A 224,643-nucleotide genomic window follows, 5' to 3' on the forward strand; every position below is an offset into this window, starting at 1 on the left:
TCTCCCTGGCGGTTGCCGCCGCCGGTCAGGTGGTTTGACTCACCCGGAGATTACGCCGCCCTCGATTTTCCACCACCTTCGCGACACGACCGACTGGAGCGCCGGGGAGATGCTGAACTACGCAAAATGGTCGCTCATGGCGGTCGTTTTCGTGCTGACCTGGCGTGTGACCGGTCTCCGTCTCTACATGGCGCTCGCATTCTTCGTGCTGCTCGTGCTCGCGGACGACGCGCTCCAGCTGCATGAACGCGGGTCCGAAATATTGATGACCGCCTTTCCTGCCCTTCGCGCGGATAGCGGAAGCGGCACCGAGATCGTCATATGGGTCATGATCGGTCTGCTCGGGCTGTCGGCTGTCGGACTGAGCCTGGGTGGCGCCCCGCGTTCCGAACTCGCCAAGGTCCGGATGGCGGGAGTGCTTTTCGTACCGATCATCTTCTTCGGGGTCGTCGTCGACGCAGTGCATGCCATGGCGGAGGATTACGGCCAGATTCTTCTGCTTGTCGAGGATGGCGGGGAAATGCTCGCGATCTCGGTCCTGGCCGCATACGTCTACGCATCCTTCCGACCCGGGACGGACAGCGCAATTCGCTGGCCTTTCAGGAAGGCGCGCCGAGCCTGACACGGGGTCTCGTGGCCTTCGGCGGTCGCATCTCGGCCAACAGGCTTGCATCACCCGCGCCGCTGCGCTCCTATCGGTGCCACCCGCCCCCTCTACGCCGCATCGAGGGGGTTCCCCGGGCCATACGTAACGCGGCGGACCACGTGCAATGGAGATCGATTTCCGTCTGAACGGCGAGGACGTCACCGCCACGACCGACGATCCGACCGCGACCCTGCTCGACTGGCTCCGAAACGAGGCCGGTCTGCCGGGCACGAAGGAAGGCTGCAACGAGGGCGATTGCGGGGCCTGCTCGGTCATCGTGACCGGCGCGGACGGAGTGCCGCGGGCGTTCAATGCCTGCATCCTCTTCCTGCCGCAGCTTGCGGGGCGCGCCGTGCGGACGGTGGAGGGGCTGACCGGGCCGGACGGCACGATGCATCCCGTGCAGCGGGCGATGATCGACCGGCACGGCTCGCAATGCGGGTTCTGCACGCCGGGCTTCGTCACGACGATGGCGGCGGCGCATGCGCGGGGCGACACCGACCACGCCGACCAGATCGCGGGGAACCTTTGCCGCTGCACCGGCTATGCGCCAATCTTGCGCGCGGCGCGGGATATCGAGGGCGAACCGATCCCCGACCATATGCGCGACACGGCGCCCGCGCCGGCGATCCGGAGTGCACGCACGTTCCATCCGCAAAGCGCCGACGAACTGGCGGAATGGTATGTCGACCACTCCGACGCCACGCTCGTCGCCGGGGCGACCGATGTCGGCCTCTGGGTGACGAAGCAGTTTCGCGCGCTGGACGGGATCGCCTTTCTCGCCGGCTGCAACGACCTGCGGGGTGTCGCAGTGACGGACGACGCCATCGAGATCGGCGCGATGACCGACATCGAGGCGTTGCGCGCCGCGGTCGCGCCGTATCACCCGTCCTTCGGCGAGCTCCTGCGCCGCTACGGCAGCGTACAGGTTCGCAACGCCGCGACGCTCGGCGGCAACATCGCCAACGGCTCGCCCATCGGGGATTCGCCGCCGCCGCTGATCGCTCTCGGGGCGAAGCTGCACTTGCGACGGGGCGACGTGCGGCGGTCAATGCCGCTCGAAGACTTCTATCTCGATTACGGAAAGCAGGACCGCCAACCAGGCGAGTTCGTTGAGCGCGTGACGATCCCGCGGCGGGCCGACAGCCTCCTGTGCCACAAGCTGTCCAAGCGGTTCGACCAAGATATTTCCGCCGTCTGCGGCGCGTTCAACCTGCCCGAGGCGGACGGCGCACTGCGTGACGTGCGGATCGCGTTCGGCGGCATGGCGGGCATTCCGAAGCGGGCGCGTGCGGCCGAGGCGGCGCTGGAGGGGCGTGCGCGGAATGCGGAGACCCTGGCCGCCGCGGCGGAGGCGTTGGCGGAGGACTTCACGCCGCTGACGGACATGCGCGCATCGGCCGGCTACCGGTTGCAGGCGGCACAGGGGATGCTGCGGCGGCTGGCCACCGACGCGCCCTCGATCCTCACGGTGCAGGCATGAGCGTCGCAAAGCCCCTCCCGCATGAGAGTGCGCGGCTGCACGTCACCGGCACGGCGCGCTACACCGACGACATCCCGGCGCCGAAGGGCTGCCTGCATCTGGCTTTCGGGCTGGCGGAGGTCGCGCGGGGGCGGCTCGACGCGCTCGATCTCTCCGCGGTGCGCGAAGCACCCGGCGTGGTGGCGGTGCTGACGGCGGAGGATCTGGACCCGATGCCGGATTGCTCGCCCTCGAACGGCGACGAGCCGCTCCTTTGCACGGGCGAGATCCATTACGCGGGGCAGCCGCTCTATCTTGTCGTGGCCGACACGCATCTCGCGGCTCGCCGCGCCGCGCGTCTGCACGAGGCGCGCGTGACGGAGGCGCCGGCGATCCTGACCATCGAGGACGCGGTCGACGCGGAAAGCTGGTTCGACGGCGGGCCGCGCGTCTGGACGGACGGGGACGTGGCGGCGGGGCTCGCAGAGGCGCCCCACCGGCTCGAAGGACAGATCGAGATCGGCGGACAGGAGCATTTCTACCTCGAGGGTCACGCCGCGCTGGCAATCCCCTCCGAGGCGGGGGAGATGCACGTCCTGACCTCCACCCAGCATCCCACCGAGATCCAGCACAAAGTGGCGGAGGCGTTGGGCGTGCCGATGCACGCGGTCCGCTCCGAGGTGCGGCGCATGGGCGGAGCGTTCGGTGGCAAGGAGAGCCAGGGCAACGCGCTCGCCGTGGCCTGCGCCGTTGCCGCCGAGCGGACGGGCCGCGCCTGCCGGATGCGCTACGACCGCGACGACGATTTCGTGGTGACCGGCAAGCGCCACGATTTCCGCGTGGCCTATGAGGTGGGCCACGACGAGGCGGGCAGGGTGTTCGCCGTGCGGTTCCTGCACTGGACGCGCTGCGGCTGGAGCCAGGACCTGTCGCTTCCGGTCGCCGACCGGGCAATGCTGCATGCAGACAACGCCTACGATATCCCTGTCATGTCGATCGAGAGCTGGCGGCTACGCACCAACACACAGTCCGCGACCGCCTTCCGTGGGTTCGGCGGGCCGCAGGGGATGCTTGGGATCGAGCGGGTGATGGATCATGTCGCGCATGCGGTCGGGCGCGATCCGCTGGAGGTGCGGCGGGCGAACTTCTACGCGGACGCGCGGGGCGAAGGCGGCGCCTCCGGCGGGGATATTTCGGAAGCAAAGATGCCGGCGGGCGGCACGGGCCGGACGCATTACGGGCAGGCGGTCACGGATTCCTGCCTCGGCGCACTGACGGAGCAACTGGCCGAAAGCTGCGACTATGACGGTCGGCGCCGGCGGGTGGCGGGGTGGAACGCGGCGAACCCGGTTCTGAAGCGCGGGATCGCGCTGACGCCGGTAAAGTTCGGGATCAGCTTCACGCTGACGCATCTCAATCAGGCGGGGGCGCTGGTCCATGTCTATGCCGACGGCTCGATCCACCTGAATCACGGCGGGACGGAGATGGGGCAGGGGCTCCACTCGAAGGTCGCGCAGGTGGCGGCCGACCGCTTCGGTTGCGACCTGGCGCGGGTGCGGGTGACGGCGACGGATACCGGCAAGGTTCCGAATACCTCCGCCACGGCGGCCTCCTCGGGGGCGGATCTGAACGGGATGGCAGTGCGCGCCGCCTGCGACACGATCCGCGACCGGATCGCCGCGTTTCTGGCGGAAACGCATCAGGCGGAGGCGGCGTCGGTCGTCTTCGCGGAAGATGCGGTGAATGTCGGTGGCGCGACCTACCCGTTCGAAGAGGCGGCGGCGATGGCCTATGCGGGGCGTGTCTCCCTGTCCTCCACCGGCTACTACGCCACGCCCGAGATCGAGTGGGACCGGGCGGCGGGACGGGGCCGACCGTTCTACTACTTCGCCTACGGGGCGGCCTGTTCGGAGGTGGTGATCGATACGCTGACGGGCGAGAACCGGATCCTGCGGACCGACATCCTGCACGATGCCGGCGCCTCGCTGAACCCCGCGCTCGACATCGGGCAGATCGAGGGCGGGTTCGTGCAGGGGGCGGGCTGGCTCACGACGGAAGAGCTGGTGTGGGACGAAGCGGGGCGGCTCCGGACGCACGCGCCCTCGACCTACAAGATCCCCTGCGCCTCGGACGTGCCGGATGTGTTCGAGGTCGCGCTCTGGGACGCGCCGAACCGGGCGGAGACGATCTACCGCTCGAAGGCCGTGGGCGAGCCGCCCCTGATGCACGGGATCAGCGTGTTCCTCGCGCTCTCGGACGCGGTGGCGGCCTGCGGGACGGGCTACCCCGCGCTCGACGCGCCGGCGACGGCGGAGCGGGTGCTGGGCGCGGTGCGGCGGCTCGGGTGAGCTTCGACACGACGCGGCTGGGCGCGCTGATCGCGGCGCACGGGCCGGTCGTCCGCGTGCTGGTGGCCGAGGCCCGCGGCTCGGTCCCGCGTGAGGCGGGGACGGCGATGGTCGTCTGGGCGGACGGGTTCGACGGCACGATCGGCGGCGGGGCGCTGGAATGGCGGGCGCTCGGGATCGCGCGAGAGGTTCTGACCGCGGGCGGGCCGCGGGTGGCGCGGATGCCGCTCGGCCCGGCGCTCGCGCAATGCTGCGGCGGCGCGGTAACGCTGGTTTTCGAACGGCTCGACGCGCTGCCGGACTTGCCTTGGCTCAGGCGGGTGGAGGGGTCGCGTCCGGCGCCCGATCTGCGCGGCTTCGCCTTTGCCGACGGGTGGTTGCGGGAGGAGGCGGCCGCGGGCGTGCGACCCGTCTGGATCTGGGGGGCCGGCCATGTCGGCGCGGCGCTTGCCGACGTGCTGACGCCCCTGCCGGATATCGCGGTCACCTGGGTCGACGTCGCGGCGTCGCGGTTCGGCGTGGTGCCGGACGGGGTGACGCGACTGGTCGCGGCCGACATGCCGCGCGCAATGGCGCATGCGCCGGGCGACGCGCACCACCTCGTCCTGACCTACAGCCACGAGATCGACCTCGCACTCTGCCACGCGGCGCTCGGGCGGGGCTTCGCGTCCTGCGGCGTGATCGGGTCGGCCACGAAATGGGCGCGGTTCCGGTCGCGGCTCATGGCGCTCGGGCACGAAAAGCAGGCAATCGCGCGCATCCGCTGCCCGATCGGCGAGCCGTCCTTCGGCAAGCACCCCCAGGCCATTGCCGTGGGCGTGGCGGCGAGTCTACTCTCCGGGGACGCGCCCGCAGAGGCGCACGGGGGGACGCGCGCTTGACCGCACTTCTGGAACTCGAGGGGCTGACCAAGGCCTATCCCGGCGTGGTGGCCAACGACGACGTGTCCTTCGCGGTCACGCGGGGCGGGGTTCATGCGCTGCTGGGCGAGAACGGGGCGGGCAAGTCGACGCTGGTCAAGACGATCTACGGGCTGGTGAAGCCCGACCGGGGGCGGATGCGCCTCGACGGTCAGCCCTTCGCCCCGGCCGAGCCGCGCGAGGCTAGGGCCGCGGGTGTGGCGATGGTGTTCCAGCATTTCAGCCTTTTCGACGCGCTGAGCGTGGCCGAGAACGTGGCGCTCGGCATGGAGACGCCGCCGCCGATGCGCGACCTTGCCCGCCGCATCCGCGCCGTGTCGGAGGAATACGGCCTGCCGCTCGACCCGGGCCGGCTGGTGGGCGACCTGTCGGCGGGGGAACGGCAGCGGGTGGAGATCGTGCGCTGCCTGTTGCAGGAGCCGCGGCTGCTCATCATGGACGAGCCGACCAGCGTGCTGACCCCGCAGGAGGTGGAGATCCTCTTCGCGACGCTCCGGCAGCTTTCGGCGGAGGGGACGTCGATCCTCTACATCTCCCACAAGCTCGAGGAGATCCGTACGCTTTGCGACGCCGCGACGATCCTCCGGGGCGGCCGGGTGGTGGGCGGATGCGACCCGCGCGAAGCCTCGGTGGCGGAGCTGGCCGAGCGGATGGTCGGCGCGAAGCTGACCGCGCCGAAATCGGGCGGCGGGGCGCCGGGCGAAACGCTGCTCCGCGTCGAGGGGCTTTCACTACCGCCGGTGTCGCAGTTCGGCACGCCGTTGCGCGAGGTGGCGCTCGAGCTCCGTGCGGGCGAGGTGCTGGGCATCGGCGGGGTCGCGGGGAACGGGCAGGACGAGCTGCTGGCCGCGCTGTCCGGGGAACGCCTTTCGGCGGCCGGTTCGGTCACGTTCGAGGGGCATGACGTCTCACGGCTCGGGCCCGTGGCCCGGCGTCGGGCGGGTTTGCTGACTGCACCGGAGGAGCGGCTGGGCCATGCCGCGGCACCCGACATGACGCTGACCGAGAACGCGGCACTTACGGGGGGCGCGCGGAAGGGGATGCTTCGGCGCGGCTTTCTCGACTGGGGCCTCGCCCGGACCTTCGCGGACGAGGTCATCGCGCGCTTCGACGTCCGCACGCCCGGCGCCGAAGTCGCTGCCCGCAGCCTGTCCGGCGGCAACCTGCAGAAGTTCGTGATCGGGCGGGAAGTGCTGCAGGACCCGCGCGTACTGGTCGTGAACCAGCCGACCTGGGGCGTGGACGCGGCCGCGGCGAGCGCCATCCGGCAGGCGCTGCTCGACCTCGCCGCCGGGGGCGCGGGGGTGATCGTCATTTCGCAGGATCTCGACGAGCTTCTGGAGATCTCCGACCGCTTCGCCGCGCTGAACGCGGGTCGGCTCGGCACGTCCGTGCCCACGGCGGACCTGACGATGGAGCGGATCGGCCTGATGCTGGGCGGGGCGCATGACATGGAGGCGGCGCATGCGTGAAGCGTCCGTCCGCGGGGCCCCGGCGTGATCCGGCTGGAGCGTCGTCCGACGCCGTCGCGCGTCTGGGGTGCGGCCTCGCCGCTCCTCGCGGTCGCGCTGACGATGGTGTCGGGCGGGCTGATGTTCGCGGCTTTGGGTCAGGACCCCCTTGAAGCGCTCCGCACGATCTTCTGGGACCCGGTCCTCGGCGAGTTCGCGTGGTACTTCCGCGCGCAGCTTCTGGTGAAGGCCGCGCCACTCATCCTGATCGCGGCGGGGCTCGCCATCGGGTTTCGGGCGGGCATCTGGAACATCGGGGCGGAGGGGCAATACATCGTCGGCGCCATCGCGGGCGCGGCGGCCGGGCTGGCCTTTTACCCGTCCGAAAGCGCGCTGATCTTCCCGCTGATGGTGGTCTGCGGCGCGCTGGGCGGGTTCCTCTGGGCGATGATCCCGGCGGTGCTGAAGGTGACGCTCGGCACGAACGAGATCCTCGTCTCGCTGATGCTGGTCTACGTGGCCGACAACCTGCTGGCCTCCGCCGCCGTGGGCTGGCTCAGGAACCCCGACGCCGTTGGCTTCCCCGGCTCGCGCAACCTGTCGCAGTGGGAGGCGTCGGCGAACCCCGAGCTGATTGCGGGGACGGGGATGCACTGGGGCGTGGTCGCGGCCTTGATCGCGGTGATCTTCGCGCATGTGCTGATGACCCGCCACCTGATGGGCTTCCACATCCGCCTCGCCGGGCAGGCGCCCCGTGCGGCGCGTTTCGCGGGCGTGGCGCCGGCGCGGCTCGTGCTGTTTTGCCTCGGCCTGTCGGGTCTGCTCGCGGGTCTCGCCGGGCTCTTCGAGGTGACGGGGCCGGCGGGGCAGGTCAGCATCGACTTCGCCTCGGGCTACGGCTTCACCGCGATCATCGTCGCATTCCTCGGCCGGCTGAACCCGCTCGGCATCGTCGCGGCGGGGCTGCTGATGGCGGTGACCTATGTGGGTGGCGACAACGCGGCGGCCAATCTCGGCATCCCCGGCGCGGCGATCAGCGCGTTCCAGGGAATGCTGCTGTTCTTCCTGCTGGCGGTGGACGTCCTGTCGAACTTCCGGGTGCGGGTCGGACGGGGTGCCCTTGCGTGAGCCCGGATCCGACCTACCACGAGCCGCATGGACGGATGACCTGATGGACCTTTCCGCGATCTCCCCCACGCTCCTCGTCGCCTCGCTGATGGTCGCGGCGACGCCGATCCTGCTCGCCGCCCTGGGCGAGATGGTCGTCGAGAAGGCCGGCGTTCTGAACCTCGGGGTGGAGGGGATGATGATCATGGGCGCGGTGACCGGCTTCGTCGCGGCGATCGAGTCCGGCTCGCCCTGGGCAGGTTTCCTCGCCGCCGCGATCGGTGGCGCGGCGATGGCGCTCCTCTTCGGGTTCCTGACGCAAGTGCTGCTGTCGAACCAGGTCGCGACGGGACTGGCGCTCACGCTCTTCGGGCTTGGCCTCTCCGCGCTGATCGGACAGGGCTATGTCGGCATCAAGGCGAACTCGCTCGGGCGAGTCGACCTCGGCGCGCTGTCGGACCTGCCCTTCGTGGGCCGCGTGCTCTTCGGGCACGACCCCATCGTCTATCTTTCCCTCCTCCTCGTCGCGGGCGTCTGGGCGTTCCTGCGATTCACCCGTGCGGGCCTGATCCTGCGCGCCGTGGGCGAGAGCCACAACGCGGCCCACGCGCTCGGCTATCACGTCCGCCGCGTGCGGATGACGGCAATCGCTTTCGGCGGCGCCTGCGCGGGGCTGGGCGGGGCCTACCTCTCGCTCGTGCGGGTGCCGCAATGGACCGAGGGCATGACCGCCGGCGCGGGCTGGATCGCGCTCGCCATCGTCGTCTTCGCGTCGTGGCGGGCGGAGCGGGTTCTGGTCGGTGCCTATCTTTTCGGCGGCATCACGGTTCTGCAGCTCAACCTGCAGACGGCGGGCGCACGGGTCCCGGTCGAGCTGCTCTCGGCGGCGCCCTACCTTGTCACCATCCTCGTCCTCGTGCTCATATCGATCCGCGCCAGACGCGGCGGGGCCGCCCCCGCCGATCTGGCCAGACCATTCCACGCCTCCACCTGAGAGGGGCGATCCAACCGGGAGATTTCCATGACGAACAAGACATTCCTCGCCCTCGCGGCGACGCTCGGCTTGACCGGGGCGGCCTTGGCCCAGGACGATCCGATCAAGGCCGGGTTCATCTATGTCGGCCCGATCGGCGACGGCGGCTGGACCTACCAGCACGACCAGGGCCGTCTCGCCCTCGAGGAGGAATACGGCGACCGGGTCGAGACCGTGTATCAGGAATCGGTGCCCGAAGGCGCGGACGCGGAGCGGGCGATCACGCAGATGGCGCTCGGCGGGGCGGACATCATCTTCACCACCTCCTTCGGCTACATGGACGCGACCAACGCGGTCGCCGAGAAGTTCCCCGACGTGAAGTTCGAACATGCGACCGGCTTCAAGCGCGACCATCCGAATGTCTCCACCTACGATGCGCGCTTCTACGAAGGACGCGCCGTGCTGGGCACTCTGGCGGGTCACCTGACGGAGACGAACAAGATCGGCTATATCGGCTCCTTCCCGATCCCCGAGAACATTCAGGGCATCAACTCCGCCTACCTGCATGCCAAGGAGGTCAACCCGGACGTCGAGATGGTCGTGACCTGGGCCTATACCTGGTTCGACCCCGCCAAGGAGGCCGACGCCGCGCGTGCGATGATCGACCAGGGCGTGGACGTCATCCTGCAGCATACCGACTCGACCGCGCCCCAGGCCGCCGCCGAGGAGGCCAACGCGAACGGGGGCCGCGTCTTCACCTTCGGGCAGGCCTCCGACATGGCGGAGTTCAAGCCCGAGCCGCGTGTCGCCTCGATCATCGACAACTGGGCGCCCTATTACATCGAGCGCGTCGGCGCGGTCATGGACGGCACCTGGGAGCAGCAGGCGAGCTGGGGCGGCATGGCCGAGGGCGAGGTCGTGATCGGCGAGATCACCGACGCCGTGCCCGAGGAGGCGAAGGCCGCCGCCGAGGAGATGATCGCGAACATCACCGACGGCAGCTACCACCCGTTCACCGGCCCGATCAACAAGCAGGACGGCAGCGAATGGCTGGCCGAGGGCGAGGTGGCCGAGGACGGCGAGCTTGCCGGGATGGACTTCTACGTCGAGGGCATCACGGGCGACATCCCGAACTGAGCGCGCCTTACGGCGCCCGGGGCGCGGGGGCGCGCCGCGCGCCCGTCCGCGTGTAGCCGCGTGCCGCACCATCGGGACTTGGCGGACGGGGCCCGGCATGGCACGAATGGGCATGAACACAATCACCGCTCCCGACGGCTCCCCTCTTTCTCCCCTCTGCTTCGGCGCCATGCAATTCGGCGGCAATGCCGACGAGGCGGCCGCGCGCGGCATGTACGATGCCTGCCGCGCGGCCGGCGTCAATTTCTTCGACACGGCCCATGCCTATACCGAGGGCCGGTCGGAAACCCTGCTCGGCCGCTTCGCCGCCGCCGAGCGCGACGCCCTCGTGATCGCCACCAAGGCGGCCTATTCCGGCGGTGCCTCGCCCGAGAACATCCGGGCGAGCCTCGAGGACAGCCGCGCGCGCCTCGGCATGGACGTGATCGACATCCTCTACCTGCATCGCTGGGACGGCGACACGCCGCTCGAGGCGAGCTTCGAGACGCTGGCGGAGTTCCGGCATGCCGGCACGATTCGGCACGTCGCGGTCAGCAACTTCGCCGCGTGGCAGGTGACGAAGGCACAGGCGGTGGCCGCGTACTTCGACATCCGCATCGACATGATCCAGCCGATGTACAACCTCGTGAAGCGGCAGGCGGAGGTGGAGCTTCTGCCGATGGCCGCGTCCGAGGGCATCGCCGTCGTGCCCTATTCGCCGCTGGGCGGCGGGCTGCTGTCGGGCAAGTATGCGCGCGGCGAGACCGGGCGGCTGACGGTCGACGACCGCTACGCCAAGCGATACGGGCCCGAGTGGATGCACCGCGCGGCCGCGGGACTGACGGAGATCGCCGCCGAGACGGGGCACCATCCGGCGACGCTGGCCGTGGCCTGGGTCGCGGCGAACCCGGCCGTCACGGCCCCGATCGTCAGCGCGCGGGACGCCGCGCAACTGGCGCCGTCGCTCGCCGCGATGGAACTGTCCCCCGACCCGGACCTGATGGCGCGCCTGACCGCGCTCAGCCCCACCCCCGCCCCGGACCGGCTGGAAGAGGCGTGAGCGTCCGCAAGACGCGGATCGGGGCGGACCCGACGCCGCCCGTCCCGGGCGGTTGAGACGGCAAGCAACGGTGTGAGAGGGGGCGGCCGTGGATCACGACATACTGATAATCGGGGGCGGTATCGCCGGCGCGTCGGCCGGAGCGGCGCTGGCGTCGCTCGGATCGGTCGCGCTGTGGGAGGGCGAGGACGCGTTCGGCTATCACGCCACCGGCCGGTCCGCCGCCCTCTTCGAGCAGAGCTACGGTTTGCCGCCGGTCGTCGCGCTCAACCGCGCGTCACGGGCGGCGCACGAGGCGGGGGGATGGCTCGGCCCGCGCGGCTTGATGCTTGTCGGATGCGCAGGGGAGGAGGCGACGTTCGCGCGTGATCTCGACGCCATGGCGCTGCACGAGTCGGAGGTGGCGACGGCGCGGAGGACGGTGCCGATCCTGTCGGATGCGGTGACGCGCGTCGCGGTCGACGCGGACGCCTTCGACATCGACACGGACCGGATGCTGCAGAGCTACCTCGCGACGATCCGCGCCGGGGGCGAGGTCGCGACCGGACGGCGCGTGGACGGGATCGCACCCGTTCCCGGCGGCTGGTCCGTCCGCGCCGGCCCCGCGGAGGTCACTGCCCGCCATGTCGTGCTCGCGGCCGGGCCGTGGACGGACCGGATCGCGGCACTGGCCGGGCTCGACCCGCTGGGCCTGACGCCGCTCCGCCGTTCGATGGCGCGGATCGCCGCGCCGGGCGGGCACGACGTCTCCGGCTGGCCCATGCTGCTCGGCGCGGGCGAGACGTGGTACGCCAAGCCCGATGCCGGTGCGCTGATCGTGTCCCCGGCCGAGGAGGACCCGTCCGAGCCGATGGACGCCTTCGCCGACGACATGACCCTCGCCGAGGGGCTGGACCGCTACCAGAATGCGGTGACGGAACCGGTCACGCGGCCGCTCGCCACCTGGGCCGGGCTGCGGACCTTCGCGCCCGATCGGTGTCTCGTCATCGGCCCGGCCGCGCGGCCCGGGCTCTGGTGGTTCGCCGGGCAGGGCGGGTACGGCTTCCAGACGGCGCCCGCCGCGTCGGCCCTGCTCGCGGATCTAGTGGCGGGCCGTTCCCCGGCGCTCGACGCCGACCTCGTCGCGGCCCTCGATCCGGGGCGCTTCGCGTGATCCGTCGTCTGAAAACGGCGGGCATGGAAGCGAAACCGGATGCGGAAGGCCGGATGACGGCGCCGTCCGCGGAACGTAACCAGCGCCCCATCCTCGACGCGCTCCTGCCGCGGCTTCCGCAATCGGGCCACGTGCTGGAGATTGCGTCCGGCACCGGCCAGCACGTCGCTGCAATGGCGACGCACCGGCCCGATCTGATCTTCCACCCGAGCGAGCCCGACGCCGCGCGCCGCGCTTCGATCGACGCGCGTTGCCGGGGATTGTCGAACGTGCTGGAGGCGGTGGAACTCGACGCCTGCCGCACCGGCTGGGCCACGCCGGGCGCGGTGGACGCGGTCGTCATCGTCAACCTGCTGCATCTGATCTCGGACGGCGAGATGTCGGTGCTGCTCGACGAAGCGCATCGCGCGCTCTCGCCCGGCGGCATGCTGGCGATCTACGGCCCGTTCCTGCGCGACGGGCGCGCGATCAGCGCCGCCGACCGGGCCTTCGACGCCCACTTGCGTGCCCAGGACGAGGCTGTGGGTCTGAAGGACGTCGCCGTGCTGGAAACCGTGCTTCGCGTGCTCGGTCTCGACGTCGAGGTGGTGGAGATGCCGGCGGGCAACCTGATGATCTTCGGCCGCGCCGCCGCCGTGCCGGGTCTATGAACGGCTGAACGGCATCCATGATCCGGTTCCGGTATGCGGACCGGACGAGCCAGACCACAAACTGGGGCCGGGCGAGAACAGAGCGCTATCGCTTCGTCATCCGCAGCCTCACCCTGTCGCTGCGAGCCGCGTCCGGAGCGCGTCGAGTTCCCGCCGGGCCGGCGCATCCCAGGCGGCCGGTAGCGAGCGGAACAGCGTGGCCTGGCTCGCATGGATCAACCCGTCGTCGAGCACCTTGAGGTGGTTCGCCCGAAGCGTCTCGCCGGTGGAGGTGATGTCGGCGATCGCCTCTGCCGTGCCGTTCAGGACCGTCCCCTCCGTAGCGCCCTGACTGTCGACGAGGGCGTAGTCGGCCACGCCGTGCTCGCGCAGGAACTCGCGCACCTGCCGGTGGTACTTCGTCGCGATCCGGAGGCGGTGCCCGTGCGTCGCACGGAACTGCGCCGCCGCCGCGTCGAGATCGTCGAGCGTGTCCACGTCGATCCAGACCTGCGGCACGGCAAGGACGAGGTCGGCATGGCCGAACCCCATCCGCGCGATCGTTTCCACCTTCGTTTCCCAACGGACGAGCTTCTCGCGTACGAGATCGCTGCCGGTCACGCCGAGATGGATGCGTCCCGTGGCGAGTTCGCGCGGGATTTCGCCCGCGGAAAGCAGTACGAGCGTAATCTCCGCCCCCTCGACCTGGCCGGCATATTCGCGGTCGTTGCCCGTGCGGCTGAGCGTCAGGCCGTGGCGCCCGAACCAGTCGAAGGTCTTGTCCATGAGCCGCCCTTTGGACGGCACGCCGAGGCGGATCATCACGCGCCCTCCGCAAGTCCGGCCAGCAGGCCCGGCCGCACGACCCCGCCGACGGCCGGCACGCCGCGCCCGCCGCCCAGCACCGCGGTCAGCGCATCGTAGCGTCCGCCGGTGGCGAGCGGGGCCAGGTCCGGCCGCCCCGGCGCGGAGAGGGTGAAGGTGAAGCCGTCGTAATATTCCATCGCCGTCCGGTTGCGGGCCGGGGCGAAGGGCAGGGCGGCCGGGTCGTGTCCGCGCCGGGCCAGCGCATCCGCCCGCGCCTCCAGCCGGTCGGCGGCCGGGCCGAGGGTCGGCAGGTCCACCGCCATGTCGCGCAGAGGGTCGATCGCCTCCGCCATCGACCCTTCCATCGTCAGCAACGTGTCGAGCACGTCGGCCTCGCTCCGCGTCACCGGCGGCTCGACGGCGTCCTCGCGCAGCGCCCCGAGCCGCGATGCGATCTCGCCCGTCTCGCGCAGTCCGACCGCCGTACCGGCCCGCGCCACGAGCTCTTCGACCGGGACACCTTCCAGCGTTGCAAGCAACGCCGCGCGCTTCCCGGGCCGGGCCGCCTGGCCGGTGAACCGCTCCATCAGGCGGCGGAACCGGACCGGCCGCCAGATATGCCGACGCAAGGCCGCGCGTCGTCGTTCCGACGTCGTCAGCCCCTCGACGGCAGCGATCAGGATGCCCAGGTCGCCGGTCGCGGCGATCGGCTTGCAGGGGGCCAGCACCTCGTGCAGGAGCGCGAAGACCTCCGCGTCGGCATCGGCGGGGTCAGAGGCGCCGAACACCTCGTAGCCCGCCTGAAGGTATTCGCGGGGGCGGTCCGGATCGCTCTCCTGCCGCCGGAACACCTCGCCCGCATAGCAGTAGCGCGCAGGATCGGAGGCGCCCGCCATGTGCGCCTGCACCACCGGCACCGTGAAGTCGGGGCGCAGCATCATCTCCCCGGCCAGCGGGTCCTGCGTGGTGAAGGCGCGCGCGCGGATGTCCTCGCCGTAGAGGTCGAGCAGCGTACCGGCGGGCTGCAGGATCGCCGCCGCCACCGGCGCTGCGCCGGCCTCGCGGAACCGCGCGAGGATGTCGGCGGCGCGGTCGCGGTCGGCGGAGGTGATCATTTCAGCAGGCGTTGGAGATGGGTAACGAGGTCGCCCACCGGAACCTCGGTCTGGGACGGGTTCTCCTTCCATTCCTCGACCGTGGCGTCCTGGCTGAGCTTCGCGCCGAGGACGAGGTCCTTGACCTGCACCACGTCCCGCGCGGCCTCGTCGGAGCCCTGGATGATCGCGGCCGGGCTGCCCCGCCGGTCGGCGTACTTAAGCTGGTTGCCGAAGTTCTTCGGGTTGCCGAAATAGACCTCCGCCCGGATGCCCGCCCCGCGGAGCATGGCGCAAATCGACTGGTACTCGGCCATGCGGTCGCGATCCATGACGGTGACGATGACGGGGCCGGCCGCTGCGCCTCCCGTCCGTCCCTTGGCGTGCAGAGCCGCGAGGAGCCGGTCCACGCCGATCGAGACGCCGGTGGCCGGCACGGCCTGCCCGGTGAACCGGGTCACGAGGTCGTCGTAGCGCCCCCCGCCCGCGACCGAGCCGAACCGCTGCGGCCGGCCTTTCTCGTCGGCGATCTCGAAGGTGAGTTCCGCCTCGAAGACGGGCCCGGTATAGTAGCCGAGGCCGCGCACCACGGAAGGGTCGATGACGATGCGGTCGGGGCCGTAGCCCTGGAGGTCGAGGAGATCGGCCATTTCCTCCAGCTCGTCGATCCCTTGCAGGCCGACTTCAGATCTTCCCACCAACCCGCGCAGTTCGTTGAGGGTCTCGAAGTTCAGAAGCCTCTCAGGATCGTCGGATGCCATTTTTAAGAAACGCTCGTCGTCAGAGCGCCATCTTTCGCTAGCTGCCGATGATGTCCTTGCTTCAAGACGTATGCCTGCGCCTTGAGTATGCTCCCCTCTCGCGACCCGCGCCGCAGCTTTGGCCCGGGCGCCAAGAAACACGATAACGCTTTCGATCTGATCGTTTGCGAGACCGACTCCGTCAATGAATGCTCCAGACTGGTCTTTTCGGCCCTCGCCGAGCAACTCGCGCACACCGGTCTCGCCGACCTTGTCGAACTTGTCGATGGTGCGCAGAACGGCAGCCCTATGCGCTTCGTCTTCGAGGCCGATTGCCTCTAGCACCCCGTTCAGCACCTTCCTGTTGTTCACGCGCACCACATAGTCGCCTGGGTTGATCCCAACCTTCTTGAGCGTGTCGCAAAGCATCGCGCAGATCTCGGCGTCGGCAGCCACGCTCGCCGTGCCCACCGTGTCGGCATCACACTGATAGAACTGCCGGAACCGCCCCGGCCCCGGCTTCTCGTTGCGCCAGACCGGGCCCATCGCGTAGCGCCGGTAGGGGGTGGGCAGTTCGTTTCGATGCTGTGCGTAGACGCGCGCGAGCGGCGCGGTCAGGTCGTAGCGCAATGCCAGCCAGTCCGCGTCCTCCTGCCAGGCGAACACGCCCTCGTTCGGGCGATCCACGTCGGGCAGGAATTTGCCCAGCGCCTCGACCGTCTCCACTGCGGAGCTTTCGAGCGCGTCGAAGCCGTAGCGATGGTAGATCTCGGCGATCGCGTCGAGCATGGCCTTGCGCTCGACGACCTCGGCGCCGAAATAGTCGCGGAAGCCCTTGGGCGTCTCCGCCCGCGCGCGGCGGGGCTTGTCTTTCCTGGCCATGACCCGGTCCCTCGAATTCGCCCGGTCCATACGTTCCGCGCCCCGCGCGCACAACCCGGAGGCTCCTCCCCGTGACCGACCTAGAAGAGCGCATCGCCCACCTGACCCGCACGGTCGAGGATCTCTCCGACGTCGTGGCGCGTCAGGCGGGCGAGATCGCGACGCTGGAACGCCGCGTCCGACTCCTGATGGAGCGCGCGGCGGAGGCTGAGGCCGCGAGCGCCGGCACCGTGCCGCTGGCCGACCAGCGTCCGCCGCATTGGTAGGCCGCTGACCGTCGCGCCTGCCGGCTAGTTGGAGCCTCCGGCGGGGATATTTTCGAAGCAAAGACGACCTTAACGTCCTCCTAACGCCTGTCGTGGCAAATGCGCGGCGCGGTACAGGCGGGGACGCCGATGACCGCAAGCGAAGACGGCCCCGTCGCCCCTCCGCATGTCGGACCCGGTGGCGGGGCCCCATCGTCTTTGCTTTGCAAATATCCCCGCCGGAGGCGCCGCAGGTTCGACCGGACGGTCAGGTTTCGGCGACCGGGATGCGCCCGTCGAGTTCGTCCTCCACATGCGCGCGGACGATCGCATCCATGTCGGCATCCGCCTCGAAACCAAGCGACCGCGCGCGGGCGGGGTCGAAGGCTTCGGGCCAGACGGCGACGATTCGCCCGATGGTTTCGTCCGGCTCGCGCCGGATCAGGGCGGTGGCGGCAGGTCCGGCGATGCGTTCGAGCGCGGCGATCTCGTCGCCGACGGTCGCGTTCACGCCCGGCAGGTTGAGGGCTCGGGACTGGCCCATCGGCGCGGTGTCCATCTCGGCCGCGTGAAGCAGGAATCCCACGGCTGCGCGGGGCGAGGCGAACCAGTGCCGGACCGTGTCGGAGACGGGCAGCACCGCCTCCTGCCCAACGAGTGGCTCGCGCAGGATCGAGGAATAGAAGCCCGAAGCCGCGGCGTTGGGCTTGCCCGGCCGGATGCAGATCGTCGGCAGGCGCAGCGACACGCCGTCGAGCCGGCCCTTCCGCGACAGGTCGTCGATCAGCATCTCGCTCATCAGCTTCTGCGTTCCGTAGCTCGTCAGCGGCCGGGGCGGCACGTCGTCGTCGATCACCTCCGGCAGGGGCGTGCCGAAGACCGCGATGGAGGAGGTGAAGACGAAGCGCGGGCAGTAGTCCTCCTCCGCGAGGATCGCCTCGCAGAGCGCAACCGTGCCGTTCAGGTTCACGGCATAGCCTTTCGCCGTATCGGCCTCGGCCTCGCCCGAGACGATCGCGGCGAGATGGAAGACGACATCCGGCCGTGCCTCGATCAGGGCGGGTGCGGCGGCGGGGTCGGTGAGGTCCACGGCCATCGCCGCCCCGGTGACGCCGTCGGGCAGGACCGGCGGGTGGACGTCCACCAGGGTCAGGCCCGTAATCTCCTGCCCGCGCAACTTCCCCCGTGCGCACAATGCCTGGGTCAGCTTGCGGCCGATCATGCCGGCCGCGCCGGTTATGAGAATGTGCATGTGAGGCTCCCCCGGTAATCCACTTGCGACGCTAGGCCCGGATCGGCCCGGCGGGAAGCCCCGACGGCACCGGCGGCGTCAGGCGAGCCCCGCCTCGCGGAACAGCGCGGCGATGTCGGTGGCGGGGCGGGGGCCGATATGGCCGATCACCTCGCGGGCGCAGACCACGCCCATCCGCGCGGACGTCTCGAGATCGCGTCCCGTGGAGAGGCCGTACAGGAACCCCGCGGCGAACTGGTCGCCGGCGCCGGTCGCGTCCACGACCGTCGCGGACGTGACGGGGGCGGTGGCGCGGGTGTCGCCCGAGCGGATCCACACGTCCTCCCCGGATCGGGTGCAGGCGACGATCTCGCAGGCCTCGGACGCCATGCCGATGGCCCGGTCGAGGTCGTCGGTCTGGTAGAGCGTCGTCCATTCGGCCGCGTTGCCGATGGCGACGTCCATGTCCTCTGCGATCAGGCGCTGGAAATCGGCGCGGTGGCGGTCGGCGCAGAACGGGTCGGAGATGGTGATCGCCGCCTTGCCGCCCGCGTCCTTCATCTTGGCGGCGGCCTCGGCGAAGGCGGTCTTTCCCTCGTCCTTGTCGAAGAGATAGCCCTCGAGGAACAGGATGCCCGGCCCGAACACGTCGGGCACGTCGGCGCGGCCCAGATCGGCCCCGGCGCCGAGATAGGTGTTCATCGACCGCTCCCCGTCGGGCGAGACGAAGATCATCGAGCGCGAGGTGGGCAGGTCCACGTGCTGCGGCGGATGCGGGAAGGCCGTGCCCGCCCCCTCCATCGTGTTGGCGTAGAAGCGGCCGAGCGCGTCGTCCTTCACCTTGCCGATGAACGCCGTCGACAGGCCGAGCGCGCCGATCCCCGCGAGCGTGTTGGCGACCGAGCCGCCCGGCGCCTCCACCCGCTCGGACATCGACGCGTAGAGAAGCTCCGCCCGTTCGCGTTCGACGAGCTGCATGATGCCCTTCTCGATCCCCATCTGATCGAGGAACGTGTCGGTGGCGGGCGAGATCACGTCGACGATGGCGTTGCCGATGCCGATGACGTCGTAGCTCATGGGATTTGTCCTCGCGGAATGGGGGTCAGGCGGACGCCTCCGGCGTCTTGTCCTCGTAGGGACAGAGATCGCGGATCAGGCAGGCCGGGCATTTCGGTTTGCGCGCGACGCAGGTGTAGCGGCCGTGCAGGATCAGCCAGTGATGGGCGTGACGCTGGTATTCGGCCGGGACGTTGTCCTCGATGGCGCGCTCGACGGCGTCGACATCCTTGCCGGGCGCGATGCGGGTGCGGTTGCCGACGCGGAAGATGTGGGTGTCCACCGCCTGCGCCGGATGGCCCCACCACATGTTGAGCACCACGTTCGCCGTCTTGCGCCCGACGCCGGGCAGGGCCTGCAGCGCGGCGCGGCTGGAGGGAACATCGCCGCCATGCTCCTCGACGAGGATGCGGCTTAGCGCCATCACGTTCTTCGCCTTGTTGCGGTAGAGGCCGATGGTGCGGATGCGTTCGGTCAGCCCCTCGAGCCCGAGGTCGAGCATCTTCTCGGGCGTGTCGGCCACCTCGAAGAGCGCGCGGGTCGCGCGGTTCACCCCGGCATCGGTCGCCTGCGCTGAGAGAGCGACGGCGACAACGAGCGTATAGGCGTTCACGTGCTCCAGCTCACCCTTCGGTTCGGGCACCGCCGCGTGGAAGCGTGCGAAGATCGCCTTCTGTGTCGGGTAGTCGAGCGGGCGCGGCATGGCGCCCTTGTGACGCGGGCGGGGCAGGCTCGCAAGTCGGTGCCGTTGCCGCAGGTTCCGGGTCGCGCGGCGTGGGCCGGTGCCGCTATGGTCAGGCATGGACACTCGTCGCGCCGGAGGCTCCGATGTCACAGACTGCCCTGCAGATCGCGCCCGCGGCCGGGCCGTCGTCGCGCTACCACTACGCCGTCATTCGCCGCGCCATCGACCTGATCGACGCGCGTGCCGACGATCCGCCTTCGCTGGAGGACCTGGCCGCCGAGATGCGGATGAGCCCCGCGCATTTCCAGCGCACCTTCTCGGCCTGGGCCGGGGTGAGCCCCAAGCGATTCGCGCAATACCTGACGCTCGGCCACGCCAAGGCGCTTCTGCGGGAGCGGTTCACGCTTTTGGAAACGGCCGCCTCGACTGGGCTGTCGGGGACGGGACGGCTGCACGACCTGTTCCTGCGGTGGGAGGCGATGTCGCCCGGCGATTACGCGGCGGGGGGCGGCGGGCTCGTGATCCGCTACGGATGGCTCGACGGGCCCTTCGGGGAGATGCTGGCGATGGCCACGGAGCGCGGGCTCTGCGGCCTGTCCTTCTCTGCCGAGACCGGGCGCGACGCCGCGCTCGCCGACATGGCCGCGCGCTGGCCCGCGGCGCGGCTGGTGGAGGACCCGGCGGCCGTCGCGCCCTTCGCCGAGTCCCTGCGCGAGATGCGGGGCGAGGCGCGGCTCCACCTCATCGGCGGCCCGTTCCGGATCAAGGTCTGGGAGGCGCTGATGCGCATCCCATCGGGCCACGTCACCACCTACGGCGAGATCGCCGGCGCGATCGGCAATCCCGGGGCGGTCCGGGCCGTGGGCACCGCGATCGGGCGCAACCCGGTGGCCTGGCTCATCCCGTGCCACCGGGCGCTTCGGAAATCGGGCGGGCTCGGCGGCTATCACTGGGGCCTGCCGGTGAAGCGCGCGATGCTCGCCTGGGAAAGCGGGCGGGCGGAGGCGGCGCGCGCCTGACGCCCGTGTGATATTGCCTATCGGCAGCGCTCCGGTCATCTGCGGCAGAGCCCCGCCCATGCGATTCGTGACCGGGAAGGGGGCGGAACAGGCCGTCCGGGCATGCGTTGGCGTGCCGCACGACCGCTCACGAATTCATCTGGAAAGACCGACATGACACGTATCAAGACCCCCGTTCTCGCCGCCCTCGCAGGCAGCCTCGTCCTCGCGGGTTGCGTCGACGCGACCACCGGCGAGCCGAACCGCACCCGCAACGGCGCGCTGATCGGCGCGGGTGTCGGCGCCGCGGCCGGCGCGCTGGCCGGCAGCGGCAGCCGCGCCGACGAGATCGCCGGGGGCGCGCTCGCCGGCGGCCTGATCGGCGGCGCCGTCGGGTCCCGCCTCGACCGACAGGCGGCCGACCTCCGCAACCAGCTCGGCGACGACCGCATCACGATCAACAACACCGGCAACGAGCTGATCGTGACGATGCCGCAGGACATCCTGTTCGCCACCGACAGCGCGACCCTGCGGCCCGACCTGCAGAGCGACATCCGCGCGCTTGCCGGCAACCTGCTCCAGTATCCGAACACCTCGGTGCAGGTGATCGGCCATACCGACAGCGACGGCCCGGCGGCCTACAACCAAGACCTGAGCGAGCGGCGCGCGAGTTCGGTGGCGAGCGTGCTGATCTCGCAGGGCGTGCCCGCGTCGCGGATCGTTCCGATCGGCCGCGGCGAATCGCAGCCCATCGCGACGAACAACACCGCCACCGGCAAGCAGCAGAACCGTCGCGTGGAAGTCGTCATCACGCCGTATTGAGCGCGATTTCCGAATGGATCGACGCCCGTCGGAGCGATCCGGCGGGTGTTTTCATGCGACCGGCGTGCTGCCCCGTTCGAGCCAGGCGGCGAAGGCCGCCTCCGTGACCGCGCCGGCCGCAAGATCCTCCATCATCCGCACGCCCTCCATGGGGTCGGGCCGGAAGGTCAGGCCGTTGAGGCGCAGGAACGTCAGCGCGGTCACGAAGGCCGTGCGCTTGTTGCCGTCGACGAAGGCATGCGCCTTGGCGATCCCGTAGGCATAGGCGGCCGCGAGTTCGTAAAGGCCCGGCGTGCCATAGGCGGCGAGGTTCAGCGCCCGCGCCGCGCCCATTTCGAGGAGCCCCGCATCGCGCAGGCCCGGCGCGCCGCCGTGGCGGGCGATCTGCCGGTCGTGGATGATCCGGATCGCCGGGAGCGGCACCCAGACGGGTGCGGTCACGCCAGCGCGGCCAGAAGGTCGCGGTTCTCGTCCATCACCATCTCGGCCGCCGCCAGCGCCTCGGCCACCGAGGGATCGTGCGCCATGATCCGGAGCGACCCGTCGTCGCCACGCACCACGAACAGCGAATCCCCGGCCTTCGCGTCGAGCATCGCCAGCATCTCGCCGGTGAGCGTCATGACGGCGGAATTGCCGACCTTGCGGATCTTCGTCTCGATCATCGGGACCTCCGGGGTGTATCCGCTCGTATATACGGAAGCGGGCCTGCGAAGTCCAGCGGCGCGATCAGCGGGCCCGCAGGTAATCCATCACCGCGTCGCGCACGGTCTGCGCCCCGGCTTCCCGCGCGCGTCCGATGACATCGCGGACCTCGGCGAGATTGGTCCGCAACAGGATGTGCTTCACAGGCCCGATGCTCGCCGGACGCATCGAAAGAGAGCGCAGACCCATCGCCACGAAGCACAGCGCCTCGACCGGGCGCCCCGCATCCTCGCCGCAGAACGAGACCGGCGTGGCCGTCTCGGCGCAGCGCGCGACGATCTGCTCGATCAGCGACAGGAAGCTCACGTTCAGCGTGTCGTAGCGGCGGCGCACACGCTCGTTCTCCCGGTCGGCGGCGAAGAAGAACTGCTTGAGGTCGTTGCCGCCGATCGAGATGAAGTCCGCCTCCTCGAAGAAGCGACGCGGCGCGAAGGCCATCGACGGCGTCTCGAGCATCGCGCCGACGCTGATCTCCCGCGGGAGGGTATGGCCTAGCACCCGCTCCCGCGCGATCTCCCGGCTCAGATGGCCGCGCGCGTCGAGGAATTCCTGCATCTGCGCGATGAAGGGGAACATGACCTTGAGGTCGCGACCGTGAGCCGCGCGCAGCAGCGCCTGCAACTGCATCCGCATGACGCCGCGCTTGTCGAGGCCGACCCGGATCGCGCGCCAGCCGAGCGCCGGGTTCGGCTCCTCGAAGGCCTTCATGTAGGGCAGCACCTTGTCGGAGCCGATGTCGAGCGTGCGGAAGACGACGGGCTTGCCGCCGGCGGCGTCCATCACCCCCGAATAGAGCGATGCCAGCTCGCCCCGCTTCGGCACGACGTTGCGCATCAGGAATTGCAGCTCGGTGCGGAACAGCCCCACGCCCTCCGCGCCCGAACTCGGCAGCGACGGCAGGTCCGCCAGAAGCCCCGCATTCATCATCAGCTCGATGCGTTCCCCGTCGAGCGTGACGCAGTCCGTGTCGCGGATCGTGGCGTAGCGCTTCTGCGCCTGCGCCGCCATCTCCAGCTTCTCGCCGAACGCCTTGCGGACCATCTCGTCGGGGCGCAGGTGGACGATTCCCTGATCCCCGTCGACGAGGATGCGGTCCCCGGACAGCGCCTCGGTCGTGATCCCCTGCGCCTGGATCACCAGCGGGATGGCCCAGGCCCGGGCCACGATCGCCGCGTGGCTGCCGACCGATCCCTCCTCGAGCACCACGCCCTGCAGCTTGCGGCCGTATTCCAGCAACTCTCCCGGCCCGATGTTGCGCGCCACGAGGACGGCCTTGTCGGGCAGGACGCCGCGGTCGCGCCCCTGGCCGGTCAGCATCCGCAGAAGGCGGTTCGACAGGTCGTCCAGATCGGCCAGCCGGTCGCGGAGATAGGGCTCGGCCACCCGCATCCGCGCCCGCGCGGCGGTCTGCTGCTTCTCGACGGCGGCCTCGGCGGTGAGGCCGGCGTTGATATCCTCCTCCATCCGCCTGACCCAGCTGCGGGAATAGGCGAACATGCGGAACGCCTCGATCACCTCCTCCTGCGCCCGGTCGCCGCTGGCCTGGCCCAGCATCCGGTCCACGGACAGCCGCAGCTCGTCCATCGCGGCGTGGAGCCGCGCGGCCTCCGCCTCGGGGTCGTCGGTGACGGGATTGGTGATGACCACGCGCGGGTCGTGCAGGAAGACCGTGCCCTCGCAGGCACCCTCCTGACCGGTGACGCCCTTGAACATGACCTGGCTCGCGTGCCGCGGCCGGAGCGCCTCGCCCTCGCCGGTGAAGGCGCCGAGCTCGGTCATCTCGGCCAGCACCATCGCCACGACCTCGAGCGCGTAGATCTCGTCCTCGTTGAACTCGCGCGCGTCCTTCGATTGCACGACCAGCACGCCGAGCCGTTCGCCCAGCCGCTGCACCGGCACGCCGAGGAAGCTCGAGAACACCTCCTCGCCGGTTTCCGGCATGAAGCGGAAGCCCTTGGTCGAGGGGGCGTCGGCGGTGTTGAGCGGCCCCCGCGAGCGCGCCACGCGACCGACCAGCCCCTCGCCCACGCGCAGCCGGGTGACGTGCACCGCTTCCAGATTGAGCCCGCAGGTCGCGCACAGCTCCAGCGTCTGCTCGTCGCGGTGCAGGTAGACGGAGCAGACATCGGTCATCATCGACGACGCGACGAGCCGCACGATCATGTCGAGCCGCTCCTGCCCCTCGGCCGCCTCGGCCATGACGGCCTGGAGCCGCCGCAGCAGCTTGCGGCTGTCGCTGTCCTTCGGCGCTGCCATGAGCCCCCCCGTCCGCGTCCGGATCCTCCTTAGCGGAGGCGGTTCCGGTTGGGGAGGGGGCTTTGCCGCGCGGGCCGGGCGTCCGGGGCCGGTGGATACGGCCGTTCGGCCCGTCAGGGGTGGGCGATCAGGGCGGTCACGTCGCCGGTCAGCGCGGGCAGCAGCAGCATCACGCCGACGCAGAGCAGGCACCAGTAGAGCGAGAGGCGATCGAGGGACGACATGGCCGCCACAATTACGCCCGATTGCTTAAGACCCGGCTAAGGCGGCGGACGACGGTATCGACCCGACGCTTTATCTCGGAGGGCGGGGCTCGGCCACAAGTAAGCAAGGCCCCGGCCGCGGGGTGGCGGTCGGAACCTGCCCGATGTGCCGCCGCGCGGACGGATCACTGTCGAAGGCCCGGACCCATCGGACGACCGCCCGCCGTTCAGACCTTCTCGAGTTCGAACGCGTCGTGGAGCGCCTGCACGGCAAGCTCCATGTACTTCCGGTCGATCAGGACGCTGATCTTGATTTCCGAGGTCGTGATGACCTTGATGTTGATCCCCTCGGCCGAGAGCGCCTTGAACATCCGCGCCGCGACGCCCGCGTGGGAGCGCATGCCGATGCCCACGACGGAGACCTTGCTCACCCCCTCGTCGGCGATCAGGTCGTGGAAGTTGATCTCCGCGCGCGCCATCGCGTCGCGCACGGCCTTCTCGGCCCGCGCGACCTGATCGACGGGGAGCGAGAAGGTCATGTCGGTGCGGCCATCCTCGGCGATGTTCTGCACGATCATGTCGACGTTCACGCCCGCCTCGGCGAGCGGTCCGAAGATCGCCGCCGACACGCCGGGCCGGTCGGCGACCGAGACCAGCGTCATCTTCGCCTCGTCGCGGCTGAAGGCGACCCCGGCGACCACGTTCGATTCCATGATGTCCTCCTCGTCGCAGACGAGCGTGCCCGCGTCGTCGCTCATTTCCTCGAAGCTCGATAGCACGCGCAGCTTGACCTTGTAGCGCATCGCGAGCTCCACCGACCGCGTCTGCAGCACCTTGGCGCCGAGCGAGGCCAGCTCCAGCATCTCCTCGAAGGCGATGCGGTCGAGCTTGCGGGCCTTCGACGTGATCCGCGGGTCGGTGGTGTAGACCCCGTCAACGTCGGTGTAGATGTCGCAGCGCTCCGCGTCGAAGGCCGCCGCGAAGGCCACCGCCGTCGTGTCCGACCCGCCGCGGCCCAGCGTGGTGATCCGGCCCTCGGGGCTGATCCCCTGAAAGCCCGCGACTACGGCCACGCGCATGCCCCCGGCGAACTTCGCGTCGAGGTTGTCGCTCGGGATCGCCGCGATCCGCGCCGAGGAATGCGAGGAGTTGGTCTGCACCGGCACCTGCCAGCCCTGCCAGGAGCGGGCGTCGATCCCGTTCTCCTGCAGCGTCAGCGCGAGGAGGCCCGCCGTCACGTTCTCGCCGGAAGAGACGACGGCGTCGTATTCGCGCGCGTCGTAGAACGCGCCGGTCTCGCCCACCCAGCCCACCAGCTCGTTGGTCTTGCCCGACATGGCCGAGACGACGACGATCACGTCGTAGCCCTTCGCGACCTCGACGCCCACGCGTTTCGCCACGCGGCGTATCCGGTCGAGATTGGCGACGGAGGTTCCGCCGAATTTCATCACCAGTCGCGGCATGCGAACCTCTGTCGATCGGTCGCGGCCTGTTAGGGGAGGGGCGCGGGGAGAGCAAGACGGGCAGGGCGTCGCCGGCCGTCTCGCGCATCGTGAGAGAGAGACCTTCGCATCCATGCAGGATCGCGGCCCGTTGCGGCCCGCCGACGCCGTCCTAGCTGCAGCGCGGAACGAGCCCGGTTCGACCGGGCCCTCGAAGGAGCACAGCATGACCCAGACCGGCAACCCCGCCAACGCCCCGCTCTTCGCGCCGCTCGAAATGGGCGCGACGACGGCATCGAACCGCATCGTGATGGCCCCGCTCACGCGGTCGCGGTCCACGGCGCAGGAAAACACGCAGACCGCGATGCACGCCGAATACTACGCGCAGCGCGCCGGCGCGGGCCTGATCGTGTCCGAGGCCACGCAGATTTCGCAGGAGGGGCAGGGCTACGCCTGGACCCCCGGCATCTTCACCGACGCACAGGTGGAAAGCTGGAAGAATGTCACCGACGCCGTCCACGCGGCGGGCGGGCGCATCTTCTGCCAGCTCTGGCACGTGGGCGCGATCAGCCACGGCGTGTTCCAGCCGGACAACGCCGCGCCCGTCTCCGCGAGCGAATGGACGCCCGAGGGCGAGGCCTTCGTCGGCGACCTGCATCCCGACGGCCCGACCGTGCCGCACCCGACGGCTCGCGCGCTCAGCGTGGAGGAGATCGCCCGAGTGCTGGACGATTACCGCCACGCCGCCGCCTGCGCCGAGCGCGCCGGCTTCGACGGGGTCGAGCTGCACGCGGCGAACGGCTACCTGATCGACCAGTTCCTGCGCAGCTCGGTCAACGCCCGCGACGACGAATACGGCGGCGCCGTCGAGAACCGGGTGCGCTTCCTGACCGAGGCGGTCGACGCGCTCCTCGACGTGCTGCCGGCCGGCCGGATCGGCGTGCGCCTGTCGCCGGTGGGCGGGCCGGGCAAGAGTTCCGACGACGATCCCGCGACGACCTACGCCGCGGCGGCGAAAGCCATCGCGGGCCGGGGCCTCGCCTATCTCCACGTCGTGCGTCCGAACGACCACACCAGCGCCGAGGCGGACATGGACTCGAACGTGCGCATCGTCGCGACCATGCGCGAGGCCTTCGACGGCCCGTTCATCGCCAACGGTAACTTCACGCCCGCGGAGGCGGCCGAATGGGTCGAATCCGGGCGGGCCGACGCCGTGGCCTTCGGTCGGATGTTCATCGCGAACCCCGACCTGCCGGCGCGGATCGCGTCCGACGGGCCCTACAACGACGCCGACCAGGCCACCTTCTACGGCGGCGGGGCCGAGGGCTACACGGATTACCCCGCGCTCGACGAATCCGACGTCGCGGCCTGAGCGTACCGAACGGAGGGCGCCGGGCGGCGCCCTCCCTCCAGCGGCCCGTCCGCACGGGCGCAACGCGGCATCCTGTCCGGAACCCGCCCCCGCCGCACACGCGTTGGGGGCGGAAACCCATGCAGGAGCGACCCCCATGCGTCTGACCGCCCTTCTTCTGGCTTCCACCCTCACCCTTCCGCAAATGGCGCTGGCCCAGGCCGGCGCCGGCAGTAGCGAGCCCGCCGCCGAGGAGGATCGCGGCCGCCAGGGGGTCGAGATCACGGGCCACGTCCTCAAGCCCGTCCCGCTCGACTGGAGCGAGGAGCGCATGGCCCGCCTCGCCCTGCCGGAGGGCTTCGCGATCTCCGTCTTCGCCCGTGACGTCGAGAACCCCCGCATGATGCGCGTGGCCGAGGACGGCACGGTCTACGTGACCCGCCGCCAGCTCGGCGACGTGATGATGCTGCGCGACACCGACGGCGACGGCATGGCCGACGAGACCGAGGTCGTCGCCCAGAAGGAACAGCTGCACGGGATCGAGATCGACGGCGACGACGTCTGGCTGATGACCGTGAACGACCTCTTCCACACCACGCTGCAGGAGGACGGCACCTTCGGCACGCTGGAGACGATCATCGACGACTTCCCCGAGGGCGGGCAGCACCCGAACCGGATGGTCGTCAAGGGCCCGGACGACAAGCTCTACGTCTCCGTCGGCTCGACCTGCAACGCCTGCGGCGAGACCAATGTCGAGAACGCCACGATCGTGTCGATGAACCCCGACGGCACCGCGCGGGCGATCCACGCCTCGGGCCTCCGCAACACGATCGGCTACGGCTTCGAGCCCGAGACGGGGCAGCTCTACGGCTTCGACCACGGCATCGACTGGCTCGGCGACAACGAGCAGCACGAGGAGTTCAACCGCATCACCGAGGGCGACCGCTACGGCTGGCCCTACGTCTACGCGATGTCGCGCTTCAACCCGCAGGACACGCCGCCGAACTCGTCCTTCTCGGACTACGCTGCCGCCAGCGAGGAGCCGATCGGCCTGCACACCCCCCACGCCGCACCGATGCAGATGGCCTTCTACACCGGCGACGCCTTCCCCGAGGAATACCACGGCGACGCCTTCGTCGCGTTCCGCGGCTCCTGGAACCGTCAGCCGCCCTCGGGCTACGAGGTCATGCGCGTCGATTTCGAGGATGGCGAGCCGGTCGCGATGGAGCCGTTCCTGACCGGTTTCCTGATGGAGGACGACGCCAGCCCGACCGGCTGGGGCAACATGGGCCGCCTCTGCGGTCTGGCGCAGGGCCCGGACGGAAGCCTTTACCTCTCCGACGACACGGGCGGCGTGATCTATCGGATCACCTACGAGGGGGAGGACGCCACCGCGCGTCCGACGCCGGAATTCACCAATGCCGACACGGAGGAGCTGAACATCGGGCTCGTCGAGGGGTAGGGTCCGGTCCACGGGATCTCGTTTTCGTGATGTCGGGGCCTTCGGCCTTGGCATCGCGGCCGACCTGCTGTAGAGGGAACGGGCGAACGTTATTCTATTTCGACCACTGTCTCCTCTCACGGCGCTCAGTCTCATCGATCCAGACCGACCACGCCGCGCTGCCGCATCCTGCGGGCAGCATCGAACAGGAGATACGGATATGGCCACTGGCACCGTAAAATGGTTCAACGCAACTAAAGGCTTCGGCTTCATCGCCCCCGATGGCGGCAGCAGCGACGTCTTCGTGCACATCTCGGCTGTCGAGCGCGCCGGCCTGACCGGCCTCGCCGACAACCAGAAGGTCACCTTCGACATCGAATCGGGCCGCGACGGCCGCAGCTCGGCGTCGAACCTGCAACTCGCCTGATCCAAGCGATCGGCTGATGCACGAAACGCGGCCCCCGGGCCGCGTTTCTTCGTTTCGGGGTATCGCGACCCGGCCTCAGACCTCCGTGCCGACTTCCTCGCGCCAATCCACCTGCGGCGCGAACCCGACGAGCCGCCGGGCCTTCTCGATCGAGTAGAACGTCTCGTCCGGCCCCATTTCGCGCTTGCGCGGCACGCCCGCGTAGAACCGCTCGGCGACCTCGTCGGTGGAGATCGCGACCGAGGAATTGGCGTTCGCCACGTTGAACACCTCGTAGCCCAGCCCGTCCGTCTCCAGACAGCACTGCACCATCCGGCCAAGGTCGCGCGCGTCGATATAGGCGAAGATGTTGCGACGGCGCAGGTCCGGATCGGCGACGAAGTCCGGGAATTTCTCGGCATATTCGTGCGGCTCGAACACGTTGTTGATCCGCAGCCCGTAGATGTCCGCGCCCGAGCGTTGCTGGAAGCAGCGCGCCGTCGCCTCGTTGCAGACCTTCGACATCGCGTAGCTGTCGCCCGGAAGGGTCGGATGCTCCTCGTCCACCGGGATGTAGTCAGGCTTGCGCTCGCCGTCCGCGAAGCAGATCCCGTAGGTCGTCTCGGACGACGCGAAGATCACCTTGCGGATGCCGAGGCCCAGCGCCGCCTCGATCACGTTGTAGGTGCCCATCGTGTTGACGCGGTAGGTCTCGTTGTCGGTGCGGATCATGATCCGCGGGATCGCGGCGAAATGCACCACCGCGTCGTAGGCCGGCACGCCCCGCGGCGGCTCCAGGTCGCGGAAGTCCGACGGCTGCGTCAGCGCGCCCCAGACCTGCCCGGAATCGGTGAGATCCGCCATCAGGTTCTCCACCCCCTCCGCCTCGAGCGGGACGAGATCGAGGTTGGTGACCCGGTGCCCCTGCGCCAGCAGGTAGGGCACGACGTGCCGCCCCGCCTTGCCGCTGCCGCCCGTGAACAGAATCCGCATGCTCGGTCCTCCTTCGTGATCCGCAACCGGACCTAGCGGAGACGACGCGCGCGGCGACCCCCGTCCACACGTTTTGCGCGGGGGATCACGCCCCATGTTACACGAACCGGCAGGGAGTGGCCCGGTAGCTTGTGTCCCTTCGGCAACAGCCAGGGCTCCTTAACCTTCGTTTAATTGTCCGCCGCCGATGCAGGCATAGATGCCCTCTCAGCAGACGAACTGCCCGTACGTCATTCGTACGAAACTCCCAGAGAGGAACAACAATGAAAAAGATTGCAAGCCTCGCCGTCGTCCTGGCGATGACGACCGCGCTGCCGGCCTTCGCGCAGACGACCGTCACCGGCATCCGCGACCTCGACGACCGCATCGACGACATCAACCGCGACGCGCAGCGTGGCCTGAGCCGTGGCGAAGATGACGAACGCTTCGGCGAGAACGACGTCGTTCAGGGCTTCCGCGGCTCGGCGGCGGTGACCTTCTCCGGTACCGACGGCAACACCGAGACGTCCGACCTCAGCTTCGCCGGCCGCATCACCTACGGTGCCGGAAGCTGGAACCACCTTTTCGGTTTCGCGGGCGAATACGGTGAGTCGGACGGTGACACCGACGACGAAGAGGCCTTCCTGATCTACGAAGGCAGCCGCTACTTCACGCCGCAGCTCTACGCCTTCGGCACCGGCCGGTTCGAATACGACAGCTTCGGCTCGAACCGTCAGGACGCGTTCCTCGGCGGCGGTCTCGGCTACCGCATCTTCAACACGTCCGAGGTCGCCTGGCGCGTCCAGGCCGGCCCGGGCCTCCGCTACGTCCGCGACCAGGAAGGCGAGTCCGACACCGAAGCCGCCGGCATCGCGTCCTCGCGCCTCTATTACGGCCTGACGGACACCGTCGCGCTGACCAACGACACCGACATCCTGTCCTCGGACACCGATACGGCCGTGGTCAACGATTTCGGCGTGAACTTCCGGGTCAACGATACGCTCTCGACCCGCATCAGCTACCGGACGGACTACACCACCGACCCGGAGCCGGGCTTCGAGTCCACCGACAACACGCTGGGCGTCTCGCTCGTCGTCGGCTTCTGAGCCGATCCGACCGGATTGCAGGAGGGGCGCGGCGCAAGCCGCGCCCCTCTTTCGTCAAGGGCGTCGTTGAACGCCGATCCGCCGGGGGGACGGAGCCGCCGCGAGAGATCCGCTTGTAATGTAAAACGATCGTTTTACATCGTGATCCATGGACACGAAAGGACGCGCCATGGACATCACCGACAGGCTGACCGCCGCGGCCGAACGGCTCTTCGATCGACACGGCTACACGGCCACCGGCATGGATCGGCTCACCCGGGCCGCGGGCATGTCGAGCCGGACGCTCTACAAGCATGCCGGCAACAAGGCGCAGCTCATGGCGCGGGTGCTGGCGGCGCGGGACCGGCGCTTCATGGCCCGGATCGAGGTGGAAAGCGTCGATGCCCTCTTCGCGGCCCTGGAGGACTGGGTGCGGGACGAGGGCGTGCGGGGATGCCTGTTCCTGCGATCCCTGGCGGAGACCGGCGGCGACACGCCGGAGATCGCCGAGGCCGTCGCGCGCCACAAGGCGGCGTTCCACAAGCGGGTGGGCAAGATCGTCGGTGCGGACCTGGGACATGACGACCCCGCGCTCACCGAGCAGGTGCTGGTCCTCTTCGAGGGCGCGACCCATGCGGCAATCTATCGAGGTGCCGGTTCCGTATCCGCCGCGCGGGCGGCGGCGGCGATCCTGATGGGCCGGGCCCGGACATGAGCCCGGCCCTCCGCATCGGCACCGTGGGATTCGCCCTGATCGCCGTCTGCTACGGCTTCGCCCGTTTCGCGTTCGGTCTGTTCCTGCCGCAGATCGACGCCGAACTGGGCCTCGGCCCTTCGCTCGGCGGGCTGATCTCCGGCGGCGCCTTCGCAGGCTATTGCATCGCCATCGTCGCCTCGGCGGTCCTGACCGAGCGGATCGGCGCGCGCGCCGTCGCGACGGCGGCCGCGATCGTCGCGGCCATCGGCATGGCGGGGATCGCGCTCGCCCCGTCGCCGCCGATCCTCGCCGTCGCCGTGATCGTGGCCGGGTCGAGCACGGGCCTCGCCTCTCCGCCCATGGCCGCGGCCGTGGCGGCCGCGGTGCGCATGGATCGCCGGGACATGACGAACACGGTGATCAACGCGGGAACGAGCGCGGGCGTGGCCCTGTCTGGGCCGATCGCCCTTGCCATCGCGGGGCAATGGCGGCTGGCCTTCGGCGCGTTCGCCGCCGTCGCGGCAGTGCTCGCGATCGAGGCCGCGCGCTCCCTTCCGGCCTCCCGCGGCGGCCAGGGGCCGGGCGGTCTGCCACCGATGACCGGCCCGGTCCTGCGCCTGATCTCCGCGTCGCTCCTGATGGGCGCGGCGAGCACCGCCCTGTGGTCCTTCGGTGGGCAGCTCGTCGCGCGGCAACCGGGATGGGGGCCGACCGGAACCGGCACGCTCTGGACCTGCATCGGCGCCGGCGGGATCGCCGGAGCCTGGGCCGGCACCCTCGTCGGCCGGTTCGGCCTCGACCCGATCCACCGGATGTTCCTCGGCCTCATGGCAGCCGGGATCCTCTCGGTCGGATCGGGCCTCGCCACGCCCGCCCTGGCCCTGCTCGGCGGCGCGCTCTTCGGCGCCGCCTACGTGATGCTGACGGGCGTCTATCTGGTCTGGGGCACCTGTGCCCTGCCGGACCGTCCCGCGACGGGGCTCATGGTCGGCTTCCTCACGATCGCCGTGGGACAGACCGCCGGCGCACCGCTTTTCGGCCTCCTGATGTCGGGGTTCGGCGCGGGGACGTCGGTGGCATGCTTCGCCGCCCTCGCGCTTCTGGCCGGGCTGATCCGGGCCGGACGCACGCCTGCCGCCGCACCGGCATAGGTGCGATGTGACAGCGGTCTCCGCGTGGTTTCCGATGGCGGAGGTTTGGCGAACCCCTCCGCCATTCGCCCGACCGCAGCGATGACGCTTCGATCGGGCCGTCCGGCGCATCCCTGCCGGTCTTCCGTCCCTGCAACCGGTGGCAAGGAATCTGCGGGGCAGGGGTGCAGCGACGTCCTCGACTGGATCCGGGGCGCAAGTCAGGGCCGTCCGGGACCGGACGACGCGTCCCGACACGATCCATGCATCCGTCACCCTCATCGCAGGGGACGGACGACAGGATCGAACCGCCGCGATGCACTTAGGTCAGCCCCCGCTTCGGAGCGCGGTCGGGGTCGTTCGCCTGCCACTGGATGGGACGGTCACGGCAGCCGCCGCCAGGAACTCCCGCCTCGCCATACGATCCGCCGGGGGCAACTCCGTCCCACGCCTGTGACACGGCCGTAACACAGCCATAACACAGGCGTAACACGCCGCCTGACGCGGCCCGGCGGGCCTATTCGACGGTGACGGACTTCGCGAGGTTGCGCGGCTGGTCCACGTCCGTGCCCTTGTGGACGGCCGTGTGGTAGGCCAGCAATTGCGCCGGAATCGCGTAGAGGATCGGTGCCAGCATCGGGTCGATCCGCGGCATCGTCAGCACCTCGCGCACGCCCTTGCCCCCGCGCTCCGCCCCCTCCGGATCGGTCACCAGCAGGACCTGCCCCTCGCGGGCCATGACCTCCTGCATGTTGCTGACCGTCTTGTCGAACAGCGCGTCGGTCGGCGCGAAGACCACGACCGGCAGAGTCTTGTCGACCAGCGCGATCGGCCCGTGCTTGAGTTCGCCCGACGCATAGGCCTCCGCATGGATGTAGCTAATCTCCTTCAGCTTCAGCGCGCCCTCATGCGCCAGCGGATACATCGGCCCGCGCCCGAGGAAGAGGATGTCGGACGCCTCGGCGAGCCAGCCCGCGAGCTCGGCGCAACGCTCCTCGATGGCGAGCGCCTGGCTCACGAGGCCGGGCAGGCGGCGGATTCCGGCGACGATCTCCGCCTCCTCCGCCGCGTCGATCACCCCCCGCTGCCGCGCGGCGAGGACCGCCAGCATCAGCAGGATGGCAAGCTGGTTCGTGAAGGCCTTGGTCGAGGCGACGGAGACCTCCACGCCCGCGTGGATCGGGAACACGACGTCCCCCTCCCGCGCGATGGAGGACTGGTCCACGTTGACCATCGACAGGATCGCCCCGGCCCGCCCCTTCGCGTAGCGCAACGCCGCCAACGTGTCCGCCGTCTCCCCCGACTGGCTGAGGAAGAGCGAGGCCGTGTCATGGCCGAGCGGGCCCTCGCGGTAGCGGTACTCGGAGGCCACGTCGACCTCGACCGGCATCCGCGCGATCCGCTCGAACCAGTATTTCGCTACCGAACAGGCAAGGAAACCGGTGCCACAGGCGACCATCTGCAGCCGCGCGACCGAGGCGAAGTCGAAGCCCGCATCCGCGACCCTGTCGCCGTCGAGATAGGCGTCGATGACGTTGGCGAGAGTCTGCGGCTGCTCGTGGATTTCCTTGGCCATGAAGTGCCGGTGCCCGGCCTTCTCGATCCGCGTCGCCTCCATCCGGATGCGCTTCGTCTCGCGGTAGGTCTGATGCCCGGCCGCGTCGAAGATCTGCGCCCCCGCCCGCGTGACCACGGCCCGGTCGCCCTCCTCGAGATAGGTCAGCCGATCCGTGAGCGGCCCGAGCGCGATCGCGTCGGAGCCGACATACATCTCGCCGTCCCCGTGTCCGATCGCGAGCGGGGAGCCCGCGCGTGCGGCGACGAGCAGGTCCGGCTCGCCTTCGAACAGGAAGCAGAGCGCGTAGGCCCCCTCGAGCCGGTCGATCGTCGCGAAGGCGGCCTCCCGCGGGGCCATCCCGTCGTCGAGGAAGCGCTCGCAGAGCCGCGCGACGACCTCGGTATCCGTCTCCGACTCCCAGGGGCCGTCCAGTTCCGCCTTCAGCGTCTGGAAGTTCTCGATGATGCCGTTGTGGACGACCGACACGCGCGCGGCGCGGTGCGGATGCGCGTTGGCGACGCTGGGCGCACCGTGCGTGGCCCAGCGGGTATGGCCGATCCCCGCCAGCCCGGCGAGGGGCTCGTGGACCAGCAAGTCGGACAGGTTGACCAGCTTGCCCACGGCCCGGCGGCGGTCGAGCCGGCCCTCCTCCACGGTCGCGATGCCGGCGGAATCGTAGCCGCGATATTCAAGACGCTTCAGCGCGTCGAGCATGATCGGGGCGGCCTGGTGCGACCCGAGGATGCCGATGATCCCGCACATCAGCATGACTCCTTCAGGGTTCGGAGCGCCTGTCGCAGGCGGTCGGCATAGCCCGGCTTGGTCACCTGCCGCGCCCGCCCCAACGCCAGCGCGTCGTCGGGGACGTCCTCCGTCACCACGCTGCCCGAGCCGGTGATCGCGCCCGCGCCGATTGTGACCGGCGCGACCAGCATCGTGTCCGACCCGATGAACGCGTCCGCCCCGACGATCGTGCGATGCTTCGACACGCCGTCGTAATTGCAGGTGATCGTCCCGGCCCCGATATTCGCGCGCGCCCCGATCTCGGCGTCGCCGATATAAGTCAGGTGGTTGATCTTCGCGCCCTCGTGGACCTGCGCGGATTTGACCTCGACGAAGTTGCCGATGCGGACCCCCCGGTCGAGCTCCGCGCCGGGACGCAGGCGGGCATAGGGGCCGACCACGCACCCGTCGGAGACGTGACAGCCTTCCAGATGCGAGAAGGCGCGGATGGTCGCGCCAGACTCGATGGTCACGTCGGGCCCGAAGACGACGTTCGGCTCGATCGTCACGTCGCGGCCGATCACCGTGTCATGCGCGAAGAACACCGTCTCGGGCGCGGTGAGCGTCGCGCCGGTCGCCATCGCCTCGCGCCGCATGTCCGCCTGGAAGGTGGCCTCGGCCCGTGCCAGGTCGGCACGGGTGTTCACGCCCATCGTCTCCGCCTCGGGGCAGGTGACGACGCGGGCCGGGCGCCGCGCCGCCCGGGCCAGCGCCACGATGTCGGTGAGGTAGTACTCGCCCGCCGCATTGTCGGCGCCGACCTGGTCGATCAGTTCGAACAGCAGGTCCTTGTCCGCCACGATCACGCCCGAATTGCACAGGCGGATCCGAAGCTCCTCCGGGGTCGCGTCCTTCGCCTCGACGATCCGCTCGAGCCGGTCGCCGTCGGTCACCAACCGCCCGTAGCGGCCGGGATCGGCCGCCTCGAAGCCGAGCACGACGACGTCGGCACCGTCTGCGCGGGCACTCAGCATCGCGTCCAGCGTCTCGGGACGGATGAACGGCGTGTCCCCGTAGAGGATGACGGCGTCGCCCGAGAACCCGTCGAGCGCCGCGCGGGCCTGCGCGACTGCATGGGCCGTGCCCTTCTGCTCCGTCTGCCGCACGACGATTGCCTCCGGGTCGAGCGCGCGGGTCACGGCCTCGACGGCGTCGCCGCCGTGACCCGCCACAACCACGACGCGATCCGGCCGAAGTGTGCCGCCCGCGCGCAGGGCATGGGCGAGCAGGGGGGCATGCGCCACCCGATGGAGCACCTTCGGCAGGTCGGATTGCATCCGGCTGCCCTGTCCGGCGGCGAGAACGATCAGAGCAATCGGCATCGGCGGGCCCTTTCCCTCGGTCGCCCGCCGTTCTACCCCCCGCGTGACCTGCCGCAAGCCGGCATCGACAAAGGATGGCCCGGATGAAACGTTGCGTGATCTTCGATCTCGACGGCACGCTCTGCGACACGTCGGGCGACCTGATCGCGGCGGCCAACGCGGCCTTCGCGATGCGCGGGCACGACATCCGGCTCGACCCCGCCGCGTCGGAGGACCGGGCGACCGCACTGCGCGGCGGGCGGGCGATGTTGCGGCTGGGCTTTTCGCGGGTGGGGGAGGTCGACGAGGCGGAGGTGGATGCGGGCTACCAGCCGCTCCTCGACGCCTACGAACGCGACATCTGCCGGCACACGGTTTTCTATCCCGGCGCCGTCGAGGCGGTTCGACGCCTGCGGGCGCGGGGCGATGCGGTCGGCATCTGCACCAACAAGCCGGAAGGCCTGGCGGAGCAGCTGATGACGGCGCTCGGCGCGCGCGACCTGTTCGACAGTCTCGTGGGCGCCGACCGGCTCGCCGTCCGCAAGCCACGGCCCGAGCATCTGGTCGAGAGCGTCGTCGAGGCCGGGGGCGACATGGCGCATACCGTCCTGATCGGCGACACGATCACCGACCGGCGGACGGCCGAGGCGGCGGGCGTTCCCTGCATCCTGGTGACCTTCGCGCCCGCGGGCCCTTCCGTCGCCGATCTGGCACCGGAGGCGACGCTCGACGATTACGCCGATCTCGACGCGGTGATCGACCGCGTGCTTGCCCGTTAGACGCGGCTACCGGGAATTTTCGGAATCGGCCTTCGCGACCGAAGGACAGTCCCGTTCTTCGAGTTCCTTGCGAACGATCCTTTCGAGTTCGACGAGCGGGATCGGCTTGATGATGGTCGTCACGCCGCGGATCGCCTCCCCGTAGCCTTCGAGCGCGTCCTTTGGATAGCCCGACATGAGGATCACCTTCGTCTCCGGCCGTTCCTTCCGGCAGGTGAGCATCAGGTCCGCCCCCTGCATCGCCCCCGGCATGACCACATCGGTCAGGAGGAGGTCGATCCGGCTCACGGTCCGAAGCGTTTTGAGCGCGCTTGCCCCGTCGGCGGCCTCGAGCACGTCGTAGCCGAAGGTGCGGAGCTGCAGGGCCAGTACGGTGCGCACCTCGTCGCTGTCGTCGACGACGAGGATGCGACCGGATTCGGTCGTGGGAATGTCGGTCGGCTCCGCCTTCGTGTCGGGGCTCGCCGGACCGCCGTTGCAGGCGGGGAAGTAGAGACGGACCTCCGTGCCGCACCCCGGCATGCTCGTCACCTCGGCGTGGCCGCCCGATTGCTTGGCGAACCCGTAGACCATGGCCAGGCCCAGCCCCGACCCCTCGCCGATGGGCTTGGTGGTGAAGAACGGCTCGAAGACCTGGTTTAGGAGGTCGCGCGGGATGCCGGTGCCGGTATCGCGGACGCCGACCATGACGTGGGCGCCGTCATGCGCGTTTCCGTCGTCGTCCCGCCCGTCGATCTCGCTGCCGTCCAGCGTCCGGACCGCGAGCATGATCGTCCCGCCATCCGGCATGGCGTCCCGCGCATTGATGCAGAGGTTGAGGATCGCGTTCTCGAGCTGGGACCGGTCGACGCGGACGTGATGCGGGTCGGAGGGCAGATCGGTGTCGATGTTAATGTTTGCGGGAAGCGTGCGTCGAAGGAAGGAGTACATCTCCGAGATGACGGTGGCCGGTTTCAGGATCTCGGGCATGAGCGGCGCCTTCCGCCCGAAGGCGAGCAGCTGCTTCGTCAGATCCGCGCCCCGTTTCGTCGAGTTCAGCGCCGCCTCGATCAGCTCCGTCCGCTCGCCTTCCTTCCGGACGACCTGAAGAAGCTCGAGATTGCCCATGATCACGGCGAGGAGGTTGTTGAAGTCGTGCGCCACGCCCGCGGTCAGGCGTCCCACGGCGTCCAGCTTCTGGACCTGGGCCAGCCGCGCCTCCGCTTCGCGTTGCTGGATGTCGGCCTCGGTCCGCGTCTCGTCGAGAAGCTGCGCGATCACGTGATTCCTCTCGTCGAGCTCCCTTCGCGCGCGGAACTCGGAGACGAAGACCTGCTCGTGGCGGATCACGCTGCGGGCGATGACGTAGAAGAACGCGCATGCGACGGCGATGAAGCTCAGGAAGATGGGCTGCGCCACCAGCGCGAAGCCGACGAGGTATCCGGCCGCGATGATGCCGGAATACAGGAAGGCGGCCGCCGGGACGGGGTAGAGCGCGATCGCCCCGCCGGACATCATCCCGGCCGCCAGCGCCACGAGGAAGCCCTGCGTGAGGATCGTCGCATCCGGCAGGACCAAGAGGCCCGGATAGGCCCAGATCGCGCCCAGGATACCGGAGAACAGGACGACCTTTCGCCTGGTCCGCCGCGTCAGGGATTCCGGAAACGGTCGCTTCAGGCGCCAGAACCACCGGGCCTTGAGCGAGACCGCGAAGAGGATGCCGACGCTTCCCCAGACGACGACGTGGCTTCGCAGCGGGCCCTCCTGGGCCAGCGCGAAAAGCGTGGCGAGAATGGTCACGACATTCGCCGTCATCATCACGGGCGTCAGCCGCGAGATCGCATAGACCTGCCGGGCGATGATCTCGCCTTCCTCCACGGCGAGGTGTGGCGGATAATCGTGCCTCGACGCTATCATGCCACGCTCCGCGTGCGAGAAGTGATGCGGACGATGCCCCCCGGATCCGCGACAGTCCGGGCTGTCTATCCCAGGACGTCGTTCAAGCAAATTCTTTTCGGGCCAGGCGAAAAACCCGTCGGATTGTTGCCGGTCCGGATGGGGCGCGTCAGGCGTCGAGGCCGCGCGCGTCGTCCCAGAGGTTCGCGCAGGCCGCGCGCCGGCCGGCTTCGTAGGTATCCGAATGGTCCCGGATCGCGCGCAGCAGGTCGCCCGGCGAATAGGCGTGCGGCATATCGAGGCGCAGGGCGTAGGCGATGAGCTCGGAGCAGAACCACCTGTCCCGATCGCCGCGCCGGAAGTTGAAGAGATGCGTCGTGACCAGCGACCAGAGTTCGTACGGCGCGCCGAGCTTGTCCGCCGCGCGGTCCCACGTCCCGTCCGGCGCCCAGGTGACGTCGTAGACGCACCATTTCGCCGGCTTCAGCTCGATCTGCTTGAGCCGTACGCCCCCGTCGCGCCGTGACGCGCTCAGACACTCGACCGTCGTGCCGAGCTTCGGTCGCGTCTCGCTCCAGATCAACTCGCAATGCGAATAGGCGGAACGCGTCGCGAAGCGGACGATCCTGTCGGCCCAATCCCCCGTCCCCCGGTAGAAGGCCACGTAGTACCGCTTCATCTCGCATCTCCCCCGCAGGATACCCGATGAAAGGCTGCCCATCGTCTGCCCCTTGGTCAAGTCGGGTATTCCCGACCCCCGACCCTCCGGTGGACGCCGCCGGAAATCCCGCGCAGAGTGTCAGGGCCGACATTCGGGGCGAGCGACACTCCAGACGTTCGACGTCGTGATAGGCTTCGATCCGGACGCGGGACGGCCGACCGGACCGGCTCCGGTCGCGGCGAGGAGGATCGGCCGGGGTGCGCGACCCGGCATGCGAAAGGAGGATCGATGGACCCGGAAGAAGTGCAGGCCGCCGAGGCCGATCAGTCCCGCGCGAGCTTTCTGGACTACGTCAGCGATCCCCCGGCCCTGCACGAACAACTGCATCTGGTCTTCGTCGTCCTCGACTGGGGCGCGACGGTCGCGAAGCTCATCGGCTGCATCATCCTGCTGCTCGGTGCGGCGCGCTTCACAATCGGCTTCATCCGCTCGGAGATCCGCTCCAGCGGGCACGACGAGCGGATGGAGATCGTCAACGACAACCGGCTCCATTTCGGTCGTGCCATCCTGGCCGGCCTGATGATGCTCATCGTGTCCGACATCATCCACACGGCGCTCAGCCTTCGCATGGGCGATCTCGTCTTCCTCGCCGTCCTTGTCGCCATCCGCTCCACCATCGCGTATTTTCTCGAGCGCGAACTCGTCGCCGTGAAGGAGGACCTGAACAGATGATGCGTGTTTTCTTCCTGATCCTGCTGGCTTTGCCCGCCATGGCGCAGGACGTGGCCTTCGACACCGCCGCGACCGAAGCCTGTCTGGCGACGGACGCGCTCGCGGAGAGCTGTATCGGTCTGGCTGCCGATGCCTGCAGGCGCGACACCGATGGCGGCGACACGACAGTCGGCATGGGGGCCTGCCTCGCGGCGGAGGTCGCCTATTGGGACGACAGGCTGAACGCGGCCTACGACGCGCTCCGGGTCCGCACGCGCGCCATCGATGCCGAATCCCTGGATTACGGCTTCGAAGTGCCTTCGCAGGCGGACGCGTTGCAGGCGATGCAGCGCGCCTGGATCCCGTTTCGCGATGCGGCCTGTGCCTACGAGCGCAGCAAATGGGGCGGCGGCACGGGGCAGGGCCCGGCGGGCGCGGCCTGCCTCCTCCGGCAGACCGCGCGGCAGGCGCTGGCGCTGGAGGACGATCTGGCCGAACGGCAGAGCCAGTGAGCGGGATCGACGGGCGGAGGGCGATCGCGTGATCGAGGTCTGGCAGGGAGACATCACGACGCTGGACGTGGACGCCATCGTGAACGCGGCCAACGCGTCGCTGCTCGGCGGGGGAGGGGTGGACGGAGCCATCCACCGCGCGGCCGGACCGAAGCTGCTCGCGGAATGCCGCACGCTCGGCGGATGCGAGACGGGCGACGCGAAGGCGACGAAGGGCTACGATCTGCCCGCCCGTCATGTCATCCATACCGTCGGGCCGGTCTGGAAGGGCGGCAATGCGGGAGAGGACGACGCGCTGGCCGCCTGCTACCGCAACGCGATGGCGCGGGCACGCGAACTCGGCGCGCGGACGGTTGCCTTCCCGGCGATCTCCACCGGCATCTACGGCTTCCCGCCGGACCGCGCCGCGCGGATCGCGGTGGCGACGCTGCGCGTGGCGGCGCGGGAGGATCAGACGATCACGCTTGTCGCCTTTTCGGAGCGCGACGCGCGAACGCTGCAGGACGCCCTCGAAGGTCCGTGACGGTCGTGCCGCGCGAAGTGGGTTGCCGTTGCGTCGCCCGTGGCTAGGGTGGCCCCGAACCTTTCCCGCGAGGACGCCTGCACCATGTTGACGCGCCGTACGTTTCTGTCCGCCGCCTCGGCCGCGGCCATCTCCGGCTGCGGCGGCGCACAGACGGTCACGCGCACCGCACCCGACGACCCGGCCCTGCGCCCGCGGCCCGATCCCGGCTGGGACGCCTGGGTCGCCGCTTTCCGGCCCCGCGCCGAGGTGGCGGGCATTCAGCCAGGCGTGATCGACGAGGCCTTCCGCGGCGCGGGCTTCCTGCCGGGCGTGATCGAGCGGGACCGCAATCAGACCGAGTTCCGGCGCAGCTTCGAGGATTATCTCGCCATCGTCGCGTCCGAGCCGAAGGTGCAAGCGGGCCGCGCCGCATTCGCGCGCCAGCGCGCCACGCTCGCAGCGATCGAGTCGACCTACGGCGTGCCAGCCGAAATCGTCTGCGCGATCTGGGGCGTGGAAAGCAATTTCGGGACCCGGCGCGGCGACATTCCCACGATCTCGGCGGTTTCCTCGCTGGCCTATGACGGCCGCCGCGGCGCGTTCTTCGAAAGCCAACTCGTCGCAGCGCTGCGCATCCTCCAGGCGGGCGACGTGACGGCGGATCGGATGGTCGGCTCCTGGGCCGGGGCGATGGGACATACGCAGTTCATCCCGACCTCCTACCTGCAATCGGCGGTGGATTTCACCGGCGACGGGCGACGCGATATCTGGGGCGAGGATCCGGCCGACGCGCTGGCCTCCACGGCCTCGTACCTCGCCGGCGCGGGATGGCAACGGGGCGCATCCTGGGCAATCGAGGATCCGGCAGGGTCGCTCACGCCCGATTCCGGGGGGCCGAGCTTCCGGACAGGGCCGAACTTCCGCGTCATCAAGCGCTACAACAATTCGGACAGCTACGCGCTCGGCGTCGGGTACCTCGCCGACCGGATCGCGGGGGGCGCGCCGCTGCGGCAAGGCTTCGGACCCGACCGCTACGGCCTGACCATCGCCCAGCGGCAGGACCTTCAGCGGCGGCTGACCGCGGCAGGCTTCGACACCGGCGGCACGGACGGCGTGATCGGCCCGAACAGTCGTACCGCCATCGCCGCGTTTCAGGCAAGCCGGGGGCTGCCGGCCACGGGCGATCCGTCACCGGCCTTGCTGGCGATGCTCTGACGGCCTAATGGTACGGTGATCGTACGCGACCGGAGACCAACGATGGAAATCATGCTGCTGGAATACCTGCCGATCCTGATGTTCCTCGGCGTCGCCGTGGGGCTGGGTGTCGTGCTGATCCTCGCTGCTGCCATCGTCGCGGTGCGTGCCCCGGACCCCGAGAAGGTCTCGGCCTACGAATGCGGTTTCAACGCCTTCGACGATGCGCGGATGAAGTTCGACGTGCGCTTCTACCTCGTCGCCATCCTCTTCATCATCTTCGACCTCGAGATCGCGTTCCTGTTCCCTTGGGCGGTCAGTTTCGCCGGTCTCACGGAGGCGGCATTCTGGTCTATGATGGTCTTCCTGACCGTGCTGACGGTCGGCTTTGCCTACGAATGGAAGAAGGGCGCGCTCGACTGGGAGTGACCCGGCCGTATCCGGGCCTGCCACGCGGCGCGACGTCGGATTCGAGTATTTCCGCCAAGAAGAAGGCGCTTTGAGCCTTTGTTAACGGCCCGTGGGTCAGGTGGCCCGGCGGTACAGGCTGGAGAGCCGATGACCGTCCAAGGAGAAGCCACGGTGCTTCCACCCCGGCGGGCCCTGCGTCAGGCGACTCGGTCAGCCGGGGTGACTGCGCGTTCTTCTTGGTATAAATACTCTCGCCGAAGGCTCCGCGGCTTCGTCGCACGGGACGGGATGTCGCGCTCGATCCCCCTGCAATCCACGACCGCTTCACCCATATTGGAGATGAAGGGGCGCGTTGACCCCTCCGGGGGTGCGGGCTACACCGCTCTCCGACCGGACGGGGCCAGCGCCTCGCGACACTCTCGAGGAGCGGCGACATGGGCGTGCAGACCGGACTGAACACCGCGGGCGGCGACAAGGAGCACGGGACGCAGCTCCTCAACCGCGAATTGCAGGACAAGGGCTTCCTGCTCACCTCCACCGAGGACATCATCAATTGGGCGCGGACCGGCTCGCTGCACTGGATGACGTTCGGCCTGGCCTGTTGTGCGGTCGAGATGATGCACACGGCGATGCCGCGCTACGATGCCGAGCGCTTCGGCATGGCGCCCCGCGCCTCCCCTCGGCAATCCGACCTGATGATCGTGGCCGGGACGCTGACGAACAAGATGGCGCCGGCGCTGCGCAAGGTCTACGATCAGATGCCGGAACCGCGCTACGTCGTGTCGATGGGGTCCTGCGCCAATGGTGGCGGCTACTACCACTACAGCTATTCCGTCGTGCGCGGTTGCGACCGGGTGATCCCCGTCGACCTTTACGTGCCCGGCTGTCCGCCGACGGCGGAGGCGCTGCTTTACGGGCTGCTCCAGTTGCAGCGAAAGATCCGGCGGACGGGGACCTTGGTGCGATGAGCGAGACGTTGCAGGAACTGATCAGCCATATCGAGACGCGGGAAAGCGACCGTATTTCGTCGCATGCGATCGTACGCGACGAGCTGACGCTGGAAACGGCGCCCTCGGACATTCCCATGCTCGTCGAGTTCCTCAAGACCGACGAGCAGTGCCGGTTCTCCACGCTCATCGACATCACCGCGATCGACTATCCCGGCGAGGACCGGCGGTTCTGCCTCGTCTACCATTTCCTGTCGATGTACCGGAACCAGCGTATCCGGCTGAAGGCCTATGCGCGCGAGGACGAGATCGTACCGTCGATCACCGACATCTATCCCGCCGCCAACTGGTTCGAGCGGGAGGTGTTCGACATGTTCGGCGTCCTGTTCTCCGGCCACCCGGACCTGCGGCGCATCCTCACCGATTACGGCTTTCGCGGCTATCCGCTGCGCAAGGATTTTCCGACGACGGGTTACACCGAGGTCCGCTACGACGAGGTGCAGAAGCGCGTGGTCTACGAGCCGGTGAAGCTGACGCAGGAATACCGGCAATTCGACTTCGCCTCGCCTTGGGAGGGTGCGGACTACGTCCTGCCGGGCGACGAGAAAGGCCGGGTGCAGGTGGACAAGGCCCGGGGCAACTGACCGCGATGCGGCTACGTGCGACGATGAGAACATGCGCGGGCCCCGGCTGGGGCCGATCAAGGACGGATCCGACGCGCCGGATTCGCGGGCGTTTCGGCCCCGACCCGCTGAGCGAAGAGGTGCGATGATGGACGGCGACCTGACCAAGACCCGCGGCTTCGAGGACGCCCTGACCGGCGAGCAGCGGATCCGCAACTTCAACATCAATTTCGGGCCACAGCACCCGGCGGCGCACGGCGTACTGCGCCTCGTGCTGGAGCTCGACGGCGAGATCGTGGAGCGCTGCGATCCGCATATCGGCCTGCTCCATCGCGGCACCGAGAAGCTGATGGAGAGCCGGACCTACCTTCAGAACCTCCCCTATCTCGACCGGCTCGACTACGTCGCGCCGATGAACCAGGAGCATGCCTGGTGCCTCGCGATCGAACGCCTGACCGACACGCCTGTGCCCCGGCGGGCGCAGCTCATCCGCGTGCTCTTCTGCGAGATCGGGCGCATCCTGTCACATCTGCTGAACGTCACGACACAGGCGATGGATATCGGCGCGCTGACCCCGCCGCTCTGGGGCTTCGAGGAGCGCGAGAAGCTGATGGTGTTCTACGAGCGGGCCTCCGGCGCCCGGCTCCACGCCGCCTATTTCCGCCCCGGCGGCGTGCATCAGGACCTCACGCCCGACCTTCTCGACGACATCGACACGTGGTGCGGGACGTTCCCGGCCGTGCTTGACGACATCGACACCCTGCTGACCGAGAACCGGATCTTCAAGCAGCGCAACGTCGACATCGCCATCGTCTCCGAGCAGGAGGTGATGGACTGGGCGTTCTCCGGCGTGATGGCGCGGGGCTCCGGCCTGGCGTGGGACCTTCGCCGCGCGCAGCCCTACGAATGCTACGACGAGTTCGAGTTCCGGATCCCGACCGGTGCGAACGGGGATTGCTTCGACCGCTACCTCGTCCGCATGGAGGAGATGCGGCAGTCCGTCGCGATCATGAAGCAGGCCATCGCCAAGCTGCGCGAACCCGAGGGGCAGGGCGACATCCTCGCCCGTGGCAAGATGACCCCGCCCTCTCGGGGCGACATGAAGACGTCGATGGAGAGCCTGATCCACCACTTCAAGCTCTATACCGAAGGCTTCCACGTGCCCGCGGGCGAAGTCTATGCCGCCGTCGAGGCGCCGAAGGGCGAGTTCGGCGTCTACATGGTCTCCGACGGGACCAACAAACCCTACCGTGCCAAGTTGCGCGCGCCGGGCTACCTGCACCTGCAGGCAATGGATCACATTACCCGCGGTCATCAGCTTGCCGATGTCGCGGCGATCATCGGCACGCTGGACGTCGTGTTCGGCGAAATCGACCGGTGATCCTGCGATTGGTTCCCGTTGCGGTGGTGGCGCTCCTCGGAGCGGCGCCGGTGGCAGCGCAGACGGCGCTTGAATACGAGACGGCGGTCCTCGACATGTTGCGCTATGGCGATTGTCGATACGACAACGGCGCCGACAATGCCGAGATCCGGTTCGCGCGTCAGATCGCGCCGAAGCTCGGGCTGACCTCTGCCCAGATCACCAATCCACGTTCGCCGCATTGGCAAGCGCTCCGCGAGGCTGTGGCCCGGCTCAAGGCGCGCGGCCTCGTCTCGTCCGAGGGCGAGGTGCTGAGCCTCGTGGACTGCGCCGGCTGATCGGCGGCCCTTGCAGCGCCCCGCGGCCAGCGCCTAAAGAGGCCGCGTCACGACGAAGGGACCCCCGATGCTCCGCCGCCTTTCCGCAGAACAGCCCGAGTCCTTCGCCTTCACGCCGGCCAACCAAGCCTGGGCCGAAGGGCAGATCACCAAGTATCCCGAGGGGCGGCAGGCTTCCGCGATCATTCCGCTGCTCTGGCGCGCGCAGGAGCAGGAGGGCTGGCTTTCCCGTCCCGCCATCGAGCACGTCGCCGGGATGCTGGGCCTCGCCTATATCCGCGCCCTCGAAGTGGCGACCTTCTACTTCATGTTCCAGCTTCAGCCGGTGGGCAAAGCAGCGCATATCCAGATCTGCGGCACGACGTCCTGCATGATCTGCGGCTCCGAGGACCTGATCGCCGTCTGCCGCGAGAAGATCGCGCCGCGTCCGCACGAGATCAGTGCCGATGGGCAACTGTCGTGGGAGGAGGTCGAGTGCCTCGGGGCCTGCGCGAACGCACCGATGGCGCAGATCGGCAAGGATTACTACGAGGACCTGACGGTCGAGCGTCTGGGCGAGATGCTCGACGCGTTCCGCGCGGGCGAAGTGCCGGTCCCCGGTCCGCAGAACGGGCGTTACGCGTCCGAGCCGCTGGAAGGTGTGACCGCGCTCGAGGAGCACGCGCGGAACCGCGACCACGATCAGAATGCCAGCGTCTCGCTTGCCACGACGATCGGCGACACCGTGAAGCGGATCGACGGGACGGAAGTGCCGCTGAAGACGCCGTGGCACCGCGCCGAGCAGGCCGACCCCGATCCCGAGACCGCCGCGCGGGATCCGAAGCTCGGCCCGGCTGGGCCGACCGGCCGGCAGGGCGGCACGGCGCCGGGCGAGCCCGAGGCCGACCGCAAGCGCGGCGATGCGAGTGACAAGGTCTCGAACGTCCAGGGCACGGACGTCGAGGCGACCGGCCGCCCCGACGAAGGCACGGTCGCGCCCGAGCCGGAGCGCGACGTCGACATAGACGGCGCCTACAAGCCCGGCGGTGAACGCAACGCGCAGCCGGCGGACGAGCCGGTCGATACCGATGGCGAGCCACGGGGGTCGCAGACGGCGACGGAATCGCTCGCCACGCCCGCCAAGGCGACGCCGGAAAGTCCGTCGGAGCCATCCGCGGATGCGGCGATCGGCGTGAAACCGCAGACGCTCGACGCGCCGCGCGATGGCCGGGGCGACGATCTGAAGCGTCTTCGCGGTGTCGGGCCGAAGCTCGAAGACCTGCTGCATTCGCTTGGATTCTGGCATTTCGATCAGATCGCGCGCTGGTCCGACGAGGAAGCCGCCTGGGTCGATCGGCATCTCGAAGGCTTCAAGGGCCGCGTGATGCGTGACGAATGGGTCAAACAGGCTAAGGTGCTAGCCGAGGGGGGCGGGACCGGAGCCTCGCCCCGCGCCGAGGAGGGGAGCGGCGACTGACTTCGCGCCCCGCACAATACGGGGAGTGATTTCATGGACGACACCACCATCACGGTCTACCGCCACCGCTGGACGATCGCGGGGATCGGCGGGGCCATCGCGTTCCTGCTGTTCTGGCTGTCCATCGGCTGGGGGTTCATCGGCGCGCTGATCCTCGGCATCGTCGTCTTCGCCCTGCTGCTGATCGTCATCGGCATGATCGGAACGGACACGCCGGAGACGGAGGGCGCGAGCTTCACCGCGCCTCCGGCCTCGGCGACGACCGACCGGACCGGCCCCGTCGGCGGCAGCACGGTTCCGCCCAGCGTCGCCGGTGGCGGCGCGGCCGCGGGCGGCGGCGCGCCGGGCGCGACGGCCGAGGCCACGACCGGCACGCCGCTGGGCGAGGGGGCCGAGACGGCCGAGGCGCGTCGGGAGGACGAGATCACCGCCGCGAACGCGAAGATGTCGGGTCCGACCCACGAGACGCCTCCGGTCGTGGCGACATCGCCCGCCTCCGAACGCGCGGCCGACGTGGCACGCGGCAGCGTCGCGCCGACATCCGCGTCCGGGTCGGCGCCGTCCTCCGATCCCGTGGCCATGCCGCCGGCCGAACCGCCGGCGGAGGCATCGCCTGACGCCGACGTGACGGAAGACCGGACCCTGTCGTCCGAGGGTGACCCGTCAAACGAGGACCCGATGGCCGAGGCCGTGGCGGATGCGGCCGGCACCGGGAAGAAGCCCGAGACGCTCGACGCGCCGCGCGACGGGAGCGCCGACGACCTGAAGCGGATCAAGGGCGTCGGTCCGAAGCTCGAGGCGCTGTGCAACCGGCTCGGCATCTGGCACTTCAGCCAGGTCGCGGGCTGGACCGACGAGGAGGTGGCCTGGGTCGACCAGCATCTGGAGGGCTTCAAGGGACGCGTCCGCCGGGACGACTGGGTGGAGCAGGCGCGCGCCCTGTCGGGGGATCGTCCCGAGGGCACCCGCCTGTCCTAGGGGCGAGAGGTCGCGGGGATGCGGCGGCCGCTTGACGCGCTGCCTCCCGCGCTGTTGAAGGGGGCGCGACATGGCATCCGCACCGGACCATAGCAAGGCCGCCGCACGCTCCCGCGTGGTGGGCGGCGTGATCGTCGGAACCGCGCTGATCTGGATGGTGGCGCAGTTCGCGGGGGCCCGTCTGGGCGTTCCGGTGCGCTGGATGGTCCTGATCGACCTCGCGGCGCTGGCGGCGATGGTCTGGGCGATGATCGTGGCCGTTGGCCTCTGGCGCGCGCGCCGCGACAAGGAGTGAAGAGAATGCTGAAGGATCAGGACCGGATCTTCACCAACATCTACGGGATGGACGACCGTAGCCTGAAGGGCGCGCAGGCGCGCGGTCATTGGGACGGCACCGCCGACCTGATCGGGCTCGGGCGCGACAAGATCGTGGAGGTCATGAAGGCCTCCGGCCTGCGCGGCCGGGGCGGTGCGGGGTTCCCGACGGGTCTCAAATGGTCCTTCATGCCGAAGGAGAGCGACGGCCGCCCGGCCTACCTCGTCATCAACGCCGACGAGTCGGAGCCCGGGACCTGCAAGGACCGGGAGATCATGCGCCACGATCCGCACACGTTGATCGAGGGGGCCCTGATCGCGAGCTTCGCGATGGGCGCGCATGCCTGCTACATCTACATCCGCGGTGAATACATCCGCGAGAAGGAAGCGCTGCAGAACGCCATCGACGAAGCCTACGAGGCGGGTTTCCTCGGCTCCGACGCTTGCGGCTCGGGCTGGGATTTCGATCTCTACCTGCATCACGGCGCCGGCGCCTATATCTGCGGCGAGGAGACGGCCCTGATCGAGAGCCTCGAGGGCAAGAAGGGCATGCCGCGCATGAAGCCGCCCTTCCCCGCGGGCGCGGGCCTCTACGGGTGTCCGACGACGGTGAACAACGTCGAATCGATTGCCGTCGTGCCGACCATCCTGCGCCGGGGCGCGGAATGGTTCGCGGGCTTCGGCCGGCCGAACAACGCGGGCACCAAGCTCTTCGCGATTTCGGGTCACGTGAACCGGCCCTGCGTCGTCGAGGAAGCGATGTCGATCTCCTTCGAGGAGCTGATCGAGACGCATTGCGGCGGCATCCGCGGCGGCTGGGACAACCTCAAGGCGGTGATCCCCGGCGGCTCGTCCGTGCCGCTGATCCCCGGCGCGCAGATGCGCGAGGCGATCATGGATTTCGACTACCTCAAGGAACAGAAGTCGGGCCTCGGCACCGCCGCCGTGATCGTGATGGACAACTCGACCGACGTCGTGAAGGCGATCTGGCGGCTCAGCGCGTTCTACAAGCACGAATCCTGCGGGCAATGCACGCCCTGCCGCGAGGGGACGGGGTGGATGATGCGGGTCATGGACCGGCTGGTGAAGGGCGACGCGGAGGTTGAGGAGATCGACATGCTGCTCGACGTCACCAAGCAGGTGGAGGGTCATACGATCTGCGCTCTGGGCGATGCCGCGGCCTGGCCGATCCAGGGCCTGATCCGGCATTTCCGCGGCGAGATCGAGGACCGCATCAAGCACAAGCGCACCGGCCGCGTCAGCGCCGTCGCCGCCGAGTGACCGGCCGCATCGAATGATCGCCGAGACGACCCGTTCCGACACTCCGGCCGCGAGGACGCCCTCCGGGGCGACATGCCGATGACTTCGCGTCGGAGGCCTGTGACGCGGATGGTGGTCTTGCTGCTGGGCCTGACCCTGATCGCCTCCTGCGGGCGGCTCGACGGGCTTACCTCCGGCGTGTCGGGCCTGTTCGACCGGAACGGCGCGGGTGGACTGCGCGGTGCGCCGACGGAGTTCGGCGGGGTACGCTTCCGTACGCGCATGGCGATCGAGAGCGAGGACCGACGGGCCTTCTTGACGGCGACGACCGGTCGAGGCCCCGCCACCGACGCGGCGGAAGCGGGGCGCGTGCGCGCTGTCGAATATTGTCTGCGTCGCTTCGGCGGCTCGGACATCGTCTGGAGCGTCGGCCCGGAGAGCGTGCCGGTGAGCCCCCTCCGCGATGACCGAGGGGCGCTGATCCTGCGGGGCGTGTGCGTCACGCGCTGACGCCAGGACGCGGATATTGAATATCCGGCAATCCGCGACGATCTCGATCGGGTCCGTCCCATCGGAGCGTCCCCATGTCCCACTTTCGCCTTCTGCTGACTTTCGCAGCGCTTTCGCTCGCCGCGCCCGCCGCGGCGCGGCTCGGGGAGGAGCGGGGGATCACGGAAGGGCTTATCAACGTGGGCATCGCCTACGAGATCTCGGAGGTCTGTCCGACGATCGACGCCCGCCGGTTGCGGGGGCTGCGCTATCTTCTGGCCCTGCGCTCGGCGGCCTCCGACCTCGGCTATTCGCGTGCCGAGATCGAGGCGTTCATCGACGACGACGCCGAGAAGGACCGGCTCGAGGCAATCGCCCGCGGCCGTCTGGCACGGCTCGGGGCGCCGCGGGGCGACGTGGCGGCGCATTGTGCGGTCGGCCGGGCTGAGGTCGCACGAGACAGCCAGGTCGGTCGCCTGCTCGCCCCGCGTTGATGCGTCGCTGTCCCGCGCGCCTTGCACAGGACCCGGCCCGGCGGGTAAGCGGGGCGGGAGACGGGATGCCCGCGGCATCCGCCACCGGAGGCTGACGCAATGAGTGATCTCAAGAAGGTCGTGATCGACGGGACCGAGCTCGAGGTGCCGGGCGAGATGACGCTGATCCAGGCCTGCGAGCAGGCCGGCGTCGAGATTCCCCGCTTTTGCTACCACGAGCGCCTGTCCATTGCCGGCAATTGCCGCATGTGCCTCGTCGAGGTCGTGGGCGGCCCGCCCAAGCCCGCCGCGTCCTGCGCCATGCAGGTGCGCGACCTGCGGCCCGGCAAGGATGGCGAACCGCCGGTCGTCAAGACGAACTCCCCCATGGTCAAGAAAGCCCGCGAGGGGGTGATGGAGTTCCTGCTCATCAATCACCCGCTCGACTGCCCGATCTGCGACCAGGGCGGCGAATGCGACCTGCAGGATCAGGCGATGGCCTACGGCGTCGACTTCTCCCGCTACCGCGAGCCGAAGCGCGCCGCGATCGACCTCGATCTCGGGCCGCTGGTCGAGACGCACATGACGCGCTGCATCTCCTGCACCCGCTGCGTCCGCTTCACGACCGAGGTCGCGGGCGTCACCCAGATGGGCCAGACCGGACGCGGCGAGGACGCGGAGATCACGTCCTATCTGGGGGAGACGCTGAAGTCGAACCTGCAGGGCAACATCATCGATCTTTGCCCCGTCGGCGCGTTGGTATCGAAGCCCTACGCCTTCACCGCCCGGCCTTGGGAGCTCACCAAGACCGAGACGGTGGACGTGATGGACGCGCTCGGCAGCGCCATCCGCGTGGACACCAAGGGGCGCGAAGTCATGCGCATCCTTCCGCGCAACAATGACGGCACCAACGAGGAGTGGATTTCCGACAAGACCCGTTTCGTCTGGGACGGCCTGCGCCGGCAGCGGCTCGACCGGCCCTATATCCGTCGCGACGGGAAGTTGCGCCCCGCCACCTGGCCCGAGGCCTTCGCGGCGGTGGCCGATGCGGTGAAAGGCCGAAAGGTCGCTGGGATCGTCGGCGATCTCGTCTCTACCGAGGCGGCCTACGCGCTGCGCCGGCTGATGGACGCGATGGGCGGCGTGACCGAGTGCCGCACGGATGGCGCGGCCCTGCCGACGGAGCGCGCGGGCTATGCCGGCACCGCCGCGATCGAGGACATCGACACGGCGAAGCGCATCGTCCTGATCGGAACCGACCCGGCCCGCGAAGCGCCGGTACTGAACGCGCGCATCCGCAAGGCCTGGCTGCGCGGCGCTGACGTCTCGTTGGTCGGCGAGGCCGCCGACATGACGTACGATTACGACCATCTCGGCACCGACCGGGCCGCGCTCGACGAACTGTCCCGTCGCATGCGTGACGAGGGAGAGAGCGACGTGGCCACGCTCGTCATCCTCGGCAACGCCGCGATGACCGGCGAGGACGGGGCCGCCGTGCTCGCCCATGCCCGCGCGATGGCGGAGGCGGCCGGGGCCGGACTCCTGATCCTGCATTCCGCCGCCGCCCGTGTCGGCGCGATGGATGCCGGCTGCCACACGGACGGCGGGTTGGACGCCGCGCTGTCGGCCGACGTGATCTACAACCTCGGCGCCGACGAGATCGACGTGCCGACCGGCCCCTTCGTCATCTATCAGGGCAGTCACGGCGACCGCGGTGCGCACCGGGCCGACGTGATCCTGCCCGGGGCCGCTTGGACCGAGGAGCAAGGGCTCTTCGTCAACACCGAGGGCCGTCCGCAGCTCGCGCTCCGCTCCGGCTTCGCGCCGGGCGAGGCCAAGGAGAACTGGGCGATCCTGCGCGCGCTTTCCGCGGAAATCGGGTTCCAGCTGCCCTTCGACAGCCTGGCCGAACTTCGCCGGGCGCTCGTCGAGGAGGCGCCGCAACTGGCCGAGCTCGACGCGGTGCCGGTCAACAGCTTCGAGCCCGCGGGCGAGTTGCCCGATCTGGGGGAAGGGGCGTTCGGACTCGCCGTGCGTGACTTCTACCTCACCAACCCGATCGCGCGGGCCAGCGTGCTGATGGCGGAGCTATCGCAGCTCGCGCAGGGCCGCGACCCGCAGCCGATCGCCGCGGAGTGATTCCGGCGGTGGCCGGCCCGGCGGCGTTCGGCCGCCCGTCACTGCGCGGCCCGCTGACCCGGGGGAATGGATTCGCGCGACGGGTTTCAACAAAGCTGAGCCGGAAGGGTGGCGTTCGGCGCGCGGATGCGGTTTACACCGTCTCGCCATCGCTCCCGAGCGGGCTTAGGACGATCGATGCCGCGGTTGCCTCTGGCGTGTGCAGCGCTCCGGGGCATCCTGACCGTATGAGGACGTGACTATGGCGGACTTTCTGGCCTCACCCTTCGGGATCACGCTTCTGATCCTCGCGCAATGCATGGCCGTCGTGGCCTTCGTGATGATCTCGCTGCTGTTTCTCGTCTACGGCGACCGCAAGGTCTGGGCGGCGGTGCAGATGCGTCGCGGGCCGAACGTCGTGGGCCCCTGGGGCCTGCTGCAATCGGTTGCGGACGCGTTGAAATACGTCCTCAAGGAAATCGTGATCCCGGCCGGCGCCGACCGTTTCGTCTTCATGCTGGCGCCGCTTCTGTCCTTCGTGCTGGCGATGGTGGCCTGGGCGGTGATCCCCTTCTCCGACGGATGGGTCCTCGCCGACATCAACGTCGCCGTGCTCTACGTCTTCGCCGTCTCCTCGCTGGAGGTCTACGGCGTGATCATGGGCGGCTGGGCCTCGAACTCGAAGTACCCGTTCCTCGGGAGCTTGCGCTCCGCCGCGCAGATGATCTCCTACGAGGTCTCCATCGGCCTCATCATCATCGGCGTGATCCTTTCCACCGGCTCCCTCAACTTCGGCGACATCGTCCGGGCGCAGGATACCGGCTGGGGCTTCTTCGGCTGGTACTGGCTGCCGCATTTCCCGATGGTGTTCCTGTTCTTCATCTCCTGCCTCGCCGAGACGAACCGCGCGCCCTTCGACCTGCCCGAGGCCGAGTCGGAGCTCGTCGCGGGCTACCAGGTGGAGTATTCCTCGACGCCGTTCCTGCTGTTCATGGCCGGCGAATACATCGCTATCTTCCTGCTTTGCGCCGTCAATTCGCTCCTGTTCTTCGGTGGCTGGCTCTCGCCGGTGCCGTTCCTTCCGGACGGGGTTTTCTGGATGGTGCTGAAGATGGCGTTCTTCTTCTTCCTCTTCGCGATGGTGAAGGCCGTCGTCCCGCGCTTCCGCTACGACCAACTCATGCGGATCGGCTGGAAGGTGTTCCTGCCGCTTTCGCTCGCCTGGGTCGTGGTGGTCGCTTTCCTCGCACGCTACGAAGTGCTCGGGGGCTTCTGGGCCCGCTGGGCCGTCGTCGGAGGCTGACATGACGCAGATCGACTGGACCCGCTCGGTCAAATACTTCTTGCTGGCCGACATGTGGTCGGGCCTGAGGATCGGACTGAGATACTTCTTCGCGCCGAAGGCGACGCTGAACTATCCGCACGAACGGGGGCCGCAATCGCCGCGGTTCCGCGGCGAGCACGCCCTTCGCCGCTATCCGAACGGCGAGGAGCGCTGCATCGCCTGCAAGCTCTGCGAGGCGATCTGCCCCGCGCAGGCGATCACCATCGATGCCGAGCCGCGCGAGGACGGGTCGCGGCGCACGACGCGCTACGACATCGACATGACGAAGTGTATCTATTGCGGCTTTTGTCAGGAGGCCTGCCCGGTCGACGCCATCGTCGAGGGGCCGAACCTTGAATTCGCGACCGAGACCCGGGAGGAGCTGATCTACGACAAGCAGAAGCTTCTCGACAACGGCGAGCGGTGGGAGCCGATCCTCGCCAAGAACCTCGAGCTGGACGCACCCTACCGATGAGTGATCCGCAGAACCCCTTCGCCACCTGGATGACGCACATGCAGGACATGGCGCGAACGATGAACCCCGCGCTCGAGAAGTTCACGCCGCAGGGTTTCGAGAAGCTCTGGCCGACCATGCCCCGCGACGTGATGGAGCAGTTCGCCGGCAAGGGCATGAATCCCGAAGGGCTCGACGCCAAGACCAAGATGCTGCTGACGCTCGCGGGGCTGACCGTCCTCGGCGCGCAGGCGGAAGCGCAGGTGCGGCTGACCGTCCGGCAGGCCAAGGAGCAGGGCGCGACGAAGCAGGAGATCGCCGAGACGATCGGCTTGATGGGCCTGTTCGGCGGGCTGCCGGCGATGAACAAGGCGATGACGCTCGCCACCGAGGTGCTCGAGGAGGACAAGGAATGAGCGTTCTCGATGTCGCCTTTTACCTGTTCGCGATCGTTACCGTTGGCGCGGGGCTCTTCACCGTCGTCTCGCGAAACCCGGTCCATTCGGTGCTGTGGCTGATCGCGTGCTTCCTGTCGACGGCGGGGCTCTTCGTTCTGCTCGGTGCCGAGTTCGTCGCCATGCTCCTCGTCATCGTCTACGTGGGCGCGGTCGCGGTGCTCTTCCTCTTCGTGGTGATGATGCTCGACATCGACTTCGCCGAGCTGAAGGCCGAGATGGCGCGCTACGTGCCGCTCGCGGGCCTGATCGGCATCGTGCTGCTGATGCAGCTCGCCATCGCCTATGGCGTATGGGAGGCGGCGGAGGGCGTCGTCGTGGCCGAAGGGCTCGACACGATCATCGTCCCGCCGGCAATCAACACGGCCGCGCTCGGACTGATCCTCTACGACCGCTACTTCCTGATGTTCCAGCTTGCGGGTCTCATTCTGCTCGTGGCGATGATCGGCGCCATTGCACTGACCTTGCGTCATCGCAAAGACGTCAAGCGCCAGAACGTGCTGCACCAGATGTGGCGCGACCCTGCCACGGCCATGACGACCCATGACGTGAAACCCGGCCAAGGCCTGTGACGAGGAACGCGGAATGTCCCAGACGACCATAATCATCATTATCGTCCTGATCATCGTCCTGGTCGGCGGCTACAGCTTCTTCTGAGCCGCCGGGCCCAGGGACACGAAACGAGAGGGCGGGCAGACGCGCCCCGGAGGACTACGATGATCGGACTCGAGCATTACCTGACCGTGGCGGCCGCACTCTTCGTGATCGGCATCTTCGGCATCTTCCTCAATCGGAAGAACGTGATCATCATCCTGATGTCGATCGAGTTGATGCTGCTCGCGGTGAACATAAACTTCGTCGCCTTCTCGGGCTTCCTCGGCGATCTGACGGGGCAGGTCTTCACCCTGTTCGTCCTCACCGTCGCCGCCGCGGAGGCCGCGATCGGGCTTGCCATCCTCGTCTGCTTCTTCCGCAACCGCGGCACCATCGACGTCGAAGACGTCAACGTGATGAAGGGCTGAGCGACATGACGACGATCATCCTCCTCGCGCCCCTTCTCGGCAGTCTGATCTGCGGCTTCGGCTGGCGCTTCATGGGCGAGAAGGCTGCGATGGTCACGGCGACCGCGCTCCTGTTCCTCGCCGCGTTCCTGTCCTGGATCGTGTTCTTCGCACATGACGGCGAGACCCACATCATCCCGCTCATGCGCTGGATCGAGAGCGGGTCGCTGCTCACCGACTGGGGAATCCGCCTCGACCGGCTGACGGCAATCATGCTGATCGTGGTGACGACGGTGTCGTCGCTCGTCCACCTCTACAGCTTCGGCTACATGGATCACGACCCGCAATGGCGGCAGGGCGAAGTCTACAAGCCGCGCTTCTTCGCCTACCTGTCGTTCTTCACCTTCGCGATGCTGGCGCTGGTGACCTCCGACAACCTTCTTCAGATGTTCTTCGGCTGGGAAGGCGTTGGCGTCGCGTCCTACCTCCTGATCGGTTTCTACTGGCGCAAGCCCTCGGCCTCGGCCGCCGCGATGAAGGCGTTCATCGTCAACAGGGTTGGTGATTTCGGCTTTGCGCTCGGCATCTTCGGTCTGTTCTACCTGACGGACTCGATCAACTTCTCAGACATCTTCGCGGCCACGCCCGAGATTGCCGAGACGAATATCCACTTCCTCTGGACGGACTGGAACGCGGCGAACCTGCTGGCTTTCCTCCTGTTCATCGGCGCGATGGGCAAGTCGGCGCAGCTCGGCCTGCACACCTGGCTGCCCGACGCGATGGAGGGGCCGACCCCGGTTTCCGCCCTGATCCATGCGGCGACGATGGTGACGGCGGGCGTGTTCCTCGTCTGCCGCATGTCGCCGTTGATGGAGTTCGCGCCCGAGGCGATGACCTTCGTCGTCGTGATCGGCGCGGCGACCGCGTTCGTGGCGGCGACGATTGGCCTCGTGCAGTTCGACATCAAGCGCGTGATCGCCTATTCGACCATGTCGCAGCTAGGCTACATGTTCGTGGCGGCCGGGCTGGGCGCCTATTCGGTGGCGATGTTCCACCTCTTCACCCACGCCTTTTTCAAGGCGATGCTGTTCCTCGGCGCCGGCTCCGTCATCCACGCGATGCACCATGAGCAGGACATGCGGAACTACGGCGGCCTGCGGAAGAAGATCCCCTATACGTTCTGGGCGATGATGATCGGCACGCTCGCCATCACCGGCGTCGGCATCCCGCTCACCCATATCGGCTTCGCGGGCTTCCTGTCGAAGGACGCGGTGATCGAGACCGCCTATGCCGGCGCGCCCGGCGCGTTCTGGGCACTCGTCGTCGCGGCGCTGTTCACCAGCTTCTATTCCTGGCGGCTGATGTTCATGACCTTCTACGGCGCGCCGCGGGGGGACAAGCACACGCATGAACACGCCCACGAGAGTCCGCTCGTGATGACGATCCCTCTCGGCGTTCTGGCGCTCGGCTCGGTCCTCGCGGGCATGATCTGGTACAACAGCTTCTTCGGCGACCATCACGCCATCGAGGAGTTCTTCGGCATCACCGGCGGCGAGGTTCATGCGGCCGCGCCCGCCGGCACCGGCGAAGATGCCTCGGGCGAGGACATCACCGAACTTGGCGAGGCGGAGACCTCCGAACCCGTCGCCATGTCCGTGCCGGGCGAGGGCGCCATCTACATGGGCGCCGAGAACAACATCATCGACGATGCGCACCACGTCCCCGTCTGGGTCAAGGTCTCGCCCTTCATAGCGATGCTGATCGGTTTCGGCGTGGCATGGCTGGGCTACATCCGCCAGCCGGGCCTTCCGGCGCAATGGGCCGCGACGCTTTCGCCGCTGCACCAGTTCCTGTTCCGGAAGTGGTACTTCGACGAAATCTACGACGCCGTCTTCGTCCGCCCGGCCAAGCGGATCGGGTCGTTCCTCTGGAAGAAGGGCGACGGCACCGTCATCGACGGCTCGATCAACGGTCTCGCCATGGGGATCGTGCCGTTCTTCACCCGCGCGCTGAACCGGGCGCAGTCGGGCTACATCTTCACCTACGCCTTCGCGATGGTGATCGGGATCGTCGTCCTGATCACCTGGACGACGATCGCCGCCGGGAATTGAGGGTCGGAACTCATGGACAACCTTCTTTCCATCGTCACCTTCACGCCGATGATCGCCGCGGCGATCCTCGCGCTGTTCCTGCGCGGCGACGACGCGGCCGCGCAGCGCAACGCCAAGTGGCTGGCCCTCGGCGCGACGACCTTCACCTTCATCGTCTCGCTCTTCGTCCTGTCGGGCTTCGATGCCGCCGATCCGGGCTTCCAGCTCGTAGAGGAGCGGGACTGGTTCCTCGGGCTCAAGTACAAGATGGGCGTCGACGGGATCTCGGTCCTGTTCGTGATGCTGACGACCTTCCTCATGCCGCTGGTGATCGCGTCCTGCTGGGACGTCACGACGCGGGTGAAGGATTACATGGTCGCGTTCCTCGTGCTGGAATCGCTGATGATCGGCGTGTTCTGCGCGCTCGACATGATCCTGTTCTACCTGTTCTTCGAGGCTGGCCTCATCCCGATGTTCCTGATCATCGGCATCTGGGGCGGGGCGAACCGGATCTACGCGTCCTTCAAGTTCTTTCTCTACACGCTCCTCGGCTCGGTCCTGATGCTCGTCGCGATGATCGCGATGTATCTCGATGCCGGCACGACCGACATTCCGACGCTCCTCGCGCACCAGTTCAGCTACGCGCCGCTCAGCGTCTTGGGGCTCGACGTCGTCGGCGGCGCGCAGACGCTGCTCTGGCTCGCTTTCTTCGCGTCCTTCGCGGTCAAGATGCCGATGTGGCCGGTCCATACCTGGCTGCCCGATGCGCACGTCCAGGCGCCCACGGCGGGGTCGGTCGTCCTCGCCGCGATCCTGTTGAAGATGGGGGGCTACGGTTTCCTGCGGTTCTCGCTGCCGATGTTCCCCGTGGGCTCGGAGGTGATGGGGCCGCTCGTCCTGTGGCTCTCGGCCATCGCCATCGTCTACACCTCCCTCGTGGCGATGATGCAGGAGGACATGAAGAAGCTGATCGCCTATTCCTCCGTCGCGCATATGGGCTTCGTCACGATGGGCATCTTCGCCGCCAACCAGCAGGGGATCGACGGCGCCATCTTCCAGATGATCAGCCACGGCTTCGTCTCCGGCGCGCTGTTCCTCTGTGTCGGGGTGATCTACGACCGGATGCATACGCGGGAGATCGCGGCCTATGGGGGCCTCGTGAACCGGATGCCGGCCTACGCGCTCGTCTTCATGCTCTTCACGCTGGCCAATGTCGGCCTGCCTGGCACCTCCGGCTTCGTGGGCGAGTTCCTGACGCTCATGGGCGTGTTCCAGGTCAACACCTGGGTCGCCTTCGTCGCCACCACCGGCGTGATCTTCTCGGCCTGCTACGCGCTCTGGCTCTACCGGCGGGTCGTGTTCGGCGACCTCATCAAGGAGAGCCTGCGGTCGATCACCGACATGACCGGGCGGGAAAGGGTAATCTTCGCGCCACTCGTGGTGGCCACGATCCTGCTCGGCGTGTATCCGAGCCTGATCACCGACATCATCGGCCCCTCCGTCGCCAACCTTGTCGAGACCTACGACGTCGCCACGTCCGATCTGGTTCTGGATCGGGCGGTCGCGGATGCCGGACATTGAGAGAGGCCGCCGATGAGCGCTGATCTGAACATCATCCTGCCCGAGATCGTCCTCGCGGTGTATGCGCTCGGCGCCCTGCTCGTCGCTGTCTATACCGGCAAGGACGCGCTCACTCGTCCGCTGATCTGGCTCACGGCCGCCGTCTTTGTCGTCGTCGCGTTCTGGATCGGTGTTTCTTCGGAGGTCGGGACCGGCTTTACCGCGATGATCGTCAAGGACGGGTTCAGCCGCTTCGCGGAGGTCACGATCCTCCTCTCGGCGGCGATCGTGCTCGTCCTGAGTCAGGACTACATGGCCCGCTTCGGCCTTTCCAAGTTCGAGTACCCGCTGCTGATCACGCTCGCCGTCATCGGCATGATGGTCATGGTCTCTGCCGGCAACCTGCTGACGCTCTACATGGGGCTCGAGCTGCAATCGCTGTCGATGTATGTCGTGGCCTCGATGCGACGCGACAACGTCAAGTCGACGGAGGCGGGGCTCAAGTATTTCGTTCTCGGCGCGCTGTCCTCGGGGCTGCTGCTCTATGGCATTTCGCTTACCTACGGTTACGCCGGCTCGACCGAGTTCGCGGCCGTGATCCTCGCGGCGTCGGGCGAGGTGCCGCTCGGCCTTCTGTTCGGGCTCGTCTTCATGTTGGCAGGGCTGGCCTTCAAGGTTTCCGCCGCACCCTTCCACATGTGGACGCCGGACGTCTACGAGGGCGCGCCGACGCCGGTCACGACCTTCATGGCGACCGCTCCGAAGGTCGCCGCGATCTGCATGTTCGCTCGCGTCACGCACGACGCTTTCGGCAACGTTGTGGAGGATTGGCAGCAGATCATCGCGCTCCTGTCCGTCCTGTCGATGTTCGTCGGCGCCATCGCCGCGATCGGCCAGCGCGACATCAAGCGGCTGATGGCCTATTCCTCGATCGCCCATATGGGTTACGCGCTGATGGGCCTCGCCGCCGGTACCGTAGGCGGGGTCGAGGCGATGCTGCTCTACATGGCGATCTACGTCGTGATGAATATCGGCACGTTCGCCTTCATCCTGACGATGACCCGTGACGGTCTGGAAACGACCGACATCATGTCGCTCAACCGGCTTTCCGAGGCCCGCCCCGGGGCTGCGCTGGCGCTGCTCCTGCTGATGTTCAGCCTCGCCGGCATCCCCCCAACGCTCGGTTTCTTCGCCAAGTACGCGGTGCTGCAGGCGGCGGTGGATGCCGGACTCGTCTGGCTCGCCGTGCTGGGCGTGATCGCCTCCGTCATCGGTGCGTTCTACTACCTGCGCATCGTCTACTACATGTATTTCGGCGAGACCGAGGCGCCGCTCGACAACGATGTGCCGGTCGTCCAGATGGTCGCCCTCGCCGCGTCGGGCATCCTGATGCTGGCGCTGTTTCCGAACCTTCTGGGGCTGGAACCGGCCGCCGCCGCCGCCGCCGCCGCGCTGGTCCGGTAAATGGCCGCCCCCTGGCCCGAGGGGGTGGACCGCGTCGTCCTGCCTGAAACCGACAGCACCTCGGCCGAACTCGTCCGCCGGCGCCCCGCGCGGCCGACCTGGCTTCTCGCGCATCATCAGTTGGCGGCGCGCGGCCGCCGGGGTCGCGTCTGGGCGATGCCGCTGGGTAATTTCGCCGCCTCGCTGAGCTATGTACTGGCCGACGACCCGTCCCGGATCGCGCTGCGCAGCTTCGTCGCGTCGCTGGCGCTCCACGACGCACTTACGGAACTTGGCGTCGCGGATCTGACGCTCAAATGGCCGAACGACGTTCTGCTCGGCGACCGCAAGCTTGCCGGCATCCTTCTCGAATGCCCCGTGCCCGGCTGCCTCGTCGTCGGCATCGGCCTCAACCTCGCCGTCGCACCGGACGCGGCGGTGCTGGAATCCGGAGCCGTCCCTCCGATCGCGCTGGCTGAGCGGGGTCACGACGTCCGGCCGGAGGTGCTCCTCGACGCGCTTGCGCCGGCCTATGCAGCGCGTGAAGCCGCGTTCCGCGCCGAAGGGTTCGCTCCGATCCGCGAAGCGTGGCTCGCTCGGGCCGCCCGGAGCGGGCAGCGGATCACCGCGCGGACGATGACGGAGACGCGCATCGGCATGTTCGAGGACGTGGACATGGAGGGGCACCTGATCCTCGCCGAAGGTTCGGGGCGTCATCGTATCGCCGCCGCGGATATCTTCTTCGCCGAGGCGCCATGCTCCTGACCGTCGATTGCGGAAACACAAACACCGTCTTCGCCATCTGGGACGGCAGGCAGTTCCTCGCCTCCTGGCGCTGTGCCACGCAGCACCAGCGCACGGCAGACGAGTACTACACTTGGCTCCGGACCCTGATGGCGCTGAACAAGGTCGAGGTGGCGATCACCGACGTCATCGTCTCCTCCACCGTGCCGCGCGTGGTCTTCAACCTGCGGGTGCTCTGCGACCGGTATTTCGCCACGCGCCCCCTCGTCGTCGGCAAGCCCGAGACCCGCCTGCCGGTCGATGTCCGCGTCGATGCCGGCACGCAGGTCGGGCCCGACCGGCTGGTGAACACCGTGGGCGGCTACGACCGCCACGGCGGCGATCTGATCGTCGTGGATTTCGGCACCGCCACGACCTTCGACGTGGTCGACACCGACGGCGCCTATGTCGGCGGCGTGATCGCGCCCGGCGCGAACCTCTCGCTCGAGGCGCTGCACATGGCGGCCGCGGCGCTTCCGCATGTCGACATCACCCAGCCGCAGCGGGTGGTCGGCACCAACACCGTCGCCTGCATGCAATCGGGCGTGTTCTGGGGCTATGTCGGCCTCATCAAGGAGATCACCGCGCGCATCCGCGCGGAACGTGATCGGCCGATGAAGGTAATCTCCACCGGAGGGCTTGCGCCGCTCTTCCAGCAGGCCGAAGTGCTCTTCGACGCATTCGAGGACGACCTCACGATGCACGGTCTGACCGTGATCCACAGTTACAACAAGGAAAACGCATGAGCGCCAAGCGCGAGCGGCTTATATATCTCCCCCTTGGCGGGGCCGGCGAAATCGGGATGAACGCCTATGTCTACGGCTACGGGCCGGAAGGGCAGGAACGGCTGATCCTCGTCGATCTCGGCATCGCCTTTCCCGACATGGATTCGACCCCCGGCGTCGATGTGATCTTGCCCGACATCTCCTGGCTCAGGGACAACCTCGACCGGCTGGAGGCGATCTTCGTCACCCACGGGCACGAGGATCATGTCGGCGGCGTGGGCCATCTCTGGCCCGAACTGCGCGTGCCGGTTCATGCCCGCCGATTCACCGCCAACCTCGCCCGGCGCAAGATGGTGGAGAAGGGACAGGACCCGAAGGTCGTCGTCACGGCCGATCCGTTCCCCGCGATGATCGAGGCCGGACCGTTCCGCGTGGGCTTCCTGCCGGTCTCTCACTCGATCCCGGAAAGCGCGGGGCTCGTCATCGACACGCCCGCGGGCCGGATCATCCATACCGGCGACTTCAAGATCGACGCGTCGCCCGTCGTGGGAGAGGCGTTCGACCCCGACCTCTGGGCGGAGGCCGCCAAGCCCGGCGTGCGTGCGCTGGTCTGCGATTCCACCAACGTCTTCTCCAGGCATCCCGGCCGCTCGGAAGCCGAGGTCGCGCCGAACTTGAAGCCGTTGGTGAAGGCGGCGTCGGGCATGTTCGTCGCCACAACCTTCGCCTCCAACGTGGCGCGGCTGAAGTCGCTCGCGGAAGCGGGGGAGGCGGCCGGTCGGTCGATCTGCCTGATGGGCCGGGCCATGCGCCGGATGACCGAAGCGGCCACGGAGGAGGGTCTGCTGCAGGACTTTCCCAAGACCGTTTCGCCCGAGGATGCAGTGAACATCCCGCGCGAGAACCTGATGCTGATCGTGACCGGCAGCCAGGGCGAGCGCCGCGCCGCCTCGGCGCAGCTGTCGCGCGGCAAGTATTTCGGGATTGAGCTCACCGAGGGCGACACGTTCCTGTTCTCGTCGAAGACGATCCCCGGCAACGAACGTGACGTCGGCATCATCATGAACAACCTCTCCGAACTCGGCGTGGATGTCGTGACCGACGACGACGGTCTCTACCACGTCTCCGGCCACGCCAACCGCCCCGACCTCGAGACCATCCACCGCCTCGTCGATCCGCAGGTGGTCATTCCCATGCACGGCGAGCACCGGCATCTGCGCGCCCATGCGAAATTGGCCGAGTCGCTCGGCCGCGCCGGAATCGTCGCGCCCAACGGCACGATGCTCGATCTCTCGGGCAATGCGCCGGTGGTGATCGACCATGTCGAGACGGGCCGGACCTATCTCGACGGCGCGGCGCTCGTGGGGCAGTTCGACGGCGTGATCCGAGATCGCATCCGCATGGCGCTGAACGGCCATGTGGTCGTGGCCTTGATGGTCGACGACGACGGCGAGGTCCTGGAGGATACCTGGGTCGATCTGCGCGGCCTGCCCGAGCAGGGCAACGGCGCCGCGCCGCTTGCCGAGTTGATGGAGGACCATCTCGCCGGCGTCTTGGCGCGTGTGGACAGGCGGACGGCGGACGACGACGAGAAGCTGGAGGACCTGATCACGCGCGGCGTTCGCAAGGTGGCGCAGGACGAGGCCGGCAAGCGGCCAGAAGTCTCGGTCCTGATCACGCGCCTGACGGCGGAGTGAAGCGGACCCCTAGCGATCGAACGGCGGGCAACGGATCAGGATGGGAACCGCCAGAGCATCCGCGATGATCCGCTCCGCCGTGTTCCTCGCCCTGCCGGGGCTTCCTGTCCCGGTATTGGCGGGGGTTGCTGTGTCGGCGTCGTCCTAAGGTTCGAACGTCTCGGGAGCGATGCCTGCAATGACGTCGATTCCGGCCTCGCCTACGAGCCATGCTGGCCGCTTTGGCAAGGTCTGACGGACGCGCCTGTCGAGGGTGGCGTCTTGTACGACAGCTACGAGGAAGTCTCGCCCATCGCCGTCGTCGGTCTGGTCCGGTAGATTGCGGAGCCCAGGCCGGCGCGGCCCGGATCAGCGGCGTTGCCTGTTGCGACGGGCTCTCCGGGATCCTGAAGGATAGCTACGGCATCCTGACTGCCGGCGGCTTCATCCGGATGGGAATCGTCACTGCCACCGATCGGACCGAACGTATGGAGTTCCGTCTCAACGACTTGCCCTACATGAGCGACGACGTGGACAGCGCTCTGAACCTGTCGCTCGTCAACTCGTCCTTGGCAATCGTGTCCACAACGACGGGTGTGCTTGAGGACGATCTAACGATCCCCTGCGCCCCGCCCGGCAGCGGCCCGTCCGCAATCGGTCTCACGTCCCAACTGAGCATGCCACGTCCGGCGGTGACCCGAGCGCAGTGGAGGGTGACCTACACGGCGCAGGACATGGGCGGCACCCCGCCACGCCGGTTGGCGCGCATTTGCCGCGAACGGACATACGCGCACGACCGTTATAATCGGTCTCCAGTACCAGCAATCGCCGTCGAAGGCGTCAGGCGTCGCGGCGCTCGGCCGGGGTCATCACGCAGAACAGCTCGGCGACCTTGATGCCCCATTTGCGGAACTGGCTGCGGTTCAGGATCGTGCCGTCCGCCTGGAGGTACATCCAGTCGACCGCGTCCAGAAGGTGCCCACCATTCTCCCGCGGCAAACGTATCGTGTAGGCAAGGCGCAACGTATTGCCCGATGTCTGCCCGTGCCCCGCCTCGAGAACGTCGTCCGCCTCTGCCCGGAGCGAGCCGTCGCTGCCGATCGTCAATCGCCATTGCCGGGACTGGCGGCTGCCGTCGTCGTAGACGAACGTCTCGTCCATAACGCCGCTCGGTCCGCTCCAGTGCGTTTCCATCACGGCCCGGAACTGGGAGGTGACGCGGCCGGTCGGACCGAAGATGACCCCGCGGCAATCCATTCGCCCGGACAGGTGGCGCACGAGGTCCAGGCGCGGCTGGCAGTCCCCGTAATCTTCCGGACGCTGCGCCTTGAAGCTCGCGAACCGGCGAAGATACCAGAACCCGAAAGCGGCGAGGGCGATCCCCAGCAGCAGAATGAAGAGAAAGGGCATCGACGAACCTCGCGTCCAACGCGAACCGGTGACGTCGGACATAGTGCAGATGAAAACTAAACTTTGTTAATAAACCGACCGGAGACAAATGCGCGACGGGGGAGGGTGAGTTCCCGCTGAAGTGGTGCAAGCACGTCGGATCGCCGAAAACGACGTCGTCCGGTCCGCCGGTGTCGGTAATGTCACACGTCGCGCCGCGTCGCTCGCGGCGCCGATCATTCCGCGATCGTAGCGTTGTAGAGCGGTACGGTCGAGATAGACATCTTCGCGGAGCCCTGGTTCAATTCCTGCGCGTGGGCCAGGTAGATGAGGGTCTGGTTCGCCTCGTCGAAGATGCGCTTGATGCGCAGCGACTTCAGCACGATCGACCGGCTCTCGCGGAACACCTGCTCCCCGTCCTCGGAGCGGTCGATGTCGCCCAGCCGGATCGGTCCGGTCTGCCGGCAGGCAATGGACGCGTTGGACGGATCCTCGAACCAGTTGCCCTGGCTCAGCCGGTCGATCAGCGACCGCTCGAAATAGGCGATGTGGCAGGTCACGCCCTCAACCTTCGGGTCCTGGATCGCGTCGATGATGATGTCGTTGCCGACCCAGTCGACGCCGACTTCGCCGACCTGCTCGGCGGATAGAGGTGCGGCGAGGGCGAGGGAAGCGGCAAGGGCGGCGAGAAGCGGTATGCGTGTCATGTCCGAAAACGCGGGGCCGCGACGCTTCGTTCCCTTCCGGGGGGCGAAACCCGTGCTAGGCTCGACGCATGTCACAAAGCCGGGGGAGCGCAAGATGACACGGATGACGGCCAAGGATTTCGATCAGGATCTGCTGGACCTCTACGACTTCTATGCGCACGGCAGGATCTCCAAGCGGGAGTTCCTCGACCGGGCCGGCAAGTGGGCCGTGGGCGGCCTGACGGCCGGGGCGATCTTGGGGATGCTGAGTCCGGATTACGCGCTGGCCCAGCAGGTGGCCGAGGACGACGACGATCTGATGTTCGAGGAAATCACCTACGACAGCCCGAACGGCAACGGTCAGGTCAACGCCTATCTCGTGCAGCCCTTCGCGCCCGAGACGCCGCCCGCCGCCGTGCTCGTCGTCCACGAGAACCGGGGCCTGAACCCCTATATCCGCGACGTGACGCGGCGGGTGGCGAAGGCCGGGTTCATCGCGATGGCGCCCGACGGACTGACAAGCGTGGGCGGCTATCCCGGCAACGACGAGGAGGGGCGCGATCTGCAGACGCAGGTCGATCCCGAGCTTCTGATGAACGACTTTTTCGCGGGCTACGAGCATCTCGCCGCGATGGAGGGGTCGAACGGCAAGGTCGGCGCGACCGGCTTCTGTTACGGCGGCGGCGTGGTGAACGCGCTCGCGGTGGCCTATCCGGAGCTTTCGGCGGGCGTGCCCTTCTACGGCCGGCAGCCGGCGGCGGCGGATGTGCCGAAGATCGAGGCGCCGCTCCTGCTGCAATACGCGGCGCTCGACAGCCGCATCAACGAGGGGTGGCCGGGTTATCAGAAAGCGCTGGAAGAGAACGACAAGCGCTACGAGGCGCTGATCTGGCCCGAGGTGAACCACGGCTTCCACAACGACACGACCCCGCGCTACGACGCCGAGGCGGCGGAGGCGGCTTGGGAGAAGACGATCGCCTGGTTCCGCGTCTATCTCGCCTGACCGGCGACACGCTGGCCCTTCGTCGCCGGGCGCGTTAGTCCCGGCGCGCCATGACCGACGCCGCGACGCCTTACGACCCGCCGGACGGGCCGATCCCCGAGATCTGGCGCGACGAGCATCTGCTCGTCGTGGACAAGCCGGACGGGCTCCTGTCGGTGCCGGGCCGGGGCGCGCATCTCGCAGATTGCCTGATCGCCCGGCTCGCGGAACGCGACCCGGAAGTGCTGCTCTGCCACCGGCTCGACCGTGACACGTCCGGCATCATGGTCTTCGCCCTGACCAAGCTCGCGCAGCGCAAGATGGGGCGGATGTTCGAGGTTAAGCGCGTGAAGAAGCGCTACGTCGCCCGCGTCTGGGGCGAGGTCGCTGCTCCTTCGGGGACCGTGGACCTGCCGCTCATCGTGGACTGGCCGAACCGTCCGCTGCAGCATGTGAACCACGAGCGCGGCAAGCCGGCGGTGACCGAGTGGCGGCGGGAGGCGGTCGAGGACGGCACGACACGGATGCGCCTGATGCCGCGGACCGGGCGGAGCCACCAGCTCCGCGTCCACATGCGAGAACTCGGCCATCCGATCCTGGGCGATCCGTTCTACGCCGAGGGGGCGGCGCGCGATTTCCCGCGGATGATGCTGCATGCCGAGGGGCTCAAGTTCGAGCATCCGGTCACCGGACAGATGTTGCGGCTCGCGGCGCCCTGTCCGTTCTGACGGTTCTTTTCCAGCCTGCCCCGGGGCACTAGGTGAGGTGCGACACGTTAACCTTTGAGGAGGCCGTCATGAGCCTGCGCATCAACCAGACCGTCCCCGATTTCGAAGCCGAGACGAGCGATGGACCCATCAAGTTCCACGACTGGATCGGCGACGACTGGGCGATCCTGTTCAGCCATCCGAAGGACTTCACGCCCGTCTGCACCACCGAGTTCGGCGCCGTCGCGCAGCTCGACGCGGAGTGGAAGAAGCGTGGCGTCAAGGTGATCGGCATCTCGGTCGACAACGCGGAGAGCCACCGCAAGTGGAAGGACGACATCGAGACCTATGGCGGCGCGCCGGTGGGGTTCCCGCTGATCGACGACGAATCGCTGGAGATCTCGAAGGCTTACGACATGCTGCCCGCCGACGCCTACCTGCCCGACGGGCGCACGCCCAACGATACTGCGACGGTGCGGTCGGTCTACATCATCGGGCCGGACAAGAAGCTGAAGCTGTCGATGACCTATCCGATGAACGTCGGCCGCAACTTCGCCGAGGTGCTGCGCGCGGTGGATGCCCTTCAGAAGGCAGGGAAGCACGGCGTGGCCATGCCTGCGAACTGGGAGGCGGGGCGGGACGTGGTGATCCCGGCCACGGTCTCCGACGAAGACGCGAAGGCGAAGTTCGGCGAGTTCACGACGCATTTCCCATATCTGCGGATGACCAAGGACCCGGTCTGACCCCCTTGGCCCCGCGGCAGTCCTGACGTCGCGGGCCTGACCGAAAGGGCAGGGTGGGATGCGTCAGGTCGCGCCCGCCCGTTCGCTCAGGCGGTGCGACCGGACGAAAACCGCCGTGATCCCCGGGATCGCGGCGGTCCATACGAACATCGGCCCGAGACCGAAAGCGGCCGCGGCGAATCCCGCCGCCACCGGTCCGAGGACACCGCCCAGGGCGACGAACAGGAGCACGGCGGTGAAGCCGGGTGCCGGCCGTTCCGGGAACAGGCGTTCCGACCAGAACGCCAGCGTCGCGCTCATCATCATCACGAAGATTCCCTGCAGCGCGGCCGCGAGCCCGACACCGATCCAGGATGTCGGTGTCAGGCCGACGAAGGCGAGCGAGAGCGCCGAGGCCAGCATCAGCAGGCCGAGCAGCGGCCCGAGGCCCAGTCTCGACCGGGCTCGTCCGGTGGCGAGACCCAGAAGCCCTGCAAGTCCGTAGAAGATGAACACGATGGCAGCCGCGGCGTTGGCGGGCAGTCCGGGCAGGCCTCCCGCCTGCGCAATCCGCTCGGCGGCGAAGGAGATGAAGATCGCCGAGGTTGTCCCGAAGGAAAGCGCGACGCCGTAGAGCGGGAGCGCCGACCGCTTCATAAGGATCGACCAGTGCCAGGCCGCCTCGTCGCCGGCGCGGGCGGTCCCGTCCTGCAAGGCGATCCGATTCGCGGCGAGTACGAGCGCGGCTGCGACGGCGAAGCCCACCCAGGCAACACGCCACGACAGGCCAGCCGCGCTCAGGCCGAGTGCGGTGACACCTGCCGCCGCGATCCCGAGACTGGTGCCGGTGCTGATGACAGAGAGCGCGCGCGGCCGTGCCTCGTCCTCGATTCTTCGATGCACCGCGTCGTTGAACGGCGCCCAGGTGAAGCCGGGGCTCGACATCGCGAAGAAGACGCCCGTGGCGAGGATCGGCAGGTTCGGGGCCGCGGCGATCAGGCCCATGCCGAGGATTGCGGCGGCGAGGCCGAGGAGGACAGGAGACCGCGGTCCGTAACGCGCGGTCATTGCGCAGGTGCCGAAAAGGCCGAGAAGAAAGCCGAAGAAGCCGAGGCCGGAGACGAGCCCCGCCATCTCCGTCGAAAAGGAGAAGGTCGCGCGAAAATCCGTGAGGAACAGGCCGAATCCCATTCGGGCCGGACCATAGGTCATTGCCGTCGCGGCGAAGCCGGCGGCCGGCAGGGTCCAGAGCGGCGGATTGCGTCGCATCTGTCAGGAACGGCGCGGACCCCGGACGCGTTCCCGCAACATCCTGGTCGGTCCCGCGACACGCGCCGGCGATCGGATGGGAACGCACGCAGCAAAAAGGGACCGATCCCGAAGGACGGCCCCTCTCAAGACGTTGATCCTGGCGTCAGCCCTGGCGCGCCTTGAACTTCCGCTGCGTCTTGTTGATCACGTAAACCCGGCCCTTGCGGCGCACCACGCGGCAATCGCGATGGCGGTTCTTCAGCGACCGGAGGGAATTGCGAACCTTCATGGGTCGGCTCTCCTTCGTCTCGGCGCGCTAGGACGCCTCGGGGTTTCTCTCGTGCCCCGGATATTGGGGCCATGAATACGGGCGGTCCCGCAGGATAGCGTGGTGGGCGATACTGGGATCGAACCAGTGACCCCTTCGATGTCAACGAAGTGCTCTACCGCTGAGCTAATCGCCCTCCGTCGCGTCGAGGGTTCGGGACAATCCGACCCCCCGGCGTTCAGGTGGGCGGTGGATAGAGTCTTTCATCTTGCCGTGCAAGGGGGCTTTCTCGTGTTTCGCGACTACCTTATCAGGATGATACAAGGAGGCTCGGTTTCCATGCTGCGCAAGACCTTCCGCCTTTCGGAGCCGGCCATCACGACCGCGCCCCTTATCGTGTCGAGCCCGCATTCGGGGCGCGAATACGACTGGGATTTCCTGACCGCGACCGTGCTCGATGCCGACCGCATCCGCTCCTCGGAGGACGCCTATATCGACGTCCTGCTCGAACGGGTGCCGGCGCTCGGCGTCCCGCTTCTGGCGGCGGCGATGCCGCGGGCTTTCCTCGACCTGAACCGCGCGTCCGAGGAACTCGACCCCGCGGTGATCCGCGACCTGCCGCGCGGGCAGACCAACCCGCGGATCAGCTCCGGGCTCGGCGTGATCCCCCGCGTCGTGGCGCAGGGCCGCGCGATCTACGAGGGCAAGATCAGCCACCGGGAAGCGCGGCAGCGGATCGACCGTGTCTGGCGGCCCTATCACGCGCAACTCGCGCAGCTGATGGAGGCCGCGCATCGCCGGTTCGGGCAGGCGATTCTCCTGGATGTGCATTCCATGCCCCACGAGGCGATCGAGGGGACGGGTTCGGAGGGTGCGACCCCGCAGATCGTGCTGGGCGACCGGTTCGGCGCCTCCGCCGCCCCCGATCTGATGGACCGGGTCGAGAGCGTGTTCGTCGAGCTCGGCTTCCGCGTCGCGCGCAACACGCCCTTCGCCGGCGCCTATATCGCGCAGACCTACGGACGCCCGGGCGACGACCGTCACGCCATCCAGATCGAGATCGACCGGGCGCTCTATCTCGACGAGGTGCGGGTCCGGCCGTCGCAGTCCTTCGACGAGATGCAGCGGCTTCTGACCGAGGCCGTGGCGCGGATCTGCGCCGAGGTGACCGGACTGCGCGACATGGCGGCCGAATAGGTCAGCGAAGCGCGCGGCCCTTCACGATCGCGGCGTCTCCGAACCGGGCGCGAATCGCGTCGGCGGCGCGTTCGGCCCCGGCGCGGCGCAGCGCGTCCGGGTCGAGGAGATCGCCCGCGCGATCCGCCAGATCCGCCGCCACGATGTCCGACAGCCCAACGCCGATGAGTCGTGCCGGGCCCGTCTGCCCCAGGGCGTCGAACAGCGCTCGCGCCTCGCGGTAGATACGGTCGGCCATCTGGGTCGGCTCGGACAGGACGCGGCGGCGGGTCACGGTGGCGAAGTCGGCGTGCTTGAGCTTGAGCGTCACGACCCGCCCGGCGCTGCCCTTCGCCTTGGCGCGGGCGGAGACCTGCTCCGACAGGCGCCAGAGATGGCCGTCGAGAATGTCGCGGTCGGCCGTGTCCTCGCGGAAGGTCGTCTCCTTGGAGATCGACTTGACGGGCCGGTTGGCGCGAACGCCCCGGTGGTCCTCCCCCCGGGCGAGATGCCAGAGCCGGTCGCCCATCGCGCCGAAGCGTCGGGCGAGGTCGCGCCGGTCCCACCGCCGCAGGTCGGCGATGGTCTCGATCCCGGCGCGGCGGAGCGATTCCTCCCCGACGAGGCCGATCCCGTGGATGATGCCCACCTTCTTTGGCGCGAGGAACGCCGCGGTCTCCGCCCGCCCGATCACCGAAAAGCCCCGGGGCTTGTCGAGGTCGGACGCGATCTTGGCGAGGAACTTGTTGTGGCTGAGCCCGATGGAGCCGGTGATGCCGATCTCGTCGCGCATCCGCTTGGTCAGGCGCGCGAGCATCAGTGCGGGCGGCGCGCCGTGCAGACGCGCGGTGCCGGTCAGGTCGAGGAACGCCTCGTCGAGGGACAGCGGCTCGATGGCGGGGGTCAGGTCCTCCATCATCGCGCGGACCTGCCGCGACACCTCCACGTAGAGGTCCATCCGCCCCTTGATGATGACCGCGTCGGGGCAGAGCTCGAGCGCCTTGAACATCGGCATGGCCGAACGCACCCCGCGGATGCGCGCCACGTAGCAACAGGTGGAGACGACGCCGCGCCGTCCGCCGCCGATGATGACCGGCTTGTCGGCGAGCTCCGGCCGGTCGCGCTTCTCCACGCTGGCGTAGAAGGCGTCGCAATCCATATGCGCGATGGCGAGGTCGAAGAGCTCCGGATGCGAGGTGACGCGCGGCGACCGGCAGGACGGGCAACGGGTCCCCGCCTCGAAGGCGGTCAGGCACTGGCGGCACATCGCGGGCATGGGAGCAGTCTACAGGGCGCGGCACGGGCGGGGGAACCGGATTCGTGTCGCCCGGGTTGGAACACGACGCCGACAGAAACCGTGCGACCCGGGAGGGCACATGGCCGAGACCGATCCGAAGACGACGCCGCGCCCGGACGCCCCCGCGACCGGCACTCGTCCTGCCGGGACCACCGCGCCGCCCGCGGGCTCCACCCATTCCGCCGTCGAGACGCCGACCGACCGCAAGAGCCGGAACTGGCTCTGGATCGCGGTCGCCGCGGTGGTGGGCCTCCTTCTCGTCGTGTACCTGTTGTCGATGGGCGCCGATCCGGGCGTGGCTTCGGGATGAGCGAGGACCGGACCCGGATCAAGGGCTCAGGCCGGAGCCGTGGTACGATCGTGCTGGTCGTCCTCGCAACAATCGCCGTTCTGGTCGTGCTCTCCGCGCTCATCTTCGCCTCTGACGCGCCGGAGCTTTCGCCCGACGGCGCCGATGCCCGGGTGATCGACAGCAACGACGCGGAGGGAACGCTCGGCAATTAAGAGCCGAGAACCGACCGAATACTGCACCGCGCTTGCCCGGACGGGCAAGACCGCTCCTTGTTAACCGATGCGTCCAACGATCTCGAGGGAGAGACAAAGATGGCTGACCCGAACCGTACCGGCACCACGACCCGGACGAACACCACCACCCCGACGACGAAGGGCCGAAGCAACAACACGCTCTGGATCATTATCGGCGCCGTCGTCGTACTGGCGCTCTTGTACTTCTTCGTCTTCGCCGGAACCGACACCGTCGAGGATCCCGCCGTCGAGGGCGGCGCACCTGCCGTGGACGCGCCGGCGGGCGATGTCGCCCCGCTCGAAGGCGGGACCGTCGAGGGCACCGGCAACTGATGTACACGTTGCACCGAACCGGCGTCCCTGCTGGACGTCGGTTTGGTGTGGCGGGTTTCGGTCCGATGGAACAGGCGGAGCCCGGGCGCCGTTTCACCTCCGTCATATCCAGGAGAGATGAACATGGTCAGGGAACCCGACGACGCGCCCGTGCCGGAGAAGTCGAAGAAGAACTACTATATCGGCCTGATCGTCGCGATCATCGTCGGGGGCGCGCTCGTGCTCTTCGTCCTGCCGAACCTCTATTACCAGACCGACGAGGGGCCGGCGACCGATAGCGCCGACGGCATCGTCACGCCGTCTCCCGACGGGCTCGATGCGGGCGGCGATCCGGTCGCGCCGGAGAACTGATCGCGTGTCAGGCGTTGGGGTGGGTCGCTTGCGGGGATCGTAATTCCCGCAAGATCGCCTGCGCAGCAGCGGCCGGGTCGGGCGCGGTCCAGACCGGACGACCGACGACGACGTGATCGGCACCCGCACGGATCGCTTCGGCCGGTGTCGCCACGCGCTTCTGATCGCCGAGTGCCGCGCCCGCGGGCCGCACGCCCGGCGTAACGATGAGCTTGCCCGTCGCCTCCGGCAGCGCGCGTATTGCCGCCGCTTCCTGCGGCGAGGCGATCACGCCGTCCGCCCCGGCCGCGAGCGCACGACGGGCGCGCTCAACGACGAGTTCGGGCACGTCGCCCGGCGCGATCAGCGCGGCGTCGAGATCGGCCCGGTCGAGCGAGGTCAGGATGGTGACGGCGAGGATCTTCGTGTCGCCCTTCGCCTGCGCGGCGGCGTCGACGACATGCGGGTCGCCATGCACGGTCAGGAAGTCTAGCTCGAACTGGGCGAGCCCCCGCACCGCCGCCTCGACCGTCGCGCCGATGTCGAAAAGCTTCATGTCGAGGAAGATGCGTTTGCCGTGCTCGGACTTGAGTTCGTTCGCGAGCGCCAGCCCGCCGCCGGTCAGCATGCCGAGCCCGATCTTGTAGAACGACACCGCGTCGCCGAGCCGCGCGGCCAGATCCAGCCCCGCGAGCGCGTTGGGCACGTCGAGCGCGACGATCAGGCGGTCGTCTGCGCGAGTTGTGGTCGGATCGGTCATCGGGGCCTCCGCAGGGTCACGGCCGGGTAGGGGAGGCGGACGTGCCTGTCCAGAGCGACCCTTACGTGTCGGGGTCGATCCCGCCCATCGCGCAGACGCGGTGCCATTCCTCGGGCGTGACGGGTTGCACCGAAAGCCGGCTATTCTTCACGAGCGCCATCTCCGCGAGCGCGGGCTCCGCCTTGATATCGGCCAGCGTGACCGGCCGCGAAAGCGGGGCCACCGCGCGGATGTCGACGCATTCCCAGCGGTCGTCCTCGGTCGTGCTGTCGGGGTGGGCCGTGGCGCAGACCTCGACCACGCCCACGACCGCACGCGCAGCCTGGCTGTGATAGAAGAATCCGCGGTCGCCCACCGCCATCTCCCGCATGAAGTTGCGCGCCTGGTAGTTCCGCACGCCGTCCCATTCCTCGCCCGCATCGCCGCGTGCGACCTGATCGTCCCAGGACCAGACCGAAGGCTCCGACTTGAAGAGCCAGTATCTCATCCACTGATCACCCGGTTCCAGGTTTCGATGCGGACGTCCTCGAAAAGCCCGGCCTTCGCGTAGGGGTCGCCCTCTGCGAAGGTTTCGACATGGGCGCGATCCTCGGTGTCGAAGATGATCAGTGAGCCCGACATCTCGCCCGCCGCATTCACGAACGGTCCGGCCTGCACGACGTGGGGATCGGCCTTCAGGTAGGCCAGATGCGCGTCCCGGTTCGCCTTGCGGACCTCCAGATGGCCGGGCTTGTCGGTGGAGATGAGGGCGTGGAGCATGGTCATTCGTCCTTCAGATCGCGGTCGAGCAGGGTTCGTATCGCATCCTCGACATTTGTCCGCGCGGCCACAAGGTCGTCCACCGCCCGCGTCACCGGCAGGTCGATGCCGCGCGGGCGCGCGAGGCCGAGCGCGGCGGTCGCCGTCGCCGTGCCCTCCGTCGTGGCCTCGGGTGCCGCTTCGCCGCGTCCGAGGGCGAGACCGAGCGCGAAGTTCCGCGAGGCCGGCGAGGCACAGGTGAGTGCGAGGTCACCCAGCCCGGAAAGGCCCATCAGTGTTTCCCGCCGCGCGCCCATCGCCTCCGCCAGCCGCATGATCTCCGCCATGCCTCGCGTCATCAGCGCCGCGCGCGCCGATTCGCCGAGACCCGCCCCGATCGCCGCGCCGCAGGCGATGGCCACCACGTTCTTGAGCGCCCCGCCGAGTTCCACGCCCGTCACGTCGGTCGTGCAATAAAGCCGCAGAGTGGGCGTCGAGAGCCTCGCCTGCAGGGCTCGGCCCGCGTCGGGGTCCCCGCAGCCCAGCGACAGCGCGGTCGGCAGGCCCCGGGCGATGTCGGCGGCGAAGCTCGGGCCCGAGAGGATGGCCGGCACGGTGCCGGGCCAGGCCTCGCGCAGGATCGCGGTCGGCCCGCGCAGGCGGGCGAGGTCCACCCCCTTGCAGGCGGCAACGGCGTGGCGCGGAGCAGAGGTGAGATCCCCGAGCGCCTCGGCCAGCCGCTGCATCGGGATCGCGAGGATCAGCGTCTCGCAAGCGGCGAGGTCATCCGCGGCGCCGGTCGGACGCACCGCTTCGGGCAAGGTCACGTCCGGCAGTCGAGGCAGGTGGCGCGTCCGGTCGGCCGCCGCCATCACGGCGGCGTCACGGCCCCAGAGGCGGACATCCCGACCGGCGCGCGCCAGCGTCACGGCGAGCGCGGTGCCGAAGGCCCCGGCCCCGGCGACGCCGATCACGCCTTGGCCCCGCGCTTGCCGGAGCCGAGCATGGGCGCCGCCGCCCGGTCGAGCGGCCAGCGCGGACGCGCGGCCAGGGTCAGATCGTCGAAGTCCCCCGCGTCGAACCGCTCGATCCCGGCCCAGGCGATCATCGCGGCGTTGTCCGTGCAGAGCGCGAGGGGCGGCGCGACGAAGGGCAGGCCTGCCGCCTCCGCGACGTCTTCGAGCGCGGCGCGCAGGGACCGGTTCGCCGCGACCCCGCCGGCGACGGCGAAGGTAGTCACGTCCGAGAGGGCGAGCGCCCGGCGGGACTTCTCGGCGAGGACCTCGGCGACCGCCGTCTGGAAACTGGCGCAGAGATCGGCGCGCATCTCCCGCGGCAGCCCGCCATGCGCCGCTACCGCCGCGTCGCGCGCGCGCAGGACGGCGGTCTTTAGGCCCGAGAACGACAGGTCGCAGCCCGGACGGTCGAGAAGCGGTCGCGGCAGCGGCACCGTCGCGCTTCCCCCGGCGGCGCAGGCCTCGACCGACGGGCCGCCCGGTTGCGGCAGGGCCAGAAGGCGCGCGACCTTGTCGAACGCCTCCCCCGGCGCGTCGTCGATGGTCCCGCCGAGCCGGGCGAAGGCATCCGGCCCCTCGACACGGAGGAACTGGCAATGGCCGCCGGAGACGAGGAGCATGAGATAGGGAAAGGCCAGCCCGTCCGTCAGCCGCGGCGTCAGCGCGTGCCCGGCCAGATGGTTGACCCCCAGAAGCGGCAGGCCCGTCGCCGCGGACAATCCCTTGGCGCACATCACCCCCGCCAGCACGCCGCCGATCAGGCCTGGCCCGGCCGTGACCGCGATGGCGTCGCAATCCACGAGGCCCAGACCCGCCGCGGCCAGCGCCCGCTCCACGGCGAGGTCGATCTTCTCGGCATGGGCGCGGGCCGCGAGTTCGGGCACGACGCCGCCGAAGCCTGCATGCAGGTCGTCCTGGCCCAGCACGACGTTCGACAGGATCGCGCCGCGCCCGCCCGCATCGCGCCGAACCACGGCCGCGGCGGTGTCGTCGCAGGAGCTCTCGAGCCCCAGAACCGTCACCTCTTGTGTCATGTCCCGCCCGCGTCCAGTGTCGCGCCCCGTTCCCTAGCGTGGCCCGATGGAGGGAACAATGCAGGCGATGCCGATCCTCCTGACCCGCCCGCTGGCGCAGTCCGAGGCGCTGGCGGAGACGCTCCGGGCGGCGGGGGCAGGACGCATCTTGATCGCGCCGCTGATCGAGATCGTCCCGGGCGACCGCTTGCCGGACGTGCCGGGGGGCGCCTTGCTGACCTCGGCCAACGCGGCCCGGGCCTGGACGACGCTCAACGGGCGGCCGGGTCTGCCGGCATGGGTGGTCGGGCCGGGCACGGCGTCGGCGGCGCGGGCGGCGGGGTTCGACGTCCGGGGCGTGGCACCGGACGCGACAGCGCTGGCGTCCCTCGTGCCACCCGACGCGCCGCCGCTCATGCATCTGCGCGGTACGGTGCAGCGGGGCGATCTGGCCGGCGCGCTCCGGGCGCGGGGCATTCCGGCGACCGACGCGGTCCTCTACGATCAGGAGGCGCGGCCCCTGACGCCGGCAGCGCGGGCGTTGCTGGTGGAAGGGCCGGTGCTGGTGCCGCTCTATTCGCCCCGGACGGCCGCGCGTCTGCGGACGGAATGTCCAGCCGTTCTGACGGGCCATCTGCGGGTCGTCGCCTTGAGCGATGCAGTCGCCGCCGAATCCCCCGTTCCGCCGCTTGCGGTGGCCGCGACGCCGGACGGTCCGGCCATGCTCCGCGCGATCCTCGCGAATTTGCGGGCTTCGCCTGTTGAGGGGCGCGGACGCTCGGTCTAGGTGTAGGCGGATAGACCGGGACCGTCCCGGCATTGCCGGAGGGGACGTCTTGGCGCGAAGCACGAAGAAACCGCCTGCGAAGACGGAAACCGATCACGCCCTCGACACCCCGGCGCATACCGATTTCACGATGCCTTCGCAGGACGACGCAGCCGGCCCGGACCGCGAGGCCGAGCAGAGCCTGGAGACTTCGGACGTCGAGCAAGACGCCGAAACATCGACCGTCGAGCAGGCCGCCGGCACTTCTGCCGTCGATCAGGATGCCGAGACGTCGGACGCCGCCGGCCCCGACATAGCCGTTCCAAGGGTGGGCCGGTCGTCCGGAACGAAGGCTTCCGCGGCGAAGACGGACGACGTGACCGAACCTCCGAGCGAAACGTCCGCCGATATCGGCGAGACCGCTGCGGGGGTGGACTCGCCCGATTCCGAGGAATCGTCCGTTGACGAACCTGACCCCGAGGCCTCGGCGGAGACGGCCAGCACGCCGCGGGTGGATCGCGATCAGGTAACCGGGGCCCCGGGGTCGCAGGACGACGCGTCCGATCCGGTCGCGGGGGCGGACACGCGCTCGGATGCGGACGGGGGGAACGGCGGGACCGCCATCGCCCCCGCGCCGCAACCGCAGATTCTGGAGAAGCGCGGACCGGGCTTTCTGCCGCTGGTTCTGGGCGGCCTCGTCGCCGGGGCGATCGGCTATGCCGTGCCGACCTTCCTGATACAGGACGATACGCCGACCGAGGTCGGGAACCCGGCCATCGACGACAGCCGCATTGCCGCGGTGGAGGCGGACGTCGCCGAGTTGTCGGCCCGCCCGGCCTCGACCGCCGCGATCGACGAATCCGATCTGGAGGCGATCCGGGGCGCGCAGGCCGAGCTGAACGACCGCCTCGACGCGATCGAGTCGCAGGTCGGCGCGCTCGAGGGGCGGTCCGCGGTGGCAGATGCGACGCAAGACCTGCGCACGCAGGTGGAGACGATGGGATCCGATATCGAGTCGCTCCGTACGGACCTGACTGGGCGGGTCGACGCGCTGGCCGGCGACGTCGATGCGCTGTCCGGGCAGGTCGGGTCGCTCTCCGACGAGGTCGAGTCCCTTTCGGGCCAGTTCGACACGGTATCCGGCGAGTTCGAGACGCTTCGGGACGACCTCGGCCCGCGACTCGACAGCGTGGAGAGCCAGTTGTCGGAGGTTTCGGCGCGGGCCGACGACGTGGAAGCGGTTGCCGAGGCGCAGGCTCGCGAGGCGGCACGCAATCAGGTCGCGATCGCGCTCGAGTCCGGCGCGCCCTTTGCCGAACCGCTCGGCGTGCTCGGCCCCGCGCCCTGGGCGCTGTTCAACGCGGCCGACCGCGGCGTGGACACGCTGGGCGAGCTTCGCGCCGACTTCGCACCGCTTGCGCGCGAGGCTTTGCGCGCGGCGCGGACCGCGGAGACGGAGCCGGGCGTCGCCTCGCTGTTCCGGAACGCGTTCAACGCGCGGTCCCTCGAACCGCGGGAGGGCGACGACCCGGACGCGGTGCTGAGCCGCGCGGACGCCGCGGTCGACGCGGGCGATCTGGAGGCCGCGCTGGACGAGATCGCCGCGCTGCCCGAAGATGCCCAGACGGTGCTGGCGGACTGGACCGAACGTGCGCGAACACGGGCCGAGGCCGTCGCGGCCGCGGATGAATTTCTGAAGGACGGGTGAGGATTCTCGATGCTCTGGTCGCTGTTCAAGATCCTGCTCTTCGTGGCGCTCATCGTAGCGCTGGCCTTCGGCGTGCAATGGCTCCTGTCGGTCTCGGGCGAGGTGCTCGTGACCTTCAACGGCCAGGAATACGTCCTGCCGCCCCTGATGGTGGTGATCTGCGCGCTGGCGTTGATGCTCGCGCTCTGGGTGCTGTTCAAGCTGGCGGGACTGCTAATCGCGGCGCTGCGCTTCATCAATGGCGACGACACCGCGCTGGGGGCGTATTTCGATCGCAACCGGGAACGGAAGGGCTACGACGCGCTGTCCGACAGCCTGATCGCGCTGGCCTCCGGCGAGGCGCGCGAGGCCGCGGCCAAGGCGCAGAAGGCGGAACGGTACCTGCAGCGGCCCGAAGTGACGACCCTGCTGGTCGCGCAGGCGTCGGAGGCGGCCGGGGAGACGGCGCGGGCGCGCGATGCGTGGAAGGAGCTTCTCGCGCATGACCGCACCCGCTTCGTCGGGGTGCGCGGCCTGATGCGGCAGAAGCTCGAGGAGGGCGACACGGAGACGGCGATGAAGCTGGCCGAGAAGGCCTTCGCGCTGAAGCCGCGCCACGTGGAGACGCAGGACACGCTTCTCCGGCTGCAGGCCCGCGACGAGAACTGGGACGGGGCGCGGCGGGTGCTCACCGCCAAGCTCAAGGCCGGCACGCTCCCGAAGGACGTCTACAAGCGGCGCGAGGCGGTGCTGAGCCTCGCCGATGCCCGCGATCAGCTCGCCCGCGGCGATACCGGAAAGGCGCATGCCGAAATCCTCGAGGCGAACCGTCTGTCGCCCGAGCTCGTGCCCGCCGCCGTCCTCGCGGCGCGGGCGCATATCGAGGCAGGCGAACTGCGCCGGGCGTCCAAGGTCCTCAGGGTCGCGCGGGCGAGGACGCCGCATCCCGACCTCGCCGCGGCCTTCGCCGATATCGATCCGGCCGAGACCCCGGCGGCGCGGATCAAGCGGTTCCAGCCGTTCCTGAAGGTCGCGCCGGACGCGCCCGAGACACGGATGCTGGATGCCGAATTGCACCTTGCGGCCGAGGACTTCCCCGGTGCGCGCCGGGCCTTGGGCAAGACCTGGGAGACGCATCCGACGACGCGCTCGCTGTCGCTGATGGCGGCGATCGAGCGGGGCGAGGGCGCGTCCGAGGCCGTGGTGCGCGGCTGGCTGGCCAAGGCGCTCACCGCGTCGCGCGGGCCGCAATGGGTTTGCGACAATTGCGGCACGGTCCATGCCGACTGGCTGCCGGTCTGTACGCATTGCGAGGCGTTCGACAGCCTCGAATGGCGCGAGGTCGAGTCCGGCGGGTCCGGAACCGCCACGCTGTCCTCTGAGATGCTGCCGCTGCTGATCGGCCCGTCCACGGCCGGGATATCTGACGCGGAGACCGCCGCGCCCGCCCCCGAGCCGCAGAAGCAGAACGACGAGCACCCCGCCGACACGGACGCTACCCGGCGTGAGGCCGACCCGATCGAGACGTTGCCGGCCGGATCCTCTCCGCCAGCGCCGCAGGACGAGGCTCCGACCACCGCGGGAACGTCGCGAATGTAGGAAATTCGGGGCTGGAAACGGCTTCGGACCCCTGCTAGGACGCCGCCACGGTGCCGCTGTAGCTCAGCTGGTAGAGCACGTCATTCGTAATGATGGGGTCGGGGGTTCGAGTCCCTTCAGCGGCACCAGTCGGATCAGACCCGAAAGAAAAAGCCCGCATCTCCGGATGCGGGCCTTTCTCGTGAGGCGATCGCGGGGAGCGTCACACGGTCAGAGATCACCCGCGACGACGAGCGCGAGTTGCAGCCAGGCCGCTTCGTGGGCGGCGATTATTGCGGGATAGCTTTCAGGGTCGGCGACCGGGATTGTGATGCCGAAGTTCCCCACCCGGTCGCGCCCCTCCGTCTCCGACCGCACGGCGTAGGTTCCGGTGAAGCGGAGGGTACCGGTGGACTGCACGATCATGTCCTCGACGAAGACGGAGACCTCCGCCTCCGGAAAGCCCGAGAGCGGCCAGGGCTCGACCGCCACGCGGGCATCGGTGATCGTGTTCAGATGCCGCGCCAGCGCCCCCTGCAACGCGCGGTCGGGCAGGTCCGCCCAGAGCCTGTCGGTGTTGGTGACGAGGCTGCCGTCGGGCTGTTCGATCGGGATCTCCTGGTTGATCGCGTATTCCGGTATCGAGACCTCGTTCACCTGAACCGACGCCGCCGCGACGTTCACGCGGGTTTCGGTCGTGGCCGGCGGCGGTGAGAAATATTGCGTCTCGCCGCAGGCGGTCAGGGTGAGGAGGAGGGCGGCGAGGGATGCTCTCATGGGTCAGCGTCCTAGCAGGAGGGAGTTCGGGTTGCGTTCGATCGTGCGCGAGAGGGACGAGACGTCTTCCGCCGCCCGCGTCGCGGCGCGCAGCGCGCGGTAGAGCTCGGCGTTGATACGGCTGTCGCTGCCGTAGCCGGCCAGAACACCGCTGGCATCGTTCGAGAGCGTCGCGAGCCGATCCACGAGCGCGGGCAGGTCCTGTGCGGCCTCGCGGATGCTGTCGGCCGCGGTCGAGGAGGAACGGAGCGTGGCGTTGAGGTTGTCGAGCGTGCCGCCGGTTCGGATCGTCTCGATCGTCAGCCGTAGTTCCTCGAGCGTGTCGGACAGGACGACAGGGACGTCGTCGGCCTCGTCCGAGGACAGGAACGCATCGGCCGTGGTCATCAGCTGCGTCGTGGAGTCGACCAGCTCGTCGAGCGCGAGGGCGTTGGCCTTGGCCGAGAGCGTGTTGAGGTTCTGGCCCAGCAATTCCGCCTCGGTCAGCACGCGCTCGGCCGAGGCAGAGAGTTCAGGCAGGTTCCGCGTGCCGTTCGCGACCGATTGCGCCGCCGCGGCGGCGGCGTCGAGCGCCGCAGCGAGGCGGGACGCCGCGTCCTGCTCGGCTAGGTCCTGTACGAGGACGCGGATATCGGCGCTGGTGGTCGCGAGTTCGGAGATGATCGTCTGGACCTCGGGGCTGGCCACGAGGGTGCGGCCGTCCTCGAGGAGGCCGCGTGCGGCGCCGGGCAGGGCCTGCGTGTCGGCCGAGGCGAGGAGCGCTTCGGCGGCGGCGGCGACTCCGTCGATCTGCGACCGGAGCGAGCCGAGATCGGCTGTTCCGGCGGCGACGTTCGCGGCCGTCGTGTCGATGGCTGCCAGCGCGCGGTCCACGGTGGCCGAGATCGCGGTCCCGTCGAAGGGCGCGACCACCGCCCGGATGTCGGCGCTTGCCGCGGCGAGGTCGGAGAGGATGGCGTCGAGTTCGGGCGCGGCGATCAGGTCGCGCGCGTTGCGCAGCGTGTCCGCGGCGAGACCGGGGATGGCCCGGGTGCCCTCGTCGTCGAGAATCCCGTTCACGCCGTCCAGCGTCGCCCGCGCCGCACCGACGACGGCGTCGAGGTTCTCCGTGCCAGCCGCGATGTTGTCGGCCGCCGCCTGGGCTGCGGCCAGCGCGTCCGCGAGGCGGGTCGCGATGTCGCGTTCGGCGATGTCGGCGGAGATCGCGCGGAGGTTGCCGGAGATCGCCTCGATGTCGGTGAGCGTGGCGGCGATCTCGGGGGTCGACAGGATGGCTTGCCCGTCCTCGACAAGCCCGCGCCCGTCGGTGAGCAGCGCGAGCACCTGGGCCGGAATGGCGCGGGTCGACTCGTCGGCGGCGAGGCGGTTGACGTTGTCCAGCAGGTCGGTCGCCGAGCCCAGAAGCTCCTCGACCGGCAGGTCGTTGATCCGTTGCAGGACGGATTGCGCGCTGGCCGTGATGTCGTCGATCTCGGCCGGGACCGTGGGGATGAGCGGATTCGCTGCCACGCCGATCTCGAGCCGCCCGGGCTCCGTCTCGGGGGCGTCGACCAGTTCGATGGCGAGGCTGCCGCCGAAGAGGGAGGTCGAGACCAGCTGCGCCCTCAGACCGTCCTCCACGAGTTCGTCGATGAAGTCGATGCCATCGATCTCGTTGCCGCCCTCGGCGAAGCCCATTCGCTGCGGCTGCAGCGACATCACGGCAAGAAGCTCTACCTCGTTGGTCGGATCGTCGGGGCGGACGAAGCCGGTGACGCCGGTCACGAGCCCGACGCGAACGCCGCGGTAGCGAACGATGGCGCCCTCGGAAAGGCCCCCCGCGACGGTGGGAAACAGCGCCGAGATGGTGACGCTCTGCTCGGCGGGCGCCTCGAAGCTGGACGTGCGGGCGGCGTCCTCGGTGTCGAAGATGTTGTAGACGTAGCCAGCCTCGATCTGCGTGCCGCCGGAGATCAGGGTGTCGAAATTGACGCCGCCCTCGAGGATCGACGCGATCGAACCGATGCGGATGTCGACGCCACCCGCGCCGAGCGAGGCCGACACGCCCGAGGCGTCCCAGAACCGCGTGGCCGTCGAGAGTTGCCGGTCGTAGGGCGACAGGATGAAGGCGTCGACGCGCACCTCGGTGCCGTCGGGGGACAGGGTTGGCTCGGAGACCTCGCCCACCTCGATGCCGCGATAGAGGATTGGCGCGCCCGGGCCGAGGCGGGAGCTGTCCTTCGCGCGCAGCACGATCGCCGTGCCCTCCACGCCCGGCGGGATGATCGGCGCGCGTTCGTTGCCGACGAAGGCCGTCTGTGCGTTGGCGGCCCGGTTGTCCCAGGTTCCCTGGATGTATGTGCCCGAGAGGATCGTGTTCAGGCCCTGCACGCCGCGCGCGGTCACTTCCGGCTGGACGATCCAGAAACTGGCGCTCTCGTCGAGGAAGGGGGCGATGTCGTTGTTGACGCGGACATAGACGTTGACCTCACTCAGGTCGGAGGTGAAGCCCACATCCTCGACGATGCCGACCGTCACCTCGCGGTAGCGCAGCGTGGTCTGTCCCACGGTGACGCCGGACGCGTCCGGGAAGGAAATCGAGATCAGGACGCCGCGATCGGACCAGGACTGGTAGGCGATCGCCAGCGCGATCAGGACCGCCACGACCGGCACGAGCCAGACGGCGGAGACGATGCCGCGGCGGCTGCGACGGGTCTCGGAGACGGGCGCGGCGGGACGGTTCGGGTCGTCGGTCATGCAGGACTTTCGTCGGAGGTCTGCCGGATCTGATCCCAGATGCGGCGACTGTCGAAGCTCATGGCGGCGAGCATGGTGAACACGACCGATAGCGCGAAGCAGACGGCAGCGACACCGGGATTGATCGTCGCAAGCAGGTTGAACTGCACCAGCGCGGCGAGGATGGCGACGACGAAGACGTCGATCATCGACCAGCGCCCGATCCATTCGACGACCTCGTAGAGGTGCAGGAGCTGGCCGGGCTTGTGGCCGTGCGGGCGTCGCACGATGGTCGCGAGATAGGCGATCGCGATGAACTTACCGACGGGGATGATGACGCTCGCGAAGAAGACGATGCCCGCGACGCCGTAGGCGCCGTGATGGGCAAGCTCGATCACCCCGCCGACGATGGTCGCGTCCTGCACTTGTCCGACCGTCCGCGTCAGGAGCATCGGATAGAGGTTGGCGGGGATGTAGGCCATCAGCCCGACGAGCCACCACGCCCAGACCCGTTGCATCGAGGTGCGGTCGCGGCTTTCCAGCGAACCGCCGCAACGCGTGCAGGTCCGCGTGCCCATCGGCGAGACGCGGGTGCAGTGCTGGCAGCCGACGAGGCCGGCCTCGCGGGCCGTCAGCGCCGCGATGCGGTGTCCAGTGCCGTCCATATGGAATACTTGCTCAGCTGCGTGTCCTGCAGCGCCGTTATGAAGACGATGGCGGCGAAGGACCAGAAGGCGGGGCCCATCGCAAGCGTCGCGAGGTCGCCGAGCTTCACCAGCGCGACCGCGACGCCGATCATGAAGATCTCCGCCATCGCCCAGGGGCGAAGCGTCTCGGCCAGGCGCAGCGTGAAGGCCGCGCCGGGCAGGGGCGGACGGTCGAAGGACAATGGCCCGAGCGCCCAGATGAAGCAGACCAGCCGCGACACCGGCAGGACGATGACGAAAAGCGTCACCGCGATGGCGAGGGGCGCCATCACGCCGCGGTTGAAGGCCATCGCCGTCTCGAAGACCGAGGCGCGGCTGTCGAAGACGCCGTTGCGAAGCTCGAGGAACGGGAAGAAGATCACGATGAACATCAGGACGAGCGAGGTCGAGGCCAGCACGACGATGCGGACGATCGCCTCGGGGCGGTCCACCGCGATGACCGTGTTGCAGCGCACGCAACGCAGCCGCTTGCCATCCGTCACGCCATGGATCTCGTGCAGGGCGTCGCAGACCGGACAGCAGACCAGGTCTTCGGACGGGGCCATCAGTAATCCTTCTCGTAGAACAGTCCGAGCGAGGTGCTCCCCGCCGCGCCGACGGAGCCGCGAACCGTCAGGTCGCGGGTGACGTCGAGGTTCAGAGACAGGTCCGCTTCCCCGTTCTGGTCGATCTGCACGTCCGTGTAGACGTTGTCGGACACGTATTTCCCCGCCCGGAGCGCAACGTTCCCTTCGTCGTCGGTCGTCACGTCGAGATCGTCGAGCCCGGCGCTGCCGCGGAGGTTCTCGAGAAGTCCCCCCTGCGAGCGTCCCGCGAGCACCGCGACGGAGTTCGCGAGCTGCAGGGCCTGTAAAGGCGACAGCTCGCTCAGGTCACGGCCGAAGAAGATCTGCGCGACGATCTCCTCCTGCGGGATCTCGGGCGTCGACTCGAAGCGCACCTCGATCGCGTCGGCCGGTCCTTCGACAACGATCGAGGCGGTGATCGAGTCGGTCTGCGTCACCGCGACGAGGCGGATATACGGGGTCAGCCCGCCCTGGAAGGTGATCGTGCCTTCGTCGAGGTCGAAGCGCTGCTGCAGGATGTCGAGCCGCCCGCGGACAAGCTCGAACCCGCCGGTCGTCACCGGATTGGCGGTCGTACCCCGCAGCCCCAGTGTCCCGCCGAGCTCCGCGTCGAGGCCACGGCCCCGGATGAAGATGCGACCCGGCGCGTCGATGGTGAGGTTCAGCCCGTAGGCCGGGCCGCCGCCACCGGACGGGGACATCGCGCCGTCCGAGCCGTCCTGTCGTGCCAGCGCGAGCGTCCGCTGCACCGGGCGGGGCGTGTTGATGTGGCGGATTTCCCGGAGGTCGCCGATCGCGGTGAGGCCGGAGGAGGGAACCGCGATCTCCGCCCCGTCGATGCGGATGTTGCCACCGATCACCGCGCCGCCGGTCAGCGGCCCGGTGATCGTGACACGGCCGTCCACCTCGGCGGTGTAGAGCTGCGGGTCCTCCAGCGTGACGTCGAACTCGGTCGTCAGGTTGGCGCTGTAGGGCGCCGACAGGCCGACCGGGCCGTCGAGCGAGATGCGCCCGCCCGATTGCGGCGAGGCCGTGAGCGTGATCTGGGCTTGTCCGTTCTGCAGATCGATCCGCGCGTCGATGTCGTCGAGCCCGTTCCTGAGCGACGGCAGGACCAGCGCCGCGTCGTTCGCGGTGATCGTGCCGGACACCGCGTCGAGCCCCGGCGGGCCGTTCACGCTCAGGTCGAACTGCGCGACGCCCGCGATCTGCTGCGGTGCGAGCGCGGGATTGGCGAGTCCGAGCGGCGCCGACCCGGTCACCGACAGGTCGAGATTGCCGTCGGGCAGCACCGACCCGGCAACGGCGGCATTGGTGCCGGAGGGTCCGTCCAGGTCGACGTCAACGGCCCAGACCTCGCCCTGTCGTTCGGCGGTGCCCGCGACGTTCAACGGACCGGCGATCTCGGGGACGAGCGGGCCGATATCGGGCACCGACAGGTCGAAGGAGGCCCGGGGAGACTCTCCGGTCAGCACGCCTTCCGCCGTCAGCGTGGCGCCGAGCGGGCCGCTCGCATCAATGTCCGCGTTCCACTGTCCATCCTGCTGGAACAGCCGGCCGGAGGCGTCGAGTGCGCCGTCGAGGCCCGGCACGAAGGGCGACACGTCGCCGGCGTTGAGCTGGAAGTCCAGATCGGCTTCGGGTCCCGTCGCGATGCCGGAGACGCTGGCCGAAAGCGCCTGCGCGCCGTCGACGTTCACGTCGACCTGGAACTGGCCGTCCACCTGCTCGGCCTCGACGTCGTAATTCAGCGGCCCCTGAAGCTGCGGCGCGAGTATGGAGGAATCGGGAATCTGCCCCGTCGCCGTGATCGACGGCACGCCGTTTACGAGGTCCACACTCGCGTCGAGCGTGGCGTCGTAGGGACCGGTTCCGTTGAGATCGATGGCGAAGCCGGTTTCCGTCTGCACTGCCTGCCCGGTGACCGACAGGCCGCCCGGCACGGGCGCGAGCTCGCTCAGATCGGGCACGTCGGCGGTGAAATCCACCGTGAGCGGCGCGGCGGTTACGATGCTCTCGGCCGTGACGACCGAAGCGTAGGGGCCGCGCGCCATGATCTGCGCTGCGATGTCCTCGCCGATCCGCGCGACATTGCCGTCGATGTCGAGGCGGCCCTCGATACCGGGCGCGAAGTCCTCAAGCTCGGGGATCGTGCCGGCGAAATCGACGGAGAGGGCGTCGCCCGTCACCGGGCCGGAGGCGCGCAGCGTGATGTCCGAGGGCGCGGCGACGGAGGTGTCGATCTCCCACACTCCGCCAACCTGACGAAGCGTGCCTTCGAGGTCGACCGCGCCCTGCAGCGCGGGCTGGCTCTCCAGCGCGGGGACGGGGCCGGTCAGGTCGGGCAGGGTGGCCGAAAAGGCGATCTCCGGCGTGTCGCCGGTGACGGTGCCTGCCACCTCGGCCGTGAGATCCCAGGGGCCGGACGCATCCGCGTCGATCGACCAGACCCCGTTCGTCGCCGAAGCCTGTCCCGTGAGTTCGAGCGCGCCGGGTACGCCTTCGGCGAAGGCGGAAATGTCGGGGATAGCAGCGGAAAAGGTCACGTCCGGCGCCGGTCCGGTCAGGACGCCGTCGGCCGAGATCGTGACGCCCTCGGGCGCGGAGGCGTCGAGCGTGCCGGACCAGTTGCCCTCTTCGTCCTGCGTCACGTCGGCGGCGGCCTGGATCGGCCCATCGAGGCGCGGGTCGATGCGGGTGCCGTCCTCGATCGTCGCGGAGAAGGTCGCGCGGCTGGTTTCTCCGGCCTCGCGCTCGGGCGCTTCCTCGTCGAGGATCGCCGCGCTGCCTTCTGCGGAGAGGTGATCGTTCGAGAGGGTCATCGCGTCGACGAAGGTGCCGCTCGTGGTGCGACGCGTGTCGATGGCGAGAATCGTCTCGCCCTCGAGGATCGCGTCGGCCTGCGGAATGCCGAGCGCGAGATCCTGCGTCACCGCGCCGAGGGACAGGTCGAAGGTCGCGGCAACCGGTGCGTAGGTGCCGGTCACGGTCGCCTCCGCCGCGCCGCTCAGGTCCTGACCGGACAGGCCGGAAAGGCGCGCGAGGTCCGCGAAGGTCGAGACCAGATCTAGGGTCAACGTCAGCGGCTGCTCCGGGTCGGTTCCGTCGGCAGTGACGGATCCGGACAGGTCGTAACCCGCGCCGTCGAGCGACAGGTCGGTGAGACGGACGGGCGCCCCGTCCTGCCAGCCCACGTTCGCGGCGAGGTCGACCGCGTCGCCCACGGCCTGCTGCAGCGCGGGGTCGGCGAAGTCGAGCGCCTGCAGCGCGGCGGCGATCTCCGCGGTCGCGGCTTGGACCGTGCCGTCGCTGCGTTCGATCGCGCCTTCGGCGTTCACGCTCGCGGTGCCGAGTTCGAGCGTCGGCGTCGTGTAGTCCTGCGCGGTAAGGTCGAGCGTCCAGGTTTCGGACTGCGCCGCGTCGTAGGCCACGTCGAGTTCAGCGCTCAGAAGCTGGCTTTCGGTGGCGGTCGGCAGCAGGATCGGCGTGCCGTCGGGTGACGCGAGTTGACCGGTCACGTCGACGAAGCTCGGCCAACCATCGGTGCCGAGCCGGACCGTGCCCGCGAGCTGCAACGCCTGCGTGTCGAGCCGGAACGTGTCGAGGTCGAGGCTGCCGTCGTCGCGTTGCAGGCCTTGTGCGACGAGCGCGATGTCGTCGCCGAAGAAGGCCTGGTAGCGCGGGGCAAGCAGCGCGGTGACGTCACCGCCGAGATCGACGTCGAAACGGCGGCCATCCTCGGTCCCGTCGAGCGTCACCTGCCCGCCGATCCGCTCCTCGCCGTTCGAGGCGACGGCGATGTCGGCCGCGAAGGCGTCGAGCGGGCCTTCGCCGTCGACGGTCAGCTCGATGGCGGGCGCGCCGGGCAGTTGCAGGAGCGTTGCGGCGATGCCGCCCTCCGCCTCCGCCACGTCGAGGTCGATATCGAGCGCCTGCGTCTCGGCGGCGTAGCTCGCGTCGATGCGGAAAGTGCCCTCGACCCCGTCGAGCCGCTGTCCGTCGAGATGGACCTCCCCGGACCCGTCGGCGAGCTGCGCGCTGGCCTGGAGCGTCAGGGCGAGTTCCTGTCCCAGAAGCGGGGCGCCGAGCTCGATGCGCTCCGCCCGCAGGCTCTCGATATTCACCGAGACCGGCAGGTCCGGCAGCGAGAAGCCAGAGGCCCCGGCATCCGGCAACGCCTCGACCCCTTCGGCCGGCAGCGGCGCGCGTTCGACGCGGATCAGCGCGGCCGAAAGTTCCTCGACCTCGAGCCGGCCGCGCAGCAGCGCGGAGCGGTTCCAGTCCAGCACCACGTCCTCGAGCCGGAGCCACGGCCCCTCGTCGTCGGAGACCTGCAGCACGTCGAGCGAGGCCGCCGAGGAAAGCGCGCCCTCGAACCCGTCGATGCGGACCGACAGGCCCGGCGCCGACAGGTTGTCCTCGATGAGCCCCGTGAGGAAGCCGCGGTCGCGCTCCTCCTCGGCATCCTGCGCGAGGAGGGGCGTGGCCACGAGGACGAGGGGGAAGAGATAGCGCATCATCAGAAGGCCTGCCCGATACCGATATAGATCCCGACGCCGCCGTCGTCGTCCGGACCCGAAACGGGAAACCCGAGATCGACGCGGAGCGGTCCGATGCCCGTGTTGTAGCGCACGCCCAGACCCGCGCCAGAGTGGCTGTCTCCGCCGGTGAAGTCGGCATCCGGCGCAACGAGGCCGAAATCCACGAAGCCGACGATGCCGATGTTCTCCGTGACGTCCTGCCGGACCTCCCCGGACAGACCGACGAAGGACAGGCCGCCCACGGTGTCGCCGTCGTCGAGCTCGACGCCCAGGGATTGATATTCCTGGCCGCGGACGGTGCCGCCGCCGCCGGAGAAGAACAGCGTGCTCGCCGGCACGTCTTCCAGGTCGGGACCGATCACGCTGCCGACTTGCAGGCGGCCCGCGAGGACGGTCTGACGCTCGCCGCCGCCGAAGCCCTTGTAGCCGCGCACGTCACTCGTGAAGACGGCACCGGGCCCCGCGCGCGAGAAACCGTAGAACGGCCGCAGTCCCGCCTCGACGTAGTAGCCGTCACGCGGGTTCAGGGGCACGTCGCGGCGATCGTATTGCGCGGCCAGCGGCAGGGAAAAGATCGAGAAGGAGCGTTTGCCGAGCGCGTCGTCCGTCTCACTGTACTCGTAGCCCAAGCCGTAGGAATATTCGAACGTGTCCGAGACGATGCGCCGCGCGCCGGCATCGATGAAGACGCGGTCCGAGCTGAAGTTCGGCTCGTCGAGGCGTTCCACCCCGCCGTTGACGTAAAGGTCGGTCTCCGCATTGAAGGTCGACGGGCGGAGGTAGCCGAAGGTCAGCCCGTAATCGGTGCCGCCCGACACGGTGCCGCCGATACCGTCGACCGAAGCCTCGAGCCGCAGGGAATCGGCGTAGCCCGTCAGGTTGCGGTGCAGCCAGTAGGCCGAGGTCGAGATCCCCTCGTCCGAGGACAGCTCCGCGCCGAAGCCGAAGCGGCGGGGCAGGCGTTCGGCCACGGTGATCGTCATCGGCAGGGTGTTGTCCGGGCCGATCTGTTCGGCCTCGGTGATCGAGACCGAGTCGAAGGCGCCGGTCCGCTGCAGGCGGCTGGCCGAGGTCTGCACTTCGTCGGGGTCGAAGACGCGTCCTTCCCGCAGGTCGGCGATCCGCGCGATGTGGCGGGCGCGTACGTCTTCCGCCCCCTCGACGGCGATCGGCCCGTAGCGCAGCCGGGGCCCGGGTGCGAGGCGCAGGTCGGCGTCGAGCCGGTCGGTCGCGTGGTCTGCGGTGATGGTCTGCTGCGCGAGTTCGGCCTTGGCATGCCCGTCGGCGCGCCAGCCATCGACCCCCGCGCCGACGGCGTCGCGGATGATCTCCGTGCCCGCCGGCTCACCCGGGGCGAAGCCGTCGGGGACCTCGGTCTCGGGGGTGACCGGCGCGATCGCGGCGCGCCCGAACATGAACCGCGCGTTCGGCCGCACGTCGATCGTGACCTGCCCCACCGGGCTGCCCTGACCGATCGTGGGAAGCTCGGCGGCTTCGGTCCCGTCGACGCGGATGGAGATCTCCGGCCCGAAGTAGCCGGCCTCGAACAGCACGGCGAGAAGCCGGGCGTAATCGGCCTGCGCGGCGGCGACGATCTCGCGGCGCACGGTATCCTCCTCGCCGATGGCGGAGGCGGTGAGCGAGGCGGCCTGAAGCTGCTCGCCCAACTCGGAGAACGTGTCCTCGTCGCCGGCGATCCGGAAGGTGAGGTTCGCGGCGTTCGTCGACGCGGTCGAGATCAGCAGGGCGAGGCCCGTTGCAAGGACGTGTTTCAAGACAATTCCCATTCCGTAGGCCGGCGGCGTGTCGGTCGGCCCCGGATCGCGCGGCCGAGGCCGTCGCGCCTGTTTATCAGGCGTTAACGCGCGACAAAAGCGGGCGGGGTTCACAAGCGCGGAACTGTGACCCATCTGTCCCGGAACCCGGTCCGGGGGACGGCGTTTGGAAGCGCCGCCGCCAGGTGCATCGGGCACGAACCGCGCAAGCAGGCGCGAGTCCCGGAGCCCGGCGGCGGACATGGCACTTGCGTCCGAGATGCGTCGACGTGTCGCTTGGTGTTGCACTTCCCGTTAACGACCCGCATGACTCGCCCCATGAGCGAGACGACTCCCTTCGACGAGATGACCAATCCGGACGGTACGATCCGGGACGCCTACAAGGCCTTCGAGGCGTGGTTCTCTTCGGAGGACCCGGCGCATCTGCGTGCCAAGGCGCGCGAGGCCGAGGCGTTCTTCCGCCTCACCGGCATCACCTTCAACGTCTACGGACAGGCCGAGGCGGCCGAGCGATTGATCCCGTTCGACATCGTGCCGCGCATCATCGCCGCCCGCGAATGGGCGAAGCTGTCGCGCGGGATCGAGCAGAGGGTCAGCGCGCTCAACGCGTTCCTCCACGACATCCACCACCGGCAGGAGATCGTCCGCTCGGGACGACTCCCGCGCGAGATGATCGCGCGGAACGACGCCTATCTGAGCCAGATGATCGGGGTCGATCCGCCGGGCGGCATCTACACCCATATCGTCGGCATCGACCTCGTGCGGACGGGGCCGGACCAGTTCTACGTCCTCGAGGACAACGCGCGGACGCCGTCGGGCGTGAGCTACATGCTCGAGAACCGCGAGACGATGCTCCACATGTTCCCCGAGATCTTCGCCAAGAACCGGGTGCAGCGGGTGAGCCGCTATCCCGAGCGCCTGCATGCGAGCCTTGCCGCCTGCGCGCCGATGGCCTGCACGGGCGATCCGGTCGTCGCGGTGCTGACGCCCGGCATCCACAACTCCGCCTATTACGAGCACAGCTTCCTCGCCGACCAGATGGGGGTGGAGCTAGTGGAGGGCCACGACCTGCGCGTGGTCAACGGCCGGGTCGCGATGCGCACGACGCAGGGCTACAAGGCGATCGACGTGCTCTACCGCCGGGTCGACGACGACTTCCTCGACCCGATGAACTTCCGCACGGACAGCTATCTCGGCGTGCCCGGCATCTTCGACGTCTACCGCGCCGGCGGCATCACCATCGCCAACGCCCCGGGGACCGGGGTCGCCGACGACAAGGCGATCTACAGCTATATGCCCGAGATCGTGGAGTTCTACACCGGCGAGAAGCCGCTTCTGGAGAACGTGCCGACCTGGCGGTGCTCGGATGCCGACAGCCTGGCCTACGTGCTCGACAACCTCGCCGAGTTGGTGGTCAAGGAGGTGCATGGCTCGGGCGGCTACGGGATGCTGATCGGGCCGGCCGCGTCGAAGAAGGAGTTGCGTGAGTTCCGCCGCAAGCTCGAGAGCCGGCCCGGCAACTACATTGCGCAGCCCACGCTGTCGCTCTCGACGGCGCCGATCTTCACCCGCTCCGGCCTGTCGCCCCGGCATCTCGACTTGCGGCCCTTCGTACTCGTCTCCCCGAACGGGATCGACATCACGCCGGGCGGGCTGACGCGGGTGGCGCTGAAGAAGGGCTCGCTTGTGGTGAATTCCTCGCAGGGCGGGGGCACGAAGGACACCTGGGTGCTGGAGGACGATTGATGACCGGCACCGCGACACGATTCCCCGCCCCCGAGGGGAGGGCCGCCCGATGCTAGGCAAGACTGCCGGCGGCCTGCTGTGGATGTTCCGCTACATGGAGCGGTGTGAGAACCTCGCGCGTCTCGTGGAGACCGGCCAGCGCATCGCGCTGACCCGGCCCGACCGTGCCGACAGCGAATGGTCGAGCCTGCTGCAGACCGCGTCCTCCCGCGACGCCTATGACATGCATCACGACGAAGTGACGGGGGAGGCGGTGATCGACTGGCTCCTGCGTGCGCGCGACAACCCGGCCTCGGTCATCAACTGTATTGCGCAGGCACGCACCAACGCCCGGCTCGTCCGCACGGCGATCACCCGCGAGGTCTGGGAATCGGTGAACGAGGCGTGGATGGTGCTGGGCAAGGAGCTGTCCGGCCGCGTCTCGATGCGCGACCTGCAGCGCGTCCTCGGCGTGATCCGCCAGCGCTCGGCCTTCGTGCGCGGCGCGCTGCACGGCACGATGCTGCGCAACGACATCTACGATTTCGCCCGGCTCGGCACGTTCATCGAGCGGGCCGATGCCACGGCGCGTCTGCTCGACGTGAAGTATTACGTGCTCCTGCCCTCCGCGGCCGGCGTCGGCTCCTCGCTCGACAACGCGCAGTGGGAGGTGATCCTGCGGGCCGTGTCCGCGGAAGGGGCCTACCGGATGGTGCACGGGCGCGTCCGCGTGGCCCCCGACATCGCCCGGTTCCTGATGCTCGACAAGCGGCAGCCGCGCAGCCTGTCGTTCTGCTACGACAAGATCGGCGCCAACCTCGAATATCTCGAGCGCGATTACGGCGTCCGGATGCCGTCCCACGACATGAGCGAGACGATCTGCCAGGATCTCGACCACGCCACGATCCAGAGCATCATCGAGACCGGGCTGCACGAGTTCCTGCAGGACTTCCTGCGCCGCAACGCCGCCCTCGCGGCGCAGATCGAGCACGATTACAGGTTCAGCCAATGACCACTTCCCTCCGGATCCGGCATGCGACGACCTATCGCTGGGACGCGCCGATCTCCTACGCGCTCCAGCAGCTTCGCCTGACGCCGAAGAACCGCTCGGGGCAGAAGGTCCGCGAATGGTCCACCCATATCGACGGCGGCAAGATCGAGGTGGAGTTCGACGACGCCCATGCCAACCGCACGCAACTCGTCTCGGTCGAGCCGGGCCGCCAGGAGGTCACGATCGTCGCCGAGGGCCACGTGGACATCGACGACGAGGCCGGGATCATCGGGCAGCAGGGCGGGTACATGCCGCTGTGGATGTTCCTCAGGCCGACCGACCGGACGCGTCGGGGTCCCGGCACGATGGCGCTCGCCCGGCAGGTCCGCGATACGTCCGACCAGCTCGCGCAGCTGCACGCCCTGTCGGCGGCGATCCGCGAGAAGGTCACCTACGCCACCGGAACGACCGAGGTCACGATGACCGCGGAGGAGGCCGTCCAGAACGGTACCGGGGTCTGTCAGGACCACGCGCATATCTTCGTCACCGCCGCGCGGCTGCTCGACCGGCCGGCCCGCTACGTCTCGGGCTACCTGAAGATGGACGGCGTCGAGCAGCAGGACGCGACCCATGCCTGGGCGGAAGCCTATGTCGACGGGATCGGCTGGGTCGGGTTCGACATCTCGAACGGGATCTCGCCGGACGAGCGCTACGTCCGCGTGGCGACCGGGCTCGATTACGGCGACGCCGCGCCGATCTCGGGGATCCGCCGCGGGGCCGGAACGGAATCGCTCACCGTCGAGTTGACGGTGTCCCAGTCGCAGCAGTAGAGCCGACCGTCCCCGGCACACAATGCGGCCCAACCGGAATGCCTGCCTGACGGCCCCGCGGCGCGCCGCGCGCGTCGCACACTCGAAACGGAACCCTCCCCCATGACCTATTGCGTCGGCCTGCAACTCGATCGCGGCCTCGTCTTCATGTCCGACACCCGTACCAACGCGGGCGTCGACAACATCTCCACCTATCGCAAGATGCATACCTGGGAGGTGCCGGGCGAGCGCGCGCTGGTGCTGATGACGGCGGGCAACCTCGCCACGACGCAGGCGGTCGTGAGCCTTCTCGACGAGCGCAACCTCGCCGCCGCCGAGCGGACCTCTACCCTGCTTACCGCGCCGTCGATGTTCCAGGCCGCGCGGCTGATCGGCGAGACGCTGCGCGACGTGATCGCCGAGCAGGCCGGCAGCGGCGGCAAGCCGGCCTCCACCTTCAACGCGACGATGATCTTCGGCGGGCAGGTCAAGGGCAGTCAGCCGCGCCTCTATCTGATCTATCCCGAAGGCAACTTCATCGAGGCGCAATCCGACACGCCGTTCTTCCAGGTCGGCGAGACGAAATACGGCCGCCCGATTCTCGTGCGGGCCTACGATCGCGAGATGGCGTTCGAGCGGGCGGTGAAGCTGCTGATGGTGAGCTTCGACTCGACGATCCGGGCGAACCTTTCGGTGGATGCACCGCTCGACCTGCAGATCTACGAGAACGACAGCTACGAACTGGGCTATTCGCGGCGTGTCCTCGACACCGATCCCGATTGGCGGGCGATTTCGGACGGCTGGTCCGACGCGCTGCGCAACGCGTTCGACAGCCTGCAGGACGTGACGCTCTGACGCTGCACCGCGCCTTGAACCGCCCGGGTCAACGGCTACCCTCCGCCCATGCTGCTGCGGACCCGTAACGTCGACAAGAGCTACGAGACCGCGGGCGGGCGTCAGCCGGTCCTCTCCGATGTGTCCTTCGATCTCGCGGCCGGTGAGACGCTGGCGTTGACGGGAGAGAGCGGGTCGGGGAAGTCGACCCTGCTGCACCTGCTTGCCGGGCTCGACACGCCGGATCGCGGCACGATCGAGGTCGAGGGGACGGACATCGCCGCGCAGGACGATGCCGGGCGGGCGCGACTCCGGCGCGGGACGGTCGGGCTGATCTTCCAGCAATTCAATCTGATCCCCTCGCTCGACGTACGGAACAACCTGACCTTTCACGCGCGTCTGGCCGGGCGCGACCCGGGCGACGTGGACGCGCTGGCCGGGCGGCTCGGCCTGTCGGACCATCTGCGTCGCTATCCCGAGCAGCTCTCGGGCGGCCAGCAGCAGCGGGTCGCCATCGGCCGCACGCTGCTCGCTTCGCCCCGCCTGGTTCTGGCCGACGAGCCGACCGGCAACCTCGACGAAGCGACGGGCGACGCGATGATCGCCCTGATGCGCGAGATGGTGAGAGAGACGGGCGCGGCGCTCTTGATGGTGACGCATTCGGCCCGGCTCGCGGCGCAGCTCGACCGTCGACTGCATCTTCGCGCCGGGCGTCTGGCGGAGGGCGCGCCGGCATGAACCGGGCCGCGCTCGGCGCACTTCTCGCGCATTGGCGGCGGCATCCGCTGCAATTGCTGACGCTCGTGGTGGGGCTGGCGCTCGCCACCGGGCTCTGGACCGGGGTGCAGGCGATCAATGCCCAGGCGCGTTTGGATTATGCCGAGGCGGCCGCGACGCTCGGGCAGGATGACCTGCCACGGATCGAGGGCGACCTGACGCTCGCCGATTTCGCCACCCTGCGCCGTGCCGGCTGGCCGGTCACGCCCGTTCTGGACGGCACGCCGCTCGGCATGCGTGCGCGCGTGCTCGGCATCGACCCGTTCACCGCGCCGCAGAACGGCGCGACGCCGGACCTGACCGATACGGCGGATCTGACGGCGTTCCTCGACGGCCGGCTCGTCTTCGCGGCGGAGGGGACTGCGGTGCCCGAGACCCTGCCCGAGGTGAGGAGGCTTCCCGACATCGCGCCCGGCCTCGTCGTGGCCGACATCCTCGCGGCGCAGGCGATCCTCGGGACTGAGCAGATCGACCGGATGCTGATCCTTCCGGAAGCGCGGGACGACCTGCCGCCGCTCGCGGACCTGCTTCCCGGGGCCCGGCGCGTCGAGCCGGAGGCGGGGGGCGAGATCGGACGGTTGACTGACAGCTTCCATCTGAACCTGACGGCTTTCGGCCTGCTGGCTTTCGCGGTCGGTTTGTTCATCGTCCACGCTGCGATCGGGCTCGCCTTCGAACAACGGCGCCCGCTCTTCCGCACGCTGCGCGCCCTGGGCCTGCCGGCTTCACGACTGACGCTGCTGCTCGCGGCCGAACTCGTCGCGTTCACGCTGATCGGCGGCGCACTCGGCATCGTGCTGGGCTACGGGATGGCGGCGTTGCTGCTGCCGAACGTCGCAGCCACGCTGTCGGGGCTCTACGGGGCGAGCGTTGCGGGTGGGCTGACGCTTGCGCCGACGTGGTGGCTGTCGGGTTTCGCGATGGCGGGGATCGGCCTCGCGGTGGCAGGCGGGCAGAGCCTGTGGCAACTCGCGCGCCTGCCGGTGCTCGCGCCCGCCATGCCGCGGGCCTGGGCGCGCGCCCGGCTCGGCACGCTCTACCGACAGGGCGTGGGCGGGCTCGTGTTGCTGGCTGCCGCCGTGCTCGTCGCGGTCTTCGGCACCGGCCTCGTCGCCGGTTTCGTCTGCTTGGGCGCGCTCCTCCTCGGGGCCGCGCTCCTTCTGCCGCCGATCCTGTCGGCCGTACTGGCCCTCGGGGCCCGGCGCGCGAAAGGGGCGCTCACGCAATGGCTGTGGGCCGACACGCAGCAGCAATTGCCCGGCCTGAGCCTCGCGCTGATGGCGCTCCTGCTGGCGCTCGCGGCGAATGTCGGGGTCGGAACGATGGTGGGCAGCTTCCGCGCGACATTCACCGGATGGCTCGACCAGCGGCTCGCGGCGGAACTCTACGTGCGCGCCACGGACGAGGCGCAGGCGACGGAGCTGCGTGCCTTCCTCGACGGCCGGGTCGACGCGATCCTGCCGATCGTCGGGACGGAGACCTCGCTCGAGGGCGCGCCGGGGGACCTCTACGGGCAGCCGGACCATTCGACCTTCCGGGAGAACTGGCCACTTCTCGATTCCGTACCGGAGGTCTGGGACCGTCTGGCCACGGGCGAGGGCGCCCTCATCAACGAGCAGCTTGCACGCCGAACCGGGAACTGGTCCGGGGCGGAGGTCGATCTGGGCGCGGGCGAGCGTCGCGAGGTGCTGGGCGTCTATTCCGATTACGGCAATCCGCGGGGGCAGGCCATCCTGACGCTCGACGCGTTCCACGCGGCGGTGCCGGACGTGCCCGAGACGCGCTTTGCGCTGCGGGTGGCTCCCGCGGAGGTGCCGGCGCTCGCCGAGGCGATCTCGGCGCGCTTCGATCTGCCGGCGGAGGGGCTCGTCGACCAGGCCTCGCTCAAGGGCTTCTCGCTCGACATCTTCGAGCAGACCTTCGCTGTGACGGCCGCGCTCAACGTTTTGACGCTCCTCGTCGCGGGTTTCGCGCTCTGGGCCTCGCTCACCACGCTGGGCACGATGCGCCTGCCGCAGGTGGCGCCGGTCTGGGCGCTGGGGCTGACGCGCCGGGGGCTGGCGCTGGCCGATCTCGCACGCGCCCTGATCCTCGCGGCCTTCACTGCCGTGCTGGCGATCCCCACCGGGGTGGCGCTGGCCTGGGTGCTGCTGGCGGTCGTCAACGTGCAGGCCTTCGGCTGGCGCCTGCCGCTTCTGGCCGATCCCGGCGGATGGGCGGTGCTGTCGCTCTGGGCGGTGGTCGCGGCGGCGCTGGCCGCGGCGCTGCCGGTCTGGCGGCTCTGGCGGATGCCGCCCGCGCAACTGGTCCAGGTCTTCGCCCATGAACGCTAGAATCCTCCTCCTCGCGCTGTTCCTGCCCGTCGCCGCGTTGGCGCAGGGCTTCGCCGGGCTAGGGCAGGAGACGGAGGGCTTCACGCTGCCCGACCCGGACCGGGACCTGACCTTCCCCGTCGATCACGGGGCACATCCCGATTTCCGGACCGAGTGGTGGTACGTCACCGCCGCGCTGACCGGCGCGGACGGGCGCGATTACGGCGTCCAGTGGACGCTGTTCCGCTCCTCGCTGGCGCCGGGCGGACCGCAGGTCTGGATGGCGCATCTGGGCGTGACGACTCCGGACGCCCACGTCTCAGGCGAGCGTCTGGGCCATGACGAAACGGGGCAGGCGGGCGTGTCGGTCGCGCCCTTCGAGGCGTGGCTCGACGATTGGCACCTCGTCTCGGACGATGACGGCATCGGGGACCTCCGCCTTGAGGCTCGGACGGCGGAGGCGGGCTACGAACTGACGCTCCGCGCCGAGGGTCCGATCGTCCTGCACGGGGAGAACGGGTATTCGGTGAAATCCGCCTCGGGTCAGGCGAGCCGGTATTACTCGCAGCCGTTCTACACCGTGACCGGCACGCTCCACCTGCCATCCGGCCCGGTGGAGGTGACGGGGCAGGGCTGGCTCGACCGGGAATGGTCGTCGCAATTCCTCGAGGCGGATCAGGCGGGATGGGACTGGTTCTCGCTGCATTTCGAGGACGGCGCGCGACTGATGGCCTTCGTGCTGCGCGGCGACGAGCCGTTTCGCTACGCCTCGTGGATCGCGCCGGACGGGACGACGACGCCGTATTACGGCAATGCGCTCTCGGCCGAACCGATGGGGGTCGCGGAAGTCGAGGGGCGGGATGTTCCGGTCCGCTGGCGGCTGCGCCTGCCGCAACGCGGGCTGGACGTGACGGTCGCTGCGGTGAACGCGCAGAGCTGGCAGGACACCCTGTTTCCCTACTGGGAGGGGCCGGTCCGTGCCGAGGGCAGCCATCCGGGGCGCGGCTATCTGGAGATGACGGGCTATGAGTGATCCGTTCCGCGATCTCGGCGCGCTGGAGGCGCATGTCTGGGACCGTCTGGCGCGGGGCGCGGCGGAGGCCGGCGATCCGTTCCACGTCGCGACGCTCGCCACCTCGGGCGCGGCGGGGCCGGAGGCGCGGATGGTGGGGTTCCGGCGGGCCGACCGGGCGGGTGGCGAGGTCGAGGTGCAGTCCGACCTGCGCACCGCCAAGGTCCGTGCTCTCGAGCGGGACCCCCGCGCGGCGCTGCTGTTCTGGGACCCGGAGACGCAGGTGCAGATCCGCCTCTCGGTCGAAATGCGGATGATCGCGTCGGACCCCGCGCGTTGGCGGGACATGCCCGAGGCGGCGCGGCTGAACTACGGCACCGATCCCGCCCCCGGCACCCCCGTTGGCGCGCCCGAGGACGTGACGCGGACGCCCGACCCGGCGCGCCACGTTGCGCTGGTCGGCCGGGTCCGCCGGATCGAGGCGCTCTCGCTCGCCCACGATCCGCATCGCCGTGCGGTCTTCGAGGGTGGGGCGGGCCGATGGGTCGCGCCGTGACCCGATAACGCTTCCTTCACGCCCGCCCCCTATGCCCGGCGACCGGAGGTGGCGGACATGGATAACGACAAGCGCCCGATCATCATCAAGCGAAAGAAGGTCGTCGGCGGCGGGCATCATGGCGGCGCCTGGAAGGTCGCCTACGCCGATTTCGTGACGGCGATGATGGCGTTCTTCATGCTCATGTGGCTCCTCAACGCGACGAGCGAGCAGCAGCGCAAGGGACTGGCCGACTATTTCAGCCCGACCATCGTGCTCTCGAAGACGTCCGGCGGCGGCGACGGCGCGATGGGCGGCCGTTCCGTCCATACCGACTCGACCATGGTGCAGATCGGCACCGGCGGGATCACCTCCTCCGAACAGCACGGCACGACCGAGCAGGAGGATGCCGAACTGGAGGCGATCGCCGCGGCCGTGATGGGCAAGGGCGGCGACAGCCTTCTCGACGACGCGCTGCTGCGGCACGTCGCCATACGCCTGACCGACGAGGGGCTGGTCTTCGAGTTCTTCGACCTGCCCGGCTCGCCGCTCTTCGACGGAACGGAGCCGACCGCGCTCCTGCGGAACCTGCTCGGCGCCGTGGCCGGCGAAGTACGACGAACGCCGAAGGCGATCTCGATCGAGGCCTACACGGCCGCCGAACCCCTGGTGACGCGCAAGCCGCGGGCCTGGGAGGTTTCCTCGGAGCGGGCGCATGCGCTGCGTCGGGCGCTGCCCGTGGCCGGCATCAGCGATGCGCGCATCGTTCGCGTGACCGGGCATGCCGACCGCCGCCCGGCCGTGGCCGAGCCGACCGCCGTCCGCAACAACCGGGTCGAGATCGTCGTCCTGCGGGACCGCGTCGCGCCCCGCCGCTACGCCGGACCCGAGCGCGAATGACCCCGTTAGCCCGACCTTAACTTCGGGGCGTCAATGGTCGCCGCGACCGGCGACGCGACTCGCTTCGACGACATCACGAGACCCAGAAAGGACCGCTCATGACGATCTCCTCCTCCCTCAATGCCGGTGTGTCGGGGTTGAGCGTCAATGCGAGCCGCCTCGCGACGATCTCCGACAACATCGCGAACTCCTCGACCTACGGCTACAAGCGGGCCACGTCGGACTTTCACTCTCTCGTGTCGGGCGACAATCAGGGCGCCTATTCGGCCGGCGGCGTGCGGGTGACCACGGGCCGCGCCGTGTCGCAGAACGGCTCCCTCATCACGACGAACAACGCGACCGATCTCGCCGTCACCGGGCGCGGCATGCTTCCGGTGACGCCGATCTCCGCGGTCGAGAACGGCGCGACGAACCTGCCGATGCAGATGGTGACGACCGGATCGTTCCGCCCCGATCAGAACGGCGTCCTGCGGACGGAAAGCGGCCTCGCCCTGCTCGGCTGGCCGGCGGACAAGGACGGCCTGGTCACGAACGTCATGCGCGACACCGCGAGCGGCCTGGTTCCCGTCCGCGTCGAGATGAACAAGTTCGAAGGCAACGCCACGACCAAGATGTCGCTTGGGGTGAACCTGCCCGCAAGTGCCACGGAAGACGCTGCGAGCGGCGACCCCTATCCGCTGCAGCTGGAGTATTACGGCAATCTCGGCGAGTCCCAGGCCCTCGATATAGAGTTCACCCCGGTCCTTCCCGCCGCGGGCGACATGCCGACGAACCAGTGGACCATGTCTATCGTGGACAAGTTCGATCCGACGGCGACGGCAAGCACCTTCACGCTGACCTTCGACGACGGCCCCGGGACCGGCGGCACCCTCGCCAACGTCACCTCCACGCCCGCGGGACTTTACGACGAGACGACGGGATTCATCAGCCTCAACGTGCTGAGCGGTCCTCTCGAGCTCGAGATCGGCAAGTACAACGACACGGCCGGCCTGTCGCAGCTCGGCGACACCTACGCGCCGGTGGCGATCAGCAAGAACGGCTCCCCCGTCGGCAACATGACCTCGGTGGAAGTCGATCCGAACGGCCGCGTGGTAGGCGTCTACGACAGCGGTCTGACCAAGACGCTCTATCAGCTTCCCGTGGTCGACGTGGCGAACCCGGACGGCCTCACGGCGCTCTCCAACCAGGCCTACACGTTCTCCGCCGAGAGCGGATCGCTCTACCTGTGGGATGCGGGAACCGGACCGGCGGGCGAGATCCTCGGCTATTCCCGCGAGGAAAGCACGGCCGACGTGGCCGGCGAGCTCACGAGCCTCATCAAGACGCAGCGGGCCTACAGCTCCAACGCGAAGGTCATCCAGACCGTCGACGAGATGTTGCAGGAAACCACCAACATCAAGCGCTGATCGCGCCACGCTAGGAGCCGGACATGAGCATCACGTCTTCCCTCAACTTCGCCACGGCCGGTCTCGGCGCGAGTTCCCAGCGGGCGGAGAACGTCGCCCGCAACGTCGCGAACGCGGACCGTCCGGGCTATGCCCGGCGCACGAGCGCGGTCGTCGGTGCCGGGGTCGGCGCCCCGGGCGCCGGGCTGCAGGTCATGCGCGAGGTCGATCCGCGGCTGGTCCAGCTGCGGCGGGAAGCGCAGTCCCAGGAGGCGGGGGCCTCCGTTGCCCAGTCCTTCCACGCACGGCTCGATGCCGAGATCGGCGACCCCGACACGGCAGGCAGCCTGCAGGACCGCCTAGCCAGGCTCGACGCGGCCTTCGTCGCCGCCGCGGCGAACCCGTCGAACGCGGCCGGCCTGGCCAACGTCTCCCGCGCCGCGGCGGGCGTGGCCGAGAAGTTGAACGCGCTCGATGCCGTCGTGCAATCCTCCCGCCAGCAGGCGGAGACCGATATCGGCAGGACGGTCGAGCAGCTCAACGCCGATCTGGAGGGCGTGCATCGGCTCAACGTCGATATCGCGCGGCTGGGCGCAGGCGGGCACGACATGGCCGACCTCGTCGACCAGCGGTCGCTGCTCGTCGACCGGATCTCGCAGCAGATCCCCGTTCGGGAACTGACGCGGGATCAGGGAACCGTGGCGCTCGTCTCCGAAGGAGGCATCCTGCTTCTCGACACGTCCCCGGTAAAGCTCGAATTCGAAACCCGTTCGCCGATCACCGCCGAAATGGAGGCGCCGGCCGAGCTCTCCGAGATCATGCTCAACGGCAAGCCCCTGCGGGGCGAGTTCTACGGGGGCGGACGTCTGGGCGAACTCTTCACGGTCCGCGACGAGACCGCGCCGCTCGCGACGGAGCGCCTCGATTCACTCGCCGGCGAACTGATCGGTCGCTTCGGCGACGGCACGGTCGATCCCACGCTCGCCGCGGGGCAGCCGGGTCTGTTCACCGATCGCGGCGCCGCGCTCGATCCGATGGCCGCCCCGGGTCTGGCCGGCCGGATCGAAGTGAACGCGCTCGTCGCACCCGACCGCCCGGATCAGCACTGGCGCCTGCGCGACGGGCTGGGGGCGACGGCGGTCCCGGGCTCCGGGGCGGAGACCGAGCTGCTGCTGGCCTACGGTTCGGCGCTGGCCGACCATGCCCGTCCGCTGGGCGCGGGCCTGCCGGACATCGCGGCCGACGTGGTCGGACATGCGAGCGCGCTCCGCTCGCTCGTCTCCGCCGACCGGCTGCACGCCGACGACCGTCGCGATACCGCCGCCACGCTCGCCGCCACGCGTGCGGAGCAGCGCGACGGCGGGGCGGTGGACATCGACGCCGAGATGCGCCGCCTCATCGAGATAGAGCAGGCCTACGCGGCCAATGCCCGGGTGATCCAGGCTGCCGGAACCATGATCGACCGCCTGATGGAGATCTGAGATGATGACGAACAACACCCTCCTGCCACTCCTGACCGGCCGGGACCAATCCGGCGCTTCCCGGGCGCGGATCGAGACGCTGACGCAGGAAATGGGCACCGGCCGCGTCGCCGATGCCGGTCGCGCACTGTCGAGCGACTTCTCGGCCCTGTCGCAGATTTCACATGCCCTGCGCACGACCGAGGCCCGCGCCGCGTCACTGAACAACGCCGCAATCTGGCTCGACGTGATGCAGGGATCGATGGAGCGGATCGAGCAGGCCGGCGCGCAGATCGGCGAAAAGCTCGTCTCCACGCTCACGGCGAGCGGCTACCTCTCCGTCGACAACCTCGCCGTCACAGCGGAAGGCGCGATGGAAGACATCGCCTCCGCCCTCGGACGGACCCATGACGGGCGCGGGCTTTTCACCAACGGGGATCCGGCCGGTCCGGCGCCCGTCGATATCGACGCCCTTTCCGCCGACACCAAGGCACTCGCCGCCGGCGCGACGGACATCGCCTCGCTGCTCGCCGCGTTCGACGGCTATTTCGCGGATGGGGGCGCCTTCGAGACGAACGCCCTGCGCGCCTTCCCCGCCGACCCCGTTCAGTTCCCGATCGGCGGAGGCGAGTCGATCGGCGTGCCCGTCTCCGCCGGCGACCGGTCGGTGCGCGACGCGCTGAAGGAAGCCGCGCTGGTCGCGGCGCTGCCCGATCTCGGATTTCCCGTCGGCAACGCGGAACTCTCCGAACTGGCCGCGATCCTGCCGGCCCGCGCGGCAACGGCCTCGTCCAATCTCACGACCAGCCGCGCCGTGATCGGCACGGTCGAGGAGCGGGTCGATCACGCGCGCCAGAACCTCGACGAGGAGCGCTCGAAGCTCGAGACCCGCAAGTCCGACACCATCGGCGCCGACCCGTACGATACGGCGACGCGCCTGCAGAACGAAATGACGCGGCTGGAGACGCTCTACGCGATCACGGCGCGCAAATCGCGTCTCCGACTGACGGATTACCTGCGTTGAGCGTGGTCCGCATGATCGCCGTGATCCGCCAGGCCGTCCTGCTCGCCGCATTGCTCCTCGTGGGTTCGCAGGTCGCCGCGCAGTCGATCCGCATCAAGGACCTCGTGGAGTTCGACGGGGTGCGTGGCAACGATCTCGTGGGCTACGGCCTCGTCGTCGGTCTGAACGGGACGGGCGACGGCCTGAGGAACGCGCCCTTCACCGAGGAGATCATGACGAATATCCTCGAGCGGCTCGGCGTGAACGTCACCGGCGAGCAGTTCCGCCCAAGGAACGTCGCGGCCGTCATCGTCACCGCCACGCTGCCGCCCTTCGCGCGCAGTGGAAGCCGGGTGGACGTCACCGTCTCGGCCATCGGCGACGCCGACAGCCTGCTCGGCGGGACGCTGGTGATGACGCCGCTGACTGCGGCGGACGGCGAGATCTACGCAGTCGCGCAGGGCACGATCATTTCCGGCGGCGTCACCGCCAAGGGCGAGGCCGCGCAGGTCACTGAGGGCGTGCCCACGGCGGGCGTGGTGCCGGCGGGCGGGCGCGTCGAGCGGGAGGTCGATTTCGACTTCACCACGATGAGCCAGATCCGCCTCGCGCTCCGGGAGCCGGACTTCACCACCGCGCTCCGCATCGAGAACGCCGTCAATCGGGAGATCGGCCGCGAAGTGGCGCAGATGCTCGATGCCGGCACGGTCCTTCTCGACATCTCGCGGACCGGGCGTCGGTCGCCCGCACACGCGCTCTCGGCGATCGAGAACGTCACGATCACCCCGGAGCAGAAGGCGCGCGTCGTGGTCGATCAGGCCTCGGGCACGATCGTCATGGGCTCGGACGTCCGGATTTCCGAGGTCGCGGTGTCGCAGAACAACCTGACGCTCCGGATCGAGGAGGCGCCGCTCGTGGTGCAGCCGAACCCGTTCTCCGACGGGCAGACAGTGGTCGTGCCGCGCACTGGCGTCGCCATGCAGGAGGAGGCGGGGCCCGGTCTCGCACTGGTGCAGGGCGGCACGACGCTCTCGGACGTGATCGCGGGGCTCAACGCGCTCGGCGTGTCGGCGCGGGACATGATCGACATCCTCAAGAGCATCAAGGCCGCCGGCGCGCTGCACGCGGAGTTCGTCGTCCGCTAGGGATCTCCGCTCCGGCAATCGGCCGCCCCCGCCTTGTGACCGGCGGGGGTGGCCTATACATCGCCGGTCATGCCCGGCCGTTTCCGCCTTCCCTTCCTCTCCCGCGCGCCCCGGGTCACCGTCCTGCGCCTGCGCGGCGTGATCTCCGCGAATGCCGGGCCGGGAAGCCTCAATCACGAGGCGCTGGCCCCGCTGGTCGAGCGCGCTTTCCGCAAGGGTAAGCCGTCCGCGGTGGCGCTGGCCATAAACTCGCCCGGCGGCTCGCCGGTGCAATCCTCGCTGATCGCGGCGCATATCCGCCGTCTCGCCGACGAGCTGTCGATGCCGGTCCATGCCTTCGTCGAGGATGTCGCGGCCTCGGGCGGCTACTGGCTGGCGACGGCCGCCGACGACATCTGGGTGGACGAGAGCTCCATCACCGGCAGCATCGGCGTCATTTCCGCCGGTTTCGGCTTTCCCGAACTCCTGTCGCGGGCGGGGATCGAACGGCGGGTACATACGGCGGGGGAGGACAAGTCGATCCTCGATCCGTTCCGCCCGGAGCGTGACGAGGACGTCGCGCGGCTGAAGGCGATCCAGGCGCGCATCCACGACTCCTTCAAGGCGCAGGTCACGGCGCGGCGCGGGGATCGCCTCGATAGCGGACGCGACCTGTTCACCGGCGAGATCTTCGTGGGCACCGAGGGCGTCGAGGCCGGGCTTGCCGACGGGATCGGCCATGCCCGCACCAAGTTGCGCGAACTCTACGGCAAGAACGTCCAGCTCCGCACGATCGCGATGAAGCGGCCGCTTCTGCAACGTCTCGTTCCGTCCGTCGCCGCCGGGGCGATGGCGGACATCGAGTCGCGGGCCGCCTGGGCCCGGTTCGGCCTCTGATGATCGTAAAGGCCGTCACGCTCTTCCTGATCGCCATGGCCGTCCTCGCGATGTTCGGGCGGCTCCGCTTTCCGTGGCAGGGCAAGCGGCTTCAGGGAAAGTGCCCCCGCTGCGGCGCACCCCGGGTCGGGCGGGGACCATGCCCCTGCGGGAAGGCCTAGTCGCGATGTGGGTCGAGTTCCTGATGGTCGCGGCTGGGCTGGTGATCCTGATCTTCGCGGGCGATGCGCTGGTGAAGGGCGCGGTGAACCTCGCGTTGAGGCTCGGCATACCGGCCTTGGTGGTCAGCCTCACGGTGGTGGCGTTCGGAACCTCCGCGCCGGAGCTACTGGTCAGCGTGCAGGCCATGCTCGACGGGGTGCCGGGGCTGGCGCTCGGCAACGTCGTCGGCTCGAACACGGCGAACGTGCTTCTGGTGCTCGGCATCCCCGCATTGATTGCGACCATGCATACCGGCAATTGCGACGTGCGGCGGGACTATCTCGCAATGATGGCCGCGACCCTGCTCTTCATCGCGTTGTGCTTCACGGGCACGCTGCATTGGTGGCACGGCCTGATCCTGCTCGCCGCGCTGGCAACCACGCTTGTCGTGACGTTCCGGTCGAGCCGAAGCGAGGACGTCGAGGTCGAGGGGGTGGAGCCGGGCCTGCCGGGCATCCGGCTGGCGATCTACCTCATTCTCGGGCTGGTCGGACTGCCACTCGGCGCGAACCTGCTCGTGAGCGGTGCGACGGAAATCGCGCGCACCTTCGGCGTCAGCGAAACGGTGATCGGTCTTACGCTCGTCGCGATCGGCACGTCGCTGCCGGAACTCGCAACGACCGTGATGGCGGCGATCCGGCGTCACGCCGACGTGGCGCTCGGCAACGTGATCGGGTCGAACCTGTTCAATCTGCTCGCGATCATGGGGATCGCCGTGCTCTTCGGCCCGGTGCCGATCGACGGCACCTTCCTGACGATCGACCTGCCGGTGATGCTGGGCGCCTCGCTCCTTCTCGTGCCGGTCGTCTTCTTCGGCCGCAACATCACGAGGATATGGGGCATGGGACTGACAGGGCTTTACGTCGTCTACCTTCTGGTGGCGCTCTCATGAGGGCGCTCGTCACCGGGGCGGGCAAGCGGCTCGGCGCCGCGATGGCGATGGAACTCGCGCGGATGGGCCACGACGTCGCCGTCCATTATGCGGGCAGCGCGGAGGGTGCCGCGGAGACGGTCGCCGCGATCGAGGCGGCCGGGCGCCGGGGCGCGGCGTTGCAGGCTGACCTGCTCGACCTCGACGCATGCGAGGCGCTCGTTGGCCGTGCGGCGGAGGCGCTTGACGGACCGCTCGACGTGCTGGTCAACAACGCGTCGATCTTCGACCACGACACCCTCGCCTCGGCCTCGCGGGAGACGTGGGACCGGCATATGGGTTCGAACCTGCGCGCGCCTCTCATTCTGATCCAGGCCTTCGCGGCGCAGGCGCCGGACCCTAGCGAGGAGGACGGCGAGGCGGTGGCGCGTGCCTGCGTCGTCAACATGGTCGATCAGCGGGTCCGGAAGCTGACGCCGGAGTTCATGACCTACACGCTCGCCAAGGCAGGGCTCTGGACCCTGACGCAGACGGCGGCGCAGGCGCTGGCCCCCGCAATCCGGGTCAACGCGATCGGGCCCGGACCGACGCTGCGGGCCAACCGGCAGAGCGAGGCGCATTTCGCCGCACAGCGCGCGGGGGTGCCGCTTGAGCGCGGGGCGAACCCCGACGAGATCTGCGATGCGATGCGCTACCTCGTCTCCTCGAAATCGGTGACTGGACAGCTCATCTGCGTCGATGGCGGTCAGCATATCGGCTGGCGCACGCCGGACATCCTGGGGGTGGAAGGCCGGATGCGGCGGGGCTAGACCCGAGCGTCTGTCACTTTTCTCCACGACAGCGGCGACGGGAACTTTCGAGGGGCGGATTGACGCAAACTTCGTGAACGTCAAGAACGAGCGACTGGTAAGATGTCGTTGAATCAATGGTTTACGGTTGTTAACGCAAATTAATGAACTATGAAGGATCCGTGACAAAGGTCCTGTAAATCAAGGCGTAGTGGAAACCGCCCCCAGCTTTATCCACAGGCGGAGATGGGCGCCGGGACATCCGGACCCCTTGCGTTTTCGGGCGAGCATCACACCGGAATTGGAGAATCAGGACGGCATGAGCGAGACGGTCAAGGAGACGGGCCCGGAGGTCATTAAGCGCTTTCTCAGGACGCTCGACGGCTCGCCCGGCGTCTACCGGATGCTCGATGCCGAGAACCGCGTCCTCTATGTCGGCAAGGCCCGGAACCTGAAGAACCGGGTCGCGAACTACGCGCGGCTGCAAGGCCATTCGGGGCGCATCCGGCGGATGATTTCCGAGACCGCGTCGATGATGGTGCTCACGACGAATACGGAGCTCGAGGCGCTGCTTCTGGAGCAGAACCTCATCAAGCAGCTCAAGCCGCGCTACAACGTGCTGCTGCGCGACGACAAGTCGTTCCCCAACATCGAGGTGACGACCGCCCACGACTTTCCGATGATCCGCAAGCATCGCGGGCGGCGCACGAAGGAGAGCCAGTTCTTCGGCCCCTTCGCGAGCGCCGGTGCGGTGAACCGCGTACTCAACCAGTTGCAGCGCGTGTTCCTTCTGCGGAACTGCTCGGACAGCGACTTCGAGACGCGAACGCGGCCCTGCCTGAACTACCAGATCAAGCGCTGCAGCGCGCCCTGCGTCGGATTCATCGGCGCGGACGATTACGCGTCCTCCGTCCGGGACGCGGAGCGGTTCCTGCGCGGCGAGACGACCTCGATCCAGGAGAAGCTCGCCGCCGAGATGAACACCGCCTCCGCCGAGATGGAGTTCGAGCGCGCGGCGGCGCTGCGCGACCGGATCAAGGCTTTGACCAACGTGCAGTCGGTGCAGGGCGTCAACCCGCAGGGCGTGCCGGAGGCCGACGTGATCGGCCTGCACATGGAGGGCGGACAGGCCTGCATCCAGGTCTTCTTCATCCGCGCCAACCAGAACTGGGGCAACAGCGACTTCTACCCCCGAATCTCCGAGGACAACGCGCCCGCCGAGGTAATGGCGGCGTTCCTCGGTCAGTTCTACGAGGGCAAGGAGCCGCCGCGGCTGATCCTGCTGTCGGACGGGATCGAGGAGGGCGACCTTATGGCCGAGGCCCTGTCGGACCGGGCCAGCCGCAAGGTCCAGCTTCTCGTGCCGCAGCGGGGCGAGAAGCACGAGCTGGTGCAGGGCGCGATCCGCAACGCGCGCGAGAGCCTCGGCCGCAAGATGTCGGAGAGCGCGACGCAGGCGCGCCTGCTCGAGGGGGTGGCCGCGGCCTTCGACCTCGACGCGCCGCCCCGGCGGATCGAGGTTTACGACAACAGCCACATTCAGGGTAGCCATGCCGTCGGCGCGATGATCGTCAGCGGGCCGGAGGGGCTCGAGAAGTCGCAGTACCGCAAGTTCAACATCAAGGATGCCGAGCTGACCCCCGGCGACGACTTCGCGATGATGAAGGAGGTGCTGTCGCGCCGGTTCAAGCGGCTCTTGAAGGAGGACCCGGAACGCCGGAGCGAGATGTGGCCCGACCTCCTTCTGATCGATGGCGGGGCGGGGCAGGTCTCCGCCGTGCGCGAGATCATGCGCGAGCTGGGCGTGGAGGAGGTGCCGATGGTGGGCGTCGCCAAGGGCATCGACCGCGACCTCGGCAAGGAGGAGTTCCACCGCACCGGGCAACGGCCCTTCGCCCTGCGACGCAATGACCCGGTCCTGTACTTCATCCAGCGCCTTCGCGACGAGGCGCACCGCTTCGCCATCGGCACGCACCGTGCCAAGCGCGCCAAGGCGTTCACCGCCAACCCGCTCGACGAGGTGGCGGGCGTGGGACCGGGGCGCAAGCGCGCGCTTCTGGCGCATTTCGGCTCCGCAAAGGCCGTGTCCCGCGCGGCGCTCGCCGACCTGAAGGCGGTGGACGGCATCTCCGACGCGCTGGCCGAGGCCATTCACCACCACTTCCACGAACGCGGCTAGCGGCCCCCGCGCAGCCGCGTTAGAACGCGGTGCGATGACTTGGACCGTGCCGAATATCCTTACCGTGCTGCGCCTTCTCGCGGCCCCCGGCGTGGCCGTCATGTTCCTGTTCTTCGCACGTCCCTGGGCCGACTGGTTCGCGCTGATCCTCTTCGTGACGGCCGCGGTGACGGACTGGTTCGACGGCTATTTGGCGCGCGAATGGGATCAGGAGAGCCGCTTCGGCGCGATGCTCGACCCGATCGCGGACAAGGCGATGGTGGTGATCGCGCTTCTGGTCATTACCGGCTTTTCAGGCATGAACCCGTGGATCCTGCTGCCGGCGACGATCATCCTCTTCCGTGAGGTCTTCGTGAGCGGCCTGCGCGAGTTCCTTGGCAATACGGCCGGGCTTCTGAAGGTCACGTCGCTGGCCAAATGGAAGACGACGGCGCAGATGGTCGCGCTGGCCGTCCTGTTCTCCACCGGCATCTTCGAGCATCATTTCGCCGAGCGGATCTTCGGCATGGACCCGGAGATACTGGGCGCCATCCTGACCGGTGAGCGGCCGGACGAGTTGAACCTCAACCTGCTGCTCTGGCTGCAGGACGCGACCTTCTACACCGGCGTCCTCCTCCTGTGGCTGGCGGCGGCGCTGACAGCGGTGACGGGGTGGGACTATTTCGCCAAGGCGCGGCCGCATCTGCGGGACAAGACGGCATGAAGGTGCAGGTGCTCTATTTCGCGTGGCTCCGTGAGCGGATCGGGCGGGGGCGGGAGATCGTGGAGACCGAGGCCGCCACCGTGGCCGAGCTCGTCGCGGAGCTTCGCGCGCGGGAGGAACGCTACGATCTGGCCTTCTCCGACATGACCGCGATCCGCTGCGCGGTGGACCAGGCACTCGCCCCGGTCGAGACGCCGCTCGAGGGCGTGCGCGAGGTGGCCTTCTTCCCGCCGATGACCGGTGGCTGAGCCCGCCTCCATCCGCGTCGTCGTGACCGAGGCCGATTTCGACCTCGGCGCCGAGACCGCGCATCTGGAAGCGGGTGGCGATACCGGCGCGGTCGTCACCTTCACCGGCCGGGTGCGCGATACGGGCGGCGCGCTGCGGCGGATGGTGATCGAGCATTATCCCGGCATGACCGAGCGGGCGCTGACCGAGATCGCCGAGGAAGCCTGCCGTCGCTGGCAGCTGACCGGTGCGACGATCCATCACCGGCACGGAACCCTCGTACCGGGCGACCGGATCATGATGGTCGCCACCGCCTCGCGCCACAGGGAGGCCGCCTTCGCGGCGGCGTCGTTCCTGATGGACTACCTGAAGTCGCGCGCCCCCTTCTGGAAGAAGGAGGAGACCGAGGACGGCGCCGAATGGGTCGCCGCGCGGGAGGCCGACGAGGCCGCGCTGGATCGCTGGAACGCATAGAGGGGAACGACATGGATCTCGGGATCAGGGGAAAGAAGGCGCTCGTCTGCGCCTCGTCGAAGGGGCTGGGGCTCGGTTGCGCCACCGCGCTGGCCGAAGCGGGCGTCGAACTCGTGATGAACGCGCGCGGCGCGGAGGCGCTGGAGGCGGCGGCGGCCGACCTGCGCGAGCGGTTCGGGGTTGAGGTGAAGACGGTCGCGGGTGACGTCACGACGGAGGAGGGCCGGGCCGAACTCTACGACGTCGCGGGCACGCCCGACATCCTCGTCACCAACGCGGGCGGCCCGCCCCCGGGCGTCTGGTCGGACTGGAACCGCGACGACTTCATCCGCGCGCTCGACGCCAACATGCTGACGCCGATCGCGCTGATGACCGCGCTCGTGCCGGCGATGATGGAGCGCGGCTGGGGGCGGGTGGTAAACATCACCTCGCAATCGGTGAAGGCGCCGATCCCGGCACTCGGTCTGTCGAACGCGGCGCGGACGGGCCTGACCGGTTATGTGGCGGGCACCTCGCGGCAGGTCGCGCCGTCCGGGGTGACGATCAACAACCTGCTCCCGGGCATCCACGCGACCGATCGCGCGATCAGCCTCGATACCGGCGTGAGCGAGCAGCAGGGCATTTCGATGGACGACGCGCGCGCGCAGCGCCAGGCGACGATCCCCGCCCGCCGCTACGGCACGCCGGCCGAGTTCGGCGCCGCCTGCGCGTTTCTTTGCTCGCAGCATGCGGGCTTCATCGTGGGGCAGAACATCCTGCTCGACGGCGGTGGGACGAACGCGACGATCTGAGGTTTTTCGGTCTTACGTAACGGAAAGGTCGGCCCCCCGCGGCGGGGGTCGAGCCCGTCCGTGGGGGCGGTCAGGAGCAGCCCGACCTGTATCAGATCAGCTTCCCCCGTGACGGCAAGACAGTCAGCGCGCCGATCACGACCGCCGCCGACACCGCGAACAGGCCGACGAGGTCGAACCCGTTCCGGACCAGAACCGCGATCAGCGCCCAGACGATCGCCAATCCGAAGGTGGCCCACGGCCGCGCCCGCAGGATCGCCACGCCGATGCAGAGCGCGAGGCTGAGCAGCACGATGGCCCAGCCCGTCGCGTCGAAGGGCGGGACGCCGTAGCCGGTCAGCAGCACGCCGAGCGAGACGCAGGCCGCCGCGCTGAGCCAGCCCGCATAAAGCCCGATGGGAGCGCCGAGCAGCCACCTGTCCCGCCGCGGCGCCCGCAGCAGCGCGACGAGCGCGGAGAGCAGCATCGCCCAGATCAGGATCGTGGCCCAGAGCGGCGAGACCGCAGCGACCGGCAGCCAGACCGCCCCGATTCCGAGGCTGACGATCAGCGGCCACCGTGTCGCATCCCAACCGGTATCTTCGATGCGCCGCCAGAGGCCGTAGCCCGCCATGACGATCAGCCAGAGATAGATCACCCCCCAGATCGAGAAGGCATAGCCCGCCGGCAGGACCGGCGGGTCCATCATCTCAGTGGGGAATTGCGACGGATCGTATCCGCCGAAGCCCGGGTTCAGGAGCGGCGAGCCGGCGAAGGCCAGCGCGGCGAGAAGGACGAGAATGGCCTTGAGACGCATGAGCCGGAGCTAGGCCGCGCGGTGGTCCCGGCGAGGTCCGCGCCTCACTCTGTCCACCGCACGCCGGTCAGGTCGTTCGCCTGCGTCGGCGCGTTCTCCCACAGACCTTCGATCCGCGCATCCGCCACGCCGGTCTTGGCGAGCTGGAACAGGTAGGCGTTCACGTAGTCCGAGGCGATCTTCTCCTGCGCTTCCCTTAGGATCGCGCTGCGTTCCACGGGCTCGGCTGTAGCCTCCAGCCGCGCCATCATGTCCTGGAAGTCCGGGTCGTCGTAGCCGAAATAATAGTCCGGCCGTCCGTAGATGTTGATGTCCATCGGCTCGGTATGGCTGACGATGGTGAGGTCGAAATCGTGGCCGTTGAACACCTGTTCAAGCCATTGCGCCCATTCGACGTTCGTCACCTCGGTCTCGATCCCCACGTCGCGCAACTGGCTCGCCACGATTTCGCCGCCGCGCCGCGCGTAGGACGGGGGGGGCAGGGCGAGGTGCAGGGAAAGGTCGGATGCCCCGGCCTCGGACAGCAACTCCCGCGACCGCTCGGGGTCGTAGGCGGACATCCCGGTCAGGTCGACGTAATCGGGGTTGTGCGGCGCGAAATGCGTCCCGATCGGCGTGCCGTAGCCGAACATCGCGCCGTCGATGATCGCCTGCCGGTCGATCGCATGGGCGATGGCCTTGCGCACGCGGATGTCTTTGACATTCGCGTTGTTGATGGCGAGGATCGTCTCGCCCTCGGTCGATCCGACGATGACCGAGAAGCGGGGATCGGCCTCGAAGCTGGCCAGCGTCTCGGGGGCCGGAAAGTTCGGGAATGCGTCGATGTCGCCCGCCATCATCGCGGCGAAGGCGGCGTTCGGATCGGAGATGAAGCGGAAGGTCGCGCTTTCGAGCGCGGGCGCTTCGCCCCAGTAATCGTCGTAGCGCGCGAGCGTCACGCTGTCGCCCTGCGCCCAGGTCTCGAACCGGAACGGGCCGGTGCCGACGGGGTCCGTGGCGTTGTTCTCGGCGCTCTCGGGCGCGACGATCACCGCGTCGCCCCAGGCGAGGTTGAAGGGAAGGTTGCCGTTAGGCTGTGTCAGCGTGATCCGAACGGTCGTCGGATCCAATGCCTCCACGCGCTCGATCCCCTCGAACAGGACCTTCTGCGCGTTCGTCGAGTCTTCCGCTCGCGCGCGGTCGAGGGCGAAGACCACGTCCTCGGCGTCCATCGTGGTGCCGTCGTGGAAGGTTACTTCGTCATGGAGATCGAACGTCCAGGTGAGCCCGTCCTCCGAAACCTCCCACCCGGTTGCCAGCAGCGGCTCGATCTGGCCGTCGCGCCCGAACCGCGTCAGCCCCTCGAACACGTTGGCATAGACCACCTCGTCGATCGCCGCCGCTGCGCCGGCCGTCGGATCGAGGTTCGGCGGCTCGAGCACCATGCCGATGGAGATGTCGGTCTGCTGCGCCATCGCGGACGTCGCCGTCGTCGCGAGGAGCATCAGCATGGCGGTGGTTCTGGTGAGCATGGGCGTCCCTCTCGTTCCCTCGGGCCACGTTAGGCGCGCGGCCCTTCGCCCGGCAAGTCGCGTCTGCCTGCCGTCACGCGAGGAGCGCGTGCAGCGCCAGCGCCATGACGCGCCCGCTGTCGACCATGTCGTCCACGCCGATCCACTCGTCCGGCTGATGCGCGAGATCGAGGATGCCGGGCCCGTAGGCGATGCAGTTCTTCAGCCGCCCGATCCGGTCGATATGCTTCTGGTCGTAGGTGCCCGGCGAGACCACGAACTCCGCCTCTGTGCCCAGAACCTGCCGCACCGCGTCGCCCACCACCCGCACGACGGGCGCGTCCTCGGGCGTCATCGTCGGCTGCACCTCGAACAGGTCCTGGATCTCGTAGCGGAAGTCCGGGCGGCGCGCGCGGACCCGTTCCATCATCGCGGTCACCTCGGCCTTCACCTCGGCGATGTCCTCCTCCATCAGGAACCGACGGTCGATGGTCAGGGTGCACCGGTCGGGCACGCAGGCGGAGGGCAGGCCGGTGTAATCCGCCTCCTGCACCGGCTCGCCGCCGTGGATGGCGTTGAGGTTGAGGGTGGATTGCTTCGCCCCTTCCGGGACGACCGGCATCGCGGTACGCTTTCCGGCGAGGAGGGGGAACAGCGTCGCCTCCATCTCGTCGAGGACGGCGCCCATGTGGCGGACGGCGCAATCGCCGAGGAACGGCATCGAGCCGTGGGCGATGCGCCCCTGTGTCTCGATCTCCGCCCACCAGACGCCGCGATGGCCGAGGCAGATGCGGTCCTTGTTGAGCGGCTCGGGGATTATGACGTGCTGCACGCGGGCGGGGTCGAAGTGCCCATGCTCCGCGAGGTAGGCGACGCCGCCGTAGCCGCCCGATTCCTCGTCGGCGGTGGCCGAGATCTCGATGGCGCCGCGGAAATCGGGGCAGGCGGCGGCGAAGGCTTCGGCGGCGACGATGCTGGTGGCGAGCCCGCCCTTCATGTCGCAGGCCCCGCGTCCGTAGACGCGGCCGTCCGCAAGCTCCCCGCCGAACGGGTCGCGGCTCCAGCCCTCGCCCACGGCGACGACATCGTGGTGGCTGTTGAAATGGACGCATTCCCCTGCGCCGCGACCCTCCAGCCGGCAGACGACGTTCCAGCGCGGGTGCCGGTCGCTATCGCCCAGCGCGCCTTCCGCACGGATCATCTCCACCTGCCAGCCCTGCTTTGACATCCGCTCGCCCACGAGGGCGCAGATGTCGCGGTAATGCCGCCCCGGCGGGTTCAAGGTCGGCACGCGGATGAGCTCCTGCGTCAGCGCGACCAGATCGTCCCGCCGCGCCTCGATGTCCTGTAGCAGCCTGTCCAAGCCGTCCTCCGTCAATTGTCCCGTGTCACCATGATGGCGGGCTTCGCCGGAGGCCACCATGCCCTTCCGACTGCCGGCTTGGACCTTCCGCTTTGCGCGGCTATCCTGTGGCGGACGCTGGCCCCGGGAAGGATAGACGCTGGACCTTATCGCCCCCCTGATCGCGCTCGTCGTCGCGGCGTGGTTCGTTCCGTGGCTGATCGGGTGCGGCCTGCCCGAAGGGGTGGGCTGGCTCGTCGTGAACGGTGCCCTCTCCACCCTCGTGCTGACGGCGATTTCCGGTGCGGGGTTCGTGTGGCTCTATGGTGCGGCGGGCGAAGCGGTGTGGCGCACGGCGCCGGGGTATTTCGCGACGCTCGCGCTGCGCTCCGCGCTGGTCTGGGCGCCGGTCATGGTGCTCTCGCTCGCGAACCTGCCGCGTCGCTGGACGAAGGTAGTCTGGTGAGCCGGGTCGGAACCGACGCGCGATGATCGTGCTCCTGCGCCTCGTCCTGATGATCGCCGTCGGCCTGACGGTGATCGCCGTCTGCCTGTGGTTCTGGTATCGCGCCGGCGAGCGCGACCGGCTGGAGGCGGAGTGGGAACGGACCCGGCCGCCGCTGCCTCAGCACCGATATGTCCAGAACGGGCTCGACGACTACAAACCGCGACTGATGCGCCGCCTGATCTGGGGCGTCTATGTCGCGCCGCTCTCGCTCCTCGCCCTTCTGGTTTGGACCTTCAACTAGGTCCGGGGCTCAGGTCCCGAACGGAATCCAGATCGTCTGCACCTCGGTCCCGTTCTCGAGCCACGGGCGCGCGTCGGCCGCGTCCCAGTCCCGCCCATGCCCGTGATTGACCCAGGTCCGCTTCAGATCGGCGGCCGCCTCCCGTTCGATAGTCGCCGAGATATCGGCGGAGGAGAAGCTCCAGACCGCGTCCACGTCCATATGTCCTGCGGCCTGCGCGGCGAGTTCGGCATGGTCGCCGGTCAGGATGTTGACCACCCCCGCCGGCACATCCGACGTGTCGAGCACCTGATAGAGGTCGGTCGCCGTCAGCGGTGCCGTTTCCGGCGCGATCAGCACCAGCCGGTTGCCCGTCGAGAGCGCGGCGCCTACGATCTGCGCGAGGCCCAACAGCGGCGCCTCCTCGGCTGCGAAGGCCACGATCGTGCCGACTGGGCGATTGAGCGCAAGTGTCATCCCCGAGAGCGGCGTGCCGAGCGTGCGCCCGTCGTGCTTGTCCGCCCAGGCCGCCCAGCGGAACAGGTGCCGCACCGCGGCCTCCGCCTGGCGGTCGCCCCCGGTCTGCGCCGCGAGACGCGCGTCGAACTCGGCCGCGCGGGCGGCGAGATTCTCGGCGAGATAGTAGAGGATCTGCGCGCGCAGATGCCCCGTCGATCCGCTCCAACCCTTCGCGGCATTCGCCGCCTCGCCCGCGTTGCGCAGGTCCTTGCGGTTGGCGATGCCGACCTCGCCCACGACGCCCTGCGGTCCGGCGACGGCGCGCGTGTAGCCGCCATCGGGCCGCGCCTGCTTGCCGCCGACATACATCTTCGCCGTCCGGTCCACGACGTCCGCCGGTCCGCTCGCCGCCTCGAACCGCACGGGCGCCACGAGCTTCGGTCCGCGAACGGGGCGCAAATAAGCCTGCAAGCCCGCGACGCCACCCTCGCGCCCGAACCCGCTTTCCTTCATGCCGCCGAAGGGCGCCGCCGCGTCGAGCATGTTCGCGCCGTTCACCCAGACCACGCCCGCGCGGATCTTCGGCGCGGTGTCGAGCGCCACGTCGATGTCCTGCGACCAGACGCTGCCGGCCAGCCCGTAGGCCGTGTCGTTGGCGAGCTGCACTGCCTCCGCCGGCGTGCGGAAGGTCGTCATGGCGAGGACGGGGCCGAACACCTCCTCCTGCATCAGCGGATCGGCACCGTGCAGGTCGGTCACCAGCGTCGGCGGCAGGAAACAGCCCTCCGGCACGGTGCCGCGATGGACCCGGCCGGACGTCCGCGCCAGCAGCGCCTCGATCCGCGCCTTATGCTCCGCATGGACCAGAGCGCCCATGTCCACCGACTTGTCGAGTGGGTCGCCCACGCGGATGCGCCCCATGCGGTCCTTCAGCCGCGCGGTGAAATCGACCGCGATCCCCTCCTGCACGAGGAGCCGCGCACCCGCGCAGCAGACCTGTCCCCCGTTGAACCAGATCGCGTCGACCAGTCCCTCGATCGCGCCATCGATATCCGCGTCCTCGAAGACGACGTAGGGCGACTTGCCGCCGAGCTCGAGCGTCAGCCCGATGCCGCGCCCCGCCGTTTCCCGTCGCAGGATGCGACCGACCTCGGTCGAGCCGGTGAAGGCCAGCTTGTCGATCTCGGCGCCGGCCAGCGCAGCGCCAGTCGCCCCGTCGCCAGTCACGATGTTGACAACGCCCGCCGGCACGCCTGCGCCGTCGCAGATGTCGGCGAAGGCGAGGGCGGTGAGCGGGGTCCATTCGGCGGGCTTCAGGACGACCGTATTGCCCATGGCGAGCGCCGGCGCGACCTTCCAGGCCAGCATCAGGAGCGGGAAGTTCCACGGCACGATCTGCCCGCAGACGCCCCAGGGCTCGGCACCGGGCAGCGTCTCGCCGCGCAGCTCGGCATGTCCGGCGTGGTGATAGAAATGCCGCGCGGCCAGCGCCACGTCGATGTCGCGCGCCTCCCGGATCGGCTTGCCGGTGTCGAGCGTCTCGAGCACGGCAAGGAGCCGCGCGTGCTTCTGCAGCCCCCGCGCGATGGCATAGAGGATGCGCGCCCGGTCGTGGTCGGCGGTCGCGGCCCAGCCCGGCGCGGCCCGCCGCGCGGCGGCGACGGCCTCGGCGACGTCCGCCTCCGTCCCCTGTGTCACCTCCGCCAGCGTCGCGCCCGTCGCGGGGTTCGTCGTCGCGAAGGTCTGGCCCGCGTCACGGCGTGCGCCGTCGATATAATGCCCGAAGACCCGGTTCTGCGCGTCGAGCCAGGCATCCGCCTCGGCGTGGCTCTCGGGCGCGGGGCCCCATTCCATGCTCTCGAAGATCTCCGCCACGCTCATATCGTCTTTGCTTTCCAAATATCCCGGGGAGCGCGAGGGGCCGGCCCCTCGCGTCCTAACCTACGGCATGCCGGTAGGCCGCCGAATACCGCCCCGTCACCGCATGCTCCAGCTGCCGCTCGATATCGCCCAGCAACGACGAGGCGCCGAAGCGGAACAGGTCGGGGCGCAGCCAGCGGTCGCCCAGTTCGTCCTTCAGGAGCGCCAGATACGTTACCGCGTCCTTCGCCTTCGATACCCCACCCGCCGGCTTGTAGCCGACCTTGAAGCCCGACATCGACTCGTAGCCCCGGATCGCCCGCATCATGGTGAGGGAGACGGGCAGGGTGGCGTTGACGGACTCCTTGCCGGTGGACGTCTTGATGAAGTCGGCCCCCGCCATCATCGCGACGAAGCTCGCCTTCATCACGTTCTTCAATGGGCCGAGCTCGCCCGTCGCGAGGATCGCCTTCATGTGCGCGTCGCCGCAGGCCGCGCGCATCCGCGCCGTCTCGTCGTAGAGCGCGGTCCAGTCGCCCGTCAGCACGTGCCGGCGGGAGATGACGATGTCGATCTCGGTCGCCCCGGCGGCCACGCTCGCCTCGATCTCCTGCAGGCGCTGCGGAAACGGAGACAGCCCGGCGGGAAAGCCGGTGGAGACGGCGGCGACGGGTAGTCGCCCCTCCAATGCCTCGACCGCGACCGGCACCATCTCGTGATAGACGCAGACCGCGCCCACGGTGAGATCGGGCAGGCCGATCACATCGAGGATGTCGCCCCGCACCGGCGCGAGCGCCTTTGCGCAGAGCCGCCGCACGCGGCCCGGCGTGTCGTCCCCCGCGAGCGTCGTCAGGTCGATCATCGAGATCGCACGGGCGAGCCATGCCGTCTGCCAGTCCTTCTTGAGCGACCGGCGCGCGGCGATCCCGCCGGCACGCCGGATCGTGGCCGGCGTGTTCACGCGCACGGCCTCGACGATTGCGGGGTCGAAGGGCAGGCCCGCGTTGCGGGGAAGGTCGGTCGGATCGGTCACGGGGCTCGGGTCACTCGCGGCTCGGCATTGGCCGGACGCTTGCACGGGGTCGGCGCGTTGGCAACCAGACGCGCCTAGTCGCGCTCGCGGATGATGGCGGCGAACCGGTCGAAGATCGCGCCGGAACCGCAGACGAGATGTCCGTCCTCGAGCATCGTCTGGCCCTCGCGCAAGGGCTCGACGAGGCCGCCCGCCTCGCGCACGATGACGATGCCCGCCGCGATGTCCCAGGGCTTCAGCCCGCGCTCCCAGTAGCCGTCGTAGCGCCCCGCGGCCACGTAGGCGAGGTCGAGCGACGCCGCACCCCATCGGCGGACGCCGGCGCAGACGGGCAGGATGCGCGCGAGATCCTGCAACGCGGCGGGCAGGTACTTGCCGCCGGCGAAGGGCAGGCCGGTCGCGTAGACCGTCTCGATCATCGAGGTGCGGCCCGAGACGCGCAGCCGGGTGCGGCCGTCGAGCCAGGCGCCGTTGCCCTTCTCGGCGTAGAAGAGCTCGTCCTTCACCGGGTCGTAGATCACGCCGATCACGATCTCGCCCTTGTGCTCGAGCGCGATGGAGACGGCCCAGTGCGGCATGCCGTGCAGGAAGTTCGTTGTTCCGTCGAGCGGATCGACGATCCAGCGGCGGGTCGGGTCCTTGCCTTCGACAGGCTCGGATTCCTCGCCCAGCCAGCCGTAATTCGGTCGCGCCTCGGTGAGGTCCTCGCGGATGATCTCCTCGGCGCGGCGGTCGGCGCGGCTGACGAAGTCGCCGGGGCCCTTGGCGGAGACCTGCAGGTTCTCGACCTCGCCGAAATCCTTCACGAGGCTGCGCCCGGCCTTCCGGGCGGCCTTGATCATCACGTTGAGGTTCGCGCTGCCCTGCATGTCGTCGCTCCGCTTGGCGTCAGGCGGGGCGTGTAGCCGAGGCAGGCGGAAGGGGCCACCCCCGGCGGGATCAGCCGGCGCGCCGCGCCGCGTCGCCCTCGCGTTGCAGCTTCAGGGGCTCGGTCCGCATGAGACGCAGGACATGCGCCATGAACGGCTTCGTCGCGTCCTCGCCCCGGACGGCCGCGTAGAGACGCCGGGTCAGCCCGGTCTCGGTCAGGGGGCGGGTCACGTAATCGGAGTTCCAGCGCACGTCGCGCACGACCCAGTCCGGCAGCACGGAGACGCCGCGGTTGGAGGCCACGAGAAGCAGGATCACGGCGGTCAGCTCCACCTGCCGGATGGCGGCGGGCTCGATGCCGGCCGGCGTCAGGAGCTGGTTGAACACGTCGAGACGGCTGCGCTCGACCGGGTAGGTGATGAGCGTCTCGCCGGCGAAATCCGCGGCCTCGATCCACGGCTTCGTCGCGAGCGGGTGGGCGGCGGCGGCAAGAAAGACCGGCGCGTAGTCGAAGAGCGGCGCGAACTCGACGCCCGGCAAGTTCTCGGGATCGGAGGAGACGACGAGATCGACCTCGGCCTTCTGCAACGCCGGCAGGGCCTGGAACTGGAGGCCGGGGCGGATGTCCACATCCACCTCGGGCCAGGCACGGCGGAACCGTTCGAGCACGGGGAACAGCCATTCGAAGCAGGCGTGGCATTCGATGGCGATGTGCAGCCGGCCGGTCCGACCCGACACCATGCCGGCGAAATCCTGCTCCACCGCCTCGACCTGCGGCAGGACCTGATCGGCCAGCCGCAGGAGCCGCTGCCCGGCCGCCGAGAGCGTCATCGGCTTGGACCGGCGCACGAACAGCTCCACCCCGATCTGCGCCTCCAGGCTCTTGATCTGATGTGACAAGGCCGATTGCGTGATGTTGAGCCGGTCCGCCGCGCGCGCCAGTCCGCCGCAATCCTGGATGGCGCGGATCGTGCGGAGATGCCGGAATTCGAGGTTCAGTCTCATACGCGGCTCATGTCCGTGATGAAGATTATGAGGCTGTCTCACGAAACCGGGTCATGCCACAAGCGTTCCAACGCCAAAGGATCACACATCATGCCCACGCCTTCCGTCTCCTTCGAGTTCTTCCCGCCCAAATCGCTCAATGCCAGCTTCCGCCTGTGGGACACCGTGCAGACGCTCGCCCCGCTCGCGCCCGAATGGGTCTCGGTCACCTACGGGGCCGGCGGCACGACGCGGGAGCTGACGCGCGAGGCGGTGGCGACGATCGGGCAGGCCTTCGATCTTCGCGTGGCCGGGCATCTGACCTGCGTGGACGCCTCGCGGGAGGAGACGCTGGAGGTCGCACGGGGCTTCCGCAAGGCGGGCGTGGAGGACATCGTGGCGCTCCGGGGCGACCCGCCGAAGGGCGAGGCGGGCTTCACGGCGCATCCCGAGGGCTTCGCCAATTCGGTCGAGCTCGTGGCCGCGCTGGCCGACGAGGGCTTCATGGTCCGCGTCGGCTGCTACCCGGACAAGCACCCCGAGGCCGCGGATGCGGATGCCGATATCGCCTGGCTCAAGCACAAGATCGATGCCGGCGCGAAGGAGGCGATCACGCAGTTCTTCTTCGACCCCGAGACGTTCCTGCGCTTCCGCGACAGGGCGGCCGCCGCGGGGATCGACGCGCCGATCGTGCCGGGCATCCTGCCGATCGAGAACTGGTCGAAGGCGTCGAAGTTCGCCGAAGCCTGCGGCGCGCTCATTCCCGACGACCTGCGCGCCGCCTTCGAAGTGGCGACCCGCGACGACCGGGCGGACCTACTGGCCGTGGCGCAGGCGGCGGAGCTTGCCGACACGCTGGTGGGCGAAGGTTGCGACCAGCTGCATTTCTACACGCTGAACCGGCCGGAGCTGACGCGCGACGTGTGCATCGCGCTGGGCCTTGCGCCGAAGGTGGCGCTCAGCCGGGTCGCGTGACCCGCCCGCGGGGCGGCGTCAGCCGTCCTCGCGGACCATCTCGATCATGGCCTGCATCTGCTCGGCGTCGATCAGGCCGGGCGCCCGGTTCTCGCCGATGACGAAGCTCGGCGTACCGGTAAAGCCGAGCGATTGGGCCAGCGCCATCGACATGTCGATATGCGACTGCACCTCCGGCGCCTCCATGTCGGTGCGCAGCTTGTCGGTGTCGAGCCCGACCTCTTCCGCGATCCGCATCACCGAGGTCTCGTCGAGGCGGCCTTCCGCGCCCAGCATCGCCTCGTGAAGCTCGGCGTACTTGTCCTGCTCGCGCGCGGCCAGCGCGGCGCGTGAGGCGAAGACCGAGCCTTCGCCTAGGATCGGCCATTCGCGGTAGACGATCCGGACGTCGCCGTCGTTCTCGATCAGCGACGCGACCTCGCTCGCCGCCCGGCGGCAATAGGGACAGTTGTAGTCGAAGAACTCTACCACGGTGACGTCGCCCTCGGGGTTGCCCAGGACCGGCGCGTTCGGGTCCTGCTCCAGCGCGTCGCGGTTCTCGCCCATCGCCGCCTGCGCCTGCGCCTCGGCGGCCTCGGCCTCGCGCGCCTGCAGGATGGTGACGGCGTCCATGACGATCTGCGGGTTCTCGAGGATGGCTTCGAGGACGAGCTCCTTCACCCGCTCCTCCGTCAACTCCTGCGCCGGCACGGGCAGGGTGCCGAGGAGCGTCGTGGCGGTCAGGGCGGCGAGAAGACGGGTCATGGCGGTTCCTGCGATGGATGCGGCGGCAGGGTGGCCCGCACGCCCGCGCAAGGCAAGCGTCTTCGGTCACGTTCCCGTCAGCGCGAAGGCGGGGTCTGTCGCGCCGGAGGCGGGTCGCGTAGATCCGTGCGCGATGCTGCGGTCCCTCGTCTTCCTGATCCTCGCGGGCTTGGTCTGCCTCGCCGCCCCGCTGCGCGCGGCGCAATCGGACGTCGCGCGGGGCAATGCCGTCACCGCGCGGCTCCTGACGGCGCAGGATGGCGTGGGCGAAGGCATGGCCAGGGTCCAGGCGGGGCTCGACCTCACGCTCGATCCGGGCTGGCACAGCTACTGGCGCTCCCCGGGGGAGGTGGGCCTGCCGCCCGCGATCTCCTGGGAGGGGTCGGAGAACGTCGCCGACGTGGCGCTGGCCTATCCTGCGCCCGAGCGCTTCGAAGCGTTCGAGATCCAGAACTTCGGCTATTCGGAGCACGTCCTGCATCCGTTGACGGTGACGCTCGCGGAACCGGGCGCCCCGGCGCGGCTGGACCTGCGGCTGGACCTGCTGGTCTGCGCCGCGATCTGCGTGCCCGAGACGCTGACGCTCGCGCTCGACCTGCCCGCGGGCGGCGGGCTCGACGCCGTCTCGGCCGACCTGCTCGCGGACTGGACCGCGCGTGTGCCCGGATCGGGGGCGGAGGCCGGGATCGCGGTCGAGCGCGCGCATCTGGACGACACGGCTCTGACGGTATCCGCCATTGCGACGGAGCCCTTCGCCAACCCCGACCTGTTCCCCGAGCACGGCGCCTACGCCGCGTTCGGGGCGCCGGAGATCACGCTCTCCGACGGCGGCCGGCGGCTCTGGGCGCGCTTCCCGGTGGCCGGCACGGGGGAGGGCACGCCGATGCTGACACTGGTCGACGGCGACCGGGCCGCGACCGTTTCGTTGACGCTCTCCGACACGCCGCCCGCGCCGGAGGGGAGCGCCGTCGGCGACGGTCTCTGGCGGGTGTTGCTCGTGGCGATGCTGGGCGGGCTGATCCTGAACGCGATGCCCTGCGTCCTGCCGGTCCTGTCGATCAAGCTGGCCGCGGCGTTGCAGGCGCGGGACCGGGCGCCGGCGCGGGTGCGGGCCGGGTTCCTCGCCGCTGCCGCCGGGGTGCTGACCTTCTTCGGCGCGTTGGCGGTGGCGGTGATCGGCCTGCGGAGCGCGGGCTACGCCGTGGGCTGGGGCGTGCAGTTCCAGAACCCCGCCTTCCTCGCGCTGATGATCGGGCTGATCACGCTCTTCGCAGCGAACATGCTGGGCCTCTTCGAGGTCCGGCTCGGTCAGGACACGCTGACCGGGATGGCGCGGACGGAGGCGCGCGGCGGCTGGGGCGGGGACTTCGCCACTGGGGCCTTCGCCGCCGTGATGGCCACGCCGTGCTCGGCGCCGTTCATCGGCACGGCGGTGACCTACGCGCTGACCGGCGGGGCGGCGCGGACGCTCGCCGTGTTCCTCGCCATGGGGACGGGCCTCGCGCTGCCCTATCTGGCGGTCGCGGCATGGCCCGCGCTGATCCGGCGACTGCCCCGACCGGGGCGGTGGATGCGGCAGGTGCAGATGGCGCTGGGCGGGCTGCTCCTGCTGACGGCGCTCTGGCTTCTGACCGTGCTGGCCGGCGCGGCGGGGCTCCGGATGGCGCTCGTCGTGGGCGGGCTGGCGGCGGTGATGCTCGCCGCGCTCGCGCTCGGCACTCGGGCGTGGCAGGCAGGCGGGGTGGGACTGGCCGCGCTGGTCCTCGCCGGGGCGAGCCTGCCGCCGGCGCAGGCGGACCGCGCCGTCGAGGCCGGGTGGGAGCCCTTCGCCGAAGCCCGAATCGCGGAGGAGGTGGCGCGGGGCAATACCGTCTTCGTCGACGTGACCGCCGATTGGTGCCTGACCTGCAAGGCCAACAAGAGCCTCGTGCTCACCCGCGACACGGTGGCCGAGGCCCTCTCCGAAACCGTGGCGCTGCAGGCGGACTGGACCCGCCCCGACGACGCGATCGCCGCATACCTGAAGGCCAACGATCGTTTCGGCATCCCGTTCGACGCGGTCTACGGGCCCGGCGCGCCGGACGGCCTCCTGCTGCCGGAGCTCCTGACCGAGGCGGCGGTGCTCGACGCGATCAGCCGTGCGGGAGCTCGACCGGGCGCACCCGGCTAAGCCAGTCGTCTACCAGAGCCGTCTCGTGCTCGGTCAAGGTCTGCGCGCGCGGGTAGACGGGGGTGGCGCGATCGTTGCGGATCGGCGCCTCCCACCCGTCGGTCGTCTCGAAGAAGCGCGCGACGCCGGCCTCGCCGAATTCGGTCAGGTAGCCCTGCACGACGACGTCGAGGTAGCTGAGCAGGATCGGCAGCTCCGCCTCCGGCTCGGGATGCAGGCCATCGGGGATGTGGTAGATCGACGGCCCTTCCGGCAGTGCCTGCCGCAGATACCCCGTCTCCCGCGCGTCGAGCGCCTTCCAGTCGCCGCCCGGCACCTCCGCCGACAGACCGTCGATCTCGCTCTCCGGGTCGGGCACGGCGGTCAGGAACGGCGCGTGGTGGAACGCCGTGTGCCGCCAGGCGCGCCGCCAGCCGCGCACGGTCGTGCGCCGGCCGCCCGGATAGAGATGGGTGCGGCGATTGACGAGCGATCCGTAGCCGAAGAAGCGGTGCATCTTTTCCCCTTGCGTGAGTTGTGCCGCGCCACCTATCAGGGTTTCGCGCGACCCGGGAGACACTGCCCCAGGCAGGGCCGAAGGAGCAACCGCCCCGGTAAACTCTCAGGCGAACGGACCGGCCGCGCGACGAACGACTCTGGAGAGAGGCCCCGCGCGGGTCCGCCGAAGGGATAGCGATCTCAGGCGCACGGGACAGAGGGGGCATCGGAGCGCGGGCGCAGGTCCGAAGGAGATGCCATGGACGATCCAATTCCCCTGCCGCTCGACGGCCTGCACGCCGAACTCGGCGGCCGGATGGTGCCTTTCGCGGGCTATTCGATGCCGGTCCAGTACCCCGCCGGCGTGATGGCCGAGCACCTGCATACACGGGCGAAGGCCGGGTTGTTCGACGTGAGCCACATGGGCCAGGTCGTCGTCCGCGGCGACGGGGCGGCGGCGGCGCTGGAGACGCTCGTGCCGGTCGACGTGGCGGGGCTCGCCGAGGGGCGGCAGCGCTACGGGGTCCTGACCTTCCCCGATGGCGGTGTGGCCGACGACCTGATGGTGGCCAACCGGGGCGATCACCTGCTGCTCGTCGTCAACGGCGCGATGAAGCATCTCGACCTCGAGATCCTTCGAAAGGGCCTGCCGGACCACTCGGTCGAGATGCTGGAGGACCGCGCGCTGCTGGCGCTGCAGGGCCCCTCGGCGGAGGGGGCGCTGGCGGCGCTGGTGCCGGGCGCCGCCGGGATGCGGTTCATGGACGTCGCCACCTTCGACTGGGAGGGCGCGACGCTCTGGATCAGCCGGTCGGGCTATACCGGCGAGGACGGGTTCGAGATCAGCGTGCCGGTCGAACGGATCGACGCCTTCGCCCGCGCGCTGCTCGCGCAGGAGGGGGTCATGCCCATCGGCCTCGGAGCACGCGATTCGCTCAGGCTCGAGGCGGGGATGCCGCTCTACGGGCAGGACCTGACCGCCGGGATCACGCCGGTCGAGGCCGGGCTCGGCTGGGCCATCCAGAAGGTCCGGCGCGCCGGCGGCGACCGGGCGGGCGGGTTCCCCGGCGCGGATCGCATCCTGGCCGAGCTCGCCGAAGGCCCGCGGCGCATCCGCGTCGGCCTGCGCCCCGAGGGCCGCGCGCCGATGCGGGCAGGCGTGATGCTCTACGAAAGCGTGGAGGCGACGGCGCCCTGCGGCACCGTGACCTCGGGTGGGTTTGGCCCCACGGTGGGCGCACCCGTCGCGATGGGCTACGTCCCCATTGGCACGGCGGTCGGGTCCGTTCTTTATGGTGATCTGCGCGGTCGACGGCTGCCCGTCACGATTGCCGAACTGCCCTTTTACCAGCCGCGCTATCGGCGCTGAGAGAGGATACGATGAAATATACCGAAGAACATGAATGGCTCGAGGATTCGGACGGTGTCGTCACCGTCGGCATCACCGGACACGCCGCGACGCAGCTTGGCGACGTGGTGTTCGTGGAGCTGCCCGAGGTCGGCCGCACGATCACCAAGGGCGAGGAGATCGTGGTGATCGAGAGCGTCAAGGCCGCCTCCGACATCCTTGCCCCGCTCGACGGCGAGATCGTCGAGGTGAACGCGGCGCTGGCCGACAATCCCGGACTCGTGAACGAGGATGCCGAGGCCGCGTGGTTCTTCCGGATGACGACCACCACGCCGGAGGAGATGAACGACATGATGGACGAGGACGGCTACGCCGAGTTCGTGGCCGACTGACCGCCGGCATCCTCGTGAGACTTTCGGCAGGGTGACGGTCGCGGCGCGGCCGTCACGCTCGCCCCGACCCGGGGCCGAGCCTGCCGATCCCCGACCGCGCCGCAGACCGAGGATCGTTTCATGCCCCTGACCGATTACGACACCTACGACTTCGCCAACCGCCGCCATATCGGCCCCTCCCCGGACGAGATGGCGGAGATGCTGGAGGTCATCGGCTGCGACAGCCTCGACGCGCTGATCGACGAGACGGTGCCCAGGTCCATCCGGCAGGCCGAGCCGCTGCCCTGGCCGCAGATGACCGAACACGCGATCCTGTCGCGGATGCGCGATCTGGCGGCAAAGAACCGGGTGACGACGGCGATGATCGGGCAGGGCTATTCCGACACGGTCACGCCGCCGGCGATCCAGCGCAACATCCTCGAGAACCCGGCCTGGTACACGGCCTACACGCCCTACCAGCCGGAGATCGCGCAGGGCCGGCTCGAGGCGCTCCTGAATTTCCAGACGATGGTCTCCGACCTGACCGGCCTGCCGGTGGCCAACGCCTCGCTCCTCGACGAGGCCACCGCCTGCGCGGAGGCGATGGTGATGGCGCAGCGTGCGGCGAAATCGAAGGCGGCGCGATTCTTCGTCCACGCGCGCTGCCATCCGCAGAACATCGCGGTCATGCGCACCCGGGCGGAGCCGCTCGGCATCGAGCTCGTGGTGGGCGAGGTCGAGGACCTCGATCCGGAGGCCGTGTTCGGCGCGATCTTCCAGTATCCCGACACGCTGGGCGGCCTGCGAGACCTGACGCCCCAGATGCAGGCGCTGCACGACGCGAAGGCCATCGGCATCGTCGCGACCGACCTGCTGGCGCTCTGCCTCCTGAAGGAGCCGGGCGGGATGGGGGCCGATATCGCCGTCGGCTCCGCGCAGCGCTTCGGCGTGCCGCTGGGCTACGGCGGCCCGCACGCGGCCTTCTTCGCCTGCGCCGACGCGCTCAAGCGCACGATGCCGGGCCGCATCGTCGGCGTCTCCGTCGACAGCCACGGCAACAAGGCCTACCGCCTCGCGCTGCAAACCCGGGAGCAGCATATCCGGCGCGAGAAGGCGACCTCCAACGTCTGCACCGCGCAGGCGCTGCTGGCCGTCATGGCAAGCTTCTATGCCGTCTTCCACGGCCCGAAGGGGCTTCACCACATCGCCACGCATGTCCATGCCCACGCGGTCGCGTTGCGCGACACGCTGTCGGGGGCCGGGTTCGACGTGGCGGAGGGGCCGGTCTTCGATACGCTCACTGTGCATGTCGGCGCGATGCGGGGGGTGATCTGGAACGCCGCGCGGGCGGAGGGTGTCACGCTCGGCCGCGTGGGTCAGGACCGCCTGCGCATCGCCTGCGACGAGCTGACCGACGGGGACGTGCTGACCCGCGTGCTGCGCGCCTTCGGGATCGAGGCGCAGGTCGCGGCCACGCGCACCGACATTCCGGCCGAGCTCAAGCGGCGGTCGGACTACCTGACCCACCCGATCTTCCACATGAACCGCGCCGAGGCGGAGATGATGCGCTACATGCGCCGTCTCGCGGATCGCGACCTCGCGCTCGACCGGGCGATGATCCCGCTCGGCTCCTGCACGATGAAGCTCAACGCTGCGGTCGAGATGATGCCGGTGACGTTCTCCGAATTCGGCCGCATCCATCCCTTCGCACCGACGGAGGACACGGTGGGCTACGCCGAGATGATCGCGGAGCTGTCGGCCCGGCTCTGCACGATCACCGGATACGACGCGATGTCGATGCAGCCCAATTCCGGCGCGCAGGGCGAATATGCGGGGCTGCTGACCATCGCCGCCTATCACAGGGCGCGCGGCGACGACCGGCGCATCTGCCTCATCCCGACCTCCGCGCACGGCACCAACCCGGCCTCGGCGCAGATGGCGGGGATGAAAGTCGTGGTCGTCAAGGCGGCGGAGAACGGCGACATCGACCTCGACGACTTCCGCGCCAAGGCGGAGGCGGCGGGCGACGACCTCGCCGCCTGCATGATCACCTATCCCTCCACCCACGGGGTCTTCGAGGACAGCGTGCGTGAGGTCTGCGAGATCACGCACAGGCACGGGGGGCAGGTCTATCTCGACGGAGCGAACCTCAACGCGATGGTCGGCCTCGCCAAGCCCGGCGAGATCGGCGCCGACGTGAGCCACCTGAACCTGCACAAGACCTTCTGCATCCCGCATGGCGGCGGCGGCCCGGGCATGGGGCCGATCGGGGTGCGCGCGCACCTGGCGCCGCATCTGCCGGGCCATCCGGAGACGGGGGGCACGATGCCCGTCTCGGCCGCGCCCTACGGCTCCGCCTCGATCCTGCCGATCAGCTATGCCTACGTGATGATGATGGGCGGGGCGGGGCTGACGCAGGCCACGAAGGTCGCGATCCTGTCCGCGAACTACATCGCCGCCCGGCTCGCCGGGGCCTACGACGTGCTCTACAAGGGCCGGCGGGGCCGGGTGGCGCATGAATGCATCCTCGACACGCGGCCGTTCGACCGCGCGGCCAAGGTCACCGTGGACGACGTGGCCAAGCGGCTCATCGACAACGGCTTCCACGCGCCCACGATGTCCTGGCCCGTGGCCGGCACGCTGATGGTGGAGCCCACCGAGAGCGAGCCGAAGCCCGAGCTCGACCGTTTCGTCGACGCGATGCTGGCCATCCGCGAGGAGGTGGCCGCGATCGAGCGCGGCGAGATCGACCCGGCGAACAACCCCCTCAAGAACGCGCCGCACACGATGGAGGATCTGGTCCGCGACTGGGACCGGCCCTATTCGCGCGAGGCCGCCTGCTTCCCGCCGGGCGCGTTCCGGGTCGACAAGTACTGGCCCCCGGTGAACCGCGTCGACAACGTCGCGGGCGACCGCAACCTGGTCTGCACCTGCCCGCCGGTGGAGGACTACCTCGAGGCGGCGGAATAGAAGGCGCGGGGACGCTTGACGGCGCTCCCGACCCCGGCCATATGGGGCGCCGTTGGGGTCGTAGCTCAGTTGGTAGAGCGCGTCGTTCGCAATGACGAGGTCAGGGGTTCGATTCCCCTCGGCTCCACCATCTTCCTTGACGTTCAGCTGACGCATTGACGTTGCACAGCCAATGCAGCACGCTCGTGCCGCATTGCAGCGTGAGGACGCCATGGCCACCGTCATCACCTTCGCCCAGCAGAAGGGCGGGTCCGGCAAGACGACGCTGACCGCGAACGTCGCTGCCGAACTGGCCGCGCGGGGGCGGAGCGTCGCGCTGCTCGACAGCGATCCGCAGGGCTCGCTCGGGCGCTGGTTCATGACCCGCTACGACCGCGAGGACGGCGTCCGGGGCGACCTGACCTTCTCGACGTCCTCGGCCTGGGGGATCGGTTACGAGGCCGGCAAGTACCGCGATAGCCACGACTTCGTACTGATCGACACGCCGCCCAAGATCGACGGCGACCTGCGGCCCGCGTTGAAGGCCTCGGACATGATCGTCGTCCCCGTCACGGCGAGCCAGGTCGATCTTTGGGCGACCGAAGGCGTGCTGGAACTCGCGGCGCGGGAGGGAAAGTTGCCTTTCGTCGTGATGAACCGGGCACGGGCGGGCACGAACCTCACGGCCTCGATCCGCGCGGCCCTGTCGAAGCTGGAGGCCGACGCGGCGGAGAGCGTCATCGCCAACCGCGTGGCCTATGCCGAGGCGATGGGCGCGGGGCAGGGGGTCTGCGAATACCCGGGCGCGAAGGTCGCGGCGGCGGAAGTGTCGGCGCTGGTCGACGAGATCCTCGCCCGGCTCGAGCGCTAGCGCCAGAGCCTTGCCCGCCCGGCCAGCATACGCTGGGCCGCTGCCAGCGCGCGGTTGATCCGCCCGGGAAGGGGGATCGGTCCGTGTGCCAGCCGGTGCACCGCGACTTCCGGCGGACAGGCCGTCCCGGTGAGGGGATCGAAGTAGCGGGGGTAGGCGATCAGGGTGGCGTGGACGAGGGCGTCGAGCGATAGCCGCGCGCGCCGGCGGGGCGGTATCCGCCCGAGGTCGCGGGTCAGTCCCCAGCCCGCATAGAACGGCGCGCCGAGCGTGACGACAGGCACGTCCCGAAGCAGCGCCTCGAACCCGGTGAGCGAGGTCATCGTCCAGACCTCGTCCGCCGCCGCGATGAGCGCCACCGGATCGGCCCGGACGGCGACGAGATCGGCCTCCGATGCGTCGATGGCTCCGTCGCGTAGCCCGACCTCCACATCGGGATGCGGCTTGTAGACGAGGAATGCGTCGGGATTGGCGCGCCGGGCGGCGGCGAGGAGCGCGGCGTTGTCGGCCACTCCGGACGTGCCGAAGCGGATGGAGGCGTCGTCGGCGACCTGACCGGGCACGAGGATCACGCGCCGGTCGGGCAGGGCCGGGACCGCCGCGCCGAGATTGTATTTCGACAGGCCGAGCGCGACGATGCGTCGGCGCAGGTCCCGCGCGCGGGTCAGGGCCTCGGGCGGCAACGTCGCGGCCTGCGTGATGGCGGTCTCGAGATCCGAGGGCCGGGACGGGTCGTAATACAGGCCCCGGCCATCGAGCACGAGGGACAGGGGCGGGACCAGATCGGCGCCGAGGCCGCGGGAGCGCAGGAATCCGTCCTCGATCCGCGTCGCCTTCGCAGGCGCCTGGGCCATTCCCCAGACGAGAGGCCGGCGGGCGGGATCGGCGCGATACGTCACCCGACCCGAGAGGAACCGGCGAACCGGCGCGCGCTTCCACAGATGCAAGCCCGGTGCGGACCAGCCTTCGCGATCCTCCCGCCAGGCGCGGGCGCGGGCCTCGAGGATGCGGATCACGTCGATCGCGTCGCAAAGACAGTCGCGGTGCGGGTCGTACCAGCGCGGATAGAGCAGCATCGCGCAGGCGAAGAGCTGTGTCCGCGTCAGCTGGCGCTGCCGCCGATCGACCGGCCGCCGCGCGTCGTCGAGGCTCCAGCCGGACCAGAACGGCTGCCCGAAGGTGACGGGACGGTGCCCGTGCAGGATGGCCTCGAACCCGAGCTGGCTGCTCACCGTGTAGATCCGTGTCGCCCCCGTAAAGAGCGTCGCGGGGGGAAGGCGGCGCGTCTCCAGCGTTGTGCCGTGAACGGCGTCGGCCTCCGTGTAGTGGCCGGACCCGGCGGGGTGTGTCTTGACGACGACGCGGGCGCCCGGGTTCTCCGCACGCGCGACCCGAAGCATCTCGTGGAACGTGTCGGCTGTTGCGCCGCCGAACGCGATCGACGCATCGCCATGCGTTTGATCGACCACGAGCACGTAGCCCGGATCCGGCGGGGCCGGATCGTTCCGCGTGGCGGCGTACTTGGTGACGCCCGCGGCGACCATCTCCGCCATCGCGGCGCGGGCGCGGGCCATGAGGTCGCCGTCGTCGAAGGGATCCGTGGCGAGCAGCGTCTCGAGATCGGAGGGTCGGCTCGCGTCGAAATGCGCCGCCCGTCGGTCGATGACGAGCCCCAGTGGGCCATCCGCGCGTCCGCCGGTCCGACCGGGATGCAGGGAGCGGAGGAACGCGTCCTCGAAGCGCAGGACCGGCGCGCCCCGTCCCGCGGCCACCGCCTCGGCCCGCCGGGAGGTGCGCGCATGGCCCCAGACCGCGACCCATTCGCCGGTCCGCGGCAGGCCGGGCCGCAGGTCGATGCCGGAGAGTTCCGCGATGCGGCGGATGCGGGGCGACAGGAAGCCGCCGGTGACGTAGCGTGCGACGATCCGGCCGGGGGCCGGACCCTCCGGCGCGCCGGTCACGTCAGTTGCCGACGGCCCCGGCCGTGTTCGCCGCGCGGGTCAGCTGGCCCAGCGAACCGAAGATCGCCGCGATGGACCGGTTCCAGCCGACGATCCCCGCCTCGGTCACGTAGATCGTGTCGCCGTCGCGGATCACGAAGTCGCGGGCGTCGAACATGCCCGTGGCTGCGGTCAGGTCGAGGACGTAGACCATCCGCTGCGTGCCGATCAGGTCGTCGCGGCCGAGCACCGCGCGGGCGATCGGCTCGGGCTCGTTACGCAGCACGAAGACGCCGGTCGGATTGGCGCGCAACGGGTCGAGCCCGCCGACCTGCGCCAGCGCCTCCACGGCGGAAAGCACCTCGGTCTCGAATTCGAGCCGCCTCTGCCCGCCGGTCGCGCCGAGCACGGTATAGGCCCGCGGATCGGCCTCGATGAAGATCGTGTCGCCGTCGCGCAGCGCAATGTCGGCGCCCGGATCGCGGTAGAGGTCGGCGAGATAGGCCGTCTCGGTCCGCCCGTCGCGGGTCACGCTGACCCGCGCGATGTCCGGATCGACGGCGACGCCGCCGGCCGCGGCGATCATCGCGGTCAGCGTGCGGGTCGGACGTTCGATGGGATAGACGCCCTGTCCGGCCGCGCCGCCGACGATGCTGACCGTGGCCCCGTCGCCCGCGACGCGCTGCACCACGACCTGCGGATCGGGCGTCTGTTCCGCCAGACGCGTCGTGATGATGCGGCGCAGGGCCTCGGGCGTGTTGCCGGCGGCGCGCAGCCGGCCGGCATAGGGAACGAAGATCATGCCGGAGCTGTCGACCTGAACCTCGTTGATCGCCGAGGCGCCGGTGCCGCCCAGCAGCCCGTCCTCGACGTTCTCGTAAATGACGAGGCCGAGCGTGTCGCCCGGACGGATCGTGTCGGTGCCGATGGGCGGGGCGGTCCGGAACGCCGCGCTGAAGCCGAGGGCCGGCGTGACGGCGGTTGCGGCGATCACGCGGGGCGTGACGCCGACGACGAAGGCATCCCCTTCGCGCAACACGGAGCCTGCGTAGATTTCGCGCTTGCTCGGACCCGAGCGCGGGATCGCACCGCAGCCGCTCACGAGGACGAGGATCAATGTGAGAGCGACCGCTTTCGCCCCGCTCGATGCCGATCTGCTCACGTGCCTGCCTCGCTGTCCGCTCGACCCCGGTTCAGGGCGTTGGCCCCCCGGTTTTTCCGGTGTTCGGCCGGCGCCACGTTGTCTCACCCGGACACCAATTTCAAGTTCTGTCGCGGCGCGGGGCGACCTGTTGCCAATTCGTCATAGGGGTCGAGCTCGGAGAGCATCATGTCGACCACCTGCCGCAGGAGCTGCCGCCGCCCGCGCGCGGAATAGAAGCCGCCGGCGATCTGGCTCGTTTCCAGCAGGTAGCGTCGGTAGGCGCGATAGGCGCGGCTGTTGGGGCGATGCGGGTCGGCGAAGAAATCGGCGACGCTCTGGCGGCTCAGGAATTCGGGCTTGTCGTAGACCGACCGTCCGAGCGCGAGGACCGGCAAGCCCCGCCAGAGCGCCTGCTGCGCGGCAGTGGAGTTCACCGTGACGGCCGAGCGCGCCTCGTTGAGGAGACCGGCGAGCTTGCCGCCGCGGAGGTAATGGACGCGGCCGGTTAGCCCGTGCCCGGCGGTGAGCGCGCGGATCGTGTCCCGGACCGGCGCGCGGTCGTCCTCGAGCGGGTGGGCCTTCAGGACGAGGTGATGATGCGCGGGGGCGCCGCGGGCGAAGCCTTCGACGACGGTGTCGAGGAACTCCGTCATCGACGCGAAGGGCGAATGGGCGCGGAAGCTCGCGTCGTGCGCGAGCTGCAGCAGGCCCAGATGATAGGGAAACCCCCCTCGGGTCACGCGACGCGTCGCGAGGCGTCGCTCGATCGAGGCCCAGGGCATGGTCAGGAGCCGGGCGAGATGGAGCCGGAACTCGCGCCCGACGCCGATCTGGCGGTGCGACCGGTAGGCCCGGTAGCGGTGCGGGCCGGCCAGGATCGCCCCGTGGTAGAGCATGCCGTAGAAGACGTGATGGCGCATGTCGCCCCAGCGGGCGGGCGCGTCGGGCAGGTCGGGGTCGAGCGGGGCGATCGCGGCCTGCATCTCGGGCACCGCGATCTCCATCAGGCGGGAATTGCCATTGGCGCCGCCGCGCTCGTAGCTGACCCACCAGGGACGGAGGTAGCCCTCCTCAAAGACGTGAACGCGCAGGCCCCGGATGCGGGCGAGGCGGATCGCTTCGGCATGGATGGGTCGGGTGTCGCCGTAGAGGACGAGGTCGGTGATGCCCTCGCGGTCCATGATCCCGGCGCAGGCGGCGGGCCAATCGGCCAAAGGCGCGTCGAAGGGCAGGTAGCTCGCCCGGTCGAACCAGAAGGCGGCGTCGCCCGCGTTGAAGCCGACGCGTTTCGTGTCGCATCCGGCGGCTGTGAGAAGCCGGCCTAGATGCTGGAAGAAGGGTCCGTGTGGACCCTGAAGGAACAGGAACCGGCGCGAAGGAGTCATCGGTGCAGCTATTCACCTGACGAAGCGTAAAGGAAGAGGGGTCGGCGCGTGGCCCGGCCCTTGCGGCAGGGATGCCACGGGTCTAGCACGGGCCGATCATTGCGGAGGGTTCTCCATGTTCACGGGCATCGTCACCGATATCGGCACCGTCCGCGCGCTCGACCGGCGCGGCGACCTGCGCGTGCGGCTCGGCACCGCCTACGACACGGACGGGCTCGACCTCGGCGCGAGCGTGGCCTGCGACGGGTGCTGCCTCACGGTGGTGGATCGCGGGACCGACGCGACCGGCGGCTGGTTCGACGTCGATGTGAGCGCGGAGAGCCTGTCGAAAACGGCGCTGGGGACTTGGGAGACCGGCAGCCGGGTCAATCTGGAGCGGCCGTTGCGCGTGGGCGACGAGCTCGGCGGGCACATCGTGTCGGGCCATGTCGACGGCAAGGCGCGGATCGTCTCGATCACGCCGGAGGGCGAGTCGAAGCGCTTCGTCTTCGAGGCCCCGGCGGCGCTCGCGCGCTTCATCGCGCCGAAGGGCTCGGTCGCGCTCAACGGCACCTCGCTCACCGTGAACGAGGTCGAGGGCGCGCGGTTCGGGGTCAACATGATCCCGCATACCCAGACCGCGACGACTTGGGGAACGTCGAAGGTCGGCGACCTCGTGAACCTCGAGATCGACACGCTCGCCCGCTACGTCGCCCGGCTTGCGGAGTTGGCGGCCTAGGGCGGCCGGGTTCAAGTATTTTGGCCAAGAAGAAGGGGCGGGGTGGCCCTTGCGCTCCGGCGGCGCGCATGCGGTGATCGCGCTCGAAGGAGCGCGCCCATGACTCAGACCCCCGGTATCGGACACAATTCACGGCAGGATCTCGACGGATACGCGAGTCGTCTGGTGCTCTGGCGGACGGCGCGGGCGGATCTGATCGGGAAGGCGATGCCGATCGAGGTCGTGCGGATGCGCGTACGCCAGGCGAACGCGCTGGGTCTGTCCTACAAGACCTATGCGGGCGTGCGGGCCGCGTCGGGTCGGGACATCGTGGCGCTGCTCTTCTCGTCGAACGCGCTCGGCATGATCCGGCGGGCCGAGGTCGAGGCGGCGCGGGCGGCGAAGCTCGCCGACGTCGCGGCGGTGCGGGGCGTGCTGGTGCATCCGCCGCTCGCCGCCACCGCCCCCGAGCCGCTCGACTGGGCCGAGGACGCGCCGCGCTTCGACGAGCGCTGGTCCGTCATGCGCGACCGGCTGCGCACGGCGCTCGTCCGGCACGCCTTGCCGGCGGACGGCGTGCTGATGATCGGGGAGACCTCGTTCGAGGCGAGCTGGTGCGCGGCGGCGCGTGCCGCGGGATACGTGCGGGGCGAAGTCTATTTCGGGTCGCCCGAATGAGTGGAGCCGACGCCGCGATCATCCGTCGAGCCAGCCCAGCACCCGGTCGACATTCGGCGTGAGCGGCAGCGCCGCCATCTCGTCGGGTGCGACCCAGCGGGCGTCGAGCGCGTCATCGGCCGCGACCGGCTCACCGGATCGCCATTCGCAGAGGACGGCGGCGAGAAGGTAGTGATGGGCCACCTCTCCGCCCTCCCGCACGATCAGGTCGATATTGCCGAGATAGCGGAGCGGCGCGGCCACAACGCCCGTCTCTTCGGCGAGTTCGCGCGCCGCAGCCTCGAGCCCGGTCTCGCCCAGTTCGACATGACCGCCGGGAAAGCCCCAGAGCCCGCGATTGGGCGATTTCGCCCGCGCGACCAGCAATACGCGGCCGTCCCGCGGCACGACGGCCAGCGCGCCCAACTTCGGATGTGACGTCATGCACGTAGCCCTCCCCGTGCCCGCACTGGCACATCCGGTATCCCGACGCTACATCCGGACAAGACTGGAGGTGCCCATGCCCGACCCGATCCCCTTCGAGATGCCCGGCCCCGTGGAGTCGGAATACGGCGACGTGATCTCCTCCATCGAGGAAATCATCGAGGATGCGCGCAACGGACGGATGTTCATCCTGGTCGATCACGAGGATCGCGAAAACGAGGGCGATCTCTGCATCCCGGCGCAGATGGCCACGCCCGACGCGATCAACTTCATGGCGACGTACGGGCGGGGGCTGATCTGCCTGACGCTGACCGGCGACCGGATCGACGCGCTCGGCCTGCCACTGATGGCGTCGCAGAACTCCTCGCGGCACGAGACCGCCTTCACCGTGTCGATCGAGGCACGCGAGGGCGTCTCCACCGGGATCAGCGCGCATGACCGCGCCCGCACCGTGTCGGTCGCCATCGACGCGACCAAGGGCGCGGCCGACATCGCGACGCCGGGCCACGTCTTTCCGCTGCGCACCAAGGAGGGCGGCGTGCTGGTCCGCGCGGGCCATACCGAGGCGGCCACCGACATTTCCCGGCTGGCCGGGCTGAACCCGTCCGGCGTGATCTGCGAGGTGATGAACGAGGACGGGTCGATGGCCCGCCTGCCCGATCTCGTCGCCTTCGCGCAGCGCCACGGACTCAAGATCGGCACGATCAGCGACCTGATCTCCTACCGGCGGCGCTACGACAATCTCGTGAACCAGACGGCGTCGCGGCCGGTGACGAGCCGGTTCGGCGGCGAGTGGCTGATGCGCGTCTTCACCGACGAGACCCAGGGCGCGGAGCATATCGTGCTGACGAAGGGCGACCTGACCGCGCCCGGGCCGGTCCTCGCGCGGATGCACGCGATGAACCCGCTGGAGGACGCGCTGGGCATCGGGGAGAGCGATCTGATCGGCGCGATGCGCGTGATCGCGGCCGAGGGGCGCGGCGTCGTCGTCCTGCTGCGCGATACCGACATGAAGCTCGACCAGGGCGGCGGGGTCAGCCCGCAGAAGCTGCGGCAATACGGGTTGGGCGCGCAGATCCTCGCCGCGTTGAACATCCACGAGATGACGCTGCTGACGAATTCCGGGCAGCCTCGGATCGTCGGCCTCGACGCTTACGGGCTGACGATCACGGGCACGCGGCCCATTCCGGAGGATTGAGGGCATGGCGGGACATTCCGACAACGAGCTGAAGCTGCCGACCTTCGAGGAAGCGCCGAAGGTCCTCATCGTGATCGCGCCCTATTACGGCGCGATCTCGGCTCGGCAACTGGAATCCGCACGCGCCGTGCTGGAGCAGGCGGGAGCCACGCACGAGACGGTGGAGATGCCCGGCTCCCTCGAGATCCCCACGGCGATCGGCATCGCGCATCGGCAGGGGGATTACGACGGCTATGTCGCGCTCGGTTGCGTGATCCGGGGACGGACCTCGCATTACGATGTGGTGGTGGGCGAGAGCGCGCGTGGGATCGCGACGCTCGGCCTCGCGGGCGCCTGCATCGGCAACGGCATCATCACCGTCGAGAACATGGAGCAGGCCGAGGAGCGCGCCGATGCGGAGCGCCTCGACACGGCGGGCGCGGCCGCGCAGGCCGCGCTGCACCTGATCGCGCTGCAGAAGCGGATGGGGAAGCCCGAACGCGGCGTCGGGTTCCGTCCGGGCAGCTTCCTGCACGACGCGGCGACCAAGGGTCCGACGGTCGCCTGATGCCTGCTCAGCGGTCCTTGGGCGGGATCGCCGCGATCCCGGCGACGAGACGGTTTGCGGCGTGGCGCCACGCCGCTTCGGTGTCGCCGCGAAAATCGTGGGCGGTGGCGTAGCGGACTTCGCCCGTCTCCACATCGCGGAGCACGGCCTGCATCGACAGGACGAGCGCGCTCATGCGGAATACCCAGACCTGAAGCGTCCGGTCCGCGCCGGCTTCCCGCCCAGACTCCATCGCGCAGGGGGCGCACATGTGAACCTTGGCGCGGCGGCGGTGCTTGGCCAGGGAGACGTCGGCCCGCGCGGCCGGCACGATCGCATAGACGCCCGCGAGGCTTGCCGTGATGAAGTCGCTGGTCCGGTCCAGACGCTCGGCATAGCCCGCCTGTCCGAGCGGCGACGTGTCCCCCTCGATCTCCGGCTCCATTATCAAGAGATGGCGCTCCTGCGCGCGAGCGCCCGCGGCGATGCACAGAAGCAGGGCAATGAGTGCGAGCAAGGGGCGAGGCATGGCAATCCCCGGGATCAGGACAAGCCCATCCTGGCGTCGCGTGGGGTCACACGACAAGGTGTGCGCTTGACCCCGCCAGGCGGCCCTCATAGGTCGCGCGAATGGCTGAACCGACTCCCGAAGACAGACGTCTGCTGAAGCGCCGAATGAAGTCCGCCGCGCGTCTCTATGCCGTGCAGGCCCTGTTCCAGATGGAGGCGATGGGGCAGGGCGTCGACAAGGTCCGCGCCGAGTTCGAGACCCATCGCTTCGGCATGGTCACCGACGAGGGCGAGTTCGCCGAGGGCGACGTGGACCTGTTCCGGTCCCTGATCGAGCGAGCGGTGGAACGGCAGGCGCGGATCGACCAGATGACGGATCGGGCGTTGGTGACAAAATGGCCCATTGACCGGATCGACCCGACCCTGCGTGCGCTGTTCCGGGCGGCGGGGGCGGAGTTGCTGATCGGATCGACCCCGCCGAAGGTGGTGATCAACGAGTTCGTCGAGGTCGCGCGCGCCTTCTTTCCCGGAGGGAAGGAGGCGGGGTTCGTCAACGGCGTGCTCGACCACATGGCACGGGCGGCGCGTCCCGAAGCGTTCTAGGGTTTCGCCCTCCGGGCGAGGATATTTGGAAAGCAAAGACGGGCTCAGGCCGGGCGGCGTCGGCCGATCACGCGCGCGGCCGCGAGCCATGTGGTGACGAGGAGGAGTGCCGTGCCTGAAAGGAAGGCGGCGAATGCCGGCGCGGTCCCGCCAGCCGGAAGGAGCGGTGCGAGCGGCGCCCACACGGCACCGGTGATGAGCTGCAGCCCGAGCGTCGCGAAGCCCCAGAGCAGGATCGCCGTGCCGAGCGACAGCCCCGCGTAACCGATCCGTTGCCCCCGACCGCGGGCGGGCAAGCGCATCAGGCGGCGCAGCGCGGTGCCCATGCGCGTCAGGTCATGCCCCATCACGAGGATCGCCGGCACGAGAAGCAGGACGAGCACCATCCCGAAGCCCAGCCCGTAGCTCAGCGTGATGACCGTGGGGCGCAGGAACTGCGCGTCCGACGAGGTCTCGTAGAGCAGCGGCGCGAGGCCCAGCACCGTCGTCGCCGTCGTCAGCAGGATCGGGCGCAGGCGGTCGCAGACGGCGTCGGTGATCGCGGGGACGAGGGCGCGGTCGCGGGCATATTCGTCGACCGTCGTCACCAGCACGATGGAATCGTTGATTATGATCCCGGTCATCCCGATCAGGCCGACCACCGAGAACATCGACAGCGGCACGTCCCAGAACCAGTGCCCCCAGATCGCGCCGATCAGGCCGAAGGGGATCACCGCCATGATGACCGCGGGCCGTGTCCACGACGAGAAGATCCAGGCCAGAACGAGGTAGATGCCCAGAAGGCAGCCGGCGAAGCCCAGCGTCGCGTCGGTCAGGAACTCGCTCTCCTGCTCGGCGAGACCGCTCAGCTCGTAGGTGACGCCGTAGGTGCTCGCGATCTCGGGCAGGATCTCCTCGGCGATGCGCTGGCGGATCTCGTTGGCGCGGGCGGCGTCGTCCTGCGTGATGTCGCCGGAAACGGTGACCTCCTGTATGCCGTTGCGTCGGATGATGTTGGCGAAGCCCGATTGCACGCGCACCGTCACGATGTCCGAAAGCGCGACGTCGCCACCGAGCGGCGAGGGCAGACGCACCGTGTCGAGGAAATCGGCCCTGAGCTCTTCCTCCGGCAGCTCCACCCGGATTGCGCCGGTGCGCGGACCGACGGGGAAGGTCGCGGCTTCGATCCCGGCCAGGCGGTCCCGCAGGGTCGCGCCGAGCGCGCCCACGTCGAAGCCCAGCGCCTCGCCCTGTGGCGTCAGGGTGAGGATCAGTTCGTCCTTGTCGTAGGGCAGCGTGTCCTCGACGGCGGAGACTTCGGGGAACTGCGAGACCGCAATCTTGAGCGCTTCGGAGGCGGCCTTCAGCGTGTCGGAATCGGCGCCGGTGAACTCGACCGACAGCGCGTCGCCGCCGGGGCCGGAGCGCCAGCCGCGGAAACTGATCTCTTCGGTCAGGGGAAGCTGGCTGACGCTCTCCTGCAGCCGCTCGACGAACTCGAAGGAGGAATAGGGGCGCAGGTCCGCGGCGATGAGCTCGATCGAGATGGCGCCGAGCTGCTCGGGGTCCTTGTCGTCGGCGGAGGCGAGCGCGCGGCCCGAATTGCCGCCGATCTCGGCCAGAACATAGTCGAGCGGGTTGGTGCCGTATTCCGCCTCGTAATCCGCCCCAAGCGCCTCGGTCGCGCGTTGCAGCTCGCGCATCTGCTCGATCGTGTCGGCGCGGTCGGCCCCGTCGACCATCGCGAAGTTGCCGCTGATCGAGCCCTGTTCGGGCGAGTCGAAGAACCGCCATTGCACGTCGCCGCGCAGGAACAGCGCGAACTGCGTCGCCAGCAGGAGCAGCGCCGCCGCCGCGACGGGATAACGCGCCAGCAGCATGAGCCGGACGAGCGGCCGGAACAGGCGTTCGCGGAACCAGTCCAGCCCCCGGTTCACCTGGCGGGACGGCAGATCGTACCAATGCTCGTGCGCGGAGTGCCGAAGCGCCCCCGCCATATGGTGCGGCAGGATCAGGAAGCACTCGACCAGCGACGCCACCAGCACGACGATGACGGTGAAGGGGATATCGAGGATCAGCTCTCCGAACCGTCCGCCGATCGCGACGAGGCCGAAGAAGGCGATCACCGTGGTCAGCGTCGCCGAAAAGACCGGCGCGAACATCCGCTGCGCCGCCCGCTCCGCCGCCATGCCCGCCGGTTCGCCGAGTTGGCGGGCGCGGAAATCCGCGTGTTCGCCCACGACGATCGCGTCGTCGACGACGATGCCGAGCGTGATGATGAGCGCGAAAAGCGAGATCATGTTGAGCGAGATCCCCGCCGCCCACATCAGCGCGATGGCCGAGAGCATCGCGACCGGAATGCCGGCCGCGACCCAGAACGCCGTACGGGCGTTGAGGAACAGGAACAGCAGCCCCACCACGAGGGCGAGGCCGAGGATCGCGTTGTCCACCAGAAGCGAGATCCGCCCGGTGATCGCCTCCGTCCGGGTGCGGATGAGCTCGATATTCGTGCCCTCGGGCGCGTCCAGCAGAAGGTCCGCGGCCACCGCCTCCACCTGCCGCTGCAACCCGATCGCGTCGCCGTCGGCGGAGCGGTCGACACGGACGGTGATGGCCGGGTCCGGGCCGACGAAATAGGCCCGCTCCCGGTCCACGCCCTCGGAGACGACGCGCGCGACATCGCCCACGGTGAGCGCGGCGCCGCCGGCCTCCCGGCGCAGGACGATCTCCTCGATCTCATCGGCCTCCCGGCGCGCCTGTCCGGTACGGACGCGGGCATTGGCGCCGGCGACGTCGCCGGCCGGATCGGCCTGCGCCTCCCGGCCGATCGCGGCGGCGATCTCGGACATCGTGAGGTCGTAGCGCAGCAGGTTCGCCGTCGGCACCTCCACCACCACCTCGGGCGCGGCGATGCCCTGGATCGTGGTCCGGGTGACGCCGGCGGCGAAGAGCCGCGTGACGAACTCGTCGGCCAGCCGGGCAAGCTGGTCGACGCCCAGCGGACCGGTCACGATGACATCGGTGACCCGGTCGCGCCAGCGGCCCAGACGGACCGTGGGATCGTCGAGGCCGTCGGGCAGGCCGGTGACGCCGTCGATCGCCGACTGCACCTCCTCGGCGGCGGAGGGCACGTCGTAGCCCGGCTCGAACTCAAGCTCGATCCAGGCGTTGTTCTCGCGCGACACCGCGTTGGTGTCGTTCACCCCTTCGACGCTGCGCAGCGCCGGCTCCAGCACCTGCACGATGCCGCGGTCCACGTCTTCGGCCCCCGCGCCGTCCCAGCCGACCAACACCTCGATGTCGTCGACGATCACGTCGGGAAAGAACTGCGCCCGCATGTTCGGCAGCGCAAAAAGCCCCCCGGCCAGCATCAGGACGAGAAGAAGGTTCGCGGCGGTCCGGTGGCGGGTGAAGTAGCCGAGCAGTCCCATCTCAGCCGCCCATCCGCGACTCGATACGTTCGACGACGTCCACCGGCACGTCCTCGGCTTCGAGCTGGCTCAGCATCCGCGCCTTCACGTCGGACGGGATGCGCGTATTGGCATTGAGATAGGCCACGATGCGCGCACGGCGTTCGGGATCGAGCGTGACGGTGCCGGTCTCGTCCGCCGCGTCTACACCGGGGCGCAGGGGGCGGACGCGGATGCCGAGGCCGAGCGCGGCGGTGCGTTCGGCCACCACCTCGTGTCCCGCGATGTCGCCGGCGACGAGCACGTCGTCGCCTTGCCGGCGCAGCAGCGTCACCTCCCGCGCCTCCAACCGGTCGTCCGCGCCGAGGACCAGCACGTCGCTCAACGGCGACAGGGCGGTGGCGGGCAGACGGATCGCGTCCTCGATCGCGGGCTCCTCCACCTCGACGCGCACGAAGTCGCCGGGGCGGAAGCCGCGGCTGTCGTGGAGGCGGGCGTAAACGGTGCGGCCGGTCTGGCCCTCGCCCACGGCGGCGGCCTCGCGGGTGACGGTGCCTTCTGCCGCGAGCTCCAGCCCCTGCACGTCGAGCACGGCGCGCATCGGAACCCCGATCAGCGCGCCCTCGGCATCGAGCAATCGCGCGTGCTGCGCGGCGGAGAGGCGGAACACGACCTCGAGTTCGGCCGGGTCGATCAGCGTGGCGACCATCTCGTTCGCGGAGACGAGCCCGCCCGGCAGGACCGAGACGTCGGCGAGCCGGCCGGCGAAAGCCGCTTCGACGGTCCGGTCCTCGAGGTCGCGGGTCGCGTTCTCCACCGCGATGCGGCTGCGGTCGATGGCCAGCCGCGCGGAATCGATCCGCGCCTCGCTCGTGGCGACGGTGCCGCGCGCGGACAGGATGGCCTGCTCGGCCGCCGAGAGCGACAGCTCCGCCGCCTCGACCGCCGCCGTCGCACCGACGCCGCGATTGCTCAGATCGCGCTGCCGCTGCACTGCCTGGGCCTGCAGGTCGCGCTGCGTCTCGGCCCCGACGAGCTCCGCCCGCGACAACTCCAGGCTGCGCCCGGCGTCGCGCAGCTCGGCCTCCGCTTCGGCGAGATCGGCCCGGGCGACCGACAGCGCGGCCTCCGCTCCGGCGGGATCGATGCGCATCAGGACCTGCCCCTCGGTCACGCGTCCGCCATCCTCCATCTCGGGCGCGAGTTCGACGACGCGGCCGCCCACCGGGGCGCGAAGCTCCAGCACCCGGCGGGCGCGGATCTCGCCGAAGGCCGTCAGGACGGGCGCGATCGTCTCCGGCACGGCCTCCACCACGTTCGCGGCGAGGATGCGCTCGCGGGCGGGCGGCCCGCCCTCATCGCGCGCGCGACGCTCCTCCAGCGCGGCGAAGACGATCGCCGCCGCCCAGGCGAGCAGCCCCGCCGTGAGGGCGAGCAGGAAGAGCGCCGTGAGGCTACGTCCAAGAAAGCGCATCGGATCTCCGGCCGGGTGACGTACGAAAGATAGGGATTTCCCGGCCCCTGCCAATCCTCACGTTCGTCGCACGCGGTTCCGTCGCACGGAAATGACAGGCGATCACTTTCGGCGGAGATGTTCGTCCAGCCGCGGCATGATCTCGACGAAGTTGCAGGGGCGATGGCGGTAGTCGAGCTGTGGGGCGAGGATACCGTCCCACGCGTCCCGGCAGGCCGAGGGCGAGCCGGGCAGCGCGAAGAGGTAGGTCCCCTTCGCCACACCGGCGCAGGCGCGGGACTGTACCGCCGAGGTGCCGATCTTCTGCATCGAGATCATCGTGAAGACGGTGCCGAAGGCGTCGATCTCCTTCTCGTAGACGTCGCGATGCGCCTCCACCGTCACGTCGCGCCCCGTCAGTCCGGTCCCGCCGGTCGACAGGATCACGTCGATCTCCGCGTTGTCGCACCAGGTGTCGAGTTGCGCCGCGATCGCCGCACGGTCGTCCTTCAGGATCGCGCGGGCGGCGAGGGAATGCCCCGCCGCCGTCAGGCGCTCGACGAGCGTTTCGCCCGAGCGGTCGTCCTCTGCCGCGCGCGTGTCGCTGACGGTCAGGACGGCGATGCGGCAGGGTAGGAAGTCGCGCGTCACGATTGCCTCCGTCTTTGCTTTCCAAATATCCCGGGGGGCCGCAGGCCGGGGCAGCGCCCCTCCACCCGAAGTGTCAGTCGAAATCCCCCGGCGAATGCCGTTCCGGCAAGGGCGCCGGAGCTTCACCCTTGAGCCGATTGACGCGACGCCCGCGCTGCACCCCCGGCCGCGCGTCGATCCGCTCGGCCCATTCGACGACGTTCCCGTATTCGTGCACGGCGAGGAACCGATCGGACCCGTCGTAGAGCCGCCCGCCGAGGCAGAGCTGCCCGTACCACGGCCAGATCGCCATGTCGGCGATGGTATATTCGTCGCCCGCGATGAAATCCTTCGAAGCCAGCTCGCGGTTCAGCACGTCGAGCTGCCGCTTCGCCTCCATCGCGTAGCGGTTGATCGGATATTCCATCTTCTCGGGCGCGTAGGCGAAGAAATGGCCGAACCCGCCGCCGAGGAACGGCGCGCTGCCCATCTGCCAGAACAGCCAGGACAGCATCTCCGGTCGGCTCGACCCGAGGAACGCGTCGTAGCGCTCGGCGAGGTGAAGCATGATCGCCGCGCTTTCGAACACGCGGACGGGCTCCGGGCCGGTCAGGTCGAGGAGCGCGGGGATCTTGGAGTTCGGATTGATCTCCACGAAGCCCGAGCCGAACTGGTCACCCTCGCCGATATCGATGGGCCAGGCGTCGTATTCGACGTCGTGCCCGGCCTCGATCAGCTCCTCGAACAGGATCGTGACCTTCTGCCCGTTCGGCGTGGCGAGGCTGTGGAGCTGGTAGGGATGTTCGCCCCGGGGCAACGCCTTGTCGTGGGTCGGGCCGGCGACGGGGCGGTTGGTGCTGGCGAACTGGCCACCGTTCTCGGCATCCCAGGTCCAGACGTCGGGGAGTGTGTAGCTCATCGCGGGTCTCCAGTTTGTCGAGGGAGCACATAGCGTTCCGCCGGCGCCCGCAACCCCGCGTCCGCGCACATTCAAGGTTCAGGGGTCGAGCCGGGCGGCGAGCTCCAGCAAATCCGCCCAGGCCTCGCGCTTGGCGCCCGGGTTCCGCATCAGGTAGGCGGGCGGCAGCATCGGCAGGGCCGGGCGACCGAACCCCTCGGTCCAGGTGCCGCGCAACCGCGTCAGCCCGCGCCGGCCCAGCACCGCGCCGCAGGGCTGGTTGCCCATGAGGACGAGGATCTCGGGGGCGGCCAGTTCGACGTGCCGGCGCAGGAACGGCAGCATCATCGCCATCTCGTCCGGCTCCGGCGCCCGGTCCGACGGCAGTCGCCACGGCAGGACGCTGGCGAGATAGACGCCCGCCGACCCTTCGCCGTCGCGCGCGAGGCCGATCGCCGCCAGCATCCGGTCGAGGAGTGCGCCGCTCGCACCGGCGAAGGGATGGCCCGCCCGGTCCTCCTCGCGTCCCGGCGCGTCACCGATGATCATCACCCGCGCGGATGGGTCGCCCGCGGCGAAGACCGTGCTCGACGCGCCGAGGCGCAGGTCGCAATACGGATAGCCCAGGATCGCGTCGTGCAATTCGGCCAGGCTCGCCGCCGCTGCGGCGCGCCGGTCAGCCTCGGCGACGGCATCCGTGGCCTGCGCGGCATCCGCCGTCACCGGCATGTCCACCTCGGGCGGCGGGGCGGGCGGTTCGGGCACGGGCTGTCGGTCGGGCAGGGCGTAGCGGTTGACGGGACGTTCTCCGATCGCCTCGTCGCAGCCCATCTCGATCAGCCATTCCAGCGTCGCGCGCGCGGTGAAGGGATCGAGCTCGGGCATGCCCCTGCCTAGCCCGCCGGCCCCGCGACCGGAAGGGCTTGATCGCCGCCCGCCCGCGCCGCATGGAGGCGCCATGACCTTCCGGCATCGCCACCTCCTCGGGATCGAGCCGCTCCACCCGGCGGAGATCACCGAGCTTCTCGACCTCGCGCAGCACTACGCGGAGGCCACGCGGCGGGGGGAGAAGCACGGGACCGCGCTCGAGGGGCTCACGCAGGTCAACATGTTCTTCGAGAACTCGACCCGCACGCAGGCCAGCTTCGAGATCGCCGGCAAGCGTCTGGGCGCGGACGTGATGAACATGGCGATGCAGGCGTCGAGCCTGAAGAAGGGCGAGACGCTGATCGACACCGCGCTGACGCTGAACGCGATGCGCCCCGATCTCCTCGTCGTGCGGCACCCGCATTCGGGCGCGGTGAACCTGCTTGCCGAGAAGGTGAACTGCGCCGTTCTGAACGCGGGCGACGGGCGGCACGAGCATCCGACGCAGGCGCTTCTCGACGCACTGACGATCCGCCGGGCCAAGGGGCGGCTGCACCGGTTGACCGTGGTGATCTGCGGCGACATCGCCCATAGCCGGGTGGCGCGGTCGAACCTGATCCTGCTCGGCAAGATGGAGAACCGCGTCCGCCTCGTCGGCCCACCGACGCTGATGCCCGCCGAGGTAGCGGAACTTGGTGTCGAGGTCACCGACGACATGGCCGAGGGCCTGCGCGACGCCGACGTGGTGATGATGCTGCGCCTCCAGAAGGAGCGCATGGACGGCGCGTTCATCCCCTCGGAGCGCGAATACTACCACCGCTTCGGCCTCGACGCGGAGAAGCTGCGACACGCCAGGCCCGACGCCATCGTGATGCATCCCGGTCCGATGAACCGGGGCGTGGAGATCGACGGCACGCTCGCCGACGACATCAACCGCTCCGTCATACAGGAACAGGTCGAGATGGGCGTGGCCGTGCGCATGGCGGCGATGGACCTGCTGGCGCGGAACCTGCGGGCCGACGCCTGAGGTCGAACCCGAGCGCCGCCGCCGCGTTGACTCCGTGACAGCCACAGCGGAGCCGCCCCATGACCTTTTCCCTCGAGCCGCGCGATCCGCGGGTCCACGTCTTCTCGCTCAGCGACGGGTCCCTCAAGCTCGCGCACCGTACCTACCTTTCGCCGCCCGGGGAGGCCCCGGACGCGACGCCGGTGCAGGATGCCCTCGGCGCGCCGGTCGACGCGGCCCATGTCGAGGTCTTCGCCGTCCGCGACGTCGCGCCGATGGGCCTGCGCAGCTATCTCGCGCAGGCGCACGATATCCCGCCCGCCTCGATGGAGGCGGATACGGCGCGGCTCGACGCGCTGTCCGGCGACGTCCTCGTGGTGGCGCCGCGCGCGGTGGAGGGACTCTCGGAGCTGGAGCCCCGGCCGGAGCTCACCCATATCGGCAGCTACGCCCCGGCGGAGGCCGACATGACGCCGCGCGACCTGCCGCCCGCCGCAAAGCCGCCGCGCGAGGAGCGGGCCGATAAGACGGTTGCGGGCAAGCCGCTCGACCGGACCCGGATCCTCTGGATCGTGGTCGCGGCGCTGGTGATCGCAGGGCTGCTCTTCGCATTCCTCTGAGCGCGCTCGATTGCGCCGCGGCCGGGCCGACGCTATCGCGGAAGCATGGACGCCACGCTCTTCACCGATGCCCGCCTGATCGATCCCGTTTCCGGCACGGAGCGGCGGGGCGACCTGCGTGTGGTGGACGGGCGTATCGCCGAGCCGGGCCCGGCGGCGACGCGGATCGACTGCCGCGGTCGCTGCCTCGCGCCGGGCATCGTCGATATCGGCGTGAAGGTGGGCGAGCCGGGCGAGCGCCACAAGGAGAGCTTCCGCACCGCCGGGGAAGCGGCGGCGCGGGGCGGGGTGACCACGATAATCGTCCGGCCCGACACGATCCCGGTGATCGACGCGCCCGAACTGCTGGAGCAGGCTCGGGGCCGCGCCGCCGAGGCCCGCGTGCGCGTTCGCCACATGGCGGCGCTGACCCGCGGCCGCGCCGGGCGCGAGATGGTGGAGATCGGCTTCCTGCGCGATGCCGGGGCGGTGGCCTTCACCGACGGCACGCATGTCGTGCGCGACACCCGGATTCTGAGCCGCTGCCTGACCTATGCGCGCTCGCTCGGCGCGCTCGTCATCGGCCACCCGCAGGATCCGGGCCTCTCCGCCGGTGCCGTCATCACCAGCGGCAAGTTCGCGAGCCTGCGCGGCCTGCCCGGCGTCTCGCCCCTGGCCGAGCGGCTGGGGGTGGAGCGCGACCTCGCGCTCGCCGGTGCCACCGGCGTCGCCTACCATCTCGACCAGATCACCTGCGCCGCCAGCCTGCCGGCGCTCCGGCGGGCAAAGGCGGAGGGGCTCGACGTGACGGCGGGGACCTCGATCCACCACCTGACGCTCAACGTGCTCGACGTCGCCGATTACCGCACCTTCTTCAAGGTCACGCCGCCCCTGCGGGAGGAGGCCGACCGGCTCGCCACGGTCGAGGCACTCGCGGACGGCACGATCGACGTGATCTCCTCGATGCATACGCCGCAGGACGAGGAGTCGAAGCGCCTGCCCTTCGAGGAGGCGGCGCCGGGCGCCGTCGGGCTCGAGACGCTGCTGCCCGCCGCGATGCGTCTCGTCCATTCGGGCCATCTCGACCTCCCCACGCTCTGGCGGGCGCTGTCGCTGAACCCTGCGCGGCGGCTCGGGCTCGAGGGCGGGACGCTCGACGTTGGCGCGCCGGCGGACCTCGTCCTCTTCGACCCGGACGCGCCCTTCGTGCTCGACCGCTGGAAGCTCGCCTCCAAGTCGAAGAACACGCCCTTCGACGGCGCGCGCATGGAGGGGCGGGTGATCGGCACCTGGGTCGGGGGCATGCGCGTCTGGGATCGGGAGGCGGCACATGCCTGAGCTCGTGACGCCGGTTCCCGTTTTGCTCGTCGTCGGGCTATTGGCCTATCTCCTCGGCTCGGTGCCGTTCGGCATCGTCATGGCCCGGCTGTTCCGGCTGGGCGATCTGCGGCAGGTCGGGTCCGGCAATATCGGCGCGACCAACGTGCTCCGGACCGGCAACAAGCCCGCGGCGTTCCTGACGCTGCTTGGCGATTCCGGGAAGGGCGCCTTTGGTGTGCTGCTCGCCGGGGCGTTCCTTGCGGGCGACGCGGCGCAGGTGGCGGGGCTCGCGGCGTTCCTCGGCCATGCCTGGCCCCTCTGGCTGCGCTTCCGGGGCGGCAAGGCGGTGGCGACCTTCCTCGGCACCGCGCTGGCGCTGTCCTTCCCGCTCGGCCTCGTCGTCTGCGCATCGTGGCTCGCGGGGGCCTTCGCGACGCGCATTTCCTCGATGGGGGCGATCGTCGCGGCCCTGTCGGCGCCGCTCTGGGCGTGGTGGCTCCATCCGGAGGCGGCGACGCTGATGGCGTTCTTCGCGGCGATGATCGTCGTCTTCCACCGCCACAACATCCAGCGGATCCGCGCGGGAGAGGAGCCGCGCATCGGCGCCTCGAAGCGCGCGTGACGCAGGCGGCGGAGGTGGCGACCGCGCTCGACGCGCTGCCGCTCGGCACGTTCCGCGGGCGCGCGCATGGCGCGGACTGGCTGGTGAGTCGTACGCTCTTCGCCGGCGGCGCGTCGGAGAAGCTGGTCGCCCGCGCGCTCGACGGATCGGACTACGTGAGCCTCAACCTCTACCGGCTTGCGACAGGCCCGCGGCTCCGCCCCTGCGAGATGCCGGCGGCGAAGGTCGCGCGCTTCGTGGCGGAACTGGAACTGGCGACAACGTCGGATCATCCGCAGGATCGATCGCGGGCGCCGGCCTGCACGTCCCGTCGCTTACGGCCGTAGCGACGGTGCGATGTCCTCGAGAAGTTCGGCGGTCCGGCGGGTGTTGTGATAAATGCCGAGCGCGAGATAGAGGAAGCCGCCCGTCAGGATCAGGTAGATTGTCCCACCGACGAGGATCGCGACCGCGGCGGGGATGCCTGATTGCGGCCCGCTGCCAAGAAGAGCGGCGCCGGCCGCGAGCAGGACGACGATCCCCCCGAGGATGACGATGACGCCCACAAGCTTGTCGAGGGCGTTGATGAAAAAGTTGCGCATTCCGGAGCCTACGATTGAAGTCAGCTGTACGATGCTTCAGCATGCCAGCTGCCGCGCGTGACATCTGCATCGTACGGTCTGTTGGCCGACCGGAACTGCGGTCGGTGTTGCCAATCCGTCGCGGTGAGCCGCGAAGCCTCAGTAGCTCCGCTCGGCGTAGATCCGCGACAGGTCGCCTGCCCACGGTCCGTTGTAATCGTCCAGCAGCTCGTCCGCCGGCACCTTCCCCGTCTCGACCGATTCCTTCAGCGCGTTGAGGAAATGCGTCTCGTCCGGCACCAGCCCGCCCGCACCTGGGCGCGCCCGCGACTTGAGTCCCGCTTCGGAAATTGCCACCAGCTCGCGGGCGAGGTCGTGCATGCGCACGTCGCCCACCTGCGCCTGCAACCCGTCGACGCTGGCCGCGACGCGCAGGGCGAGCCGCGTCTCCTGATCCCAGTCCCTCGCCAGGTCCCAGGCCGCGTCGAGCGACGCGTCGTCGTAGAGCAGCCCGACCCAGAAGGCCGGCAGGGCGCAGAGCCGGCGCCACGGCCCTCCGTCGGCCCCGCGCATCTCCATGTACTTCTTGATCCGCGCTTCGGGAAACAGCGTCGTCAGGTGATCGGCCCAGTCCGCCATCGTCGGCTTCTCGCCCGGCAGCGCCGGCAATTCGCCCCGCATGAAGTCGCGGAAGGACTGGCCCAGCGCATCGACATAGGTGCCGTCGCGGTAGACGAAGTACATCGGCGTATCAAGCGCGTAGTCCGTCCAGCGCTCGAAGCCGAACCCGTCCTCGAAGACGAAGGCGGGGATGCCGGTCCGCGCCGCGTCGAGGTCGCGCCAGACACGGGCGCGCCAGGACTTGTGGCCGTTGGGCTTGCCCTCGAAGAACGGCGAGTTCGCGAAGAGCGCGGTGGCCACCGATTGCAGCGCCATCGCCACGCGCAGCTTCTTGACCATGTCGGCCTCGGACCCGAAGTCGAGATTGACCTGCACGGTGCAGGTCCGCCGCATCATCACCCGGCCCATCGTGCCGACTTTTCCCATGTAGGAATCCATCAGCTTGTAACGGCCCTTGGGCATGAGCGGCATGTCCTCGTGGCGCCATTCCGGCGCCGCGCCCAGCCCGATGAAATGCGCGCCGATCGTGTCGGCGACGGTCTGTACCTCGCGCAGGTGGTCGTTCACCTCGTCGCAGGTCTGGTGGATCGTCTCGAGCGGGGCGCCCGAAAGCTCGAGCTGCCCGCCCGGCTCCAGCGAGACGTTGGCGCCGTCCTTCTCCAGCCCGATGAGATGGCCGCCTTCCTCGACGGGGGACCAGCCGAACCGGTCGCGCAGGCCCGCGAGCATGGCGTGGATCGAGCTCTCGCCTTCGTAGGGCAGCGGTGCATGGGTGTCCGTGCGGTAGCCGAACTTCTCGTGCTCCGTGCCGATGCGCCACTGGTCGCGGGGCTTGCAGCCGGAGGCGAGATAGGCCGTCAGGTCGGCCTGCGACTCGATCGGCCCGCCGCCGGTCTGGGGAATGGACATCGCAGGCCTCCGGTTCGCTCCGCGACCGTCACCTGCTTCCCGGCCCGGTCCGAGTCAAGGCGCGGGGCGCGTTCCGCTGCCAGACCTTGGTCGTACTGGACGCGCGCGACCGCACCGCCTGGATCATCGCGCCGGTGTCGAAGCCGGGCAAGGGGGCCAGGGCATCGAGCAGGCTCTCGGCATTCGCGGCACCCTCGGGAATGACGAGCGTCGGCCCGTCGGACTGCGCCAGCCGCCAGAACGCTTCGCCGGTCGCCGTGCGGCGGAACGTCACCGACGAGAGCGCGTCCAGATCGACCGATCCCCCCATGACCGGACCCATGTAGGTGATGCGCCCCTCGTCCACCTCCACCAGCCCGGGTGCCCCGGTCGTCGTGCGGAAGCGGGCCTGACGGATGCCCGACAGCGCGAGCACGGCACCGATGGCGACGAGAACGCCGCCGAAAAGCGCGATGAGGCCGTAATTGTCCCACCAGAGCCAGGCACCGAGCGCGATCGCCGCGCCGCCTGCCAGCGCCTCGCGCCATCGGCCGAGCATCGCAGCGATCTCGGGGCGGATCACGCCATCACCGCCGTCTCGCGCACGACGAGCGCGAAGTCGCCGATCCGCTTGAAGCCGAGGGGGCGGTAGCAGGCGACGGCCGCCTCGGAGGCGGCGAAGAGCGTCGCCTGGCCGATCCCCTGCGCGCTGGCCTCCGCCAGATGCAACGCGACCGCGCGACGGCCGAGCCCGCGCCGGCGTGCAACGGGCGGGACGTAGACGCCGCCGACCTGCACGATGTCGGGCAGCCGGGCGTTGAACCCGGTCATCGCGACTGGCTCGCCATCGACGACGAGGAAACGGTGGCTGTCGGCCGCGATCCAGCCTGCGACGTCCTCTACTGCCTCGGCCTGCGAGCCTAATCCCATGTCGGTCTCCCGGGTATAGGCAACGCGCCACGCAACGGCGCGCGCGCGGTCGAGCGTCAGCGGCGCGAGCGTCCCTGGCCCTTCGGGAACTCTCAGCGTTGCCAGATCGAGATGGAACTGCGGCTCGTCCGCGTCGAGCCCGCCCGCCGGCGCGTCAAGGCCGAGCGCGCGCATCAATGGCCGGACCGAACCGCTCGGACCGGCGAAGCCGGCAATCGGACGGCCGCGCAGGATCGCGGCGGCGGGTTCGGGCTCGGTGGCGAAGGGCAGGACCATGCCGCGATTGGTCAGGCCGAGCACCGCGCGCCGTGGCGGGGACGCATCGCCCCAGAAGCGGGTCGCGTTCTGATGGTCGCCCTCCATTCCATGGTCCCGCAGGTTGGCGAGCGGAAACATCGCGTCGGTCGGCCGAGTCCGCAGGACCGCCTCGATCGCCGCCCAGTCTGCCGGGCCAAGCGGGATCACGTCCAATCCCCCCGCGCCGCCTGCCACAAAGTCAGCGCGGCCACGGCGGCCGTGTCGGCGCGCAGGATGCGGGGGCCGAGTGCGATGGCGGTGGCCTGCGGATGGGCGCGGAGCCGGGCGCGTTCGGCGGGGGAGAACCCGCCCTCCGGCCCGACCAGGATCGCGGCGGGGGCGGGGGGCAGCGTGCCGCCCTGTCCCGCGCCGTCCGCCCAGACGGGATCGTCGGACAGCGCCTCGTCGCAGAAGACGAGCGCGCGGCCCTCGGGCCAGTCGTCGAGCAGACGCGCGAGCGGCGCGATCTCGGCCACCTCCGGCACGTAGGTCCCGCCGCATTGCTCCGCCGCCTCGACCGCATGGGCCTGGAGCCGGTCGCGGCGGATGCGCTCGGAGTTGGTGTGATCGGTCGCCACCGGCAGGATGCGTGCCGCGCCGAGCTCGCACGCCTTCTCCACGATGAAGTCGGTCCGCGCCTTCTTGATCGGCGCAAAGAGGAGCCAGAGATCGGGCGGGGTCCGCTGCGGCGCGACCCGCTCTTCGACCGTCAGCGTGCCGCCGCGCTTCGACGCCGCCTCGATCCGCGCGCGCCACGCGCCGGAGGTGCCGTCGAACACCGTCAGCGTGTCGCCAGGCGCCAGCCGCATGACGCCCGAGAGGTAATGCGCCTGATCCCGCGTCAGCTCCGCCGGTTGTCCCGACGCGAGCGGACCGGCTATATGCAGGCGCACCCGACTGTCCCTGCCGTCCATGAGGCCCCCCGATGCAGACGTCCCCCGATCAAGGGCAGGTGGCCGATGCCGTCAAGGGCAACTGGGTCGATCGGCACGCGCCGGCCCCCTGGCGTTCCTATCTGCGGCTGTCGCGCGCGGACCGGCCGATCGGGACGTGGCTCCTGCTAATCCCGTGCTGGTGGGGGCTCGCGCTCGCCGTGGCGGCAACGGGGTTCTGCTGGGTCGACCTGTGGATCGCGGCGGGCTGCGCGATCGGGGCGGTGCTGATGCGCGGCGCGGGCTGCACCTGGAACGACGTAACCGACCGCGACATCGACGCGGGGGTCGCGCGCACGAGGTCGCGGCCGATCCCCTCGGGGCAGGTCTCCGTGCGGGCGGCGCTCCTCTGGCTGGCGGCGCAGGCGCTGCTGGCATGCGCGATCCTGATGACCTTCGACCGGGCCGCGATCGCGCTGGGTGTCCTCTCGCTTTTGCCGGTCGCGATCTATCCCTTTGCCAAGCGGTTCACGTGGTGGCCGCAGGTCTTCCTCGGGATCGCGTTCAACTGGGGGGCGCTTCTGGCCTGGGCTGCGCATACGGGCGGGCTCGGCTGGCCGCCGGTGTTCCTTTATCTGGGCGGGATCGCCTGGACGCTCTTCTACGATACGATCTACGCCTACCAGGATATCGAGGACGACGCGCTGATCGGAGTGAAGTCCACCGCGCGGCGGTTCGGCGACACGCCTGAGCCGTGGCTCGCGGCCTTCGCGGCAATTGCGGTGCTCGGCCTCGCGCTTGCCGTGGCGACCGCTCTGCCGGTCGGGCCGGCGCTGGTGGCCTCGCTCGGCGTCCTCGCCTTCGCCGCGCATCTGGCGTGGCAGGCGCGACGGCTCGACATCGCCGATCCGTCGAACTGTCTGTGGCTGTTCCGGTCGAACCGCGCGGCTGGTCTGTTGCTCCTGCCGTTTTTAGCCGCCGCCGCACTCGTCTGATTGCTCCCGCGCCGGGGTCTGGTTAATCAGACACCGCCGCACCAGACATGCCGGGGTCTCATGAGCCGCAAACGCACGATCGCCACGTTCGCCGCGTTCACCTTCGCCCTCGCCGCCTCTGCGGGCGGGGCGCTGGTCGCGGCGGATTACCTCGAGGACAGCTCGCGGGCGGCCGTCGCCAGCGCATTCGGGGCGGAGGGGCTCGATTGGGCCGAGGTGGAGACCGACGGGCTGCGGCTCGTGCTTCGCGGCACCGCCCCGGACGAGCCGGCCCGCTTCCGCGCGATCACCGCGGCCGGCGCGATCGTCGATCCGGCGCGCGTCATCGACCAGATGCAGGTCGCGCCCGCCCGTTCGGTCACGCCGCCGCGCTTCTCGCTGGAGATCCTGCGCAACGAGACCGGCGTGTCGCTGATCGGCCTCGTTCCGGCCGAGGGCGGGCCAGAGGCAATCGACGGGCTCGTGGCGGAGGTCGGCGGCGACGCGCTCGAGGTCACGAACATGGTCGAGACGGCGGATCATCCCGTTCCGGAGGACTGGATCACGACGCTGCGCTTCGCGCTGACGGCGGCGGAGGAATTGCCGCGCTCCAAGGTGTCGGTCGCGCCCGGGCGCGTCACCGTGACCGCGGTGGCCGATAGCGACGAGGCGAAGCATGCGGTCGAGCGGGAGCTGAAGGGCCTGAAGCCCGCGGGCGTCGCGCTGACGCTCGACATCGGGGCGCCGTTGCCCGTCATCGCGCCCTTCACGCTGCGCTACGCCATGCCGGAGGCGGGCGCGCCCCGGCTGAGCGCCTGCGCGGTGGACAGCGCCGAGGCCGAGGCGCGGATCGTCGCGGCCCTCCGCGAGACGGGGTTCGCGGGCAAGGCCGATTGCGTCATGGGTCTGGGCGTGCCGTCCGCCTCGTGGGGCGAGGCGGCCGCGCTCGGAATCGCCGCACTGGACCGTCTGGGCGGCGGGGCGCTCACGCTGTCGGACGCGGCTGTCTCGCTGGTGGCGCGGGGCGGAGTGGAGCCCGATCTGTTCGACCGCGTCACCGCCGAGCTCGAGACCGCGCTGCCCGACCTTTTCGTCCTCTCCGCCGTCCGGCCCGCGCCGGCGCAGGCGGACGGGACGGGCGAGACCGAGAGCGGCCCGCCGGAATTCGTCGCCACGCTCGCGCCCGAGGGGCAGGTGCAGCTTCGCGGAAAGCTGTACGACGACGCGCAGAAGGCTGCCGTGGTAAGCTACGGGCGCGGGCTCTTCGGCGTGGCCGACACCTATATCGCCACGCGTACGGATACCTCGCTGCCGCAGGGCTGGCCCGTCCGCGTGCTGGCCGGGATCGATGCGCTGTCGCATCTCGCCAGCGGCACCGCGGTGGTGCAGCCCGACACGATGATCCTGCGCGGCGTCACCGGCAATGCCGAGGCCGAGGCGGAGATCGCGGGGCTTCTCGCCGACAAGCTGGGCGCGGAGGCGGAATACCGGATCGACGTCACCTACGACGAGGAGCTCGACCCCCTCCTCAGCATCCCCACCCCCGAGGAATGCGAGACCGAGCTCAATGCGATCCTGACCGAGCAGAAACTGACCTTCGCGCCGGGCGAGCCGGTGATCGAGGCGGCGGGCGAGGGACAGATCGGGCGGCTGGCCGACAAGCTGGACGCCTGCAAGCGGGCCTATTTCGAAATCGGCGGTCATACCGACAGCCAGGGGCGTGAGGTGATGAACCTGGAGCTGAGTCAGGCCCGGGCGGAGGCGGTGCGCAACGCGCTGATCGCGCGGGGCGCGTCGCCCCGCCAGCTTGTGGCCGAAGGCTACGGCGAGACGCAGCCCATCGCGGACAACGGCAGCGAGGCGGGGCGGGAGGCGAACCGGCGGATCACCTTCACCCTGCTCGGCCGGCGCGTATCCGAGGACTGGGCCGCGACGCCGGCGATCACGGTGCCGGAGCCGGGCGACCTGCCCGACGACGCGGCGGTCGAGGACGCGACGCCGGACACGCCGGAGGAGGCCGCCGCGGCCGCGGCCGATCCGGATGGCGGGTCGGACGAGGCTGCGGGAGACGCGGAATGAACCGCACCGAGTTCGTCGTCGCGATCGCTCTGGTCCTCTTCGTGGCCTTCATTCTGGGCTGGTTCGCGTCGTGGCTCGTCCATCGGTTCAGCCGGGTGACGGTCTCCGACGTGGCCGAACTCGAAGGGATGGCGCAGGCGCTGCACGACGCCGAGGAGCAGCGGGACGAGGCGATCGCCTATCTGCATCTGCGCGAGCAGGAATTGCAGGGCAAGCTGTCGAGCACCGAGGCGGAACTGCGCGCGACGATGGAGGGCCTGCGCGAGGCGCGCCAGGAGGCGGCGCAGCTTCGCGGATATCTCGAGACGCTGAACGCCTGACCCTCCCGCTTCGTCACGATCCGGGCGGGGCCGCCGGGTCGATCAGCACCACATCCCCCGGCGCATCGGCATCCTTCGCCTTGTGCTCCGGCTCGACATGGATGGTGACGCTGGCATTCGGGCGAGAGGCGCGCAGCCGCGCCTCGATGCGGTCGCAGATCGCGTGGGCCGCGTCCACGCGCATGTCGCCCGGCACGATCAGGTGGAAGTCGATGAAGGTGACGCGTCCGTCGCTGCGCGTCCTGAGGTCGTGCGCCTGCGCCGCCCCGCCGCCGACCTCGGCAATCTCGGCGCGGATGGCGGCCTGCTCCTCGGGCGGAAGCGCCGCGTCCATCAGGCCGGGGAGCGAAGCACGGATCACGATCCAGCCGGACCACAGGACGTTGATCGCCACGGCGATGGCGAGCAGAGGGTCGAGCAGCCAGATACCTGACAGACCGGCGAGGACGATGCCGAGCGCCACGCCGAAGGACGTCATGACGTCCGCCATCAGGTGATGGCCGTCCGCGACGAGCGCCGCTGAGCCCGCCGCCCGCCCGCCGCGCAACAGGATGCGGGCCCAGACGAGATTGATCGCCGTGGCCGCGCCGTTGATCGCGAGGCCGAACCAGGGCGCCTCGAGCGCGCGTTCGGCCCCGGAGAGCAGCACGCCCGCCGCCTCCCGCAGGATCAGGAGCGCCGCGAAGACGATGAGCGCGCCTTCGAGGACGGCGGCGAGGTATTCGGCCTTCTGGTGACCCCAGGGGTGGCTCCGGTCGGCCGGACGGGCCGCGACGCGGATGGCGGCGAAGGCGGCCCCCGCCGTGACGAGGTTCACGATGCTCTCGAGCGCGTCGGAGAACAGCGCGACCGACCCCGTCATCTGCCAGGCGAGAACCTTGAGAAGCAGGACGAGAAGTCCGACGGCAAGGCTTCCGACGGAGAGACGGGCGGGTGACATCATGCCTTCCGGCATCGCGACCCGCCTGACCGAGGTCAATCCCGGTCTTCGTCCCGCTCGCCCTCGGGAATGTTGAAGAAGCTGTCGGCGTCCCGGATGTCGCGCTTGTCGGTCTCCTCTTCGTCGTCCGAGAGGCTGAAGGTTTCCAGCCCGGAGATGTTGGACGGCATGCGCGGCTCCTCGTCGGCATCCATTCCGAGGCTCTGCTCGGTGGAGACGAGCTTGCGGCGCTCGTCGTCGGACATCACCTCGCCTTCGGCCGCCCTCTTCTGCGCGGCCTTCTGCACGGCGGCGTCGAGCTCGGTCTGCTTGCAGAGGCCGAGCGCGACCGGGTCGATCGGCTGGATGTTCTGGATGTTCCAGTGCGTGCGCTCGCGGATCGACTGGATTGTCGGCTTGGTGGTGCCGATGAGCTTGGAGATCTGCGCGTCGGTGAGCTCGGGGTGGAACTTCACGAGCCAGAGGATCGATGCGGGCCGGTCCTGTCGCTTCGACAGCGGCGTGTAGCGCGGGCCGCGGCGCTTCTCCTCGCCCAGAGCGGCGGCGTTGTATTTCAGCTTGAGCTTGTGACCGGGATTCTTTTCCGCCGTCGCGATCTCCTCGGCGGTGAGCTGGTTGTTGGCAACCGGATCGAAGCCCTTCACGCCGACGGCCACGTCGCCATCGGCGATGCCCTGAACCTCGAGCTCGTGCAGGTCGCAAAAATCCCCGATCTGCTGGAAGCTGAGCGTGGTGTTGTCGACGAGCCAGACGGCGGTGGCCTTGGCCATGATGGGTTTGTTCATCGAATCGTATCCTTCAGACATGACTTTCGCGTCGCCCGGATCAGGGGCTGCGGCGGGGCCGCTTGTTCTCGCTTTCGGGGAACTTGGCGCGTTATATACGCACCATAGCCGCAATGCGAAAGGCCCGAATGCTCCGCCTCGTCGCCGCCCTTCTGGCGCTCCTTGCCGCCGCGCCCGCTCCGGCGCAGGCTCCGGGCGCGTTCGATTACTACGTCCTGTCGCTGAGCTGGACGCCGACCTGGTGCGCCCTCGACGGCGATGCGCGCGACTCGCCGCAATGCGAGACGGGCCGGGGCTACGGCTTCACCCTGCACGGGCTCTGGCCGCAATACGAACGCGGCTGGCCGGATTATTGCGCGACCGCCGCACGGCCGCCCTCCCGCGGCGAGACGAACGCGATGGTCGACATCATGGGATCTGCGGGGCTGGCCTTTCATGAATGGAAGAAGCACGGCACCTGCTCCGGACTGGATCCCGCCGCGTATTTCGCCGCCTCCCGGGCAGCCTACGCGGCAATCGTGCGGCCCTCGGCGATCCGGGAACTCGGTCGCGAGGTCACGCTCCCCGCGGAGGTGGTGGAGGCGGCCTTCCTGGAGGCGAATCCGGACCTGTCCCCGGACGGGGTCACGGTGACCTGTCGGGCGGGGCGGATACAGGAGGTGCGGATCTGCCTGACGAAATCGCTGACGCCACGGGATTGCGGCGCCGACGTCCGGCGCGACTGCGACCTCGACGATGCGTTGCTGTCGCCGATGCGGTGAATGTCAGGCGGATACCCGGCTCGACAGCTTCCGCGCCCACTCCGCGGCCGGGCCAGGCCGCCCGAGGTGGTAGCCCTGTCCGAACCGCACGCCGAGCCCGGCAAGGGTCCGCGCCTGTGCCTCGGACTCGATGCCCTCGGCGATGAGCTCGAGGCCGAGCTTCTCGCTCAGGATCACGAGGCCGTCGATGATCTTCTCCTCGCGTCCCGCCCCGCCCAGCCCGTTGGTGAACAGACGGTCGATCTTCAGGATGTCGACGGGGAACTGCCGCAGGCGGTTGAGGCTCGACAGTCCGGTTCCGAAATCATCGAGCGCGATGCGGATGCCGCGTGCGCGCAATCGCTCGATCAGGCCGAGCGCGCTCTCGGGCTGCACGATCACCGCGGTCTCTACGATCTCGAGCACGAGTTGCTCCGGCGGCAAGCGCTCGAGCAGGACCGACATCCACCGCGTAGCCGGTCCGTCCTTGCCCTCGAGCATCGGGCCATCGACGTTGAAGGTCGTGTAGAATGTCCTGTCGCCCGTCAACAATGGCTGGGCCGCCTCGATCGCGATGTCCGGAAACAGCTCGGTCTCGACCTGGGGCAGGCGCCGCAGCGTATCGACGAAGTTCATCGGGCCGACGGTTTGGCCATCGGGGCGGTTCCAACGAAGCAGCGCCTCCACCCCGACGGCGCGGCGATCGTGCAGGTCGACGATGGGCTGGACGTGGTATTCGAGGGCGCGCTCGACGATGGCGTTCTCGATCTCCGCTTGCGCGGGGATGAGCGCGGGCATCGGCAGCGCGCGGGTGATCTCGGTCCGGTCTCCGCCGAAGACCTTGGCCCGTGCGAGCGCGGCGTCTGCGCGCAGGACGGCCCGCTCCCGGCTTTCCTCGGGATAGGCCGCGACGAGACCGGCCGACAGGCTGCGCGAGACGATCCCCTGCTCGCTGTCGGCGATGGCGGTCGAGGCCAGGGCACGGACCCGCTCGACGGCGCCGGCTGCCTCGCGCAAAGTCGTGTGCGGCAACCACAGGACGAACCGGCCGCCATTCATGCGGTCGAAGATCGCGTTGGCGGGCATGGTGCGTTCGATGACTTCCGCTATCGCGTCGAGCAGACGATCGCCGGTATCGTAGCTGCGGGTGACATTGACGTCGCGCAGCTTGTCCACGTCGAACAGGGCGAGTGCCCCGACGGCCCCGCCATCGGCGGCGAATGACGCGGGCTCGCCCTCCGGCGGCGGCGTGAACCCGGTGTCCCGAAGCCTGTAGCAACAGAAGATCGCCACGACCGTCGACACGACGACGAGGATACCCAGTTCGAACAACACGACCTCCGTTCCGGCCGTACCCGCCGGATGGTTTGAAACCGTACTCTTGCGCCTCTGTCGGATGAACGCCCCCCGTGCGGAAAGGGGAAAATTGCAGATCAGAACGGTTTTCGCGACGATAGGGCCGCGCGGAGGGTTCCGTCATCAAGATAATCGAGCTCGCCGCCCACCGGCACGCCCTGTGCGAGGCCGCTGACCCGGACGCCGGTTGGTGCCAGCTCGCGGGAAACGTAATGCGCCGTGGTCTGTCCCTCGACCGTCGCATTCAGGGCCAGGATGACCTCGTCGACCCCTTCGGCGGCGATGCGGTCACGCAGCTTGGGAATCGCGAGGTCGTCCGGTCCGACATCGTCGAGCGGCGACAACGTACCGCCGAGCACGTGGTAGCGGCCCTCGAAGACATGCGCGCGCTCCATCGCCCAGAGGTCGGCCACGTCCTCCACGACGCAGATCTGCCCGTTGGCGCGCGTCTCGGTAGCGCAGATGCCGCAGATGTCGCCGGTGGCGAGGTTGCCGCAATTCAGGCAGGTCCGGACGGCGCGGCCGACCTCCGTCATCAGCTCCGCCAGCGGCAGGAGCTGGGTGTCGCGACGTTTGACGAGGTGGAGCACCGCGCGCCGGGCCGATCGGGGGCCGAGGCCCGGCAGACGGGCCATCATGCCGATCAGCGCCTCGATGTCGCGATGCGTCTCCAAGGCTCAGAAGGGCAGCTTCATGCCCGGCGGAAGCCCGAGCCCCTCGGTGATCTTGCCCATTTCCTGCTGCGCCCGTTCGGAGGCGCGGGACTGGGCATCCTTGACGGCGGCGAGGATCAGGTCCTCCACCATCTCCTTCTCGTCGGGCTTGAAGATCGAGGGGTCGATGTCGAGGCCGATCAATTCGCCCTTGGCCGTCGCGGTGGCCTTCACGAGGCCCGCCCCGGATTCGCCGGTTACGGTGATCGAGGACAGGCTTTCCTGCATCTCGCCTACCTTGGCCTGCATCTCTTGCGCCTTCTTCATCATCCCGGCCATGTCGCCGAGGCCGCCCATACCCTTGAACATTCCGGTCCCTTTCCCGTTTGCGTCGCGTCCCATCGAGGTAGCGTCGAGGGTAGGCGCCTGCAAGCGCCGCGCATGCAAAGGGCCGCCCGGTCGGACGGCCCTGCAAACGCATGTTGCCAGTAATCTCAGAACTCGGCGGAGTTCGCGCCGATGAACCAGGCATCCTTGTCGACGCCGCGGCTGACTTCCGTGAACAGATCCGCCACGTCCTCGTCGCCCGCCTCGTCGGCGGCGTCGATCGCCTCCCGGAGGTTCTTGCCGAAATGCTTGAACCGCTTCACCAGCTCGTCGATATGCGCCTGGATGTCGGTCAACTCGACGGGATAGGGGTCGAGCGTGGTGTTCGCCTGCGCCTCCTGCGTGGTCCCGCGGGCATAGCCACCCATGATCGCCACCCGTTCGGCCATCGTGTCCGTATGTTCGCGCATGCGTTCCGCCACCTCGTCGAGCAGCTCGTGCACGCCGATATAGCCGCTGCCGCGCAGGTTCCAGTGCGCTTGCTTGACCGCGAGCGTGAGGTCGACGGAATCGGCGACCCGCGCGTTCAACAGGTCGATCATCTGCGACTGGGTCTGTTTCTCGAGACCTTCGACGAAACTCTCGGGCATGGGGCTCTCCTTAGCTGTCCGTGTCGCCGGGTGAACGGCGGTCGGGGCCATTCGGTTTCATTACCCGGCGGGAAGCCTGCCGATCCGGGATCGGTCAGTTCTCGTCGAATGGGTCCCATTCCTCCTCGACCTCCGCGAGCGCCTCTTCCGCGGCGTCATGCGTCAACGCCGCCCGGGTGCGGACCTCCACAAGCTCGGCGCCCGGGAACGCCTCGAGGATCGCCTGCGTCAACGGATGGGCCATGGCCTCGGCTTCGGCCCGGCGCAGATCGCCGTCGCGGGTCTCCGCGATTGTCGGTCGTCCCCCTCCGGCGACGACCGACGTGATCCAGCGCACGCCGGTCCAACCCTGCAACCGTCCCGCCAGACGATGCGCGAGGTCGGGTGCGGCGTCCGGGGCGGGCTCGAACTCGATCCGCCCGGGGGAATAGCTCGCCAGCCGCAGGCCGGTCTCGACCTCGACGAGAAGTTTCACGTCGCGATTGGCGCGGATGAGGTCGACGACCTGATCGAAGTGCTGGAACCGCGCCAGCGCCTCGGTCGCCTCCGCGTCCGGCGTGGGAAGGGTCGCGGGTCGCGGCGCCCCGCGGGCCGTCCGGCGCATCGCGGAGCCGCCGCCGTTCTCCGGGGCGGGGCGCGGGGCGGGTGTCTGGGCGGAGGCGGGCGGCGTGTCGCGGAGCTTGCGGACGAGTTCGTCGGGCGAGGGCAGGTCGGCGACGTGGGTGAGACGGATGATCGCCATCTCCGCGGCCATCATCGCGTTGGGCGCGGTCCCGACCTCCTCGAGCGCCTTCAGGAGCATCTGCCACATCCGCGTCAGCGCCCGCATCGGCAGGCCGGCGGCGAAGGCCTGTCCGCGGGCGCGCTCGTCGGGGCCGATCGTCGGATCCTCGACCGCGTCGGGCGTGATCTGGACGACGCTGACCCAGTGGGTGATCTCCGCCAGATCGCGCAGGATGGCGAGCGGGTCCGCCCCGTCGGAATATTGCGCGCCGAGCTCCTCCAGCGCGGCGGCGGCCTCGCCCTTCATGACAAGGTCGAAAAGGTCGAGCATCCGGCCCCGATCGGCAAGGCCGAGCATGGCGCGGACCTGCTCGACGCCGGTTTCCTCGCCGCCCGAGCCATGGCTGATCGCCTGGTCGAGCAGGGACATCGCGTCGCGCACCGACCCTTCGGCCGCCCGCGCGATGAGGGCGAGCGCGCCGTCCTCGATCCGTGCGTCTTCCTTCCCGGCGATCCCGCGGAGGTGGTCGATCATCGTCTCGGGCTCGATCCGGCGCAGGTCGAAGCGCTGGCAACGCGAGAGCACCGTGACCGGGACCTTGCGGATCTCGGTCGTCGCGAAGATGAACTTCACGTGGGCCGGCGGCTCCTCCAGCGTCTTGAGGAGCGCGTTGAACGCGCTCGTCGAGAGCATGTGGACCTCGTCGATGATGTAGATCTTGTAGCGCGCCGAGGCCGCCCGGTAATGCACCGAGTCGATGATCTCGCGCACGTCGCCGACGCCGGTATTCGACGCCGCGTCCATCTCCAGCACGTCGACATGGCGTCCCTCGGCGATGGCGCGGCAGGGCTCGCAGATGCCGCAGGGATCGGTCGTCGGACCGCCGGTCCCGTCGGGCCCCACGCAGTTCAGCCCCTTCGCGATGATCCGCGCCGTCGTCGTCTTGCCGGTGCCGCGGATGCCGGTGAGGATGAAGGCCTGCGCGATGCGGTCGTGCGCGAAGGCGTTGCGGAGCGTGCGGACCATCGGGTCCTGCCCGATCAGGTCGGCGAAGGTGGCGGGGCGGTACTTGCGGGCGAGCACCTGGTATTCTGTCGCGGTCATGCGGCCCTCCGGATCGGCCGGCATCCTAGGCGGCGCTGCGTCCGGTGGCCAGTGGCCCGCGCTCGCTCAGATTGCCCAGAGCACCCAGGCCGTGGCGAGGGAGGCGAAAGTGAAAAGGATCGCGATGATCGTGAAGATGCGGCTCGGCTGCATCTCCGCGCGATGCGCGTTGAGGCGTCCCTGCGCCTTGCTGGCGTTCCGGCGGGCCGTCCAGAAGATGATGATGGCGACCGCAATGAAGATCGTCGCGACCAGCTTCGGCAACCAAGTCGGATCGGCTTCGCCGAAGATGGCGCGCAGTCCGACCGCGATGGCGATGGCGGTCATGCCAGTCCGCATCCAGCCCGCGAACGTGCGCTCGTTGGCGAGTATGGTGCGATCTTCCGCCCAGTCGGTGCGTTTCTCCGCCCAGTCGGTCTTGTTGTCGACGTCGTCCGGATGATCCTGTGGCATCGCACTACCCTAGAGGTCGCGTCAGGACGGGGGAATGCACGAGGGCATTGATAATGGTTAGTGCCTGGCGTGCTTGGTGATCGGGTCACCGGCGATCCCGGTCGCGATATCGCGCAGCCACGGATGCAGGAATGTTCGCTGGGTGAGAGGCTGGACGACGACCCAAGCGGGGCTCGTTGTGGCTGCTACCTTCCGGTCCTGACCAGGTTGGCGAGGCGCTTGCCCGCGCCAACCTCTCGACCCGGGAGATAGAACGGGACTGACCGGGATGCAAGGGTGGGCGGGGCCTTGCTCCGGGCTGCCGGATGCTGGAGGCAAGGAACGCGCCATTCCCAAGGAGGACACCATGCGGCTTGCGGAGACGGTCACCTTCGGCGGAGGCGCGCTGGACCGGGCGGAGGACCTGCGGCGGGACCCGGACGCGCTCGCCGCGTTGCCCGCGAAGGTGCTGCCGGTCTGGCGGGGCAAGCCCTTGCTCGATCCGACCCGCGTGGCGCTTGACTGGGTCGCACCCGACGTCTTTGCCGATATGGGAGACGTGGTGCTGCTCGGGCGCTTGGACGGCACCGTCCTGTTCGCCCGGGACGTGTCCGACCTCGACGTTGCCGGAGGAACCGAGGGGGTGGGCGGCTTCGTCGATGCCTCGGAGCAGACCCATCCCGACTTGCCGGCCGGCGCCGCCTTCGTCGAGCTTCGGCGCGTAATGACGCAGCTGACGCCGCTCGACGCGGAACTGGCGGCCACGGCCAAGGGCATGCTCGAATGGCATCGCACCCACAACTTCTGCGCCAATTGCGGGACGGCGACGCAGATCGGCAAGGCCGGCTGGATGCGGGCCTGCCCGAACTGCGCGCGGATGCATTTCCCGCGCACCGATCCGGTCGTGATCATGCTCGTGACGCGCGGCAATTCGGTCCTGCTCGGTCGTGCGCCGGCCTGGCCCGAGGGGTTCTTCTCCTGCCTCGCGGGGTTCATGGAGCCCGGCGAGACGCTGGAGGCCGCCGTGCGCCGGGAGGTCTGGGAGGAGACGGGCGTGCGCGTGGGTCGGGTGGATTACCTCGCCAGTCAGCCCTGGCCGTTTCCCGGCTCGCTGATGCTGGGTGCTTGGGGCCACGCCGAGAGCGATGCGATCGACATCGACCCCGAGGAGATCGCCGAGGCGCTCTGGCTCACCCGCGAGGAAATGATGGAGGCGTTCGAGGGCCACCATCCGCGTGTCCAGGCAGCACGCAAGGGGGCCATCGCGCGGTTCCTGCTCGAGAACTGGCTGGCCGATCGCCTCGACTGAGATGCGATTGACCGGACCCGCGGCAGACGGCTATCGGCATCCGACCGAAAATTAGGGAGCCCAGCATGAAATTCGTCGCGACCAACGAGGTCTCCGCCAGCATCGAGGAAGTGTGGGCCGCCGTCACCGATTTCGACGCCTTCGAGGCGCGTCTGTCGCAGCGGGCAGAGGTCGAGCGGCGCCCGCCGGGTCCGGCCGCGCTCGGCACCATCTGGGATGCGCAGGCCGAGGTGATGGGCGCGTCCCGCGACGTCGAGATGCGGCTGTCGGAGCTTGCGGCCCCGCATGCAATGACGCTGTCGGGCAAGTCCGACGGTATCGACCTGACGGCGAATGCCCGGCTCGAGGAATTGGGCCCGCGGCGGACGCGTCTGACCGTGACGACGGAAGCCAAGGCCAGCAGCCTCGGCGCGAAACTCATGCTGCAATCGATCAAACTCGCGAAGAAGACGCTGGTGCAGCGATACCGGAACTACGTCGCGGGCTTCGTCCGCCGCATCGAGAGGGGCAGCCGGTCGGCCTAGCGCAGGCCGCCGTCGAAATGGTCGGGATCGGCGGGGTAGACGCCGAGGATGTCGAGCGAGGAGGTGAAGTAGTCGAGCTCCTCCAGCGCGCGGGCGACGGGTGGATCCTCGGGGTGACCCTCGATGTCGGCGTAGAACTGCGTCGCCGAGAACTGGCCGTCCACCATGTAGGATTCGAGCTTCGTCATGTTGACGCCGTTCGTCGCGAACCCGCCCATCGCCTTGTAGAGCGCGGCTGGGATGTTGCGGACGCGGAAGACGAAGGTCGTCTTGGTCGGACCGGCGCCGGCCGGGGGATACTGCGCGTTGCGGGACATGACGACGAAGCGCGTCGTATTGTGGCCGTGATCCTCGATGTCGCGGGCCAGCACGTCGAGGCCGTAGATCCCGGCCGCGAGCTCGGAGGCCAATGCGCCGTCCGTCTCCGCGCCATCCGCGGCCAGATCGGCCGCGGCGCCGGCACTGTCGGCGGCAGCCTCCGCGGTGATGCCATGCCGCTCGAGGAAGGCGCGGCATTGCGGCAACAGAACGAGATGCGCCCGGACGTGCCGGATGCGGTCGAGCGTCGCGCCGGGTCGCCCGAGAAGCGCGATGCGGACGCGGACGAAGGCCTCGCCCACGATCCTGAGGCCCGATTGCGGCAACAGGCGGTGGATGTCGGCCACGCGCCCGTAGGTCGAGTTGTCGACCGGCAGCATGGCCAGCTCGGCCGCGCCGGTCTGCACCGTGGCGATCGCATCCTCGAAGGTCCGGCAGGGCAGGGGCGCGTGATCGGGATGGGCAGCGACGCAGGCTTCGTGGGAATAGGCGCCGAGCTCCCCCTGGAAGGCGATGGCGGGCATGGCGCGATCCGTGGATGTTTCGTTCCGCCGCATCTCCTATCTCTTGCAAGGGACATGCGAAACCACATAGATGACGCGCGACCGCGAGATACGACTTCGAAAGGGTGCCGAAAATGGACACGATGACGATGACCAAGATCGTGGGCGCGGGCTGCGGCGCGCTGCTCGTGTTCCTGCTGGGCGCCTGGGCGGGCGAAACGATCTATCACGTCGGCGTCGAGTCGCATGGCGAGGAAGAACACGCGGAGGGTTACGCCATCGAGGTCGCGTCGGCCGAGGAGGCCGGCGGCGGCTCCGATGAGCCCGAAGTGCCGTTCGAGGAGGTCTACGCTGCGGCCTCTGCCGAGGCGGGCGAGGGTCTCTGGCGGCAATGCGCCTCCTGCCACCGGCTCGACGGCTCGAACGCGACCGGACCGCATCTCGACGGCGTCGTCGGGCGCGAGCATGCCGCGGTGGAGGGCTTCGCCTATTCCGATGCGCTTGCCTCGATCGAGGGGCCGTGGGCACCCGAGGAGATCTCGCACTTCATCGAGAACCCGAAGGAATACGCGCCGGGCACGAAGATGTCCTATCGCGGCATGGCCGATATCGAGGATCGCGCCAACCTGATCGCCTATCTCGAATCTCTGAGCTGACCCATTGGTCGCCCGGTCTCGGCGCCTCAACCATCGGTGAGGGGGCCTTGCGCTCGGAGACCCCGAATCGCTAGCTGTCGCCGAACTTCTCAGGGGAGAGCATGGGTCCATGATCAGACGGTTCGCGATCGCAGCCATTCTCGTTGCCGCACCCGCCTTCGCGCAGGAAGCGGCGGACACGACGCCGGATCACGGCATTTCGACCTTTCCGGGCGGTGAGCTGAAATACGGGCCGGACTTCACGCATCTCGACTACGTGAACCCCGATGCGCCCAAGGGCGGCGAGATCAGCGAATGGGCCTTCGGCTCCTTCGACAGCGTCAATCCCTATACGCCGAAGGGGCGGGCTGTCGCGCTGTCCTCCGCGCCTTACGAGTCGCTTCTCTCCAGCACCGCGGACGAGATCGGATCGGCCTATTGCCTGATCTGCGCCTCGATGGACTACCCCGAGGACCGCAGCGAGGTGACTTTCACCCTGCGCGACGACGTGACCTTCTCGGACGGCACGCCGCTCACCGCCGAGGATGTCGTGTTCAGCTACGAGGTGCTGCGCGACAAGGGCCTGCCGAGCTTCCGCGCCGTTCTCGCGCGCGACGTGGAGAGCGCCGAGGTCGTGGACGAACGGACCGTGCGCTACGCCTTCAAGGCGGACATGCCGACCCGCGACTTGCCCGTGCGCGTTGGCAGCCTGCCGATCTTCCAGAAGGCGGATTTCGAAGCCCGCGACGTCGATTTCGAGGACAGCACGCTGACGCCCCTGATCGGGTCCGGTCCCTACGTGATGGACGACCTCGATACCGGGCGGTCCGTGACTTACCGCCGGCGCGACGATTACTGGGGCGAGGATCACCCGCTCAACGTCGGGCAGAACAACTTCGACACGATCCGCATCGAGTATTACGGCGACTACGCGGCCGCGTTCGAGGGCTTCAAGGGCGGCAACTACACGTTCCGCAACGAGGCGTCGTCGAAGGAATGGGCGACGAGCTACAACTTCCCGGCCGTGCAGAACGGTGCCGTCATCAAGGCGGAGTTGCCGGACGGGACGATCTCGACCGCGCAGAGCTTCATCTTCAATCTCCGCGAGCCGAAGTTCCAGGACCCGCGCGTGCGTGAGGCGATCGGGCTCATGTTCAACTTCGAATGGTCGGACGAGACGCTGTTCTACGGCATCTACGACCGCGTGACCTCGTTTTGGGAGAACAGCGACCTGAAGGCGGAAGGGCCGCCCTCCGAAGCCGAACGCGCGATCCTTGAGCCGCTGGTGGAGCGGGGGCTCCTCGACGCGGCGATCCTGACCGAGGACGCCGTACAGCCGCCCGTCTCCGGCAGCCGGCAGCTCGATCGCGGCAACCTGCGGACGGCCAGCGCACTTCTGGAGGAAGCGGGCTGGATCGTCGGCGATGACGGGATGCGCCGCAAGGACGGGGAAATGCTGTCGGTCCAGTTCCTCAACGATAGCCAGACCTTCGACCGCGTCATAAACCCCTACGTCGAGAACCTGCGCCGGCTTGGCGTCGATGCCAGCATGGTCCGTGTCGACAACGCGCAGATGACCTCGCGCGAGCGCAGCTACGACTTCGACATCATCACCCACCAGATGCCGATGGGCTACGTTCCCGGCTCCTCTCCACGGCAATATTTCGGTTCCGAGAGCGCGAACGACGTGTTCAACCTCATGGGCCTGCAGGACGAGGCCGTGGACGCGCTGATCGAGGGCCTCGAGAACGCGACCTCGCAGGAGGATCTGGAGGCGGGCATCGCCGCGCTCGACCGGGTGCTGCGGGCCAGGCGCTTCTGGGTGCCGCAATGGTTCAAGCCGGTGCACACGGTCGCCTATTACGACTACCTTCGCTACCCGGAGCCGCTGCCGCCCTATTCGCTGGGCGAGCTGAGCTTCTGGTGGGCGGATCAGGAGGCCTACGCGGAACTGCAGGCCAGCGGGGCGCTGTAGCACCTTGGGCGCGTACATCCTTCGACGTGTCCTGCTCATGATTCCCACGCTGCTGGGGATCATGGTCATCAACTTCGCGCTGATCCAGTTCGTGCCCGGTGGTCCCATCGAGCAGGTGCTGGCGCAGCTCGAAGGGGAGGGCGATGCCTTCTCGAACATCGCGGGCGGCGGCGACGCCGCGGGCGGGGGCGTGCAGCAGGGCGGCGACAGCGGCTATCTCGGCGCGCGCGGCCTGCCGCCCGAGTTCATCGAGGAGCTCGAGCGGCAGTTCGGCTTCGACAAGCCGCCGCTCGAGCGGTTCCTGAACATGATGTGGGACTACATGCGTTTCGATTTCGGCGAGAGCTACTTCCGCTCGATCTCCGTCGTCGACCTCGTGCTGGAGAAGATGCCCGTCTCGATCACGCTGGGTCTCTGGTCGACGCTGCTGGCCTATCTGATCTCGATCCCGCTGGGCATCCGCAAGGCGATGCGCGACGGCTCGAAGTTCGACACCTGGACGTCGGGCATCGTGATCGTGGCCTACGCGATCCCGGGCTTTCTCTTCGCGATCCTGCTGCTCGTGCTCTTCGCGGGCGGGTCGTATTTCAAGTGGTTCCCGCTCCGCGGCCTGACCTCGCCCGGTTGGGAGGACATGGGGACGCTGCAGCAGATCGGGGATTACCTGTGGCACATCACGCTGCCGGTGCTGGCCTCCACGCTCGCGGCCTTCGCGGGACTGACCCTGCTGACGAAGAACTCGTTCCTCGACGAAATCCGCAAGCAATACGTGACCACGGCACGCGCCAAGGGCCTGACCGAGCAGCGGGTGCTCTATGGTCACGTGTTCCGTAACGCGATGCTGATCGTGATTTCGGGCTTTCCCGCGCTCTTCGTGTCGGTCTTCTTCGGCGGCTCGCTCATCATCGAGACGATCTTCTCGCTCGACGGGCTGGGCCGGCTCGGGCTCGAGGCGGTGGTGACGCGGGATTATCCGGTGGTGTTCGGAACGCTCTTCGCCTTTTCGCTCATCGGGCTGGTGATGGGGCTCATCACCGACCTTACCTATGTCTGGATCGATCCCCGGATCGACTTCGAGCGGAGGTAGGCCGTGGCGCTCTCCCCTCTCAACGCCCGCCGCTGGTCGAACTTCAAGAAGAACGGCCGCGCCTTCTGGTCGCTCTGGCTCTTCGCGCTGCTCTTCGGTCTGTCGCTCTTCGCGGAGGTGCTGGCGAACGACAAGCCGCTGCTGGTGAACTACCGCGGCGATCTCCGCATGCCGATCCTGACCTTCTATCCGGAGACCGATTTCGGCGGCGACTTCCGGACCGAGGCCGCCTACCGCGAGGTCGAGGTGCGCTGCCTGATCGTCTCCGGCGGGCTCGTGGATTGCTTCGACGACCCCGAAGGCGTGATCGCCGAGGTCGAGGAGACGGGCGCCTTCGCCGGCGTGCCGGTCGAGCAGGGCTGGCTCCTCTGGCCGCCCATTCCCTACAGCTACGACACGGTGAACAACATCCAGGGCGCGGCCCCCTCCGCGCCGGACGCGGAACACTGGCTCGGCACCGACGACACGGCGCGCGACGTGCTGGCCCGCGTGATCTACGGGTTCCGCCTCTCGGTCGCCTTCGCGCTCATCACCACGTTCTTCGCCTCCGCGCTCGGTATCGCGGCCGGCGCGGTGCAGGGTTATTTCGGCGGCTGGACCGACCTGCTGTTGCAGCGGTTCGTGGAGATCTGGGGCTCCACCCCGTCGCTCTACGTCATCATCATCGTCGTCGCGATCATACCTGTCAGCTTCTGGCTCCTTGTCGCGCTCACCGTTCTCTTCGGGTGGATCGGCCTCGTCGGCGTGGTGCGGGCGGAGTTCCTGCGGGCGCGGAACTTCGAATACGTCCGCGCAGCCCGGGCGCTCGGCGTGAGCGACGGGACGATCATGTTCCGCCACGTCCTGCCCAACGCGATGGTCGCGACGCTGACCTTCCTGCCGTTCCTCGTGACCGGCGCGATCGGCGGGCTCGCCACGCTGGACTTCCTGGGCTTCGGCCTGCCGTCCTCGGCGCCGTCGCTGGGCGAGCTCACGCTGCAGGCCAAGCAGAACCTGCAGGCGCCGTGGCTCGGCTTCACCGCGTTCTTCACCTTCGCCATCATGCTCTCGCTCCTCGTCTTCATCTTCGAGGGCATCCGCGACGCGTTCGATCCGAGAAAGACCTTCGCATGACCCGTCCCGACCGCGTCCTCGACGTGCGCGACCTGCGCGTGTCCTTCCGGCAGGACGGGAAGGAGGTGCCTGCCGTGCGCGGCGTGTCCTTCCACGTCGACCGCGGTCAGACCGTCGCGCTGGTGGGCGAGAGCGGGTCGGGCAAGTCCGTCACCGCGCTCTCGACCGTGTCGCTGCTGCCCGACAGCGCGCGGGTGGAGGGGGCGGTGGACTACGAGGGGACGTCGATGATCGGCGCGCCCGAACGTGAACTTCGCCGGGTGCGAGGCAACGACATCAGCTTCATCTTCCAGGAGCCGATGACCTCGCTCAACCCGCTGCACACGATCGAGAAGCAGCTGGCCGAGAGCCTGTCGCTGCATCAGGGCCTGACCGGTGCGGCGGCGCGGGCGCGCATTCTCGACCTGATGGACAAGGTCGGCATCCAGGACGCCGAGAGCCGTCTCGGCGCCTACCCGCACCAGCTCTCGGGCGGCCAGCGGCAGCGGGTGATGATCGCGATGGCGCTGGCGAACGGCCCCGACCTGCTCGTCGCCGACGAGCCGACCACCGCGCTCGACGTGACGATCCAGGCGCAGATCCTAGAATTGCTGGCGCAGCTCCAGCGCGACGAGGGCATGTCGATGCTCTTCATCACCCACGACCTCGGCATCGTGCGGCGCTTCGCCGACCGGGTCTGCGTGATGAAGTCTGGCGAGATCGTCGAGGCGGGGCCGGTCGCGGAGATCTTCGACGCGCCCCAGCACCCCTACACGCAGATGCTCCTCGCCGCCGAGCCGCACGGCACGCCCGACCCGGTGGCGACGGACGCGTCCGAGATCGCGGCGACGGAGCACCTCAAGGTCTGGTTCCCGATCCAGACGGGTCTGCTGAAGCGCACGACCAGCCATGTGAAGGCCGTCAACGACGCGACGCTCTCGGTACGGGCGGGCGAGACGGTCGGCATCGTGGGCGAGAGCGGGTCGGGCAAGACGACGCTGGCCCTGGCGATAATGCGGCTGATCCAGTCCGAGGGGCCGATCACGCTTCTGGGCCGGCGGATCGACGGGCTCCAGACCAAGGAACTGCGACCGCTCCGGCAGGACATGCAGATCGTGTTCCAGGACCCCTACGGCTCCCTCTCGCCGCGGATGACCGTGGCGGAGATCGTGGCCGAGGGGTTGCGCCTGCACGACACCGGCGACGACCGCCCCCCGCGCGAGCAGGTAGCCGAGATCCTGTCGGAAACCGGCATCGACCCCGCCTCGATGGACCGCTACCCGCACGAGTTCTCCGGCGGACAGCGTCAGCGGATCGCGATCGCCCGGGCAATGATCCTGCGTCCGAAGCTCGTCGTGCTCGACGAGCCCACCTCCGCCCTCGACCAGACGGTGCAGGTGCAGATCGTCGAGCTTCTCCGCGACCTGCAGCGCAAGCACGGGCTGGCCTATCTGTTCATCAGCCACGACCTGCGGGTGGTGCGCGCACTGTCGCACAAGGTGATCGTGATGAAGCGCGGCGACGTGGTGGAGGCGGGCGACGCGGCGCAGGTCTTCGACGCGCCGCAGGATCCCTATACCCGTGCCCTGATGGCCGCGGCCTTCGACCTCGTCGCCGAGGGCGAGGCCGTGAGCGCCTGACTCAGCTTCCGATCATCACGGAGCAGGCGATCGCGTTCGCGCGCAGGCGCGTGCAGGCGCGCTGCGCCTCGCGCTCGGAGAGGCCCACGAAGCTCGGCTTGAATCCCCCACTGACCCGATCGACCCGGCGCAGCGCGTCGTCGAGCGTGTCGAGCTCCTGCAGCGCGGTGCGGAGCAGCAGCTTGTCGGCCGCCGAACGCGTGCCCTGCGGGTCGAGCTGGATGCCGTAATCCTGCCCGGAGGTGGAGGCGCGCGTGACCACCCGCGCCTCGCCGCGGATCGCGGAAGCCTGCAGCGCCCCGAGGTAGCTGCGCATCACGGGCCGCATCGACCGCGCCGGCGCGGTGACGCCAGGGCGCGTCGCGCCGTTATAGGTCGGAAGCTCCGGCTTGCGTTCCGTCACGCGGGCCGGGGCATGCGCGAAGCCGTAATCGAGCAGCTTCATGATCTGCGCGTTGCGCGTCGCCGTCGACCGGCCGCCGAACACGGTCGCGATGATCCGCACCCCGCTGCGCTCGGCCGAGGAGACGAGGTTGAAGCCCGCCGCGTTGGTGAAGCCGGTCTTGATCCCGTCGGCGCCGCGATAGGCGTTCAGGAACCGGCGATTGGTGTTGCGCACCTGCGTCACGTTGGCATCTGTCGAGCGCCGGGAGAACAGGTTGTAGTATTGCGGGTAGTCGTAGAACAGCCGCCGCCCCATGACGCTCATGTCGCGCGCCGTGCTGAGATGCCCCGAGCGGGTCAGGCCGTGGGCGTTCTTGAACGTGGAGTTCGTCATGCCGAGCGCTTCGGCGGTCCGGTTCATCCGCTCGGCGAAGGCGTCCTCGGACCCCGAGATGGCCTCGCCGATCGCGGTCGCGGCGTCGTTCGCGGACTTCACCGCCGCCGCGCGGATCAGGTAACGCAGCGCGATCTTCTGGCCGGCGCGCAGGCCCAGCTTGCTCGGCGGTTCGTTGGCGGCGTTCCGTGAGATCCGGACCTCGGTGTCGAGCGTGATCTCGCCCATGCGGACCGCCTCGAAGGCGATGTAGAGCGTGACCATCTTGGTCAGCGAGGCCGGGTGCAGCCGCGTGTCGGCATTGGAGGATTTGAGGACCTCCCCCGTCCGCGCATCCATCACGAACTCCGCATAGGGCGCGGCGCGTCCCGGAAGCGCGAGGAGGAGTGCGACAAGGAAGGGCATCAGGCCCGCAAGGACCCGGTTCGCAGAATGTCTGTTCACGTGACCGCTCATAGCCTGGGCGGCCCGATCTTGCGCCAGTGCCGCCGTGATAATCTTAATGAAACGTATACGGAACCGGTTAACAGATCCATAACGGACCGGGCTTGCCCAGAAAATGCCTTGGTTCGGGAAATGTCCCGCCAACATCTGGTGACGCGCGGGCGGGACCGCTACAAGACCTGTCGCGCCCGCGGTCGTGCGAATGAGCCCGATCGCCGGGCGCGGTCCGACTCACCCTGCGAGAGAGGTTTCCATGTCCGACGCACCGCCCGAAGCCCGCCGCAGGGCCGCGGACTGGTTCCGGGAGCTCCGCGATACCATCGTCGCCGCCTTCGAGGCGCTGGAGGTCGCGGGCGCGCCCGGCCCGTTCGCGGACCGTCCCGCCGGCCGATTCGAGGTGACGCCGACGCGACGGGCATCCGAGGACGGATCGGATGCGGGTGGCGGGCTGATGTCGATCCTGCGCGGGGGACGCGTCTTCGAGAAGGTCGGCGTGAACTGGTCGGAGGTGCACGGCGCGCTCGGCACCCGCGCGCAGGCGGCGATGGCGGCGCGCGGCGTGCCCGGCATGGCGGACGATCCGCGCTTCTGGGCCAGCGGGATCAGCCTCGTCGCGCATATGCAGAACCCGCATGTTCCGGCCGTGCACATGAACACGCGGAAGTTCTGGACGCCGCATGCCTGGTGGTTCGGCGGCGGGGCGGACCTGAATCCCTGCCTCGAATACGACGACGACACGGCGCAGTTCCACGCGGTCCTGCGCGACGCCTGCGCGAAGCATCCGCCGCTCGACGGGGAGAATCGCTACGAAAAGCTGAAGGCCTGGGCGGACCGCTACTTCCACATTCCGCACCGGGGCCGGGCGCGGGGCGTCGGCGGCGTCTTCTACGACGATCTGAACACCGGCGATTGGGAAGACGACTTCGCCTTCACACAGGATGTCGGCCGCGCGTTCCTGCCGGCCTTCGTGCCGCTGGTGGAGCGGCGGCGCGGGCAGGATTGGAGCGCGGCCGACAAGCATGCGCAACTCGTCCATCGGGGGCTCTACGCGGAATACAACCTCGTCTACGACAGGGGCACGAAGTTCGGGCTGGAATCCGGGCACGACGCGAACGCGGTGCTGATGTCGCTGCCGCCCGAGGCGAAGTGGCCTTGACTCAGGCCCAGACGGTGTGGAAATCGGCCGCGTAGCCTTCGCTCGCGATTCCGGCGCCGGTTGCCGTCAGCGCGCCGAGCCGCCCCAGCTCGTCGCCGCATTTCGCCGCCGCGCCGTTGCCGCCGCAGAGGACGCTCACGCCGTCGCCCGCCGCGTCGATGTAGGGCAAACCCGTTTCGGTCCAGACGACGGCGCAGGGACCACGCGACTCGGCCTCGATGGCGAGGTCGGGCATCACGGCACGCAGTTCCGCCATGAGCCGCGCCGCGACCCGCGCGTCGCCGTTGCCCCGGAACCAGTCGCGCATGTCCTTGGCCGAGCCGATGCGCGGGCTGTCCACCTGCCCGCCGATCTTCAGGTAGAGCTGGCCGTCCGGATAGCGCACCGGCGGCAGGAGGTAGAGATCGTGGTCCCATCCCTCCGGCACCCAGATGATGGGCGGCATCTCCGCCAGTCGGGCGCCTTCGGCCTCCGAGATGCGGGCGAAGGCGATCGTCCGTGCCCAGACCTGCATCTTCGGAACGCGGGGCAGCAGCCCGTCGATGGCGACATGCGGACCGGTGGCGACGACGACATGCCCGGCCGAGACTTGCGTGCCGTCGGCGAGCGTCACGACCCGTCCGTCCCGCGTCGTCGCGGCCTGCGGGTAGAGCCGGGCGCCGGCCTTGGCAGCGAGGGCCTGCTGCGCGTCCCGCATGGCGCGCGGGTCGATCCAGCCGCCCTGCAGCGCCTCGTGGCTCGCAAGGCTGTCCGGGGGCAAAGCGAGGCCGAAACCGGCGCGCACAGCCTCCGCGTCGAGGATCTCGGGCGCATCGTCCAGCGCCTTGGCGACGGCCTGGAACCTGTCGGTGAACCCGGCCATCGGCCCCTCTTGCGGACCGGCCATCAGCGCGCCCGTCTCGCGGAAGATCGACCGGCCCGACCGCGCCTCGAGGTCGCGGTAGCGCGCGATGGATCGACACGACAGGCGCGACCAGTCGGCGTCGCTCGCCACCCGGCGGGTGATGCGCGCGGCGTCGAAATGGCTGCCGAAGGGGCCGTCCCAGCGTGCCGCGTCCGCCGGTTCCGGCGCGGCGATGAGCGCGACGGAATGACCCCCCTCCGCAAGGTAGCGGGCGCAGGGTGCGCCCATCATGCCGCCGCCGATCACCACGACGTCGAAGGTCTCCATTCCCGTCACGCGTTCTCGCGCAGCGTGTCGATCATCCGCGCCACGTTGTCGGGGTCGGCGTCGGGCGTGATTCCGTGGCCGAGGTTGAAGACATGCGGCCCGCCCGAAAGCGCGTCGCGGATGCGTCGCACCTCCGCGTCGAGCTCCGGGCCACCGGACACCATGTGGCGCGAGGCGAGGTTGCCTTGCACGCAGCCGTCGGGCTGGATCGTCTCCGCGACCCATTCGGCCTCGACGGAATCGTCCACCGCGACGCAATCGGCCCCCGTGGCCGCATGGAAGCCGATATAGTTCTGGCCCGCCTCGCGCGGGAAGGCGATGACGGGTAGACCCGGATGGCGGGCCTTGAGCGCGGCGGTGATGGTCCGCGCGGGCGCCACGGCGTAGCGGTCGAAGTCGTCGCCTCGAAGCGAACCGGCCCAGCTGTCGAAGATCTTCACCACCTCCGCCCCGGCCTCGACCTGCGCGGAGAGGTACTCGATCGTCGCCGCGGTCAGCACGTCGATCAGCGCCTCGAAGGTCGAACGGTCCTCCGCGATCAGGCGGTGCGCGGGTGCCTGATCCGGCGTGCCGCGCCCCGCGATCATGTAGGTCGCCACCGTCCAGGGCGCGCCGGCGAAGCCGATCAGCGCAACTTCGGGGGGTAGGGCGCCGGCGAGGTTGCGGACCGTCTCGTAGATCGGCGCCAGTGTCGCATGCACCTCCGCCGCGGGCTTCAGCCGGGCGAAGTCCTCCGGCCCGGTCACGGTCGAGAGGCGCGGCCCCTCGCCGGTGACGAACCACAGATCGGCGCCCAGCGCCTGCGGCACGAGGAGGATGTCCGCGAACAGGATCGCCGCGTCGAAACCGAAGCGCCGGATCGGTTGCAACGTCACCTCGGTCGCGAGTTCGGGGTTGTAGCACAGCGACAGGAAGTCGCCAGCCCGCTCCCGCGTGGCGCGGTATTCCGGCAGGTAGCGCCCGGCCTGCCGCATCATCCAGACCGGCGGCACGGGAAGCGTCTCGCCGGCGAGCGCGCGAAGCAGGGGTTTCGTCATCGGGGTCCTCCGGGTCTGGACAGCACCTGCCCAGCGGGGCAGGGCGTGTCAACGCGAAGGAGGCCCGATGAAACCCACCCCGGACATGCCCTGCCGCATCGGAACCCGCGGCTCCCCGCTGGCGCTCGCGCAGGCGCACGAGACGCGCGACCGGTTGGCCGCCGCCTGGGATCTGCCCGAGGCCGCGTTCGAGATCGTGGTGATCCGCACGACGGGCGACCGGGTGCAGGATCGGGCGCTTCGGGAGATCGGCGGCAAGGGGCTGTTCACCCGCGAGATCGAGGCGGCGCTGCTTGCGGGCGAGATCGACCTCGCCGTGCATTCGATGAAGGACATGCCGACCTTGCAGCCCGAGGGGCTGGTGATCGACACCTACCTGCCGCGCGAGGACGTACGCGACGCCTTCGTCACGCTGGACGGCCGGGCGATCGCGGACCTGCCGCAGGGCGCGACGGTCGGGTCGTCCTCGCTCCGCCGGCGGGCGCAGCTGGCGCACCGGCGGCCGGACCTGAACCTCGTCGAGTTTCGCGGCAACGTGCAGACCCGGATGGGCAAGCTGCGCGACGGGGTGGCGGACGCGACGTTCCTCGCCATGGCGGGGCTGAACCGGCTCGGCATGGCGGAGGTGCCGCGGATGCCGATGGACACCGGCGAGATGCTGCCGGCCGTGGCGCAGGGCGCGATCGGGGTGGAGCGGCGGACGGACGACCGGGGCATGGCGGAGATGCTGGCGGCGATCCACGACCACGCGACCGGGTTGCGGCTGACCTGCGAGCGGGCGTTCCTCGCGACGCTCGACGGATCCTGCGAGACGCCGATCGCGGGTCTGTCGGATCTCGTCGGCGGTACGCTGGCGTTCCGGGGCGAGATCCTGCGCCCCGACGGCTCGGACGTGCTCGTCAGCGCCGGCGAGGCACCCGTCGAGGACGGCGCGGCGCTCGGCCGCGATCTGGCGCGCGACCTGCTCGACCGTGCGCCGACGGGCTTCTTCGACTGGCGCGGGTGACCTAGTTCTTGGGCGAGGCGGTCTGCTTCGCCCAGGGGCCGTGCTGATGCGTCTTGCCGTTCCGGTGCTCGAATCCGTGCAGGCCGAAGAAGTCCCGCTGGCCCTGGATCAGGTTCGCCGTGCCGCGCGCCGTCCGCATCGCGTCGAAATAGGCCAGCCCGGAGGAGAGGGCGGGCGTCGGGTGGCCGTTCAACGCCGCTTCCGAGACGACCCGCCGCAGGGCGCGCTCGTGCTGCTTCAGCAGGTCGGCGAAATGCGGCGTCCACATCAGGTTCTGTCCCGGATGTGCCGCGAGCGCGGCGGCCATGTCGTCGAGCATCGCCGAGCGGATGATGCAGCCCTCCCGCCAGAGCCGGGCGACTTGCGGCAGGTCGACATCCCACCCATGCGCCTCGCAGGTCGCGGCGATCATCGTGAAGCCCTGAGCGTAGCAGAGGATCTTGCCCGCGATCAGCGCGCCCTCCAGCGTGTCGCGGTCGAGCGTGTCGAAGGCCTGCGGCGCCGCGCCGAAGAGGTCTTCGCCCGCGGCGCGTTCCTCGAGCCGCGCGGAGATGTTGCGTGCGACCACGGCGGCCTCGATCGCGGGGATGGGCGTGAGCAGGTGCTGGCTCTCGATCGCGGTCCAGCGGCCGGTGCCCTTCTGCCCCGCGGCGTCCACGATGACCGATAGCAGCGGCTCGCCCGTGGCCACGTCCTTCGCGCGCGCGACCTTGCCCGTGATCTCAATCAGGTAGGAGGCCAGCGTCCCCTCGTTCCAGCCCTCGAAGACGCCGGCGATCGCCTCGGGGCCGAGCCCCTCGCCGTCGCGAAGGATGCCGTAGATCTCGGCGATCATCTGCATGTCGGCGTATTCGATGCCGTTATGGACCATCTTGACGAAATGCCCGGCCCCTTCCGGCCCGAGCAGTCCGGCGCAGGCCTCGCCCTCGTGCTTGGCGGCGATGGCGGTCATGATGTCCTCGACCCGCGCCCAGCATGCCGGGTCGCCGCCGCCCATGATCGACGGGCCGTGCCGGGCGCCTTCCTCCCCGCCGGAGACGCCGACGCCGAGGAACGGACCGTCGCCCGCGCGGCTCCGCCGGTTGGTGTCGTGGAAGTTCGCGTTGCCGCAATCGATGATCAGGTCGTCCGCGTCGAGAAGGGGGCGCAACGCGGCGATCTGCTGGTCCACCGGATCGCCGGCCGGGACCATGAGGATGATCGAACGGGGCTTCGCGATGGCGGCCACGAAATCCTCGAGGCTCTCGGCGGGCGTGAAGCGGGGGGCGAGGTCGCCGGCTTCGGCCACGAAGTCCCGCGTCACCTGCGTGGTGCGGTTGAACACCGCGATGTCGAAGCCCTTCTCGGCGATGTTGGACGCGAGCGCCGCGCCCATCGTGCCGAGGCCGATCAGGCCGATCCGTGCTGTTGCGTCCATGTCCACTTCCCCCGCTGTACCGTCCGGGACGGCTAGAGCGTCGGCGCGGAATTGGGAACCCCGGCGGGATTCGCTTTGCCCCGACGCGAACGGGCGGCCCCGGCGGGACCGCCCGTCCTGTTCCTGACCGGCAGGCGGATCAGAGGACGAAACTTACGATCGCCACGACCACGACCACCACGCCGATTATGTAGAAGATGCTGTTCATTGCGGTTGCTCCTCGTGCGGACGGGACCGGTCCTCGGCCCCGTGGTGCGGAGACAACGCCGCCGGCCCGTTCACGTTCCCGCGACCGTAGCGTCGCCCGCTTCGTCCCGATCGACGGTTGCATTGCCGGCGGCCTCCGCCGACGTTCGGTCTCGAGCTTTGGAGGGTGACGGATGTTCGACGTGACCATCGCCGGCGCGCTTGCCGCCGGACTTCTGTCCTTTCTGTCGCCCTGCATCCTGCCGATGGTGCCGTTCTACCTGTCCTACCTCGCCGGCGGCAGCGTGCAGGCATTCGAGGCGGGTGCGGCGCCGGCGGGCACGCGCCGCCGCGCCGTGATCGCGGCCCTGGCCTTCGCGGCGGGGGTCGCGACGATCTTCGTCGGGCTCGGCGCGACGGCCACGGTGTTCGGGCAGGTCGTGCGGGACTGGCTCGACGTGTTGCGCTGGCTGGCGGCCGCGATCATCCTCGCGATGGGGCTGCACTTTCTGGGCGTCGTCCGGATCGGCCTGCTCTACCGCTCCTTCGGGCAGGGGACCGGGACCGGCGGCTCCGGCGGGATCGTCTCGGGCTACGTGATCGGCCTCGCCTTCGCCTTCGGCTGGACCCCTTGCGTCGGACCGGTCCTCGCGGCCATCCTGTTCATGGCGGGCGCGCAGGAGAGCGTGTCGCGCGGCATGGTGCTGCTCCTGACCTACGCGGTGGGCATGACGGCGCCCTTCGTGCTGGCCGCGGCCTTCGTCGGGCCGTTCATGCGCTGGATGCGGGGGTTCCGGCGGCACCTGCCGAAGGTGGAGCGGATCATGGGGGCGGCGCTCGTGGTCTTCGCCGTGCTGATCGCGACGCAATCGATGAACGCGATCGGGAACTGGATGCTGCGATTCTGGCCGAATATCGGCTGAGGGAGGACGTGATGAGGGAATGGATCTTGGGTGCCGCGACCTGCCTCGCGCTCGCGAGCGGGGCCGGGGCGGTGGAGCTCAATTCGGACGGGTTGCATGCGGCGCCCTGGATCGAGGAGACGTTCAAGGATCTTCGCGAGGATCTGGACGACGCCAACGCGGCGGGGCAGCGGCTGATGCTCATCGTCGAGCAGCGCGGCTGCATCTACTGCGAACGGATGCACGAGGAGGTCTTCGTCGTGCCCGACATCGAGGCGTCGCTCGCGGAGGACTTCTACGTCGTGCGGCTCGACCTCTACGGCGGGGTCGAGGTCACCGATTTCGACGGCGAGGTCCTGACCGAAAAGGCGGCGGCCCGGAAATGGGGTCTGAACTTCACGCCGACCATGCTGTTCCTGCCGGAAGCCGTGCCCGAGGGCGCGACCGCCGAAACCGCCGCAATCGCCACCGTGCCCGGCGCCTTCGAGGCGGACACGGTGCGGCACATGTTCAGCTGGGTGCTGGCCCACGGCTACGAGGGCGACGAGACATTCCAGGAGTACCATTCCCGCCTGCTTCGCGCGGGCGAGTAGTGCGGCCCGCGGTTATGCGGTCCTGCGGGTCCCGTTGCAAGCGCGGGTCACGCGCGCTAGATCCTCGATCGAAGGAAGGGAGATGCCTGCGATGAAACGACCCCTGACCGGCCCCCTCGTCGGCATCGTCCTGTCGCTCATCTTTGGCGGCGCGGCACTCGCGGCCGAAATCGTGCCGCCGGCGGAGGTTCCGTTCGACGAATACGGCTCGGTCGAGACCTCGCTGACCGGCACGCCCGGCGATCCCGAGAACGGCCGCGCGCTGATGAACAAGGGCGCGGGGAACTGCATCGCCTGCCACCGCGTCACCGAACTCGAGGAGCTGGGCTTTCTCGGCACGATCGGTCCGGTGCTCGACGGGGCCGCCGATCGGTGGACGGAGGCCGATCTTCGCGGGATCGTGGCGGATGCCAAGCGGACCTTCCCCGAGACGATGATGCCGTCCTTCTACAAGGCCGGCGGCTATGTCCGGCCCGGCGACGGGTTCACCGGCACGGCCGCCGAGGGCGAACTCGCGCCGCTGCTCGCGGCGCAGGAGGTCGAGGATCTGGTGGCCTATCTCATGACGCTCCACGAAGGCTGAGGGGCGAACGCTGATGCGGAGAGGATCGACACGATGCAAGTGACACGACGCGACACCCTGGCGCTCGGGCTCGGCGCGGCCGCGCTGGCGGCGCTGCCGCTGCGCGCGCAGACGGCCAATGCGAATATCGAGGCGGCGATCCTCGACTTCACCGGCGATGCCGAACTCGCGGACGGAGGCGTGACGCTCACCGCGCCCGAGATCGCCGAGAACGGAAACACCGTGCCGATCAAGGTGGAAGCGCCGGGCGCGAGCGAGATTCTCGTCCTCGCCGCCGGCAACCCGAACCCCCAGGTCGGCCGCTTCGCCTTCGGCCCGCTCGCGGCCAGCCAATACGCCTCGACCCGCATCCGGCTCGCCCAGACGCAGGACGTCATCGCCATCGCCAAGCTCGAGGACGGCAGCTTCGCGCGCACCTCGCAGGAGGTGAAGGTCACCATCGGCGGCTGCGGCGGCTGAACCCAGAGGAGAGACACATGGCAGACGGCGTGAAACCCCGCGTCCGCGTCCCCGACGAGGCAACGGCCGGGGAGGTGATCCAGATCAAGACCCTGATCAGCCACCCGATGGAATCCGGGCAGCGGCGGGACGACGACGGCAACCTGATCCCGCGCTCGATCATCAACCGCTTCACGGTGGAGTTCGGGGGCGAGAGCGTGATCGACGTCGCGCTGGAGCCGGCGATCTCGTCGAACCCGTATTTCGAGTTCGAGGCGACGGTTCCCTCTTCGGGCACCTTCGTCTTCACGTGGTACGACGACGACGGCGACGTCTATACCGAAGAAAAGACGGTTACCGTCGCCTGAACGCGGCCGGGATCGCGGGGAGGATCGAAATGAAGACGCGCATGCTCACGCTGGCCGGCCTGCTGCTGACGGGCCCGGCTCTGGCCGATCCGGACGACGACGCGCTCGTCATCAACGGCGAAATCGAGATCGTGACCGAGGCGCCGGCGCCCGTGCATCTCTCGGACGTGTTCGACACGATCTATTCCGGCTGGCGCTACCGCAACGACGAGACGCAGGTGATGGAGTCCGACGATTTCGAGAACCCCGGCATGCTGGGCGTCGAGGCGGCGCGCGACGACTGGGTCGAGGTTGCGGGCACCGAGGAGGAAAGCTGCGCCTCCTGCCACGGCGAGCCGGAGGAGATGGCCGGCGTGCGACCGGTCTATCCGAAGTGGAACGAGGATGCGGGCGAGGTCCGCACGCTGGAGATGCAGATCAACGATTGCCGCACGTCCCGCATGGGGGCGGAACCCTGGAAATACGCGGGCGAGGACATGGTCGACATGGTCGCGCTGATCTCTTCGGTCTCGCGCGGGATGCCGGTGGACGTGGCGACCGACGGGCCCGCGCAATCGACCTGGGAGGCCGGGCGCGACATCTACTACACCCGCTACGGGCGGCTGGAACTGGCCTGTGCGAATTGCCACGAGGACAACAGCGGCAACATGATCCGCGCCGACCATCTGAGTCAGGGGCAGATCAACGGTTTCCCGACCTATCGCCTGAAGAACGCGCAGCTCAACGCGGTGCAGTCGCGCTTCAAGGGCTGCATTCGCGACACGATGGCGGAGACGTTCGAGCCGGGCTCGCCCGAGCTTGTCGCGCTGGAGCTCTACGTGGCCTCGCGCGGCAATGGCCTGTCGGTCGAGGGGCCGAGCGTCCGCAACTGAACCGACCGACACGTGGGGACGCACGATGATCGCACGGCGCGACTTCCTGCAGGCGGCGATGGCGGCCTCGGCGATCTGGGGCGGCGGCGCGAACTGGTCCCGGCTCGCCGCGCAGCAGGCGATGACGCAGGACGACCTGCTGGCCTTCGAGACGACCGGCAACGTCACGCTGATCCACATCACCGACATCCACGCACAGCTCGTGCCCGTCTGGTTCCGCGAGCCGGGCGTCAATATCGGCGTGGGCGCCGCCGCAGGCAAGCCGCCGCATCTGACGGGCGACGCCTTCCTGCGCCACTACGGGATCGCGCCGAACGCGCCCGCGCAATACGCGCTGACGTCGGAGGATTTCGTCGCGCTCGCCCGGGCCTACGGGCAGATGGGCGGCGCCGACCGCATCGCCACGGCGGTCAAGGCCATCCGCGCCGATCGGCCCGACGCGCTGCTCCTCGACGGCGGCGATACCTGGCAGGGGAGCCTGACGGCGCTCCGGACCGGCGGGGCGGACATGGTGCGCGTGTTCAACGCGCTGGGCACAGCCGCGATGACCGGCCACTGGGAGTTCACGCTCGGCCTCGACCGGGTGAACGAGATCATCGACGGCGAGCTCGCCCACCCCTTCCTCGGCGCCAACATCTTCGACGCCGAATGGGACGAGCCCGCCTACGAGCCCTACACCATGTTCGAGCGCGGCGGCGTGCCGGTCGCCGTGATCGGCCAGGCCTTCCCCTACACGCCGATCGCCAATCCGGACTGGATGTTTCCGGGCCTGAGCTTCGGCGTGCGCGAGGCGCGCATGGCCGAAGTGGTGCGTCAGGCCCGCGCGGCCGGCGCGCAGGCGGTGATCCTGCTGAGCCACAACGGCTTCGACGTGGACCGCAAGATGGCGGCGAACGTGCCGGGCATCGACGTGATCCTGAGCGGGCACACCCACGACGCGCTGCCCGAACCGGTCATCGTCGGGCGCACGCACGTGATCGCATCGGGCAGCCACGGCAAGTTCCTGAGCCGCGTCGACCTCGACGTGCGCGACGGGGCGGTGCAGGCCGTCGCCCACAAGCTGATCCCGATCTTTTCGGACGTGATCGCCCCCGATCCGGACATGGCCGCCCTCGTCGCGGCGGAACGCGCGCCCTTCGCGGAGGAGCTCGGGGCGGTAATCGGGCGGACGGATTCGCTCCTCTACCGGCGCGGCAACTTCAACGGCACCTGGGACGACCTGATCTGCCGCGCGCTGCTGGAGGAACGCGAGGCCGACATCGCGCTGTCCCCCGGTTTCCGCTGGGGCGCGAGCCTGTTGCCGGAACAGGACATCACCCGCGAGGACATCTTCAACGTCACCGCGATGACCTATCCCGAAGCCTACCGCACCCCGATGACGGGCGAGCAGCTCCATACGATTCTCGAGGACGTGGCCGACAACCTGTTCCACCCCGACCCCTATTACCAGCAGGGCGGCGACATGGTCCGCGTCGGCGGCATGGGCTACCGGATCGACGTCGCCGCACCGCGCGGCAGCCGGATCGGCGACATGACGCTTCTCGCGACGGGCGCGGCGATCGAACCGTCCGCGACCTATCAGGTCGCCGGCTGGGCCAGCGTGACCGAAGGGGTCGAGGGGCCGCCGATCTGGGACGTGGTCGAGCGCTACGTCGCCCGCACGGGCACCGTTTCGGTGGAGGCGAACGACGTCGTGCAGGTCGTCGGGCCCTGAAGATGGTCGCGGGAGGTTGGTGGCGGTGCAGGGACTTGAACCCCGGACACGCGGATTATGATTCCGCTGCTCTAACCAACTGAGCTACACCGCCACTGGCGCGCGGGATACGGTTCGCGGCGAGGTCCGTCAAGGCCCGTCGGCGCTGCTTTTCATCGCCGGCCTTGCGTGACACATCCGGGGTGGGAGGCATCGGCATGAAGGACGATCGACAGACGGCGCTCGACGCGCTGCGGGACGTGCTGGGCGACCGGCATGTCCTGACCGGACAGGAGACCGAGCGCTTCGCGCGGGACTGGACCGGGAAGTGGCACGCGGCGCCGGTCGCGGTCGTCCGTCCGGCCGATACCGACGAGGTCGTGCGCGTCGTCCGGATCGCCGCACGACACGACCTCGCCATCGTTCCGGTCGGCGGCAATACCGGCCTGGTCGGCGGCACGTCGAACGACGGCGCGCTGATGGTCTCGCTCGAGCGGCTGACCGGGATCGCGGTCAACCCGGACACCGCCACCATGGAGGCCGGTGCCGGGGCGATCCTGTCGGATGTCCACGACCGGGCGGCTGCCCACGATCTGATCTTCCCGCTGACCTTCGGCGCGCGTGGGTCGGCGCGGGTCGGCGGGTTCCTCTCGACCAATGCTGGCGGCTCCAACGTCGTGCGCTACGGCTCGACGCGCGGCCTCGTCCTGGGGCTGGAGGTCGTGCTGGCGGACGGGCGCGTGCTCGACCTGATGAGCCACCTGCGCAAGGACAATACCGGCTACGACCTGCGCGACCTCTTCATCGGGGCGGAGGGCACGCTCGGCATCGTCACCGCCGCGGTCCTGCGCCTCCTGCCGAAGCCGAGCCACCACGCCGCCGCGCTGGTCGCGGTGCGCGACCTGCCGACCGCGCTGTCGCTCCTGCGGCGCCTGCAGACCGCGACCGACGGCGCCGTGGAGGCGTTCGAGTACATGCCCCGGGCCTACATGGCCGCGTTGGCCGCTCACCGGCCCGACCTGCGACAGCCCTTCGGCCTCCACGACCATACCGTGATGATCGATCTGGGTGGCTTATCGCGGCCATTGAGCGCGGCGCTGGAGGACGTGCTGACCGAGGCGGTCGAGGCGGAACACGTCCTCGACGCGATGATCGCGCAGAACGAGGCGCAGCGGGCGCATATCTGGGCCATGCGCGAGGCGGCCGCCGAGATCACCTTCACCCGCCTGCCGATCGTCGATACCGACGTCGCCCTGCCGCTCGACGCGGTGGCGGATTTCGTTCAGGAAATGGAGGATCGTCTCGCACGGCTCGACGCGGGGGCCGAACATCTGATCGTGGCGCATCTGGGCGACGGCAATATCCACCTCACGATCTACCCTACGCGGGACGCGTCCGACCATCTCGATGCCATCCGGGAGATGGTGGAGGACGTCACCGTCGAGATGAACGGCTCGATCAGCGCGGAGCACGGGATCGGCCTGTCGAAGCTCGCGACCCTGTCCCGCCGCAAGGATCCGGTCGCGCTCGACGTGATGCGGGCGATCAAGACGGCGCTCGACCCGGAGAACCGGATGAATCCCGGCAAGGTCGTTCCGCCCCGGACATGACGCCGCACGGACCGGCGGAGGGATGCCGCATGACGCGTACGGACTTGGCGTCAGCCTGTACCGTGCTATCGTCGCCATCGAGGTTGCCGTTCGAGGATTGGCGCATGACGGAATTTTTTACACTCTCCGCTCTCGGCTTCGTCCTGTTCGCCGCCGTGAAATTCCTGACGCTTCGCCCCGCCGAGGAGGAGCCGTCCGACGAGCCGCAGGGCCGCTAGCCGCCGAGATGCCGTGTCCCGCGCGTGCGGGCCAGCGCGATCTGCCGCATCCGTTCGCGGAACCGGGCCCGGTCCGGGGCGCTGAACTCGTTCACGCAGCGATGGCAGGCGATTCCGGCCTCGTAATCGGGGTGGCGGGTCTCCGCGACCGATAGCGGTCGGCGGCAGGCGTGACAGAGGACATGATCGCCGGGCCGCAATCCGTGCCCCACGCTGACCCGGTCGTCGAAGACGAAGCACCCGCCGCGCCACAGGCTCTCGGCTTCCGGCACGCGCGCGAGGTAGTCGAGGATGCCCCCGTCGAGATGCACGACATCCGCGACCCCGTCGGCCCGCAGGAACGCCGTGGCCTTCTCGCACCGGATGCCGCCCGTGCAGAACATCGCGACGCGCTTGCCCGAATGGGCCTCGCGATTGGCCGCCCACCATTCGGGGAACGCGCCGAACGTCTCCGTTCCCGGGTCGACGGCGCCCGCGAAGCTGCCGATCGCGACCTCGTAGGCGTTCCGCGTGTCGATCACCACCGTGTCCGGATCGGCGATCACCGCGTTCCAGTCCTCGGCCGCGATCTTCCGGCCGACCGTCGTGGGGTCGAGGCCGGGCTGCCCCATCGTGACGATCTCCCGCTTGAGCCGGACGCGCATCTTCCCGAAGGGCAGCGTCGCGGCCTCGCTGAATCGCGGGGCAAGACCGGCGCAGCCGGGCAGGGCGCGCAGATGCGACAGCACGGCGGCCACCCCGTCGGCGCGGCCGGCGATCGTGCCGTTCAGGCCCTCCCGCGCCAGCAACAGGGTGCCCCGCACGCCCGACGCCGCGCAGACCTCCATGAGCGGTCCGCGCAGCGCGGCCGGGTCGGCGAAGGGCGTGAAGCGGTAGAGGGCGGCGACGGTGAACACGCCCGGCGAATAGGCGATTGCCCCCGCCGCCTCAACCGATAGGCTCGGGGCGCAAGGAGACCCGCCATGACCCGCGCCCTCATCGTGATCGACGTCCAGCTCGGCTTCTGCCCCGGCGGCAACCTCGCCGTGCCCGACGGTGGCGCCATCGTGCCGGGGATCAACGCGCTGATGCCCGAATTCCCGCATGTGATCCTGACGCAGGACTGGCACCCGGCGGGCCATTCCTCCTTCGCCTCCTCGCACGAGGGGCGCGCGCCCTACGACGTGGTCGACATGCCCTACGGTCCGCAGGTCCTCTGGCCCGACCACTGCATCCAGGGCAGCGTCGACGCCGCCTTCCACCCCGATCTCGACGCCGTCCGCGCCCGGGCCATCGTCCGCAAGGGCATGAACCCCGCCATCGACAGCTACTCCGCCTTCTTCGAGAACGACCACGCGACGCCGACCGGGCTCGACGGCCTGCTCCGCACCCTCGGCGTCACCGACCTGACGCTGGTCGGCCTCGCCCTCGACTTCTGCGTGAACTTCTCCGCAATCGACGCCGCGCGCCTCGGCTACGCCGTAACCGTGCGCGAGGACCTGACCCGCGCCATCGACCTCGACGGCTCCCGCGAGGCCGCCCGCGACGGCATGGCGGAGGCCGGCGTCACGCTCGCCTGAACCCGCCCGGCGGAACACGCTTCCCCTCGCGCCCCCGCCTTGCTTTAACCCGTCACGCACGGCCCGGAGGGACACATGCAGGACATCGCCACGCGCGTCTGGAACCACAAGTGGAAGATCGACCCGATCGTCCGCTCCCTGATCGACACCGACTTCTACAAGCTGCTGATGTGCCAGTCCGTGTTCCGCAACCGCCCGGACACGCAGGTCACCTTCTCCCTCATCAACCGCTCCGCCCATGTCCCCCTCGCGCGCCTCATCGACGAGGGGGAGCTGCGGGAGCAGCTCGACCACGTCCGCTCCCTGTCGCTGGCGCGCGGCGAATCCACCTGGCTTCGCGGCAACACCTTCTACGGCAAGCGCCAGATGTTCCGCCCAGATTTCATGGAATGGTTCGAGGCCCTGCGCCTGCCGCCCTACGATCTGCAGCGCGTGGGCGACCAGTACGAGCTCACCTTCGAGGGTGCCTGGCCCGAGGTCATGCTGTGGGAGATCCCGGCGCTGGCCATCCTCATGGAACTCCGCTCCCGCGCCACGCTCGCCGATATGGGCCGGTTCGAGCTGCAGGTCCTCTACGCCCGCGCCATGACCCGCGTCTGGGAGAAGGTGGAGCGCCTGCGCAAGCTCCCTGACCTGCGCCTCGCCGATTTCGGCACGCGGCGGCGCCATTCTTTTCTCTGGCAGGACTGGTGCGTGCAAGCCCTGCGCGAGGGGCTGGGGAAGAACTTCGCCGGCACTTCGAACTGCCTCGTCGCCAAGAACCGCGACCTCGAGGCGATTGGCACCAACGCGCACGAGCTGCCGATGGTCTATTCCGCGCTGGCCGACGGCGATGCCGCGCTCGCCCGCGCGCCCTACGACGTGCTGGCCGACTGGCACGAGGAGCACGAGGGCAACCTGCGCATCATCCTGCCCGACACCTACGGCACGCCCGGTTTTCTGGAGCGCGCGCCGGACTGGCTGGCGGGCTGGACCGGCATCCGCATCGATTCCGGCGACCCGGCCGAGGCGGCGGAGACGGCCATCGCCTGGTGGAAGTCCCGCGGCGAGGACCCGGCCACCAAGCTCATCATCTTCTCCGACGGCCTCGACGTGGAGCTCATCGAGACCCTCCACACCCGCTTCCACGGCCGCGTCCGCCTGTCCTTCGGCTGGGGCACGCTGCTCACAAACGACTTCCGCGGACTGGCCCCGGAGGACGGGCTGGCCCCGTTCTCGCTGGTTTGTAAAGCCGTGGCGGCGGAGGGGAGGCCGACCGTCAAGCTCTCGGACAATCCCCGGAAGGCGATGGGACCGGAGCGGGAGGTGGCGCGCTACAAGCGGGTCTTCGGGGTGGGGGCGCAGGAAGCGTTGGAGGTGGTGGTTTAAGAAGAAATGCCGCGTGCTGCTACTACTATTGGTTCAGAAGAGACAGATGGCGAAGAAATTATGTCGATAGCCTGTTTTCGAAGCTGACGGTTAGCCGCATAGGATCTTTTGCCTTGTCGCCCATTTTGAATTGCAAATCCATACCTTACAAGGAGATCGATAATTTCGGGGCAATCATGCGGCTGCGATGATCTAAGCCACGCAGAAGAGCGCTTTCAAGCCGTCCGCTTCCGGACTGAAGGTAAATTTTTCTAAGACTAACAATCAGCACTCTCAAGCCTAGCGGAAGTTCAGTGTCGAGAATATGATCCGCAGTCTCGAAAAAACCTCCAAAATCATCGACATCGCAAGATACGAACTGATCTTGCGATAAATCGAACTCATTCAACCTGCCCTCTAAATAGCCGATAAGGCAGCCGCGAAAAACAACGTTAGAGTAAAATTCATCTGGTTGCGGCAGAGTCAGCCTTGAAATGATTGAGTCAACGAAGGTAAACTGCGCGCCATCGAACTCCTCGTTGGACAGATCAATATGGTTAACTTGTATGCCTTGAAGGGTCAAACTAGGCTTACTACCCCCACCTCTACAGATCAAAACTGCTATGTCAAAAGCTACTTGATTTTTTTCTACCTGCATAGCGTATTCTAAGGCTGCTCTGACTACACCAGCATCCGTTTTCCTTACCTTCAAATCAGCATTTGACACAAGTAATCCTAAGTCAGAAACAGGTTCACTTACGTCTTCGTGCTCCGATTGTAAGAACCCGTCGCCATACGGCGAGCGAACGTAATCTGAAAGTGCAATACCTGCACAAGCATTTTGAAAATCTTCATCAATAAAGCTGCGGTTTCCCTCCTGATCACTCGCTACTCCGAGCCCCGGAAGCCGCAAAAGTAAGTTCCTATCTTCTTCTAAAATAGAATTCCCAGTAATTGCTAGAAACACAGACTCAATCTCTGTCTGGGAGAAGCTCTTTTGACCGAGTGGCGTCTGGCGGGCTCGCACCGCAAGACCGCCTAGAAATCTTTTCATCGTTTCAGCGTCTACGCCTTCAGATTGACCCGCTTCACGAGAGAATATCATCTCCATAAGGTTCAACCACGTTGCGCCTCGCTGAATGTCTCCATCGGCCTGCTGTTCCGTAATTTTTTCAAGTATTCTAGACGATGCAAGATAGGTCAAAAGCAAAGGGCGGCTCGGTAGCCAGTCAGGTAGAGCCGAGCTTAGCCCTTTCTTTTTAAGAAAAAGCTCAGCTTGAGCTTCATCAAACGGTTGAAGCTCTAACTCGCAGAAGCTATCCGATTTAAGACCTAAAGCACTTCGAAGTTCGCTTCTAGAGTCGAAGTATCCATCTCGACCAACGAGTATAACGCCGCATCGTTGTGGTGTACCGTCAATCAAAGCTCGAACGCCTTGGTGAACACGTTTGCGGTATTCGCGAAGCTTTCTGATATCGCCAGTCCAGCCTCGTGTCGATATTTCATCAAAGCCGTCGATTAACAGATCGACGTAACCAGCTCCCCATGCCTTAACTAAACCTTGAGGGTCAACTCCGATATTTCGAGCGTGGCGCTCCAGTATTTCTTCTGGGTAGTCTTGACTATTGTGTTGGCGAAGATTGATTGCAACCGGCGTTCTGAAATAGCTTCCTGTTCGTGAATCGTCCTTTAGCTTGAAGAACAGTTCACGTAAAAGCATACTCTTCCCCAATCCATAGCCTGATGTTACAATATATCTTTGACCTTGTTTTATATTTCGACTCAGTTCGTCCACTGAAATATTAATTTGGCTATCAATAGTTGAAATCGTAGGTTCTACATAATCGTTCCGTGGGATCTCGTAGCCTTTTTCAAAATGATCATAGACACTGCCAAAAGGTCGATTTGATCGGCACTGGATGTACTCTACGGTATCGAATAGCTTTCCCCGTAATGAACTAAAGCTTATTAACCAAACAGTATTAAAGCGTGCGTATTGCTTCGCTGCGTCTCTTTGATCGGCTGTAGGTTCCTGTTCAGTAACGACATACCCCTTAGCCATATTACCTGCGGTTCTGCACTTTCGTACGAGATCGTGCGTTTTTTTGAGGTCATTCTCAGCTTTTAAGTTACTCTTTCCGGTTGTTGCTTCGACAACCGTGATAAAATCGCCGTTCCAAAACACACCGTCTCTTTCTCGGCCTCCAACATTTGTAGCGCCCTGCGTTTCTGAGCCCCCAAACAAGCGCCGGGCAACGCGAATGACTTCGTCCTCGAAGGCTTGATGGTCTGGATTTGTCATTTGCGCCTTCTTGTTCGTTGTCGTGTGATTCGATTATTTTTATCGAAAGCTGGCCGGGTTTCGAAGAGTCTTGATTTCCGCGCGCCGCTTCTTCGCTTCCAGCCGCTTGCGCTTCTGGTTGGCCGAGACGCGCGTCTTCACCCGCTTCTTCGGCGCCACGCTCGCCGCCCGCAGGAGCGCCGCGAGCCGGTCGCGGGCGATCTCGCGGTTGCGGGTCTGGGAGCGTTCCTCGGAGACCTGGATCACCACCGCCCCGTCCTTGGTCCAGCGCCGCCCGGCCAGCCGCCGGAGCCGCGCCTTCACCGGGCCGGGCAGGGCCGGGGAGCGCTCCGCCTCGAAGCGCAGCTCCACCGCCGAGGACACCTTGTTGACGTTCTGCCCGCCCGGCCCGGAGGCGCGCACGAACTGCTCCGTCATCTCCCAGTCCTGGATCTCGATCTGCGGGGTCACGTGAAGCGGCACGGGCGGAGCGACATCCTCGTCGGGGGCGGGGGGCGTGTGACACGGCCATAACACAGCCGTAACACAGCCGTAACACGCGGCGAACACGGGGTTTGAGGGGGGTCCACGGGCCGCGTCAGGCGCCCGTCGGAGGCGCGGATCGGGGGCATCCGAAAACGAAAGAAGGCCGCTCCTCGACACGGGAACGGCCTTCCGAAAGTTCAGGAGGCGGGGTCGGTTAGGTCATTGACCCGCCACGGAAATAAGTGCCGAGGGGCTGCCCTAGACACGGCCCTCCGAAGTTGTCCCGACCGCATTCTCCACCATCTTTCTAGACACTGGATCACCTCCTTTCGCTGGGTTGTCGATACGCCGGACCTTGCCATAGATTTCGTACCGGTCAACCCCCCTCACACCATCCGTCGCCGAAACTTCATGACCACAACCCGGAACGGCACCAGCGCCACCAGCGCCACCCCGAGCTTCACGGTCCAGTCCGCCAGCGCCAGCGCCACCCAGAGCGGCCCGAACGCCGTCCCCTCCTGCGCCCAGGCCACGTCGCCCCACGCGGCCGGCAGCGCCACGAAGCCGGCGAAGGCGATCGAGAAGAACAGTGCCGTGTCCACCACCGAGCCGATGATGGATGATGCGAGCGGCGCCACGAACCAGCGCCGGTCGCGCAGGCGGGAGAACACGCCGAGGTCGATGAGCTGCGCCGCGAGGAACGCCGTGGCTGAGGCGAGCGCGATGCGCAGGGTCACCAGCGGGCCGAACTCGCCCATGATCTGCGTGCCGACGAGCGAGCAGAGAAGGCCGGTCGCGAAGCCGGCGAAGACGACCTTTCGCGCCGCGTCCGGTCCCTGCAGGCGATTGGTCAGGTCGGTGACGAGGAAGGCTAGCGGGTAGCTGAACGCACCCCAAGTGAGCCAGCCGTCGGCGATTAGGAACTGCACGCCGATATTGGAGGCGACGACGATGACGGCCATCGCGGCGATGGCGGGAAGGAGAGACATTCCGGATACCCGTTTTGACATGGTGGTCGGAGACATGGCCCCGAAAGGCAGCCCGCCCTCTAATCCGCGCCGGACCAGGGCGCAAGTCCGGCCGTCGAGAACGCCTCCGGGATCCTGTCGTGGCCCTCGAGAATCAGGTCCGCCATCACCTCCGCCACCTTCGGTGCCATCCCGAAACCGATCTTGAAGCCCCCGTTGGCGATGAAGTGTTCCGGTCGCCCGGGCCAGGCCCCAAGAAGCGGCGCGCGCGAGCGGGCGCGCGGACGGATGCCGGCCCAGCGTTGCAGAACGCCCGCGTGAGCGAGGTCAGGCACCGCGGCGCGGGCGCCCACGAGGAGGGCGTCGAGCCGTGCGTCCGTGCCCGCGTCATCGAAGTCGCGTTCGGTGGTGGAGCCGACGGCCGTCGTCCCGTCGGCATGCGGCACGACATGTAACCCGTCCACGAAGAGTTGCGGCCGGTCTCGCCGGTCGAGATCGAGGAGCACTGCCTGCCCCTTCACGCCCACGCCCGCGGTCCGGCCCTGCGCGTCCGAGAGCGTTCCGAGGCCCTGCCACCCTGTCGCGTGAAGGACTGCGCCGCTCGTCGGGCCCGTGGAGACGATCTCCGCACCCTGCGCGTCGAGCGCCCGTTCGAGCGCATCGCAGGCACGCGCGGGATGGATGCGGGCGGAGAGCGTGTCGCGGATCACGCGGGGCGTGCCGGGCGACCACGCCTCCGGCGCCGGCTCGACCTGCCACGTCGCAGCGCCGCGCCAGAGGTGCCGTGCCCCCTCGGCCCGGTCTGCCGCGAGCGCTTCCGCCGCCGCGTCGGAAATCGGCTGCAGGCGGCCCGTGCGCGCGTAGCCGGGATCGCCGCCGCCCGCCGCCGCGACCTCGGCCCACCAGGCTTCGGACATCAGCAGGCTGTCGAGCTGGAACGCCTTCTTCGCGTTCCATTGCTCCGGCACGTGCGGCGCAAGCGCCCCGACGATGCCGCCGGAGGCGCCGGACGCGACGCCGTTGGGGTCGATCACGCGCACCCGCGCTCCGCGTCGAGCCATCGCCCAGGCGCAGGACAGGCCGAAAATGCCGGCCCCGAGGATCGTCGCGTCGATTGCCAAAGCCGGTCCTTCGCGTCATGCCGTCGGTTCGATCGCACGGCGAATAGGGCAGGGGATGCGCGACGGAAACCCATCGCCGGAACTGGACTGGCGCGACGGCACGCCGGTGGCCCGCCGTTTCGACGATCCCTACTTTTCCCTCGCCGACGGGGTGGAGGAGACACGGCATGTCTTCCTCGGCGGCAACGACCTGCCCGCGCGCCTGCGCACCGGCTTCCATATCGCCGAGCTCGGTTTCGGAACCGGCCTCAACGCGCTCGTCCTGGCGGAGGCCTGGACCGGACCCGGTCGGCTGCGCTTCACGTCCTTCGAGGCCTGGCCGATGGCGCGGGACGACATGGCGCGAGCGCTCGCGGCCTTTCCTGCGCTCGACGCGACGGCGCTGCTCGACCAATGGCCGGCGCGACGCATCGCGCTCGCGGGCATGGATGTCGAGATCGTCGAAGGCGATGCACGGCGAACGCTCTCCGTATGGGACGGGCGGGCCGACGCCTGGTTCCTCGACGGGTTCTCGCCGGCGCGGAACCCGGAGATGTGGGGGGCGCCGCTGATGGCGGAGGTCGCGCGCCACACTGCGCCGGGCGGAACCTTCGCGACCTACACCGCCGCCGGCCACGTCCGGGCCTCGCTCGCCGAGGCGGGGTTCGCGGTCGAGCGGCGCCCGGGCTACGGACGCAAGCGGCACATGACCCGAGGCGTCCTGCCGGCCTGACGGCTCACTCGTTCCGGGTCGAGCGCACGCCGTGGCGTTTCAGGTCGCCGTAGCCGCCCTTCAGCCAGTCCATGAGCGGCACGCGGTCGACTTCGCCCGTCATTCGCGCGTGGTAGGGCAGCAGGCTCTCGGAGACGCGCATGATGTAGTTCCGGGTCTCCGAGAAGGGCACGTCCTCGATCCAGTCCACCACGTCGACCGCGTCCGAACCCGGATGTCCCATCTCGTCCGACCAGCGCCGGGCCCGCGACGGCCCGGCATTGTAGGCGGCCGGCACGAGGATCGGGGATTGCCCGAACTCGACTTCCAGCTCGCCCAGATAGGCGGTGCCGAGGCGCGCATTGTAGAGCGGCTCCAGCGTGAGCGCGGTCTGCCGGTAGGGCAGGCCGACGAGTCCCGCCATCGCGCGCGCCGTGCCGGGCATGAGCTGCATCAGGCCCGCCGCGCCGGCATGGGAGACGACGACCGGATCGAACTCGCTCTCCCGCCGTGCGATCGACAGCGCGAGCTCGGGAGCGACCGGGCTTTCGAGCTTCGCCAGGTCGGTGACCGGGAAGTAGCCCCGATGCAGCTCGTGCCCGCCCTGCGCCGCGCGCTTGGCGATCAGGAGCGCGACATGCGTGTCGTCCATCTCGTCGAGCGCGACGTCGATCAGGGTGCCGATCTCCTCGCGCTGAAGGCTCTCGGCCAGGTGCGTCAGGAACCGCTCCGCGAGGCTCCGCTCCCCCATGCCGTCGAGGATGCGCGCCGCGGCGAGGACGGAGCTGTCGGCGAAGGACGTCTCCTCGAGCGGCGGGAAGACCTCCGTCCCCGTCAGCAGCGGGTCGGCCGGCAGGTCGGCGCGTGCGGCGGCGAGCTGCCCGTAGAAGCTGGTCTGGTAGCGGGCCCCGGCGGCATAGGCCGCGCCGGCCCCGTCGAGATCGCCGGCCGCCTCGAGCGCACGGCCGAGCCAGTAGCCGGCCCGCCCCTTGGAGATCGGCGAGGCGACGTTCGCATCGAAGTTGCGGAAATGCGCGGCCGCCGCGTCGGGCCGGTCGAGGAAGCGCAGCGCGATGTATCCGGCGAGCCATTCATTGCCCGCGATCTCGGGGTCGCCCTCGGGCAGGTAGTGGCTCGCGGCCAGGCGGTAGGCCTCGGCATGGTGACCGTCCTGCATCAGGACGCGTGCGAGGCGTTCCCGATGCACGCCCCAAGCCGCCGGATTGCCCAGCGTGTCCGCGTTGTCGTCGTAGGCGAAGAGAAGTTCCAGCGCGCTCTCCGTCCGTCCCTTGCCGAGGCGCCAGCGGAAGCGCTCGTAGGCGAGGCCGGGATGGTCGCGGAACCCGTCGGGCACGGCGGCGATGAGCGTGTCGACATTCCCCGCGCCCACCCGGAGCGCGATTCGCGCGCGGGCCAGCGCCGCCTCCGGCCCGGTCACGCGGCGCAACGTCCGCTCCGCGGAATCGGTGTCGCCCGCCCAGAGGAGCGCGTCGAGCCGCGCTGCGTCGAAGGGGCGAAGCAACTCGCCGAAGAGCTCCAGGAAACCCGCCTCCGTCGACGCGGTCATCGGCAGGCCGAGCCAGGCTTCGACCGCGACCACCTCCGCTTCCGTCGGTCGGTCCAGCGCGCGAAGCGCGACCGCAAGCAGCAGCGCGCCCTTGCCGGTCTGCGGCGGACCCGCGGCGAAAAAGGCCGTGATCCGGTCGGGCGCGGTGGTCACGGGGATGTCGAGTTCCACCCGCGCGCGCAGGAGATCCAGTCCCGGCCAGTCGCCGTTGCGCGCGAGGAACGCCTCGCCCTCGGCGAAACTGCCTCGCCGCACGCGCAGGAGGTGCCAGAGCAGGACGTCCCGCGCGACCGGATCGACGATCTCGGGCAGGGTGGCGCGGGCTTCGTCGAGTTGCCCGCTGCGCAGCGCCGAGAGGCCCCGTTCGAGCGCGGGATCGGCCGCACCTGGCAGGGACAGGAAGATGACGGCGAGGGAGGCGAGGAGAAATCGGATCATGTCGGCCATCCGCATAGCGCGATTTTCGCCGCGGCGCGACTGACGACGGCGCGAGTTTCGCAAAAATGCTTCGTCTTGCCGCGCCTGCGGGCCGCGGATAGGAACGGCGCGACGATTTCGCCGCAGGAGGACGACGCGATGTTCAGAGGCTCGATGACCGCCCTGGTGACGCCGTTCAAATCCGGCGAGGTCGATTTCGCGACGCTCGACGCGCTGGTCGACTGGCAGATCGAGGAGGGGACGCACGGGCTCGTCCCCGTCGGCACGACCGGGGAGAGCCCGACGCTCACCCACGCGGAGCACGAGGCCGTCATCGCGGCAGTCGTGAAACGTGCCGCCGGCCGAGTGCCGGTGATCGCGGGGGCCGGGTCGAACAACACCGCCGAGGCGCAGCGCTTCGTCGAATACGCCCGCGAGGTCGGCGCGGACGCGGCGCTTGTCGTGACGCCCTATTACAACAAGCCGACGCAGGCCGGGCTGATCGCGCATTTTTCCGCGCTGGCGGAGGTCGGGCTTCCGATCGTCATCTACAACATCCCCGGCCGGTCCGTGGTCGACATGAACCCGGTCACGATGGGCGAACTGGCGAAGCTGCCCAGCATCGTCGGCGTGAAGGACGCGACGGGCGACATCGCCCGGGTCAGCGCGCAGCGCATCACCTGCGGCCCCGACTTCGTGCAGCTTTCGGGCGAGGACGCGACGGCGCACGGATACAACGCGCAGGGTGGGGTCGGCTGCATCTCGGTAACGGCCAACGTCGCGCCGCGCCTCTGCGCGGAGTTGCAGCAAGCCTGCCTCGACGGCGACTACGCTCGCGCGGTCGAGATTCAGGACCGGCTCATGCCCTTGCATCAGGCGATCTTCGCGGAGCCGGGCGTGGTGGGCGCGAAGGCCGCGCTCTCGATGCTGGGTCGCTGCTCGGACGAGGTCCGCCTGCCGATCACCCCCGTGACCGACGGCACGCGTGCGTTGATCGAGGCGGCGATGCGCCACGCCGACCTGCTGAGCTGAGCCGGGCCCGGTGGACAGCGCCGGCCCGGATGCCTAATTGCTCGTCATGGCCAAGGATACCAAGGACAAGAACTACAAGGTGATCGCCGAGAACCGGCGGGCGCGATACGATTACGCCATCGAGGACGATCTCGAATGCGGCATCATGCTCGAAGGGTCAGAGGTGAAGTCGCTGCGTCAGGGCGGCAGCAACATCGCCGAGAGCTATGCCGAGGTGAAGGACGGTGAATTGTGGCTGGTGAACGGCTACATCGCGCCCTACGCGCAGGCCAAGACCTTCGGCCACGAGGAGCGGCGGCGGCGTAAGCTTCTGGCGTCGAAGCGGGAGCTGTCAGGATTGTGGAACGCGAGCGCGCGCGAAGGCTACACGATCGTCCCGCTGGTGATGTATTTCAATCACCGCGGCATGGTGAAGCTCAAGGTCGGCGTCGGCAAGGGCAAGAAGATCCACGACAAGCGCGAGACCGCGGCCAAGCGGGACTGGCAGCGGCAGAAGTCGCGCCTGCTGAAGGAGCACGGCTGAGGGCGGCGGCGCGCTCCCGGCTCAGCTGTTCCGCCGGTAGGGCTCCCACGCATCGCGGAACCCCTTCGGGATGAGCAGGTTCTGCGGCCCGACATCGTGGATGTTCTTCTCGCCGCAGAGCGCCATCGTCGTGTCGAGTTCCTTGCGGATCACCTCGAGCGCATGGGTCACGCCCGGCTCGCCCATCGCGCCCAGCCCGTAGACGAAGGCGCGCCCGATATAGGTGCCCTTCGCGCCGAGCGCGATCGCCTTCAACACGTCCTGACCGGAGCGGATGCCGCCATCCATGTGGACCTCCACCTCGGAGCCCACGGCGTCCACGATCTCGGGCAGGAGGCGGATCGAGGAGAGCGCACCGTCGAGTTGCCGGCCGCCGTGGTTCGAGACCACGATCGCGTCGGCGCCGACCTGCAGCGCCATGCGCGCGTCCTCGGCATCGAGGATGCCCTTCAAAATCAGCTTGCCGCCCCACTTCTCCTTGATCCGCCGGATCTTGTCCCAGTCGAGGCGCGGGTCGAACTGCTCCGCCGTCCAGGACGACAGGGAGGACGCGTCGCCCACGCCCTTCGCGTGACCGACGATGTTGCCGAAGAACCGCCGCTTGGTCCTGAGCATCCCCAAGCCCCACTGCACGCGGGTCATCATGTCGGCGATGGATTTGGCCGTCAGCTTCGGCGGGGCGGAGAGGCCGTTCTTCAGATCCTTGTGCCGCTGCCCGAGGATCTGCAGGTCGAGCGTGAGTACCAGCGCGTCGCAGCCCGCCGCCCGGGCCCGCTCGATCAGGCGGTCGATGAAGTCCTCGTCGCGCATCACGTAGAGCTGGAACCAGAACGGCACCTGCGTCTCGCGCGCCACGTCCTCGATGGAGCAGATCGACATGGTCGAAAGCGTGAACGGCACGCCGAACTTCTCGGCCGCCCGCGCCGCGAGGATCTCGCCATCGGCATGCTGCATCCCTGTCAGCCCGACCGGTGCGAGCGCGACGGGCATCGACACGTCGCGGCCGATCATCTTCGTCTCGATCGAGCGGCCCTCCATGTCGACGGCGACCCGCTGGCGCAGTCGGATCAGGTCGAAATCGGTCTCGTTCTCGCGGAAGGTCTGCTCGGTCCAGCTGCCGGACTGGCAATAGTCGTAGAACATTTTCGGCACGCGCCGACGGTAGATCTCGTGCAGGTCGTCGACATTGGTGATGACGGGCATGGCGGCCTCCCAAAGCTTCGGCGCTTGCTAGTCCCTCGACGCGGGGCTGTCCACGCGGCCGTCCGCCGCGAAGGGGTCGTGGGGATAGACGACCCCGGTCAGGACCAGCCCGTCCGGCGGCGCGACCGGCCCGCAGGCTGCGCGGTCGCGGGCGGCGAGCGCCGCGGCCACGCGCTCCGGCGGCCAGGCCCCGGCGCCCACGCGTTCGAGCGTGCCGGCGATGGAGCGGACCTGATTGTGCAGGAACGACCGCGCCCGCAGGTGCAGGCGGATGTCCTGCCCGCCGGGGAAGGGCCGTTCCTCCACGGTGATCTCGTCCAGCGTCTTCACCGGCGACTTCGCCTGACAGATCGACGCCCGGAACGTCGTGAAGTCGTGCCGTGCCGTCAGATGCGCGGCCCCCGCCCGCATGAGGTCCGCGTCGAGCGGTCCGATCACGCGCCAGGCCTGTCCCGCGTCCAGCGTCAACGGTGCACGTCGGGCGAGGATGCGGAACGTGTAGCGTCGCTCGACCGCGGAGAAGCGCGCGTGCCACTCGTCCGTTACCCGCGCGCAGGCGGTGATCGCGACCGGCGCGGGCTTCAGATGCCAGTTCACCGCCTCCGACAGGCGGAACGGAATCCAGTCGCGTGCGAGGTCGGCATGCGCGACCTGTCCGGTCGCATGGACCCCGGCATCGGTCCGACCCGCGGCGGCGATGGAGGGCATGTCCGGCTCCAGCCGGCGCAGCGCCTCCTCGAACGTCTGCTGCACGGAGGCGGGGCCGTCCTGCCGCTGCCAGCCGGCGAAGGGGCGACCGTCGTATTCGATGCGGAAGGCGTAGCGCGGCATGGCCGCCGGATAGGCCGGACGGGTCGGGACAGGCAAGCCGCGCGGCATCGCTTTCCCTCCCGGCGCGCCGCCCCTATCTAGGGCCGGACCGGAGGGGGCGCGGATGGTGATCGGACGGCTGGCGGATGCGGTGACGCGCGGGGTGGGCGACCTCGCCCACGGCGTGACGGAGGCGTTCGACCCGACGCTGCGCCTCGGCGTGACCGGCCTCAGCCGCGCGGGCAAGACCGTGTTCATCACCTCGCTCGTCGCCAACCTGATCGACCGCGGCCGGATGCCCGGCTTCACCGCCGGATCGCGGATCGAGACGGCGTTCCTGCAACCGCAGCCCGACGACACGGTGCCGCGCTTCGACTACGAAGGGCATCTCGCGTCGCTCACCGCCCGCGCGCCGCACTGGCCGGAGGGGACGCGTGCCGTCTCCGAGCTGCGCCTGTCGCTCCGGGTGCGCCCGGCGGGGATGCTCGCGGGCCTGCGCGGGGTGCGGACGGTGCATCTCGACATCGTGGACTATCCCGGCGAGTGGCTGCTCGATCTCGGATTGATGGAGAAGGATTACGACGAATGGTCGGCGCGCGCGCTGGCGCGGCTGCAATCCTGGGGCGCGACGGAGTACGCCGACGCGATGGCGGCCATCGATCCGACCGCGAAGCTGGAGGAGCCGGTGGCCAAGGCGCTGGCCCGCGCCTACACCGATGCCCTCCAGGCCGCGCGCGAGGCGGGCGCCTACGACCTGACGCCCGGACGCTTCCTGCTTCCCGGCGAGATGGAGGGCTCGCCCGCGCTGACCTTCGCGCCGCTGCCGCCCGGCGAGGCTCCGCGGGGCAGCCTGCGCCGCGAGATGGCCCGGCGGTTCGAGGCCTACAAGTCCCACGTCGTCCGGCCCTTCTTCCGCGACCACTTCGCCCGGCTCGACCGGCAGGTCGTCCTGCTCGACGTCCTGGGCGCGATCCGGCGCGGCCCCCGCGCGGTGGAGGAGATGCGCGCGGCGATGGCGGATGTCCTTATGGCGTTCCGCCCCGGCGCGATCGGCTGGCTCATGTCGCTGCTCGGTGGGCGCCGCGTGGACCGTCTGCTCTTCGTCGCGACGAAGGCCGACCATCTCCACCATACGCAGCACGCGCGGCTGACCGCGCTGACCGAGGCGATGGTGAAGGAGGCGCGGGCGCGGGCCGACTTCGCGGGGGCCGAAACGAAGGCGATCTCGATGGCCGCCCTCCGCGCCACCGTGGAGGAGACGCGCGAACACGATGGCGAGGTGCTGCCCGTGGTGCGCGGTCGCCTGATGAACGCGGAGGGCACGCCCGGGCGGGAAGCCGCGCTCTACCCGGGCGAACTGCCCTCCGATCCGGCGCATCTGCTCGTGCCGGCGCGGAAGGGAGCGGAGGCGTGGCTCGATGGTGACTACGACCTGATGGAGTTCGCGCCGGCGCCGCTGACGCTCCGCCCGGGGGAGGGGCCACCGCATATCCGGCTCGACCGGGCGGCGGAGTTCCTGCTGGCGGATCGGCTGTGAGCGGGGAGGACGGGATGAACGACGAGACTGGGCCCAGGGCGCGCCGCCGCGCGATCCTCTTCGACGTCGACGCGGCGCCCGCGCCCGAGCGACGCGAGGGCCGGGTGATCGAGGTGCCGGGCGGCCCGCTCGATCCGGCCGCCGCGCCACCGGTCCCCGATGTCGAGGAGGTGCCGCAGGCCTCGGGCCGCGCGATGCAGACGCTGGCGCTTCTGGCGGCGCGGCGCGAGACCGGGCTCGCGCGATGGTTCTGGGGCACGCTCTCCGCCGTGCTGGGCTTCGCCATCTCCGTCGCGGCCTGGGACTTCGTGACGAGCCTCCTCGAGACCCGCCCCGTCCTCGGCCTGATCGCGGCGGCGCTCGTCGTGGCGTTCCTCGTCGCCACGCTCGCCATCGCCCTGCGCGAGATCGTGGCGCTGTCCCGGCTCGGGCGGATCGACGAATTGCGGGAGATGGCGCGGCAGGCGACGGACCTAAAATCTGCCCGCGCGCTGTCGGATCGGGTGGCCGTCTTCTACGCCGGCCGCGCCGACACGCGATGGGGACGGGAGGAACTCACGACCCGCCGGGACGACGTGTTCGACGCCGACGGCATGGTCGCCCTGACCGAGCGCACGCTGCTCGCGCCGCTCGATGCCGCTGCGACGCGCGAGGTGGAGGCGGCGGCGCGGCAGGTCGCGATGGTCACGGCCGTCGTGCCGCTCGCGCTCGCCGACGTCGCCGCCGCGTTGACGAGCAACCTGCGCATGATCCGGCGCATTGCGCTGATCTACGGCGGGCGAAGCGGTACGCTCGGCTCTTGGCGGCTGGCGAAGACCGTGCTTACGCATCTGGCCGCGACGGGCGCGGTGGCCGTCGGCGACGACCTGATCCACTCGGTCGCGGGCGGAGGATTGCTGGCAAAGCTGTCGCGGCGTTTCGGCGAGGGGATGGTGAACGGGGCGCTGACCGCACGCGTCGGCGTCGCGGCGATGGAGATCTGCCGGCCGCTGCCCTTCACGCACGAACGGCCGCCGCGCGTGACGGGGATCATCCAGAGGTCGCTGACCGGCCTCTTCGGCCCGGGCGACGCCGGAAAGCCCGACCGGGCCGACGCAGGCTAGTGCCCGCCGGTCAGCAGGATTTCGAACGCTTCCGGATCGGTAGGCAGAGCGGAACCAGCACGAAGGTGGACGTGCCGAGAAAAGCGATGATCAACGATAGCGACATGGCGGCATCCTCCTGAGTCGCGTATCTGCCTGCGCTTTGTAAAACTTTCGCTAAGCTTGACGCCCGGCGTACTGCGACTTGCCGTCCGCGGCCCGCGAGGCCTATAACGCGCCCGATGACGCAGCGCGCGCGGATGGCCATTCGAATTACCGCCCCGGCGCCCTGAGAGTTCGGGGCGGCCGGGCAAAAGGTGCTGGCTGGGCCGCGCCGAACTCATTCCCTCTGCTGATCCGAAGGACTCCGCCCCATGAGCGTCGACGCGCCCGACTACAAAGCTACGCTGAACCTGCCCCGGACCGACTTCCCGATGCGCGCGGGCCTGCCCAAGCGGGAGCCGGACTGGCTGGCCCGCTGGGCGCGGATCGGTATCTACGACCGGCTGCGGGAAAAGGAGGGGCGGGAGCCGTTCACGCTGCACGACGGGCCGCCCTACGCGAACGGGCACCTGCATATGGGCCACGCGCTCAACAAGACCCTCAAGGACATGGTCGTTCGCAGCCATCAGATGATGGGTTTCGACGCGCGCTACGTGCCCGGCTGGGATTGCCACGGCCTGCCGATCGAGTGGAAGATCGAGGAGGCCTACCGGGCGAAGGGGCGCGACAAGGACGCCGTCGACGTGGTCGAGTTCCGTCGCGAATGCCGCGACTTCGCCGCGGGTTGGGTCGACGTGCAGCGCGCCGAGTTCGAGCGTCTGGGCATCACCGGCAACTGGGCCGATCCCTACCTGACGATGGATTTCCACGCCGAGGCGGTGATCGCCGGCGAGTTCCAGAAGTTCCTGATGACCGGCCTCGTCTACCAGGGCTCGAAGCCGGTCATGTGGTCCCCGGTCGAGAAGACGGCGCTGGCCGAGGCGGAGGTCGAGTATCACGATCGCCAGACCGACGCGATCTGGGTGTCCTTCCCGGTGATCCACGCCCATTCGGATCTCTACGACCACGAGACCTCCTACACCTTCGAGGAGGAGACGCAGGAGGCGCGGGCCGATATCGTCGAGGCGGCGCAGAACCGGGAGGCGCAGCTTCTGGCGGCCCGCGTCCTGATCTGGACGACGACGCCCTGGACCATTCCGCAGAACCGCGCGATCTGCTTCTCCCCCGACGTGGCATACGGGCTCTACGAGGTGACGGGCACGCCCGAGGAATGCTGGGCCGAAATCGGGCAGACCTACATCATCGCCGATGCGCTGGCCGAGGCGACGCTGAAGGCTGCCCGGCTTGAGCCGTCGATGTGGCGCCGGCTGCGTGCCGTGCAGACCGAGGAGCTGGCCGCGCTGCGCTGCGCGCATCCGCTGCGGGGCGCGGACGGGGCCGGGGGCGAATGGGACTACGACGTCCCGCTTTTCCCCGGCGACCACGTGACCGACGACGCGGGCACGGGCTTCGTCCATACCGCGCCGAGCCACGGCGACGACGATTACCAGATCGGGCTGAAGTACGGCCTGCCGATGACCTACAACGTGGAAGCCGACGGGACGCTGCGCGCCGACCTGCCGTTCTTCGGCGGCGAGGCCATCATCCGGCCGAACGGCAAGCCGGGCGGCGCGAACAAGGCGGTGATCGACAAGCTGGTCGAGGTCGGCGCGCTTCTCGCCCGTGCGCGGATCACCATCTCCGACGCGCATAGCTGGCGTTCGAAGGCGCCCGTCATCCGACTCAACCGCCCGCAATGGTTTGCCGCGATCGACCGTCCCGTCGGCGACGGGCGGGACGAATACGGCAAGACGGTCCGCGAACGAGCGCTGACCTCGATCGACGAGCTCGTGACCTGGACGCCGAAAACCGGCCGCAACCGGCTCCATTCGATGATCGAGAACCGGCCCGACTGGGTGCTGTCGCGGCAGCGCGCCTGGGGTGTGCCGCTGACCTGCTTTACCAGGGTCGGCGCGAAGGCGGACGATCCGGACTTCCTGCTCCGCGACCCCGCCGTCAACGAACGCATCGTCGCCGCCTTCGAGGCGGAGGGCGCGGATGCCTGGTACGAGCCGGGCGCGAAAGCGCGCTTCCTCGGCGACGATTACAACCCTGCCGAATGGGAGCAGGTCTTCGACATCCTCGACGTCTGGTTCGATTCCGGCTCGACCCATGCCTTCGTCCTGCGCGACCGGCCCGACGGGACGGCGGACGGCATCGCCGACGTCTATCTCGAGGGCACGGACCAGCATCGCGGCTGGTTCCACTCCTCGATGCTGCAGGGCTGCGGCACGATGGGGCGCGCGCCCTACCGCGCCGTCGTCACGCATGGCTTCACGCTCGATGCGAAGGGCGTGAAGATGTCGAAGTCACTGGGCAACATCACGGCCCCGCAGGAGGTGGTGGATCAGTACGGCGCCGACATCCTGCGCCTCTGGGTGGCGCAGGTCGATTACACCGCCGACCACCGGATCGGGCCGGAGATCCTCAAGGGCGTGGCCGACGGCTACCGGCGCCTGCGCAACACGATGCGCTTCATGCTGGGCTCGATGACCGACGACGCGCCGGTCGACACGCTGGAGATGCCGGAACTCGAACGCTGGGTGCTGCATCGCCTGTCCGAGCTCGACGAGAGCGTGCGCCGGCACTACGCGGCCTACGACTTCGCCGGCGTCTGGCAGGCGATCTTCCAGTTCGCGACGATCGACCTGTCGGCCTTCTACTTCGACATCCGCAAGGACGCCCTCTATTGCGACGGCGATACGCCCCGCCGCCGGGCCGCGCGAACGGTGTTACGGATGCTGCACGCGCGGCTGACGGCTTGGCTCGCGCCGATCCTGCCCTTCACGATGGAGGAGGTCTGGCTCGAGGCCCATCCGGGCGAGGACTCCTCGGTCCACCTGCAGGACTTCCCCGAGCCGCGGCCCGGCTGGCGCGATGACGCGCTCGCCGCCCGCTGGACGCGCATCCGGGCGGTGCGCCGCGCGGTGACCGGCGCGCTGGAGACCGCGCGGCGCGACAAGGTCATCGGCGCCTCGCTTGAGGCCGCGCCGGTGGTGCATGTCGATGCCGAAACGGCGGCGCTGCTGGCGGAGGTGAACTTCGACGACATCTGCATCGTCAGCGGCATCACCGTCACCGACGCCCCGGCCCCGCCGGACGCCTACCGGAGCGAGGAGGTCGCCGGTGTGGCCGTCGTCTTCCATCAGGCCGAGGGCGGAAAGTGTCAGCGCTGCTGGAAGATCCTGGCCGATGTCGGGCTCCACGGCCATGACGGCGTTTGCGCCCGCTGCGACGAGGCCCTGTCCGAGGAGGGGGTCGTGGTCGAGCAGGGCGCGTCCTGAAACGCGAGGGCGCGGCCGAATCCCCGGTCGCGCCCCGGCGCTACATCGCGTCGATCAGGTCCAGCATTTCCGGCGGCAGCGCATCCTCGCGGAGGCGGAAGACGTGGCGCCGGTTCTCGTCATCCGTCACGGCGATCGTGTAGGTCTGCATGTCCGCCGCTCCGGGATTCGGCTCCCGCGCCTCGAGGCGGGAGAGCGCGCCCGGATCGAAGGTCTCGCAATAGGTCTGCTGGCTGTCGGCATCCGTCACGTCGAGCTGCTTGGATACGCCACCTGCGGCGAACCCGCCGAACCCCCCGCTGGACGCCACCTCGATCATCATCACCGCACATCCCGCTGCCAGGGTTCCGCATGCCATTGCCCCAAGATAGGCTCAGCAGGCGATCCCGACAAGCCGCCAGGCCCGGCGCAGCATGACCTGCTCGTGGCTGCCCGCGCCGAACAGCGCGATCGCCGCGTCCAGCGTCTCCGCCGCCCAGTCGTGGAACGTGGCCATCGGGTTGTTGATCTGCTGCAGCGCCCGGTACCAGACCTGTCCCGGACGCTCCCACGCGTTCCCGCCGAGATACATGCAGTAGAGGTAGAAGGCGTGGTTCGGGATGCCCGAGTTGATATGCACGCCCCCGTTGTCGTCGGTCGTGTCGACGTAGAGGTCCATGTGGTAGGGCTGCGGGTCCTGCCCGAGCAGCGCGTCGTGATAGGCCGTCCCCGGCGCCTTCATGCTGCGTAGCGCCCGCCCGTTGATCTCCGGCCCGAGAATGCCGGTTCCCACCAGCCAATCCGCCTCGTAGACGTCCTGGCCGAGCTTGCGCTGCACGGTCATCGTGCCGAACACGTCGGCCACGCTCTCGTTCAAAGCGCCGGACTGCCCCTGATAGAGCAGGCCGCCGGAATACTGCACGACCCCGTGCGACATCTCGTGGCCGATCACCGAGAGCTCGGTGAAGGTGCGGAAGATCTTTCCGTCCCCGTCGCCATAAGCCATCTGCGTGCCGTTCCAGAACGCGTTGTTGTAGTTCTGCCGGTGATGCACCGTCGCCGTCAGCGGTATGCCCGCCCCGTCGAGCGAGTTCCGCCCGAAGGCCTCGGAATAGAGATCGAACACCGTCCCGGCCCCGTCATAGGCCCGGTCCACCTCCGCGTCGCCGGTGGGCGCGTCACCTTCGGAGCGAACCGGATTGCCGGGCAGGGCGGCCTTCCCTTCGCCGTCGAAGATGCGCCGGTTGCAGACATGGCGCTCCGGCACGCTTCGCGCCAGCGCGCTCGACATGAAGAGACCCGTCCGTCCGTCCTCGGGCACAACGCCGCCGGTCATGTGCTCGGCCCGCTCCTCGCGCACCTCCTCGTTCTGATACAGGAGCGCGCGCGCCATCTGCTGCACCGAGGTGTCGCCGCGAAGCGCCATGACGCGCAGCATGTGCGGCGGGACGATGCAATGGATCGGGTTGTGGCAATGGACGGGACCGCACATGTCGAGCTTGCTCCGGTGAGAGGTTTCGCGGGATCGTAGCGCGCATGGCCCCGTCCCACAGGAAGGATGCGATGATTATCGACGAGCGGCGCATCGCGGAAGAGGTCCTGCGCCTGACCCGGGCGCGCGCGCCGAAGACGATCTGCCCATCCGAGGTGGCACGGGCGCTTCGGCCCGAGGGCGAGGCCTGGCGCGACCTGATGCCGGAGGTCCGACGCGTGGCCGCGGCGCTGCCGGGGATCGTGGCGACGCAGGGCGGACAGCCGGTCGATGCGGCGGCCGCCCGCGGGCCGATCCGCCTGTCGTGCGACGCCGCGGACTGAGTGCGCGTCAGTACTCCACGCCCATCTGCGCCTTCACGCCGGCGCGGAACGGATGCTTCACCAGCTCCATTTCGGTCACGAGATCGGCCAGCTCGATCAGTTCCTCCTTCGCGTTCCGTCCGGTCAGGACGACATGCGTCATCGGCGGCTTCTCGTCCTGCAGGAACGCGACGACTTCGGCCACGTCCACGTAGTCGTAGCGCAGCGCGATGTTGATCTCGTCGAGCAGGACCATCCGGTTGCGCTCGTCGCGGATCAGCTCCTTGGCCTTTGCCCAGGCCGCCTGCGCCATCTCGACGTCCCGGGACTTGTCCTGCGTCTCCCAGGTGAAGCCCTCGCCCATCGTGTGGAACGCGCAGACATCCTGGAACTGACCGAGGATCAGGTCGCGCTCGCCCGTCGACATGCCGCCCTTGATGAACTGCACGACGGCACAGGGCATGCCATGCGCGATGCAGCGGAAGATCATCCCGAACGCGGCCGAGGACTTTCCCTTTCCCTTGCCGGTATGGACGATCACCAAGCCCCGCTCGTCGGTCTTGGTGGCCATGATCTTGTCGCGCGCGGCCTTCTTCTTGGCCATCTTCGCATTGTGGCGGGCGCTGTCGTCGTCGTTCATCGCATGCGGTCCTCCGGAACTCGGCCGACCTTCCGATCCGCGACGGAGGAGGTCAAGCCGGAGGCACGGCGACGGCTTGCAGCTGCAACAAGGAACCGCGCAAGCATCCTCACGTGGCAATCCGATCCGACCAGCGCGGCCGCAGGAGACGGCGACGCACGAGGCGACCGGGTCGCGAGGCCCCCGCGCGCTCCGGAAGGCCCCGGGCCGCGAGCGCTTGCGTCGTCGCCGCGACCCGTTCGAAGGGCGGGTCGGCGATGGTGCTGTGGCGCAGCCAGCGCGCGACGAGCAGCTGGTCCTCGATCATGTCGAGCAGCGGCACGTCTCCGGCATCGAGCGCGCCGTAACCCGCGAAGAAGGCCCGCCGGTCGGCATCGACCGTGCCGGCCTGCCGCGTGCCGAGCGCTTCCGCCTCGTAGCGATCCAGCTCCATCGCCGTCAGGAAACTGGCCGCATCGTGCAGCGGCAGCCCGGGCTTGATCGGTCCGACGTCGAAGCCGACGATGCCGCGCTCCGTCACGAAGAGATTGCGCGGCTTGAAGTCCCAATGGAGCGGCACGCCGGCCCGCTCGACCCGCCCGATCCCGCTTGCCCGCTGGTCCAGCGCATCCAGAAGCCTGTCGGCCTCCACGCTCCGGGCGGACGCGAACCGGGTCCGAAGCCGTCCGCAGAGGTTCCGGAAGTCGCGCACCACCTGGCGGCGTGGGCGGCCGCTGGCGTGGAGGCTGGCGAGCCATTGTCCGGCCTGCCGCAGGCACGTGGCCCGCTGCCCCTCCGACGACCGAAGCAGCAGCGTGTGGGCCCGGGGCGCGGCCAGCCACGCCGTGGCAAGAACGCGGCCGTCGAGGAAGACGGGCGCGACCAGCGGCGCGGTACCGCGGCCGAGCGCCTCGAGACTTGCCCATTCGTCCTGCGCCTGCGACGCGACCTCGCACCATTTGACCGCGAGGGACCGCTCGCCTCCCGGATGGTTGGCCTGGAACACGTAGCGGTGGGTTCCGGGCGTCGCGTTCACGGCCACCTCTTCGAGGGCCCAGCCATCGCGGCCGAAACCGGTCTTGTTCACGAGCGCCGTGCGGATGTCAGCCTCCACATCCTCGGGCCGGGGCGGGCGCCTGTTCATGCGGGCCGCGCTTCCGGCGCACGGGCGAACCGCTCGATCAGGGCGCGCGCGGAATTGGACCGTGGCCGCCAGAGACCGCGCTCGATCGCTTCCCCGAGGCGGTCGGCGATGTCGGCGAGCGCCGGGGCGTTGGCTTCCGCGATGAAGTCCCGCGTCTCCTCGTCCTCGAGCACGGCGGCGTGGACGAGATCGAAATGGTGGTCGCGCACCGCCCCGGTCGTCGCGGCGAAGGCGAAGAGGTAGTCGACACTCGCCGCGATCTCGAAGGCGCCCTTGTAGCCGTGCCGCTTCACGCCCGCGATCCATTTCGGGTTCACCATACGGGAGCGCACGACCCGGCCGATCTCGTCCTCCAGCGTGCGGATCACGGGGCGCTCGGGTCGGGAATGGTCGTTGTGATAGACCGGACGCCGTGCGCCCTGCAGCATCTCGACCGCCGCCGCGGCCCCGCCTTCGAACTGGTAGTAATCGTCGCTGTCGAGCAGGTCGTGTTCGCGGTTGTCCTGGTTCTGGACGATCGCCTCCACCTGTCCCAGACGTTCGCGCAGGCCGGCGCGGTCGGGCGTGCCCTCGCCGGTGCCGTAGGCGTAGCCGCCCCAGTCGAGATAGGCCCGACCCAGATCGGCCGTCTCGGACCAGAGCCGCTCGTCGATCATCGCCTGCAGCCCGGCGCCGTAGGCCCCCGGCTTCGATCCGTACACCCGCGCCTGTCCCTCGCCGGCCCGGGCGCGGGCGGCGGCGGGGTTGTCCTCCGCCGGTTCGTCGAGCGCCTGCACCGCGCGGGCGGCGGCGTCGACGAGCGCCATCTGCTGCGGGAACGCGTCGCGAAAGAAGCCCGACACGCGCAGGGTTACGTCCACGCGTGGCCGTCCCAGGGCGGTGGCGGGGATGATCTCGAAGCCGACGACGCGCCGGTTTGCCGAATCCCATCGGGGCTTCACTCCCATCAGCGCCAAGGTCTGCGCGATGTCGTCGCCGCCGGTGCGCATGTTGGCGGTGCCCCAGGCCGTCACCAGCATCGCCCGCGGCCAGTCGCCGTGATCCTGCAGGTGCCGCTCGACAAGGAGGGATGCGGACTTCCAGCCAAGGGCCCAGGCCGTGGGCGTTGGCACGGCGCGACTGTCGACCGAGTAGAAGTTCCGCCCTGTTGGCAGGACGTCGGGCCGCCCGCGGGTGGGTGCGCCGGACGGCGCCGGGGCGACGAAGCGCCCCTCGAGGGCGGTGAGGAGCCCCGCCCCCTCCGCGGGGCCGCAGGCGCGGATCGTCTCGCGAAGTCGCGCCGCGTCCTCGAGCACGGCTTGCGTGCGGGGACCGGGGGGCGAGGCCTCGCCCCGGAGCAGTCGCGCGGAAAGGCCCTCGATCCGCTCCACGCTGTCGCCCGCGCTGCGCCAGACGCCGTCGCCGGAGAGCGCGTCCGGGCGCGGCCCGTCCCACGGCGCGGCCATGTCGCAATCGAGCGGGTCGAAGTCGAGGTCCAGATCGGTGGCGATGGCACGCGGCAGGCTCTCGGCCTCGCCCCGCGGCAGGCGCACCAGCGCCTGCAGCAGGTCGTCCTGCAGCCGGCCTTCGGGCGATTGCCCGAAGACGTGCAGCCCGTCCCGGATCTGCGCTTCCTTCAATTCGCAAAGATAGGCGTCGAGGCGGGCGAGGTCGTCCGTGCCCTGCATCCCCGCATCGACATCGAGCCCGGTCGCCTGCGCGAGGCTCACGATCTCGCGCCGCAGATGGTCGATCCGCCGTGGATCGACGCCCGCGGCCTCGTAATATTCGTCCACCAGCGCCTCGAGGTCGCGCATCGGCCCGTAGCTCTCCGCACGCGTGAGGGGCGGGGTCAGGTGATCGACGATGACCGCCTGGGAGCGGCGCTTGGCCTGCGTGCCCTCGCCGGGATCGTTGACGATGAACGGATAGACATGCGGCATCGGCCCGAGCGCGATCTCCGGCCAGTCGTCCCCGCCCAGCGCGACCGCCCGGCCCGGCAGCCATTCGAGGTTGCCGTGCTTGCCCATGTGAACGATCGCATCCGCCTCGCGCCGCAGCCAGGCATAGAAGGCGAGGTAGTTATGCGGCGGGACAAGATCGGGGCTGTGGTAGCTGTCGGTCGGATCGACGTTGTATCCGCGCGCCGGCTGCAGGGCGACGACGGCCTTGCCGAAGCGGTGGATCGACAGCGCGAAGTGCCCGTTCGGCGCCGCGTCGGATTCGAGTATTTCTGCCAAGAAGAAAAGGTCGTTCTCGGGCGGGCCCCATCGATCCTCGATGCGCTGCCGTGCGGCCAGGGGGAGGGTCGCGTAGAAGGCACGGTACTCGGCGAGGCTCAGGCGCTCGCCGCCTTGCCGCTCGGCGCGGTCCGTGAGCCAGTTCGTCGGCCCCGCGAGCAGTTGCGCCATCAGCGCGGCGCTATCCTCGGGGGGGTTCGTGTCGTAGCCCGCGTCGCCCAGAAGGCCGAGCACGTGGACCGTGGAAGCGGGCGTGTCGAGACCAACGCCGTTGGCCAGCCGTCCGTCGCGATTGGGATAGTTCGCCAGCACGAGCGCGACGCGGCGTTCGCCCGCTTGCATCCGGCGCAGGCGGCACCAGCCTCCGACGAGGTCGGCCACGAAGGCGATCCGGTCGCCCTGCGCCTTCCATGTGGCGATCGGGCACTGGGTCGCCTCGTCGTAGAACGCCTCGCCCTTGAAGCCGATCGCGCGGGTCAGGACCCGTCCGTCGAGCTCGGGCAAGGCCACGTTCATCGCGATGTCGCGCGCCGAGAGGCCGGTCGTGCCGGCCTCCCAAGCCTGCTCCGTTCCGCCCGACAGGACCGCCTGGAAGACCGGAGCGCCGTTCGCGAAGGGCGCGGCGAGCGGGTTCGTTTTCGTATCGCCCACGGCGAAGCTCGTTAGGTTCACGATCGCGTCCGGCGGCGCCTCGGAAAAGAGCGCCTCGAGCGTGGCCCGGCTCACCGCCTCCTTGAGCGACGCGACGAAGACCGGCATCGGGTTCATCCCTGCCCGGAGCAGGGCCTTCACCATCCGGTTCACCGGATTGAGCCCGGCCCCCTGCAGCAACGCCCGGTAGAAGACGAGGGGGACGACGGGCGCGTCGTCCTGCCAGTTCGCGCGGATCGCGGCGAGGTCGGCCTCGGGCGTGCCGGGCCAGTAGAGCCCCGCACGCAGCAGCGGACGAGCCGGAGCGGGGCGGGGGGCGTCGCGGATCATCGCGCGGGCATGGACGAGGAAAGTCGTCGCGTTCTGCGGCCCGCCTTCAACGAGACAGGACCAGAGCGCATCGTAATCCTCGCCCGAGACGGTCGAGAGCTCGCGCAGTTCGGCGTCCGGCTTGTCGTCGCCCGGCAGGGCGGCGAACGGCACGCCCGCCTCGTGCAGCCGGGCGGCGTATTGCTCGAGCCCGTAGCTCCAGTAGCCGCGCCCGCCGAGGATGCGCGCGACGACGAGCTCCGAGCGGGTCGCGCATTGGTCGAGATGCAGGTCCACCGACATCGGGTGGCGCAGGTGCAGGAGGCTGATCAGCCGCGTCTCCGGCGCATCGGCCATCGCGGCACGCGCCTCCGACAGGGCGGCGAGTTCCGTGTCGGCGGCGGTGATGACGACGAGCTCGGCCGGGGTCTGGCCCGGATCGACGGGTTCGCCCTCGTCGATCGTGCCCGGCTGCGCGGCGAGAAGGTGCATTCCGCGTCAGGCGTAGGTCGGGGCGTCGGCCGTTTGCTGCAGCGCCTGCGTGATCGCCGCGCGGTCGAGCCCGCTCTGGCCGATCACGACGAGCCGGGCGCCACGCGCATCGCTGCCAAGCGGACGGTCGAAGTAATGGTCCACCCGCGGACCGACTGCCTGAATCGTCAGGCGCATCGGCTTCCCGGCGACGGAGGCGAAGCCCTTGAGCCGCAGGATGCCATGGTCGCGGATGATCTCGGAGATGCGGGCGGCGAAAACGGCAGGGTCGTCGATCTCGGGCGCCTCGACGGTGAAGCTCTCGAAGGCGTCGTGGCCATGCTCGTGCGCGTGATCGTGGTGATCGTCGTCGTGGTGATCGTCGTCCTCGTCGTGGTCGTGATGGTGGTGCAGTTCGTGACGCGCGGCGAGGTCGTCCTCGGCGCCCTGACCCCGGCCCAGCACGACTTCGACCGGCAGCGTCCCCATCGTGGCGGGGACGACCTGCACGCCCGGGCGCGCCTCGGACCGGATACGCGCGACCAGCGCGTCCGTCTCCGCGCCCAGCAGGTCGGCCTTGCCCACCACGATCATGTCGGCACAGGCGACCTGGTCGGCATAAAGCTCGGAGAGCGGCGTCTCGTGGTCGAGCCCGTCATCGGCGGCGCGCTGCGCGTCGATGCGGGCGACGTCGGCGGCGAATGTCCCGGCGGCCACGGCGGGTCCGTCGAGCACGGTAACGACGCCGTCGACGGTGACGCGGGTCTTGAGGCCCGGCCAGTTGAAGGCGCGGACCAGCGGCTGCGGCAGGGCGAGGCCGGAGGTCTCGATCACGATGTGGTCGGGCGGCGTCTCGCGTGCGAGCAGCGCCTCCATCGTCGGTATGAAATCGTCGGCGACGGTGCAGCAGATGCAGCCATTCGACAGCTCCACCACGTCGTCGTCCGAACAGCTCTCGATGCCGCAGCCTTTCAGGATGCCGCCGTCGACGCCCAGATCGCCGAACTCGTTGATGATGAGCGCGATCCGCCGACCGCCGGCATTCTGCAGGAGGTGGCGGATCAGCGTCGTCTTCCCGGCGCCGAGGAAGCCGGTGACGATGGTGGCGGGGATCTTGGGCATGGGGCGGCTCCGTGCGGACGCGGGAATGGCGGCCCCCGGCGAGCGAAGGCCGCACGATGTCGGGGCAGACGGACGGTCAGGCGGCGTGGAACACGCGCGGCTGGACCAGCGGGCCGTGCAGGTTGCTGCGGTACGCCTTGGCCAGTGCCAGCACGGCGAGATCCGCGACCGGCTCGATCACGACGACCGCCATGTAGGCCGTGCCGAATGCAAGGAGCGAGGCCAGCGTGTCGGCCCCCGCGCCCTGACCGTAGAGGACCCAGAACGCGACCCAGGCGACGACGCCGCCTTGATAGGCGGTCGAAAGCTTCAGCGCCTGTCCGTAGGTCAGGTCGACATAGGCCGTCCCGGCGGGCACGACCTTCCGCGCCAGCGCGGCGATCGCGAAGAGCGGGACCAGGAGCGTCGTCAGGTTCACGAGATACATCGGCAGGTCGGTCGGCGCAAAGAACAGCCCTTGGATCAGGAGACCCGCCATGAGCCCGATCGCGGCGGGCGCGGTGCCGAGCAGAAGGAGCAGCGTGGTGCCGAGGATGAAGTGCACCTCGGAGACGCCGACCGCGAAATGCGGCAGCACCTCGAAGAAGACGAAGGTTCCGACCGTGGCGAACGCGCTGCGCAGGGCGAGGGCCGTGGCGCCATGGGACTTCACGTCCGCGAGGGCGAGCTTCGACGTATAGCCGGCCGCGCCGGCGGCGGTCGCGCAAGCCAGCGCCATCTTGGCGCCGTGCACGATCCCGGGTTCGATATGCATTGTCGTCTCTCCGATCTGCCCGTCACACCCGACGGGTTCGTATTGCGTTTCGGCAGGGCTGGTCTCCTGGCTCGCGGGTCGAAGCTTGGCGCCGCCTTCCCGGGGTGACCCCAGTGGCATCGTGGCGCCGCGCTCACCGCTTACAGTCGCGGGGGCGGCTGCGGCTTCGGGTCCCTGCTTGGGTCCCCCTCACCGCATTCCCATTTCATCCCCCGATGGCCTTGGGCCGGGGGAACCTTGCCCTGTCGTGATGCGCCGTGTCGCGCTCCGCGGTCAAGCACGTTAACGACCCGGTACGGCATGGCGGCGACCCGGCCGATCACCGGTACGGATCTTTTCCCGACATCTTGTGGTGCGACGCCGGTCCGGCGCCATATCGGCCTTGCCGCTTGACGTCGGGGCCAAGGTTGCGGGAACACGGGCCATGCGGTTCTCGCGCCTGAGTCTCAACGGCTTCAAGTCCTTCGTCGACCCGACCGACCTCGTGATCGCGGACGGGCTGACCGGCGTCGTCGGCCCGAACGGCTGCGGCAAGTCGAACCTGCTCGAGGCACTGCGCTGGGTGATGGGGGAGAACCGCCCGACCGCGATGCGCGGCGGCGGCATGGAGGACGTGATCTTCGCCGGCGCGCAATCCCGCCCGGCGCGGAACTTCGCGGAAGTGACGCTCGCGCTCGACAATGCCGACCGGAGGGCGCCCGCAATCTTCAACGACGCCGAGACGCTCGACGTCGTGCGGCGGATCACGCGCGACGTGGGCTCCGCCTACCAGGTGAACGGTCGCGAGGTGCGGGCGCGGGACGTGCAGATGCTGTTCGCCGACGCGTCCACCGGCGCGCATTCCCCGTCACTCGTCCGGCAGGGGCAGATCAGCGAGCTCATCAACGCGCGGCCGCAGCGGCGGCGGCGGGTGCTGGAGGAGGCTGCGGGGATCTCGGGCCTCTACCAGCGGCGCCACGAGGCCGAGCTGAAGCTGAACGCGACCGAGGCGAACCTGGCGCGGATCGACGATCTGGTGGACCAGCTCTCGGTGCGGCTCGCCTCGCTCTCCCGGCAGGCGCGACAGGCGGCGCGCTACCGCGAGATCGCCGCGGCGCTGCGGCAGGCCGAGAGGATGCTGCTCTATCGCCGCTGGCGCGAGGCGGAGGCGGCGCGGATCGGAGCGGAGGAGACGTTGCGCAGGCGGCTGGGTGACGCGGCGGCGGCGGAGCGGCGTGCGATCCTGGCGGAGGACGCGCGGGCCGCGGCCGAGGCGGTGCTGCCGGAGTTGCGCGAGGAGGAGACGGTCGCGCGCGCGATCCTTCAGCGCGCGCACGTCGCCCGGGACGGCCTGGCCGAGCGGGAGCGCCAGGCGACGGCGGAGATTGCCCGGCTCGAGGCGCGGATCGATCAGATCGACGCCGATACGCAGCGCGAGGGTACGCTGAACCGCGACGCGGGCGAGAGTATCGCCCGGCTCGAAGTCGAGGCGGCCGAGCTCGGCGCAGCCGGCGACGGACAGGATGACATGCTGGCCGGGGCGGAGGCCGCGGCCCGGGACGCGGCGGCGGTGCTTCGCGAACGCGAGGAGGAGCTCTCCACGCTGACCGAGGATCTGGCGCGGCTCGCGGCCCGGCACCAATCGACCATCCGCGTGGCCACCGAGGTCGAGGCGCGGGTGACCCGGATCGAGGCGGAGGCATCAGGGGCGCGCGATGCCGCCGCCGGGGCGCGGACCGCGATGGGTGCCGAAGCCGAGGCGGCGCGTGCTGCCATGGACGCACAGGCCCGGCTGCAATCCGACGCCGCGGCAGCGGAGGTCACGCTGGCGGAGGCGGAGACGGCCCGGGAAGCGGCA

General features: G+C 69.2%; 212 protein-coding genes, 4 tRNA genes, 1 other RNA gene, 1 pseudogene and 2 riboswitches (1 of these 220 only partly in view). Of the genes and pseudogenes, 132 read left to right on the forward strand and 86 right to left on the reverse strand.

Features of this window, described 5'->3' with window-relative positions:
* The 11 genes from Q1A87_RS03510 to Q1A87_RS03560 form a co-directional block, all read left to right on the forward strand.
* A partial coding sequence (locus Q1A87_RS03510) for a hypothetical protein (protein ID WP_299647121.1) occupies window positions 1–622 on the forward strand: 622 nt, incomplete at its 5' end.
* Between the two features lie 148 nt (window positions 623–770).
* Window positions 771–2,129, forward strand: coding sequence for a xanthine dehydrogenase small subunit (gene xdhA / locus Q1A87_RS03515; protein ID WP_299647122.1), 1,359 nt, complete (start codon window positions 771–773; stop codon window positions 2,127–2,129).
* A complete protein-coding gene (gene xdhB / locus Q1A87_RS03520) occupies window positions 2,126–4,456 on the forward strand; it encodes a xanthine dehydrogenase molybdopterin binding subunit (protein ID WP_299647124.1) in 2,331 nt (776 codons plus the stop codon). Before xdhA ends, xdhB begins: the two co-directional genes overlap by 4 nt.
* Entirely contained in the window at window positions 4,453–5,337 is an 885-nt protein-coding gene (gene xdhC, locus Q1A87_RS03525; RefSeq protein ID WP_299647126.1) for a xanthine dehydrogenase accessory protein XdhC, read from the forward strand. Before xdhB ends, xdhC begins: the two co-directional genes overlap by 4 nt.
* A complete protein-coding gene (locus tag Q1A87_RS03530) occupies window positions 5,334–6,848 on the forward strand; it encodes an ABC transporter ATP-binding protein (RefSeq protein WP_299647128.1) in 1,515 nt (504 codons plus the stop codon). The genes xdhC and Q1A87_RS03530 overlap by 4 nt, the downstream gene beginning before the upstream one ends.
* 24 nt (window positions 6,849–6,872) lie before the next feature.
* On the forward strand, window positions 6,873–7,955 hold the full coding sequence (locus Q1A87_RS03535) for an ABC transporter permease (protein ID WP_299647130.1): 1,083 nt from the start codon (window positions 6,873–6,875) through the stop codon (window positions 7,953–7,955).
* A 43-nt stretch (window positions 7,956–7,998) separates the two neighbouring features.
* On the forward strand, window positions 7,999–8,928 hold the full coding sequence (locus Q1A87_RS03540) for an ABC transporter permease (RefSeq protein WP_299647132.1): 930 nt from the start codon (window positions 7,999–8,001) through the stop codon (window positions 8,926–8,928).
* Between the two features lie 27 nt (window positions 8,929–8,955).
* Window positions 8,956–10,044, forward strand: a complete 1,089-nt coding sequence (locus Q1A87_RS03545) for a BMP family ABC transporter substrate-binding protein (protein ID WP_299647134.1) — start codon at window positions 8,956–8,958, stop codon at window positions 10,042–10,044.
* Between the two features lie 112 nt (window positions 10,045–10,156).
* On the forward strand, window positions 10,157–11,083 hold the full coding sequence (locus Q1A87_RS03550; protein ID WP_299647136.1) for an aldo/keto reductase: 927 nt from the start codon (window positions 10,157–10,159) through the stop codon (window positions 11,081–11,083).
* A gap of 88 nt (window positions 11,084–11,171) precedes the next feature.
* Entirely contained in the window at window positions 11,172–12,236 is a 1,065-nt protein-coding gene (locus Q1A87_RS03555; RefSeq protein WP_299647138.1) for an FAD-dependent oxidoreductase, read from the forward strand.
* Window positions 12,237–12,289: 53 nt separating this feature from the next.
* A complete protein-coding gene (locus Q1A87_RS03560) occupies window positions 12,290–12,886 on the forward strand; it encodes a DUF938 domain-containing protein (protein WP_299647140.1) in 597 nt (198 codons plus the stop codon).
* A 108-nt stretch (window positions 12,887–12,994) separates the two neighbouring features.
* On the opposite strand, the gene hisG is transcribed toward Q1A87_RS03560, so the two are convergent.
* The 3 genes from hisG to hisS are packed head-to-tail and all read right to left on the reverse strand — an operon-like array spanning window position 12,995 to window position 16,388.
* Entirely contained in the window at window positions 12,995–13,687 is a 693-nt protein-coding gene (hisG, locus tag Q1A87_RS03565) for an ATP phosphoribosyltransferase (RefSeq protein WP_299647142.1), read from the reverse strand.
* A complete protein-coding gene (locus Q1A87_RS03570) occupies window positions 13,687–14,787 on the reverse strand; it encodes an ATP phosphoribosyltransferase regulatory subunit (RefSeq protein ID WP_299647144.1) in 1,101 nt (366 codons plus the stop codon). Before Q1A87_RS03570 ends, hisG begins: the two co-directional genes overlap by 1 nt.
* Complete coding sequence (gene hisS, locus Q1A87_RS03575; protein ID WP_299647146.1) at window positions 14,784–16,388, reverse strand: histidine--tRNA ligase; 1,605 nt, start codon at window positions 16,386–16,388, stop codon at window positions 14,784–14,786. Before hisS ends, Q1A87_RS03570 begins: the two co-directional genes overlap by 4 nt.
* Window positions 16,389–16,459: 71 nt before the next feature.
* Between hisS and Q1A87_RS03580 the strand changes: the two genes are divergently transcribed.
* Window positions 16,460–16,654, forward strand: coding sequence for a SlyX family protein (locus Q1A87_RS03580; protein WP_299647148.1), 195 nt, complete (start codon window positions 16,460–16,462; stop codon window positions 16,652–16,654).
* 247 nt (window positions 16,655–16,901) lie between these two features.
* Here Q1A87_RS03580 and denD read toward each other — a convergent pair whose 3' ends face one another.
* From denD to nth, 3 genes are all read right to left on the reverse strand, one after another.
* On the reverse strand, window positions 16,902–17,885 hold the full coding sequence (denD, locus tag Q1A87_RS03585; RefSeq protein ID WP_299647150.1) for a D-erythronate dehydrogenase: 984 nt from the start codon (window positions 17,883–17,885) through the stop codon (window positions 16,902–16,904).
* A gap of 78 nt (window positions 17,886–17,963) precedes the next feature.
* Window positions 17,964–18,941, reverse strand: a complete 978-nt coding sequence (locus Q1A87_RS03590; protein ID WP_299647152.1) for an adenosine kinase — start codon at window positions 18,939–18,941, stop codon at window positions 17,964–17,966.
* A 25-nt stretch (window positions 18,942–18,966) separates the two neighbouring features.
* Window positions 18,967–19,623: an endonuclease III gene (gene nth / locus Q1A87_RS03595; protein ID WP_299647641.1), complete on the reverse strand. Its 657-nt coding sequence runs from the start codon at window positions 19,621–19,623 to the stop codon at window positions 18,967–18,969.
* Between the two features lie 125 nt (window positions 19,624–19,748).
* Between nth and Q1A87_RS03600 the strand changes: the two genes are divergently transcribed.
* Window positions 19,749–20,624 (forward strand): bifunctional helix-turn-helix domain-containing protein/methylated-DNA--[protein]-cysteine S-methyltransferase, encoded by an 876-nt coding sequence (locus Q1A87_RS03600; protein ID WP_299647154.1) that lies wholly within the window; start codon window positions 19,749–19,751, stop codon window positions 20,622–20,624.
* Window positions 20,625–20,777: 153 nt separating this feature from the next.
* Window positions 20,778–21,425: an OmpA family protein gene (locus Q1A87_RS03605; protein ID WP_299647156.1), complete on the forward strand. Its 648-nt coding sequence runs from the start codon at window positions 20,778–20,780 to the stop codon at window positions 21,423–21,425.
* A 51-nt stretch (window positions 21,426–21,476) separates the two neighbouring features.
* On the opposite strand, the gene Q1A87_RS03610 is transcribed toward Q1A87_RS03605, so the two are convergent.
* From Q1A87_RS03610 to Q1A87_RS03625, 4 genes are all read right to left on the reverse strand, one after another.
* Window positions 21,477–21,866, reverse strand: a complete 390-nt coding sequence (locus tag Q1A87_RS03610) for a type II toxin-antitoxin system death-on-curing family toxin (RefSeq protein ID WP_299647159.1) — start codon at window positions 21,864–21,866, stop codon at window positions 21,477–21,479.
* The gene (locus Q1A87_RS03615; RefSeq protein ID WP_299647161.1) at window positions 21,863–22,087 is read right to left on the reverse strand and encodes a transcriptional regulator/antitoxin MazE; all 225 of its coding nucleotides are present in this window, start codon (window positions 22,085–22,087) and stop codon (window positions 21,863–21,865) included. Before Q1A87_RS03615 ends, Q1A87_RS03610 begins: the two co-directional genes overlap by 4 nt.
* Before the next feature lie 64 nt (window positions 22,088–22,151).
* On the reverse strand, window positions 22,152–24,383 hold the full coding sequence (gene ptsP / locus Q1A87_RS03620) for a phosphoenolpyruvate--protein phosphotransferase (protein WP_299647163.1): 2,232 nt from the start codon (window positions 24,381–24,383) through the stop codon (window positions 22,152–22,154).
* Between the two features lie 430 nt (window positions 24,384–24,813).
* Entirely contained in the window at window positions 24,814–26,049 is a 1,236-nt protein-coding gene (locus Q1A87_RS03625) for an aspartate kinase (protein WP_299647165.1), read from the reverse strand.
* Window positions 26,050–26,254: 205 nt separating this feature from the next.
* On the opposite strand from Q1A87_RS03625, the gene Q1A87_RS03630 reads away from it, so the two are divergent.
* The 3 genes from Q1A87_RS03630 (at window position 26,255) to Q1A87_RS03640 (ending at window position 29,247) form a co-directional block, all read left to right on the forward strand.
* Window positions 26,255–27,400, forward strand: a complete 1,146-nt coding sequence (locus tag Q1A87_RS03630) for an alkene reductase (protein ID WP_299647167.1) — start codon at window positions 26,255–26,257, stop codon at window positions 27,398–27,400.
* Window positions 27,401–27,536: 136 nt separating this feature from the next.
* Window positions 27,537–28,841 carry a PQQ-dependent sugar dehydrogenase gene (locus tag Q1A87_RS03635; RefSeq protein WP_299647169.1) on the forward strand — a complete coding sequence of 435 codons (1,305 nt, stop codon included), beginning with the start codon at window positions 27,537–27,539 and terminating at the stop codon, window positions 28,839–28,841.
* Between the two features lie 199 nt (window positions 28,842–29,040).
* Window positions 29,041–29,247 (forward strand): cold-shock protein, encoded by a 207-nt coding sequence (locus Q1A87_RS03640; protein WP_299647171.1) that lies wholly within the window; start codon window positions 29,041–29,043, stop codon window positions 29,245–29,247.
* 75 nt (window positions 29,248–29,322) lie between these two features.
* Here Q1A87_RS03640 and Q1A87_RS03645 read toward each other — a convergent pair whose 3' ends face one another.
* On the reverse strand, window positions 29,323–30,219 hold the full coding sequence (locus tag Q1A87_RS03645) for an NAD(P)-dependent oxidoreductase (RefSeq protein ID WP_299647173.1): 897 nt from the start codon (window positions 30,217–30,219) through the stop codon (window positions 29,323–29,325).
* Between the two features lie 263 nt (window positions 30,220–30,482).
* On the opposite strand from Q1A87_RS03645, the gene Q1A87_RS03650 reads away from it, so the two are divergent.
* From Q1A87_RS03650 to Q1A87_RS03660, 3 genes are all read left to right on the forward strand, one after another.
* Window positions 30,483–31,304: a DUF481 domain-containing protein gene (locus tag Q1A87_RS03650; protein ID WP_299647175.1), complete on the forward strand. Its 822-nt coding sequence runs from the start codon at window positions 30,483–30,485 to the stop codon at window positions 31,302–31,304.
* A 169-nt stretch (window positions 31,305–31,473) separates the two neighbouring features.
* The gene (locus tag Q1A87_RS03655; RefSeq protein WP_299647177.1) at window positions 31,474–31,998 is read left to right on the forward strand and encodes a helix-turn-helix domain-containing protein; all 525 of its coding nucleotides are present in this window, start codon (window positions 31,474–31,476) and stop codon (window positions 31,996–31,998) included.
* A complete protein-coding gene (locus Q1A87_RS03660; protein ID WP_299647179.1) occupies window positions 31,995–33,131 on the forward strand; it encodes an MFS transporter in 1,137 nt (378 codons plus the stop codon). The genes Q1A87_RS03655 and Q1A87_RS03660 overlap by 4 nt, the downstream gene beginning before the upstream one ends.
* A 496-nt stretch (window positions 33,132–33,627) precedes the next feature.
* Here Q1A87_RS03660 and glmS read toward each other — a convergent pair whose 3' ends face one another.
* Entirely contained in the window at window positions 33,628–35,430 is a 1,803-nt protein-coding gene (gene glmS / locus Q1A87_RS03665) for a glutamine--fructose-6-phosphate transaminase (isomerizing) (RefSeq protein ID WP_299647181.1), read from the reverse strand.
* Entirely contained in the window at window positions 35,430–36,773 is a 1,344-nt protein-coding gene (glmU, locus tag Q1A87_RS03670; protein WP_299647183.1) for a bifunctional UDP-N-acetylglucosamine diphosphorylase/glucosamine-1-phosphate N-acetyltransferase GlmU, read from the reverse strand. Before glmU ends, glmS begins: the two co-directional genes overlap by 1 nt.
* Before the next feature lie 83 nt (window positions 36,774–36,856).
* On the opposite strand from glmU, the gene Q1A87_RS03675 reads away from it, so the two are divergent.
* Window positions 36,857–37,531 carry an HAD family hydrolase gene (locus Q1A87_RS03675; RefSeq protein ID WP_299647185.1) on the forward strand — a complete coding sequence of 225 codons (675 nt, stop codon included), beginning with the start codon at window positions 36,857–36,859 and terminating at the stop codon, window positions 37,529–37,531.
* A gap of 6 nt (window positions 37,532–37,537) precedes the next feature.
* On the opposite strand, the gene Q1A87_RS03680 is transcribed toward Q1A87_RS03675, so the two are convergent.
* Both Q1A87_RS03680 and Q1A87_RS03685 read right to left on the reverse strand, forming a co-directional pair.
* Entirely contained in the window at window positions 37,538–39,427 is a 1,890-nt protein-coding gene (locus tag Q1A87_RS03680; protein ID WP_299647187.1) for an ATP-binding protein, read from the reverse strand.
* 148 nt (window positions 39,428–39,575) lie between these two features.
* Window positions 39,576–40,085, reverse strand: coding sequence for a hypothetical protein (locus tag Q1A87_RS03685; RefSeq protein ID WP_299647189.1), 510 nt, complete (start codon window positions 40,083–40,085; stop codon window positions 39,576–39,578).
* A 270-nt stretch (window positions 40,086–40,355) separates the two neighbouring features.
* Between Q1A87_RS03685 and Q1A87_RS03690 the strand changes: the two genes are divergently transcribed.
* The 28 genes and pseudogenes from Q1A87_RS03690 (at window position 40,356) to Q1A87_RS03825 (ending at window position 65,289) form a co-directional block, all read left to right on the forward strand.
* Window positions 40,356–40,799: a DUF1622 domain-containing protein gene (locus Q1A87_RS03690; RefSeq protein ID WP_299647191.1), complete on the forward strand. Its 444-nt coding sequence runs from the start codon at window positions 40,356–40,358 to the stop codon at window positions 40,797–40,799.
* The gene (locus Q1A87_RS03695; protein WP_299647193.1) at window positions 40,796–41,290 is read left to right on the forward strand and encodes a lysozyme inhibitor LprI family protein; all 495 of its coding nucleotides are present in this window, start codon (window positions 40,796–40,798) and stop codon (window positions 41,288–41,290) included. Before Q1A87_RS03690 ends, Q1A87_RS03695 begins: the two co-directional genes overlap by 4 nt.
* 28 nt (window positions 41,291–41,318) lie before the next feature.
* On the forward strand, window positions 41,319–41,813 hold the full coding sequence (locus Q1A87_RS03700; RefSeq protein WP_299647195.1) for an O-acetyl-ADP-ribose deacetylase: 495 nt from the start codon (window positions 41,319–41,321) through the stop codon (window positions 41,811–41,813).
* An 84-nt stretch (window positions 41,814–41,897) separates the two neighbouring features.
* On the forward strand, window positions 41,898–43,010 hold the full coding sequence (locus Q1A87_RS03705) for a lytic murein transglycosylase (RefSeq protein WP_299647197.1): 1,113 nt from the start codon (window positions 41,898–41,900) through the stop codon (window positions 43,008–43,010).
* Window positions 43,011–43,052: 42 nt separating this feature from the next.
* Complete coding sequence (locus Q1A87_RS03710) at window positions 43,053–43,418, forward strand: NADH-quinone oxidoreductase subunit A (RefSeq protein ID WP_299647199.1); 366 nt, start codon at window positions 43,053–43,055, stop codon at window positions 43,416–43,418.
* 416 nt (window positions 43,419–43,834) lie between these two features.
* Window positions 43,835–44,368: an NADH-quinone oxidoreductase subunit B gene (locus tag Q1A87_RS03715; RefSeq protein ID WP_299647201.1), complete on the forward strand. Its 534-nt coding sequence runs from the start codon at window positions 43,835–43,837 to the stop codon at window positions 44,366–44,368.
* Window positions 44,365–44,991, forward strand: coding sequence for an NADH-quinone oxidoreductase subunit C (locus Q1A87_RS03720; protein WP_299647203.1), 627 nt, complete (start codon window positions 44,365–44,367; stop codon window positions 44,989–44,991). The genes Q1A87_RS03715 and Q1A87_RS03720 overlap by 4 nt, the downstream gene beginning before the upstream one ends.
* A gap of 127 nt (window positions 44,992–45,118) precedes the next feature.
* Complete coding sequence (locus Q1A87_RS03725) at window positions 45,119–46,351, forward strand: NADH-quinone oxidoreductase subunit D (protein ID WP_299647643.1); 1,233 nt, start codon at window positions 45,119–45,121, stop codon at window positions 46,349–46,351.
* Window positions 46,348–46,668 carry a hypothetical protein gene (locus tag Q1A87_RS03730; RefSeq protein WP_299647205.1) on the forward strand — a complete coding sequence of 107 codons (321 nt, stop codon included), beginning with the start codon at window positions 46,348–46,350 and terminating at the stop codon, window positions 46,666–46,668. The genes Q1A87_RS03725 and Q1A87_RS03730 overlap by 4 nt, the downstream gene beginning before the upstream one ends.
* A gap of 67 nt (window positions 46,669–46,735) precedes the next feature.
* Window positions 46,736–48,124 carry an NADH-quinone oxidoreductase subunit NuoE gene (gene nuoE, locus Q1A87_RS03735; RefSeq protein ID WP_299647207.1) on the forward strand — a complete coding sequence of 463 codons (1,389 nt, stop codon included), beginning with the start codon at window positions 46,736–46,738 and terminating at the stop codon, window positions 48,122–48,124.
* A 33-nt stretch (window positions 48,125–48,157) separates the two neighbouring features.
* The gene (locus tag Q1A87_RS24145) at window positions 48,158–49,102 is read left to right on the forward strand and encodes a hypothetical protein (protein ID WP_363322942.1); all 945 of its coding nucleotides are present in this window, start codon (window positions 48,158–48,160) and stop codon (window positions 49,100–49,102) included.
* A 70-nt stretch (window positions 49,103–49,172) separates the two neighbouring features.
* Window positions 49,173–49,397 carry a DUF5337 domain-containing protein gene (locus Q1A87_RS03745; RefSeq protein WP_299647209.1) on the forward strand — a complete coding sequence of 75 codons (225 nt, stop codon included), beginning with the start codon at window positions 49,173–49,175 and terminating at the stop codon, window positions 49,395–49,397.
* A 5-nt stretch (window positions 49,398–49,402) separates the two neighbouring features.
* Window positions 49,403–50,698: an NADH-quinone oxidoreductase subunit NuoF gene (gene nuoF / locus Q1A87_RS03750; RefSeq protein WP_299647211.1), complete on the forward strand. Its 1,296-nt coding sequence runs from the start codon at window positions 49,403–49,405 to the stop codon at window positions 50,696–50,698.
* Between the two features lie 99 nt (window positions 50,699–50,797).
* The gene (locus tag Q1A87_RS03755) at window positions 50,798–51,187 is read left to right on the forward strand and encodes a hypothetical protein (protein ID WP_299647213.1); all 390 of its coding nucleotides are present in this window, start codon (window positions 50,798–50,800) and stop codon (window positions 51,185–51,187) included.
* A 74-nt stretch (window positions 51,188–51,261) separates the two neighbouring features.
* Complete coding sequence (locus tag Q1A87_RS03760; protein ID WP_299647215.1) at window positions 51,262–51,660, forward strand: DUF5333 domain-containing protein; 399 nt, start codon at window positions 51,262–51,264, stop codon at window positions 51,658–51,660.
* 99 nt (window positions 51,661–51,759) lie between these two features.
* Entirely contained in the window at window positions 51,760–53,778 is a 2,019-nt protein-coding gene (gene nuoG, locus Q1A87_RS03765) for an NADH-quinone oxidoreductase subunit NuoG (RefSeq protein ID WP_299647217.1), read from the forward strand.
* A gap of 53 nt (window positions 53,779–53,831) precedes the next feature.
* Window positions 53,832–54,017, forward strand: a pseudogene (locus tag Q1A87_RS03770) (hypothetical protein); the annotation flags it as partial.
* A gap of 2 nt (window positions 54,018–54,019) precedes the next feature.
* Window positions 54,020–55,060 (forward strand): NADH-quinone oxidoreductase subunit NuoH, encoded by a 1,041-nt coding sequence (gene nuoH, locus Q1A87_RS03775; protein WP_299647219.1) that lies wholly within the window; start codon window positions 54,020–54,022, stop codon window positions 55,058–55,060.
* Between the two features lies 1 nt (window position 55,061).
* Window positions 55,062–55,556, forward strand: coding sequence for an NADH-quinone oxidoreductase subunit NuoI (gene nuoI / locus Q1A87_RS03780; RefSeq protein ID WP_299647221.1), 495 nt, complete (start codon window positions 55,062–55,064; stop codon window positions 55,554–55,556).
* Complete coding sequence (locus tag Q1A87_RS03785; RefSeq protein WP_299647223.1) at window positions 55,553–55,951, forward strand: carboxymuconolactone decarboxylase family protein; 399 nt, start codon at window positions 55,553–55,555, stop codon at window positions 55,949–55,951. Before nuoI ends, Q1A87_RS03785 begins: the two co-directional genes overlap by 4 nt.
* Window positions 55,948–56,562 carry an NADH-quinone oxidoreductase subunit J gene (locus tag Q1A87_RS03790; RefSeq protein WP_299647225.1) on the forward strand — a complete coding sequence of 205 codons (615 nt, stop codon included), beginning with the start codon at window positions 55,948–55,950 and terminating at the stop codon, window positions 56,560–56,562. The genes Q1A87_RS03785 and Q1A87_RS03790 overlap by 4 nt, the downstream gene beginning before the upstream one ends.
* A gap of 144 nt (window positions 56,563–56,706) precedes the next feature.
* Window positions 56,707–57,012 (forward strand): NADH-quinone oxidoreductase subunit NuoK, encoded by a 306-nt coding sequence (gene nuoK / locus Q1A87_RS03795; RefSeq protein ID WP_092780793.1) that lies wholly within the window; start codon window positions 56,707–56,709, stop codon window positions 57,010–57,012.
* 5 nt (window positions 57,013–57,017) lie between these two features.
* On the forward strand, window positions 57,018–59,102 hold the full coding sequence (gene nuoL / locus Q1A87_RS03800; protein ID WP_299647228.1) for an NADH-quinone oxidoreductase subunit L: 2,085 nt from the start codon (window positions 57,018–57,020) through the stop codon (window positions 59,100–59,102).
* A 12-nt stretch (window positions 59,103–59,114) separates the two neighbouring features.
* On the forward strand, window positions 59,115–60,662 hold the full coding sequence (locus Q1A87_RS03805; RefSeq protein WP_299647230.1) for an NADH-quinone oxidoreductase subunit M: 1,548 nt from the start codon (window positions 59,115–59,117) through the stop codon (window positions 60,660–60,662).
* A 12-nt stretch (window positions 60,663–60,674) separates the two neighbouring features.
* Complete coding sequence (gene nuoN / locus Q1A87_RS03810) at window positions 60,675–62,105, forward strand: NADH-quinone oxidoreductase subunit NuoN (protein WP_299647232.1); 1,431 nt, start codon at window positions 60,675–60,677, stop codon at window positions 62,103–62,105.
* Window positions 62,106–62,849 carry a biotin--[acetyl-CoA-carboxylase] ligase gene (locus Q1A87_RS03815; protein ID WP_299647234.1) on the forward strand — a complete coding sequence of 248 codons (744 nt, stop codon included), beginning with the start codon at window positions 62,106–62,108 and terminating at the stop codon, window positions 62,847–62,849. It begins immediately after the preceding gene.
* A complete protein-coding gene (locus Q1A87_RS03820; protein ID WP_299647236.1) occupies window positions 62,840–63,613 on the forward strand; it encodes a type III pantothenate kinase in 774 nt (257 codons plus the stop codon). Before Q1A87_RS03815 ends, Q1A87_RS03820 begins: the two co-directional genes overlap by 10 nt.
* A complete protein-coding gene (locus Q1A87_RS03825; protein ID WP_299647238.1) occupies window positions 63,610–65,289 on the forward strand; it encodes a ribonuclease J in 1,680 nt (559 codons plus the stop codon). The genes Q1A87_RS03820 and Q1A87_RS03825 overlap by 4 nt, the downstream gene beginning before the upstream one ends.
* A gap of 819 nt (window positions 65,290–66,108) precedes the next feature.
* On the opposite strand, the gene Q1A87_RS03830 is transcribed toward Q1A87_RS03825, so the two are convergent.
* Together Q1A87_RS03830 and Q1A87_RS03835 are read right to left on the reverse strand one after the other, a co-directional pair.
* Window positions 66,109–66,678 carry a DUF3833 family protein gene (locus Q1A87_RS03830; protein ID WP_299647240.1) on the reverse strand — a complete coding sequence of 190 codons (570 nt, stop codon included), beginning with the start codon at window positions 66,676–66,678 and terminating at the stop codon, window positions 66,109–66,111.
* 215 nt (window positions 66,679–66,893) lie between these two features.
* On the reverse strand, window positions 66,894–67,364 hold the full coding sequence (locus tag Q1A87_RS03835) for a CreA family protein (RefSeq protein WP_299647242.1): 471 nt from the start codon (window positions 67,362–67,364) through the stop codon (window positions 66,894–66,896).
* 94 nt (window positions 67,365–67,458) lie between these two features.
* On the opposite strand from Q1A87_RS03835, the gene yghX reads away from it, so the two are divergent.
* From yghX to Q1A87_RS03850, 3 genes are all read left to right on the forward strand, one after another.
* A complete protein-coding gene (gene yghX / locus Q1A87_RS03840) occupies window positions 67,459–68,346 on the forward strand; it encodes a YghX family hydrolase (RefSeq protein WP_299647244.1) in 888 nt (295 codons plus the stop codon).
* Window positions 68,347–68,396: 50 nt separating this feature from the next.
* Window positions 68,397–69,053 carry an RluA family pseudouridine synthase gene (locus Q1A87_RS03845; RefSeq protein ID WP_299647246.1) on the forward strand — a complete coding sequence of 219 codons (657 nt, stop codon included), beginning with the start codon at window positions 68,397–68,399 and terminating at the stop codon, window positions 69,051–69,053.
* A gap of 68 nt (window positions 69,054–69,121) precedes the next feature.
* Window positions 69,122–69,775, forward strand: coding sequence for a peroxiredoxin (locus tag Q1A87_RS03850; RefSeq protein WP_299647248.1), 654 nt, complete (start codon window positions 69,122–69,124; stop codon window positions 69,773–69,775).
* 63 nt (window positions 69,776–69,838) lie between these two features.
* Here Q1A87_RS03850 and Q1A87_RS03855 read toward each other — a convergent pair whose 3' ends face one another.
* From Q1A87_RS03855 to Q1A87_RS03865, 3 genes are all read right to left on the reverse strand, one after another.
* Window positions 69,839–71,023, reverse strand: a complete 1,185-nt coding sequence (locus tag Q1A87_RS03855; RefSeq protein ID WP_299647250.1) for an MFS transporter — start codon at window positions 71,021–71,023, stop codon at window positions 69,839–69,841.
* Window positions 71,024–71,168: 145 nt separating this feature from the next.
* Window positions 71,169–71,294, reverse strand: coding sequence for a type B 50S ribosomal protein L36 (gene ykgO, locus Q1A87_RS03860; protein ID WP_068338904.1), 126 nt, complete (start codon window positions 71,292–71,294; stop codon window positions 71,169–71,171).
* 100 nt (window positions 71,295–71,394) lie between these two features.
* Window positions 71,395–71,469: transfer RNA gene (locus tag Q1A87_RS03865), tRNA-Val, on the reverse strand.
* 143 nt (window positions 71,470–71,612) lie between these two features.
* On the opposite strand from Q1A87_RS03865, the gene Q1A87_RS03870 reads away from it, so the two are divergent.
* Entirely contained in the window at window positions 71,613–72,470 is an 858-nt protein-coding gene (locus Q1A87_RS03870; protein ID WP_299647258.1) for an N-formylglutamate amidohydrolase, read from the forward strand.
* A 1-nt stretch (window position 72,471) separates the two neighbouring features.
* Here the strand turns inward: Q1A87_RS03870 and Q1A87_RS03875 are convergent, their stop codons facing one another.
* Window positions 72,472–73,725: a DNA polymerase IV gene (locus Q1A87_RS03875; RefSeq protein WP_299647259.1), complete on the reverse strand. Its 1,254-nt coding sequence runs from the start codon at window positions 73,723–73,725 to the stop codon at window positions 72,472–72,474.
* 100 nt (window positions 73,726–73,825) lie between these two features.
* Here Q1A87_RS03875 and Q1A87_RS03880 point away from each other — a divergent pair, with 100 nt between their 5' ends.
* The 4 genes from Q1A87_RS03880 (at window position 73,826) to Q1A87_RS03895 (ending at window position 74,955) form a co-directional block, all read left to right on the forward strand.
* Complete coding sequence (locus Q1A87_RS03880) at window positions 73,826–74,056, forward strand: hypothetical protein (RefSeq protein ID WP_299647261.1); 231 nt, start codon at window positions 73,826–73,828, stop codon at window positions 74,054–74,056.
* Entirely contained in the window at window positions 74,053–74,250 is a 198-nt protein-coding gene (locus Q1A87_RS03885; protein WP_299647263.1) for a hypothetical protein, read from the forward strand. The genes Q1A87_RS03880 and Q1A87_RS03885 overlap by 4 nt, the downstream gene beginning before the upstream one ends.
* Before the next feature lie 99 nt (window positions 74,251–74,349).
* A complete protein-coding gene (locus tag Q1A87_RS03890; RefSeq protein WP_299647265.1) occupies window positions 74,350–74,604 on the forward strand; it encodes a hypothetical protein in 255 nt (84 codons plus the stop codon).
* Between the two features lie 123 nt (window positions 74,605–74,727).
* Complete coding sequence (locus tag Q1A87_RS03895; RefSeq protein WP_299647267.1) at window positions 74,728–74,955, forward strand: hypothetical protein; 228 nt, start codon at window positions 74,728–74,730, stop codon at window positions 74,953–74,955.
* A gap of 7 nt (window positions 74,956–74,962) precedes the next feature.
* On the opposite strand, the gene pyrF is transcribed toward Q1A87_RS03895, so the two are convergent.
* From pyrF to tsaD, 5 genes are all read right to left on the reverse strand, one after another.
* A complete protein-coding gene (pyrF, locus tag Q1A87_RS03900; RefSeq protein WP_299647269.1) occupies window positions 74,963–75,694 on the reverse strand; it encodes an orotidine-5'-phosphate decarboxylase in 732 nt (243 codons plus the stop codon).
* 61 nt (window positions 75,695–75,755) lie between these two features.
* Window positions 75,756–76,181 carry an EVE domain-containing protein gene (locus tag Q1A87_RS03905; RefSeq protein ID WP_299647271.1) on the reverse strand — a complete coding sequence of 142 codons (426 nt, stop codon included), beginning with the start codon at window positions 76,179–76,181 and terminating at the stop codon, window positions 75,756–75,758.
* Complete coding sequence (locus Q1A87_RS03910; RefSeq protein WP_299647273.1) at window positions 76,178–76,453, reverse strand: YciI family protein; 276 nt, start codon at window positions 76,451–76,453, stop codon at window positions 76,178–76,180. The genes Q1A87_RS03905 and Q1A87_RS03910 overlap by 4 nt, the downstream gene beginning before the upstream one ends.
* Window positions 76,454–76,455: 2 nt before the next feature.
* The gene (locus Q1A87_RS03915; protein WP_299647275.1) at window positions 76,456–77,406 is read right to left on the reverse strand and encodes an NAD(P)H-dependent glycerol-3-phosphate dehydrogenase; all 951 of its coding nucleotides are present in this window, start codon (window positions 77,404–77,406) and stop codon (window positions 76,456–76,458) included.
* Window positions 77,403–78,482, reverse strand: coding sequence for a tRNA (adenosine(37)-N6)-threonylcarbamoyltransferase complex transferase subunit TsaD (tsaD, locus tag Q1A87_RS03920; protein ID WP_299647277.1), 1,080 nt, complete (start codon window positions 78,480–78,482; stop codon window positions 77,403–77,405). Before tsaD ends, Q1A87_RS03915 begins: the two co-directional genes overlap by 4 nt.
* Window positions 78,483–78,540: 58 nt before the next feature.
* Between tsaD and Q1A87_RS03925 the strand changes: the two genes are divergently transcribed.
* From Q1A87_RS03925 to Q1A87_RS03940, 4 genes are all read left to right on the forward strand, one after another.
* On the forward strand, window positions 78,541–79,248 hold the full coding sequence (locus Q1A87_RS03925) for a uroporphyrinogen-III synthase (protein WP_299647279.1): 708 nt from the start codon (window positions 78,541–78,543) through the stop codon (window positions 79,246–79,248).
* Between the two features lie 49 nt (window positions 79,249–79,297).
* Window positions 79,298–80,935, forward strand: a complete 1,638-nt coding sequence (locus tag Q1A87_RS03930) for a mitofilin family membrane protein (RefSeq protein ID WP_299647281.1) — start codon at window positions 79,298–79,300, stop codon at window positions 80,933–80,935.
* Between the two features lie 9 nt (window positions 80,936–80,944).
* On the forward strand, window positions 80,945–82,513 hold the full coding sequence (locus tag Q1A87_RS03935; RefSeq protein ID WP_299647283.1) for a heme biosynthesis HemY N-terminal domain-containing protein: 1,569 nt from the start codon (window positions 80,945–80,947) through the stop codon (window positions 82,511–82,513).
* A gap of 52 nt (window positions 82,514–82,565) precedes the next feature.
* Window positions 82,566–82,641: transfer RNA gene (locus Q1A87_RS03940), tRNA-Thr, on the forward strand.
* 82 nt (window positions 82,642–82,723) lie between these two features.
* Here Q1A87_RS03940 and Q1A87_RS03945 read toward each other — a convergent pair.
* From Q1A87_RS03945 to Q1A87_RS03970, 6 genes are read right to left on the reverse strand one after another with little or no spacing between them, the layout of a single operon-like run.
* Complete coding sequence (locus Q1A87_RS03945) at window positions 82,724–83,269, reverse strand: PqiC family protein (protein ID WP_299647285.1); 546 nt, start codon at window positions 83,267–83,269, stop codon at window positions 82,724–82,726.
* Between the two features lie 3 nt (window positions 83,270–83,272).
* Window positions 83,273–86,005, reverse strand: a complete 2,733-nt coding sequence (locus tag Q1A87_RS03950) for an MlaD family protein (RefSeq protein ID WP_299647287.1) — start codon at window positions 86,003–86,005, stop codon at window positions 83,273–83,275.
* A complete protein-coding gene (locus Q1A87_RS03955; RefSeq protein ID WP_299647289.1) occupies window positions 86,002–86,649 on the reverse strand; it encodes a paraquat-inducible protein A in 648 nt (215 codons plus the stop codon). Before Q1A87_RS03955 ends, Q1A87_RS03950 begins: the two co-directional genes overlap by 4 nt.
* Window positions 86,616–87,236: a paraquat-inducible protein A gene (locus Q1A87_RS03960; protein ID WP_299647291.1), complete on the reverse strand. Its 621-nt coding sequence runs from the start codon at window positions 87,234–87,236 to the stop codon at window positions 86,616–86,618. The genes Q1A87_RS03955 and Q1A87_RS03960 overlap by 34 nt, the downstream gene beginning before the upstream one ends.
* Window positions 87,236–91,777: a translocation/assembly module TamB domain-containing protein gene (locus Q1A87_RS03965; protein ID WP_299647293.1), complete on the reverse strand. Its 4,542-nt coding sequence runs from the start codon at window positions 91,775–91,777 to the stop codon at window positions 87,236–87,238. The genes Q1A87_RS03960 and Q1A87_RS03965 overlap by 1 nt, the downstream gene beginning before the upstream one ends.
* Window positions 91,777–93,573 (reverse strand): autotransporter assembly complex family protein, encoded by a 1,797-nt coding sequence (locus Q1A87_RS03970; RefSeq protein ID WP_299647295.1) that lies wholly within the window; start codon window positions 93,571–93,573, stop codon window positions 91,777–91,779. The genes Q1A87_RS03965 and Q1A87_RS03970 overlap by 1 nt, the downstream gene beginning before the upstream one ends.
* Window positions 93,574–93,891: 318 nt before the next feature.
* On the opposite strand from Q1A87_RS03970, the gene Q1A87_RS03975 reads away from it, so the two are divergent.
* From Q1A87_RS03975 to Q1A87_RS04075, 21 genes are all read left to right on the forward strand, one after another.
* Complete coding sequence (locus Q1A87_RS03975) at window positions 93,892–95,319, forward strand: circularly permuted type 2 ATP-grasp protein (protein WP_299647297.1); 1,428 nt, start codon at window positions 93,892–93,894, stop codon at window positions 95,317–95,319.
* A gap of 49 nt (window positions 95,320–95,368) precedes the next feature.
* Entirely contained in the window at window positions 95,369–96,310 is a 942-nt protein-coding gene (locus tag Q1A87_RS03980) for an alpha-E domain-containing protein (protein ID WP_299647299.1), read from the forward strand.
* On the forward strand, window positions 96,307–97,119 hold the full coding sequence (locus tag Q1A87_RS03985; protein WP_299647301.1) for a transglutaminase family protein: 813 nt from the start codon (window positions 96,307–96,309) through the stop codon (window positions 97,117–97,119). Before Q1A87_RS03980 ends, Q1A87_RS03985 begins: the two co-directional genes overlap by 4 nt.
* A gap of 102 nt (window positions 97,120–97,221) precedes the next feature.
* Window positions 97,222–97,953: a peptidase gene (locus Q1A87_RS03990; RefSeq protein WP_299647304.1), complete on the forward strand. Its 732-nt coding sequence runs from the start codon at window positions 97,222–97,224 to the stop codon at window positions 97,951–97,953.
* Window positions 97,954–98,001: 48 nt separating this feature from the next.
* The gene (locus tag Q1A87_RS03995; RefSeq protein WP_299647306.1) at window positions 98,002–98,670 is read left to right on the forward strand and encodes an ABC transporter ATP-binding protein; all 669 of its coding nucleotides are present in this window, start codon (window positions 98,002–98,004) and stop codon (window positions 98,668–98,670) included.
* On the forward strand, window positions 98,667–101,042 hold the full coding sequence (locus tag Q1A87_RS04000; protein WP_299647308.1) for an ABC transporter permease: 2,376 nt from the start codon (window positions 98,667–98,669) through the stop codon (window positions 101,040–101,042). Before Q1A87_RS03995 ends, Q1A87_RS04000 begins: the two co-directional genes overlap by 4 nt.
* Window positions 101,032–102,054: a lipocalin-like domain-containing protein gene (locus Q1A87_RS04005; RefSeq protein WP_299647310.1), complete on the forward strand. Its 1,023-nt coding sequence runs from the start codon at window positions 101,032–101,034 to the stop codon at window positions 102,052–102,054. Before Q1A87_RS04000 ends, Q1A87_RS04005 begins: the two co-directional genes overlap by 11 nt.
* Complete coding sequence (locus Q1A87_RS04010; protein ID WP_299647312.1) at window positions 102,047–102,589, forward strand: pyridoxamine 5'-phosphate oxidase family protein; 543 nt, start codon at window positions 102,047–102,049, stop codon at window positions 102,587–102,589. Before Q1A87_RS04005 ends, Q1A87_RS04010 begins: the two co-directional genes overlap by 8 nt.
* A 57-nt stretch (window positions 102,590–102,646) precedes the next feature.
* Entirely contained in the window at window positions 102,647–103,468 is an 822-nt protein-coding gene (locus Q1A87_RS04015) for a flagellar motor protein MotB (protein WP_299647314.1), read from the forward strand.
* Window positions 103,469–103,566: 98 nt separating this feature from the next.
* The gene (locus tag Q1A87_RS04020; RefSeq protein ID WP_299647316.1) at window positions 103,567–104,874 is read left to right on the forward strand and encodes a flagellar hook-basal body complex protein; all 1,308 of its coding nucleotides are present in this window, start codon (window positions 103,567–103,569) and stop codon (window positions 104,872–104,874) included.
* Window positions 104,875–104,897: 23 nt separating this feature from the next.
* A complete protein-coding gene (locus tag Q1A87_RS04025; RefSeq protein WP_299647317.1) occupies window positions 104,898–106,334 on the forward strand; it encodes a flagellar basal body rod C-terminal domain-containing protein in 1,437 nt (478 codons plus the stop codon).
* 4 nt (window positions 106,335–106,338) lie between these two features.
* Window positions 106,339–107,337: a flagellin gene (locus Q1A87_RS04030; RefSeq protein ID WP_299647319.1), complete on the forward strand. Its 999-nt coding sequence runs from the start codon at window positions 106,339–106,341 to the stop codon at window positions 107,335–107,337.
* Between the two features lie 11 nt (window positions 107,338–107,348).
* Entirely contained in the window at window positions 107,349–108,461 is a 1,113-nt protein-coding gene (locus Q1A87_RS04035; protein WP_299647645.1) for a flagellar basal body P-ring protein FlgI, read from the forward strand.
* Between the two features lie 69 nt (window positions 108,462–108,530).
* On the forward strand, window positions 108,531–109,337 hold the full coding sequence (locus tag Q1A87_RS04040) for a S49 family peptidase (RefSeq protein WP_299647321.1): 807 nt from the start codon (window positions 108,531–108,533) through the stop codon (window positions 109,335–109,337).
* Between the two features lie 139 nt (window positions 109,338–109,476).
* Window positions 109,477–110,430 (forward strand): calcium/sodium antiporter, encoded by a 954-nt coding sequence (locus Q1A87_RS04045; protein ID WP_299647323.1) that lies wholly within the window; start codon window positions 109,477–109,479, stop codon window positions 110,428–110,430.
* Complete coding sequence (locus Q1A87_RS04050; protein ID WP_299647325.1) at window positions 110,427–111,218, forward strand: SDR family oxidoreductase; 792 nt, start codon at window positions 110,427–110,429, stop codon at window positions 111,216–111,218. Before Q1A87_RS04045 ends, Q1A87_RS04050 begins: the two co-directional genes overlap by 4 nt.
* 298 nt (window positions 111,219–111,516) lie before the next feature.
* The gene (gene uvrC / locus Q1A87_RS04055; RefSeq protein WP_299647327.1) at window positions 111,517–113,376 is read left to right on the forward strand and encodes an excinuclease ABC subunit UvrC; all 1,860 of its coding nucleotides are present in this window, start codon (window positions 111,517–111,519) and stop codon (window positions 113,374–113,376) included.
* A gap of 34 nt (window positions 113,377–113,410) precedes the next feature.
* Window positions 113,411–114,079 carry a CDP-diacylglycerol--glycerol-3-phosphate 3-phosphatidyltransferase gene (pgsA, locus tag Q1A87_RS04060; RefSeq protein ID WP_299647329.1) on the forward strand — a complete coding sequence of 223 codons (669 nt, stop codon included), beginning with the start codon at window positions 113,411–113,413 and terminating at the stop codon, window positions 114,077–114,079.
* Window positions 114,076–114,327, forward strand: coding sequence for a molybdopterin converting factor subunit 1 (moaD, locus tag Q1A87_RS04065; protein WP_299647331.1), 252 nt, complete (start codon window positions 114,076–114,078; stop codon window positions 114,325–114,327). The genes pgsA and moaD overlap by 4 nt, the downstream gene beginning before the upstream one ends.
* Before the next feature lie 10 nt (window positions 114,328–114,337).
* Window positions 114,338–114,781: a molybdenum cofactor biosynthesis protein MoaE gene (locus Q1A87_RS04070; RefSeq protein ID WP_299647647.1), complete on the forward strand. Its 444-nt coding sequence runs from the start codon at window positions 114,338–114,340 to the stop codon at window positions 114,779–114,781.
* Window positions 114,782–114,792: 11 nt separating this feature from the next.
* Window positions 114,793–115,572, forward strand: coding sequence for an SDR family oxidoreductase (locus Q1A87_RS04075; protein WP_299647333.1), 780 nt, complete (start codon window positions 114,793–114,795; stop codon window positions 115,570–115,572).
* 91 nt (window positions 115,573–115,663) lie between these two features.
* On the opposite strand, the gene Q1A87_RS04080 is transcribed toward Q1A87_RS04075, so the two are convergent.
* From Q1A87_RS04080 to Q1A87_RS04090, 3 genes are all read right to left on the reverse strand, one after another.
* Window positions 115,664–116,368, reverse strand: a complete 705-nt coding sequence (locus Q1A87_RS04080) for a tryptophan-rich sensory protein (protein ID WP_299647335.1) — start codon at window positions 116,366–116,368, stop codon at window positions 115,664–115,666.
* 44 nt (window positions 116,369–116,412) lie between these two features.
* A complete protein-coding gene (locus Q1A87_RS04085) occupies window positions 116,413–117,879 on the reverse strand; it encodes an ABC transporter substrate-binding protein (protein ID WP_299647337.1) in 1,467 nt (488 codons plus the stop codon).
* A 73-nt stretch (window positions 117,880–117,952) separates the two neighbouring features.
* Window positions 117,953–119,221 (reverse strand): acetylornithine deacetylase/succinyl-diaminopimelate desuccinylase family protein, encoded by a 1,269-nt coding sequence (locus tag Q1A87_RS04090; protein ID WP_299647339.1) that lies wholly within the window; start codon window positions 119,219–119,221, stop codon window positions 117,953–117,955.
* A 238-nt stretch (window positions 119,222–119,459) separates the two neighbouring features.
* On the opposite strand from Q1A87_RS04090, the gene Q1A87_RS04095 reads away from it, so the two are divergent.
* Together Q1A87_RS04095 and Q1A87_RS04100 are read left to right on the forward strand one after the other, a co-directional pair.
* Entirely contained in the window at window positions 119,460–119,666 is a 207-nt protein-coding gene (locus Q1A87_RS04095; RefSeq protein WP_299647341.1) for a hypothetical protein, read from the forward strand.
* 22 nt (window positions 119,667–119,688) lie between these two features.
* Window positions 119,689–119,949: a hypothetical protein gene (locus Q1A87_RS04100; RefSeq protein WP_299647343.1), complete on the forward strand. Its 261-nt coding sequence runs from the start codon at window positions 119,689–119,691 to the stop codon at window positions 119,947–119,949.
* 9 nt (window positions 119,950–119,958) lie between these two features.
* Here the strand turns inward: Q1A87_RS04100 and Q1A87_RS04105 are convergent, their stop codons facing one another.
* The 4 genes from Q1A87_RS04105 to Q1A87_RS04120 form a co-directional block, all read right to left on the reverse strand.
* Complete coding sequence (locus tag Q1A87_RS04105; protein WP_299647649.1) at window positions 119,959–122,268, reverse strand: aldehyde dehydrogenase family protein; 2,310 nt, start codon at window positions 122,266–122,268, stop codon at window positions 119,959–119,961.
* A gap of 55 nt (window positions 122,269–122,323) precedes the next feature.
* Entirely contained in the window at window positions 122,324–123,280 is a 957-nt protein-coding gene (gene deoC, locus Q1A87_RS04110) for a deoxyribose-phosphate aldolase (protein ID WP_299647345.1), read from the reverse strand.
* Window positions 123,281–123,354: 74 nt separating this feature from the next.
* Entirely contained in the window at window positions 123,355–124,149 is a 795-nt protein-coding gene (locus Q1A87_RS04115; RefSeq protein WP_299647347.1) for an inositol monophosphatase family protein, read from the reverse strand.
* Between the two features lie 70 nt (window positions 124,150–124,219).
* Window positions 124,220–125,149 (reverse strand): LysR family transcriptional regulator, encoded by a 930-nt coding sequence (locus Q1A87_RS04120; protein ID WP_299647651.1) that lies wholly within the window; start codon window positions 125,147–125,149, stop codon window positions 124,220–124,222.
* A 96-nt stretch (window positions 125,150–125,245) separates the two neighbouring features.
* On the opposite strand from Q1A87_RS04120, the gene metF reads away from it, so the two are divergent.
* Window positions 125,246–126,109, forward strand: coding sequence for a methylenetetrahydrofolate reductase [NAD(P)H] (metF, locus tag Q1A87_RS04125; protein WP_299647349.1), 864 nt, complete (start codon window positions 125,246–125,248; stop codon window positions 126,107–126,109).
* 18 nt (window positions 126,110–126,127) lie between these two features.
* Here metF and Q1A87_RS04130 read toward each other — a convergent pair whose 3' ends face one another.
* Window positions 126,128–126,853, reverse strand: coding sequence for a DsbA family protein (locus Q1A87_RS04130; protein WP_299647351.1), 726 nt, complete (start codon window positions 126,851–126,853; stop codon window positions 126,128–126,130).
* Between Q1A87_RS04130 and Q1A87_RS04135 the strand changes: the two genes are divergently transcribed.
* Window positions 126,852–129,023 carry a protein-disulfide reductase DsbD domain-containing protein gene (locus Q1A87_RS04135; protein WP_299647353.1) on the forward strand — a complete coding sequence of 724 codons (2,172 nt, stop codon included), beginning with the start codon at window positions 126,852–126,854 and terminating at the stop codon, window positions 129,021–129,023. The genes Q1A87_RS04130 and Q1A87_RS04135 overlap by 2 nt on opposite strands.
* Here Q1A87_RS04135 and Q1A87_RS04140 read toward each other — a convergent pair.
* A complete protein-coding gene (locus Q1A87_RS04140) occupies window positions 128,986–129,519 on the reverse strand; it encodes a gamma-glutamylcyclotransferase family protein (RefSeq protein WP_299647355.1) in 534 nt (177 codons plus the stop codon). The genes Q1A87_RS04135 and Q1A87_RS04140 overlap by 38 nt on opposite strands.
* Window positions 129,520–129,562: 43 nt before the next feature.
* Window positions 129,563–129,649, forward strand: a riboswitch (glycine riboswitch).
* 110 nt (window positions 129,650–129,759) lie between these two features.
* Between Q1A87_RS04140 and gcvT the strand changes: the two genes are divergently transcribed.
* From gcvT to parA, 5 genes are all read left to right on the forward strand, one after another.
* Window positions 129,760–130,869 carry a glycine cleavage system aminomethyltransferase GcvT gene (gcvT, locus tag Q1A87_RS04145; RefSeq protein WP_299647357.1) on the forward strand — a complete coding sequence of 370 codons (1,110 nt, stop codon included), beginning with the start codon at window positions 129,760–129,762 and terminating at the stop codon, window positions 130,867–130,869.
* A gap of 11 nt (window positions 130,870–130,880) precedes the next feature.
* Window positions 130,881–131,240, forward strand: a complete 360-nt coding sequence (gene gcvH / locus Q1A87_RS04150; protein ID WP_299647359.1) for a glycine cleavage system protein GcvH — start codon at window positions 130,881–130,883, stop codon at window positions 131,238–131,240.
* A 120-nt stretch (window positions 131,241–131,360) separates the two neighbouring features.
* The gene (gene gcvP, locus Q1A87_RS04155; RefSeq protein ID WP_299647361.1) at window positions 131,361–134,189 is read left to right on the forward strand and encodes an aminomethyl-transferring glycine dehydrogenase; all 2,829 of its coding nucleotides are present in this window, start codon (window positions 131,361–131,363) and stop codon (window positions 134,187–134,189) included.
* A gap of 54 nt (window positions 134,190–134,243) precedes the next feature.
* Window positions 134,244–134,319 (forward strand) — tRNA-Ala (locus Q1A87_RS04160).
* 81 nt (window positions 134,320–134,400) lie between these two features.
* Window positions 134,401–135,039, forward strand: a complete 639-nt coding sequence (parA, locus tag Q1A87_RS04165) for a ParA family partition ATPase (protein ID WP_299647363.1) — start codon at window positions 134,401–134,403, stop codon at window positions 135,037–135,039.
* Here the strand turns inward: parA and Q1A87_RS04170 are convergent.
* The 3 genes from Q1A87_RS04170 to Q1A87_RS04180 all read right to left on the reverse strand — a co-directional run bounded on the left by Q1A87_RS04170 (window position 135,036) and on the right by Q1A87_RS04180 (window position 139,508).
* Window positions 135,036–137,000, reverse strand: coding sequence for a capsular polysaccharide biosynthesis protein (locus Q1A87_RS04170; protein WP_299647365.1), 1,965 nt, complete (start codon window positions 136,998–137,000; stop codon window positions 135,036–135,038). The two genes, parA and Q1A87_RS04170, sit on opposite strands and share 4 nt — an antisense overlap.
* A 1-nt stretch (window position 137,001) precedes the next feature.
* On the reverse strand, window positions 137,002–138,141 hold the full coding sequence (locus Q1A87_RS04175; RefSeq protein WP_299647367.1) for a polysaccharide biosynthesis/export family protein: 1,140 nt from the start codon (window positions 138,139–138,141) through the stop codon (window positions 137,002–137,004).
* A gap of 83 nt (window positions 138,142–138,224) precedes the next feature.
* Window positions 138,225–139,508: a capsular biosynthesis protein gene (locus Q1A87_RS04180; protein WP_299647369.1), complete on the reverse strand. Its 1,284-nt coding sequence runs from the start codon at window positions 139,506–139,508 to the stop codon at window positions 138,225–138,227.
* Between the two features lie 115 nt (window positions 139,509–139,623).
* On the opposite strand from Q1A87_RS04180, the gene Q1A87_RS04185 reads away from it, so the two are divergent.
* Together Q1A87_RS04185 and Q1A87_RS04190 are read left to right on the forward strand one after the other, a co-directional pair.
* Window positions 139,624–140,226 carry a riboflavin synthase gene (locus tag Q1A87_RS04185; protein ID WP_299647371.1) on the forward strand — a complete coding sequence of 201 codons (603 nt, stop codon included), beginning with the start codon at window positions 139,624–139,626 and terminating at the stop codon, window positions 140,224–140,226.
* A 99-nt stretch (window positions 140,227–140,325) separates the two neighbouring features.
* Window positions 140,326–140,883, forward strand: a complete 558-nt coding sequence (locus Q1A87_RS04190; RefSeq protein ID WP_299647373.1) for a hypothetical protein — start codon at window positions 140,326–140,328, stop codon at window positions 140,881–140,883.
* A gap of 18 nt (window positions 140,884–140,901) precedes the next feature.
* Here Q1A87_RS04190 and Q1A87_RS04195 read toward each other — a convergent pair whose 3' ends face one another.
* Window positions 140,902–141,306, reverse strand: a complete 405-nt coding sequence (locus Q1A87_RS04195) for an NUDIX hydrolase (RefSeq protein ID WP_299647374.1) — start codon at window positions 141,304–141,306, stop codon at window positions 140,902–140,904.
* A gap of 76 nt (window positions 141,307–141,382) precedes the next feature.
* Between Q1A87_RS04195 and ribB the strand changes: the two genes are divergently transcribed.
* Both ribB and Q1A87_RS04205 read left to right on the forward strand, forming a co-directional pair.
* The gene (gene ribB / locus Q1A87_RS04200) at window positions 141,383–142,504 is read left to right on the forward strand and encodes a 3,4-dihydroxy-2-butanone-4-phosphate synthase (protein ID WP_299647375.1); all 1,122 of its coding nucleotides are present in this window, start codon (window positions 141,383–141,385) and stop codon (window positions 142,502–142,504) included.
* 4 nt (window positions 142,505–142,508) lie between these two features.
* Window positions 142,509–143,051, forward strand: a complete 543-nt coding sequence (locus Q1A87_RS04205; protein ID WP_299647376.1) for a 6,7-dimethyl-8-ribityllumazine synthase — start codon at window positions 142,509–142,511, stop codon at window positions 143,049–143,051.
* A 7-nt stretch (window positions 143,052–143,058) separates the two neighbouring features.
* Here the strand turns inward: Q1A87_RS04205 and Q1A87_RS04210 are convergent, their stop codons facing one another.
* Window positions 143,059–143,559 (reverse strand): DUF2380 domain-containing protein, encoded by a 501-nt coding sequence (locus tag Q1A87_RS04210; protein ID WP_299647377.1) that lies wholly within the window; start codon window positions 143,557–143,559, stop codon window positions 143,059–143,061.
* A gap of 101 nt (window positions 143,560–143,660) precedes the next feature.
* Here Q1A87_RS04210 and nusB point away from each other — a divergent pair, with 101 nt between their 5' ends.
* Window positions 143,661–144,143, forward strand: a complete 483-nt coding sequence (gene nusB, locus Q1A87_RS04215) for a transcription antitermination factor NusB (protein WP_299647378.1) — start codon at window positions 143,661–143,663, stop codon at window positions 144,141–144,143.
* Between the two features lie 44 nt (window positions 144,144–144,187).
* Here the strand turns inward: nusB and Q1A87_RS04220 are convergent, their stop codons facing one another.
* From Q1A87_RS04220 to Q1A87_RS04240, 5 genes are all read right to left on the reverse strand, one after another.
* Window positions 144,188–147,553 (reverse strand): efflux RND transporter permease subunit, encoded by a 3,366-nt coding sequence (locus Q1A87_RS04220; RefSeq protein ID WP_299647380.1) that lies wholly within the window; start codon window positions 147,551–147,553, stop codon window positions 144,188–144,190.
* A gap of 1 nt (window position 147,554) precedes the next feature.
* Window positions 147,555–149,006, reverse strand: a complete 1,452-nt coding sequence (locus tag Q1A87_RS04225) for an HlyD family efflux transporter periplasmic adaptor subunit (RefSeq protein WP_299647382.1) — start codon at window positions 149,004–149,006, stop codon at window positions 147,555–147,557.
* A 102-nt stretch (window positions 149,007–149,108) separates the two neighbouring features.
* Complete coding sequence (moaB, locus tag Q1A87_RS04230) at window positions 149,109–149,639, reverse strand: molybdenum cofactor biosynthesis protein B (RefSeq protein ID WP_299647653.1); 531 nt, start codon at window positions 149,637–149,639, stop codon at window positions 149,109–149,111.
* Window positions 149,640–149,709: 70 nt separating this feature from the next.
* The gene (yghU, locus tag Q1A87_RS04235) at window positions 149,710–150,534 is read right to left on the reverse strand and encodes a glutathione-dependent disulfide-bond oxidoreductase (RefSeq protein WP_299647384.1); all 825 of its coding nucleotides are present in this window, start codon (window positions 150,532–150,534) and stop codon (window positions 149,710–149,712) included.
* A 78-nt stretch (window positions 150,535–150,612) separates the two neighbouring features.
* The gene (locus tag Q1A87_RS04240; RefSeq protein ID WP_299647386.1) at window positions 150,613–151,398 is read right to left on the reverse strand and encodes a uracil-DNA glycosylase; all 786 of its coding nucleotides are present in this window, start codon (window positions 151,396–151,398) and stop codon (window positions 150,613–150,615) included.
* Between the two features lie 73 nt (window positions 151,399–151,471).
* Here Q1A87_RS04240 and Q1A87_RS04245 point away from each other — a divergent pair, with 73 nt between their 5' ends.
* Genes Q1A87_RS04245 through Q1A87_RS04265 form a run of 5 tightly spaced genes read left to right on the forward strand, consistent with a single transcriptional unit; the run spans window position 151,472 to window position 155,253 of the window.
* Window positions 151,472–152,407 carry an aspartate carbamoyltransferase catalytic subunit gene (locus Q1A87_RS04245; RefSeq protein ID WP_299647388.1) on the forward strand — a complete coding sequence of 312 codons (936 nt, stop codon included), beginning with the start codon at window positions 151,472–151,474 and terminating at the stop codon, window positions 152,405–152,407.
* A 59-nt stretch (window positions 152,408–152,466) separates the two neighbouring features.
* Window positions 152,467–153,006 (forward strand): hypothetical protein, encoded by a 540-nt coding sequence (locus tag Q1A87_RS04250; protein WP_299647390.1) that lies wholly within the window; start codon window positions 152,467–152,469, stop codon window positions 153,004–153,006.
* A gap of 45 nt (window positions 153,007–153,051) precedes the next feature.
* A complete protein-coding gene (gene pyrC / locus Q1A87_RS04255) occupies window positions 153,052–154,323 on the forward strand; it encodes a dihydroorotase (RefSeq protein WP_299647392.1) in 1,272 nt (423 codons plus the stop codon).
* Window positions 154,316–154,927, forward strand: coding sequence for a glycerol-3-phosphate 1-O-acyltransferase PlsY (plsY, locus tag Q1A87_RS04260; protein ID WP_299647394.1), 612 nt, complete (start codon window positions 154,316–154,318; stop codon window positions 154,925–154,927). The genes pyrC and plsY overlap by 8 nt, the downstream gene beginning before the upstream one ends.
* Window positions 154,924–155,253 carry a hypothetical protein gene (locus Q1A87_RS04265; RefSeq protein WP_363322945.1) on the forward strand — a complete coding sequence of 110 codons (330 nt, stop codon included), beginning with the start codon at window positions 154,924–154,926 and terminating at the stop codon, window positions 155,251–155,253. The genes plsY and Q1A87_RS04265 overlap by 4 nt, the downstream gene beginning before the upstream one ends.
* Here the strand turns inward: Q1A87_RS04265 and Q1A87_RS04270 are convergent.
* The 5 genes from Q1A87_RS04270 to Q1A87_RS04290 all read right to left on the reverse strand — a co-directional run bounded on the left by Q1A87_RS04270 (window position 155,242) and on the right by Q1A87_RS04290 (window position 159,137).
* Window positions 155,242–155,508 (reverse strand): hypothetical protein, encoded by a 267-nt coding sequence (locus tag Q1A87_RS04270; RefSeq protein ID WP_299647396.1) that lies wholly within the window; start codon window positions 155,506–155,508, stop codon window positions 155,242–155,244. The genes Q1A87_RS04265 and Q1A87_RS04270 overlap by 12 nt on opposite strands.
* A gap of 138 nt (window positions 155,509–155,646) precedes the next feature.
* Window positions 155,647–157,017: a glutamate--cysteine ligase gene (locus tag Q1A87_RS04275; RefSeq protein ID WP_299647398.1), complete on the reverse strand. Its 1,371-nt coding sequence runs from the start codon at window positions 157,015–157,017 to the stop codon at window positions 155,647–155,649.
* Window positions 157,018–157,045: 28 nt separating this feature from the next.
* Window positions 157,046–157,579: a hypothetical protein gene (locus Q1A87_RS04280; RefSeq protein ID WP_299647400.1), complete on the reverse strand. Its 534-nt coding sequence runs from the start codon at window positions 157,577–157,579 to the stop codon at window positions 157,046–157,048.
* A complete protein-coding gene (locus Q1A87_RS04285; RefSeq protein WP_299647402.1) occupies window positions 157,576–158,391 on the reverse strand; it encodes a GNAT family N-acetyltransferase in 816 nt (271 codons plus the stop codon). Before Q1A87_RS04285 ends, Q1A87_RS04280 begins: the two co-directional genes overlap by 4 nt.
* Window positions 158,388–159,137, reverse strand: coding sequence for a 16S rRNA (uracil(1498)-N(3))-methyltransferase (locus tag Q1A87_RS04290; protein WP_299647404.1), 750 nt, complete (start codon window positions 159,135–159,137; stop codon window positions 158,388–158,390). Before Q1A87_RS04290 ends, Q1A87_RS04285 begins: the two co-directional genes overlap by 4 nt.
* A gap of 11 nt (window positions 159,138–159,148) precedes the next feature.
* Here Q1A87_RS04290 and ubiA point away from each other — a divergent pair, with 11 nt between their 5' ends.
* Genes ubiA through Q1A87_RS04305 form a run of 3 tightly spaced genes read left to right on the forward strand, consistent with a single transcriptional unit; the run spans window position 159,149 to window position 162,468 of the window.
* Window positions 159,149–160,090, forward strand: a complete 942-nt coding sequence (gene ubiA / locus Q1A87_RS04295; RefSeq protein ID WP_299647406.1) for a 4-hydroxybenzoate octaprenyltransferase — start codon at window positions 159,149–159,151, stop codon at window positions 160,088–160,090.
* 60 nt (window positions 160,091–160,150) lie between these two features.
* Entirely contained in the window at window positions 160,151–162,148 is a 1,998-nt protein-coding gene (locus Q1A87_RS04300; RefSeq protein WP_299647408.1) for an OmpA family protein, read from the forward strand.
* Window positions 162,145–162,468: a hypothetical protein gene (locus tag Q1A87_RS04305; RefSeq protein WP_299647410.1), complete on the forward strand. Its 324-nt coding sequence runs from the start codon at window positions 162,145–162,147 to the stop codon at window positions 162,466–162,468. Before Q1A87_RS04300 ends, Q1A87_RS04305 begins: the two co-directional genes overlap by 4 nt.
* Window positions 162,469–162,481: 13 nt before the next feature.
* Here the strand turns inward: Q1A87_RS04305 and Q1A87_RS04310 are convergent, their stop codons facing one another.
* Both Q1A87_RS04310 and Q1A87_RS04315 read right to left on the reverse strand, forming a co-directional pair.
* Complete coding sequence (locus Q1A87_RS04310) at window positions 162,482–163,411, reverse strand: cation diffusion facilitator family transporter (protein WP_299647657.1); 930 nt, start codon at window positions 163,409–163,411, stop codon at window positions 162,482–162,484.
* 32 nt (window positions 163,412–163,443) lie between these two features.
* A complete protein-coding gene (locus Q1A87_RS04315) occupies window positions 163,444–164,193 on the reverse strand; it encodes a cell cycle transcriptional regulator TrcR (RefSeq protein WP_299647412.1) in 750 nt (249 codons plus the stop codon).
* A 128-nt stretch (window positions 164,194–164,321) separates the two neighbouring features.
* Here Q1A87_RS04315 and Q1A87_RS04320 point away from each other — a divergent pair, with 128 nt between their 5' ends.
* Window positions 164,322–164,954 (forward strand): ribonuclease T2, encoded by a 633-nt coding sequence (locus Q1A87_RS04320; RefSeq protein WP_299647414.1) that lies wholly within the window; start codon window positions 164,322–164,324, stop codon window positions 164,952–164,954.
* Window positions 164,955–164,957: 3 nt separating this feature from the next.
* On the opposite strand, the gene Q1A87_RS04325 is transcribed toward Q1A87_RS04320, so the two are convergent.
* From Q1A87_RS04325 to ffs, 7 genes are all read right to left on the reverse strand, one after another.
* The gene (locus Q1A87_RS04325; RefSeq protein ID WP_299647416.1) at window positions 164,958–166,265 is read right to left on the reverse strand and encodes an EAL domain-containing protein; all 1,308 of its coding nucleotides are present in this window, start codon (window positions 166,263–166,265) and stop codon (window positions 164,958–164,960) included.
* Window positions 166,266–166,366: 101 nt separating this feature from the next.
* Window positions 166,367–166,963 carry a recombination mediator RecR gene (recR, locus tag Q1A87_RS04330; RefSeq protein ID WP_299647418.1) on the reverse strand — a complete coding sequence of 199 codons (597 nt, stop codon included), beginning with the start codon at window positions 166,961–166,963 and terminating at the stop codon, window positions 166,367–166,369.
* Window positions 166,964–166,966: 3 nt separating this feature from the next.
* A complete protein-coding gene (locus Q1A87_RS04335; protein WP_299647420.1) occupies window positions 166,967–167,311 on the reverse strand; it encodes a YbaB/EbfC family nucleoid-associated protein in 345 nt (114 codons plus the stop codon).
* A 125-nt stretch (window positions 167,312–167,436) separates the two neighbouring features.
* Window positions 167,437–167,919, reverse strand: a complete 483-nt coding sequence (gene dps, locus Q1A87_RS04340) for a DNA starvation/stationary phase protection protein Dps (RefSeq protein WP_299647422.1) — start codon at window positions 167,917–167,919, stop codon at window positions 167,437–167,439.
* A 94-nt stretch (window positions 167,920–168,013) separates the two neighbouring features.
* Window positions 168,014–169,771 carry a DNA polymerase III subunit gamma/tau gene (locus Q1A87_RS04345; protein ID WP_299647424.1) on the reverse strand — a complete coding sequence of 586 codons (1,758 nt, stop codon included), beginning with the start codon at window positions 169,769–169,771 and terminating at the stop codon, window positions 168,014–168,016.
* A gap of 42 nt (window positions 169,772–169,813) precedes the next feature.
* Window positions 169,814–170,200, reverse strand: a complete 387-nt coding sequence (locus tag Q1A87_RS04350; protein ID WP_299647426.1) for a DUF202 domain-containing protein — start codon at window positions 170,198–170,200, stop codon at window positions 169,814–169,816.
* A 140-nt stretch (window positions 170,201–170,340) separates the two neighbouring features.
* An RNA gene (gene ffs, locus Q1A87_RS04355) (signal recognition particle sRNA small type) lies at window positions 170,341–170,439 on the reverse strand.
* Between the two features lie 107 nt (window positions 170,440–170,546).
* On the opposite strand from ffs, the gene nudC reads away from it, so the two are divergent.
* On the forward strand, window positions 170,547–171,488 hold the full coding sequence (gene nudC, locus Q1A87_RS04360; protein WP_299647428.1) for an NAD(+) diphosphatase: 942 nt from the start codon (window positions 170,547–170,549) through the stop codon (window positions 171,486–171,488).
* A gap of 65 nt (window positions 171,489–171,553) precedes the next feature.
* Window positions 171,554–172,012, forward strand: a complete 459-nt coding sequence (locus tag Q1A87_RS04365; protein ID WP_299647430.1) for an SRPBCC family protein — start codon at window positions 171,554–171,556, stop codon at window positions 172,010–172,012.
* On the opposite strand, the gene Q1A87_RS04370 is transcribed toward Q1A87_RS04365, so the two are convergent.
* A complete protein-coding gene (locus Q1A87_RS04370; RefSeq protein WP_299647432.1) occupies window positions 172,009–172,854 on the reverse strand; it encodes a prephenate dehydratase in 846 nt (281 codons plus the stop codon). The two genes, Q1A87_RS04365 and Q1A87_RS04370, sit on opposite strands and share 4 nt — an antisense overlap.
* Before the next feature lie 122 nt (window positions 172,855–172,976).
* On the opposite strand from Q1A87_RS04370, the gene Q1A87_RS04375 reads away from it, so the two are divergent.
* The 5 genes from Q1A87_RS04375 (at window position 172,977) to Q1A87_RS04395 (ending at window position 179,262) form a co-directional block, all read left to right on the forward strand.
* Window positions 172,977–173,489 carry a c-type cytochrome gene (locus tag Q1A87_RS04375; RefSeq protein ID WP_299647659.1) on the forward strand — a complete coding sequence of 171 codons (513 nt, stop codon included), beginning with the start codon at window positions 172,977–172,979 and terminating at the stop codon, window positions 173,487–173,489.
* A 109-nt stretch (window positions 173,490–173,598) separates the two neighbouring features.
* Window positions 173,599–175,443, forward strand: a complete 1,845-nt coding sequence (locus Q1A87_RS04380; RefSeq protein ID WP_299647434.1) for an extracellular solute-binding protein — start codon at window positions 173,599–173,601, stop codon at window positions 175,441–175,443.
* A gap of 4 nt (window positions 175,444–175,447) precedes the next feature.
* Window positions 175,448–176,530 carry a microcin C ABC transporter permease YejB gene (locus tag Q1A87_RS04385; RefSeq protein WP_299647436.1) on the forward strand — a complete coding sequence of 361 codons (1,083 nt, stop codon included), beginning with the start codon at window positions 175,448–175,450 and terminating at the stop codon, window positions 176,528–176,530.
* A 3-nt stretch (window positions 176,531–176,533) separates the two neighbouring features.
* Window positions 176,534–177,643: an ABC transporter permease gene (locus Q1A87_RS04390; protein WP_299647438.1), complete on the forward strand. Its 1,110-nt coding sequence runs from the start codon at window positions 176,534–176,536 to the stop codon at window positions 177,641–177,643.
* Window positions 177,640–179,262: an ABC transporter ATP-binding protein gene (locus tag Q1A87_RS04395; RefSeq protein ID WP_299647440.1), complete on the forward strand. Its 1,623-nt coding sequence runs from the start codon at window positions 177,640–177,642 to the stop codon at window positions 179,260–179,262. Before Q1A87_RS04390 ends, Q1A87_RS04395 begins: the two co-directional genes overlap by 4 nt.
* A 1-nt stretch (window position 179,263) precedes the next feature.
* Here Q1A87_RS04395 and Q1A87_RS04400 read toward each other — a convergent pair whose 3' ends face one another.
* Window positions 179,264–180,445, reverse strand: coding sequence for a D-alanyl-D-alanine carboxypeptidase family protein (locus tag Q1A87_RS04400; protein WP_299647661.1), 1,182 nt, complete (start codon window positions 180,443–180,445; stop codon window positions 179,264–179,266).
* Window positions 180,446–180,737: 292 nt separating this feature from the next.
* Here Q1A87_RS04400 and hemF point away from each other — a divergent pair, with 292 nt between their 5' ends.
* Window positions 180,738–181,640, forward strand: coding sequence for an oxygen-dependent coproporphyrinogen oxidase (gene hemF / locus Q1A87_RS04405; protein ID WP_299647442.1), 903 nt, complete (start codon window positions 180,738–180,740; stop codon window positions 181,638–181,640).
* 1 nt (window position 181,641) lies between these two features.
* Here the strand turns inward: hemF and Q1A87_RS04410 are convergent, their stop codons facing one another.
* Both Q1A87_RS04410 and hemE read right to left on the reverse strand, forming a co-directional pair.
* Entirely contained in the window at window positions 181,642–182,811 is a 1,170-nt protein-coding gene (locus Q1A87_RS04410) for an FAD-dependent oxidoreductase (RefSeq protein ID WP_299647663.1), read from the reverse strand.
* Between the two features lie 5 nt (window positions 182,812–182,816).
* Window positions 182,817–183,848, reverse strand: a complete 1,032-nt coding sequence (gene hemE / locus Q1A87_RS04415) for a uroporphyrinogen decarboxylase (protein ID WP_299647444.1) — start codon at window positions 183,846–183,848, stop codon at window positions 182,817–182,819.
* A 67-nt stretch (window positions 183,849–183,915) separates the two neighbouring features.
* Here hemE and hemC point away from each other — a divergent pair, with 67 nt between their 5' ends.
* A complete protein-coding gene (gene hemC, locus Q1A87_RS04420) occupies window positions 183,916–184,854 on the forward strand; it encodes a hydroxymethylbilane synthase (RefSeq protein WP_299647446.1) in 939 nt (312 codons plus the stop codon).
* Window position 184,855: 1 nt separating this feature from the next.
* On the opposite strand, the gene gndA is transcribed toward hemC, so the two are convergent.
* Window positions 184,856–186,271, reverse strand: a complete 1,416-nt coding sequence (gene gndA / locus Q1A87_RS04425; RefSeq protein WP_299647448.1) for an NADP-dependent phosphogluconate dehydrogenase — start codon at window positions 186,269–186,271, stop codon at window positions 184,856–184,858.
* Window positions 186,272–186,651: 380 nt separating this feature from the next.
* On the opposite strand from gndA, the gene Q1A87_RS04430 reads away from it, so the two are divergent.
* The 7 genes from Q1A87_RS04430 to soxB all read left to right on the forward strand — a co-directional run bounded on the left by Q1A87_RS04430 (window position 186,652) and on the right by soxB (window position 191,927).
* On the forward strand, window positions 186,652–187,380 hold the full coding sequence (locus Q1A87_RS04430) for a cytochrome c biogenesis protein CcdA (RefSeq protein ID WP_299647450.1): 729 nt from the start codon (window positions 186,652–186,654) through the stop codon (window positions 187,378–187,380).
* An 11-nt stretch (window positions 187,381–187,391) separates the two neighbouring features.
* Window positions 187,392–187,952, forward strand: coding sequence for a thioredoxin family protein (locus Q1A87_RS04435; protein WP_299647452.1), 561 nt, complete (start codon window positions 187,392–187,394; stop codon window positions 187,950–187,952).
* A 91-nt stretch (window positions 187,953–188,043) separates the two neighbouring features.
* Window positions 188,044–188,535: a sulfur oxidation c-type cytochrome SoxX gene (gene soxX / locus Q1A87_RS04440; RefSeq protein ID WP_299647454.1), complete on the forward strand. Its 492-nt coding sequence runs from the start codon at window positions 188,044–188,046 to the stop codon at window positions 188,533–188,535.
* Window positions 188,536–188,568: 33 nt separating this feature from the next.
* Complete coding sequence (gene soxY, locus Q1A87_RS04445) at window positions 188,569–188,994, forward strand: thiosulfate oxidation carrier protein SoxY (protein ID WP_299647456.1); 426 nt, start codon at window positions 188,569–188,571, stop codon at window positions 188,992–188,994.
* A gap of 17 nt (window positions 188,995–189,011) precedes the next feature.
* Complete coding sequence (soxZ, locus tag Q1A87_RS04450) at window positions 189,012–189,341, forward strand: thiosulfate oxidation carrier complex protein SoxZ (protein ID WP_299647458.1); 330 nt, start codon at window positions 189,012–189,014, stop codon at window positions 189,339–189,341.
* 29 nt (window positions 189,342–189,370) lie between these two features.
* Window positions 189,371–190,213: a sulfur oxidation c-type cytochrome SoxA gene (gene soxA, locus Q1A87_RS04455; RefSeq protein ID WP_299647460.1), complete on the forward strand. Its 843-nt coding sequence runs from the start codon at window positions 189,371–189,373 to the stop codon at window positions 190,211–190,213.
* A gap of 25 nt (window positions 190,214–190,238) precedes the next feature.
* Window positions 190,239–191,927 (forward strand): thiosulfohydrolase SoxB, encoded by a 1,689-nt coding sequence (gene soxB / locus Q1A87_RS04460; RefSeq protein ID WP_299647482.1) that lies wholly within the window; start codon window positions 190,239–190,241, stop codon window positions 191,925–191,927.
* A 17-nt stretch (window positions 191,928–191,944) separates the two neighbouring features.
* Here the strand turns inward: soxB and Q1A87_RS04465 are convergent.
* Window positions 191,945–192,021: transfer RNA gene (locus Q1A87_RS04465), tRNA-Met, on the reverse strand.
* A 103-nt stretch (window positions 192,022–192,124) separates the two neighbouring features.
* On the opposite strand from Q1A87_RS04465, the gene Q1A87_RS04470 reads away from it, so the two are divergent.
* Window positions 192,125–193,516 (forward strand): FAD-binding oxidoreductase, encoded by a 1,392-nt coding sequence (locus Q1A87_RS04470; RefSeq protein WP_299647484.1) that lies wholly within the window; start codon window positions 192,125–192,127, stop codon window positions 193,514–193,516.
* A 214-nt stretch (window positions 193,517–193,730) separates the two neighbouring features.
* Here the strand turns inward: Q1A87_RS04470 and Q1A87_RS04475 are convergent, their stop codons facing one another.
* On the reverse strand, window positions 193,731–194,630 hold the full coding sequence (locus Q1A87_RS04475) for a rhodanese-related sulfurtransferase (RefSeq protein WP_299647486.1): 900 nt from the start codon (window positions 194,628–194,630) through the stop codon (window positions 193,731–193,733).
* A 66-nt stretch (window positions 194,631–194,696) separates the two neighbouring features.
* Between Q1A87_RS04475 and pncA the strand changes: the two genes are divergently transcribed.
* Together pncA and pncB are read left to right on the forward strand one after the other, a co-directional pair.
* Window positions 194,697–195,293 (forward strand): bifunctional nicotinamidase/pyrazinamidase, encoded by a 597-nt coding sequence (gene pncA, locus Q1A87_RS04480; protein ID WP_299647488.1) that lies wholly within the window; start codon window positions 194,697–194,699, stop codon window positions 195,291–195,293.
* A 75-nt stretch (window positions 195,294–195,368) separates the two neighbouring features.
* Window positions 195,369–196,661: a nicotinate phosphoribosyltransferase gene (gene pncB / locus Q1A87_RS04485; RefSeq protein ID WP_299647490.1), complete on the forward strand. Its 1,293-nt coding sequence runs from the start codon at window positions 195,369–195,371 to the stop codon at window positions 196,659–196,661.
* A gap of 145 nt (window positions 196,662–196,806) precedes the next feature.
* Here pncB and Q1A87_RS04490 read toward each other — a convergent pair whose 3' ends face one another.
* The 4 genes from Q1A87_RS04490 to Q1A87_RS04505 form a co-directional block, all read right to left on the reverse strand.
* A complete protein-coding gene (locus Q1A87_RS04490) occupies window positions 196,807–198,942 on the reverse strand; it encodes a hypothetical protein (RefSeq protein ID WP_299647491.1) in 2,136 nt (711 codons plus the stop codon).
* Window positions 198,943–198,981: 39 nt separating this feature from the next.
* Window positions 198,982–199,404, reverse strand: coding sequence for an alternative ribosome rescue aminoacyl-tRNA hydrolase ArfB (arfB, locus tag Q1A87_RS04495; RefSeq protein WP_299647493.1), 423 nt, complete (start codon window positions 199,402–199,404; stop codon window positions 198,982–198,984).
* Window positions 199,405–199,793: 389 nt separating this feature from the next.
* Window positions 199,794–200,396 carry a queuosine precursor transporter gene (locus Q1A87_RS04500; protein ID WP_299647495.1) on the reverse strand — a complete coding sequence of 201 codons (603 nt, stop codon included), beginning with the start codon at window positions 200,394–200,396 and terminating at the stop codon, window positions 199,794–199,796.
* A gap of 59 nt (window positions 200,397–200,455) precedes the next feature.
* On the reverse strand, window positions 200,456–201,496 hold the full coding sequence (locus Q1A87_RS04505; RefSeq protein WP_299647497.1) for an FAD-binding oxidoreductase: 1,041 nt from the start codon (window positions 201,494–201,496) through the stop codon (window positions 200,456–200,458).
* Between the two features lie 55 nt (window positions 201,497–201,551).
* Between Q1A87_RS04505 and mnmD the strand changes: the two genes are divergently transcribed.
* A complete protein-coding gene (gene mnmD / locus Q1A87_RS04510) occupies window positions 201,552–202,208 on the forward strand; it encodes a tRNA (5-methylaminomethyl-2-thiouridine)(34)-methyltransferase MnmD (protein WP_299647499.1) in 657 nt (218 codons plus the stop codon).
* Between the two features lie 4 nt (window positions 202,209–202,212).
* Here the strand turns inward: mnmD and Q1A87_RS04515 are convergent, their stop codons facing one another.
* The gene (locus Q1A87_RS04515; RefSeq protein ID WP_299647501.1) at window positions 202,213–204,192 is read right to left on the reverse strand and encodes a lytic transglycosylase domain-containing protein; all 1,980 of its coding nucleotides are present in this window, start codon (window positions 204,190–204,192) and stop codon (window positions 202,213–202,215) included.
* A 138-nt stretch (window positions 204,193–204,330) separates the two neighbouring features.
* Here Q1A87_RS04515 and dapA point away from each other — a divergent pair, with 138 nt between their 5' ends.
* A complete protein-coding gene (dapA, locus tag Q1A87_RS04520) occupies window positions 204,331–205,203 on the forward strand; it encodes a 4-hydroxy-tetrahydrodipicolinate synthase (RefSeq protein ID WP_299647503.1) in 873 nt (290 codons plus the stop codon).
* A 46-nt stretch (window positions 205,204–205,249) separates the two neighbouring features.
* Entirely contained in the window at window positions 205,250–205,726 is a 477-nt protein-coding gene (gene smpB / locus Q1A87_RS04525) for an SsrA-binding protein SmpB (RefSeq protein ID WP_299647505.1), read from the forward strand.
* Between the two features lie 21 nt (window positions 205,727–205,747).
* Here the strand turns inward: smpB and Q1A87_RS04530 are convergent, their stop codons facing one another.
* A complete protein-coding gene (locus Q1A87_RS04530) occupies window positions 205,748–206,929 on the reverse strand; it encodes an alpha-hydroxy acid oxidase (protein ID WP_299647507.1) in 1,182 nt (393 codons plus the stop codon).
* A gap of 27 nt (window positions 206,930–206,956) precedes the next feature.
* Window positions 206,957–207,760 carry a tRNA pseudouridine(38-40) synthase TruA gene (gene truA, locus Q1A87_RS04535; protein ID WP_299647665.1) on the reverse strand — a complete coding sequence of 268 codons (804 nt, stop codon included), beginning with the start codon at window positions 207,758–207,760 and terminating at the stop codon, window positions 206,957–206,959.
* A 103-nt stretch (window positions 207,761–207,863) separates the two neighbouring features.
* On the opposite strand from truA, the gene Q1A87_RS04540 reads away from it, so the two are divergent.
* The 3 genes from Q1A87_RS04540 to ileS all read left to right on the forward strand — a co-directional run bounded on the left by Q1A87_RS04540 (window position 207,864) and on the right by ileS (window position 213,744).
* Window positions 207,864–209,276 (forward strand): YcjX family protein, encoded by a 1,413-nt coding sequence (locus Q1A87_RS04540; RefSeq protein WP_299647509.1) that lies wholly within the window; start codon window positions 207,864–207,866, stop codon window positions 209,274–209,276.
* Window positions 209,277–209,290: 14 nt separating this feature from the next.
* The gene (locus Q1A87_RS04545; RefSeq protein ID WP_299647511.1) at window positions 209,291–210,379 is read left to right on the forward strand and encodes a TIGR01620 family protein; all 1,089 of its coding nucleotides are present in this window, start codon (window positions 209,291–209,293) and stop codon (window positions 210,377–210,379) included.
* A 353-nt stretch (window positions 210,380–210,732) separates the two neighbouring features.
* Window positions 210,733–213,744, forward strand: coding sequence for an isoleucine--tRNA ligase (ileS, locus tag Q1A87_RS04550; protein ID WP_299647513.1), 3,012 nt, complete (start codon window positions 210,733–210,735; stop codon window positions 213,742–213,744).
* Window positions 213,745–213,784: 40 nt separating this feature from the next.
* Here ileS and Q1A87_RS04555 read toward each other — a convergent pair whose 3' ends face one another.
* Entirely contained in the window at window positions 213,785–214,066 is a 282-nt protein-coding gene (locus Q1A87_RS04555) for a protealysin inhibitor emfourin (protein ID WP_299647515.1), read from the reverse strand.
* Window positions 214,067–214,117: 51 nt separating this feature from the next.
* The gene (locus tag Q1A87_RS04560; RefSeq protein ID WP_299647517.1) at window positions 214,118–215,215 is read right to left on the reverse strand and encodes a M4 family metallopeptidase; all 1,098 of its coding nucleotides are present in this window, start codon (window positions 215,213–215,215) and stop codon (window positions 214,118–214,120) included.
* Window positions 215,216–215,286: 71 nt separating this feature from the next.
* Between Q1A87_RS04560 and Q1A87_RS04565 the strand changes: the two genes are divergently transcribed.
* Window positions 215,287–215,538, forward strand: coding sequence for a DUF3253 domain-containing protein (locus tag Q1A87_RS04565; protein ID WP_299647519.1), 252 nt, complete (start codon window positions 215,287–215,289; stop codon window positions 215,536–215,538).
* 7 nt (window positions 215,539–215,545) lie between these two features.
* On the opposite strand, the gene cobO is transcribed toward Q1A87_RS04565, so the two are convergent.
* The 5 genes from cobO to Q1A87_RS04590 all read right to left on the reverse strand — a co-directional run bounded on the left by cobO (window position 215,546) and on the right by Q1A87_RS04590 (window position 222,806).
* Window positions 215,546–216,157 carry a cob(I)yrinic acid a,c-diamide adenosyltransferase gene (gene cobO / locus Q1A87_RS04570; protein ID WP_299647521.1) on the reverse strand — a complete coding sequence of 204 codons (612 nt, stop codon included), beginning with the start codon at window positions 216,155–216,157 and terminating at the stop codon, window positions 215,546–215,548.
* Between the two features lie 109 nt (window positions 216,158–216,266).
* Complete coding sequence (locus tag Q1A87_RS04575; protein ID WP_299647523.1) at window positions 216,267–217,280, reverse strand: phosphotransferase; 1,014 nt, start codon at window positions 217,278–217,280, stop codon at window positions 216,267–216,269.
* Entirely contained in the window at window positions 217,277–220,951 is a 3,675-nt protein-coding gene (gene cobN, locus Q1A87_RS04580; protein ID WP_299647525.1) for a cobaltochelatase subunit CobN, read from the reverse strand. Before cobN ends, Q1A87_RS04575 begins: the two co-directional genes overlap by 4 nt.
* Window positions 220,952–220,957: 6 nt before the next feature.
* Window positions 220,958–222,052 carry a cobalamin biosynthesis protein CobW gene (gene cobW, locus Q1A87_RS04585; protein ID WP_299647527.1) on the reverse strand — a complete coding sequence of 365 codons (1,095 nt, stop codon included), beginning with the start codon at window positions 222,050–222,052 and terminating at the stop codon, window positions 220,958–220,960.
* 76 nt (window positions 222,053–222,128) lie between these two features.
* Entirely contained in the window at window positions 222,129–222,806 is a 678-nt protein-coding gene (locus Q1A87_RS04590) for an energy-coupling factor ABC transporter permease (RefSeq protein WP_299647529.1), read from the reverse strand.
* A gap of 38 nt (window positions 222,807–222,844) precedes the next feature.
* Window positions 222,845–223,061, reverse strand: a riboswitch (cobalamin riboswitch).
* 169 nt (window positions 223,062–223,230) lie between these two features.
* Here Q1A87_RS04590 and smc point away from each other — a divergent pair.
* Window positions 223,231–224,643, forward strand: partial view of a chromosome segregation protein SMC gene (gene smc, locus Q1A87_RS04595; protein WP_299647531.1) — the 5' portion only. The gene runs 2,049 nt beyond the window's last position; 1,413 of the gene's 3,462 nt are visible here — the first part of the coding sequence; it begins with the start codon at window positions 223,231–223,233; its stop codon lies beyond the right edge, outside the window.

It is taken from the genome of uncultured Jannaschia sp. (assembly GCF_947494055.1).
Taxonomy (GTDB): domain Bacteria; phylum Pseudomonadota; class Alphaproteobacteria; order Rhodobacterales; family Rhodobacteraceae; genus Jannaschia.

Excerpts from the sequence above, each read along its gene's own strand:
- Q1A87_RS04365 (WP_299647430.1), top strand. The coding sequence starts at position 171,554 with ATGAAATTCGTCGCGACCAACGAGGTCTCCGCCAGCATCGAGGAAGTG.
- Q1A87_RS03625 (WP_299647165.1), bottom strand. The coding sequence starts at position 26,049 with ATGCCGCGACTGGTGATGAAATTCGGCGGAACCTCCGTCGCCAATCTC.
- Q1A87_RS03785 (WP_299647223.1), top strand. The coding sequence starts at position 55,553 with ATGAGTGATCCGCAGAACCCCTTCGCCACCTGGATGACGCACATGCAG.
- hemE (WP_299647444.1), bottom strand. The coding sequence starts at position 183,848 with ATGACGAAACCCCTGCTTCGCGCGCTCGCCGGCGAGACGCTTCCCGTG.
- Q1A87_RS04545 (WP_299647511.1), top strand. The coding sequence starts at position 209,291 with ATGAACGACGAGACTGGGCCCAGGGCGCGCCGCCGCGCGATCCTCTTC.
- smpB (WP_299647505.1), top strand. The coding sequence starts at position 205,250 with ATGGCCAAGGATACCAAGGACAAGAACTACAAGGTGATCGCCGAGAAC.
- Q1A87_RS04025 (WP_299647317.1), top strand. The coding sequence starts at position 104,898 with ATGAGCATCACGTCTTCCCTCAACTTCGCCACGGCCGGTCTCGGCGCG.
- Q1A87_RS03895 (WP_299647267.1), top strand. The coding sequence starts at position 74,728 with ATGGTCAGGGAACCCGACGACGCGCCCGTGCCGGAGAAGTCGAAGAAG.
- tsaD (WP_299647277.1), bottom strand. The coding sequence starts at position 78,482 with ATGACACAAGAGGTGACGGTTCTGGGGCTCGAGAGCTCCTGCGACGAC.
- Q1A87_RS03945 (WP_299647285.1), bottom strand. The coding sequence starts at position 83,269 with ATGAGAGCATCCCTCGCCGCCCTCCTCCTCACCCTGACCGCCTGCGGC.
- Q1A87_RS04395 (WP_299647440.1), top strand. The coding sequence starts at position 177,640 with ATGACCCGTCCCGACCGCGTCCTCGACGTGCGCGACCTGCGCGTGTCC.
- ptsP (WP_299647163.1), bottom strand. The coding sequence starts at position 24,383 with ATGGCAGCGCCGAAGGACAGCGACAGCCGCAAGCTGCTGCGGCGGCTC.
- Q1A87_RS03830 (WP_299647240.1), bottom strand. The coding sequence starts at position 66,678 with ATGCCCTTTCTCTTCATTCTGCTGCTGGGGATCGCCCTCGCCGCTTTC.
- Q1A87_RS03995 (WP_299647306.1), top strand. The coding sequence starts at position 98,002 with ATGCTGCTGCGGACCCGTAACGTCGACAAGAGCTACGAGACCGCGGGC.
- Q1A87_RS03820 (WP_299647236.1), top strand. The coding sequence starts at position 62,840 with ATGCTCCTGACCGTCGATTGCGGAAACACAAACACCGTCTTCGCCATC.
- soxX (WP_299647454.1), top strand. The coding sequence starts at position 188,044 with ATGAAACGACCCCTGACCGGCCCCCTCGTCGGCATCGTCCTGTCGCTC.
- pyrC (WP_299647392.1), top strand. The coding sequence starts at position 153,052 with ATGGACGCCACGCTCTTCACCGATGCCCGCCTGATCGATCCCGTTTCC.
- nuoL (WP_299647228.1), top strand. The coding sequence starts at position 57,018 with ATGACGACGATCATCCTCCTCGCGCCCCTTCTCGGCAGTCTGATCTGC.
- truA (WP_299647665.1), bottom strand. The coding sequence starts at position 207,760 with ATGCCGCGCTACGCCTTCCGCATCGAATACGACGGTCGCCCCTTCGCC.
- Q1A87_RS04010 (WP_299647312.1), top strand. The coding sequence starts at position 102,047 with ATGAGTGATCCGTTCCGCGATCTCGGCGCGCTGGAGGCGCATGTCTGG.
- Q1A87_RS03815 (WP_299647234.1), top strand. The coding sequence starts at position 62,106 with ATGGCCGCCCCCTGGCCCGAGGGGGTGGACCGCGTCGTCCTGCCTGAA.
- Q1A87_RS03745 (WP_299647209.1), top strand. The coding sequence starts at position 49,173 with ATGGCATCCGCACCGGACCATAGCAAGGCCGCCGCACGCTCCCGCGTG.
- nuoG (WP_299647217.1), top strand. The coding sequence starts at position 51,760 with ATGAGTGATCTCAAGAAGGTCGTGATCGACGGGACCGAGCTCGAGGTG.
- gcvT (WP_299647357.1), top strand. The coding sequence starts at position 129,760 with ATGGACGATCCAATTCCCCTGCCGCTCGACGGCCTGCACGCCGAACTC.
- Q1A87_RS03705 (WP_299647197.1), top strand. The coding sequence starts at position 41,898 with ATGTTGACGCGCCGTACGTTTCTGTCCGCCGCCTCGGCCGCGGCCATC.
- parA (WP_299647363.1), top strand. The coding sequence starts at position 134,401 with ATGGCCACCGTCATCACCTTCGCCCAGCAGAAGGGCGGGTCCGGCAAG.
- Q1A87_RS04220 (WP_299647380.1), bottom strand. The coding sequence starts at position 147,553 with ATGGGACTGCTCGGCTACTTCACCCGCCACCGGACCGCCGCGAACCTT.
- Q1A87_RS03615 (WP_299647161.1), bottom strand. The coding sequence starts at position 22,087 with ATGATCGAGACGAAGATCCGCAAGGTCGGCAATTCCGCCGTCATGACG.
- Q1A87_RS04335 (WP_299647420.1), bottom strand. The coding sequence starts at position 167,311 with ATGTTCAAGGGTATGGGCGGCCTCGGCGACATGGCCGGGATGATGAAG.
- pncB (WP_299647490.1), top strand. The coding sequence starts at position 195,369 with ATGCAGGACATCGCCACGCGCGTCTGGAACCACAAGTGGAAGATCGAC.
- Q1A87_RS04575 (WP_299647523.1), bottom strand. The coding sequence starts at position 217,280 with ATGAACAGGCGCCCGCCCCGGCCCGAGGATGTGGAGGCTGACATCCGC.
- Q1A87_RS03875 (WP_299647259.1), bottom strand. The coding sequence starts at position 73,725 with ATGCCCGCGATGTGCCGCCAGTGCCTGACCGCCTTCGAGGCGGGGACC.
- Q1A87_RS03715 (WP_299647201.1), top strand. The coding sequence starts at position 43,835 with ATGGGCGTGCAGACCGGACTGAACACCGCGGGCGGCGACAAGGAGCAC.
- ribB (WP_299647375.1), top strand. The coding sequence starts at position 141,383 with ATGCCCGACCCGATCCCCTTCGAGATGCCCGGCCCCGTGGAGTCGGAA.
- Q1A87_RS03605 (WP_299647156.1), top strand. The coding sequence starts at position 20,778 with ATGACACGTATCAAGACCCCCGTTCTCGCCGCCCTCGCAGGCAGCCTC.
- Q1A87_RS04310 (WP_299647657.1), bottom strand. The coding sequence starts at position 163,411 with ATGATGTCACCCGCCCGTCTCTCCGTCGGAAGCCTTGCCGTCGGACTT.
- soxY (WP_299647456.1), top strand. The coding sequence starts at position 188,569 with ATGCAAGTGACACGACGCGACACCCTGGCGCTCGGGCTCGGCGCGGCC.
- Q1A87_RS03675 (WP_299647185.1), top strand. The coding sequence starts at position 36,857 with ATGAAACGTTGCGTGATCTTCGATCTCGACGGCACGCTCTGCGACACG.
- Q1A87_RS04035 (WP_299647645.1), top strand. The coding sequence starts at position 107,349 with ATGATCGCCGTGATCCGCCAGGCCGTCCTGCTCGCCGCATTGCTCCTC.
- nuoH (WP_299647219.1), top strand. The coding sequence starts at position 54,020 with ATGGCGGACTTTCTGGCCTCACCCTTCGGGATCACGCTTCTGATCCTC.
- Q1A87_RS03960 (WP_299647291.1), bottom strand. The coding sequence starts at position 87,236 with ATGGCCCCGTCCGAAGACCTGGTCTGCTGTCCGGTCTGCGACGCCCTG.
- dps (WP_299647422.1), bottom strand. The coding sequence starts at position 167,919 with ATGCCCGAGAGTTTCGTCGAAGGTCTCGAGAAACAGACCCAGTCGCAG.
- Q1A87_RS04080 (WP_299647335.1), bottom strand. The coding sequence starts at position 116,368 with ATGCGTCTCAAGGCCATTCTCGTCCTTCTCGCCGCGCTGGCCTTCGCC.
- nuoN (WP_299647232.1), top strand. The coding sequence starts at position 60,675 with ATGAGCGCTGATCTGAACATCATCCTGCCCGAGATCGTCCTCGCGGTG.
- xdhB (WP_299647124.1), top strand. The coding sequence starts at position 2,126 with ATGAGCGTCGCAAAGCCCCTCCCGCATGAGAGTGCGCGGCTGCACGTC.
- pyrF (WP_299647269.1), bottom strand. The coding sequence starts at position 75,694 with ATGACCGATCCGACCACAACTCGCGCAGACGACCGCCTGATCGTCGCG.
- cobN (WP_299647525.1), bottom strand. The coding sequence starts at position 220,951 with ATGCACCTTCTCGCCGCGCAGCCGGGCACGATCGACGAGGGCGAACCC.
- Q1A87_RS04410 (WP_299647663.1), bottom strand. The coding sequence starts at position 182,811 with ATGGAGACCTTCGACGTCGTGGTGATCGGCGGCGGCATGATGGGCGCA.
- Q1A87_RS03910 (WP_299647273.1), bottom strand. The coding sequence starts at position 76,453 with ATGCTCCACGCCCTCATCTCCACCGACAAGCCCGGCCATCTGGAGGTC.
- Q1A87_RS03710 (WP_299647199.1), top strand. The coding sequence starts at position 43,053 with ATGGAAATCATGCTGCTGGAATACCTGCCGATCCTGATGTTCCTCGGC.
- Q1A87_RS04140 (WP_299647355.1), bottom strand. The coding sequence starts at position 129,519 with ATGCACCGCTTCTTCGGCTACGGATCGCTCGTCAATCGCCGCACCCAT.
- soxA (WP_299647460.1), top strand. The coding sequence starts at position 189,371 with ATGAAGACGCGCATGCTCACGCTGGCCGGCCTGCTGCTGACGGGCCCG.
- Q1A87_RS03835 (WP_299647242.1), bottom strand. The coding sequence starts at position 67,364 with ATGACACGCATACCGCTTCTCGCCGCCCTTGCCGCTTCCCTCGCCCTC.
- Q1A87_RS04245 (WP_299647388.1), top strand. The coding sequence starts at position 151,472 with ATGACCTTCCGGCATCGCCACCTCCTCGGGATCGAGCCGCTCCACCCG.
- Q1A87_RS04005 (WP_299647310.1), top strand. The coding sequence starts at position 101,032 with ATGAACGCTAGAATCCTCCTCCTCGCGCTGTTCCTGCCCGTCGCCGCG.
- soxZ (WP_299647458.1), top strand. The coding sequence starts at position 189,012 with ATGGCAGACGGCGTGAAACCCCGCGTCCGCGTCCCCGACGAGGCAACG.
- Q1A87_RS03630 (WP_299647167.1), top strand. The coding sequence starts at position 26,255 with ATGACCCAGACCGGCAACCCCGCCAACGCCCCGCTCTTCGCGCCGCTC.
- Q1A87_RS04190 (WP_299647373.1), top strand. The coding sequence starts at position 140,326 with ATGACTCAGACCCCCGGTATCGGACACAATTCACGGCAGGATCTCGAC.
- xdhA (WP_299647122.1), top strand. The coding sequence starts at position 771 with ATGGAGATCGATTTCCGTCTGAACGGCGAGGACGTCACCGCCACGACC.
- Q1A87_RS04305 (WP_299647410.1), top strand. The coding sequence starts at position 162,145 with ATGAACCGCACCGAGTTCGTCGTCGCGATCGCTCTGGTCCTCTTCGTG.
- Q1A87_RS03560 (WP_299647140.1), top strand. The coding sequence starts at position 12,290 with ATGACGGCGCCGTCCGCGGAACGTAACCAGCGCCCCATCCTCGACGCG.
- Q1A87_RS03955 (WP_299647289.1), bottom strand. The coding sequence starts at position 86,649 with ATGGACGGCACTGGACACCGCATCGCGGCGCTGACGGCCCGCGAGGCC.
- Q1A87_RS03855 (WP_299647250.1), bottom strand. The coding sequence starts at position 71,023 with ATGCGACGCAATCCGCCGCTCTGGACCCTGCCGGCCGCCGGCTTCGCC.
- Q1A87_RS03725 (WP_299647643.1), top strand. The coding sequence starts at position 45,119 with ATGGACGGCGACCTGACCAAGACCCGCGGCTTCGAGGACGCCCTGACC.
- Q1A87_RS04435 (WP_299647452.1), top strand. The coding sequence starts at position 187,392 with ATGAGGGAATGGATCTTGGGTGCCGCGACCTGCCTCGCGCTCGCGAGC.
- Q1A87_RS03965 (WP_299647293.1), bottom strand. The coding sequence starts at position 91,777 with ATGATGCGCTATCTCTTCCCCCTCGTCCTCGTGGCCACGCCCCTCCTC.
- Q1A87_RS04370 (WP_299647432.1), bottom strand. The coding sequence starts at position 172,854 with ATGCCCGCCATCGCCTTCCAGGGGGAGCTCGGCGCCTATTCCCACGAA.
- nuoF (WP_299647211.1), top strand. The coding sequence starts at position 49,403 with ATGCTGAAGGATCAGGACCGGATCTTCACCAACATCTACGGGATGGAC.
- nuoK (WP_092780793.1), top strand. The coding sequence starts at position 56,707 with ATGATCGGACTCGAGCATTACCTGACCGTGGCGGCCGCACTCTTCGTG.
- Q1A87_RS04045 (WP_299647323.1), top strand. The coding sequence starts at position 109,477 with ATGCCCCTGCGGGAAGGCCTAGTCGCGATGTGGGTCGAGTTCCTGATG.
- Q1A87_RS04015 (WP_299647314.1), top strand. The coding sequence starts at position 102,647 with ATGGATAACGACAAGCGCCCGATCATCATCAAGCGAAAGAAGGTCGTC.
- Q1A87_RS04345 (WP_299647424.1), bottom strand. The coding sequence starts at position 169,771 with ATGCCGGCCGATCCGGAGGGCCGCATGACCGCGACAGAATACCAGGTG.
- hemF (WP_299647442.1), top strand. The coding sequence starts at position 180,738 with ATGTCCGACGCACCGCCCGAAGCCCGCCGCAGGGCCGCGGACTGGTTC.
- Q1A87_RS03880 (WP_299647261.1), top strand. The coding sequence starts at position 73,826 with ATGGCCGAGACCGATCCGAAGACGACGCCGCGCCCGGACGCCCCCGCG.
- mnmD (WP_299647499.1), top strand. The coding sequence starts at position 201,552 with ATGCGCGACGGAAACCCATCGCCGGAACTGGACTGGCGCGACGGCACG.
- gndA (WP_299647448.1), bottom strand. The coding sequence starts at position 186,271 with ATGGACGCAACAGCACGGATCGGCCTGATCGGCCTCGGCACGATGGGC.
- ileS (WP_299647513.1), top strand. The coding sequence starts at position 210,733 with ATGAGCGTCGACGCGCCCGACTACAAAGCTACGCTGAACCTGCCCCGG.
- Q1A87_RS03640 (WP_299647171.1), top strand. The coding sequence starts at position 29,041 with ATGGCCACTGGCACCGTAAAATGGTTCAACGCAACTAAAGGCTTCGGC.
- Q1A87_RS04225 (WP_299647382.1), bottom strand. The coding sequence starts at position 149,006 with ATGCGCTTTCTTGGACGTAGCCTCACGGCGCTCTTCCTGCTCGCCCTC.
- Q1A87_RS04500 (WP_299647495.1), bottom strand. The coding sequence starts at position 200,396 with ATGTCTCTCCTTCCCGCCATCGCCGCGATGGCCGTCATCGTCGTCGCC.
- nuoI (WP_299647221.1), top strand. The coding sequence starts at position 55,062 with ATGACGCAGATCGACTGGACCCGCTCGGTCAAATACTTCTTGCTGGCC.
- Q1A87_RS04040 (WP_299647321.1), top strand. The coding sequence starts at position 108,531 with ATGCCCGGCCGTTTCCGCCTTCCCTTCCTCTCCCGCGCGCCCCGGGTC.
- Q1A87_RS03905 (WP_299647271.1), bottom strand. The coding sequence starts at position 76,181 with ATGAGATACTGGCTCTTCAAGTCGGAGCCTTCGGTCTGGTCCTGGGAC.
- Q1A87_RS03650 (WP_299647175.1), top strand. The coding sequence starts at position 30,483 with ATGAAAAAGATTGCAAGCCTCGCCGTCGTCCTGGCGATGACGACCGCG.
- Q1A87_RS04240 (WP_299647386.1), bottom strand. The coding sequence starts at position 151,398 with ATGCCCGAGCTCGATCCCTTCACCGCGCGCGCGACGCTGGAATGGCTG.
- Q1A87_RS04300 (WP_299647408.1), top strand. The coding sequence starts at position 160,151 with ATGAGCCGCAAACGCACGATCGCCACGTTCGCCGCGTTCACCTTCGCC.
- Q1A87_RS04555 (WP_299647515.1), bottom strand. The coding sequence starts at position 214,066 with ATGATGATCGAGGTGGCGTCCAGCGGGGGGTTCGGCGGGTTCGCCGCA.
- Q1A87_RS04020 (WP_299647316.1), top strand. The coding sequence starts at position 103,567 with ATGACGATCTCCTCCTCCCTCAATGCCGGTGTGTCGGGGTTGAGCGTC.
- Q1A87_RS04565 (WP_299647519.1), top strand. The coding sequence starts at position 215,287 with ATGATTATCGACGAGCGGCGCATCGCGGAAGAGGTCCTGCGCCTGACC.
- Q1A87_RS04100 (WP_299647343.1), top strand. The coding sequence starts at position 119,689 with ATGATCGTGCTCCTGCGCCTCGTCCTGATGATCGCCGTCGGCCTGACG.
- Q1A87_RS03695 (WP_299647193.1), top strand. The coding sequence starts at position 40,796 with ATGATGCGTGTTTTCTTCCTGATCCTGCTGGCTTTGCCCGCCATGGCG.
- Q1A87_RS04530 (WP_299647507.1), bottom strand. The coding sequence starts at position 206,929 with ATGCCCGTCATCACCAATGTCGACGACCTGCACGAGATCTACCGTCGG.
- Q1A87_RS04380 (WP_299647434.1), top strand. The coding sequence starts at position 173,599 with ATGATCAGACGGTTCGCGATCGCAGCCATTCTCGTTGCCGCACCCGCC.
- Q1A87_RS04085 (WP_299647337.1), bottom strand. The coding sequence starts at position 117,879 with ATGCTCACCAGAACCACCGCCATGCTGATGCTCCTCGCGACGACGGCG.
- ubiA (WP_299647406.1), top strand. The coding sequence starts at position 159,149 with ATGCAGACGTCCCCCGATCAAGGGCAGGTGGCCGATGCCGTCAAGGGC.
- Q1A87_RS03990 (WP_299647304.1), top strand. The coding sequence starts at position 97,222 with ATGACCTATTGCGTCGGCCTGCAACTCGATCGCGGCCTCGTCTTCATG.
- Q1A87_RS04375 (WP_299647659.1), top strand. The coding sequence starts at position 172,977 with ATGACGATGACCAAGATCGTGGGCGCGGGCTGCGGCGCGCTGCTCGTG.
- Q1A87_RS04000 (WP_299647308.1), top strand. The coding sequence starts at position 98,667 with ATGAACCGGGCCGCGCTCGGCGCACTTCTCGCGCATTGGCGGCGGCAT.
- Q1A87_RS03720 (WP_299647203.1), top strand. The coding sequence starts at position 44,365 with ATGAGCGAGACGTTGCAGGAACTGATCAGCCATATCGAGACGCGGGAA.
- Q1A87_RS04195 (WP_299647374.1), bottom strand. The coding sequence starts at position 141,306 with ATGACGTCACATCCGAAGTTGGGCGCGCTGGCCGTCGTGCCGCGGGAC.
- Q1A87_RS04030 (WP_299647319.1), top strand. The coding sequence starts at position 106,339 with ATGACGAACAACACCCTCCTGCCACTCCTGACCGGCCGGGACCAATCC.
- Q1A87_RS04105 (WP_299647649.1), bottom strand. The coding sequence starts at position 122,268 with ATGAGCGTGGCGGAGATCTTCGAGAGCATGGAATGGGGCCCCGCGCCC.
- Q1A87_RS04205 (WP_299647376.1), top strand. The coding sequence starts at position 142,509 with ATGGCGGGACATTCCGACAACGAGCTGAAGCTGCCGACCTTCGAGGAA.
- Q1A87_RS04270 (WP_299647396.1), bottom strand. The coding sequence starts at position 155,508 with ATGCGCAACTTTTTCATCAACGCCCTCGACAAGCTTGTGGGCGTCATC.
- Q1A87_RS03805 (WP_299647230.1), top strand. The coding sequence starts at position 59,115 with ATGGACAACCTTCTTTCCATCGTCACCTTCACGCCGATGATCGCCGCG.
- Q1A87_RS04050 (WP_299647325.1), top strand. The coding sequence starts at position 110,427 with ATGAGGGCGCTCGTCACCGGGGCGGGCAAGCGGCTCGGCGCCGCGATG.
- Q1A87_RS03690 (WP_299647191.1), top strand. The coding sequence starts at position 40,356 with ATGGACCCGGAAGAAGTGCAGGCCGCCGAGGCCGATCAGTCCCGCGCG.
- plsY (WP_299647394.1), top strand. The coding sequence starts at position 154,316 with ATGCCTGAGCTCGTGACGCCGGTTCCCGTTTTGCTCGTCGTCGGGCTA.
- Q1A87_RS03570 (WP_299647144.1), bottom strand. The coding sequence starts at position 14,787 with ATGATCACCTCCGCCGACCGCGACCGCGCCGCCGACATCCTCGCGCGG.
- Q1A87_RS04400 (WP_299647661.1), bottom strand. The coding sequence starts at position 180,445 with ATGCCCTTCCTTGTCGCACTCCTCCTCGCGCTTCCGGGACGCGCCGCG.
- glmU (WP_299647183.1), bottom strand. The coding sequence starts at position 36,773 with ATGCCGATTGCTCTGATCGTTCTCGCCGCCGGACAGGGCAGCCGGATG.
- Q1A87_RS03925 (WP_299647279.1), top strand. The coding sequence starts at position 78,541 with ATGCAGGCGATGCCGATCCTCCTGACCCGCCCGCTGGCGCAGTCCGAG.
- Q1A87_RS03550 (WP_299647136.1), top strand. The coding sequence starts at position 10,157 with ATGAACACAATCACCGCTCCCGACGGCTCCCCTCTTTCTCCCCTCTGC.
- Q1A87_RS04135 (WP_299647353.1), top strand. The coding sequence starts at position 126,852 with ATGGCGGTTCCTGCGATGGATGCGGCGGCAGGGTGGCCCGCACGCCCG.
- uvrC (WP_299647327.1), top strand. The coding sequence starts at position 111,517 with ATGAGCGAGACGGTCAAGGAGACGGGCCCGGAGGTCATTAAGCGCTTT.
- Q1A87_RS03975 (WP_299647297.1), top strand. The coding sequence starts at position 93,892 with ATGAGCGAGACGACTCCCTTCGACGAGATGACCAATCCGGACGGTACG.
- pncA (WP_299647488.1), top strand. The coding sequence starts at position 194,697 with ATGACCCGCGCCCTCATCGTGATCGACGTCCAGCTCGGCTTCTGCCCC.
- ykgO (WP_068338904.1), bottom strand. The coding sequence starts at position 71,294 with ATGAAGGTTCGCAATTCCCTCCGGTCGCTGAAGAACCGCCATCGCGAT.
- Q1A87_RS04515 (WP_299647501.1), bottom strand. The coding sequence starts at position 204,192 with ATGATCCGATTTCTCCTCGCCTCCCTCGCCGTCATCTTCCTGTCCCTG.
- Q1A87_RS04180 (WP_299647369.1), bottom strand. The coding sequence starts at position 139,508 with ATGACTCCTTCGCGCCGGTTCCTGTTCCTTCAGGGTCCACACGGACCC.
- Q1A87_RS03600 (WP_299647154.1), top strand. The coding sequence starts at position 19,749 with ATGTCACAGACTGCCCTGCAGATCGCGCCCGCGGCCGGGCCGTCGTCG.
- nusB (WP_299647378.1), top strand. The coding sequence starts at position 143,661 with ATGGCTGAACCGACTCCCGAAGACAGACGTCTGCTGAAGCGCCGAATG.
- dapA (WP_299647503.1), top strand. The coding sequence starts at position 204,331 with ATGTTCAGAGGCTCGATGACCGCCCTGGTGACGCCGTTCAAATCCGGC.
- Q1A87_RS04210 (WP_299647377.1), bottom strand. The coding sequence starts at position 143,559 with ATGCCTCGCCCCTTGCTCGCACTCATTGCCCTGCTTCTGTGCATCGCC.
- hisG (WP_299647142.1), bottom strand. The coding sequence starts at position 13,687 with ATGATCCGCCTCGGCGTGCCGTCCAAAGGGCGGCTCATGGACAAGACC.
- gcvP (WP_299647361.1), top strand. The coding sequence starts at position 131,361 with ATGCCCCTGACCGATTACGACACCTACGACTTCGCCAACCGCCGCCAT.
- Q1A87_RS04470 (WP_299647484.1), top strand. The coding sequence starts at position 192,125 with ATGAAGGACGATCGACAGACGGCGCTCGACGCGCTGCGGGACGTGCTG.
- Q1A87_RS04250 (WP_299647390.1), top strand. The coding sequence starts at position 152,467 with ATGACCTTTTCCCTCGAGCCGCGCGATCCGCGGGTCCACGTCTTCTCG.
- Q1A87_RS03885 (WP_299647263.1), top strand. The coding sequence starts at position 74,053 with ATGAGCGAGGACCGGACCCGGATCAAGGGCTCAGGCCGGAGCCGTGGT.
- Q1A87_RS03850 (WP_299647248.1), top strand. The coding sequence starts at position 69,122 with ATGAGCCTGCGCATCAACCAGACCGTCCCCGATTTCGAAGCCGAGACG.
- Q1A87_RS24145 (WP_363322942.1), top strand. The coding sequence starts at position 48,158 with ATGGACGACACCACCATCACGGTCTACCGCCACCGCTGGACGATCGCG.
- moaD (WP_299647331.1), top strand. The coding sequence starts at position 114,076 with ATGAAGGTGCAGGTGCTCTATTTCGCGTGGCTCCGTGAGCGGATCGGG.
- Q1A87_RS03680 (WP_299647187.1), bottom strand. The coding sequence starts at position 39,427 with ATGATAGCGTCGAGGCACGATTATCCGCCACACCTCGCCGTGGAGGAA.
- Q1A87_RS04075 (WP_299647333.1), top strand. The coding sequence starts at position 114,793 with ATGGATCTCGGGATCAGGGGAAAGAAGGCGCTCGTCTGCGCCTCGTCG.
- Q1A87_RS03790 (WP_299647225.1), top strand. The coding sequence starts at position 55,948 with ATGAGCGTTCTCGATGTCGCCTTTTACCTGTTCGCGATCGTTACCGTT.
- Q1A87_RS03890 (WP_299647265.1), top strand. The coding sequence starts at position 74,350 with ATGGCTGACCCGAACCGTACCGGCACCACGACCCGGACGAACACCACC.
- Q1A87_RS03635 (WP_299647169.1), top strand. The coding sequence starts at position 27,537 with ATGCGTCTGACCGCCCTTCTTCTGGCTTCCACCCTCACCCTTCCGCAA.
- Q1A87_RS04315 (WP_299647412.1), bottom strand. The coding sequence starts at position 164,193 with ATGAACAAACCCATCATGGCCAAGGCCACCGCCGTCTGGCTCGTCGAC.
- glmS (WP_299647181.1), bottom strand. The coding sequence starts at position 35,430 with ATGTGCGGGATCATCGGCATCCTCGGGTCGCACCAGGCCGCCCCGATC.
- cobW (WP_299647527.1), bottom strand. The coding sequence starts at position 222,052 with ATGCCCAAGATCCCCGCCACCATCGTCACCGGCTTCCTCGGCGCCGGG.
- Q1A87_RS04320 (WP_299647414.1), top strand. The coding sequence starts at position 164,322 with ATGCTCCGCCTCGTCGCCGCCCTTCTGGCGCTCCTTGCCGCCGCGCCC.
- nuoE (WP_299647207.1), top strand. The coding sequence starts at position 46,736 with ATGCTCCGCCGCCTTTCCGCAGAACAGCCCGAGTCCTTCGCCTTCACG.
- Q1A87_RS03985 (WP_299647301.1), top strand. The coding sequence starts at position 96,307 with ATGACCACTTCCCTCCGGATCCGGCATGCGACGACCTATCGCTGGGAC.
- yghU (WP_299647384.1), bottom strand. The coding sequence starts at position 150,534 with ATGAGCTACACACTCCCCGACGTCTGGACCTGGGATGCCGAGAACGGT.
- Q1A87_RS03590 (WP_299647152.1), bottom strand. The coding sequence starts at position 18,941 with ATGAGCTACGACGTCATCGGCATCGGCAACGCCATCGTCGACGTGATC.
- Q1A87_RS03545 (WP_299647134.1), top strand. The coding sequence starts at position 8,956 with ATGACGAACAAGACATTCCTCGCCCTCGCGGCGACGCTCGGCTTGACC.
- metF (WP_299647349.1), top strand. The coding sequence starts at position 125,246 with ATGCCCACGCCTTCCGTCTCCTTCGAGTTCTTCCCGCCCAAATCGCTC.
- Q1A87_RS04185 (WP_299647371.1), top strand. The coding sequence starts at position 139,624 with ATGTTCACGGGCATCGTCACCGATATCGGCACCGTCCGCGCGCTCGAC.
- hemC (WP_299647446.1), top strand. The coding sequence starts at position 183,916 with ATGAAACCCACCCCGGACATGCCCTGCCGCATCGGAACCCGCGGCTCC.
- Q1A87_RS03660 (WP_299647179.1), top strand. The coding sequence starts at position 31,995 with ATGAGCCCGGCCCTCCGCATCGGCACCGTGGGATTCGCCCTGATCGCC.
- Q1A87_RS03845 (WP_299647246.1), top strand. The coding sequence starts at position 68,397 with ATGACCGACGCCGCGACGCCTTACGACCCGCCGGACGGGCCGATCCCC.
- Q1A87_RS04350 (WP_299647426.1), bottom strand. The coding sequence starts at position 170,200 with ATGCCACAGGATCATCCGGACGACGTCGACAACAAGACCGACTGGGCG.
- Q1A87_RS03935 (WP_299647283.1), top strand. The coding sequence starts at position 80,945 with ATGCTCTGGTCGCTGTTCAAGATCCTGCTCTTCGTGGCGCTCATCGTA.
- Q1A87_RS03655 (WP_299647177.1), top strand. The coding sequence starts at position 31,474 with ATGGACATCACCGACAGGCTGACCGCCGCGGCCGAACGGCTCTTCGAT.
- Q1A87_RS04290 (WP_299647404.1), bottom strand. The coding sequence starts at position 159,137 with ATGGACGGCAGGGACAGTCGGGTGCGCCTGCATATAGCCGGTCCGCTC.
- soxB (WP_299647482.1), top strand. The coding sequence starts at position 190,239 with ATGATCGCACGGCGCGACTTCCTGCAGGCGGCGATGGCGGCCTCGGCG.
- Q1A87_RS03980 (WP_299647299.1), top strand. The coding sequence starts at position 95,369 with ATGCTAGGCAAGACTGCCGGCGGCCTGCTGTGGATGTTCCGCTACATG.
- Q1A87_RS03760 (WP_299647215.1), top strand. The coding sequence starts at position 51,262 with ATGTCCCACTTTCGCCTTCTGCTGACTTTCGCAGCGCTTTCGCTCGCC.
- gcvH (WP_299647359.1), top strand. The coding sequence starts at position 130,881 with ATGAAATATACCGAAGAACATGAATGGCTCGAGGATTCGGACGGTGTC.
- cobO (WP_299647521.1), bottom strand. The coding sequence starts at position 216,157 with ATGAACGACGACGACAGCGCCCGCCACAATGCGAAGATGGCCAAGAAG.
- denD (WP_299647150.1), bottom strand. The coding sequence starts at position 17,885 with ATGCACATTCTCATAACCGGCGCGGCCGGCATGATCGGCCGCAAGCTG.
- Q1A87_RS03645 (WP_299647173.1), bottom strand. The coding sequence starts at position 30,219 with ATGCGGATTCTGTTCACGGGCGGCAGCGGCAAGGCGGGGCGGCACGTC.
- yghX (WP_299647244.1), top strand. The coding sequence starts at position 67,459 with ATGACACGGATGACGGCCAAGGATTTCGATCAGGATCTGCTGGACCTC.
- Q1A87_RS04590 (WP_299647529.1), bottom strand. The coding sequence starts at position 222,806 with ATGCATATCGAACCCGGGATCGTGCACGGCGCCAAGATGGCGCTGGCT.
- nth (WP_299647641.1), bottom strand. The coding sequence starts at position 19,623 with ATGCCGCGCCCGCTCGACTACCCGACACAGAAGGCGATCTTCGCACGC.
- Q1A87_RS03950 (WP_299647287.1), bottom strand. The coding sequence starts at position 86,005 with ATGACCGACGACCCGAACCGTCCCGCCGCGCCCGTCTCCGAGACCCGT.
- Q1A87_RS04115 (WP_299647347.1), bottom strand. The coding sequence starts at position 124,149 with ATGCAGGGCAGCGCGAACCTCAACGTGATGATCAAGGCCGCCCGGAAG.
- pgsA (WP_299647329.1), top strand. The coding sequence starts at position 113,411 with ATGACTTGGACCGTGCCGAATATCCTTACCGTGCTGCGCCTTCTCGCG.
- Q1A87_RS03870 (WP_299647258.1), top strand. The coding sequence starts at position 71,613 with ATGCTGCGCAAGACCTTCCGCCTTTCGGAGCCGGCCATCACGACCGCG.
- Q1A87_RS03540 (WP_299647132.1), top strand. The coding sequence starts at position 7,999 with ATGGACCTTTCCGCGATCTCCCCCACGCTCCTCGTCGCCTCGCTGATG.
- Q1A87_RS04560 (WP_299647517.1), bottom strand. The coding sequence starts at position 215,215 with ATGTGCGGTCCCGTCCATTGCCACAACCCGATCCATTGCATCGTCCCG.
- hisS (WP_299647146.1), bottom strand. The coding sequence starts at position 16,388 with ATGGCCAGGAAAGACAAGCCCCGCCGCGCGCGGGCGGAGACGCCCAAG.
- Q1A87_RS04430 (WP_299647450.1), top strand. The coding sequence starts at position 186,652 with ATGTTCGACGTGACCATCGCCGGCGCGCTTGCCGCCGGACTTCTGTCC.
- Q1A87_RS03825 (WP_299647238.1), top strand. The coding sequence starts at position 63,610 with ATGAGCGCCAAGCGCGAGCGGCTTATATATCTCCCCCTTGGCGGGGCC.
- nudC (WP_299647428.1), top strand. The coding sequence starts at position 170,547 with ATGCGGCTTGCGGAGACGGTCACCTTCGGCGGAGGCGCGCTGGACCGG.
- Q1A87_RS04275 (WP_299647398.1), bottom strand. The coding sequence starts at position 157,017 with ATGTCCATTCCCCAGACCGGCGGCGGGCCGATCGAGTCGCAGGCCGAC.
- Q1A87_RS04130 (WP_299647351.1), bottom strand. The coding sequence starts at position 126,853 with ATGACCCGTCTTCTCGCCGCCCTGACCGCCACGACGCTCCTCGGCACC.
- Q1A87_RS04490 (WP_299647491.1), bottom strand. The coding sequence starts at position 198,942 with ATGACAAATCCAGACCATCAAGCCTTCGAGGACGAAGTCATTCGCGTT.
- Q1A87_RS04540 (WP_299647509.1), top strand. The coding sequence starts at position 207,864 with ATGGTGATCGGACGGCTGGCGGATGCGGTGACGCGCGGGGTGGGCGAC.
- Q1A87_RS03685 (WP_299647189.1), bottom strand. The coding sequence starts at position 40,085 with ATGAAGCGGTACTACGTGGCCTTCTACCGGGGGACGGGGGATTGGGCC.